Genomic DNA, 216,276 nt, shown 5'->3' with positions numbered 1-216,276 from the left:
AGATCCGGGCCAAGCGCCTGTCCTTCGGGATCGGGAGATGGAAGAGCCCGCCGGGCTCCCAGGCGATCTCGTAGGGAAGAAGGGCGACGATGCGCCTCTCGTGCTCGCTCGGCTCCCGGTCCAGCGGCATCCGGGCGACCCGGAGGATGAGTTCGCGCAGCAGGGCCGAGACCCGGACTAGGCGCGGTGCGTCCGGAAATGCGGCGGGACACGCGTCCGGGGCGACGTAGAGCGTCCGCAGGGAGACGTGGCAACGGGCGACCATCGCGTGGGCGATCCCGGCCGGCATCCAGAGGGCTCGCTGCGGTGGGAGCAGCCAGAGTCCGTCCGCCGTCGTGACCTCCATGACGCCGGAGGTCGCGTAGATCAGCTGCGCGCGTCCATGGACATGCGGAGGGACGCGGGAGCCGGCTGGAAACTCCTTCGGCATCGCCGCGTAACCATGCGGCGATGCTTCATAGTCCCGCGGGTCGGTGCTCTTGAGGTCCATGGTCCGGTTCTCTCCGCGCCAGGAGCCGCTGGACGAGGACCCTCCATTCCGAAGATCCCCGCGCGTCGACCATTTACAGACGGAGAATCGCGTGGGCCTCGGCCGGGCTCGCAATGTCGCGCCCGACGATCCTGGCGATGGTTACGACACGCGCGACAAGTTGTTCGTTGCTCGCCGCCAGCTCCTCGGTGGCGGACTCATGCTTGGCGGTGAGAGACCTGGCGATGAGCCGCGATCACAGAAGCTGTCCCAGGATAACGGTCCTGCCTCTGTCCGGCGTCACGGTGTCGGACATCTACGGCTTCAGAACGGACAAACCGAGGCGAAAGCTTTGCTGCGGCACAGGGGTCTTGCGCACTTGCAGTCCGCATGGGGATTCTCAGGTCGCTGCTCGTTGAGCCCACTTCGCCGACACGTCTGTCGCGTTTCGGGACATGCGAGGCGGCGCACATTCAGCTACGTGAACGTACGGAACTTCGAACAGCGCGCATTCGTGCGGCTCGATACCGTGGCTGACGCTGATCCGCCCCAGGCGAGCCGGGCTATTCAGGTTCAGCGGCCGGGCTTCCGGCCTCACCGCGCCCCGCCACTCCGCCGGCTCCGGCGCTCGGCCTTGCGGGTCGCGGTCTCGCGCAGGTGCTGCTCGATGGCGTCGTTGGCCCGCCCGCGCATGTGGCGGATGGCGTCCACGTCGCCGAACGTCTCGGGGAAGCGCCGCGACAGCCACAGATAGGCGCTGGCGAGCTTCACGGTCCGCTCTTGGTAGTCGAGCTCGCCCGCGAGGTTGCCGCGCAAAGCCGGGACCGTGAGGCCGGCGGCCCGCGCTTGGCACCAGCGCTCCAGCAGGCCCATGGCGATCTCGTCGCGCCGGTCGATCGGGCAGACTGAGAAGGCGAACTTCTCCTCGATCGGCAGCCGGGCCCGGTCGACGGTGCGGGCGACGTCGAGCACCTCCTCCAGGGCCGAGGGCTGGAACGGCGAGCCCGCGTAGAAGGTCGCGCGGGCGAAGTGGGTCAGCACCTCGTAGAGGCTGTGCGTGCGCATCTCCTCGGCCACCGAGCGGATCGCCCCGAGATCCGGGCGGACGAAGAAGCGCGTGTCGGCCGCCGGCGCCGTCGGGGCGCCCGAGAGGGCAGTGCGGATCGGCTCGGCGGCGTAGGGGTCGGTCGCCGCCACGTAGCCGACATCCTGGTGGCCGTAGCGGCCGGCCCGGCCGGCGATCTGCCGGATCTCCGAATGGGTCAGCGCCCGCTCGGCGGTGCCGTCCCACTTGCGCACCGCCGAGAACACGATCCGCTTCAGCGGCCCGAGGTTGAGCCCCATGCCGATCGCGTCGGTGGTCACCAGCACGTTGGCCTCGCCGGAGCGGAAGCGCGCGGCCTCGGCCCGGCGGACCTCCGGCGACAGGGCGCCGTAGATCGTCGCCACCCGGTGACCCCGCGCCACCAGGATCTCGCGATTCTCGTGCACGGCCCGGCGGGAGAAGGCCACGACCGCGTCGCCGGCCTCGACTTTCTCCAGGGGCACCGGCTCCTCCAGCAGCAGGAGCGGCGACTTGCGGGTGAACGGGATCACCTCCAGGGACTCGTTGGCCGCCTCGGCGGCGCGGCGGACATACGACAGGGCGTCGTCGGAGCCGCAGACGATCACGGTCTTGGCGGCGACGCCGAACAGCGCGTTGGTCCAGGCCCAGCCGCGGTCGGGATCCGACAGCATCTGGATCTCGTCGATCACCGCGACGTCGATGGGTCGGGTCAGGTCGGCGGTCTCGATGGTGCGGGCGGTGTGGGTCGGATTGGCCTCGCCCAGCACCTCCTCGCCGGTGATCATGCCGGCGCGCAAGCCCCGCTCGCGCAGGGTCTCGTAGTTCTCCAGTGCCAGGAGCCGGAGCGGCGCGAGGTAGGCGCCGGTCTCGGCCGCTGTCAGGTGCTGCAGGGCCGCGTAGGTCTTGCCGGAATTGGTCGGCCCCATGTGGAACAGGATCGTCCGGTTGAGGCGCCGGGCGGCGGTGAAGCGCTCGATATAGGCGCCGAAGCCGACCTGATCGCGCAGGCGGCGCAGGCGCGAGCCCTCGCGCGCCACCGCCTTAGCGTGCCGACGCACCGGCGTGAGCGTGTCGTTGAGGCCGCGGGCGAGTTTCGGGCCGTAGGTGAAGACCCGGGACCGGAGCGAGCGGTCCATGTGGGCGATGTAGGCGGCGGCGTCCGCGCCGACCTCGCGCAGGTCGGCGAGGAGCTGCGCCCGCAGCTTGTCGACCGGCTTGTGCAGGGCGCGGGTCGCCTGGAGCGCGGTCCGCGCCACGGCCTCGCGCAGGGCTTCCAGGCGGTGGGCCGGGTCGTTCCGGGCGGCCATGCGGGCGAGGATCTCGGCCGCCTCCGGCTCGGGGGCCATGTCGAGCCGCAGATCGAGGCGACCGTTGTCGAGGAGCGGGATCTCGGTCCGGATCAGCCAGGTGATGCGGTGGTCCTTGGTGACCACGGCCCGAAGGGCGGGGATCGCCTTCCGGATCGCCGGGATGCCGGTCTCCGCGAAGGCCCGGGCGGCCTGCATCTCGCGGAGCGCGCGGGCGACGCGCTCGTCCTCCACCTCGGCGCCGTAATCGGGCAGCTCGAGATGGGCGAGCAGCCGGTCGAGATCGACCGCGTCCGGGGACAGGCCGAGCCGGCCTACGGATTCGATCAGGCTCTCGATCGTCGGGCGGAGACGCTTGCGCGCCATGCGGTCACCTTCGGCAGAAGCGTCTCACGCAAACCCTGACGCGGTCGGGGGCGTTCCGGATCCGATCCATGCGCGGAACCGCGCCCGGACGCCACTCCGAAACCGTCCTTGCGCGCGCAGCGAAGCAATCCAGCAGCGCCACGAGTCCCAACGTTGCGCGACACTGGGTTGCTTCGCTGCGCTCGCAAGGACGGGATCTCACGGTTGCCGGGCCGCCTCGGCGAGCCAGCCGCAGAAGGCCCGCACCGCCGGATCCTCCGCCCGGGGCTCCGGGACGTAGGTGTAGTAGCTCCGTGCCGGCAGAGACGGGCCCGCGAAGGGCAGGGTCAGGCGGCCGGCCGCGACGTCGTCGGCGATCAGCCGCTCGGGCCCCATGGCGACCCCGAGCCCGTCGAGGGCGGCCTGAAGGGTCAGGTAGAAGTGCTCCAGCGTCACCGTGGCCTGTGGCGCCAGGTCCGGGACGCCCGCCGCGCGCAGCCAGTCCGGCCAGACCCGCGGAAGCGTTGCCGCGTGCAGCAACGTGTGCTGCCGGAGCTGCTCGGGCCGTTCGAGCGGGAGCCGCCGTAACAGGGCGGGGCTGCAGACCGGGATGCGCCGCTCGGACAGGAACGGCTCCGCGCGATGGCCCGGGCGCTGATCCGGACCGCCGCGAATGGCGACATCGAACGGGTCCGCGAGCTGCGCCAGGGGAACGTTCGAGGTCGTCAGCCGCACCTCGATCGACGGGTTGGCCCTCTGGAAACCGGACAGGCGCGGGATCAGCCAGCGGAGGGTGAAGGTGGCGAGCGCGTTCACATGCAACAGGCGCGGCCGGCCGCGCTCGGCTTGGCGGGCGGTGGCGAGGGCAATCCGGTCGAGGGCGGCGCCGATCTCGGTGGCGTAAGCGCTGCCCGCCTCGGTGAGGACCACGCGCCGGTTGTGGCGCTCGAACAGCGGCAGGCCGAGCCAGCCTTCCAGCATCTGCACGTGCCGGCTGACCGCGCCGTGGGTGACCCGCAGCTCGTCGGCCGCGCGCGTGAAGCTGCCGTGCCGGGCGGCCGCCTCGAAGGCTTTCACGGCGTTGAGCGGCGGCAGGCGTCGGTGCACGGGTCAGGTTTCCTCACGCGTGTGTCAGCATAAGTCGTTTGTCAGCCACGGACCAGGCGGCCATCCTGTGACGGAACCACGAAGGATGGCTGGATGTCCGTCGCGTCCGATCTGACCGCGTCTTCCGAACCTGTCTCCCTGCCGGACGCCCGGCGCACGCTGGTGGCCACCGGCGTCAATCACGCCCTGCACGACGGCTACACCGACCTGATCTACGTGCTGCTGCCGGTCTGGCAGGCGGAGTTCGGCCTCGACTACGTGGCCCTGGCGTTCCTGCGCTCGCTCTACAACGGGGCGCTGGCAGCGCTGCAGATGCCGGCGAGCCGCCTCGCCCAGGCGTGGGGCGCCCGCACCGTGCTGGTGCTCGGCACCGTGCTCAGCGCGGCCGGCTACGCGATCGCCGGCGCCTCGGGCGGGCTCGTCGGGCTCGGGATCGGCCTCCTGCTCGGCGGCGCCGGCAGCAGCACCCAGCATCCCCTGGCGTCCGCGGTGATCGCCCGGGCCTACGGTCCCGGGGCACGAGGCCCGCTCGGCACCTACAACTTCACCGGCGACCTCGGGAAGGCGGCGGTCCCGCCCGTGGTCGGCCTCCTGCTGACTCTGACGGGCTGGCGGCACGCGCTCTGGGTGATCGCCGGGGCGGGGCTCGTGGTCGCGCTGGCGGTCGGGCGCCTGCTGCCGCGTGAGCCGCAGTCACGCGGAGGCCGTGCGGCGGCCGAGCGGCCGGCCGGCCCTTCCGCGGGCGGCGCGGGGAGCAGACTCGGCTTCCGGCTCCTCGTCGCCATTGGCATGCTCGACAACGCCGCGCGCCCGGCCTTCCTGCTCTACCTGCCGTTCCTGCTGCAGGAGAAGGGCGCGGCGCTGACCACGGTGGGCCTCGCCCTGTCGCTGGTCTTCGTCGGCGGCGCGCTAGGCAAGGCGGTCTGCGGGCGCCTCGGGGCGCATCTCGGCGTAACCCGGACCGTGATCCTCACCGAGACCGGGACGGCGCTGGCGATCCTGGCGGTGATCGTCCTGCCGCTGGCCCCCGGGTTGATCCTGCTGCCGCTGCTCGGCGTGATGCTGAACGGCACCTCGTCGGTGCTCTATGGGACGGTGCCGGAGCTGGCGCCGGGGGGCGCGTCGAGCGGGCCTTCGCGGTGTTCTACACCTGGACCCTCGGCGGCAGCGCGCTGGCGGCGCCGCTGCTCTACGGAAGGCTCGGCGACGCGGCCGGCCCGCACTGGGCGGCGGTGGCGGCGGCGGGGACAGCGCTCGCCGTGGTGCCGCTGATGCTGGCCCTGGCGCCGCGTCTCGGGACGGAGCGGCAGCGGGCTTGAGGCCCGGGATCCGCGTTCACGCGACCGCGCCTCAGACCGACAAACCCGTCAGGCCGGGCTCGCCTGCGGCGCCCCGGAAAGACGTCGTGCCCTTCCGGACACGGCGTCAGAGGCAGCCCAGGGTGCTGACCCGGACGGCCTCCGACCGGCCGTCCACCGCGATGTCGCGGATCGCCTCCGGCGTGACGCGCGCCGCCCGGTAGACCGCCTCCGACACCACGGCCACGCAGCCCAGGGTCTTGGTCAGGCCCTGCAGCCGGGACGCGACGTTGACGGTGTCGCCGAGCGCTGTGAAGCGGGCGTCGGTCGCGTCCCCCATCTCGCCGACGATCGCGGGGCCGGCATGCACGCCGACGCCGTAGCGCAGGATGTGCTCCAGATCCTCCGCCAGCAGCCGGTTCAGGGTCTCGACGGCGTCGGCGATGCCGTCGATCGCCCGCAGCGCGTCCCGGGCCGCCTGCTCGGGCTCGGTCTCCAGGCCGAACAGGGCCAGGAGCCCGTCGCCGAGGAACTGGTTGGTCGAGCCGCCGGCCTCCCGCACGGCATCGCCGACCGCGCTGAGGAAGCGGTTGATGATGAACACCGTGTCGTAGGGCAGGCGCTCCTCGGCGAGCCGGGTCGAGCCGCGCAGGTCGACGAACATCGCCACGATGAAGCGCTCCTCGCCGGACTGCGCCCGGTCGAGCAGGTCCGCCTGGCGCATCCGCGGCTGCGGCGGCAGCAGCGGCACCACCGCCATGTCGGTCTCCGGCCGGAACTGGCAGGCGAGGCGCACCCCCGGACCGGCCGCGATGCGCTCCAGCACCGCCCGCTCGGTGCGGCCGGGCGCCGGCGCGCCGTCGCTGCCGTCCGTCACCCGGATCCGGCAGGTCGAGCACCGGCCGCGGCCGCCGCAGACGCTGGCATGGGGAATCCGGTTGCGCCGGCTCGCCTCCAGGACGCTGGTGCCGCGGGGCACCCGGACCACCCGCCCGTCGGGATAGCTGAGCCGGATCGTCCCGCGCTTGACCTCCGCGAAGGTCCGCGCCCCCCGCGCCGCGATCACCGCGCCCAGGAGGGCCGCGTAGGTCAGGAGCATCCGGTCCCGGATGCCGGCGAGCCGCGCCACCTGATCGGGCAGCCCGACATGGACGGGCTTGAGCGCCTCCGCGCGCCAGGCCGGGTCCTGCGCCAGGGCCAGGATCATCCGGCCGCCCTGCGCGAAGCCCAGCAGCGCCAGGACCGGCACCAGAACCGCCAGCGCCAGCAGCCAGGGCGCCGCACGCGCGAAGGCGGGCTTAAGCCGGAGCCAGAAATACAGCCCCGTGCAGCCGTGGATCCAGGCGACGACCAGGACGGCGACCTGCATCAGGCCGAGCGGCGGCGACGCCACCCAGAAGGCGTAGAGTTCCTGCGCGTAGCCCTTGTCGAGCCCCTCGGTGGCGAAGGAGATCCGGGTCCCGACGATGTGGCTGATCAGCAGCGGCGGGATCAGCAGGCCGGAGACGAGCTGCAGGGCCTCGGAGGGCCGCCAGCGGAAGAAGCGGGCGGCATAGAGCGCCTGGAGCCCGAGGAGCAGGTGGACCAGGAGCGCGCCGTAGAGCAGCGTCAGCCCGAGCGGGTTGAGCCAGAGCGCGGAGGCGAGGCTGAGTCCGTCCTCCATGGCGTCGAGGGAGATGTTGCCCAGCGCGTGATTGCTCAGATGGGTGAGCACGTAGCCGAACAGGATCAGTCCGCTCGCCAGTCGCAGGCGGCGCAGGGTCAGGGGCGACCGGGACCGCGCGGCCGGCGTGGCCCGCCGGGCCTTCGCGGGATCCTCGGTGAGCTGTCGCGTCGCGATCGAGGCTGTGCGCATCGTGCTGGGAGATCCGATCGGATCGGCCATGGGCCCGCAATTCGCCGACCCTGGTACCAGCAAGACTTCCGGCGCGTCCGATTTATTTCTCTCCGGGCCCTGTTTGCCGGCCGATGTCGGCCACCGATCCGGTCTCGCCCGCGAAGGCGGCCCGGAACTCGTCGGCGAGGGCGTCGGGCCGGTCGATGTAGCGGGCCGAGTGGTGGAACGGCACCGCCCGCCGCGCCCCCGCCGCCCGGGCGAGCGTCCCGGCGCGGGCGGCGGTGAGGTGCCGGGTCCGCGTCCCGGCTGCCCGGTCCGCCTCCAGGAACACCGCCTCGATGAACAGCTCGTCCGCGCCCGCCGCCAGGGTGAGGATCCGCGCGGCGTTCTCCGGCGTGTCGGCCGTGTCGGTGATGTAGGCGACCTTCTGGCCCGGCCCGATGCGGAACACCTCCGCGCCGAGGTCGCCGAGGGGCAGGGTCCGGTCCTCGCCCACCGGCACGGGGGTCTCGGGCGGCAGACCCCGGCGGGCGGCTTGCTTCGCCGCCCCGAGCCAGGGGCCGGGCGCGAGGCCGAGCCGCTCCAGCGCCCCCTGCCAGACATTCACCCGCACCGGCTCGGTCAGCGCGAAGGCGAGCGACGGGATGCCGTGATCGAGTTCCGCCGCCTCGATCCGGAACGCCTCCTCGGCGAGCACCCGCCCGGGCCCGAACTCCGACGGCGGCATCGGGCGCGTCGCGAACTGCTCCCGGGACCGGAACGCCGCCCCGCGCGCGAGATGGCCGTCGACGAACTCCTCGACCTGGATGCGGAAGTCCGGCGAGTGGGAGCCGAGCAGGTTCCAGGTATAGGCGTGCAGCCGGTTGGCGACCCGGGCGATGAAGCCCTCCGGCCCCACGAGGCGCAGGGGCTGCGGACGATGCAGGCACACCCGCAGCAGGCGATCGAAGCCGGCAAAATGATCCATGTGGGCGTGCGAGACGAAGACGTCGCTCACCCGCATCAGCTCCCGGGCCGAGAGCGCCGCGACGTCACCGAGATCGAACAGCAGGGCCCGGCGCGCGTAGCGGAAATCGAGATAGAGGCCCGGATCCGAGAACGGGTCGTTGACGAGGCGGGCTTGGACGAGGTGGCTCACGCCCGTCAACGCACCGCGCGGCGTCGCCGTTCGGCGCGGTGTCCCTCGGCCCTTCTCTGGGCCCGCCCCCGGGGCCCGGCAGCCGCCCGTGTCACCTGCCCGGGTCGAGCGCCGACAGGACCTCGTCGGCGGCCCGCAGCCCGGATTCGTAGGCGCCGCGCACGGTGGTGAAGGCATCGGGGGAGGTGGCCTCGCCGGCGAAGAACAGGCGGCCCTCCACCGGCGCCGCCAGGGTCGCGCGCTGGCCGGCCGCGCCCGGCCGGGCATACGCGTAGGAGCCGCGCACCGATGGGTTCCGACCCCAGCGCGTCACGGTGAGGCAGGACGCCCGCCGGCGGAATGCCGCGCCCAGCAGCCCCGCGAGCTCGCCGAGGGCGAAGGCGGCCGCCGCGTCGCCGGCGCGCTCCAAGTCCCGGGCGAGGGCGCCGCCGAAATACCCCTCGATCACCGGCCGGCCGAAGGGGCGCAGGTGGTAGGCGCCCGTGCGTGCGCTGCGCGGGTTGCCGATCAGGTGCCCGTCCGCCGGCAGCGCCTCGGGCGTGGCGAGGTGCAGGAACACCTTGTTGGCGAGCCCGAGCGGCAGATCCTGCGCGGCCGCCATCTTGTCGGTCAGCGCCGGCGCGAAGCGGAGGCCGCCCTCCGCCAGGACGTTGGTCGAGACCGTCACGATGACGGCGCCGGCCTGGAGCGTGCCGCGCGGGGTCTCCAGCCGGACCGGGCCGGCCCCGCCATGATCGATCCGGGTCACCGGCGTGCCGAGCGTCACCGGCAGCCCGGCGCCGTACGCCGCCACCGCGCGCCCGTAGCCCTCCGCCACGCGCCAGTCCGAACCGTGGACGCGGTAGCGGGCGGAATCGTGAAGCGAGAGATCCGCGAGTTCGGCACCGCTCACGTAGCCGCTCACCGCGTCGAGGAGCGGGTTCCACGGATTGCCCGGTTCGAGGAGGGCGGCGAGGGGGCGATCCACCGGATCCCGCGCCGCTGCCGCCTGCCGCGCCGCGAAGGCCTCGGCGGCCGCCGCGTAGGCCGTCTGGTCCTCCGGGGGGAATCCGAGATCGCGGTACTGCACATCCCAGGGGGCCGGGGTGCGGTCGACCTGCAGGCCGAGCGCCTCGGCGATCGGCAGCCAGGGGTTGCTCTCGGCGCCGTGCAGCCAGCCGCAGCCGAGGTCGAGGGGCGCGCCGATCGCGGGGGGCACGATCGTGCGGGCCCGCCCGCCGGTGCGCTCCGCCGCCTCGAGCACGCGGATCCGCAATTCCGGCCGCCGCTCGGACAGCCGGCGCGCCGCGGCGAGGCCCGCGGCGCCCGCGCCCACGATGGCGACATCCGCCGTCTCGGAAGTGCTCAGGTCCCGACGCCTCCCCCGCGCGATCGTGTCCGTGTGGTGGGTTCAACCCGAGGGACGCGGTGCGGGTTGCCGGATCGGGAGGCCGCTTCCTCCCGTCTCGATCATCGCCTTCCCATCCCGGGGCCGCGCAGCGGGGTCCGGACCCGGAAGGGCACGCCGGAGGCGGGCAATCCAGGGCCGCCGGCGCGCCAAGGTCTTGCACGCTCTGCATTTCCGGGTTCCGGGCGCGCCTGCGGCGCCCCGGAACGACGGGGCGGATGCGCGGGTTGCGGGATCGAGCAGCCCGACCCGGAGAGCCGATGCTGGACACGTATTTCGCCCGGAGCGCCGCCGCGGTGGCGCCCGACCTGATCGGTGCCGGGCTGTTCGTTGGTGAGGCCGGCGGTATCATCGTCGAGACGGAGGCCTACGACCGCACCGACCCGGCCTCGCACAGCTTCAATGGTCCGACGCGGCGCAATGCCAGCATGTTCGGACCGCCCGCCCACGTCTACGTCTACCGCTCCTACGGGATGCACTGGTGCCTGAACCTCGTCTGCGAGCCCGGCAGCGCGGTGCTGATCCGGGCGATCGAGCCGACCCAGGGGCTCGCCGCCATGCAGGCGCGCCGGGGCACGGCGGAGCCACGGCTGCTCTGCGCCGGCCCCGGCCGCCTCGCCCAGGCGCTCGGCATCACCGGCGCGATGGACGGAGCGCCCCTCAGGCAGGCGCCGTTCCGCTTCGAGCCCCGCACGGGGGCGGCCGAATTGGTGAGCGACCGGCGCATCGGGATCACGCGCGGCGCCGAGACGCCCTGGCGCTTCCTCCTCGCCGGCTCCCGGTTCGTCAGCCGGCCGGCCCGGCGGGCCATATCCGGGACGCCCCTTCCACCCTGACTCCGGGACGATCCATGCTTCGGACTTCACGCCGGCGGCGGCACGAAGCTCCGGCGGCGTATCCGCCGCCGCAGATCTGTCTTCGCGCAGCGGAGGGCTCGTGCTGGTCCCGCCGAAGCCGCGGGAACTTGGGCCCGCAGCCGAGGTTCCCCGGTCGTGGATGATGGAGCCGCTGCATGCTGGCGATGAACTACCGTGGGCCCTACCGCGTGCGCGTCGATCGCAAGCCGGTCCCCATGTGCGAGCATGTTGAGGATGCGGTCATCCGGGTTACGCGGACCTGCATTTGCGGATCTGATCTTCACCTATACCATGGAATGGTGCCCGATACCCGCGTTGGCATGACGTTCGGCCACGAATTCACGGGCGTTGTTGAGGAAGTCGGCTCGGGCGTGACCAACCTCGCCGTCGGCGACCACGTGCTGGTCCCGTTCAACATCGCCTGCGGCCGCTGCCACTTCTGCAAGCAGGGGCTGTTCGGCAACTGCCACGAGGCGAACGCGCAGGCGACCGCCGTCGGCGGCATCTACGGCTACTCGCACACGGCCGGCGGCTACGATGGCGGCCAGGCCGAGTACGTCCGGGTGCCCTACGCCGATGTCGGCCCGTGCAAGATCCCCAAGACGATGGACCTCGACGACGCGGTGCTCCTCACCGACGTCGTGCCGACCGGCTATCAGGCGGCCGAGATGGGCGGGATCCAGCGCGGCGACACCGTCGTGGTCTTCGGCGCCGGACCGGTCGGCATCATGGCGGCGCGCTGCGCGTGGCTGTTCGGGGCCGGCCGGGTGATCGTCATCGACCATGTCGAGTACCGGCTCGACTTCGCGCGCCGCTACTGTCCCGCCGAGGTCTACAATTTCCGCTCGATCGGGGATCCGGTGGTTTTCCTGAAGAAGACCACCGATTCCCTCGGGGCCGACGTCTGCATCGACGCGGTCGGCGGCGACGCCGCGGGGAGCGCCCTGCACACCCTGATGGGGACCAAGCTGAAGCTCGAGGGCGGCTCGGCGGTGGCGCTCCACTGGGCGATCAACTCGGTCAAGAAGGGCGGGATCGTCTCGATCGTCGGGGTCTACGGGCCGACCGGCAACCTGATCCCGATCGGCAATGTCCTGAACAAGGGCATCACCATCCGGGCCAACCAGGCCTCGGTGAAGCGCCTGCTGCCGAAGTTGATCGCCCATATCGAGGCGGGCCGCTTGAACCCCAAGGAACTGATCACCCACAAGGTGCCCCTCGAGGAGGCCGCGGATGCCTACCACCTCTTCTCGGCCAAGCTCGATGACTGCATCAAGCCGGTCCTCGTCCCCCCGACGGCACGCGCGTGAGGAGAGGGCGATGAGAAACCGTCCGATCGATCCGTCGACGGTCCCGGGCTGGGGCGTCGACGCGGATCCGCAGAACGATCCGACCTACCCAATGCGCGACATCACGCGCGACGACAGCCGGGGCATGAACTGGACGCGCCCGCCGCAGCAGCGGGCGCGCGTCGAGGTCCTCACCTCGATCGAGTACAACGCCCGGCCGGCGGTCGTCGGCACGTCGACGCCGCCGCGCGGCGTGAGCGGCGTCATCCGCCGGCAGGCGTTCCGCTACAGCGAGTCCCAGTGGGCGCACTGGCTGATGCTGATGGCGGCCGACCGGGTGAACGTCGTCGAGGGTGTGGTCGGCGACCTCGCGCGGGGCCGCGTGCCCAACGTCCCGGCCGAGATGGGCGCCCGGGCCGAGCTGGCCCACAACCGGTCCGGGCTGGCGGGCAAGCTCGCGCTCACCGGCGCGGCGATCGGGCTCGGGATCCTGGTCGCGCGCCTGGCCCGGGCCGAGCGCTAGGGCCGTTCCGGCCGGCGGTCCTGCAGCAGCGTGCGGATCCGGTCGCGGACGGCCTCTGCGACCGGGTTGTAGACGATCAGGCCGAGGTCGGGCCGGCCGTCGACCGCGAAGGCCGAGTATTCCAACTCGATCCAGCCCAGGACGGGGTGCCGGAGCCGCTTGACCCCGTCCCCGTGCGCGTGGACGTCGTTCTCGCGCCACAGGGCGGCGAAGTCCGGGCTGGTGCGGCAGAGCTCGTCCACCAGCGCGCCGACCTCCGACACGGCGCCGGCCCGGGCCGCATCCGCCCGGAACGTGCCGACCACGACCCGGGCCACGCTTTCCCAATCGTGCTGCGCCGCCCGCACGCGCGGGTCGCCGAACATGCGGCGCAGGATGTTGCGCTCACCGGGCGGGACGGTGGCCCAGTCGGTCAGCACCACGGCGGCGGCCGGGTTCCAGGCGACGACGTCCCAGGTCGCGGTCTTGACCAAAGCGGGGCTGGTCTCGAGCGTGTCGAGCAGCCGCTGCAGCCGCGGCGTGATTCCCGCGGCCGGCCTGTAGCGGACCTCCGGCGGCCGGCCGAGGGCCAGCATGAAGATGTGCTCGCGTTCGGGCTCGGTCAGCATCAGCCCGGTGGCGATGCGGTTGAGCACGTCCGCCGAGGGCGCGCCGCCGCGCCCCTGCTCCAGCCACGTGTACCAGGTCGCGCTGATGTTCGCGCGCTGGGCGACCTCCTCGCGGCGCAGGCCCGGCGTGCGCCGCCGCCCGGCGAAGCCGAGGGCAGCCGGATCGAGCTTGGCGCGCCGGTCCCGCAGGTATGTGCCCAGACGTGTCTCGGAACCGGCTGGCATCGCGATCCTGTTAGCCGTTATACCCGTATACGATCACGGCTTTAACAGGATGGACCGCGCATCGACACTGGGGCTCCCCAGTCAACGGACGCGATCCATGCGCATCTTCCTCACCGGCGCCACCGGCTTCATCGGCTCGGCCCTGATCCCGGAGCTCCAGGCGGCCGGGCACCAGATCCTCAGTTTCACCCGGTCCGACGCCGGGGCCCGGAGGCTCGCCGAGGCCGGGGTCGAGCCGCTCCGGGGCGACCTCACCGACCTCGACCGTCTGCGCGACGGCGCCGCCCGGGCCGAGGGCGTGATCCACACCGCCTTCGACCACGATGATTTCACGAACTTCGTCGCCAATTGCGAGAAGGACCGGCGCGCCATCGCGGCGCTCGGTGAGGCCCTGAAGGGGTCGGACCGGCCGCTCGTCATCACCTCGGGGATCGGGATCGGCTGCCCCGCGCCGGGCGTGCCGGCGACCGAGGACGTCTTCAACACCGCGCACCCGAACCCCCGCATCGCCTCCGAGTTGGCGGGGGCGGCCCTGTCGGAGGCGGGGGTGAACGTCTCGGTGATGCGCCTCCCGCAGGTCCACGACACGGTCAAGCAGGGGCTCGTCACCTACCTGATCGACTTGGCCCGCCGGACCGGCGTGTCCGCCTATCTCGGGGACGGGGCCAACCGCTGGGCGGCGGGGCCGGTCTACGACGTGGCGCGCCTCTACCGGCTGGCCCTGGAGGCGGGCGAGCCCGGCGCGCGCTACCACGCGGTCGCCGAGGAGGGGGTCCCGGCCCACGCCATCGCGGCGGTGATCGGGCGGGGCCTCGGGGTGCCGGTCGTCAGCCTGCCGCCCGAGGAGGCCGGTCATTTCGGCTGGCTCTCCGCCTTCGTCGGCCTCGACATGCCGGCCTCAAGCGCCTGGACGCGGGCCCGGCTCGGCTGGGCGCCGACCGGGCCGGGGCTGATCGCGGATCTCGAGCGGATGGATTACGGCACGGTGCGGGTTTAGAGCGCGGGGCAAAACCGCGATGAGGGGGTTGGGCGGGTCTGGACGCTCTCGGATCCGACGACCTCCGGGCGGTGGTCGAGCCGCTTCTGCCATCCGAGGCTGAGAAGCCGAAAGGCGGGCGGCCGCGCGCCTCGGACCGGGCGGCGCCGCGGGGCATCGAGAGCCGCCGGCATCTCGGCCGCCATCGCTGGATCGTGGAGCGCACCCTGGCTTGGCTCGCTTCCACCGACTGACCATCCGCTACGGGCGACGCGCTGACCGATCCCGGGTGCCTTGCCGCTCGCGAAGATGCCTGAACCCTTCGCGCGCACGGTGCGGCATACTGGCTGCACGGCTGGAATTCTGATCCAGAAGAGATCGCCACCTGCCGATGTGTGTCATAGCCCAGAGCATCCGCGGTCTCTAAGCCAGGCATGTCCGCGACTGAGAGCCCTCAGCTCCCGCCTTCAACGGGGGAGGAGCTCGTGCCGCGTTACTACTTCAACATCTACGACGGCGTCAGCATGCTTGACGATACGGGCACAGAACTTTCGGACTGGCATGAAGCCCGTGTGGAAGCTGTTCGCTTGGCGGGCGTGATTTTTAGAGACAACGCCCAGACCATCGCACTGGGAGTGGACTGGCACATCGAGGTAACGGACGAGCGGCAGCTCGTGCTGTTCCGCTTCGACTTCATCTCTCATGAGGCTCCGGTGCTCGCGAGCCAGCGCCGAACGCCGATCGAGCCGTCTTAGCTCTCGGCTCTCCTCACCGGTCGGGTTGGGAGGGGAGCACGCCGAGCCATGGGGCGCATGACCAGATGTGCGCATGGGTGAATGTCGGAAGGCTCCGGGTTGGGCACGATGACCCGATGACGGACTGGAACGACCTCACACCTGTTGAACAACGCCAACGCGTCACCGAGCAGATGCGGATCTCGCGGGGCCACGATTGGATGGTCAGGAGCCATACCGTCGAGGCCCTGGCACGATCCCGAGAACTTCTGGCCGTTCCGGTGTACCGCTGGCCGAACCGAAAAGCGGTAGGCGCCCACGACGAACAGCAGGCGCTTGATCTCGGCCGTCAGAATCGTGGGTGTTCGATCCCACGTTGCACGAAGTGACCCGTCCGCGAGCGGATGCGGCCCCCGATTAGGCTCCTTAGCCGAACGGGCGTAGAGTGTTGGGATCACCAGCCGGTCCCTGACCCGTAGGCTCTGGTGGCTGAGAGAGACGTGTGCTCCCGCCTGCATCGCGCGGAGCGCCGTTATGGCTGACCTCACTGACAATTCGCGTTCTCGTGTCGAGTACGGTGATGCTCTCATCCGGATCACCCGGAATGCCAGTCTGGCCGGTTATGACGCAGCGCTCATCCAAAACGCCCTGCGAGCCATCCAGCGCTCACGCGAGCTGCTTGAGGCGACCAAGTATCAGGTTCGTCCGCCAGCAGATCCTGTTCGACGTTCGGACGCAGATGATCTCAAGAAGCCAGCCCCGTAAGCCAGTAGGCGGTCAGGATCGTCACCGGCACCGTGAGGCCCCGTAGTCAGCCCGTGCTGCCGATCTGCGGGGGCAAGACGACGATTTCAATGCGCGCTGAAGGAGATGGCGAAAGCGGACCCGCGGACATCCACACCGCGCTGACGTTGCCGGACAGACTCCGATTGTCCGCCAGCTTCGTGTCGAGCTGTTCTATGCCTCGGTGACCGCGCAGCGCGAGGTTGGCTCATGCGCAACCTCTCGGCACCCCGCCTCCTGACCGTCCTGAACTCTGTCGTGCTGATCGGGCTCGCCGTCGCCAGCCTGTACACGCGCCTCCCGACGATCGGGCCGAAGATCGTGAAAGTCAGAGCTGGGTCCTTCCTCGACGTTTGCGCAATACTTGAATTGGGATGAGCCTCAGCAAGCTTGCGATGGCAGGCTGATGGTCTCCAGCATGGCTCGGGGCAAAGATCAGGGACCTTCAGTGCGATGTCCTGCCACTGTTTTGTCTGAAATCTTGCCGATCATCGCCTCGCGCATCAGGTATTTCTGCACTTTGCCTGTGACCGTCATCGGAAATGCGTCCACAAACTCGATGTAGCGCGGAATTTTCTGGTGGGCGATCTGGCCTGCGCAGAAGTCCCTCAGATCCTCGGCCGTCGCACAGGCGCCGGGCCGAAGTCGGATCCAAGCGCAGACCTCCTCGCCATATCGGGGATCCGGCACGCCGAAAACCTGAACATCCTGGACCGCAGGATGACGATAGAGGAACTCCTCGACCTCGCGTGGATAGACGTTCTCGCCGCCGCGGATCACCATGTCCTTGATCCGGCCGACAATGCGGCAGAACCCTTCCGCATCCAGGATGGCGAGGTCGCCCGTGTGCAGCCAGCCTGCCTCATCCCGCACCGCGGCGGTTTGCTCGGCCTCCGCCCAGTAGCCGCGCATGACGCTGTAGCCCCGGGTGCAGAGTTCGCCCGTCACGCCGCGCGGGACGACGCGCCCGGACACGTCGGCGATCTTCACCTCGAGATGCGGGTGCACGCGTCCGACCGTCGAGACGCGACGCTCAAAGGGATCGTCGACAGCGCTCTGAAAACTGACCGGGCTCGACTCCGTCATCCCGTAGCAGATCGTCATCTCGGACAGGTTCATCCGCTCGATGGCACGCTGCATCAGCGGCACCGGGCATGGCGCACCGGCCATGATGCCGGTTCGCAGGCTCGATAGGTCGAACCTGTCGAAATCCGGGTGATCGAGTTCCGCGAGGAACATGGTCGGCACCCCGTAAATGGCCGTGCAGCGCGCCTCGGCGACGGAGCGCAGCGTCGCGAGCGGGTCGAAGCCCTCGCCCGGGTAAACCATGGCCGCACCGGATGTGAGAGCCGCGAGGTTGCCCATGACCAAGCCGAAGCAGTGATAGAGCGGCACCGGGATGCAGATGCGGTCGTCAGGGCCAAGGCGCATCGTCCGCCCGACGAAGTAGCCGTTATTGAGGATGTTGTGGTGCGACAGCACCACGCCCTTCGGCGTGCCGGTGGTGCCGCTCGTGAACTGGATGTTCGCGGGATCGTCGCATTGCAGGCTCTCGCCCAGGGCGGCGATCGCTCCGTGCCCGGTGCTCCCGAGATCCGCCACGTCTCCGAGGGCGAGCGTGCCGGGTGTCGGCTCACGTCCGATCCGGATCACGAGCCGAAGCGCGGGCAGGCGTGCGGCGTGGAGCGCGCCCGGAGCCGCGGAGGCGAGCTCCGGAGCCAGGGCATTCACCATGCCCAGGAATTCGCTGCTCTTGAACCGCGTCGCGGTGACCAGCGCCGCGCATCCGACCTTGTTCAGGGCGAACTCAAGCTCCGTCAGCCGATAGGCCGGATTGACCGTGACGAGGATCAGCCCCGCCTTGGCGGCGGCGAACTGGGTGAGCGCCCAGGCGCTATTGTTGAGCGACCAGATCCCGATGCGATCGCCCACCTTCAGCCCGAGGGCGAGAAAGCCGGCGGCCAGACGCGTGGCGTGGTCGCCGAGCTCGGCCCAACTCAGCCGCTGGCCGTCCGCGATCAGGGCAACGCGATCGGGCCACAACGCGGCGGCGCGCGTGAGCATCTGCCCGATCGTACGGCCGATCAGGGGCGTCGTGTCGGCTCCGTGCACGTAACTGAGCACAGCGTCTGCAGTCATGGCCGTCGTCCCCAGCACCTCGCGAACGCACCGTTTCCGGTGCGTCGGCGCACGATTCTGCTTAAGGATGGTAGCCCCTTCGGCGAGACTTGGGCTTATAATTCCGAACCACCCGTGGGGAGGCAACCGATGATCCGGGACGCCGCACGCGACTTCGATTTCGGTCTCGGCGATGCCGCCGACGCGGTTCGCGAGAGCGCGCACACCTTCGCCCAAAGCAGAATCGCGCCGCGCGCGGACGAGATCGACCGCAGCAACGCCTTCCCACGCGACCTCTGGCCCGAGATGGGCGCCCTAGGCCTGCACGGGATAACGGTGGAGGAGGCGTTCGGCGGGCTCGGCCTCGGATATCTGGAGCATTGCGTCGCCATGGAGGAGGTGTCGCGGGCTTCCGGCTCCGTCGGTCTGTCCTACGGCGCGCACGCGAACCTCTGCATCAACCAGATCCGACGCAACGGCACGGAGGCGCAGAAGCGCCGCTATCTCCCGGCCCTGATCGCGGGAACGCGAGTTGGGGCGCTTGCCATGTCCGAAACGGAAGCGGGATCGGACGTGGTGAGCATGCGCCTGCGCGCCGAGAAGCGCGGCGACCGCTTCTGCCTCAACGGCTCCAAGATGTGGATCACGAACGGGCCTGTTGCGGAAACATTCGTGGTCTACGCCAAGACTGATCCGAAGGCCGGCGCGCATGGCATCACGGCTTTCTTGGTGGAGCGAGACTTCCCCGGCTTCTCGACGGGGCCGAAGCTCGACAAGCTCGGCATGCGCGGCTCCGACACTTCGGCGCTGATCTTCGAGGATTGCGAAGTGCCGGAAGAAAACGTGCTCGGGCCGGTCGGGGGCGGCATCGGCGTGCTGATGTCGGGCCTCGACTACGAGCGCGTCGTGCTCGCGGCCGGTCCGCTCGGAATCCTGCGGGCCTGCCTCGACGTGGTGACGCCCTATGTCCGCCAGAGGCGCCAGTTCGACCAGCCGATCGGCGCGTTCCAGCTGGTCCAGGGCAAGCTCGCCGACATCTACGTGCAGGCCAACGCGGCGCGCGCCTATGTGTACGCCGTGGCCCGGGCCTGCGATCGGGGCGAGACGACGCGCGAGGATGCGGCCGGGGCGATCCTGTTCGCGGCCGAACGGGCGACCCAGTGCGCCCTCGATGCCATCCAGCTCCTCGGCGGCAACGGCTACACCAATGATTACGCGGCCGGCCGATTGCTGCGTGACGCCAAGCTTTACGAAATCGGGGCGGGCACCAGCGAGATTCGCCGCATGCTGATCGGGCGCGAGCTGTTCGCCCGGGCCCCAGGCTGAGGTGACGCGTGGCGATCCTGGCCACCAGCGCCGACCTGACCTCCGAGGCTGCCGCCGAGAACCGGGCCGCCTGGGCCGATCTGCGCAGCACCCTTAGGGAGCGCCGCGCGATGGCCGCCGCGGGTGGCGCCGAGAAAGCCCGCACCCGGCACCTCGCGCGCGGCAAACTGCTGCCGCGCGATCGCGTGGTGCAGCTGCTCGATCCGGGCTCCCCCTTCCTCGAGATCGGGATGTTGGCCGCCTATGGACTCTATGGCGGCGAGATCCACGGGGCCGGCCTCATCGCGGGCATCGGCCGGGTCTCCGGCCGCGAGGTCATGATCTTCTGCAACGACGCCACGATCAAGGGTGGCACCTACTATCCCCTGACAGTCAAAAAGCATCTGCGCGCCCAAGAGATCGCGGGAGAGAACCGTCTACCCTGCCTCTATCTGGTCGATTCGGGCGGCGCCAACCTGCCGCAGCAGGCAGAAGTATTCCCCGACCGTGATCATTTCGGCCGCATCTTCTACAACCAAGCCCGGCTCTCGGCGGCCGGTATTCCGCAGATCAGCTGCGTCATGGGCTCGTGTACGGCCGGGGGCGCCTACGTGCCGGCCATGTCGGACGAGAGCGTGATTGTGCGCGGCCAGGGCACGATTTTCCTCGGTGGCCCGCCCCTCGTGCGGGCGGCGACCGGCGAGATTGTGACGGCCGAGGAACTCGGCGGCGCGGAGGTCCATACCCGGCTGTCCGGGGTCGCCGACCACGAGGCCGCCGACGACGCGCACGCGCTCGCAATCCTGCGCCGCATCGTCGGCACCCTCAACACCCGCAAGCAGCCGGACTTGGATATCCGGCCGCCCATCGAGCCCAGGCTCGATCCGGGCGACCTCGACGCGATCGTGCCGGTCGACCTGCGCAAACAATACGATGCCCGGGAACTGATCGCCCGGATCGCCGACGGGTCGGAATTTGATGAGTTCAAGCGGCTCTACGGCACGACCCTCGTCACCGGCTTCGCGCGGCTCTGGGGCATGCCGGTGGGAATACTGGCCAATAATGGCATCCTCTACTCTGAGAGCGCGCTGAAGGGCGCGCATTTCATCGAGCTGTGCTGCCAGCGGCGCATTCCTCTGCTGTTCCTGCAGAACATCGTCGGCTTCATGGTTGGGCGCGACGCCGAGGCCGGTGGGATCGCGCGCAACGGCGCCAAGCTCGTCACGGCGGTCGCCACCGCCGCCGTCCCCAAGCTGACGCTTCTCGTCGGCGGGTCCTACGGCGCCGGCAATTACGGCATGTGCGGGCGCGCCTACGCGCCCCGGTTCCTGTTCGCGTGGCCGAACGCGCGCATCTCCGTCATGGGCGCCGAGCAGGCGGCGAGCGTGCTCTCCAGCGTCCGGCGCGACAACATCGAGGCTGCGGGCGAAACCTGGACCGCCCGCGACGAGGAGGCGTTCAAACAGCCGATCCGCGCCGCGTTCGAGGCGGAAGGCTCGCCCTACTATGCCACGGCCCGGCTCTGGGACGACGGCATCATCCTGCCCGAGGAGACCCGGCGGGTGCTCGGGCTGGCTCTGTCGGCCTGCCTCAACGCACCGGTCGACGAGACGCGCTTCGGCCTGTTCCGGATGTGAGGCGTCCACCGATGACCCGGCCCCTCACCTCCGTCCTCGTCGCCAATCGCGGCGAGATCGCGTGCCGGATCCTGCGCACGGCGCGGCGCCTCGGGATGCGGACGGTCGCGGTCTACTCGGAGGCCGACCGCGCGTCCCTGCACGTGGCCCTGGCCGATGAAGCCTACCCGATCGGGCCGGCGCCGGCCCTGGATTCCTACCTGCGGATCGATCGGATCGTGGAGGCCGCTTCGCGGGCCGGGGCCGATTGCCTCCATCCGGGATATGGCTTCCTGTCCGAGCATCCGGGCCTCGCGGAGGCCTGCGCGGAGGCCGGCATCGTCTTCGTCGGGCCGCCCCCCGGCGCGATCCGGGCCATGGGCTTGAAGCATCGCGCGAAGGCGCTCGTGGCGGCGGCCGGCGTGCCCGTCGTCCCCGGCTATCAGGGCGAGGATCAAGAGAGCGAGCGCCTGCGCGCCGAGGCGGATACTGTCGGCTACCCCTTGCTCATCAAGGCGGTCGCCGGCGGGGGCGGGAAGGGGATCCGGCGCGTCGATGCGCCGACGGGCTTCACCGAGGCCCTCGAGAGTGCGCGACGCGAGGCCACAAGCGCCTTCGGCAATGCGCAGGTCCTGCTCGAGCGGTACGTGCCGAACCCGCGCCATATCGAGGTTCAGGTCTTCTGCGACGTGCAGGGCGGCGCGGTCCACCTGTTCGAGCGCGACTGTTCCCTGCAGCGCCGCCACCAGAAGGTCATCGAGGAGGCGCCCGCACCGGGCATGACGGCGGCGGTGCGCGCGGCAATGGGGCAGGCCGCCCTCCATGCCGCCCGGGCGGTCGATTACGTCGGCGCCGGCACGGTCGAATTCATCGCCTCTGGGGACCAGGCCCTCACGCCCGAGAGCTTCTGGTTCATGGAGATGAACACCCGTCTCCAAGTGGAGCATCCGGTCACCGAGGCGATTACCGGCCTCGACCTCGTCGCGTGGCAGTTCAAGGTCGCGGCCGGCGAGCCGCTTCCCGCAAGCCAGGACGATCTGCGGATCGAAGGGCACGCGATCGAGGCGAGGCTCTACGCCGAGGATCCGGCGGCGGGCTTTCTGCCCTCGACCGGCCGACTCCACGCGCTGCGCCTGCCCGAGGCCGTGCGCGTCGATACGGGCCTGCGTGCCGGCGACGTCGTCGGCCCTCACTACGACCCGCTGATCGCCAAGCTGATCGCCCACGGCCCAACACGCGCCGAGGCCATCGCACGCCTGCGCCAGGCGCTCGAGGCGACGCGCGTTGCCGGGCCGCGGACGAATCTCGCCTTCCTGCGGCGCCTGACCGCGTCCGAGGCCGTCCAGGCCGGCCGGTACGACACCGCCTTGATCGAGCGCCAGCGGGACAGGCTCGCGGAGTTCCCGTCGGACATCGACCCGGCCTGCATCGGCCTCGGGGTGCTGGCGCTGCTGGGCTTCGAGCCGCAGCCAATGGAGGGCAGGACGGCTTCACCCTGGGATTGCGCCGACGGCTTTCAGCTCGGCGCGCCGCGCCGGCAGCCCTGGCCGCTCCGGATCGACGGTCGGCGCGACGAGGTTACCCTGGTCTGGCCGGATCCCGGCGCGCGCGGCCTGCCGGAGGTCCGCTACCGGGGGCAAGCCTGTCCGACCCACGCGGCTGAAGACCGGATGATCGAGGTCGTGCCCACCGGGTGCGGGTTTCTCGTCCTGCACGGAGGGCGCCAGATCAGCCTTCAAGCGCCCGATCCGGCGCAAGCCGCCTCGGCGCAGACGGCGCAGGCGGGTGACGTCACCGCACCGATGCACGGCCGGATCGTTGCCGTCCATGTCGCCCCCGGCGACCATGTCACGCGCGGCCAGCGCCTCGGCACCATCGAGGCGATGAAGATGGAGCACACGCTCACCGCACCGGCAGACGGTACGGTCCGCGCGGTGACGGCCGAGCCCGGCCTGCAGGTGGCGGAGGGCGCCAGCCTGTTCACCCTGACGCAGGCGGAATCCGAATGACTCCCTCGTCCCACGCGCCCCATCCGCGGGGCGGCCTCTATTACGAGGATTTCGAGGTCGGCGCGGTCCTGTCCCATCGGCTCACCCGCACGGTGACGCAGACGGACAACATCCTGTTCTCGAGCATGACGCTCAACCCGCAGCCCCTCCACATCGACGCGCATTTCTGCGCGACCGAGACGGAGTGGGGTCGGCCGCTGATGAACTCGCTGTTCACGCTCGGGCTGATGATCGGCATCGCGGTCAACGACCTGACGCTGGGCACCACGATCGGCAATCTCGGCATGACCGAGGTGCGCTTCCCGGCCCCGCTCTTCGAGGGCGACACCATCCGCGTGACCACCGAGGTGGCGGCCAAACGCGTCTCGCGCTCCCGCGACGATGCGGGGATCGCCGATCTCATCCACCGGGCCTACCGGCAGGACGAAGTTCTGGTTGCCGAGTGCCGCAGGCAGGCTTTCATGCGCCGTCGGCCCGCTACGAGCGGAGCGTGACGCCGATGCGCGCGCTGCTGTTCGTTCCGGGCGACGCCCCGCGGAAGCTCGAGACGGCGCTGAACGCCGGCGCCGACGCCCTCATCATCGACCTGGAGGACTCGGTCGCCGCGAGCGGTAAGGCGGCGGCGCGCCGGCAGGCCGCCGCGTTCCTGGAGGAGGTCGGGAGCACCGCCGGGGGGCCGCTGGTTTTCGTGCGCGTGAACGCCCTCGGGACGGGCTGGGCGGAGGACGACCTCGCGGCGGTGATGCCGGCGCGACCTTACGGCATCATGCTGCCCAAAGCCGTCATGAGCGCGGACATCCGCGCGCTCGATGCACATCTGCACCGGTTCGAGGCCGCCAGCGGCATCGCTGCCGGCGCGACGCGGATCCTGCCCATCGCCACCGAGACGGCCCGCGCCGTCCTCGCGCTGACGACCCTGTCCGAGGGGCATCCGCGTCTCTGCGGGCTCACCTGGGGGCGGAGGACCTCTGCGCCGATCTGGGAGCCGAGACCAACCGCGACGGGACCGGAGCCTGGACCGGTCCGTATCGCCTCGCGCGCGACCTCACCCTGCTCGCGGCGGCCGCAGCCGAGACAGACGCGATCGACACGGTTCATCTCGCCTATCGGGACCTCGCGGCGCTCGAACGGGAATGCCGCGAGGCCCACCGGGACGGTTTCGTCGGGAAATTGGCGATCCACCCGGCTCAAGTCCCGATCATCAACGCGGCCTTCTCGCCCTCTGAGGCGGCCTTGGCCGAAGCGCGGGCCGTGGTCGCGGCCTTCGCGGGTTCGCCGGGGACGGGGGTGATCGGGCAGGCTGGGGCCATGCTCGACCGTCCCCACCTGCGCCGCGCCGAGCGACTGCTGGAGCGCTTCGACCGGGGCGCCCCTCAGGGCCGTGCGTGAGGCCGGGACCGCGTGCAAGCCGGATGGCCTCAGGGCAAACATCCGGCACGAGGCGGTGCCGAGCTACGCATCCACGAAGATCAGAGCCGGCGTTTCCAAGAGCGTCTTGATCCGCTGGACGAACACAGCCGCATCCCAGCCGTCGATGACGCGATGGTCGAAGCTCGACGACAGATTCATCATCTTGCGCGGGATGAACGCCGCCCCGTTCCAGACCGGCCGCGTCGCGATCCTGTTGACGCCGATGATGGCGACCTCCGGATGGTTGATGATCGGGGTCGAGGCGATGCCGCCCAGGGCACCGAGCGAGGTGACGGTGATCGCCGAGCCGCCCAATTCCTGCCGCGTGGCGGAGCCCGTTCGGGCCGCCTCCGTGACGCGGGTCAGTTCGGCGCCGCAGTCCCACAGGTCCCGCGCCTCCACGTGCCGGACGACGGGAACGACGAGACCCGCGGGGGTCTGGGTCGCGACACCGACATGCACGCTGCCGTGCTGGTGGAGGATGCCGGCTTCATCGTCGTAGAGCGCGTTCAGATGCGGCTGGTCGGCGATGGCTCTCACCAGAGCCTGCATCAGGAACGGGAGCAGCGTCAGCTTCGGTCGCTCCGCGCGCCTGTTCGCGTTGAGCGTGGACCTGAGATCCTCGAGCGCCGTGACGTCGACCTCCTCGACATAGGTGATGTGGGGAATGCGCGAAGCCGCGAGGGTCATCTTCTCCGCGATCTTGCGGCGGACACCCGTGACTTTGATCTGTTCGACCGTTGTGTTCGGCCTCAGGCTGGGCGTTCCCGTCCCGCGCGCGTCACCGGTCAGATAGGCGTCGAGATCTTCGTGCGTCACGCGGCCTGAAGGCCCCGAGCCGGGCACACGACCCAGATCGATTCCGGCCTTGCGTGCGCGATGCCTGACCGCCGGCGACGCGCTCGCCTTCTCGCCCTCCCTATGCGCGGCGGCAGGATCATGGCCGGGCGCAGGGGAGGGCGGATCCGCGTTCGGGATGGGGAGGCCGTCGGGGACTTGGTCTGCATCGCCCGCATCCTCGACTGCCAAGCGGATCAGCGGCGCGCCGACAGCGACGATGTCGCCGGCCTCGCCCCCAAGCCATACGACGCGCCCCGTCACCGGGGAGGGAAGCTCCGCGGTCGCCTTGTCGGTGGTGACGGCGGCCAGCACGGTGTCCTCATGGACGAGCTCGCCCACTGTCACGAACCACTCGGCCAGTTCGGCTTCGGCAATCCCCTCGCCGACATCGGGCATGGTGATCAGGTGCTCGCCCATGTCAGGCCTCCACCGTCTCGACCAGCGCACGCGCCACGCGTCCCGGACCGGGGAAGTAGTCCCATTCCTGCGCGTGCGGATAGGGCGTGTCCCATCCGGCAACCCGGGCGACCGGCGCCTCAAGATGGTAGAAGCAGGTCTCCTGGATGAGGGCTGCCAGTTCTGCGCCGAACCCCGACGTCAGCGTCGCTTCGTGGATGACCACGCAGCGACCGGTCTTGGCGACGGAGGCCACCATCGTGTCGAGATCGTATGGAACCAGGGTCCGCAGATCGATGATCTCGGCGTCGATGCCCGTCTCCGCGGCGGCCGCCTGCGCGACATGCACCATCGTCCCGTAGGCCAGCACCGTGACGTCTGTTCCCGCCCGAGCGATGGACGCCTTTCCGAGCGGGAGAGCGAAGTGGCCGGCCGGAACGTCGCTGGCCGCGTGCTTCGACCACGGCGTGACGGGGCGCTCGTGATGTCCGTCGAAGGGTCCGTTGTAGAGCCGCTTCGGCTCGAGGAAGATCACGGGATCCGGATCCTCGATCGCCGCGATGAGCAGCCCCTTGGCATCGTAGGGGTTTGAGGGGACGACGGTCTTGAGCCCCGAGACGTGGGTGAAGAGCGCCTCCGGGCTCTGGCTGTGGGTCTGTCCGCCGAAGATGCCGCCGCCCGTCGGCATGCGGATCACCAAGGGGCAGGTGAACTCGCCGTTCGAGCGATACCGCAGCCGCGCGGCCTCCGACACGATCTGGTCGTAGGCCGGGTACACGTAATCGGCGAATTGAATCTCGACGCAGGGCCGCAGGCCGTAGGCGGCCATGCCGACGGCCGTTCCCACGATCCCGGATTCGCTGACGGGCGCGTCGAAGCAGCGCGACGTTCCGTATTTCTGCTGAAGCCCGTAAGTGCAGCGGAAGACGCCGCCGAAATAGCCGACATCCTCGCCGAAGACGACGACGCTCTCGTCGCGCGCCATCATCACGTCCATCGCGTCGCGGATGGCTTCGACCATCGACATGCGCGGCATGGCCTACACTCCGGCCTGCTGGCGTTGACGGAGCAGGTGCGGCGGCATCTCGGCGTAGACGCCCTCGAACATCTCCCGCGCCGACGGCCTCGAGCCGGAATGGAGCGTCCCGAAACTCTCCGCCTCCTTCTGCGCAGCGATCACCGACTCGAGGATCTCGGCCTCCGCCTGCTTGTGCCGCTCCTCGGACCACGCGCCGCGCCGGATCAGGTGGTTCTTCAACCGAATGACCGGATCGCCGAGGGGCCAGGCGTCGGATTCGGTCTTCGGGCGGTAGGCCGAGGGGTCATCCGACGTCGAGTGAGCGCCGACGCGGTAGGTCACATACTCGATGAGCGTCGGCCCGAGATTGCTCCGGGCCCGCGCGATGGCCCATTTGGCGACCGCGTAGACGGCCAGGTAATCGTTGCCGTCGACCCGGAGCGCCGGGATGCCGAACCCCAGGCCGCGCGCCGCGAAGGTTCCGGCCCCGCCCCGGGCAATGCCCTGGAAGGTCGAGATCGCCCATTGGTTGTTGACGATGTTGAGCACGACGGGGGCCTTATAGGTCGACGCGAAGACGAGTGCGGCGTGAAAGTCCGACTCGGCTGTCGAGCCGTCCCCAATCCAGGCCGCCGCGATCTTCGTGTCCCGCCTGATCGCGGAGGCCATCGCCCACCCGACTGCCTGCACATATTGCGTGGCAAGGTTCCCCGATACCGTGAAGAACCCGTGCTCTTTTGACGAATACAGAACCGGAAGCTGGCGGCCCTTCAACGGATCTCTCGCGTTCGAGTAGATCTGGCACGCCATGGTCACCAGCGGATAACCGCTCGCAATCAGGAGTCCGGCCTGCCGGTACGTCGGGAAGTTCATGTCTCCCGGCGCGAGGGCCTTCTGAAAGGCGCAGCTCACGGCCTCCTCGCCGAGGTGCTGCATGTAGAAGGACGTCTTGCCCTGCCTCTGGCTGAGCAGCATCCGCGCATCGAAGGTGCGCAGGGTCATCATATCCCGCAGGCCGTCCCGGAGTTCATCGTCGCTGAGCAAGCCGGCCCACGGCCCCACCGCCTCACCCTCCCGGTTCAGGACGCGGATGATCGAGAAGGCCAGATCCCGGATCGCTTCCGAACCGGTATCGACGTCGGGACGCGGCACCGCCCCGGCCTTGGGGATCTTGACGCTGGAGAAATCCGGGACCCCGCCCGGCCGGACCGCTGGCTCTGGAACGTGGAGCGCTAAAGGCGTGACTTCGGCCATTGCTTGCTCGCTCTCGCGAAACACGACGTGCAGGCCGGCTTATTCTTGCATAAAGCCAGGGTAGATCACATCCACGAAATTCCGGTGCCCCGCGAAAGATGGCTGCCCGGTTGCTCTCCTAGGACACGCCCCGGGGGCGGATTGCGACCTTGCGTGAGGTGGCCCACACGCCGCTCCTGCAGCGGCAGGCGTTTGCTTACAGCGAAGCACTCGACGGCATGTCGGCAGGTCGCCTCGGTGGAAACGGCCAACGCACTGTTGCGTCGAACACGCTCCCAATCAAAAGGCTTTCAACCGCAGCCTGCACTTAATCCCGCTCCTCGCAGCGAATTTTCTTCTTTCGTGGCCTACAATTGAATTGCGCTCGACACCGGAGCGTAGAGGAATTTGATCTTGCCCCAGAAATTGCAGACTCGTATCGCTCTTGAACAGTATTCCTGTCCGTGCAAAAAAGCGATGTCCGCAACAGGCGATGCGGGAGAGCCCAGGCTGGCGTGAGCCGGTTATGGCGTCGAGGAGCGACCGCCCCCGGAAGCTCTGAGGCACAATCTCGTATCGCTGGACGATCTGGAGTGCGACGCATTCTGCGTCACTGACGAGCCGCAACGGCCAGCGTAACGGTGGCATCGGCTTGCTGGCACCCGCGACAGAGGGGGCGATCGAAATGCTTGGACGGGCATTTCCTCGCCCGTCTGTCGAGGGATCGCGGTATGTTTCCAGACGACGACGAATTCGAATTCAGCGCTCCTGACCGCGGCTGGAACTACGAGCCGTCGCGTGCCGAGCTGTTCCGAGATTTCACGTCGCCGGTCTACACGACCGACGCCGAGGGTTGGCTGACCTACTACAACGATTCGGCCGCTGAGCTATGGGGCTACCGGCCTGAACTCGGCAAGACGCGCTGGTGCGGGTGCTGGCGTATCTACACGCCTGACGGGGCGCTCCTGCCGCTCGACCAGTGCCCGATGGCCGTCGCCATCAAGTCAGGGCAGCCCATCCGCGGTGTGCAGGCCGTGTTGGAGCGACCGGATGGTACACGCATCCCATTCATGCCCTACCCGACACCGCTGCGAGATTCGTCGGGCAATCTGGTGGCCGCGTCCAACGTCCTTCTCAAGATCACGAACCTGAACGCGTCCGGCCCGACCGATCTTCCAGCCGAGGAATGGGCTGCACCGGTGCTGGAGATACGGGCAGCAGGTCTCCATCTCGAAGACCTGACAGGCTCACTCCAGGCCACCTTGGCTGCCTTGGCTGATGTCGAGTTCAACTACCAGATCGACTGCGAGCGCCTAGAGGGCTGGTCCGGTTCTGCCGACGAGAAGGATCGGGTTCTGAACCAGCTTGGGCAGAAGCGGCAGCACCAGCGCGAGGCTCTGAACAAGCGGTTTCAGCAACTCCAGCAGGACGCCGTACACGCCATGATGCGAGGGGCGCCCGACCCGAAGCGCGCGACAACACGCGTCCCGTCAGGCTGCGACACGGTCCATTGACCGCCCTTGCGCCCTGTCGCGCTTCGTCAGGCGAGCCCGCTGCGTTTACGCGTGCAACGCGCGAGCTGCCTCGCTGGCCGCGCACGCATCGTGCGTGAGCAGCGCCGCCGGAACGGAGAGGTCAGGGTCAGCGGCGTCCGGAAGGAGATGGCCGAGCGAAATCGGAGGCACAATCATCGCCGGCTCGGCATGCGCTTCCATGAACGCGACGATCTTCGGCACGATCTCGGTTCGGAACCGCGATCCGTTGAAGATGCCGTAGTGACCTGCCCCCATCTGGAGATGGTAGGCTTTCTTCTCGGCTGAGAGGTTGAGCGTCAGGTCGAGTGCCGCTCGGGTCTGGCCGATGCCGGTGATGTCGTCCTTCTCGCCCTCGATCGCCATCAGCGCGCAGCGCTGGATCGCGGCGGGATCGACAGGCTTGCCCCGATGGCGCATCTCGCCCCTCGGCAGAAGGTGCTCGATGAACACGGTCTCGACCGTCTGGAGGTAGTACTCCGCTGTGAGGTCCATCACAGCGAGGTACTCGTCGTAGAACTCACGATGTTTGTCCGCCGAGTCGCCGTCGCCCTGCACCAAGTGGTTGAACATGTCCCAGTGCGCCGTCTGGTGGCGGTCAAGGTTCATGCTGATGAAGCCCGCCAGCTGGAGAAAGCCGGGGTAGACGTCACGGCCGTGGCCCTGGTGGGTCCATGGGACCGGGTGAATGCAGTGCTGCTTGAACCAGCCAATCTGCTTCTCCTGCGGCAACTTGTTGACCGCGGTGGGTGAGCGGCGGGTATCGATCGGGCCGCCGACCAGCACGGTTGAGCGCGGCACCAGTGGGTGATCCTCGGCTTCCATGCGCGCTATCGCCGCCAGAACCGGGACTGAGGGCTGGCACACGGCCATGACGTGCAGGTCCGGCCCGAGCGCCTCGAAGATCGCCGTGCAGTAGTCGATGTAGTCGCCGAGGTCGAAGCGTCCGGCGGAGAGCGGTACCTTCTTGGCGTCAGCCCAGTCGGTGATAAACACCTGATGCGTGTCGAGGAAGGCCGCCACCGTCCCGCGGAGCAGGGTCGCGTAGTGCCCCGAGAGTGGGGCGACCAGCAGCAATTTCGGCTTCGCCGAAGGCATACCGAAGGCGATCACGCGACAGAACGGGCGCTCCCACACCACACGTTCACATGTGGGGAGGTTGAAAGCCGGCTTGGGATAGGTGCGCGTTGCCCGCTCGAACAGCTCGCAGGAAGCTGCGACGGCTCGGCCGTTCGGGGTGTAAGCGAGGGGGCTGAACGGGTTCTCGCAAGCGGTCCGGGCCATCTCTGCCGCCATCCGCATAGGCGAGAGCATCTGGTCGTAGGCATCACGCATCAGGTACAGCATACGAGCAGTTCCTCCGGCAGCCGCACGGCCGCACATCTCCGAGTTGCCCAACGCTCCGGCACTATGATGCGTTGCATGCACCCCGCGAGGGCGAATCGCCCGCGAAATTGGCATAAAATTGCCAGCGCGGAAGTGTTCTGACCATGGCTGTCTGGGGTTCGTGTCGGCAATTGAGGGGCTGTGGTGCCGGCGAGCAACAGAGCCCTGTGCAACTTCTTCAGCGCCCCCTCGCGGTGGCAGTCGATCAGCCGCGACTTCCACGTCCGCGTTGAACCGGGGTTCCTCCACAATGTTCTCGTTGAGTGCGGCTCTCGAATTATTTCCGCTGCTCTACAAGAAATGACCGGAGGACACGCTCGTGAACATCGCCCCGAACCTTGAGGTGCCGAACGCGTTGCGCGAGCTGGCTGAGAAGGGCATCGACCAAGCGCGCCAGGCATTTGAGGGTTTCATCGAAGAAGCGCGCCAGACGGTTGCAGCAACCCAGGGCGGGGCGCACACGGCGGGTGCGAGCACGCAAGACATGGCGTCTTACAGCCTCCGGGCTGCTGAGCAGAATGTTCGAGCGACCCTCGACTTTGCGCAGAGGCTAACTCGGGCCAGGAGCCTCCAAGAGGCCTTGCAGCTACAGGCCGACTTCGCTTGCAGCCAACTTGCGGCCGTGCAGGCGCAGGCGACCGAGTTCGGCGGCATGGCTCAGAGTGCGACGAAGCAAGACTCGGAACACGCGATGAACGCCGCACGGAGCGGTGCCGATCAGTCCCGCATGTCCATGGAGGATGGTGACGAGGTCGGCCGTTAGCCGACAAGGTCGCCCCGAGGCTTTGCTCTGAAGCCCATCGAAGGGCCGGCTAGTGCGACGTCGTCACGGACGAAATCTGCGACTCGACCGGCGAGGCGCACGACGCGATGACCACCCTCCACCGAAGCCGCTACAGCCGCCTGCAGGTCGAGAACATCAAAATACAGACCCGGCTCCGCCACTGAGCCTAGCGGGTTCGGAGTCCGGGAACGCGAGGCGTTGCCCATGTCCATGCTGAGCAGATCCATCTGCCCGCTTGGCTTGCCGACAGCGGCTTCCCTGCCGACTGGAACGCTCGGCGGCGCAGTAATTCTGGCAATATGTTTTCGATTGCATTTGCTGGTTTCGATTTTGTTTAAAGCAAAACGGGCACTTCTGGGTTGATCAAATCATCATTGATAGGTCTGCAGCAGCATCCAGATCCCGTTTCAGAGCAAATATCGCGAGAGCCGGTGGCTTGAGAGTGTGCACCAGGTTCGATGGTTTGTTGGATCGCCGATGCCTGTAATCCGGCAAGCACGACGTGCTTGCGCGGCGAAGTCGCTTCTCCATGGGGCACGAATCTCGACTGCACTCTCAACGTTTGACGCCGCGCAGCGCTGGAATGGTTCAGTCGCATACAGACCCGGGCGAGCCCTGGAATTTGCACCGCAGTCGCCGACCCCATCTACGTAACTTTCCGTTGCCCTTGCTCAGCAAGAGGCAACCTAAAATGCGCAAAATGTGATCGATCCCCCTTCACAGGGTTATAAATATGGCTAAGCTTCGATCAGGCCGCAGTCACTTCTGGGTTTGGTCTGTAGAGGGTGAGTTGATGCAAGGGCGTTTCTTGTTGTCGGCAGGCGCAGCCGGCGCGATCATCGTACTGAGTCTGACTCCTGCGCCCTCTCACGCGCAAAGCGCGGGTGCCGTATTCGGCGGCTTGGCTGGAGGTGTCCTCGGCGGCGTCATCGCGGGCTCGATTGCCGCGCAGGCGGCGCGTGAGCGCCCCGTGGTCGTCTATGCTGCGCCGCGCCGTACCGTCCGCGTTATCCACGAGGTTCGGCGCGTGCCGGCTCCCCGGCGGAAGGTCGTTCGTGCGAGCCGCCAGCCCATGCAGCCCGCCGCCGGCCCGACGGGAGCGCAGGTGGTGAACGCGTCGGCAGATCCCTTCGCCTCGCCGCGGGGCAACGCCACGACCTCGGTCAACCAGACGCGCTGAGACCCAGCGCCACGACGCACGCCGGATCGACGCGCATGTCCCGAATGAAGGTTGCCTTCGCCGCTCTGGCGGCCGTTGGCGGCGTGGCTCACCCCGCTGCCGCCTCGCCCGCGCCCCCGAAGCTGACGGTCGACAAGAGCTTCGGCAAGGTCGCGGGCTGGTCCATCGGCTACAGTGAGAGCCTCGGCGGCTGCCTGGCGGCGGCGAGCTACGGCGACGGGACGACGCTGTGGTTCGGCTTCAACGGCGCCCGCGGCGCGTCGTACCCGCCCTCACCAACACCAAGTGGCGTTCGCTGGAGGTCGGCGGGCAGTACGAGCTCTCCATGATTGCGGGCCGCCAGAAGTGGCACGGGACGTTCACGGGCTTCGAGCGCGGAGACGCGCACGGATTGTATCAGTCGGGGCTGAAGGAGCGTTTCGTCGCCGACCTGTCCGAGTCCGGCAGCATCAACGTGATCTTCCAGGGGCGGCAGATCGCCGTCCTGTCCCTTGTCGGATCCACGGAGGCCTTCGACGCCGTCATCGGCTGCCAGAAGGACGTGACGACTGCGGCCGCGAAAGCGGAACCCGCGCCCGATAACCCGCGCAAGCTCGAGGCCGGCATGACAAGCACCGGAACCGGCTTCTACGTGTCGGAGCGCGGGCATCTGCTGACCAACAACCACGTGGTCGAGGCGTGCTCGGACATCTCCGTGCAGCAGCCCGGCCATACCGCCCTGCGGGCCCGTCTCGTCGCCCGGGACGCCGCCAACGACCTCGCGGTGCTGACCACCGATTTCCCGCAGAAGGTGGTGCCGCCGCTCTCGATCCGGGCGCGGCTCGGCGAGAATGTCTACGTCTACGGCTATCCGCAGAGCAATGTTCTGGCTTCAACCGGGAATTTTACCATCGGCAGCGTGACGGCGACGGCGGGCTCGGGCGACGACACCCGCAAGATCCAGATCTCGGCACCGGTTCAGCAGGGCAATAGCGGCGGCCCCGCCCTCGACCAGTTCGGCAACGTGATCGGGGTGGTGCAATCCAAGCAGGTCGCCTTCGCCTCCGGCGACGTGCCGCAGAACGTCAACTTCGCCATCAAGTCGGCGATCGCCCTCAACTTCCTCGAGGCGAACGGCGTCGAGGCGCCGATCAACGTGCGCATGACGGACCCGATGGACGGCGCCGCGATCGCCGAGAAGGCCCGCGACTTCACGGTTCAGATCACCTGCCGTTGAGGCTGGCCCGGTCGTAACAGGGCCGCTCTCCGGCAGCCGACAGCTCGGGCGGGATCGCGCCGCGATCGGGGGATCCCCCGTCCGCGTGTGTCTGCCCTGCCACGGCCCGCGACAATCACCTTGCGTTTTCCCACGCAATCTCAGCGCGTGCGCCTTAACCACTTTAGATTGTAGCCGCGTTAACCTGCTGGCGTATAAGTAGAAAGCGGCAATCGTGTTCGAGAGACACTCTGGTGCTGACCTTGAGCAGTTCTAGCGAGGGCAGGCCAAGATCCGCGGTAAGTATCGGGTTCCTTGTGCTGGTCGGTTCTATCTCCTGTGGCGCGTCCTCTGCGCACGACGGCGATCCGGGCGTCGGGGCTGCGCAGTCCTGCGACCATCTCGCGAGCGCTCCGTGGGACCCGGATGCCCCCGACGCGCAGCGGACCGTCAACTTCCGGGATCTGCGCGCCGGCGCGGCCATAGCGGCATGCCAGGCGGCGATCGCCGAGGCCCCGCGTCTGCGCCGGTTCCATTTCCAGCTCGGCCGCGCCTACGACCGGCAGGGCGCGAACCAGGATGCGTTCGAGGCCTATCGGCGCGCGGCCGAACTGGGCAGCGGTGCGGCCAAGGTCAATATCGGGATCCTCTACCAGCAGGGGCGCCGGTTCGAGAAGAGCGACGCCAAGGCGCGCGCCTGGTTCCGCGACGCAGCCGAGACGGGCATCCCGGAGGGGATGTACTGCTACGCGGTCGCCCTCGACAACGGGATCGGCGGTTCTCCCGACGCCGCGGCGGCCAGGACTTGGTACGTAAAGGCCGCCGCGCGCGGCACCACGAAGGCGCGGGACGCGCTCGTGCGTCTCGAACTCGACGGCGCCGGCACGGGGACCCGCTGTGATTAGCCGGCGGCCGCGGGCAGTGCAGGCGGTGCGGCCATGACCGGCGCCACGCGCTTCGTCGCCAGCCGGACGCTGGCCGGACTGGATGCTGTCCGCACCGATGACCGGCCGGTCATCGAGGCCTATGACCGGCTGCGCCGGATCCTGCGCCAGCACGGCGGCGAAGCCGCTGCCGAACTCTTCGCCGAGCCGGTCATCTCGCGCAGCAACGGGGCGGCCCCGGCGCGCGTGGACTGGTACACGAATCTCGACGGCCCGATCCGGCCGCTGGCCGACCTTGATCCGGACAGCGCGGTCCAGCTCAGGCACCGCCTTGGCGCCGCGCTGGCGGCGCTGGAGCCGGTGCTGCGGGACCGTGAGGCGGGCGCGTTCACGGCGGCGTGCCTCAATCTCGCGGGACCCTCCGCCGTGCTGGCGGTCGGGGACGCCCCGCTCCTCGCCGACTGGGGATTGCTCCCTCAGGGATTGGCCGCGGACGAGCGCGGACGCGTGCGCCACTACGTGTCGACGCTCGGTGCGTTCGCCCCCGATCACCTCCCCCATCCGCCGATCGGCCGTGACGACTGGGCCGCACGCTTCAAGCCGGCGGCCCCGGCCGGCCAGGATGCGTCTCCCGGACCGCGGCTCGGTGTTCCCGTGCGACCGGCTTGGCGCGGCGGCATCGCGCCGGTCGTCGCCGCCGGGATTGCGGCGGCCCTGGTCGCGCTCTCCTATGTGCCGGGCGTTCTGGTCTTCCCGCCGCTGCCCCAAGCCGTATCGGCTGAGTCCAGGGCCTTCCAGACGGCCTGGCTCGACGGTCTTCGCCGCCGGCGCGACGCCCTCGCAGCGGCTGAGGGCTTCGCCTGCCCCCGCCTCCGGACGGAACTTCCCGGGCTCGTTCCGCAGAGCCCCGCCGGCGTGCGCCTGCCCGCGGATCCGGCCGCGCCCCCCGCGGCCCGCGCCGCCGTCGAGCCGTCGGCGCTCCCGTCGGAAGCCGGTCGGCCCGGCGCGCCGGCCACCGACGGGCTCGTCGACCGGCTGGAGCGCAGCACGGTCCTGGTCCTGGCCGGCGACGCCACCGGGTCAGGGTTCTTCGTCGCGGACGATCTCGTCGTCACCAATCGCCACGTCGCCGAGGGAGCCTCGACGCTGATGATCGCCGGGCGGCACGCCGGCGTCGCTCCGGCGACCCTGGTGCAGGTCGGCGCCCCGGGCACCCTGACCGACTTCGCCCTGCTGCGGGTCCCGCCGCGCTCAGGGGGCGGCCCCTCGCCCTCGCGAAGCCGGGCCGCCCGCTGACGCCGGTGGTCGCGTCCGGGTTCCCGGGCCTCTATCTCGGCACCGACCCGACCTTCGCGCGCCTCCGGGACGGCGACGCCGCGGCGAGCCGCGACCTCGTCCCGGTGGTCCAGACCGGCGTGGTCAACCACCTACAGCGCTACGACGAGGCCGCCGTGACGCTGGTGCTGCATGGGGCCGAGATCGCGCCGGGCAACAGCGGCGGCCCGCTCGCCGATTATTGCGGCCGCGTCGTCGGCGTGAACGCCTTCGGCCGCACGGACGACCGCATGCCGGTCACCGCGCGCTACGCCCTGGGCGCCGACGGTCTCGCGGCGTTCCTGGCGCGCGCCGGCGTGACCGCGGCTGTCGACGACCGTCCCTGCGATCTCCAGGCGACGCCTCGCCCGGCGGCGACCGCCGCGGCCGAGCCGGCCGAGGCTGCCGCGACGCCGCCCGCCCCGGCACCGGCCGCGCCCGCCGGCCAGACGGCTCCGCGGCCGGACGCGCGGACCGCCCCACGGCCGGGGCGCGACGCCCGGCCGCCGGCACGCTGAGGGGCCGTCATCATGTCCGCGACCACGAAGCTTACCGAGACGCCGCGCCTCGGCCTCGACCCGGTCAATCCGAAGCTCGCGCAGCAATACGAGCAGCTCGTCGACCTGCTGGCGCGCCGTCTGAGCCCGGCGCACGCGCACCTGTTCGCCGAACCGGCCCCCGTCGCGGTCGCCGGCACCGGACGTCCCGGCTTCGCGTGGTTCGCCGCGGTCGACGGCGACGCGCGGCCCGTGACCGCGCTCGATCCCGCCGCCGCCACGACCCTGCGCGAGACCGCGGCCCGTCTGGTCGCCGAGATCACCACCTTCGCGGACGGCCTGGAGCGCGAGGGCGAGGCCTCGCGTGACCTCGCCCGTCTGCTGCGGGACGCGCTCGTTGTCCCGGACGCCGACCACCTGTGGTCGGTCGACGGCCAGCCGGTCCTGGTGGCCTGGGGCTACCGGCGCGCCGGCTCGGACGGCCCGGCCGTCGCGCGCGGCGCCGCGATCACGGCGAGCGCCGCGGCGGTGGAAGCCCCGGCCAATCTCTGGGCGCCGCCGGCGCCGCTTCCCGACATGGCCGGAGCGGCGCCGGCGCGGCCCGGCGTCCGGCTCGCGCCCGCGCGGCGGCCATGGCTCGCGCCGATCCTCTGGCTCGTCTTCGTGCTGCTCTGCGGCGTCCTGGCGGACCGGCTCCTGCGCGCCTGCGCCGTCGGCAGCGGCGACTGGCCCGCCTGGATGCGCGCGGTGCTGCCCGATCACTGCCCCGCGCCGTCGGTGGCCCTTGATCCCGACGGCAGCGCGATCCTCGCGACGATCCAGACCACGGACGACGCCGTGCGGGCCGCCGAACTCGCCCTCACGCGCCAGGCGCTCACCTGCGACGCGAGCTGCCCGGTGCCGCCGCGCCGGGCCGCGCTCGAGGCCCCGCAGGTACTCCCCCCCGACCTCGCGCGGCGTCTCGCCGGCATCGAGCGCGGGCAGGGTCTCGAACTGACGCTCGCGTGGGAAGGCGCGTCCGATCTCGACCTCCAGGTCGTCTGTCCGGACCGCACGCGCATCAGCTTCGAGCACCGGGCCTCCTGCGGCGCCCGCCTCGTGGCCGACCAGAACGAGAAGGGTGGGAGCAGCGCCAGCCGGCCGGTGGAGCACGTGATCTGGGACGACGCCCCCGCCCCCGAGGGCCGCTACGGCGTCGAGGTCGGGCTGTTCGCCCGTCACGGTGAGGCCCGGCCGGAGATCCCGTTCCAGGTCATCCTGTCGCGCCACGGCGAGATCGCCGAGCAGCGCGCCGGCCGGATCTCGGCGGAGCGGGTCGCGCAAGCCGTGCTGTCATTCGACCTGCCGATCGCGGCACCGCCGCAGAGCGGCCTCCAGGCCCCGACCGGGAGCGCGGCCGTGCCCTGACCGACCCGACGCCCAGAGCTGCCCCCCGATCCGCCGCCACGCGCCCCACGAGATCCGTCTCCCCGATGTTTGTCGATCCCGTCCCCTTCGGCCCCACGATCCGGCTGGTCCCGCACAGCGGCGTTCAGTTCGTGGAATACGCCTTCCACATCGACACGGTCGGGCGCCTGTCCCGCCGCTTCGCCGAGCGCGCGGTCACGGGCGCGCCCCAGGGGGACGGGCGGCGGACCTACAGCCTGCTTCCGACCTGGAACGAGGACGACCCGGGCGCCGACGCGGTCGAGACCGCCCGCGGTGACGACCGGGAATACGCGGTCGGCGAGCGCGGCGCCCTCGAGGTCTTCCTGGAGAAATGGACCCCGGTACCGATGCTGCGGGTCAAGGCCGGCGTCGAGGGCGGCGAGGAGCTCGACCTCGGACCGACCAACTGGGCGCGCGTGCGGATCGTCGAGGTCGCCGACCGGGCGCCGGACAGCCCGATCAGCCACCGGGTGATCTTCGCCTTCGACACCGAGCTGCTCGAGCGGCGCCCGAACCGGCCGTACACGGCGCCCTGCCTGGAGGATGCCGCCAACGAGCACGAGTTCCGCTTCGCCCATCGCTTCCGCGACATCGGCTGGTTCCTGGGCGCGGCCGGGGAGGGCGAGGAGACCCGCCGGCTGGCCGGCTTCCAGGAATGGGTGCCCGCATGGCTGCTGGAGCAGTTCCGCGAGTTCAAGGCGGCACAGCGGCCGGATCGCCCCCTGCGCGATACGGACTTCCCGAACACGCTCGAGCACTACGCGCGCTATCTGGTCTTCCTCGAGTACCTGCAGATGGCGGTCCGGCCCCGGACCCTGCGGCTGACCGATACGGTGACGGCAGAGCCGGCGATCCGGCCGGTCACGGTCGACCTGATCCTCGACATCGGCAACAGCCGCACCTGCGGGATCCTGATCGAGTCCCACCCGAACGAGGATCGGGTCGACCTCAACAACTCGTTCGTGCTGCAGCTCCGCGACCTGTCCGAGCCCGAGCAGGTCTACACCGAGCCGTTCGAGAGCCATGTCGAGCTGTCGCACGCCCGGTTCGGCCGCGATCACCTCTCGCGCCTGTCGGCGCGCCCGCGGGCGTTCTTCTGGCCGAGCCCCGTCCGGGTCGGGCCCGAGGCCAGCCGGTTCCGCGAGCTCGCCCAGGGCACCGAGGCGGTGGGCGGCCTGTCGAGCCCGAAGCGCTACTTGTGCGACGTCCGCCCGGTGAACCAGGAATGGCGCTTCCCCGATCGCGACTACGGCGCCGACGGGACAAGCCCGCTGATCGACCGCACGATCCGGCAGTTCGTCAACAGCCGCGGCGACGTCATCGCGCAGCTCGACGCCGACCGGAAGCGCTACGGGATTCGGGTCCTGCCGGACGACCGCGTCGGCGCCTCGCGCCTGACCTTCTCGCGCTCGTCCTACTTCACCTTCATGGTCGCCGAGGTGGTCTGCCACGCCCTGTCGACCATCAACAATGCCGGGGTGCGCGAGCGCCGGCGCACGAAGGATGCCCCGCGCAAGCTGCGCCGAATCATCCTGACCCTGCCGCCCGCCATGCCGGTCCAAGAGCAGCGCCTGCTCCGGTCCCGCGCCGAGGGTGCGGTGAAGCTGATCTGGCAGCTCATGGGCTGGGCCGACAATCCGCCCCCCGGCCTGACCCAGCCCGAGGTCCACGTCGCGTGGGACGAGGCGAGCTGCGTCCAGTTCGTCTACCTGTACGGGGAGATCACCCAGAAGCTCGGCGGTGCCGTTGACGGCTTCCTGAGGCTCGTCGGCCGCCCCCGGCCGTTCGCGGAGCCCGACACCACACCCGGCCCGGAAATACGCCCGGAGCCGTCGGTGCGGATCGCCAGCATCGATGTCGGCGGCGGCACCACCGACCTGATGATCACGACCTACTACGCGGAGGGCAACCGGGCGATCAAACCGGTGCAGAACTTCCGCGAGGGGTTCCGGATCGCCGGCGACGATATCCTCAAGCGGGTGATCGAGCGCCTCGTCCTGCCCACGATCGAGGCGGCCCTGCGCTCGGCCGGGCATCCGGACCCACACGCCCTGCTGCTGGAGCGCTTCGGCGGCGACCGCGCCAACATGGCCGAGCAGGAGAAGCATCTGCGCCGGCAATTCGTGTCGCGGGTGCTGGAGCCGATCGGCCTGCGCATCCTCGGCGACGTCGAGGCGGGCGCGGAGACCACCGCCCGCCCCTTCGCCGAGTTCTTCCCCGAACGCGGCGGCCGGATCCTGCGGCGCGCCCTGCCGCAGCAGCGCCTGCTCGACTTCCTCGAGATCCCGGCCCGCACCGGCGGCGCGGCGGACTTCGCCCTGACCGACTGCGTCTTCGAGAGCCGGGCCGACGTGGTCGGCGCCTGCGTGGTCGCGACGCTCGACCTCGTCCTCGACAACCTGTGCGAGGCCGTGCACGCCCTCGACGTCGACGTGGTCCTGCTCTCGGGCCGCCCGTCCCGGCTCCAGGCCTTCGCCGACTGCCTCGCCGACAAGCTGGCGGTCTCGCCGGACCGGATCGTGCCGCTCCACCAGTATCAGGCCGGCACGTGGTACCCGTTCCGGGAGCGGGACAACCGCCGCATCGGCGATCCCAAGACCACCACGGCTGTGGGCGGCATGCTCTGCGCGCTCGCGGAGGGCCAGCTCACCAACTTCACCCTGTTCACCCGCCGACTCGCGCTGCGCTCCACGGCCCGCTACATCGGCGAGCTTGAGCTGAGCGGCCAGCTCCGCGACGCCGGCCTCGTCTTCCGCGAAGTCGATCTCGACGCGCCGGCCTCGGCCCGGCGCCAGGGACCGGCGATGAGCGCGAAGCTCCGGTACTACGCGCCGATGCGCCTGGGGTACCGGCAATTGCCGGTGGAGCGCTGGATCGCGACGCCGCTCTACCGCTTGCGGATGCGCGCCGGCCAGGAGGCGACGCAGCTGCGGCTGCCCCTCGAGATCACCCTGGAGCGCAGCGGCGACGGCCGGCCCGACGACGAAGGGCCGGATGCCCTGCTGCGCTCGGAGTCGATGAAGGAAGAGTTCGAGATCACCGACGCCTACGACGCGGACGGTCTCGACGTCGGACGCAAGATCGAGCTCGTGCTCGATACCCTGGCCTCGGAGCAGGGATACTGGCTCGACACCGGCATCCTCGCCCTGAATTGAGATCACGCATGTCGACCGAACATCTGGCGCAGGATTGCAGGAATACGGGCCGGCTGGCCGAGGACGCCGAGCAGTGGCTCGGCGACGAGGCCAATGCCGGCGCGGTCGGACGCGAGCGTGCGGATCTCATCCGCTACGTCCGGAAGGCGGCCAACCGGGCCGAGCGGCTGGCCCGCGCGGCGGCCCGGCCGATGTGCGCGGGCGTGTTCGGGCCGAGCCAGGCGGGCAAATCCTACCTGGTCGAGGTCCTGGCGCGTCCGGAGGACGGTGCCCTGCGGGCCCGCTTCGACGGGCACGAGCCGGTGGATTTCCTGGCCGAGATCAACCCGATCGGCGAGAAGGAGGCGACGGGGCTGGTCACCCGCTTCACGGCCGGTGCAGGAGCTACGGCCGGGCAGACGCCGCCCGGTGCGCCGGTCCGCCTGCGGGTCCTCAGCGAGGTCGATCTCGTCAAGGTCCTGTGCAACACCTTCCTGCACGACGGCGACGCCACCAAGGAGACGCCGCCGGGCCCCGAGGCCATTGCCGCGCTGCTGGCGAGCTTGAAGGCCCAGGCCCGACCCGGCACGTCGCGCTTCGGCGACGTCGCGATCGACGACCTGCAGGATTATGTGCGCGACCAGGCCCGCGGCACGCGGCCTCTCGACGATCTCGCCCGCTACTGGGATGAGGCCCGCAGCTTGGCCGGAGGCCTCGACCTCGACGGGCGCGCCCGCTTGTTCGCGCCCCTCTGGGGCGGCCACGCGGCCTTCACGGCCGTCTACCGCCAGCTCGCGGAGGCGCTGGAACGCCTCGACCATCCGGAGGAGATCTTCGCGCCGCTCGCCGCTCTGGTGCCCCGCGAGGGCAGCATCCTCGATGTGGCGACCCTGGCGGGTCTCGGGGCGGCTCGCTCGGACGATACCCTGACGGTGCACGCGGCCGGCGGCAGGGCCGTCACGCTGGCGCGCGCCACGGTGGCGGCGATCACCGCGGAGCTGCGCATCGAGATCGCCGACACGCCCCGGGCCTTTCTCCAGGAGGCGGACCTGCTCGACTTCCCCGGCGCCCGCAGCCGTCAGAAGGTCGATCTCGCCCATTTCCTGACCGCGCACCCGGACGCGCTGAAGGAGACCTTCCTGCGCGGCAAGGTCGCCTACCTGTTCGACCGCTACGTCGCCGAGCAGGAATTGACCGCGATGATGCTGTGCGTCCGCCCCTCCAACCAGGAGGTCGTGACGCTGCCCGACCTCGTGGAGCGCTGGATCACGCTCACGCACGGATCGAGCCCGGAGGCGCGGGCGCAGCTGCCGAACCTGCTGTTCCTCGTGCTCACGTGGTTCGACAGCCACTTCGCCGACAAGGCCGGCGACGTCGGCCAGGATGCGGGCCTGCGCTTCCGCAACCGGATCGAAGCCTCGCTGCTCGGCTTCTTCGGGAAGGCGCACACGTGGCCGCGGCAATGGATTCCGGGCGCGCCGTTCCGCAACACCTACTGGTTCCGGAACCCGAACTACCCGGCGGAATCGGTCATCCGTTACGACGGACGGCGCGAGGTGGCGTTCCTGCCCGAGAAGCAGGAGCGGATCGCCGAGCTGCGCGCCGGCTTCGCCGCCCTGCCGGAGGCGACCGCGCATTTCGCGGATCCGGGCCGCGCCTTCGATGAGGCCCTCCGCCTCAACGACGGCGGCGTGAGCTACCTCGCCGAGAACCTGTCGCGGGTCTGCCGGCCGGCGCTGAAGGCGCAGCAGATCGCCTCCCGGCTGGAGGCCCTGCGCGCCGAGATGCGGGAGCGGCTTGCCCGCTTCCACGTCGCCCTCGACATCGAGACGCGGCTGGCCGAACGGCGCGAGGCGGCCGGCGAGGTCTTCGACGCGCTCGATGCGGTCGTGGCGGCCGGCCAGTTCGGCTCGCTCCTCCGGGCGCTCATGGTGGATCCCGCGGCGCTCGCGCAGGCCCTGCACGGGGCGGAGAGCGTGACCACCGAGGCCGCGCCCCCCGTCGCGGCGCCGCGCATCGCCCGCCCCGGGGCGATCCCGCGGCCGGGCGCGGCGCCGGCGCCTCGAGCCGAGCCGTCGAGCCTGGGCAACGACCGGGAGCGCGCGATGGCGCGGGCCGTGGTCGCCGCCTGGATTGTGGCCTTGCGCCGTACGATCGAGACCGAGGACTTCGCGCGCCGCTTCGCCGTGCCGCTGACCGCCTTGGAGATCGTGGTCAGCGAGCTGATCATCCTGGCCCGCCGCGCCGACATCGAGGGTGGCATCGCGTCCGATCTGCGGGACACGGCAACCGTCGAGCGCTCCGAGCAGTCGACGGTCAAGCTCGCGCTGATCGCCGCGACCCGCCTCAACCGGCTGACCGGCAGCCTCGGGTTCACCCTCGTCCCGCCGGCCGGCGAGCGCCCCGCGATCCAGGACGAGGCGGGGGATCGGGTCGCCTTCGCCCAGCGACCGGTCAGCTACGACGCCCGCAGCATCGGGCAGGCCCCCGCGACCTTCGCCCATACCTACGCCACCGACTGGTTCCACGGCTTCTACCGGATCGTCGAGGACAACGCCAAGAGCGCGTCCGGCGTCACGATCGACCTCGCGCAGAACGCCCGGATCGGCGCGATCCTCGCCGGTCTCCAGGCGCGCGCCGCCTGACCGCCCCCGCCCGCTCGCTCCGCTGTACGCATGAAGCCTTCGCCATGACGATCCGCATCACCGAGGACGAGGACGAGTCCGGCGGCTACGCCTTCATCGATCTCGGTCGCCCGCTGGCGTCGCCGCTGCTCTCGTTCCGCCGCCAGGATACCGAGCCGCGGCATCTCGGGGCGGAGGGCTGGCAGCCGGAGGTCGCGTGGCTCGCGCCGCTCGCGGTGACCGAGCGGGACGGGCGGGCCGTCGCGCGCTTCGGCCCCAACGTCGCCGACCGCATCGAGGAGCTGGTCCCGATCGAGATCGTCGCGCAGGACGGCACCTCTTTCGGCGTGGTCGCGTGGCCGACCATTTCGCCCGCGCCGTCCGGCGGGGGCATCCTCGCCGGCCTTCCGGCAGCGGCTCCGACGCTGACCCGGGACGGCATCGGTGGTCCGTCCGTCGCGGCCACCGAGGCGGTGCCGCTCCCGGAACCGGAGCCGGCCCCGCCGCAGGACGCCGCGCCCGCGGCTCCGCCGGCGCCCGCGCCGGCTGCGCGCAAGAGCCGGCTGCTCTGGCCTCTGGTCGCGCTGATGCTCCTCGCGCTGGCCGCTGGCGGCGCCTACCTGTACCGCGACCGGCTGCCCGACCTCGTGGCCCGCCGCGAGGCGCCCCCCCAGGAGCCGAGCCCGCCGCCGGCTCCTCCCGAGCCGGATTCCCGCCTGACGGCCGCCGAGCTGCGGCAGCGCTACGCCCGCCTCGTCGACGAGCGCGCGCCGGCCGGCGCTTTCCTGGCGCTCGGCGAGACGGCGCTCGCCTCCCGGCAGGGGAGCGCGGCCTTCCGCGCCTTCGAGGAGGCCGATCCGGTCACGAGCGCGGACGCGGCCTGGCAGCTCGCGCGCTTCTACGACCCCGGCAACGCCGACGCGGCGTACCGCGAGGCGGCGCGGCCCGACATCGTGCGGGCAGCCTACTACTACGCCCTCTGGCGCAACCGCTCCCCCCGCCACACCGAGGCGCTCCGGGCGCTGTGCGAGGGCAGTGCCGCCAGCGACCGCCTCCGGGCGATCTGTCGTCCCTGATGGCCCCGGCGCGCCCCACGATGTCCGTCCGGCCGCGACTCTCACACTCTCCGATGCCGAGGATTCCCGACATGGCCCCGCCCGCCCGAACCGACCGTCGCTGGAGGCGCCTGGCCGCCGCGACCGCGCTCGGTGTCGCCGCCACCGCCGGGCACGCGGCCTCGCCCGGGCTGACGGTCCAGGCCGCCGCCGCGCGCAGCAGCGCCGTCACCGGACAGCGGATCGCGCTGCTGATCGTGCCGCAAGCCTCGTCCTCCGGCGGCCGGGCGGCGACGGCCAACGCCGACGAGGAGGCCTATCGCAAGCGCCTGCGCGACATCGGATTCGAGGTGTGGACGGTCGGGCCGGCCGACCGCCCGCAGCTGGATCGCGGATTGCGCGAGGCCGTCGGCCGCCTGCCGGAGGAGGCCCAGGTGGCGGTCTTCGCCCTCGGGCCGACCATCGGCGGCGCCGACGACATCTATCTGATGCCGCAGGACGCCCCGTCCGATGCCGGACAGCGCCCGGGCCTGCTCGACAGCGAGGGCGTGCGGCTGAGCGACGTGCTGCGCCGCGTCGCCCGACGCCGGACCCGCGAACTCGTCGTCGTGATCGACGAGTGTCAACCCGCGTCGGGCGGGCACTGCGATTTCGATGCAGCAGCGGGAAGTTCGGGCGCGAGCGTCATCGGCGGCGAACGCGCCGGTCGCCGCAACGCATCGGGCGCACCGCTCGCGGGCCGCGCCTCGCTGCGCGATCCCATGCTCGCCGCGATGGCGCAGGAGGGCGAGACCTTCCTGCAGTCGCACGAAACCCTGAAGCGGGGCCTCGCCGGCAGCGATCTGGAGCCCCGGGCGAGCGGCGCGCTCACCACCTCGTTCGCCTTCATCCCGCAGGGGTTCTTCGCGGGCCTGTGGACCGAGTGCAACAAGATCGACCCGAATGCCGAGCCGGCCGCGCTGCGCGGGGCGAATCTCGATCCCGCGATCCGCGCCTGCGAGGCGATGACGGGGACCTATCCCTATGCACGGCCCTTCGAGGACCGGCTGCAGGCCGGGCGGGAGCAGCGGGCCTATCAGCGGGCGGTCGCCTCCTGCGACGATGCCACGGCCACCGCGAGCTACAGCGCGTCCTACCCGGCGGGTCGCTTCCGCGCCCTGGTCGACACCTTCGCGGTTGAGTGCGGCCGCGCGCGGGATCGCCAGGACGAGGCCCGACGGCAGCAGGCGGACGATTCCCGACGTCAAGAGGAGGACAGGCGCAGACGGCAGGAGGAGATGGATCGGCAATGGGCGGACGCCCGACGTCAGCGGGAGCAGGACGAGCAGCGCCGCCTGGAGGAGGAGCGGCGCCAGCGTGAGCTGCAGCAGCGCACCACGGTCGGAAGCGCCTCCGGCTGGACGCTGAACTACTCGACCAACCTGCTCGAGATCTCGCCGATGGCCAACGACCAGTACGATCCGCAGAAGCAGACCTACACGACGATCTGGCACTCGCGGCAGCACGGCGAGCAGGTGGTGATGTACGTGCAGGTCAGCCCGAACGAGCGTTGCGGCAGCGCGCAACAGTTCATCACGGAGCAGATCCGGCCGCGACGGAGCCAGATCAGCCGCGCGCAGGAGGTCAACACCTCGCCGGTCCGCGCCGGGTTCGTGCTCGAAGGCCGCGGGACGGCCGTCGCCCAAGGCAGCTTCGACGACAGAAGCTTCTACGACTTCGCGGCGATCCGGCGCGACGACCGCAGCACGATCACGAATATCGGCGGGCGTTTCCCCGCCGAGTTCAGCGACCTGTACCGGGCCGAACTGCTGCGCATGATGAACTCGATGCAGCTGCCCGGCCGCGATGTCTTCAACAATCGCTGCGGCTGACAGCGATGAGCCGCCCGAGAAGCCGGAAGCAGGACGGATCGACCATGCGCGCCCCCTTGCTCGCCCTCATTGCATGGGGCCACGCCGGCCTGATCGCGGCGATGACGCTCCCGTGTTCCTCCGCTCTGGCCGATCCCGCCCAGGATTGTCGGTCCGGGAGCCCGGAGATGCGCGTCGGCGGATGCAGCCGCCTCCTCGCCGAGGCCCGGACGCCGCGGCAGCGCGCGATCGCCCTCGATGGACGGTGCTGGGCGAATATCGACCGGGGCGCGTTCGCGGACGCCCTGACGGATTGCAACGGCGCCATCCGGGCGGACGATCAGTACCCCTATGCCTTCCACAATCGCGGGATCGCCTATGCGGGCCTGCAGAACCCGATCGCGGCGATCACGGACTTCAACCGTGCGCTGGCGATGCGGCCGACCTTCTCGAACACGCTCATGAACAGGGCGAAGGCTTATGTCACCCTGGGAAACACGCAGGCGGCAATCCGAGATTACGAAGAGGTTCTTCGTCTGAAGCCTGATAACGAAGAAGCTAAGAGCGCTCTTAACGTGCTGCGCGGCACTGCGGGCACATCACCATCGCTGAACGCAAACAATTCGCTCTGCGGCAGCATGGGATGCAATTAGTCCTCGCCCCGGACGCTGTGATCGCTTTTGAGCGCTCTTGCCAGATACTTGGCTTGTGACAAGCGCCGATTTCTTGAAGCACAGTCGAACCAGACGCTTACGAAAAGCTACGCTCGCGGCCACGCGACATTCCATTGAAGGTCGTTGAACGGGCCCGGCCAATTCGCAGCGTAGGATGACGGCGCGGTGCCCGCCAACCGTCTTCGGCCCTTCCGCGGACTTGCCCAGGCTCTGGACGCGTTGGCGAGCGAGCCGGCGTAGGACGGCGCCCCACCCGTCGATCCGTCGCGAGGTGCCGGCGCCCACGTAGCGCTCGGCTCGCCGTTGACCGTACGGGGCGTTCCCCGTCGCATGGTCGATGGGACATCTTTTCGCGCTCACGCAGCGTTGCCGTCGTCACGACGCTCATCCATTGATGAAAAGCCCTGTCCAGGCTTTGATGTGCCGCTCTCCCCGTTCAAGGCTGATGGCTCGTGAGGCTTGCTCCGTGTGGAGAGCGCAAGTGTCTCGAGAGCATTCCCAAGGGCCGCGAACTCCGCGGTGTTGTCGAAGATACACCACGCGCGACGTCCTTGGATTGTCTTCTGGTGCAGGCGCTCGGCGATCCGGGTGAGAACGGGCGGCTCATAGGCCGAACGGTACATGCGTGGGGAGCCATGGAGCCGGTAATAGGCGAGATCCAGCCAACCCCCGGGCCTGCCCGCCTCCCGGACGGGCGCGGGATCGGCAGCGACCCGAGCGATCGCATGGTCGCAAAGGACCTTATCGACGTCCTGGGTAAACCAAGTCGCGTGGCGCGGTTCACAGACGATGTCGCCCGCGAAGCACCGCCTGAAAGTCGCCAGGAATCGCGCGGCGGACGCGCAGTCGAACGCCAGGCTTGGCGGAAGCTGAAGCAGCAGCGGCCCGAGCTTGGACCCGAGGCCCGCCACCTCACCCAGGAAGCGGGCGAGGACCTCGTCCACATCGGTCAGGCGCCGCTCATGCGTGATGGCCCGCGGCACCTTCACGGCGAACCGGAATCCGGCCGGCACCGCAGCAGCCCATTTTTCGTAGGTTGCAACGCGATGCGGCCGGTAGAAGGACGTGTTGATCTCGACGGCGGAGAGGCGCTGCGCGTACCGCTCCAGATGGCTGCCGTCTCCCGGGAAGTGCGGCGCGTAGGCTTTCGGCAGGCTCCAGCCCGCAGTGCCGATCATGATAGACTCTGGTGTGCGCATCGGCTGCCGCGGAGGCTCGTGAGCCGCGCCCGTCAGATGCGCGGCGGTTGAACGGGTGTCGATACGCATGCGCGCGCTTGAAGAGGTCTTCGATCGCCTGCCACAATCCGCATTCCGTCAGCGATTCCGGCTGGCGGCCGCCGACCGGACCTACCTGCGCGACAAGGGCCTCTCGACGGTTCTCGAGCATGCTCGGGACTTCGTCAAACGGCGCCTCGCGCCCGCCGAGCCGATGAATGACGGTAAGCAGACGCCCTTTCGCGGTCATCCGGTCTTCACGGCGCAGCATGCGACGGCAACGTGCTGCCGTGGCTGTCTGGCCAAGTGGTACGCCATACCGGCGGGGCGGGCCTTGACCGGTTCCGAGCAGGCTCACGTGATCGAGGCGATCGCGCGCTGGCTGCGTTCCCAGAGCGTCGATGGCGCGTGACGCGACGCGTTCCCGAACTGTGCTGAGACCCGCAGCGACTCGGTGAAAGGACCGCGCACCACCTGAAGAGCCAGGATCGAGACCTGCGCTCTTGGACGATTGCAGCCGGCACCTTCAGGCTTGGCGTCGCGCTGCTGCCTGTCTCGGCTTTCCCGCCACTCTGCCCCGCCGCTTCCCACGATCAACCGGCGCTTTGCCTTTTCTCGCGCCAGGGTTGCCGGCTCCGGGTCGCTCCTGCGGCTGGGGGACGTGCGCGTCGAGGAAGCGCCGGCACGCGTCGAAATCCGTCTCTGTCTCCGGCGGACAGGGGACGCCTCGCTGCTCTGCCAGACTGCGCGCGTAACGGAGCATCGCGGCGCTCGGGATACGCCGATCACGAGGCTCGCCGGCGCTGTCCGTCTGGGGCACGCGTGGCCCGGCATGGGTGTCCAGGAAGGATCGGCAGATGCTGATGCTGCTCTTGCAGCCGCGGGGCAGCGTCACGCCTTTTCGCTCGGCCAAGCTGACGGCGAACGACATCATGGCCGAGGTCGGCGGCCGATTGTCGGCCTGACCGGGCGGGATCAGGCTCGGATCGAGGCTGACCACCGGTGAGTCCGCGATCGCGGCGATCAGCTCATCGAGGCGCGCGCGGGTCCGCTGCCGGAACGCGTTCGCACGATCGACGGCCTCGGCACGCGTGGCCGCGCGACCGATCTCCGCCAGCTCGGCCTCGAACATGGCGCGCCCGACCGGGTCACCGTAGGCCGGGAATACGCGCCGCACCGCCGTGATGAAGGCCAGCCCTACCTCGGTCACCGCGATGGCTGGATCCTTGCCGCTGGACAGCGTGACGTAGCGGCTCTTCAGCAGCTTGGGCAGGATCGTGTCGCGGGTCGCGGCGGTGCCGAGGCCCTTGGGTTCGTTCGGGTTGACCGGATTCTCCAGCGCGCGCTTGACCGCCGGATCATCCACCTGGTCGATCAGCCGGCCCATCACCACCGGTAGCTCGCCGCGGCTGATCCGCCGCGGCGGTTCGGTCATCGCGGTGGCGACGCCTGCCTTCGTGGCCGAGGCGCCCTCGCCGTCGTCCACGGCCGGCAGGCGCGCGGACGTGGCCTCGGCGTCGCGTTTCGCCTTACCGGGGACGGCATCGGTCTCGAGGTCAGCCTCGCTGCCGTAGATCGCGCGCCAACCCGGCGCGCGTATGACGCTGCCCGACACGGCGAAGCGCTTCGTTCCCAAAGGGGTCCCGACCTCGGCCGCGACACTCGTTCGGGCATCGATGCCGTCGGGAAGGTGGGCGGCCAGATAGGCCTTCGCGACGAGTTCCCACAGCCGGAACTGGTCGGCCGAGAGGCGGCCGCGCTCAGGAACCTTGCGCAAGGGCACGATGGCGTGGTGCTCGCCCGGGTCCTTGACGTAGTGTCCCTTGGCCCCGCGTCGGATCAAGGGTGCCTCGGTCCCGGGTATGACGCTGCGCAGATCGGTCAGCACGGAAACCACGGCCGTCATGACCGCAGCGGCATCGCCCGCCTGTCCGTCCGGCAGGTATTCGGACTCGGTCCGCGGGTAGCTGAGATAGCCCTGATCGTACAGCTCCTGGGCGAGACCGGCCGTGTGCTGCGGATCCCAGCCGAACCACTTGGCGCAGCGCCGCGCCAAGGTGTCTTTCGAGAACAGCCGCGGCGGCGCGCGCCGCACGTCCTTGTGCTCGACGGCCAGGGGACCCGACCACGTCGCCGCGGCGGCACGGATCGTCTCGGCGACCGCCGGGTCGAAGATCCGCTCCTTGGGCGCATGCCACAGGACCAGCTCGGCGCCGGACCGGGTGCCCAGGTGCAGGGCGACCTTGAAGAAATCCTGCGGCACGAAGGAGCGGATGCGCGCCTCCAAGTCGGCCAGGATGGCGAGGGTGGGTGTCTGCACGCCGCCGAAGCGCCAGGGCTCACCGAAGGCCGGCGGACGCAGCCGCAGCGAAATGGCCCGTGTGCCGTTCAGACCGAGGTGGTAATCCTCGTACTGCCTGCAGAGCGCCTCCAGGTAGGCGGCGTAGTCGCGCTCGCCTGAACCGGGCTCCTTGGCCAGGGCCGCGAAGGCGCGGCGGATCGAGACATCGTCGAGCGCACCGAGCTTGAGCCGGTCGACGCGCCCGCGCCAGCCGAGGTGCTCCAGCACCTCCCAGGCGATCATGGAGCCCTCGCGCCCCGGGTCGGTGGCGATGATCACCCGGTCGACGCCGCTCAGGGCCTGCCGGATCGACGCGATCTTCGGCGCGTGCGACTGGCCGGACCGGTTCGTGCCGTGGCTGACCGGGATCGTATCGAGCACGATCGGCAAGGCCTCGAAGCGCCAGGGCTTCCACTCGGGCCGGATGCTGCCCGGCTCCTCGGCCGACAGCAGGTGCCCCTCGGCAGCCACGCAGACGGTCGTCGGCGAGCGGAAGAAGCGCTGCAGCTGACGCATGGCCGAGGGCTTCTCGAAGAAGAACAGCGTGCGACCGGAATTCGGAGGTGACATGTCGCTGACCGCGAAGACGCTCGCTGCCCTTGGCAGCGGGTTCGCATTTTGTTCTAGTCGGGCTCCGCACGCAACAGGCACAAGGGATGGGACAGCTGCCGCTCATGCCGAACGCGAGCCGATGCCGCTCCAACGGCATGAGAGATCGTGACGCAAGTCTGACGCTTCCGCCGACGCAGCGGAAGATGGGTCCGTGCGAGGGGGAGCGACATGCGAGGCGGCATTGCGGTCTCTGAGGGCCTCGTCTTCGGCGTCCGTGCCGACGGTACTCTCGCCCACATCTCGGAGGTCGGCTCCGGCTTGGCGTGCGGCTGTCGGTGCCCACGCTGTGGAACGCCGCTGGTGGCCCGCAGAGGTGACCGGGTCCAACACCATTTCGGGCATCACGGCGCGGCTGGGGAGCGCTCCTGTCACGGCGGCCCGGAGACAGCCTTGCACCGGTTCGCCAAGGAACTGCTCGCCTCCAAGCTGACGCTCGCCCCCTCCCGTGCTCCGCGATGGTGAGCGGCAGCCTCTTCACCCGGGCGGACCCTACCGGTTCGATTCGGCGCTCTTGGAGCACCGGCTCGGTACCATCGTGCCTGACGTGATCGTGCGCCGCGCAGACCGGGATCTGCTGGTCGAGTTTCAGGTCACGCACGCGTGCGGCCCCGATAAGATCGCCGGGATCGCGAACCTCGGGCTCGCCGCGGTCGAGATCGACCTGTCCGGCTTGCTGCAGAGCGCAGGGCGCCGAGACCTTGAGGATGCCATCCTCTTCCGGTCGCCCCGTCGATGGCTGCACAACCCGAAACTTCAACGCGTTTCCGCCGCGCTGGCGGAGGCGGTCGACCGCCCCGTCCGGCCGGACCGGACCTCTGCCGCTCTGGAGCGCGCCTACGCCGCAGCCTGCCGAGAGGTGCGCGCGATGCCTGTCGCGGGCTTGGCGCCGGCCCGGATCGAGGCCGACGGCCTGTCCCACGCCATCGGGCTTGAGGTTGCCGGGTTCGGCTGCTTCAGCGTCTCGCCTCGGGACTGGCAGGCTCTGATCCTCATGTCTGCGCTCGATCGCGCGCTGGTGCGCGGCCCCGGCGCGGTGAAGGTCGAGACGGCGCTGCGGCAGGTGCGGGAGCGGGGCTGGGTGCGGCGGCGCTTCAGCCGCCTTCAACCGGCCGAGGTCGCGAGCCTGCGGACCGCATCGTCCTCGTTCGCGCTGCCCGACATGGCGATTGCGGCCTGGGCGACGGCGCTCTCGCTGCAAGGCCTACTGATCCCGAGCGGTCGGCGCAATGAATGGATCATCCGGCGCGAGACGCTGCACTCGGCGCGGGATGCGCGCCATCATGGGGTAGCGTGCGGGCGGTGATCGGCGTGCCCCAAGGCAGCCAGGACCCCAGTTCCCCCGTAAATGGAGTGTCCGCCTCTGGAAGGCTTCACCGGCTCAGCCAGTCCCGCAGCTTGGTCCAGCGCGGCTTCATGGTGCCGCCGCGGACCGCCACCGCCACGGCCTTCCGCTGCCCGAGCAGCACCACGAGCCGCTTGCCGCGGGTCACGCCCGTGTAGAGGAGGTTGCGCGCCAGCATCGTCCAGTGCTGCATCGCCAGCGGGATCACCACCGCCGGATATTCCGAGCCCTGCGATTTGTGGATGGTGGTGGCGTAGGCCGGCACCAGCGTGTCGAGCTCGCCGTAGGGGTAGATTACCTCCCGGCCCTCGAAATCGGCGATCACCGCGCCCTCGTCCGCGTCGATCCGCGCGACCGTGCCGAGGTCGCCGTTGAACACCTCCCGGTCGTAGTCGTTCTGGCTCTCCATCACCCGGTCGCCCGGGGAGAAGCGCCAGCCGAAGCGCTCCACCGAGACCGGCGGGTTCGGGTTCAGCACGGCCTGGAGTTCGTGGTTGAGGTTGCGCGCGCCGAGTACGCCGCGCTGCATCGGGGTGAGCACCTGCACGTCGCGGACCGGATCGAGGCCGAACCGGGCCGGGATCCGCCGGGTCACCACCTCGATCAGCGTCTGCACCGCCGGCTCGGGTTCGTCGATCGCGATCCAGTGGAAGTCGCTCTCGGCGCCGCGCGGGGCGGGCTCGGGCATCGTGCCCGCGTTGATCCGGTGGGCGTTGACCACGATCCGGCTCTCGGCCGCCTGCCGGAACACCTCCGTGAGCCGCGCCACCGGCACCGCGCCGGACGCGATCACGTCGGCGAGCACCTGGCCGGGCCCGACCGAGGGCAGCTGGTCGACGTCGCCCACGAGGAGCAGGCCTGCATGCTCCGGGACCGCCTTGGTCAGCGCGTTCATCAGCGGCACGTCGACCATCGACGTCTCGTCGATCACGAGCAGATCGCAGGGGAGGGGTTCTCCTCGTTGCGCGAGAAGCCGCCGTGCTTGGGGTCGATCTCCAGCAGCCGATGGAGGGTCTTGGCCTCGAGCCCCGTCTGCTCGCTCATCCGCTTGGCGGCCCGGCCGGTCGGGGCGGCCAGCAGCACCCGGACCCCCTTGGCCCGCAGGACCCGCAGGATCGTGTCGAGGGTCGAGGTCTTGCCCACGCCCGGCCCGCCGGTCACCACCGCGAGCTTGGCGCCGAGCACGAGCCGTACGGCCGCCTCCTGCGACGGCGAGAGCGTCTTGCCGGTCTTCTCCGCCACCCAGGGCAGGGCCCGGACGAGGTCGATCTCCGGCCAGGGCGGGCCGCCCGCCGCCCGCCGCCGGAGCCGCTCGGCGATGGCGCGCTCGGCGGCGTGCAGGCCGGCGAGGAAGATGCAGGCCTTGTCACCGATGATGTCCTGGACGACCTCCCCGGTTTCCAGCACGTCGAGGAGCGCCGTGCGGATCAGAGGCGCCTCCACCCCGAGGAGGTCGACCGCCAGCGACACGAGTTCCGCCACCGGCAGGGCGCAGTGGCCGGCATCGGTGGCGGTCTGCAGCGCGAAGGAGATCCCGGCCCGCAGGCGCTGGGGCGCCTCCCGGGTCAGCCCGAGCCGCATCGCGATAGCGTCCGCGGTCTTGAAGCCGATGCCGCGGATGTCCTTCGCCAGCCGGTAGGGATCCTCGGTCATGACCGCGATGGCCTCGTGGCCGTAGGTCTTGAAAATCCGCACCGCCCGGGCCGTCCCGACGCCGTGGGCGTGCAGGAACAGCATGATCTCGCGCACGGCCTTCTGCTCGGCCCAGCCGGCGACGATGCGGGCGGCGCGCTTGGGCCCGATCCCTTCCACCTCGGTGAGGCGGCCGGGCTCGGCCTCGATGATCTCGAAGGTGCCTTCCCCGAAGGCCGCCACGATGCGCTTGGCCATGGCGGGGCCGATGCCGCGCATGTGGCCGGAGGCGAGATACTTCTCGATGCCCTCGACGCCCGTGGGCGGCGTCACCTTGAGCGTGTCGGCCTTGAACTGCAGGCCGTGCTGGCGGTCCGTGTGCCAGATGCCGGTGGCGGTGATCCACTCGCCCGCGCCGATCGCCGGCGCGTGGCCGATCACCGGCACGAGGTCGCGCTTGCCGCGCGCCTGGACCTTGAGGACGCAGAAGCCGGTCTCCGGGCTGTGGAAGGTGACGCGCTCGATCGTGCCGGCCAGCGCCTCGACGGGCTGATGGCGGTCGACAGTCTGTGGCGTCGCGCGCTGGTTCATGCCCGGACCGGCTGCACCCGGGCGGGCGCGCCCAAAAGTTCAGATCTGAGAGTTCACATCCGAGGGTTCTCACCCGAGAGTTGAAGATCGGGACTCGCACAGGGCGCGGCAACGGGGTCATGGCCGGCTGGTCGGGGACGGCGCCGCGACCCGTCGTCACGCGTGGGAACCGCGCGGGATGCCACGTCGAGCGGCACAACTCCCATCGTGCGCCGAGCGACCGCACACCAGAGCGCCAGGCGCCGCCTCGGCGTGCCGATGCAAACGGCACATGAGACCTGACGGCTCGGTCAGGATGTACTCGATTGCCCGCAATCAATACGTGTCTTCAACGCTGACCGTGCGGTGTTGTACGGGCGGTTTTGTGTGGAACCCTTTTCCGCGCTTGCCGTTGCTGCCTTCGATTGAACTCAGGAGGCTAACCTATGCGGAACATCATTCTCTCGGGCGCCCTGTTCGCGGCTCTGTGCGGTGCGGCGAGCGCCGAGGAGACCACCGTCGTTCGCCGCGACGGGCCCGCCGTCGTCGATCACCGCGACACCACGGTCGAGCGCCGTGAGGTCACCACCGGCAGCGTCGATTGCGGCTCAAAGACCGTCCACAAGGAGGACGGCATGGGCAACTCCAAGACCGTCCACAAGGAAGGCTGCAACTGAGATCCCGCGGCTCACATCATTCTGACGCTCACGGAGACTCACACATGACCAACAAGCTCCTCCTCGCGCTGGCGACCGCCGGCCTCTTCTCCCTGCCGATGGCCGCCCAGGCGCAGGGCACCCTGCGCGGGGCCGCCGAAGGCGCCGAGGCGGGCTCGGCGGCAGCGGGCCCGGTCGGCGGCATCGTCGGCGGCGCGGTCGGCGCGGCCACCGGTACGGTCGGCGGCATCCTGGGCGTCGGCGACCGCCCGCGCTTCCGCAGCTACGTCCGCGAGCGCGGCGCGCGCTCGTACAGCTGGGGCGGCCCGGTCCGGGTCGGCACCGTGCTGCCGGAGGACAGCGTGACCTATTACGACGTGCCCAGCGAGTACCGGGTGCGTCCGGGCTACCGCTACACGATCGTGAACGACCAGCCGGTCCTGGTCGATCGCACCCACCGCATCGTCGAAGTCATCGACTGACGATCGACGGACAGGTGGCGGGCGCCGGACCTTCCGGCGCCCGCCACCAATTCGACCTGTCCGCAAGAGGCTTCCACGTCCTTGCGAGCGCAGCGAAGCAATCCAGGGTGGCGCTGCGTTCAGAGGCGTGCCGCCGCACTGGGTTGCTTCGCTGCGCTCGCAGGGACGGGATCGCGACCGGGGCGGCGCGGCGCCTGCGTCAGCTGCGGGTGAGCGCCGCGTCCGGCAGGGTCAGGGTGATCCGGTATTCGGACGCGTCGTGGCGGCGCTCCACATTCGCCTCGAGCTGCCGCAGGGACATCTCCACCAGCAGCGAGCCGAAGCCGCGCCCGGGCCGCGGCTCGGCTACGCGGGCCATGCGCTCGCACCAGACCAGGACGAGCCCCGCCGCATCCCGGTCCCAGGTCACCGACAGCGACCCGTCGTCGGACCCGAGCGCCCCGTACTTCACCGAGTTCGTCGCCCATTCGTGCAGGATCATCGCCAGCGACGAGACGTGGCGCCAGTGGATCGCCACGAGCGGGCCCTCGATCACGGTCGGGACATGGTCGCGGTAGGGCCGAAGCGTCGCGCCGATCAGGCCCGCGAGGTCGCTCATGCCCTGGCCGTCCGAGGGATCGGCCAGGGAATGCGCCCGCCCCAGGGCCGAGATGCGGTCGCGCATATCGGAGGCGAAGACGCCGATCTCCCGGTGCGTCCGGGCGCCCGCCGAGATCATGCCGCCGATGATCGCGAACAGGTTCTTCACCCGGTGGTTCATCTCCCGCAGCATCAGATCGCGGGTCTCGGCCAGCGCGTATTCGGGCGAGACGTCGATGCAGACGCCGACGATCCGCTTCCGGTCACCGCTCCGGGTCAGGCGCCCGTAGCTGCGGATGTGCCGGGGTCCGTGCTCGGCCGCGCGGATGCGCAGGCGCGCCTCGAACTCGTCCAGCCCGTGTGCCGCCTTGGCGAGCGCCGCCTCCAGGCCGGGGCGGTCCTCGGGGATCACGCAGGCGGTCAGGGCCGCGGTGGTGTGGGCGACACCCGGGGCGAGGCCGAACATCGTGCCGGCCGTGCTGTCGACCAGGACGGTCCCGGCATCCGGGCTGTATTCCCAGACGCCGATGCCCCCGGCCTTGACGGCCAGCTCCAGCCGCTCCCGCTCCGCCGCGAGCTGGCGCTCCAACGACAGGGCGTCGGTGATGTCGGTGAGCACCAGGGTGGCACCGTCGACGCTGCCGTTCTGCAGGCGGTAGGGCAGCACCCGCAGGGATAGCGTCCGGTCGCCGTCCCGGGTGGCGACGCGCCGCTGGATCACCGAGCCGCCGGCGCAGACCTCCTGCGCGTCGTGCAGGTAGTCCTGCCCGGCCAGGCGGCTCGCGACGTCGGCCAGCGGCCGCCCGCGGTCGCCCGGCTGCAGCGGGAAGATCGTCGTGGCCGACGTGGTGAAGCTGCGCACCTTCAGCTCGCGATCGAGCACGATCACCGCGAGGTCGGTGGATTCGAAGAAGTTGCGCAGGTCGGCGTTGGCGACGGTGAGCTGCTCGACCTTCGTCTTCAGCTCGTCGTTGACCGTGGACAGCTCCTCGTTCGCCGACTGGAGCTCCTCGTTCATCGACATCATTTCTTCATTGGAGCTCTTCAGCTCCTCGTTCGTAGTCTCCAGCTCCTCGACGGCGGACCGCAGCTTGTAGCGCGTGCGCAGCAGCTCCTCTTCCAGCGCCTCGACATGGTCGCCGCCCGCATCCATCTCGACCAGGTCGAGGTCGCTCGCCGGCTGGAAGGCGCCGATGTCGCGCAGGACGAGCAGCATCGAGCCGTCCGGCAGGGGATCGCAGATCAGCTCGACCGGCTGCAGGCCATATTCCGAGCGGATCTCCACGGTCTTGACGACGACGCGCTTGCGGGCGTCCCGGGTCTGGCGCAGCAGCGGGCCGATCACGTCGCGCAGGCCGGGCCGCGCCAGGGTGATCGCACTGGTGCCGCCGGTGCGCGTCACCGGGAAGTCGAAGTAGCGGCTCAGGCGCCCGTAGGCGGCGATGATGCCGCCATCTTCGTTCAGCACCATGCTGGGTGGGGCGTAGCGCTCGATGACGCGGCGCACCGCCACGGTCTCGTCGGCGATGGAGGGCTCGCCGCGGCGCTCCTCGCGGCCGCCGCGCCGGGCCTCGCCGCGCCGGGCGCTCCCGGGCAGGTCGATCGGGTATTGCGGCGAGCCCGGCGGCCGCTCGAACAGGCGCGCGTGCTGGTCGATCGCCGGGAACAGGTGCTCGAAGCGGCTCACGCTCTCGGAGGGGCCGAGGAACAGGTATCCGCCTGGCCGCACCGCGTAGTGGAACAGCGGCACCACAGATTGCTGCAGGCGCTCGTCGAAGTAGATCAGCAGGTTGCGGCAGGAGAGCAGGTCGACCCGGGAGAAGGGCGGATCCTTGACCAGGCTGTGGCTGGAGAAGCGGATCAGGTCGCGGATCTCGGCCGCGATGGTGAAGCGCTCGGCATGCGGGATGACGTAGCGCTCCCGCAGGGGCGCCGGGATGTCGGCGAGCGCCGCCGCCGGGTAGCTCGCCTCCCGGGCGATCTGGAGCATGCGCTCGTCGATGTCGGTGGCGAAGATCTGGACCGCCGGAACCTGGCCGAGGCTGCGGGCGGCGTCGGCGAACAGCATGGCGATGCTGTAGGCCTCCTCGCCGCTGGAGCAGCCCGGAATCCAGACCCGGATGTCCTCGTCCGGATCGCGGCCGCGCAGCAGCGGCTCGATCGCCCGCTCCCGGAGGAGCTCGAACAGCTCGGCGTCGCGGAAGAAGCGGGTGACGTTGATCAGGAGGTCGCGGAACAGCGCCTCGCACTCGGCCTTGTCGGCGCGGACGCGGGCGAGATAGGCCCGGCCCGAATCGAGGCCGAGGACGTGCATGCGCCGCTCGACCCGGCGCACCAGGGTGGTCCGTTTGTAGCCGGCGAAGTCATGGCCCACCGTCGCGCGGAGCACCCGGCAGAGGTCGTCGATGTGGTCGGCGACCGGGCCCGCCTCCGCGCCGGCGGCGTCGGTGCCGCGGCGGCGGAAGAACGCCGTGAGGCAATCCACGATCTCGCCCGGCGGCTGCACGAAATCGGCGAGGCCGGTTCCGACGGCGGAGAGCGGCATGCCGTCGTAGCGCGCCGTGTCCGGTTGCTGCACCACGCAGACGCCGCCATGCTCCTTCACGGCGCGCAGGCCGGTCGTCCCGTCGGCCCCCGTGCCCGACAGGATCACGCAGGCCGCGTTGGCCTGCTGGTCGACGGCGAGCGACAGGAAGAAATCGTCGATCGGCCGCCGCAGCCCCCGCGGCTGCACGAAATGCGTGAGTTCGAGGACGCCGTTCTGGATGACCAGGCCCCGGCCCGGCGGGATGATGTAGACCCGGTCGCCGGCGAGCCGCTCGCCGCCCTCGCACTGGTGCACCGCCAGCTCGGTGTGCCGGTCGAGGAGCTGGGCCAGCATGCTCTCGTGGTTGGGATCGAGATGCTGGACGATGACGAAGGCCATCCCGGTCGGGGCCCGGGCCCGGGCCAGCATCTCGCGCAGGGCTTCGAGCCCGCCCGCCGAGGCGCCGATCCCCACCACCGGCCCGGTGAAGGGCGGGGGCACGACCTGCCCGGGGCCGTCCAGGATCTCCGAGGCTTCCGCCCCCGGCGCGTTAAGGAAATCCTGGTGCATCGAGATCCGCGAGGGTGAGCTTCGCCTGCGCGACGGTGGCGACGGTGTTGGCGATCGTCATCAGGGACCCTTCGATGACGAGGCCACTCTCAGCAAGCGTCGGGCTCAGCCGGGTCAGGGTCCGGCTCAGTTCGGTATCGTACGCAGAAAGCAGCTCCGGTTGCGAGCGGCTGACGTCGAATTGGGATGCGAAAAGAAAGCGCACCTCGCCCGACAGGGACTTCAACTTCGACATGTACAGAAGATTGACGAACGGCTGGCCGTCCTTGCGGAAGTTCACGATCGGCGTACGCACCGAGTCCAGCCGGCCGTTCTCGAGGAACGCGCGGATCTTGGCCCGCGCCTCCTCGTTCGGTGCCTGGCGCTGCAGGAGGCGGCAGTTGCGCCCGACGACATCCGCGTCCGCGTAGCCGGTCAGCCGGTGGAACGGCTCGTTCACCAGTAGCAGCGGGTTGTCGTCGCCGACGGCGGCCAGGGCGAGCGCGATGTGCGTGCTCGCGAAGTAGGCCTTGAGTTCGGCCGGAATGGTCTGCGTGTCCACGGCAGGTTCCCTGTCGCCTCCGATCGGTCCGACGCGGTGCGTCCGGTCGGTCCAACTAGCGCGGTCCATCCCCATGGCACGCGCCGCCCGCCGCGTCTCCTCGGGCGACGTGCCGTCGTGAACGCCCGGGCCGCGCAAGGCAATGACCGGCGCGGCGTCGATGTCGCTCCGGGCCCTGGACGGTGGCGCCCCCGGCTCTTAGGCCTCGCCCGCGATGATGCCGCGGATGCGGGTGGCCAAGGCCTCCAGGGCGAAGGGCTTGGTCATCACCTGCATGCCCGGCCCGAGATGGCCGTGGTTGAGCGCGGCGTTCTCGGCGTAGCCGGTGATGAACAGCACCTTCAGGTCCGGGCGGTGCTGGCGGCCGGCATCGGCCATCTGGCGGCCGTTCATGCCGCCGGGCAGGCCGACATCGGTGATGAGCATGTCGATGCGCACGTCCGACTGGAGCACCTTCAGGCCCGAGGACCCGTCCGCCGCCTCGATCGCCGCGTAGCCGAGATCCTCCAGCACCTCGGTGACCAGCATCCGCACGGTGGGCTCGTCGTCCACCACCAGGACCGTCTCGCCCTGCTCGGCGCGGGGCGCGTGGGCGAGGTCGGGCAACAGCCCGTCGCCCTCTGCCTCGCCGAGATGACGCGGCAGGTACAGGCAGACCATCGTGCCCTGGCCGACCTCCGAGTAGATCCGGACATGCCCGCCCGATTGCTTGGCGAAGCCGTAGATCATCGACAGGCCGAGGCCGGTGCCCTCGCCGATCGGCTTCGTCGTGAAGAACGGGTCGAACGCCTTGGTGATCACGTCGGGGGTCATGCCGGTGCCGTTGTCCGAGACGCACAGCGTCACGTACTGCCCGGGCTCCAGATCGCGCTCCTGCGCGGAGCGGTGATCGAGCCAGCGATTGGCCGTTTCGATGACGATGCGCCCGCCCGCCGGCATCGCGTCCCGGGCGTTGAGGCAGAGATTGAGCAGGGCGTTCTCGAGCTGGCTCGGATCGGCGAGCGTCGGCCACAGGCCGCCGGCGCCCACCGACTCGATCGTCACCGCCGGGCCGACGGTGCGGCGCACGAGGTCCATCATCCCCTCGATCAGGCGGTTCACGTCGGTAGGCTTCGGGTCGAGGGTCTGGCGGCGCGAGAAGGCCAGCAGGCGGTGGGTCAGGGCGGCGGCGCGCTTGGCTGCGCCCTGCGCCGCGCCGATATAGCGGTCGAGGTCGCCGACCCGGCCCTGCAGCATCCGGGTCTGCATCAGCTCCAGCGAGCCCACCACCCCGGCCAGCATGTTGTTGAAGTCGTGGGCGAGGCCGCCGGTCAGCTGCCCGACCGCCTCCATCTTCTGCGATTGCCGCAGGGCCTCCTCGGCGCGCATCAGCTCGCGCGTCCGCTCGGCGACCCGCTGCTCCAGGGTCTCGTTGAGGCTGCGCAGGGCCGCAGTGACGCGGTCCCGCTCCGCCGCGACGGCCCGGCGCTCGTCGACGTCGAGGAGGACGCCCGGGAAGCTGAGCGGCGTCCCGTCCGGCCCGTGGTCGACGCGGCCGTTCGCCTCCAGCCAGTAGTAGCGCCCGTCGGCCCGGCGGACGCGGTACTGGTGCGCGTAGGCCCCGCCCCGGGCAATCGCGGCCTCGATCGCCTCGGCCAATCCCGCCCGGTCGTCCGGATGGACGGTCGCCACCACCTGGGCGAGGCTCAGGCCGTCGCGCCCGAGGACGGGATCGAGGCCGAAGCTCTTCGCAAAGGCCTCGTCCACGGTGAAGCGGTCGCTCGGCAGGTCCCACAACCAGGTGCCGATAATCGCGCCCGCCGCCAGCGCGAGCTGGACGCGCTCGACATTGGTCCGGGCGACCGCCTCGCTGGTGCGCAGGGCGTCCTCCGCCTGCCGGCGCGCGGTGATGTCCCGGAACAGCACCGAGACCTGCCGCCGGCTCGGCGGCTCGATCCGGACCGCCGAGACCTCGATGGTACGCTCCACCAGCGCGAAGTAGCGCTCGAAGCGAATCGGGCTGCCGGTGCGGAGCACGCCGCCGTAGAGGTCGAGCCAGGCCTCCGCGTCGTCGGCCGGGACGAGATCGCGCAGCGTCCGCCCGACGATGTCGGCGATGCCGGTGTGGCGCTCGTAGCCCGGATTGGCCTCGACATGGACGTAGTCGCTCAGCGGGCCGTGCGGGCCGTCGAGGAAGGTGATGACGCAGAAGCCGTCGCCGATGGCCTCGAACAGCGACCGGTAGCGCTCCTCGCTGGCGCGCAGGGCCTCGCGGGCCTGCCACTGCTCTGTGACGTCGCGCGCGACCCCGGAGAACCGGACCGGCCGTCCCTCCGCGTCGCGCTCGATCTCGCCGCGGCGGGCGATCCAGCGGATCGCCCCCGTATCCGGGCGGCGGATGCGGTACGTGACGTCGCCGAGGACCCGCCCGTCCCGCCGGCTCTCCGCCGTCGAGACGAGGCTCTGGTCGTCCGGAATGACCAGAGCCTCGACCATCTCGGCCGGGTAGGTCGCGCGCTCCGGCAATCCGTAGAGGCGGCAGAAATGCGAGGTCGGGTGCAGGATCTGGTCGCCGATATCGACCGAGAACAGGCCGATCCCGCCTGCCTCCTGCGCCCGCAGCAGGCGCGCCTCGGCGGCGCCGAGCGCCTGCCCGGTGGCGCGCAGGTCCGTGCGGTCCCGCAGGATCTTCACGTAGCCGATGTGAGACCCGGCTTCGTCGCGCAGCGGCATGACCTCGCCGGAGGTCCAGAGGCGCGACCCGTCGGCGCGCAGGTGCCAGCCCTCGTCCTCGGCCCGGCCGTGGTCCAGCGCGGCGCGCATCGCGCGCTCCGGGCGGCCCGCGGCCCGGTCCTCGGGGGTGAAGATTTGGGCGATGGACTGGCCGCGCATCGCGTCCGCCGTCCAGCCAAGGATGTGTTCCGCGCCGGAATTCCAGTCGGTGACCCGTCCGTCCTGGTTCGTGGCGATGATGGCGAACTGGGTCGTGCTGTCCAGGATCGCCCGCTGCTGCCGCGCGCGCGAAGCGGGCCCGTCCTGGTCCGCCGCGGAGGCGGCGCCCGCGCCCGTGTGCGGAGCCCGGCGGCCTCCTCCTCCAGGGCGCGGGCGCGCTGCAGGAGATCGTCGATCCCGGCCTCGCCCATGGTCAGATCCCGCGCCGTGCTATCGGATCCGCCGGCCGCCACCCGGACACGCGCGCGCCGGCGTCTCTGCGCGGGGCGCGGCCGGTCTCGGTCGGGGCAGCGGTGGCGGCGGGCACGGGCGGGCGGGTCCGTCTTGCGGGAGGAGCTTGTCGTGCGGAGGGCGGGCGTCGCGTGGGCGCCTTCTGCCGGAAACCGGCCCGCAGCGCCACAGCGGGTGAAGCTTAACGCGCGGCCATCCCGGCCGGCTCCGGGAGCGCCCTGTCCGCGAGGATCCGGCATCATCGAAGCCCGGATCCGGGCCTTCTCCGGCACGGGCTTGGGACGACATGCTCGCGACGATCCGTCTCCGCGCGGATGTTCTACGACCGGTCAATCGCCCCGGAATAAGGAGGCCGCGCAGCGGAGCCCGGAATGACGGGGCTGAAGCGGCTGCGCTGCATCTTCCGCGATCCGTCCCCGGCGCGGCCCTAGCGCGGCGCGGCGAGCCGGCAGGCCGCGCCGCTTGCCCGGGGCCAGCCGTAGTAGATCGTCTCGGCCTGCGCGGTCGCACCGACGGCAACTTCCGGGACCGCGGCCGTGGGCGTGTCGAGGACCGCCCCGCCGGCCCCCGTGAACGTGCACTCGACGGTCGCCTGCGTCACCGGATCCGGCCCCGTGTTCCGCACCGTGAACAGGGCGCGCTGCGGCTCGTGCGAGTCCGGTGGCGTGTGAAGCCGGGTCTCCTGGACGGCGAGGGCGCCGTCGGCCCGCACCGGCGAGGCGGCCCCGAGGCCGGCGCCGGCCGCCAGGAGGGCGGGAAACAACCGTGCGTACCGCAAGCCTTGCATGATCCGTCCCATCCTCCGTCGCGCGCCGGGCCGCGGCACCGATGCCGCCCTCGATCAACGCCGGACTGCCCGTCCGGGTCTCCGGCCGGAAGGCCTGCCTTGGCCGCCGCTCAGTTGCGCAGCGGCTTGGCGTCGATCTGCATCCGGTAGATCGTCGTCGGAAACTTCACGGCCGAGGCCTCGCCGCCATTCATCGCCGGGGTGCGGTTCATCTGCGCAGCCGGGATCCACAGGCCGCCCTGCTCGTCGATCCACATCGCGTCGACCCAGACCAGCCGGGGATCCTGCACCAGGGTGCTCATCGTCCCGTCCGGAGCGATCTTGAGGATGCGCAGGCCGTCCGTGTCGCTCGCGTAGATCGTGCCCGCCGCGTCGATCGCGGTGCCGCCCGTCGCCACGGTGGCCGCATGGAGCTTCACGTGCGTGGCCCGCTCGGCGTCGCTCAGGGCGGCGTCGTCGAGGTAGCGGGTCTCGATGCTGTAGAGCGGGCCGGTGCAGGCCTGGTAGTAGAAGGTCTTGCCGTCCGGGGAGACCTCCAGCTGGTCGGCGTGGATGAACAGCAGCTTGCCCTTGTCGTCCCGGAGCACCCGGCCCTGGCCGGTGAGCGGGCGCTGCGCGATGGTCGACCAATGGCCGTCGAGAACCCGGCGCAGGGTCCCGGTCTCGAGGTCGAGCACGATCAGCCCGGGCTGGCCGGCATCCGTCAGGTAGACGCTGCGGCCGTTGAAGCGGAAATCGTCGATGAAGCTCTTGTCGGTGGTGGCTGCCTGGAGCGGATAGACCTTGTGCACGGCGTTCCGGGCGAGGTCGATCTGCACGAGCTTGGGGCCGCCCGGCAGCGGCGCCGCGCCCATGCCGGGCGCACCCTTGTCGACCACCCAGAGATCGCCGTCCGGGCCGATCCGGATGGCGTTGACCGCCACGAACGCCTTGGCCGGGTCATCGCCCTGCTTCCAGGCGTTCCAGCCCGCGTCCGGGAACGGCACGGCCTTGCCGTCCCGCCACTCGCCGAGTTCGATCCCCGTGTCCGGACTCTGGCGCTGGAACGGCGAGAACAGCCGGCCGTCCTGGGATCGGGTGATGCCGTTGAAGACGAGGTTGTCCGACTGGATCATCGGCTTGAGCGCATCGGACCCGGCCGGGGCCTCCGCGGCGCGACCGGGCGCCGCCAGGCCGGCGGCCAGCAGGAGGGCGAGGATCGCGGCGCGCATCATGGGGGTCCGGGTCCGGCGAGAAACGGTCTGGGCGGTAAGCCTGCCGGGTGGGCCCTGTTCCGTGCCGCCCCGATCGGCCGCACCCGACCGGCGCCGCACCCAAACGGGGCTGCGACCGTTCGCCGGGGCTGGATCCCGCGGAAATGAGAACATATAGTGAACGTATAGGAACGCCGCGCGTGGCGGACGAGGAGGAGCGAGGGATGGCTCGGTACCGGTTCCACTGCACCAACGGTCTCGAATGCGTGTTCGACGCGCGCGGCACGGAGGTGCGCGCCGCGTCCCGCCTGATCACACGCGCCCGGAAGGTTGCGGCCGACGTGCGGCAATCCCTGGCGAACCGGACCGACTGGTCCGAGTGGCGGGTGAGCGTGCACGACCTCTCGGGCCGGCGCGTCCTCGTGCAGCCGTTCGAGCCGGCGGCGGACCGGATCAAGGTGGCGGCCTGAGATGGCCGCGCCGATCAGGACGGTCCGGCAGGGACCGCCGGTCCCGCCGCGGCCATCCGCGACCGCCGGAGAGCCGGATCAGACGATTCGCCCGCTGAGCCTGTCCGAGTTCATCGGCCAGCGGGCGGCGCGGGCGAACATGCAGATCTTCATCGAGGCGGCGAAGAAGACCGGTCAGGCGCTCGACCACGTGCTGTTCGTCGGCCCGCCGGGCCTGGGCAAGACCACGCTGGCCCAGATCGTGGCGCGCGAGCTCGGGGTGAACTTCCGCTCGACGTCGGGTCCGGTGATCGCCAAGGCCGGGGATCTCGCCGCGCAGCTGACCAACCTCGACGAGCGCGACGTGCTGTTCATCGGCGAGATCCACCGGCTCAACCCGGCGGTCGAGGAGATCCTCTACCCGGCCATGGAGGATTACCAGCTCGACTTGATCATCGGCGAGGGCCCGGCGGCGCGCTCGGTCAAGATCGAGCTGCCCAAGTTCACGCTGGTCGGCGCCACGACGCGGGCGGGCCTGCTGACCACGCCGCTGCGCGACCGGTTCGGGATCCCGATCCGGCTGGAGTTCTACGAGATCGACGAGCTGGAGCAGATCGTGGCGCGCGGCGCGCGGGTGCTGGGCTTAGGGATGTCGGCGGAGGGCGCCAACGAGATCGCCCGGCGGGCGCGGGGCACGCCGCGGATCGCGGGGCGGCTGCTGCGGCGGGTGCGGGACTTTGCGGTGGTGGCGGAGGCCGAGACGGTGACGCGGGCGATCGCCGACCGGGCGCTGCAGCTGCTCGACGTGGACGGGGCGGGTCTCGACGTGATGGACCGCAAGTACCTGAGCCTGATCGCGCGCTCGTTCGGGGGCGGGCCTGTGGGCATCGAGACGATCGGGGCGGCGTTGTCGGAGCCGCGCGACGCGATCGAGGACATCATCGAGCCCTACCTGATCCAGCGCGGCTTCGTGCAGCGCACCCCGCGCGGCCGCATCCTCACCAAGCACGCCTACCGCCATCTCGGCCTCGCCGTGCCGCAGGACGAGACCGCCGCGGCGGCGGCCTAGCGCCGGGACCGAGCGCGCCGGGGTAGGGAGCACCGGATCCCGGCGGGGCCGGCGGCGGTTGATGCTGCGCCGTCGGGAAACGCGGGCGCACCGCATGCTCAGTCTGGACCAGGAGCGGGCGCACCTCGCCAAGGCCGAGCAGGACATCGCCGCGGGCCAGATGCGGATCACCGCGCAGGAATTGCGGATCCAGAGGATGCGCCTGCGCGGGCATGACACCGGCCGCGCCGAGGAACTCCTGGATCGCCTGCGCCAGACGCTCCTGCAGTGGCACGCGCACCGCGCGGAGATCCTGCGGGCAATCCGCAGGCTGGAAGGCTCCTAGAGCGCGCGCTCTGACGGGGACGCAGGAGCCGGATTGGACTTCCCGGCTGAGGCGGCGCATGCTCCCGCTCGAGCGTCGATGGCACACCCGGATCGTCGTGGCTGAGCGGGACGGTCTTCTCCCTGGTCGCACGGAGGCTCTCACGGAGGCTCTCTTGCCGGACCTGATCGCCGCTCCGGTCCCCGGCCGCGTACGACCGGTGGTTGATTGAGAGCGCCCGGGAGGCGATCCGGCGGTCGCGCGCGCTTCTGGAACAGACCGCGCCATGATCCGCCTGGAGATCCAAGCCGCCCGCCGCAGTGTTCCCCCCGGGCGTGGAGGAGCGGCGTAGCATGACCAATCGCGACATCATCGTCATCGGCGGCTCGTCCGGTGCGACCCTGCCGCTCAAGACGATCCTGGGCACGCTACCGAAGGATCTGCCGGCGGCGGTGTTCGTCGTGGTCCACATCCCGGCCCGGAGCCTCGGCCTGCTCGCGACCGTGACGGCCGCGGCGGCCCACATGCCGGTCCATCCGGCGGCGGACGGCATGGCGATCACCCCCGGCAACATCTACCTCGGCGTGCCGGACTACCACCTCATCCTGGCGGACGGACGGATCCGGCTCGGGCGCGGCCCCCGCGAGAACATGGCGCGACCGTCGATCGATCCGCTGTTCCGCTCGGCCGCCGTGTCGTATGGCCCCCGGGTGATCGGCGTGCTCCTGAGCGGCCTCCTCAACGACGGGACCGCCGGCCTGGACGCGATCAAGCGCTGCGGCGGCCTCGCCCTCGTGCAGGATCCGACCGACGCCATTGCCGACGAGATGCCGCGCAGCGCGCTCTCGGCCCTGGAGGTCGATCTCACCCTGTCGGCGACCCGCATCGGCGACGTCCTCGCCGATCTCGTGCGCGACCCCGCTGGCCCGCCGCGGCCGGTGCCGCCGGAGCTGCGGCTGGAGGTCGACATCGCGGCGGGCGCCCGGGTCGACAGTGACGTGATCGGCCGTCTGGGCAGCCCCGCCGCCCTCTCGTGCCCGCAATGCGGCGGCGTCCTCTCGACGATGAAGGACGGCAAGCCGCTCCGCTTCCGCTGTCAGGTCGGCCACGGCTACACGGCCGAGCTCGTCGCCAAGGAGCAGGAGAACTCGGTCGACGAGGCCATGCGGGTGGCTTTGCGCATCATCGAGGAGCGGGCCGAGCTCGTCCGGCGCATGGCCGCCGACGGCCGCGAGGCCGGGCGGCGGGCGCTGGCCGAGATGTACGACGAGCGCGCGGCCGAGTACCGCGCCTATGCCGAGACGATCCGAAAAGCCGTGCTGCAGACGCTTCCCTCGCCCGAGCCCTCGGGTAATGAGGGAGCACAGGAGGAGTGATGCGCACGCCGGCTGCAATGTCCGCGACAGGAGCGGGGTCTTGGCCCCCATTCTGGCGGGTAACGACCGCCCGTCCGCACGCGTCCATGAGCCCCGGATCAGCGCCGCGATGGTGACAGCCTCCCCCGATGCGGCCGCCCCCGACGGCCGGCCCGCCGTCGTCGCGGTCTGTGCCTCGGCCGCGAGCCCGCAGCCGCTGCTGCAACTCCTGCGCGCGCTGACGCCGCAATCCGACATGGCGCTGGTCATCGTGCTGCAGCACCGGGAGGCGCTGGACACGGAGCCGTTCATGCAGGCCCTGCGCGAGGCCGGCCATGTGCCGAGCCCGATCGCGCCCGATGCTCCGCTCGAGCCGGGAAAAACCTACCTGCCCGATCCGGACGTGATCGTGAGCCTGGAGAACGGCCGGTTCCGGGTCCAGCCCGCCGAGGAGCAGCCCGGGGCGCGCGGAACCATCGACAGCTTCCTGGTGGCGCTGGCCAGCGACGAGGACGGCCACAGCATCGCGGTCATCCTGGCCGGCACCGGCGCCGACGGCACGCTCGGCCTCAAGGCCGTGAAGGCGGCGGGCGGACTGGCGCTCGCGGAGGAGACGGAGGAATCCCGGTCCAGCGAGCTCGCGCGCAGCAATCATCCCGCCGCCCTGGCCGACGCGGTTCTGCCGATCGATCAGCTCGCCGAGCGGATCAAGGATGGCGTCCGCCAGTCCGACCCGCCGCCGCCGGGCTTGCCCGGCCCGACGACGCGGATGTCTCGGCGGCGCTGGCAAGCATCGCGGCGGTCCTGCGCAAGCGGACCGGACACGACTTCCACGGCTACAAGCCCGGCACCTTCCTGCGCCGGGTCCAGCGGCGGGTGCAGGTCGTCCAGGTGACCTCCATCGGCGCCTATCTGGACCTGCTGCGCGAACGGCCCGACGAGGCCCAGGAGCTGTTCAACGATCTCCTGATCGGCGTCACGCAATTCTTCCGCGATCCGCACGAGTTCGACCTGCTCGCCCGCGAGGTCGTCCCGAAGCTGTTCGCCGGCAAGACGCAGAACGACCGCCTCGGGTCTGGGTGATCGGCTGTTCCACCGGCGAGGAGGCCTATTCCCTCGGCATCCTGCTGCGCGAGCACATGGCCACCCTCGGCGACGCGCCGCTGGTGCAGATCTTCGCCACGGACCTCGACGGCCGGGCGCTCGCGGCGGCGCGCGCCGCGCGCTACGCGGCCACGATCGCCGACGACATGTCGCCGGAGCGGCTGGCGCGCTGGTTCGTCAAGGAAGGCAACACCTACTGCGTGGTCAAGGAGCTGCGGGAGATGTGCATCTTCTCCCAGCACAGCATCATCAAGGACGCCCCGTTCTCACGCCTCGACATCGTCTCCTGCCGCAACCTGCTGATCTATCTCGACGCCGAGCTGCAGAACCAAGTGATCCCGCTGTTCCACTTCGCGCTGCGGCCGGACGGCGTGCTGTTCCTGGGCAATTCCGAGAACGTCTCCCGCCACACGAACCTGTTCGCCCCGCTCGAGAACCGCTCACGGGTGTTCCGCCGGCTCGAAGCGCCCAACCGGCTGCTGCCCAACTTCCCGTTCACGGTGGCGTCGCTGCCCGCCGAGAAGCTGCCCGCGCGCAACGCCCCGCCCAGCACGATCGAGCCGTCGCTGGCGCAGCGGGCCGAGCGCTTCGCGGAGCGCTACGCGCCGGCCTACGTGATCCTCGATGAGGGCTACAACGTCCTGCATTTCTCCGCCCGGACGGGCCGCTACCTCGATCCGGTCGGCGGGGCGGCGACGCTGAACCTCCTGCAACTGATCCACCCCGACCTGCGCTTTGACGTGCGCGAGGCGCTGTCGCGGGCCGCCGAGGCGGAGGAGACCGTCGAGCTCGAGAACCGGCGCATCGGGCTCAACGGCCACAGCCTGGTCGCCGACCTCGTGGTCGAGCCGGTCAAGCACGCGTCCGGACCGGTGCGGAGCTACTTCGTCCTGTTCAAGGACGGGCACGCGGCGCCGGGACCGGAGCAGATCGCGGCCACGACCGCCTCCTCCGACCAGCAGGCCTATATCCAGCAGCTCGAAGCCGAGCTGCGCGAGACCCGGGAGCGGCTCCAGGCGACCGCCGAGGAGGCCGAGACCACCAGCGAGGAGCTGAAGGCCTCCAACGAGGAGTACCAGTCTCTCAATGAGGAGCTGCAATCCGCCAACGAGGAGTTGCAGACCTCCAAGGAGGAGCTGCAGTCGCTCAACGAGGAATTGACCACCGTCAATGGCGAGCTCAGCCTGCGGGTGCAGGAACTCGGCCGGACCAACAGCGACCTGAAGAACTTCCTCGAGAGCACGCAGATCGCCACGATCTTCCTCGACAACGAGCTGCGGGTGACGAACTACACCCCGGCGGTCACCGAGATCTTCCACCTCGCCGAGACCGATGCCGGCCGCCCGATCGGCCACATCAAGTCGCGCCTCGCCTACGACGACCTCCAGGCCGACGCCCGGCGGGTGCTGCGGACCCTGGCGGCGGCCGAGCGGGAAATCGAGAGCGTGGTGACGGGCGCGCACTACATGGTGCGGGTCCTGCCCTACCGGAGCATCGACAATTTCATCGCCGGCGTGGTCATCACCTTCGCCGACATCACGGCGCGCAAGCGGGCCGAGACCGACCTGCGCGAGAGCCAGGAACGCTTCCGCCTCGTCGCCGAGAACGCCCGGGACTACGCCATCTTCACCGTCGATCCCGAGAACCGGATCACCGACTGGTATCCGAGCGCCGAGGCTGTGTTTGGCTGGACCGCCGACGAGGCCATCGGGCAGACCGGCAGCATCCTGTACACGCCGGCGGACCGGCGGCACGGGGAGGACGAGAAGGAGCTGGAGGAGGCGCGCCGGGAGGGCTCGGCGCTCAATGTCCGCTGGCACTTGCGCAAGGACGGCGCGCGCGTGTTCATCGAGGGCACGACCCGGGCCCTGCATCACGCGGACGGGTCGCTCCGCGGCTTCCTGAAGATCGGCCAGGACACCACGAACCGGCGGGAGACCCACGAGGCCCTGCGCGCCAGCGAGACGCGCCAGCGCGCGCTGATCGAGGGCATCCCGCAGCTCGTCTGGCGCTCGGCCGACGATGGCCAATGGACCTGGGGCAGCCCGCAATGGCTGTCCTTCACCGGGCAGACCCAGGAGGAGAGCACCGGCATGGGCTGGCTCGAGGCCGTGCACCCGGATGACCGCGGCGCCGCCCTGGAGGCCTGGGACCGGGCCGGACCCGATGGGGTTCTCAATGTCGAGTACCGCGTGCGCCGCGCCGCCGACGGGGCTTGGCTCTGGCATCATACCCGCTCGCTGCCGGTGCGGGACGCCGCGGGCCGCGCCCTGGAGTGGCTCGGCACCTCGACCGACATCGACGCCATCCGCCAGCTCCAGGCCCGGCAGGAGGTCCTGGTCAACGAGCTGCAGCACCGGGCGCGCAACCTGCTCGGCGTGGTCTCGGCCGTCGCCGACCGGACGGTGAAGCAGGGCGGATCGGTGGAGGCGTTCGAGGAACGGCTGCAGGCCCTCGGCCGGGCCCAGGCCCTGCTCAGCCAGGGCGGCAACGACACCGTCGCGGTCGGCGACTTGGTGCGGGCCGAGCTGGCCGCCTACACCGACGAGGCCTCACCGGCCGTCGCGATCGAAGGACCGGAGGTCCGGCTCAGGGCGCGGCAGGTGCAGAACTTCGCCCTGGCCCTGCACGAGCTCACCACCAATGCGGTGAAGTACGGCGCCCTGAGGGACGGCTCCGGGCGCCTGTCGGTCACGTGGGACGTCGCGCAGGACCCGCGCGCGGGCCAACGGCTCGCGCTGAGCTGGATCGAGAGCGGGGTCGCCATCCCACGGGACGCGGCGCCCCGGCGCGGCTACGGCACGGAGCTGATCCAGGAGGCGCTCGCCTACGCGCTGCAGGCCGAGGTCGCGTACGTCCTCGAATCGGACGGCGTGCGCTGCCGGATCGAGATGCCGGTGTCCTCACCGGTGTGAACCCTCGGCCACGCCGTCCTGTTGAACCTTGTACGTCCTGATCGTTCCCCCCGGGAGAGCCCATGTCCCGCGCTGATGCTCCCCTGACCGGTCGCCGCGTCCTGGTCGCCGAGGACGAGTACCTGATCGCCAGCGAGGTGAAGCGCTGGCTGCTGGCGGCCGGGTCCGAGGTGCTGGGCCCGGTGCCGAGCGTGGACAAGGCCCTGGACCTGATCGAGGCGCGCCGCCCCGACGTGGCGGTGCTCGACGTCAATCCCGGGGCGGGCGATGACGCCTACCCGCTCGCCGACCGGCTGGGAGCGCTGGGGGTGCCATACCTGTTCGCCACGGGCGATGTGCGCCTCGCCGATACCTCGATCTACCGGGACCGGCCGCGGCTGGAGAAGCCGTTCCTCGCGCGGGAGCTGGTGCGCGCCCTGACCGCGATTCTCGCCGAGAGCCGCGCCTGAGCGGGCCGCACCGGGATCGGTGAGGCCGCAACGCCCGCGCGGGCCGGGCTGCGGCGCGGTCGCCCGCTCGACAACCCGGCACGCGCTCACCATCTTGGCGGCAACAAAGGACGTCCGCCATGACAACCTATCGTAAGTCGCCCGAGGCGATCGCGGCGCTGACGCCGGAGCAGTACCGGGTCACCCAGCAGAACGGCACCGAGCGGCCCGGCACGGGCCCGCTCCTCGGCAACAAGGAGCCCGGCATCTACGTCGACATCGTCTCCGGCGAGCCGCTGTTCGCCAGCGCCGCCAAGTACGAATCCGGCTGCGGCTGGCCGAGCTTCACCAAGCCGATCGACCCCGCGCACGTGACCGAGCTCCGGGACGTGTCGCACGGCATGGTCCGCACCGAGGTCCGGTCCACGCACGGGGACAGCCATCTCGGCCACGTGTTCAACGACGGCCCGCGCGACCGCGGCGGCCTGCGCTACTGCATCAACTCGGCGGCGCTCCGCTTCGTGCACCGGGACGACATGGAAGCGCAGGGCTACGGCGCCTACCTGCCTCAGGTGGAGACGGTATCATGAGCATCGAACGCGCAGTTCTCGCCGGCGGCTGCTTCTGGGGCATGCAGGATCTGATCCGCAAGCTGCCCGGCGTGGTCTCGACCCGGGTCGGCTACACGGGCGGGGACGTCCCGCACGCGACCTACCGCAACCACGGCACGCATGCGGAGGGGATCGAGATCACGTTCGATCCCGCGACGATCAGCTTCCGCCGCCTGCTCGAATTCTTCTTCCAGATCCACGACCCGACCACGCCGAACCGCCAGGGCAACGACCGCGGCCTGAGCTACCGCTCCGCGATCTTCTACGTCACGCCCGAGCAGAAGCGGGTCGCCGAGGACACGATCGCGGATGTCGACGCGTCGGGCCTCTGGCCGGGCAAGGTCGTGACCGAGGTCGCGCCGGCGGGCGATTTCTGGGAGGCGGAGCCCGAGCACCAGGATTACCTGGAGCGGATTCCGAACGGCTACACCTGCCACTTCGTGCGGCCGGGCTGGCGGCTGCCGCAACGCTCCGACGCGGCCTGAGGAACCGGCGCACCTTGGGGGCGCCGTCATCCCGGGGCGCCGCAGGCGAGCCCGGGATCCAGAACCACTGTCGGAGCAAATCATCGGCACCTCGGCGGGTCTGGATCCCGGGCTCCGCTGCGCGGCCCCGGGATGACGGTGGCGCTGCAGGCCGGGGATGGGGAGGGGGCTTCGAGACCGGCCATGAGCGACGACGCGCCCGGACAGACCCTCAGCGTCTACTACGATGGCGGCTGCCCGCTGTGCCGGGCCGAGATCGACCAGTACCGCCGCTGCGCGGGCGCGGAGCGGCTCGCCTTCGTCGATGTCGGCCGCGGCGTGCCGGAGCCGGCGCTCGGGCCGGATCTCCCGCGCGACGCCGCCCTGCGGCGCTTCCACGTCCGCACCGCGGAGGGCCAGCTGGTCTCCGGCGCGGCGGCCTTTGCGCGCCTCTGGCAGAGTCTGCCGGGCTGGCGCTGGCTCGGACGGCTGATCGATTGGCGCGTGCTGGGTGTCCGGCCCGTGCTGCCGGTCGCCGAGGCCGCCTACCGCCTGTCCCTGACCGTGCGGCCCCGGCTGGCGCGGCTGGTCGCCCGGCGATCCGGGGCGTGACCCGGTGGCGACGCGCTGCGTCCACTATGTCGGCTTCCGGGACGACCGCTACTGGAACGCGTTCCGGATCTTCGGCGGCCCGCGGGTGATCCACCGCCGCTGGGACTTCTACGCGACCCGCGACGTCGGTCCCGACGACATCGTGGTCTTCGCCGAGGGCGACGACACGCAGCCGATCGCCGCGCGCAACGCCACCGACCTCGGCGAGCGCTGGCTGTAGCGGCCGGGCGGCGGGGAAGACCCGTCATTCCGGGGCCGCGCAGCGGAGCCCGGAATCCAGACCCGCCGCCGCGCCAAGATCCTGCGCCGACAGCGGTTCTGGATTCCGGGCTCGCCTGCGGCGCCCCGGAATGACGGTGCGGCGTACTGTTTGCCGACTTTACGCGTGACGATGGATCTCCTCAGGCGCGCAGCCCTAGGCCCGCGCGGGTCGAGGAGGCCCCGCCGTGATGCTAGAGCGCGCCCGGGAAGAACGTCGCGTAGCCGTCCTCGTGGACCCGGCGGAGATAGTCCCGGTACCGGGCGTGGCCCGGCGCCTCCGGCCCGATGCGCCCGTAGCCGAACTCCGCGCCCGCCTGCTCGGGAAGCAGCGCCAGCGGCGCGGAGGCCGGCGTGAGCTGGGTGCCGCGGCCGGCGACCAGCGTCGTCAGGATCCCGTACATCTCGCCCTGGATGTTCGGGCGGCACAGCACCGCGAGCCGGTGCTGCCCGTGCCAGTTGGTCACCAGATAGATCATGCCCGACTGGCTCGGCACGGCGACGCTGCCGGATTGCGCGAACGGGGCGTCGATCCGCTCGGCCTCGCGGAACACCAAGCGGGCGCTGTCGGCGTCCCAGGCGATCTCGGTCCGGTAGGCGAAGATCGCGCCCGCGTCGCCGAAAGAGGGCCGCAGGGTGAGGTAGCGCCCCTCGATCCAGGCCACGCTCTCCCGCGAGTAGGATCCCAGGGCGTCGGGCGCGTGGCGCGCCGCCTCCGGTGCCGGCCGGCCCGTCTCCTGGCGCAGGGACTGGCCCAGAGCCTCCTCGAGCCGGATCGTGGTCGCCAGGGTGAAGGGGCGGCGGCCGGCCAGCGCCTTCTCCAGCGTCGAGAGGCTGATCCGGGCCTCCTCGGCCAGGGTCTGTCGGGAGATGCGGCGACGAGCCAGGGCCTCCCGCACGGTCTGGGCAATGGCGCGGCTCTGCGCCTCCGACAGCTCGATCTCGCTCACGGGCAGGCTCGCAGGGGCTCGACCCGCACAGATCCGCACGGAACCGCACATTTGCGCAAGCGTCGCCGTGCCGATCCCTGTGGCTCGTCAGGGCGTTTCCGCCTCCGCCTCGACGATCAGCCGCAAGGGTCCGGAGCGCAGGGCCGCGAGCGGCCAGCAGGTGACCAGGGCGAGATGCCGGCCGGGGGCCTGCGGGTCGAGCCCCGACGCATCCCACGGCGCCACCCGCGCGCCGGTGACGCGGAAGCGGACGGCCCGGCCGTCGCGGCGCGTGACCGTGACGGGGTCGCCCGGCGCGAGATCCCCCAGCACCGCGAACTGCGTGTCGCGGTGCGCGGCGAAGACCGCGATGCCGGGCTCACCGGCCTCGGGCGTGCCGTCGAGCTGGCCGGGACCGAAGGCCAGCGCCTGCCCGCTGCCGCCGCGCAGAACCACGAAGCTGCGGCCGGCCAGGTCGAGCCGGGCGACCGGCTCCGTATCGGCCCAGGGCCACGGCTTCATCGGGCGCCCCTCGGCCAGGGTGCGGGCGAAGGCGCGCTCCAGCAGCACCTGCGCCAGAATGGCCTTGGCGGGGATCCAGGCGGCCTGCGCGGCGAGCCCCAGGCCCGCCAGGGTGAGGAGGGCCGCGAGGGCCCTCCCCAGTCCGGTTCCGGGACGGCCGCTCATCGGGCCTCCCCGATCCGCCGGCCGCCGGACCGGCGCAGGCCGGCGCTCAGCAGCACGCCCAGGAGGGCGAGCAGCAGGCCGAGGCCGAGCTGCGGCAGGATCCCGGCCCCCGTCTGAGGCAGGTCGATGCCGTCCCCGGCGGCGTTGATCGGCACGATGCGGGCTCCGGCGCCGTCCGCGGGCGCAACGCTCCGATCCGTTCCGAACACCTTGGCGAAGTCCCAGCCCGCCGGCAGGTTCAGCGGCAGATCGGCGGCCACGAGCGGCGTGCCCGGGGCACGGCGCGGGGTGGCGTCGACCGCCACGAGGCTGGTCAGGCGCGTCGTCAGCCCGTGCTCCAGGGCGAGGGCGAGGATCGCGGCATCGGCCGCGTCGGTGCCGAGGCGCCCGGTGATGCGCGCCGTCTCGGTCTCGCCGATCCGGGAGCGCGCCCACACCTTCGAGATGCCGGCGCCCGGCGCGGCCCCGGAAAGGGCCAGCGTGCGGCTCCAGCGCCGGCCGCCGACCCGGCCCGAGACGGTCACAGACCCGCCGATCTCGGGGAGCCGGGCGGCGAAGACCAGCGGCTCGCCGCGATAGAGATCGGGCAGCGCGCCCGGCGTCACCTCGGCGCCGGGACCCGAGAAGGTCGCGGTGAGGTCGGTCACGGCCGGGGATTCGAGCTTGGCGTAGAGCTCACGGGTGCGCGCGTCGACCTGGGCGAGGTCGCGGATCTCCGTGAAGCTGCCGCGGCCGATGGCGGCGGCGTGGCGCATCAGGTGGCCGTTGGGTGCCGAGCCGATGCCGACCATGAACAGGCGCGAGCGTCCGAGATTCGCGTGGATCGCCGCGAAGATCCGCTCCTCGTCGCCGACCGCGCCGTCGGTGAGGAACACGACCTGGCGCACGCGCCCGTCCTCCGGGTGGGGATCGGCCAGGGCCGCCTTCAGGGGCGCCAGCATCTCGGTGCCGCCGCGCGCCTCCAGGGCGGCGACGAAGCGCTCGGCCTCCGACAAGGCCTCCGGGGTCGCCGGGACGGGCGCGGGATGCAGCGCGTCCCAGGTGTCGTCGAAGCGGATGACGTTGAACCGGTCCCGCGGCGTCAGGCCGGCGAGGCCTGCGAGCAGCCCGGCCTTGGCCTGCCGCATCGAGGCGCCGGCCATCGAGCCGGAATTGTCGATGACGAAGGTGACGTCGCGGGCCGGCCGGGCGGCGGCCTCGGCCTCGACCGTCGGCGGGGTCAGGGTGGCGAGCAGGTAGGTCCGGCCGGCGACGGTCTCGCGGAACAGGCCGAGACCCGGCATCCGGCTCGGGACAGGCTCCCAGGTCAGTTCGAGGTCGCGGTCGGCCGGCACCGCGCCGTCGGCCAGGGTGACGGTGCGGGCTTCCGGGCCGGCCTCGGTCACGCGGATCGCGTGGGTCGCGCTGTGGACGGCGCCGATGGCGAAGCCCGCCTTGAGCCGCACCGTGACGGCGACCGGATTGACCGGCAGGGACGCGGCCGGGTCGAGCACGGGCGGGCTGATCCGGGCGCGATCCGGAACGGGATCGCGCGCCGCCTCGGCCGAACCGTCGAGGGCGACCGTGCCCACGGTCGACGGCGCCGGATTGTAGCGCGGCGCCACCACCAGCGGCAGGCGCAGCATCCGCGTCTCGCCGGAGACGGGGATCGTCTGCTGATAGGTGATCTGGACCAGCACCGTCTCCCCGGGGCCGATATTGGCGACCGTGTTGGTGAAGACGTTCGGCCGCTCCTGCTCGGTGAGGGCCGCCGATTGCCCGGCCGCCTTCGCGGCCTCGTAGGCGCGCTTGGCCGCCGCCCGCTCGCGGATATCGGCGACGATCACGCGGGTGCCCACGACGAGCTTCATCCCGTCGACGGCCGCATCCTCCGGTAGGGGAAACACGTAGGTGCCCTCGACCCAGTCGGCCGTGGTGTTGCGGAAGGCCTGGGTGACGGTGGCGCGAGCGGTCGGGCCGCTCACGTCGACGCCGATATCGGTCGCCAGTCGGACGGCCTCCACCGGCGCGGTGCCGGCCGGCCCGCGCAGCATCAGGCCGCCCCGTGCCGGCCCCGGCATCGCGTGGGCCGAGGCGAGCATGACGAGCAGCGCCAGCAGACCGAGGAAGAGCGGGGACAGCGCGGCGGCGCGCGGCTGCCCGAGTGCGGATCGTGGAACGGAGAACGGCATCGGAGTCCCTCCTGTGCCGGCGGATCGCGGCCGGCTCAGCGCTGAGGCTCCCGCGCCGGGCGACGCGCCGCCACGGGAAGCTTCGCCCTTTTCCGGGCCTGAACCGGACGCGCCGGACAGGCCGCGGCGGATCGGTGCGGAGGCGGTGCGGTCCCGTGCGCCCTGCGGCTCGTCCTGACGGGTAAGCCACGGCCACGAACTTCGGCCGACGCGACCTCGCTCAGGTTCGGAGGGACAACCCCGTCATTCCGGAACTGCGGAGCAGGGCCCGGAATCTAGATCCGCACCGCGTGCTTAGCCTGTCATGGTCGGCGGTTCTGGATTCCGGGCTCGCCTGCGGCGCCCCGGAATGACGGCATTCACATCCATGAATGCCTACTAAGCGCCTTGACTTATGTGCAACTTGCATCTTAGTTATGCTCAAGTCGAGCAAAAAGGTGCTGCGGTGACCGAATCCGAGTTCCTGGCCGGCTACGATCCGGCGGCCTATGAGCGGCCGGCCCTGGCGGTGGACCTCGTGCTGATGGGCATCCGGGCAGCCGTCCGGCGGCGCTCCTGATGCGGCGGACCCAACTCCCGCAGCCCGGGCTCTGGGCGCTGCCCGGCGGCTTCGTGGGCATCGACGAGACTCTCGACGAAGCGGCGGAGCGCGTCCTGCGCGACAAGGCCGGGATCGCCCGGGCGCGGTTGGAGCAGCTCTACACGTTCGGCGCCGTCGACCGCGATCCGCGCATGCGCATCGTCTCGGTCGCCTACCTGGCGCTCCTGCCCGCGGCCGCCTTCGCCGAGGTCCTGGCCGGCGGCGGCCTGACGGCGGCCGTGCTCGGGGTGCCCTGGGCGGGCGAGGCCGGCGGCCCGGTCTCGGCCGTGTCGGAGGACGGCGCGCCGCTCGCCCTCGCCTTCGACCATGCCGACATCCTGGCGCTGGCCGTGAAGCGGCTGCGCGGCAAGCTCGACTACACGGACGTCGCCTTCGCGCTGCTGCCCGAGCAGTTCACGCTGCGGCAGCTCCAGGACGTCCACGAGGCCGTGCTCGGCGCAGCTCTCAACACCTCCGCTTTCCGCCGCCGCATGCGCGATCGGGGCTGGATCGCGCCGACCGGCGCCCGTGAGGCCGGCACGGCGTTCCGCCCGGCCGAACTCTTCCGCTTCGACAGGTCACGTCAGTCTTGAGGAGACCCCCATGGCCACGATCCGCAACATCGGTGTGATCGCCCAGCTCCGGAGCGAGGCGAGCAGCCACATCATCCGCTTCCAGAACGGCCGCGTCCGCCAGAGCGGGCGGGGGCTGGTGTTCTGGTTCCGGCCCGAGACCGCGAGCATCAGCGAGGTGCCGGTGGACGACCGCGAGATGACCCTGTTCGTCCGCGGCCGCAGCCGGGACTTCCAGACCGTCGTGGTGCAGGGGACGATCGGCTGGCACGTGGTCGATCCCGAGTTGCTGGCGCGCCGGGTCGACTTCTCGATCAATCTTGCGACCGGGCGCCTGCAGGGCGAGCCGCTGGAGCGGATCGAGGCGCGCCTCGGCGGCATCGCGGGTCAAGCGGCCCTGCAGTATCTCGGGGCGAGCCCGATCGGCGCGCTCCTCGACGCAGGGCCGGAGCCCCTGCGCGCCGCCCTCGAGGCGGTTCTGGCCGCCGCCCCGGCTCTGGCCGAGATCGGCCTCGCGGCCGTGTCGGTGCGGCTGACCAACCTGGCGCCGACCAGCGAGCTGGAGCGGGCCCTGCAGACACCGACCTTCGAGGCCCTGCAGCAGAAGGCCGACGCGGCGACCTTCGCCCGGCGCGCCCTGGCGGTGGAGAAGGAGCGCGCCATCGCGGAGAACGAACTCGCGACGAAGACCGAGCTGGCGCGGCGCGAGACGGTGCTGATCGCCCAGGAGGCGGAGAACGCCCGCGACCGCGCGGCCGGCCTCGCGGAGGCGCGCGGCCTGGAGGCGGCCGCAGAGGCCGAGCGCATCCGGCTGGTCGAGGGCGCCCGGGCCGAGGCCGAGCAGCGCCGCGCGGCGGTCTACCGGGACATGCCGCCGGCCGTGCTGCTCGGGCTGGCCGCGCGCGAGCTCGCCGGCAAGCTCGAGACGATCGAGCACCTCAACGTCACCCCCGACCTGCTCGCCGCCGTTCTGGGCGAGGTCCGCGGCGCGCTTCCCGCGCCGGCCGCGGTGCGCTGAGGCGCGGCGCCATGCCGGCCGCGACGCCCCGCGTGGTCTTCGTGATCCGCGACACCGATTACGAGCTGCTCCTCGCCCGGCACGCGACGCGCGGCCAGATCCGGTTCTTCCTGGAGAGCCGCGGGCAGTCGATCGCCGAGGTCGAGGCCCGCCACGCGCAGTTCCACGCGGTGCTGGCCGAGGCCCGCGGCAGCGTGCCCCTGGACTGGCGACAGGCGCTGGTGCGGCGTCCCGATCTCGACCGCTTCCTGTTCGCCCCCGAGGACATCGTGGTGGCGGTGGGGCAGGACGGGCTCGTGGCCAACGTCGCCAAGTACCTGGACGGCCAGCCGGTCGTCGGCGTCAATCCGGCGCCCGACCTCTACGACGGCGTCCTCGCCCGGGCCGGGGTGGGGAGCTTGCGCGCCCTCCTGCCCGCCAGCGCCGCCGGCACGGTGCCGCTCCAGCGGCGCACCATGGTGCAGGCCCTGTTCGACGACGGCGCGCGGCTGCTCGCCCTGAACGAGATCTTCGTCGGCCACCGCAGCCATCAATCCGCGCGCTACCGGATCGACGACGGCGCGCGGGCGGAGGACCAGTCGCCGAGCGGGCTGATCGTGGCGTCGGGCACCGGCCTGACCGGGTGGGCGCGCTCGATCAGCGAGGCGACGCATCTCACCCTGGAGGTGGGCATCGAGGAGGCGGCCTTCGGCTACTGGGTGCGCGAGCCGTTCCCGAGCGTCGCCACCGGCACGGCGATGCGCGCGGGCCGGTTCGCCGGCGCCCCGCTCACCGTGACGTCGCGCATGAACGAGGGCGGCGTGGTGTTCGCGGACGGGATCGAGCAGGACTTCGTCGCCTTCGATTGGGGCCGGCGCGTCGCGGCGCCCGCGTCGCGGACCCTCAATCTCGTGGCCGCCTGAGCCGCCGCGGTCCGGTCACAGGCCGGGCGGGTTGAGCAGCACCCAGAGCCGCGCGATCCGGCCGCCGACGATCTCGGCCACATCCGCTCCGGTGACCGCGACCGGTCCGCCGTCCGGACCGGCCTGCCACTGCAGCGAACCCAGCCCGTGGTGCCCGACGGCCGGGCCGACGGGCGTGAACCGGAATGTCGGCCCGAACTGATCCAGCAGCCTGCCGGCCAGAGCGGCGATGGCGGCCTGGCCCCGTACGATATCGGCGGGCTCGTACAGGACCGGCTCGTCCACGAAGAGCTCCGCCAGCGCCGCCGCCCGCCTGCCGGCGTCGCGCTCGTTGAAGACGCGCTCCAGGTTGGCGCGCAGCAACCGGTCGTAATCCGGCTCCGCCTCGGGCCGGACGGTGTCGCTGGTCTCGGGCATCGGGTCATCTCCATCCGCAGGCGGGCGCTCGGATCCGTCCGGTTCGTTCGTCAGACGAGGCGGGCGCCGCCGTCAACGTGCAGGGTCTCGCCGTTCATGAAGCCGTTGCTCATGAGGAAGACGATTGCCGCGCCCGCCTCCTCGGCCGTGCCGAGCCGGCGCTGCGGCAGTTTCTCGGTCAGCGCGGCCACATAGGCCTCGCGGTGGGCGCCGAGGGTGCGGGCGAGGAGCGGCGTGTCGGTGGTGCCGGGCGACAGGGTGTTGACCCGCACCGGCGCCAGTTCGAGAGCGAGGCCGCGGGCGAGGGCCTCCATGGCGGCCGAGGCCGCCGCCAGCACCGCGGTGCCCTGGGCGCTCGGGCGATCCGCCAGGGCGCCGGAGATGAGGGTGACGGAGCCGTCCCGGGCCAGCCGGTCGCCGAGGGCTCGCAGGGCGTGCACCGCCGCCCAGACCCGCTCGTCGAAGGCGCGCTTCAGGTAATCGACGTCGGCCTCCAGCACCTTCCCGGCCACGAAGGTGCCGGCGAGGAGCACGAGGTGGTCGACCTGCGGGATGTCGGCGAGCGCCGCCGCGATGGTCTCGGGCCGGGTCACGTCCGCGGCGCGCCAGCCGGCGAAGCCGTGCGCGGCGGCGACGCGCTCGGCGCCCGCGGCGTCGAAGCCGACCACGAATACCCTGGCGCCGGAGGCCTGGGCCTGCCGGGCGGCGGCGAGGCCGATGCCCGAGGTGCCGCCGAAGATGACGACGGTGCGATCCTGAAGGGTGCTGCTCATGACGCTGGTCCCGTGCGGCGCCCCGGCGGCGCCTGTGGACCACAGACTGGGACCAGCCCGGACGCTTGATAATCGGGCTCGTTCTCGGTTCAGTCGTGCCGTCATGGAACAGATCGGCCTCGACCGCCTCACCGGCCTCATCGCGTTCGCGCGCGCGGCGTCGCTCGGGAGCTACACGGCCGCCGCCCGCGTCCTCGGCGTCTCGCCTTCGGCGGTGAGCAAGAGCGTGCAGCGGCTGGAGGCGCGCCTCGGCCTCAGCCTGTTCACGCGCACCACGCGCTCGCTCACCCTGACGCCGGAAGGCCGCGACCTGCACGAGCGGGCGCTGCGGCTCCTGCGCGAGGCCGAGGCGATCGAGCAGGCCGCCGTCGCGGCGCGCTCCGAGCCGGCCGGCACCCTGAAGGTCACGGCGCCGTTGCCGATCGGCGTGCACCTGCTCGCCCCGGCCCTGCCGCGGTTCCGGGCGCGCCACCCGAAGCTCGCGGTCGACCTGCGCCTGGGCGACCGCTTCGTCGACCTGATCGAGGAGGGCATCGACGTCGCCATCCGGGTGGGCGATCTCGCCGATTCGCGCCTCGTCTCCCGCCGTCTCGCGCCGCACCGGCTCTGCGCCTTCGCGTCGCCGGACTACCTGGCCCGTCGCGGCACCCCGGCGCATCCCGACGAGCTGGCCGGCCATGCGTGCGTGAACTTCCGCTTCCAGAGCACGGGCCAGACGCTGCGCTGGCCGTTCCGGATCGGCGCAAAGGTCTTGGATGTCACGCCCGATGCCGGCCTCGTCACGGATTCCAGCGACGCGGTGGCGGCGATCCTGGTCGCCGGCGGCGGCATCGGCATCTCGCCGACCTACGTGGTCGCGCCCCTCGTCGCGCGCGGCGCGCTGGTGCCGATCCTGCGGGATTTCGCGGTCGAGCGCTCGGCCGTCACGGCGCTCTGGCCGGAGAGCCGGCGCGGCAACCCGAACGTCAAGGCGTTCCTGGCCTTCCTCGGCGAAGTCTTCCCGTCGCCGACCCTCTGGGACGCCCTGATCGGCGCGTGATCCCGCAGCGGCGCGGGCCCGCCTCACGGAATCCGCGAATGGCGGTGGGCTGCATCCGCCGCGCGAACGCCTTCGAACGCATGGGGTAGCGGGTTCCTCCGGTGGCCGGTCGCTGGTATCGGCCATGCCTGCACGTGATGAGCAGCTTTGCCGCTCACGTCTGCTTTCCGGACTGAGCAAGGGATCCGCGCATGCCGAGCACGTTTGGCCTGAACCGCACGCTGGGCAGCGCCATCGGCGTCATCGCCCTAGTGTCGGTCCTCAGCAGCGGCGCGGTCCTGATCACCGGCAACCAGCTGCAGGAGGCAACGGACGCCCGAAACCGCTCCAGTCAGCTGACCCGCGGCCTCGATAATTTCCGGACCGCCATGCTCAATCAGGAGACCGGGCTGCGCGGCTACCTGCTCACCGGGCGCGAGGGCAGCCTGGAGCCGTACAGGTCCGGACGCTTGGCTCTCGATGAGGCCATCAGCCGGCTCAAGGTGATGATCGGCAACGATGCCGAGCGCACGCGTCTCCTGGCCGACGCCGTGGCCGCCGCGCGGAGCTGGCAGGCCGACATCGGCGAGGCGGCCGTCCGCAATGCGGCCGACCCGTCGACCCGGGCCGAAGCGGTCCGCATCGAGGCGGACGGCAAAGGCAAGCAGTTCTTCGACACGGTGCGCGAGAAGCTCGCGGCCATCGAGACCCTTGAGGATGCGGTGCGCACCGCGCTGGTCGGACGTGTCGCGCAGGCACAGCGCGACGAGAGCGTCGCCTTGTGGGGCGGCACCTTGCTGACGCTCCTGATCTGCGCGGGTATCTGGATCGCCATCAACCGCCTGATCGTCCGTCCCCTCGTGCGCGTCATGGCCTTCGTCGCGCAGGTCGGCGAGGGCGATCTGTCGGGACGGCTGGAGGCGGGCGTGGCCGGCGAGGTCGGCCGCCTCGGCACGACGCTGAACGCGATGGTGGCGGGGCTGTCGGATCTCGCGCGCACCAACCGGGCCGCCACCGCCGACCTGAGTGCGGCCGCGGCCGAGATCCGCGCCTCGGCGCAGGAGCAGGCGGCCTCGGTGGAGCAGCAATTCGCCGCCGTGCAGGAGACCGCCGCCACGGTCGACGAGATCACCCATTCGGGCGCGCAGATCAGCAAGCGCGCCACCGAGGTGATCGCCACCGCCCAGGCCACCGCCCAGACCTCCCGCCAGGGGCTGCGCGCCGTCTCGGACACCGCCAAGGCCATGGACGCGATCCGCGAGCAGGCCGAGGCGGTGGCCGGCAACATCGTCAGCCTGTCGGAGAAGACCCAGACGATCGGCGACATCATCGAGACGGTCAACGACATCTCGGAGCGCACGCACCTCTTGGCGCTCAACGCCGCGATCGAGGCGGCGGCGGCCGGCGAGAGCGGGCGCAGCTTCGCGGTGGTGGCCTCGGAGATGAAGCTGCTGGCCGACCAGGCGAAGGCGGCGACCGGCCAGGTGCGCGGGATCCTGGGCGAGATCCAGCGGGGCATCAACACGTCGGTGATGCTCACCGAGGAGGCGGTCAAGCGCGCCGCCGCCGGCAAGACGCGCTCGGACACGACGCAGCGGACCATCGAGGAAATCACCGCGAAGGTCGAAGAGGGCGCTCAGGTCTTCCAGCAGATCATCGCGTCGACGAACCAGCAGCAGCTCGGCATCGAGCAGGTGATGGGTGCGCTCCAGAACATCCGGCAGGCCAGCCAGCAGACGGCGGCCGGCACGCGGCAGGTCGAGACCGCCTCGGCCAACCTGACGGAGCTCGCTCAGGCGCTCATGGCCCTCGCCGAACGCTACCGGCACTGAGGCCTGTCCGGCCTCTCCTGGTCCCATGTGCTGTGTCGGTTCCGGTTATACGGCCGCCGCTCGCGGCGACGCAGATCGGCAAGCGCCGCCGGACTCACCCTCATCCCGGAGCCAATGTCGGCCTCGATCGCACGGCTGAGCGCGTGCGGAGTTCCGTGAAAGCCTCTCGCTCCGGGAAGCGAAGCGCGTCGCTCGGGAGGCGACCGAAGACCTGGAAGACGGCGGCGCCGTGCACGCGCTGGGGCTCCTGACCGCTCCGGGTGGCGCCGCCGCCGCGAGCTGCCCGCGCGGCGGCTTCCGTTGGTTCGCCCCGGGGAGGGCGCCACATGAGCGAGGGAGCCTCTCGGTGATGGCTCTCCTGCGCCTGGTCGCGGTGGCGGGCTACCAGAGCCGGGACAGGATTGCCGAGGGTCCCGGCGCGCCCGCCCGTGATGCTGCGCCTCCGAGTCAGTAGCTGACGTAGCCGCCGGCGCCCTGGCCGGGGCGGACCGCGCCGCTGGTGTTCACGGGCGGGGCGGCCTGCTGGCGTTCGGCCTGGCGGTTGGCCAAGGCGCGCCCGGCGGCACAGCCTCCGACGGCGCCGAGGACGCCGTGCCCCGCGTAGTGGCCGGCGATGCCGCCGACGATGGCGCCCTTGATGCAGCCCTTCGCCTCGGCCGCCGGACCGGCAGCCAGAAGGGCACCCGCCGCGAGAGCGGCCGTGGCGACACGCTTCATCATGATCGTCTCCTCTCCGCAGCATCATTGCTGTGGCAGAGATGTAAGCGCTGGAAGACCGGATTTAAGAGGTGTTGGGACGAATAATTATAGCTGCCACGCCCTTGATTTTCGGAAATCATAGCACTGATCGGAATCGAATTCTCCTTTAGAACAAAGGTTCTGCTGATGAATGCTTGATGAATGGAGCGTGACAACCGGCTCGACGGCACTGGCCAACCTTTGGGTCCTGGCCATGGGCATGCCACGCTCATCAGTCTGGCGATCTGCCCCTGCCGCCAGACGCGCTGGTCGATCGCCGTTCTGGGCGCCTGGCCACCCGTCCTCGTCGCCCGGCTCCAGGACTGGAGCGTCGCACGCGCAGCGCCGTCGGTTCAAAAAGTATATCGCTCCCTCTAGACGACCGGTCTAATCGAGCCTATGTCGGGGTCATGGCACAGGTCAGCGGCAACATCGACACCCGGCGCGGCATCCTCGACACCGCCCACGGCATCGTGGGTGCCAAGGGGTTCTCGGGCGTCGGCCTCAACGAGATCCTGGTCGCGGCCGGGGTCCCGAAGGGGTCCTTCTACCACTACTTCGGCTCGAAGGAGGCGTTCGGCGAGGCCCTCCTGGCCGACTACTTCGAGGCGTACCTCGCCGACATCGACGCGACCCTCGCCGAGCCCGGCCTCAGCCATGCCGAGCGCCTGATGAACTACTGGCGCAAGTGGCAGGCGACGCAGGGCAGCATCGACTACCAGCGCAAGTGCCTTGCGGTGAAGCTCGCGGCGGAAGTCTCGGACCTGTCCGAGCCCATGCGGCTGGCTCTCAAGCGCGGCACGGCCGGGATCATCGACCGTGTGACGGGCGCCATCCAGGCGGGGATTGCCGAGGGCTCGCTGAAGGTCGAGGCCGAACCTCGCGCGACGGCCGAGACGCTCTACCACCTGTGGCTCGGTGCGAGCCTCATGGCGAAGATCGAGCGCACCGACGTACCGTTCGAGGCCGCGATGACGACGACGCGGCGCATCCTGGAGCCGCGACCCGTCTGACCGGGCGAACGATCCCGATGCGGGGCATGTCCGCGCGCGGATCTTAGACGACCAGTCTACTAAAATTTATCGGAGGAGAGACCATGACCCCACCCATCGCAAATCCCATCGCTCCCTATCTGCTGCTCGCCGAACTCGGGGCCGCCTTGTTCGGTGGCACCGCCGCCTCGGCCGAGGAGCGCATCACCCTGGAGGTCATCGGTGCCGTCCGTATGGCCGGTCCCGAGACGGTCCGGCGCGCCGACCCGGCGCCCGGGGAAGCCGACGCCAGGCCGGCGCGCGAGGCGACCGCCGCGCGTTCCATCGACGGGATGGTGGCCCGCCACAACTGACCCGATCGCGCACGTACCGACAACAAACTCACACCAACCCCGGAGAACGACGATGAAGATCCTGATGGTGCTGACCTCGCACGACCAGCTCGGCGACACCGGCCGGAAGACCGGCTTCTGGCTGGAGGAACTCGCCGCCCCCTACTACGTGTTCAAGGACGCCGGCGCCGAGGTGGTCCTCGCCTCACCCAAGGGCGGACGGCCGCCGCTGGATCCCAAGAGCAACGAGCCGGGCTTCCAGACCGACCTGACCCGACGCTTCGAAGCGGACCGCGACGCCAACGCCGTCCTGGCGGACACCGTCCGGCTCGATGGCGTAAACCCCGAAGACTTCGATGCGGTGTTCTATCCCGGCGGGCATGGCCCCCTGTGGGACCTGGCCGAAGATCCCGCTTCCGTCCGGTTGATCGAGACGACGCTCAAGGCGGGCAGGCCCGTCACGCTCGTCTGCCACGCGCCGGGCGTGCTGCGTCATGCCAAGGCGCCTGACGGCAGACCGCTGGTCGACGGCAAGGCCGTCACCGGCTTCACCAACACCGAGGAAGAGGCCGTGGGCCTGACCCAGGTCGTCCCGTTCCTCGCCGAGGACGAGCTCAAGCGGAACGGCGGCCGGTTCAGCAAGGCCGGCGACTGGGAACCGTACGTGGTCGCCGACGGCCTGCTGATCACCGGCCAGAACCCGGCCTCGTCCGGACCCGCGGCCGAGCGCCTTCTCGGCCTGCTCGCGCGCGCCTGACGCCCTGGGGTGAACGGACCGCAGACGAACCCGAGGCGCGTTCGGCATCCCGGCCGACCGCGCCTCGGAATTTACCCCGGCAGGAGGCCCGAGGCGCGGTAGGTCTCGATCAGGCTGTCGAACTGCGCGACGTCCGCGCGGCTCCGCGCGTAGAGCTGGGCTCCGGACACGGCGGCGAAGATCGCTCGGGCCCGCGCCTCGCTGTCCTCGGGCTCCACGACCCCCGCCATGACCAGCACCTTGCCGAGCCAGGCGATGTTCACGTCGGCGAAGCCTTGCGCCTCCCGCTGCACGATGTCCGGCAGGTTGGCGTATTCCGCCGACATGAAGCTGCACAGGCAGAGCCTGTTCCCGTCCTCGAGCGACCTGCGGAAGGTGCCTGGATAAAGCCGCAGGCAGCGGACTGGATCCGAGGTCTCGGTCAGCATCGCATCCAGCTCCGCCGCCGTATCCTCCCAGTAGCGCCTGGCCACGGCGGCGCCGAGATCGGCCTTGCTGGCGAAGTGGTGGTAGATGCTCGCTGCCTTGATGCCGACCGCGTCGGCGAGATCGCGGTAGCTCAGCCCGCCGTAGCCGTGCGCCTGGGCTGTTTTCCGGGCAGCGGCCAGAATCGTTTCCCGCGCATTCGAACTCATCGCAGCCACCCCATCCGCGCCGAAAATCTAACGATCGTTAGCTAGGGGTTGACGCGTCGAAAATCCAGCCCTAGCTCTTGTCTGCCTAACGACAGGTAGGGAAACGACATGACGCAGGACATCATCTTCTTGGACGCCACCGGACTGGCTGAGCTGATCCGAACGAAGCAGCTCTCGCCCGTCGAGGTCGTGCGGGCCCATCTCGACCGCATCGAAGCCGTCGACCCCAAGGTCAACGCCATCGTCACCGTCGCGGCGGATGCGCTCGACGCCGCGGCGGCCGCGGAAGCCGCAATCCTCGCCGGCGAGGAACTCGGGCCCCTGCACGGCGTGCCGTTCACCGTGAAGGATTCCATCGACACCGCCGGCGTGCTGACCCAGCGCGGCTCGCCGATCTTCAAGGGCCGGATCCCGGATGCCGATGCCACCAGCGTCGCGCGGATGAAGAAGGCGGGCGGCATCCTCCTGGCGAAGACCAACCTCCCGGAATTCTCCTACTGGATCGAGAGCGACAACCTCCTCTCCGGCCGGTCGAACAACCCATGGAACCTCGACCGCACGCCGGGCGGCTCAAGCGGCGGCGAATCGGCGGCGATCGCGGCGGGCATGTCGCCGCTCGGCCTCGGGACCGACCTCGCCATCTCGGTGCGCGGCCCGGCGGCCCAGACCGGCATCGTCTCGCTGAAGGCGACCCACGGGCGCGTGCCGATGACCGGCATCTGGCCGCGGGCGCCGCGCCGCTTCTGGCATGTCGGCCCGATGGCGCGCAGCGTCCGCGATCTCGCGCTCGCCCTCTCGCAATTGGCCGGTCCCGACGGGCTGGACAGCTTCGCGACCAGCACCGTCCCGTTCGACGCCGGCCTCGCCGCCGCCCCCGACCGCAAGCTCCGCGTCGGCTGGATGGTCGGGCCGGGCTTCGGACCCATCGACACGGAGGTCGCCGCGACCGTGCGGGCGGCGGCCGAGGCCCTCAAGGGCGAAGGGCACCACGTCGAGGAGGTGCGCATCCCGGCGCTGGAGCGCGACTTCGCCCTCGACGTGTTCAACAAGCTCCACGTCATGGAGATGAAGCCGGCGTTCCGCGCGGCAACCGCGGGCCGTCCCGACACAGAGATCTATAAAATGGCCAGGGCGATGCTGTCGCTGCCCGACACGTCGATCGGCGATTACGTCGCGGCCGAGCAGGCGGCGGAGCGGCTCCGGGACGGCTATGCCGCCTATTTCCGCGATCACGACGTCCTGCTGACCCCCGTGCTGCCGGTCCCGGCGCACAGGCACGGCATCCGGGACCTCGTCGTCAACGGCGAGACCGTCGACCTGACTTACCTGCAGGGTGCGACCGTACCTCTCAACGTGACCGGCCTACCGGGCCTGTCGATGCGGTTTGGGACCAGCCGCGACGGGCTGCCGATCAACGTGCAGGTGGTGGGACGCTGGCAGGCGGAGACGACCGTGCTGCACGCCGCATCGCTGCTGGAGGGCCTGAGCCCGGTCCGCGGGCTGCACCCGAGCCTCTGACGAGAGAGAGGAAACCTGCGGGGCGGGGCGAGGACGCGCGCCGCGGGCGCAGGTCGCCGGCACCGTCACGCGGCCGGAAGCAGGCGGAAGGTCGGGGAACGGCTCGGCCGGGTGGCGAATGAGCCGACCGGCAGCACCGGCCCGTCATCGTCCAGGACGAGGTCGTTGTCCCGCAGCAACCGCGCCAGGACCAGCACCGCCTCCGACGTGGCCAGTTGCGCCCCGATGCACACGCGGGGACCCGCGCCGAACGGCAGGAAGCTGTAGCGATCCGGCTTCTCGGGTCCGAGGAAGCGCCCGGGGTCGAAACGCTCTGGCGACGTCCACAGGCGCGGGTCGGTGTGCAGCAGGGTGAACGGCATCAGCACGATGGCCCCACGCTTGACCGGGACGCCGCACAGCGCGTGATCCGCCACTGCCTGGCGTGCCGTCATGTAGGCCGGCGGGTAGAGACGCAGCGCCTCATCCACCACGGCGCGCGTCTGCGGCAGAGCGCCGACGGCCGACCCGGCCCCGCCCGGGGACAGGTCCACCCGCCGCGCTTCCCGCCGGACGGCGCGGCGCCAATCGGGTGCGTTGGCCAGCAGGTAGCAGGCCCAGAACAGCGTCAGGCCCGTCGTCTCGTGCCCGGCGAAGATCATCGCCGACACCTCGTCGGCCAGGAGGTCCTCCTCCCGATCCCCGTAAGCCTCGGACAGAAGGTCGAAGAGATCGCGCGGCGCACCCGGGTGATGCGCGGCCCGGCGCCGGGCGATGATCGCGAGGATGAGCGCCCGCCAGCGCCGGCGGAAGCGCGCGCGGCGGAGGGTGGCGAGCGTCGGCACCCGAGGCGGCAGGATGAAGTCACTCGCCCGCGGCCGTCCGACGCCGTCGGCGTAGGACAGGAGCAGGGCGCGCAGCTGCGGTCCGAACGCGTCGACCTCCAGGGAGAACATGCTCGTGCAGGCGACGGCGGGGCTGAGGTCCTGCATCACCCCGAGCAGGTTCACGGGTTCGCCGCGAGACGCCTCCAGCTGGGCGAAGGCCGCCTCGGCGCAAGCGGCCATGTGCGGGGCCAGCAGGGTCACGGTGCGGGGCGTGAAGGCCGGCGCCAGAGTCCGGCGCTGCCGGCGCCGGGCCTGACCCTCGCTGGCGGCGACGCCGCGCCCGATGAGAGCCCCGAAGATGCGATCGCCGGCCGCGATGCGCCGGTAGAGGTCCGGGCGCGTGGCCAGCACGTCGCGCATCGCCTGCGGGCCGGCGGCGACGACGACGTCGCGGCCGAGCATCGGCAGAACGAGGACCGCCTGCTCGCGGCACCGGGGCGGAAAGGCGGAGTAGGCGTTGCGGCGCAGGCCGGCCAGGACGCCGAGGGCGCCCACGCGGTCCGGCGCCAGCGGCGGCATGGGCGGTGTGAAGCAGGCTTGCCCGGGCGTGTCGGTCGCCGTGATGACGGTGTCCATCGGGTGTCCTCGTTGAAGGCGACGGCGGCCGTGCGTCGCTCCCCTGACCGGTGCCGGGCCGGTTCCGACGTGCAGCGGGCATGCCGGGATCCGTACCGGCTTCTCAGGCGCGGTTACAGGCCGACCGCTGCTTCGGTGCGAAGCGCCCGCTCAGCGTGGACGCCAACGCTATGCCGCTCGGCCTGAGGCTGAGCGGGGCCAGTTGCCGCGACAGCCGCGCGCTGGCCGCCACGCGCGATCGGCGCCGGGGTGAGGACCGGCTGTCATGGGACCAGACCGGCCGCCCGGAGCTTGTCCGGGAGGCGCGGATAGACCTTGAGCGCGTTGCCCGCAAAGACCTTGGCCCGATCCGCGTCGGACAGGGCGGCGGCTTCGACGTAGCGCTTGGTGTCGTCGTAGGCGTGCCCCGTTTCAGGATCGATCCCGTTCACCGCACCCACCATCTCCGAGGCGAACAGCACGTTGTCGGAGGGCACGACCTTGAGCAGCAGGTCGATGCCCGGCTGATGGTAGACACAGGTGTCGAAGAAGACGTTGCCCATCAGCGCGGAGAGCGGAGGCCGCTTCATGTCCTGGGCGAGTCCCCGATAGCGGCCCCAGTGATAGGGAACCGCGCCGCCGCCATGGGGAATGATCAGGCGCAGCGTCGGGAAGTCCTTGAACAGGTCCGACGTGACGAACTGCATGAAGGCGCTGGTGTCGCCGTTGATGTAGTGCGCTCCGGTCGCCTGGAAGTTGCGGTTGGCCGAGGCGCTGACATGGACCATGCCCGGCACATCGAGCTCGACCATCTTCTCCCAGAGCGGGTACCAGAAGCGGTCGGACAGCGGCGGATCCGTCCAATAGCCGCCGGACGGGTCCGGGTTGACGTTGCAGCCGACGAAGCCGAGTTCCTTCACGCAGCGCTCCAACTCGGCCGTGCAGTTCTTCGGCGAGACGCCCGGCGTCTGCGGCAGCTGGCAGACGCCCACGAAGTTTTTCGGCATCAGGCTCGCGACGCGGTGGATCATGTCGTTCGACACGATCGACCAGTCGAGGCTGGTGCGGGCATTGCCGATGTGGTGGCCCATCCCGCCGGCGCGCGGCGAGAACAGAGCGAGGGAGATGCCGCGCTCGGACTGAAGCTTGAGCTGTCGATCACTCACGCTGGCGCGCACCTCGTCGTCGCTGACCTTCAAGTCGGCGGGCGAGGGCGATTGCGCGGGGTCGTTGATGGCGTCGACCTGGCGCTTGCGCCACGCCAGCATGGCGGCCGGCTCGGTCGTGTAGTGGCCGTGGCAGTCGATGACGAGGCCGGTGTGGCGCGCGGGCTCGGCCTGCGCCGAGATCGACACCGCCGCGCCCAAGCCGGCACCCAAGCCGGCTAGACCGCGCATGAAGCCGCGGCGCGGCAGGCAGCATGGGCAGGACGCGCCTGCCCCAGGCTCGATCTCGACGGTCATCGTTGGGCGTCCTCCGGCTGGGTACCGTGCGTGTGCTGCGTGTCGCCGAGGGCCGGCGTGCCGTTCGGAAACGGTCGATCCGCGCTCATCCCGGATCGGCTCCCACCGCGAGCAGGTATGCGGCCGTCGCTGGATGCAGCCAGGCGGCCGGCACGGTCGCGACCAGATTGCGCGGGTCGCTCTCGCGGCCCTGAGGATAGGACCGGGCCAAGGTCTCCCGGCCCCGGTCGATCGCGCGGACGAGCCGGGTGACACCGACCGCGTCGAGGCCGGGGCGCGCCAGGATGAAGCTCCAGGACCCGACGGTCTCGATCGCCGCGTCCTGTCCGCGGAAGGAGGCGGGCGGGACGGTCAGACGGCGCATCGAGGCGCGCAGGGCCAGGATGGTGGGGATCGCCTCGGGGGCGGGGCCGAAGAAGCGGGCGCCGCCCGGAGCATCCGCGAGCGTCCTGAAGCCCGGCCAGCCGAGGCTTGCGCCCCACAGGGCCGCCGCGCGGCCGTCGAGAACCTGTGCGGCGCCCTCGCCGGCGTCGCCGAGGAGGATCGGCGTGATGTCGTGGTCGGGATCGAGGCCGGAGCCCTGGAGCACGGTTCTTCCCATGATGGTGAAGCCCGAGCCGCGCGTCCCGAGCGCCACGGCACGGCCGCGCAGATCCTGAACGCCCCGGATCGGACTGGAGGCCGGGACCACGAACAGCCCGGGCGACGCGTCGATGGGGGCCACGACCGACAGGCGATCGCTTCGGGCCTGTTCGCCGGACAAGGCCTCGTAGGCATACTCACCCTGCACCAGGGCGAGGTCGAGCTGCCCCGCTTTGAGCAGGGTCAGGTTCTCTGTCGAGCCCTTGGTGATCCTCGGCTCGATGGTCACCCCGGGATCGACGTCGCGGAGTGCGGCGATGAGCGCGCGGCCGAAGGCCGGGAAGGAACCGCCCGGCGTCGCGGTCCCGAGGGTCAGGTTGAGGGCGGCCTCGGGCTGCTGAGCCCGTGCGGGCGCGATCAAGCTGCAGGCCGCCAAATCCAGGAGCAGTTGACGCCGCCGCATCATATTCTCCCTCCGCGGTGTTCAGCAGCGCCGGAGCGGTGCGGCACACCTCGACAATCGCGCCGGAAAGCCCTCAGATCGACGCGCAAGCCAGACGCGCGAGCCAAGGCCGCACGCCAACCCCAGCGGCCGACAATGCCCCGCGCTGGATCGGGAGGACAAGGCGATGCGACAGTACGCGTTACTGCCGGTTGTGGCGGCTGCCATGAGTCTCGGTTTCGGTTGCCTCGGCAGCGCCGTCGCGAAACCGCTGGCCTTCTCGGGAATCCGGCTGATCGACGGTCGATCGGCCGAGCCTGTCGAGGACGCCGTGGTGATCGTCGACGGCGACCGCATCGTCGCGGCAGGACCGCGCACCGCGGTCGCGGTCCCGTCCGATGCCGAGATCCGGGAGATGCGCGGCCGCACGATCATGCCGGGGCTGATCTCCGACCATTCCCATGTCGGCATCGTCCAGGGCGTCGATGTCGGCGCCCGGAACTACACCCGCGAGAACATCCTCGCCCAGCTCAAGGCCTATACCGACCGGGGCGTCACCACGATCATGGCGCTCGGGCTCAACGGCGCGATCATGCCGGAGATCCGCGCCGAGGCGCATGCGGGCCGGATTCCCGGCGCCGACCTGTTCGGGGTCGACCGCGGCATCGGCGTACCGGACGGGGGCCCACCCCAGGCGATGATCCGCGTGAGCGCGGATCAGCTCTTCCGTCCCGCCAATGCCGAAGAGGGCCGCGAGGCCGTCCGCGCGATGAAGGGGCGCGGCACCGACATGGTGAAGCTCTGGCTCGACGATTTCGGCGGGGCTGTGCCGGCGAAGATGCAGCCCGCGGTCTACGAGGCAGTGATCGACGAGGCGCACCGGCTCGGCCTGCGGGTCGCGGCGCATGTCCACGACCTGGAGGATGCGCGTGCGATCACCAAGGCCGGTGTGGATGTGCTGGCCCACGGCGTGCGCGACAAGCCCGTCGATCCCGACCTGATCGCGCTGCTCAAGGCGCAGAACACGTGGTACATCGCGACGCTCGCCCTCGACGAGGCGACGTTCGTCTATGCGGACGCCCCGGCCTGGGCGCAGACCCCGTTCGTCCGGACGGCGCTGGCCCCCGATCTGAAGGCCCGGTTCGACGATCCGGCGTGGCAGCGCGAGACGCGCGCGAGCGCCAAGGCGCAGGCCGCCCGGGATTCGCTGGCGGTGAATCTGGCCAATCTGAAGCGTCTCGCCGACACCGGCGTGCGGATCGGGTTCGGCACCGACAGCGGCGCGGCACCCGAGCGCGTTCCCGGCGTCGCCGAGCACCGCGAACTGGCCTTGATGGTGCAGGCGGGCTTCACACCCATGCAGGCCCTCACCACCGCAACGTCGAAAGCGGCCGAGCTTCTCGGCCTTTCCGATCGCGGCACGCTGGAAGCCGGCCGCCGCGCCGACCTCGTGATCCTCGAGGCGGACCCGTCCAAGGACATCGCCAACAGCGTCCGGATCGTCGAGGTCTGGCGCGCCGGCCAACGGCAAGATGGGGCATCGCCGGCGCCCGGCGCATCCGCGACGTCGCGATAGCGCCCCGTGCTCCCGATCCCGGTATGGCCGGGCGGGAGATGCCGCTGCGCGGGACGCCGATGTCTCGCGGGGAGGCGTGGCCGCCGCTGACGCGGTCGCCGATCCCTGCGCGGTCGAGATCGGACGCGTGGTGCAGCCCGCCGAGGCGGAGGTTCCAGAAAGCCTTCGCCTTCACGGTGTCGGCCGCCTCGGCGCAAAGCGAATTTCCGATCCTGCCCTTGCACGAAAGAATGCGCTCGCCATCTTCAGACCATCCAACGGGATGGTCTTAGGAGGGTCGCAATGGCGGAGAACGTGCGTGAGCTGCGGCCGAAGCTGCCCGACAGCGAGAAGCTGACGGTCAATTTCGGCTTCGTCGATCTGGGCCATATCGACCTGATGGTGCGCGACGGCTTCTACGCCAACCGGGCCGATTTCATCCGCACCGCGGTGCGCAACCAGATCGAGCGCCAGGGCGAGGCCGTGAGGCAGTCCGTCAGCCGCAAGCAGTTGCGGCTGGGCCTGTCGTACTACTCGAAGCAGACGCTCGAAGCCGCCCGCGACTCCGGGACGCCGATCCACATTCAGGTGCTCGGGCTGGCCAGCATCGCTCCGGATGTCACCCCCGAGCTCGCACGCGCGGCCATCGCCGCGGTCGAGGTGCTCGGCGCCTTCCAGGCCAGCCCCGCAGTCAAGGCCGCCTTGGCCGACCGGATTACCTGACACGCCAACGCCGACACGATGCTCCCCGGGCGAGGCCGAGCCTTCCGCTCCGTCCATCGCGCGCACCAGGATCAGACCCCATGAACGCCTTTCCGAAGATGGACTTCTCCAAGCTCGGCATGCCCAAGCTCGACCCGGCACGCACGGCGCGGATGATGGAGCGGATGGCCCGGTTGCAGACGCAACAGGCCGCGGCCTACGCCCGCTGGGCCGAGGGCCAGAAGGCCGCGGCCTCCGCCGCCGAGGCGAAGGGCGCGGAGGGCGGCGCGACGATCGACATGCGCCCGCCCGCGAGCCCCGGCGAAGCCTGGACGGCGCCGGATGCCGCGCCGGGCGGTGCTCCGGACAAGCCGGCCTTCGCGCCCCACGGCGACATCGCCGGGGATGTGATGCGGACGATCAAGGCGGCGCTGGCGAAGGGCGGCGTCGGGACCGGTCTGGGCTCCGGCCTCGACGACGGTCTCGGAGCCGCAACGCCGGCCGCGCCGCTCCCGGACGGCGCGCGCTTCGAGGCCCGCACCTTCACGGATGCCGTCGGCAGTCGGAACTACAAGGTCTACGTGCCCAGCGGCTACACCGGTCAAGCGCTGCCGGTCGTGGTGATGCTGCACGGTTGCACCCAGAACCCGGACGACTTTGCGCGCGGGACCCGGATGAACACGGTCGCCGAGGAACAGACGTTCCTGGTGGTGTATCCGGAGCAGCCGCGCTCCGCCAACATGCAGCGCTGCTGGAACTGGTACGAGCCGGGCGACCAGCAGCGCGAGGGTGGCGAGCCCGCGCTGATCGCCGGCATCGTCCGGCAGGTGATCGCGGAATTCTCGGGCGACGCGAGCCGGGTCTATGCCGCCGGTCTCTCGGCAGGCGGCGCCGCGGCCGCGATCCTGGCTTCGACGCATCCCGACCTGTTCGCGGCTGTGGGCGTGCATTCCGGGCTCGCTTGCGGCGCGGCCCGCGACATGCCCTCCGCCTTCGCGGCGATGCGCGGGAGTGGTGCCGGAGCGTCCGGAGGGACGCGGCACGGCGTCCCGACGATCGTGTTCCACGGCGACGGCGACAGGACCGTGAACGTGGCCAACGGCGATCGGGTGGCCGCACAGGGACCGGCCGGACCGGACCTCGCGCAGGCGGTCAGCGCGGGGCGGACGCCGGACGGCGTGGCTTACACCCGCACGGTGCGCAGCGACGCGTCGGGCCGGGCCGTGCTGGAGCATTGGGTACTGCACGGGACCGGCCACGCGTGGTCGGGTGGCGATCCGGCCGGGTCGTTCACCGATGCGCGCGGCCCGGACGCCAGTCGGGAGATGGTCCGGTTCTTCCTGTCGCATGCCGGCCCGGCGAACCCGTCCGGCAGAGCGGCGGCCCGGGGGTGAGCGGCGCCGTCCGCTTGAACGCCCCCGGCCGGGGGCGCGCCGACGGGCCCTGCTGAACCTCAGCGGGGCGTCCCGGGCGCTGTGGCGCCCGTCGCCTCGCCCGGTCCCGACGAGATCGCCCAGAGTTCCGTTGGAAGGCTGATCGGCGCGCCGGGCTTGTAGTCGGCCGAGTCCTGGATGTGGGACGTCGTCACGTAGATCGTGCCGTCCGGCCCCTCGCTGAACGTATCCGGCCACCGCAATTGCGGGTCCTGCACCAGGGTGGTGAGGCCGCTGCCCTTGGCGGTGAGGTCGCGGACCTTCACGGCATTGTCCTGCGGCGAGGTCACGTACATCCGCCCGTCCTTGCGGGCGATCAGCAGGCCGTCGGCGGGGCCGTTCTCGCCGACCGTGACGATCTTCGAGTCCAGCGTCCTGTCGCTCAGCATCTCGGGCACGAACGCGGCGGTCGCCCAACCGGTGAGCGCGTCGGTCGGCAGGCTGTAGAGCGTCTTGCCCTTGATGGCCTGCCAGTACAGCGTCTTCCCGTCCGGCGAGAGGGCGATGCCGTCGGCCGAGAACGCGACGCCGCGGCCATCCGGGCGGCGCAGCGGCTTGCCGTCATACTGCACGGTCACGCTCTTGTCCGGCATGGTCGTGGCATGGCCGGACAGCACGCGCTTGGCGGAGCCGCTGTCGAGATCCACCACGATCAGCGCCCCCTCGGCGCCAGAATCGGTCAGGTAGGCGGTCTTGCCGTCGGGCGCGATCCGCACGTCGTTGATGTAGGAGGCCTGCAGCACCGTGCTGGTGTCGAACGGGATCGTCTTCACGACCTGGTTGGTCTTCAGGTCGATGCCGACGAGCTTGGGGCCGTCCTTGATCACGTGCGCCATGGCGGGCGCGGCCGCATCGACCACCCAGAGACGGTCCTGGCCGTCGGCCACGACGCTCTGCACGCAGACGAAGTGGGTCTTCGGGTCAACCTCGTCCGCCTTGGCGTTGCGCCAGCTGTTCCAGTCCGCGTCGGGGTACGGGACGGGCTTGCCGTCCTTCACCTCGGCCACCGAGACGGGGGCGTCCTCGCTCCAGCGGGGGAAGTTGACGAACATGCGCCCGTCGCGGCTGACGGTGATGCCGGTGACCTGATGCGCGAAGCCCGCCACCTTGGTGAGCTTCCCCGGTCCGGAATTGGCGTCCTGAGCCGCGGCGGGGCCCGCCAGCCCGACGGCACCGGACATCAACGACGCGGCCAGCCCGATGCGAACGCCAACAGCCAGCTTCATAGCGCGCACTCCAATCCGATGATGGGGGATGTTCGGGCCAACGCGTCAGGGCGGGGCCGGGTCCGGGATGCGGCGGGATGCCCCCTCAGCCGCGGCCCCACTCCCGCAGATCCCGGACGAACAGGTCTGGGGCTTCCAGGGCGGCGAAGTGCCCGCCGCGCGGCATCGTCTGCCAGCGCGAGACCGCGTAGCCGCGCTCCAGCCACTCCCGCGGCGGCGCGGGCGTGCGCGGATCCGGGTAGGCCGCGAAGGCCGTCGGCACCGTGACGCGGCGCCCCGGCGGCATCCGGCGGACGCTCTCCTGCTGCGCGCCGGCATAGAACCACGTCGCCGTCGCGAAGGCATCGGTCAGGATGTAGAGCAGGGCGTTGGTCAGGAGCTGATCGTTCGAGAAGACCTGCGCGAAGGGCCGCTCCCGCAGGTCGGCCCAGTCGTGGAAGCGCTCGACCAGCCACGCCAACTGCGCCACCGGCTCGTCCGCCATGGCGTAGCCTAACGAGAGCGGCTTGGTGCCCTGGAGCTGCGCGTAGGCCCCGAGCGCCTGCTGACTGGCCGCGGCCGCCTTCTGCCAGGCCCGCTCCGCCGCGCTCTCGGGTTCGGCATCGGGCTGCACCAGCAGGTAGTTGAGATGGATCGCCTCCAGCGACGCGGCGTGGTCGAGGCCGAGCCAGGCCGCGACACCGGCGCCCCAGTCGCCGCCCTGCACCCGGTATCGGGAATAGCCCAGCCCCTCGCGCATCAGGCGGTCGAACAGACGCGCCGTCGTACGCGGCCCGATCGGCGCGGCGGGCTTTCCCGAGAAGCCGAAGCCCGGCAGCGCCGGGATCACGAGGTCGAACGCGTCCTCCGGCCGCCCGCCGTGGCGCGACGGGAAGGCCAGGGGCTCGATCACCGACCAGAACTCGTAGATCGAGCCCGGCCAGCCGTGGATCAGCAGCAGGGGGCGCCGGCCTTCCGCCTCGCCGACGACGTGGACGGCGTGCAGGTCTAGATCCTCGACCCGGGCCAGGATCTGCGGGAAGCGGTTGAGCTCGGCCGCCGCTTTGGCCTCGCCGAAGCCGTCGAGCCAGTAGGCCCACAGGCCGGCGAGGAATTCCGGGTCGCAGCCGTAGCGCCATCCGGCCTCCGCCGGCAGGCGCGGCATGCGATGGGCCCGCACGCGCTCCCTGACCCAGGCCAGCCGCGCCGCGTCCCAGGCGACGGTGAAATTCTGCATTGGAAGCCTCCCCTCGTATCCGCGGCTCGGGAGAGCGCCGAAGCCCCCCTCTCGGCAGGAGCGGCGCTGATCTGCTTCAACGCGGCCGGGTTGAGACCGTCGCGCCGGGAATGGGCCGGCGGCTATCGCAGCGCCGGGACCGGCTCCCGGGTGGCGGCGATGCGGGCGAGATAATCGACCTTGCTGAGCTGCAGGTGATCGACGCTGAGCTGCGCCAGCGCCCAGCGGTCGCGGTCGCGCAGAAGGTCGATCATGATCCCATGCTGGCTGATCGAGAGCCGAAGGCCGTCGGCATCCGCCAGGGTCTTGGCGCGTATCGGAAGCGTCAGGCCCATATAGTCGGTGAGCGTGCGCACGAGGTACGGGTTCCCGCAGGCCTCGAACAGGGCGACGTGGAAGGCGTCGTTCGCCTCGTGGATGCCGCGCAGGTCGCGCTTCTCCACCTTGTCGCAGTAGGCGTCCTGAAGCGCCTCGAGGCGGGCGATGAGGTCGGGCGCGGCCGGCAGCGCGATCATCAGCATCGCCTGCCGCGTCAGCATCTCGCGGACTTCGTAGATCTGCCGGACCTCCTCGGCGGAGTAGGACCTGACGGTCGCCCCGACGTTCCGCTCCCGCCCGACGACGCCCCGGCGCTCCATCTCGACCAGGGCCTGGCGGATGAAGTGTCGGGAGGCGCCGAAGCGCGCCATCAGGGCATCCTCGGTCAGGCGGGCTCCGGGAGCGAGCCGCCCGAAGATGATGTCCTCCTCCAGGCGCGCCACGATGGCGCCGATGCCCTCGCGCCGGAGGGGCAGGACGGAGTCCACGGAGTCGTCCCCGGTCACCGGGCTTCCGCCCGGCCCGCGAGCCGGTAGCAATCCTCCACGAGCCGCAGCGTCTCGAGATTGTCGGCCGGTTCGGTCTCGAACGGCGCGCCATCCTCCAGGCGATCGATGAAATGCGCGATCGCGGCCGCGTAGGACTCCGCGTAGGTGGCGGCGAGGTCGAAGGTTTGAAGCCGCGTCTCGCGCCCCGTCATCGAGAGCTCGGATCCCCGGAGCCGGATGGCGCCGCCGGGCCCCAGGATCTCCAGGCGGTCGGGGGAGGCAGGCGGGGCTCCGTGCGCCGCGAAGGTCGCGAACACCTGCACGGCGACCCCGCCGGGACCGGCGAGCTGGATCAGCGCCGTGTCCTCCCCCGCGAGGTCCGGACAGGTCCGGCTGGTCGCGCAGGCGGTGACCCGCAGCGGCCCCAGCAGCATGCGCAGCGTGTCGAGGTGATGGATGAGGACCTCGGCGACGAGCATCCGCGCCTCGTCGCGCATGAACGGCTGGCGCTCCAGAGCCGGATAGCGGCCCGCGCCGTCCGGCAGGGTGCCGCTCGTCACGAGATCCAGCCGCGCCGCGAAGGGCCGCCCGATGACCCCGGCGCGCAGCCACGCCGCGGCCTCACGGTAATAGGCGCGGAACCGCCAGTTCTCGTGCACCATCAGACGTGCCCGGCCCTCCACGGCGGCGACCAGCGCCTCCGCCTCCGCGAGCGTCGGGGCCAGGGGCTTCTGGCAGAGGATCGGCAGCCCGTAATCGGCCGCCAGGCGGACGAGCTCGGCATGCACGGCGCGGGGCGCCGCGATGTCGACGGCGTCGAGGCCGCCTGCCGCCAGCAACGCCTGGGCGTCCGGGTAGGTGTGCGGGATCTGGAACGCTTGGGCCCGCGCCTCGCGCCGCTCGGCGGACGGGTCGGCGATCGCGACGACTTCGGCGCGGCCCCTCAGGGCGCCCCAGCCCGCGAGATGGTGCTGGGTGACCCAGCCGGCCCCGATCAGGCCGATCCGCCGGACCGCGCTCAATGGACGGCTCCGGCCCTGCCCGGGCCTCCGGGTAGGGGGCGGCGGGGATGGCGGCCGTGGTCTGCGCGTCGAACAGAAAGGCGGCCTCGGACCGGAAGAACAGGTCGACGATTGCGCCCACTTCGGCGCACGTGTCGCGCGGCAGCCGGGCCGTGCATTCGGTACCGCCCTCCGTCTCCACGGCGAGGAGCGTCTCGGCGCCGAGGGGCTCGACGGCGAAGACCCGCCCTCGGATTCGGCCGGCCGCTGCGCTTCCGGCCGCCTCGGCCGACAGGTGCAGATCCTCCGCCCGGACGCCGAGCACCACCTCGCGGCCGGCGAGGGGGGCGAGCGCGGCCGGCGCCCAGCGCGTCAGCGCGGTCTCGATCGCGGCCGTGCCGACCCGGTCCCCGCCGGTGAGCGGCACGGTGAACAGGTTCATCGGCGGCGAACCGAGGAAGCGGGCGACGAAGGTGTCGGCCGGGTTCCAGTAGACGTCGAGGGGTTTCCCGACCTGGGCGACGCGGCCGCCGTTCATGACGCAGATCCGCGTCCCCATGGTCATCGCCTCGACCTGGTCGTGGGTCACGTAGATCATCGTGGACGCGAGCCGATGGTGCTGCTTGATCAGTTCGTTGCGGGTGTTGACGCGCAGCGCCGCGTCGAGGTTCGAGAGCGGCTCGTCGAACAGGAACACCATCGGCTCGCGCACCATGGCGCGACCGAGGGCGACGCGCTGGCGCTGGCCGCCCGACAGGGCCTGGGGCTTGCGATCGAGATAGGGGACGAGACCCAGCATCGCGGCCGTCTCCCGGACCCGCCGCTCGATCTCGGCGGAGGGCGTGCGGCGGCGCTTGAGGCCGAAGGCGAGGTTCTCGGCGACGGTCATGTGCGGGTAGAGCGCGTAGGATTGGAACACCATCGCGATGTCGCGGTCCTTGGCGGGCACGTCGTTCATCGTCCGGCCGTCGATCGACAGCGTGCCCGACGAGATGGTCTCGAGGCCGGCGATCATGCGCAGGGTCGTGGACTTGCCGCAGCCGGACGGGCCGAGCAGCACCATGAACTCGCCGTCCCCGATCGTGACGTCGACGTTGTCGACCACGACCGGCCCGCCGGAGCCGTAGCGTTTGCAGATCTTCGAGAGCTGAACGACAGCCATCTACGGGCCCTTTACTTGACGGCGCCCGCGGTCATGCCGCGGATCAGCTTCTCGGAGAAGAAGATGTAGACGATGATCACGGGCACGACCGAGATCATGACGCCGGCCGCGATCATGCCGATGTCCTGGAAATGGTCGCCCATGAAGGCCCGGATGCCGATCGGGAGGGTCCGCTTGTCCGGATCGGTGATGAGCACCACCGCGAACAGGAACTCGTTCCAGAGCTGGATGAAGTTGAGGATCAACGTGGTGGCGATCGCCGGCATGCCGATCGGCAGGACGATGCGGCGGAAGATCTCGATGTCGCCGTAGCCGTCCATCTTCGCGGCATCGAACAGGTCCTGCGGGATCCGGGCGAAGAATCCCTCCAGCAGATAGACCGTCAGCGGCAGCTGCAGCGAGACATAGACGAGCGTCAGCCCGAGAAGGCTGTTGTACAGCCCGTAATCGACCAGGATCTGATAGAGCGAGATCAGGGTGATCTGCGGCGGGAAGATGATCGACGAGAACAGGATGCCGTAGACGATGCGGTTGCCGCGGAACCGATAGCGGGCGAGCGCGTGGGCGGCCGCGGCGCCGACCAGCGTCACCACCGCGACCGCGGCGACGACGACGATCGCCGAGTTCCAGAAATAGGTGGCGAAGTCGGAATCGACCCAGGCGATCCGGAACTGTTCCCAGTGGAACGGGCGGGGCCAGGCGTAATGGTCGGCCGAGATCTCGCCCGTGGTCCGCACCGACATGGTCGCCAGCCACAGGAACGGCCCGAGCGTGTACGTGCTGTAGGCGGCGATGGCGACCGCGAGGGCCGTGCGGCTCGCCAGGAAGCCGCCCCGCCCGGCGGCCGGGGGCAGGGTCGCGTCGGCGCTCACGTCAGTACTCCAGCCGGTCGCGGGACTTGAAGACCCGGTTGAGGATGATGACCGCCGCGCAGACCACGCCGAACCAGACCGTCGCGATCGCCGACGGATAGCCGAGGTCGAAGGTGTTCCAGTTGAAGGCGCGCTTGTAGACGTAGGTCGAGACCGTCTCGGTCGCCCAGAGCGGCCCGCCGCCGGTCATGATCCAGACGAGGTCGAAGACCTTCATCTTCCCGATGAAGGCGAGGACGTAGAGGTTGAGCAGCGTGGGCCGCAGCATCGGCACGATCACGTAGCGCAGCTTCGCGCCCCAGCCGCAATTGTCGAGTTCGGCCGCCTCCAGCACCTCGGACGGCAGGGCGTGGATCGCCGCGAGGCAGACCACCATGTTGAACCCGGCCCATTTCCAGGCATGCGTCACGATGAGGGACGCCAGCGCGGTGTTCGGGTCGCCGAGCCAGGAGCGGGCCAGCGCGTCGAGCCCGACGGCCCGGAGGCCCTCGTTCACCACGCCCCAGTCGTAGTTGTAGATCCACATCCACAGGATCGCGACCACGACGTAGGAGAGCAGGACCGGCGTGAACCACGCGACCCGGAGGAAGCGCGCGAACGGGACGCCGGCATAGAGCGCGAGCGCCAGGAGCAGGCCCGTCGCGACGTCAAGCACCGGGGCGACGAAGGCCCACACGAAGGTGTTGCGGACCGCGATCCAGAATGTCTCGTCGCCGATGAGGTCGCGATAATTGGCGAGCCCGACGTAGGTCCGTTCCGACCCCTCGATCGTGAACAGGCTGTCGAAGATCGTCCGGAAGGCCGGATAGGCCGTCAGCCCGAGATAGATCACGAGCGCGGGGGCGAGGAAGACGAGCAGGACGGGCCAGCTCGCCCGCCGCGGGTCCGACACCCGACCCAATGCCGGTGCATCCTCTGCGGGCGGCGCCGTCGTCTTGAGTGCCGTCGTGCCCGCCACCGCGTCAGCTCCCCTTGCGGCAGGCCGCGTCCATCTTGTCGGCGGCCTCGGCCACGCCGATCAGGCCGGCCGGGAAGGCGTTGTTCATGACCTGGGTGTACGTTTCGGCGCACTTGGACCGATAGTACAGCAGCGGCGTTCCGAAGAAGTAGGTCGCGCCCTTGTTGCGGGCGTTCAGCTCGGCGAAGTACTCGGCGTGGCTCGAGTTGATCTTCGCGGGATCCGATTTCAGGCCGGTCTGCAGGGAGACCTGCTCCATCCACTTGTCGCCATTCCCGGCGGTGGCCATGGAGTCGAGCAGCGCGCCGGCGCAAGGTTTGTTCTTCCCGCGCGCATACATCACGAAGCTGCCGGCCACCGCCAGCGTCTTGCAGGTCGGGCACTTGCCATCGTCCATGGCGGGGAACTGCATGATGCCGAGGGGGAAGTTCGCCGGCATGCCGCCGCTCTCCGGTGAGGCGAAGGCGCGTCCCGTGAACCAGCTCGGATCCGGGAAGGTCAGGGCGCCCGGCTTCTGGTAGAAGTAGTAGTGCGACTCGCCGAGCTTCAGCGTCGCGAAGCTCTTCGGGTAGGCGCCAGCATCCACCAGCCCCTTGAACCACGTCATCACCTCTTGGACGCGCGGATCCTTGAAGGACAGCGTCCCGTTCAGGAGCTTCCCGTAATCCTCGGTGCCCAGCTTGCGCAGGAGCGACTCGAACAGGAGCAGGCCGCCCGGGAACGGCCGGTCGCCGACGCCCTGCGACACGGGCGTGATGCCGGCCGCGGCCCCCTTCCTGACCAGGTCCGCGAAGCCGGCCTGTGTCAGCTGATAGGACGGCGGCACCTCGACGCCGACCTTCTTCACCAGATCCTTGTTGTAGTACAGCTCGACCGTGTAGGCCTCGACCGGCAGGCCGTAGACCTTGCCCTTGTAGGTCCAGGCCGGCTTGGCCCAGTCCTCGAACTTGGCCAGGTCGACATGGCCATCGAGCGGTTCGAGGAAGCCGCCCGCCAGGAATTCGGGCTGGTCAGGCTCCAGGTAGAAGACGTCGGGGGCCGGCCTGTGCGAACGGCGGATTTCGCCTGCGTGTAGATGTCGGCCTTCGGGATGAAGCTGAGTTTGACCGCGCATTGCTTGTTGGTGGCTTCGAATTCCCGGACGCGAGCGGCCACCCAATCCTTCTTGGCCGGCTCGTCAGGCCAGTTCGACCACATGGTGATCTGGACGGGCTCGGCCGCCACGGCAGTCCCGGCCGCGAGCAGGCCCGCGCCGAACGTGAACGCCAGTCCAAGGCCAGCCCTGGGCATCGCGCCTTCCTCCCTCATGTTTGTTGCCCAGATCGTCCGCGACTGGTTCGGGATTGTCAATAAATATGCGGCCGACGCGGGTCGATCGCGGGCACCAGACGCCAGTCTCGTGGATTTTATTGATAATCGAGGATCAGGTCGCACATGCGTAAGCGCCGGCGGCGGCCCGTTTCCGGGCGTTCCGCCGGGTTGAGAGATCGTCGGGAGGGTGGACGGGCTCCGTGGGCCGCGCCTGCGCCAAAGCGATATTGAGCGGCCACCGGCAAGCACAGGTTCCGTTCCGCGCGATCGTTCGTCCCATTTGCGCCCGGCCGGACGCTATCGAGTGACGATCTCAGGTGTTCTTCTCATTGAAGCGGACCACCGAACCTGCGGCAGGATGGACAGCGCCGCGCCGAGTATGGCCGATTGTCGCCAACGCCGGGCTTAAGCATCGGCGACGGGACGGATACGCCAATGAAGACGACGCGTCGCGTTTTCCTGACAGGTGCCGCATCCGCCATCGCGGGCGGTCTGGCGCCGGGGGTGATCCGCTCGGCCTGCGCGCAGGGCGCCGGGTCGACGATCCGGATCGGCATGGTTCTGCCGGTGACGGGCCCGGGTGCGGATGCCGGCCGCTACGCCCTCGCCGGGGCCAAGATCGCCCTGGAGGCGGTCAACAAGGCCGGCGGCGTGCTGGGCAAGCCCCTGGAGATCGTCACCGAGGATGACCAGACCACCAATCCCGGCGCGGTCTTCGCCTTCTCCAAGCTCGCCTCGCAGAGTGACCTCGTCGGCTTCCTGGGCTCGATCCGCTCGACCCAGAACCACGCCATGGCGCCCGACATCCTGAAGACCGGCAAGCCCGTCTGCTTCGGCGGCACCGACCCGGTTCTGACCCAGCTCGGCAATCCCTGGCTGTTCCGCTTCCGGCCCAACGACAGCTTCTCGGCCCGGGTGATCGCCGAGCACGGCGTCAACGGACTGGGGAAGAAGAAGTGGGCGATCATCCACTCCACCGACGCCTTCGGCACGAGCGGCGCCAAGGCGCTGACCGAGAGCCTCGCTAAAGGCGGCGCCACGGTCGCCCTCGACCAGGGCTACACCAACCAGAGCCAGGACTTCACGCCGGTCGTGCTGGCGATCCGCCAGTCGGGCGCCGACGTGATCGGCTCGTACTTCACCTTCGAGAACGACATCGGCATCTTCGCTCGGCAATTGCGCCAACTCGGCGTCACCGCGCCGTGGGTCGGCTCGCCCTCGATCACCAACGTGACGGCGCTGAAGCTCGCCGGGCCGTCGCTCTACGGCACCTACGGCGTGGCCGACTACGCCGAGGAATCGAGCGACGCCGCCCGGGCCTTCGGCAATGCCTACCGGGCCGCCATGAAGGTCGCCCCCGACAACCAGTCGTCTTGGACCTTCGACGCGGTGACGGTGCTGGCCAAGGCGATCAACACGGCGGGCAAGACCGACCCGCAGGCGATCCGCGAGGCCCTGCTCGCGGTGCGCGGCCACGAGGGCGCTGAGGGTACCTACAACTTCGACAAGAACGGCGACGGCCTGCACGGCTACAACGTCGTGCGCAACGACAAGGGCAACATCGTCTTCGACCGGCGGATCGACTTTTACCAGGGCTGAGACGCGCCGATCGAGACAGGCCTCGGGGCCGCACCGATCCGGCCGGATCGGCGCGGCCCCGGCGCATCCCCGAGGAAGCAACGCGTGCGGACCGCATGGACCTGATCCTGCAACTCCTCTTCACCGGGATCGGCATCGGCTCCGTCTACGCCCTGGTGGCGCTCGGCTTCGTGCTGATCTTCCGCGCCACCAACGTGGTGAACTTCGCGCAAGGCGAGTTCTCGATGGTGGCGGCCTTCCTGATGGTGGTCTTCGCCGTCGACCTGCAATGGCCCTACTGGCTGTCGCTGCTGCTCACCCTCGGCGGGATGGCCCTGCTCGGCGCCCTGTTCAACCTGGGCGTCTACTACCCGCTGCGGCACCGCAGCTACCTGCCGGTGATCATCTCGACCATCGGCGCCTCGATCTTCCTGGCCAACACCACGCTCGCTCTCTACGGCCCGCAACCACAGGTGCTGCCGCCCGTGTTCGAGACCCAGGGCTTCCTGCTCGGGCCGGTCTTCCTCGACAGCCAGTACCTGCTGATCATCGCCGCGACGGCCACCCTGGTGGCGTTCCAGTACTGGTTCTTCGAGCACACGCTGGTCGGCAAGAAGCTGCAGGCGACCTCGCAGGACAAGGAGATGGCCGCGCTCCTCGGCATCCCGGTGGCCGGCATGATCATGCTGACCTTCGTGTACAGCGCGGTGCTCGGCGGCATCGCCGGCATCCTGGTGGCGCCGGTGCTGTTCGTGTCGATCCAGATGGGCGCCACGATCGCCCTCAAGGCCTTCGCGGCGACGATCATCGGCGGCTTCGGCGACGTCACCGGGGCGATCATCGGCGGCTTGGCGCTCGGCATCATCGAGACCTTCGGGGCGGCCTACATCTCGGTGCCCTACAAGGACGCCTTCGCCTTCCTGGTCCTCGTGGTCTTCCTGGTCGTGCGCCCGCAGGGCCTGTTCGGCGAGCGCGTGGCGGAGAAGGCATGAGCGGCACCCCCACCCCGATCACCGGCCCGGCCGCCGCGGCCCCGGCCTCCACCCCCGCGGCGCGCCGCCGGCTCCCCCTCGGCAGCCTCGCCTACGCGGTGCTCGCCGCGGCCCTCGTCGCGCTCGCCGCGACGACGCCGCTCAGCGGCTACGCCCTGAACATCCTGATGCAGGCGGCGACCTACGCCATCGCGGTGATCGGGCTCACCGTGGTGCTCGGTCTGTGCGGGCAGATCAACTTGGCCCAGGCCGGCTTCTTCGGCATCGGCGCCTACGCGGTCGGCCTCGGCACGGTCGACGGCGGTCTCAACTTCTGGATCTGCCTCGTCACCGGCCTCGGCCTCGCCGTGGTGCTGGGCGCCGCGCTCGGCGCCTCCACGCTGCGGCTCGGCGGCCACTACCTCGCCATGGTGACGATCTCGTTCCAGCAGATCCTGACCCTGGTCCTCACCAACTGGATCCCCGTCACGCACGGGCCCGACGGCGTGCCGAACATCCGCCGGCCGGCCCTCTTTGCCGACGGGCAGAGCTACCTGGCCCTGTGCGTGCTGGTGCTGGCCGTCGTCGGCTGGCTCGTCTGGCACATGCCGCGGACCCGGCTCGGGCGCGCCATGCGGGCCGTGCGCGACAACGAGCTGGCGGCGGGCGTCTCGGGCATCGACATCTACCGCACCAAGGTCGCGGCCTTCGCCCTTGGGGCGCTGCTGGCGGGGCTCGGCGGCGGGCTGTTCGCCGGCAGCTTCACCTATATCAGCCCGGACCAGTTCTCCTTCGCCGAGTCGATCGTCTTCCTGACGATGGCCCTGCTCGGCGGCGTCGGCTCGCCGGTGGGCGCCGTGATCGGCACCGCCCTGCTGATCCTGATCCCGGAATGGCTCCGCTTCCTCAAGGAGATCCCGGGGCTGTACCTCGCGATCTACGGGCTCGCGGTGATCCTGATCGTGGTGTTCATGCCGGACGGGATCTGGGGCTTCCTCGGCGACCAGGTCCGGCGCCTGCGCCGCGCCCGTCCGGCCCCGTCGCCCGCCGCCGAACTGACCCTGACCCAGGGTGAGGCGTCCGCCGCGCCGATGCTGGAGGTCTCGGGGCTCGCCAAGCATTTCGGCGGCCTCAAGGCCGTGGACGCGGTGAGCTTCACGGTGGCGCGGGGCGGGATCCACGCGCTGATCGGCCCGAACGGTTCCGGCAAGACCACGACGCTCAACGTCCTCTCGGGCCTCTACAGCCCCACGGGCGGCACCGTCCGGCTGGCCGGGCAGGACGTCACGCGCCTGCCCCCGCACCGGCGGGCGGCGGCCGGGATCGGCCGCACCTTCCAGAACATCCGCCTGTTCCGCTCCATGAGCGCCCTGGAGAACGTCGTCATCGGCGCCGAGCGGCCCAACAACCCGCTCGCCGCCCGCGACCGGGCGACCCTGGAGGCCCGCGCCCGGGCGGCGCTCGCCTTCGTGGGGCTGGAGGCGCGGGCGCAGGAGCCGATCTCCGGCTTCTCGTACGGTCACCAGCGCCTGATCGAGATCGCCCGGGCGCTCGCCGGCAATCCCGTGCTGCTGCTCCTCGACGAGCCCGCCGCGGGGCTCAATTCCAGCGAGAAGAACGCCCTGACGGTGCTCCTGCGCCGGATGGCCGCCAAGGGCCTGACCATCCTGATCATCGACCACGACATGACGCTGGTGAGCGACGTGGCCAGCCACATCACCGTGCTGAACTTCGGCCGGTGCATCGCGGACGGCGTCACCGCGGGGGTGCTGCGCGAGCCCGCGGTGATCCAGGCCTATCTCGGCGAGGACGCCGCCGCCGGCCCGGCGGCGAGCCTCAAGACCGACCTCGCTCCGGTGTGATCTCGCGATGACGACGCCCCTCCTCGAGATCCGCGACCTCGTCGTCCGCTACGGCGAGATCGAGGCCGTGCGCGGCCTGTCCTTCTCGGTCGGCGCCGGGGAGGTGGTGACGCTGCTGGGCTCCAACGGCGCCGGCAAGTCCACGACCCTGAAGGCGATCTCCGGGCTGGTGCGCCCCGCCGCCGGCACGATCCTGCTGGAGGGGAAGCCCCTGGAGGGTCTCAAGCCCGAGGCGATCGTGCGGCTCGGCGTCGCCCACGTGCCGGAGGGGCGGCGGGTCTTCCCGGGGCTGACCGTCCGCGAGAACATCATGCTGGGCGCCTCGAACCGCTCCGGCTTGCCCAAGCGGGCGCTGCGCGACGAGGTCGAGGCGATGTTCGACCTGTTCCCCGACATCCGCCGGTTCGGCGACGCGCTGGGCTGGACGCTGTCGGGCGGCCAGCTCCAGATGGTGGCGCTCGCCCGCGGCCTGATGGCCAAGCCTCGCATCCTGCTCCTCGACGAGCCCTCGCTCGGCCTCGCCCCGGTCATCGTCCAGGCGGTGTTCGCGATCATCGCCGAGGTGCGCCGCCGCGGAACCACGGTGCTGCTGGTCGAGCAGAACGCCCGGATGGGTCTCTCGGTGGCCGATCGCGGCTACGTGCTCGAGACCGGCCGGCTGGTCCTGGAGGGCGAGCCGCAGGCGCTCTGGGCGAACGACGAGATCCGGTCGGCCTATCTCGGTGGGCGCACGAAGCCCGAACTCTCGGCCTCCGGCTAACGCGCGTTCGGCCGCGACCGGGCGGAGAGGCTTGGCCCCGCGGACGGGAGAGATAGGTCGGAAAGCAGGGCCCGCACGACCCTGAGATGATTACGACGTGCCACCAACTACCTCGAATGCCCAGAGGACAGGGTAAGTGGTGGAGCTGAGGGGATTCGAACCCCTGACCTCCGCAGTGCGATTGCGGCGCTCTCCCATCTGAGCTACAGCCCCGTCGAGGCGCCGGCCTTGTAGGCGCGGGCGGCTCAGCCTGTCAATTCCTGTTTCACCGTCGTCCGCCACGCGCCGCTCCGGCGCTGGGTCGCGGGCGCCCCGAGGATAGCGCGCGAACCCGCATGAACGCCCTGATCTGGCTCTTCGACACGGTCGTCCAGCTCTTCATCTACGTCCTCATCGCCAGCGCGGTCCTCAGCTGGCTCGTGGCCTTCAACGTGGTGAACGTGCGCAATCCGATCGTCGCGCAGATCGGCGAGGTGCTCTACCGGATCACCGAGCCGGTGCTGCGGCCGATCCGCAACCTGCTGCCCAATCTCGGCGGCGTCGACATCTCGCCGATCATCCTGATCCTGCTGCTGCTGTTCATCAGCCGCCTGCTGCACGAATATGCCGTGCCTGCAACCTACGTTTACGCGCAGTAGGATCGCCCGACTGTGAAGACGAATCCCGGCCGCTTCTTCGAGGATTTCCGCCTCGGCGAGACCATCCGCCATGCCACCCCGCGCACCGTGACGGTGGGGGACGTGGCGCTCTACACGGGGCTCTACGGGCCGCGCTTCGCCGTGCAGTCGTCGGACGCCTTCGCGCGCGCCTTCGGCTACCCGAAGAGCCCGCTCGACGACCTGCTCACCTTCCACATGGTGTTCGGCAAGACCGTGCCGGACGTGTCCCTCAACGCGCTCGCCAATCTCGGCTACGCCGAGGGCGGGTTCCGGCGGCCGGTCTATCCGGGCGAGACCCTGTCGACCGTCTCCGAGGTGATCGGCCTCAAGGAGAGCTCGAACCGCCAGACCGGCGTGGTCTACGTGCGCTCGGTCGGCTCCGACGAGCATGGCGAGACCGTGCTGAGCTATTGCCGCTGGGTCCTCGTGCGCAAGCGCGACCCCGAGGCCGCGATCGCCGAGGAGCACGTGCCGAGCCTCGCCAAGGTGGTCGACCCGCGGGATCTCGCGGGCGCCCTGCCGAAGCTCTCGGCCGCCGCCTACGATACGGATCTGGCCGGCAGCCCGCACCGCTTCGCGGATTACGCGGTGGGCGAGAAGATCGACCACGTCGACGGCATGACCGTCGAGGAGGCCGAGCACCAGATCGCCACGCGCCTGTTCCAGAACACCGCGAAAGTCCATTTCGACGGCCTCGCCGCCAAGGACACCCGGTTCGGCCGGCGGCTGATCTACGGCGGCCACGTGATCTCGCTGGCCCGGGCGCTCAGCTTCAACGGGCTCGCCAACCTGTTCGCGATCGCCGGCATCAATGCCGGCCGCCACGTGGCGCCGCTCTTTGCCGGCGACACGGTCTATGCCTGGAGCGAGGTGCTGGATTCGGCCGATGTCGGCCGCGACGATGTCGGGCTCCTGCGCCTGCGCACGGTCGCCACCAAGAACCAGCCCTGCGGTGCCTTCCCGGACCGCGCGGGCGAGGGCTATGACCCGGCCGTGATCCTCGACCTCGACTACTGGGCCTTCGCGCCGAAGTAGCGCGGGCGCACGGACCCGCACGCCGTGGCGGCCAGGATCCCGAAGGGGCACGCCGTGACCGTGCGGCGCGCGGGGCCGGAGGATGCCCCCGCGATCGCCGCGATCCACGTGACCGCCTGGCACGAGACCTATACCGGCCTCCTGCCCGACACGATGATCTCCGCCCTCACGGTGGAGGTGCGGCAGGCTTGGTGGGCGCAGCTTCTGAGCAATCCGCCGGCGACGCGCGGCGGCGCGGCGTACCTGGCCGCGCTTGACGGGACGCCCGTTGGATTCGGCACCTGCAATGCCCAGCGCTCGGACGTGCTGGCGGCGGCGGGCTTTGACGGGGAGATCAGCAGCCTCTACGTCCTGCGCGCCGCGCAGGGGCGGGGGCGGGGCGGGCACTCATGGCCCGGATGGCGACGCGTCTGCTGCGGGCGGAGTACCGCGCCGCCGGGCTCTGGGTGCTGCGCGAGAATGCGTCCGGCCGGCGCTTCTACGAGGGCTGTGGCGGCACGCTGCTCGACGGGGATGCGGGTCTCCGCGTCCAGGGCCGGTTCACGGAGGTCGCCTATGGCTGGCGCGATCTCGCGCCGCTCACGGTCCTCGCACCGGATCCGGGCTTAGGTCCGGGCGCCCCGCGGCCGGCGCGCCGCACGGCGCCTCCGCGGGCCCGTGCGCGCGGGGGATGACCGGCCGTCGGGCGCCTCAGCGGATGCCGGCGCCCACCACCCCGGCCTCGACCGCCAGGGAGAGGCGGTCCGTGACCGCCCACTCGACGCCGACGCCCGCCACCGGCCGCACCGCGATGTCCTGGCGGGTGAACGGCAGCGTCGACGGCGTCGGGCCGACCCGCAGGGTCTCGTGGAGCGCCACGGCGCCGCCCTTGGCGTAGAGCAGCACGTCCGGGGTCAGGAGCGTCCCGACCTTCACCTCCAGAGCACCGGCGAAGTCGCGCGCATAGGCGAGGCGCCCGTAGCCCGGCGTCAGGTTGCCGTCGAGCCCGGCCAGATAGTCGAACCCGCCGCTGATCCCGTAGAGGATCGGGCCCGCCTGCCACATCCGGCCGCCCTCGAAGCCGATCGTAGGGCCCGAATAGCTGCCGAAGTGCCGGGAAGAGGTCACCGCGTACCCGGTCGACAGGCGGGCGTAGGAGCCGGTCCAGCGGCCATACGCGTCCTCGGCCGTCTCGGGCCACGCGAAGGAGGGCAGCGGCGCGAAGCCGATCGAGGGCCACAGGAGCGCCTGGGCCGCGGCCGGCGACGCCTGAAGCAGGCAGAGGCCGAGGCAGAGGCCGGCGGCAGGGCGGAGCGGACGCGAGGCGGCACGTCGAGTCATGCGGCCATGTTAGCCGAAGGCGTCGGGCTGCAACAGGGCAAGCTTGGCCACCGACGCCGGCTCCGGGCCGCTCCGGCCGGAACATGAGGGCCGCCCGCCGTCTTGCCGTCAGCGTAGGGCGAAGGGCGAGAGGCGGGCGCGATGCAGGGATACGGAATGGCGTTCGGCCTCGGGCTCGTGGCCGGGATGCGCAGCATGTCGGCCTGTGCCGCCCTGACCTGGGCCGCGGCGGACGGCCGGACGCGCGGCGCCTTCATTCCGGCCGGTGCCGGGGCGCGGGCGCTCGCCACGACGGCGGCGCTGGCCGAGATGGCGGGGGACAAGATGCCGTTCGCGCCCGACCGGCGCATCCCGCCGTCCTTCGCGGTCCGGCTGGCCATCGGCGCGGCGGGCGGCTGGGCCCTGACCGAGCGGCACGCGTATCCCGACTACGGGGCTCTGGCCGGTGTCGCGGGGGCGGTCGCCGGGACGCTTCTCGGTCGCGCGGCTCGGGGGTCGGATTCGCGCACGGCGCCGGGCCGGGCCAGGGGCTGGTCGAGGACCGGCCGCCGCCGGTCTCGCGGCGGCGATCTTGGTCTCGGCCGAGCGTCAGAGGCCGATCTAGCGCACGCGGCCGGTGCGGCCACGCCGGCTACCCGTCGTCTTCGTAAGCGGAGCGCAGCCCTCCGGCCGCGCCGGGCTCGCCGATTCCCGCCGCCCTGGATTGCTCCGCTCACGGGGAGGATTAGCAGCTGCGCCGACTGGGAACGACATCACGCTGTGTCGGCTCCCTTCTGAAGATCGCGGTCCCGTTGGTCGCGCAGCCGCAAAAGCCGTTTTATTTTCGTCACCAACAGTCCCGCGGCCGCCGATTTGTCCTGTCCCGCGCGGTGCAATTCGCGAAGACGATGCAGCAGAGCGGTGACTTCCTCATCGGCCGCCACGATCTCGGCATTCTGCTGAAGCAAGTCTCGGATCCAGGTGTCCGACATGCACCCCCCAAAAGCTTCCCCCGGCAGCGGCCGCCTGACGCTTTGAGGTTTTCCCCTCATCGCCGCATGCCTCACGAACTCGTGAGGTATGGTACTTGCTGTACATGCTATCAGGCCCTCACGGGGAAGCCAACCATGTCCGAGGACAGGCCGGTCGCGACGGCTGTCGCTGTTCGCGAACTTGTCGGTGCCGAATTCATCGACGGGGGCGATACCGTCGCCGTCCGCTTCGCGGCAGCAGATGGCCAGATCATCGGGGTATTGATCCCGCGACGGGTGTTCGCTGAGCTGCAGGCGACTGTGCCTGATGGATCAGATCGTCAGCGATAAGCCGGGTTCGTATCGGGCAGATGCGCCGCGTCCGCATTCGGGCGCAGGGCCACGGTTCTCTCTCCACCGCAAGCCGACGTTGCTGGACGGCTGGCGAATGGCCGCTTCCAGGGGGCACCGAAGGCGATCCGGGCGGTTGCCAGGGGGCGGCAACCAGAACGATCGCGCGGGGTAAATTTCCGTCGGTCCGCGTCCGAGCGGTGAACGCATCGGAGCGGACCTTGCTGGCCGGCTGGCCTAGAAGCCAATTCGGCGAAATCAAGTGATCATCACAGCACTTTTGAAGGGCCTCCCGCGCATCCTGTCCGGATGCGATGGAGGTAGGCTATGCGGACGTGGGTGGCGGTGGGCGTGGCATGTCTGACCCTGGTGGGGAGCATCAACGTGGCCGAGGCGCGCGCACGGATGCGCCTGTCGTTCGGGCGTACGGTGGCGCCCCAGCGGCCCGTCATGCCGGCCCCCACCGCTGCCGCAGCTCAGACTGGCTCCGCCGGACGGATCGGCTACCGGCCTGCCATCACGATCACGCCGGGCCAGGCCGCCGTCGCAGCCGCCGCGACCACGGTGCCGCTCGCAAGCTCCGGCGATGCGACCGCCGGCGCCGATCTGACGGCGCGGATAGAGCCTTCTGCGGTGCCCCCAGTGCCCGCGTCGCCGCGCATCCGTGAGGTCCGCGCGGTCGCCCCGCCCTGCGAGGCTGGCAAGCGCGTTGGCGGTGTGGAGCATGAGGACGCCGGCTTCTGCCTGATCAACTGATCGCGTTCGCTGTCAGTCCCAGGTTTCGATCCAGGAGCCGGAACACGTCCATGTCAGGGGGTGCGCCATTCTTGGCGCTCGAAACGTCCGCGACGGCAGAACGGTTCGGCCGCAGATCCCAGCTATTCGAGTCGACTGCAGCATCGAAGGCTGAAATCTAACAGACACTGCATGAAGCATCTCAGGCTTTGCCAGCACACCGATGATGCTTGTCCGCAAAACTGTCCACACGCTACGAAGCCCTGTGCAAGCCAGGATCGATGCGCAGCCGACAGCGCAATCAAGTCATACGCGCAGCGCTGACTTATAATCCCGCTCCCGTGACCACAAAATATGAATTATTTTGCTTGCCAATCGGTTCTGGCACACAGAATAATGCATGCCGCCATGCCAATATCGAAACCTGACAAACGGTTTCGGCGAGGGCCGGCAATGCGGCGGCGTGCACGCCAAGTCTATAGCACGTCGCCGAATGTCAGCGCAGGGATGAGGGAGGAAGCTCATGGCCATGCCAGATGCCACGCCGGCTACGGCAATACCCAGTACAAATCGATGGCTGCAGATCGTGCTCGGCGTGATCTGCATGGTTGCAGCGGCGAACATCCAGTACGCCTGGACGCTGTTCGTTCCCGAGATCCAGAAGACTTTCGGTTGGGACCGCGCCGCGATCCAGGTCGCCTTCACGATCTTCGTCGTCGTCCAGACCTGGCTGACCCCGATCGAGGGCTATTTCATCGACAAGTACGGCCCTAGCCGCGTCGTCATGTTCGGCGGTCTGATGACGGGCCTGGCCTGGGTCATCAACTCCTACGCCACCAGCCTGAGCGGCTTCTATCTCGGCTCGGTGGCCGGCGGCATCGGCGTCGGTTGCGTCTACGCCACCTGCGTCAACAACGCGCTCAAGTGGTTCCCGGACAAGCGCGGCCTGGCGGTCGGCCTCACGGCGGGCGGCTACGGCGCCGGCTCGGCGCTCACCATCCTGCCGATCGCCAAGATGATCGATGGCGGCAACTACGCCCAGGCCTTCTTCGTCTTCGGCCTGATCCAGGGCGCGATCATCATCGCCGCCGCCATAGCCATGCGCGCGCCGCGCAAGGATCAGGTGCCGTTCTCCACCAAGGTCCTGCAGTCGCGGCGCGACTACACGCTGGGCGAGGCGCTGCGCACCCCCGTCTTCTACGTGATGCTGCTGATGTTCACCTGCACGGTGACGGGCGGCCTGATGGCGGTGGCCCAGCTCGGCGTGATCGCGCAGGATCTCGGGGTGAAGAACTTCCAGGTCAACCTGTACTTCTTCGCCATGGCGGCGCTGCCCTTCGCGCTGATGCTCGACCGGATCATGAACGGCATCTCGCGCCCGCTCTTCGGCTTCGTCTCGGACCGGATCGGACGGGAGAAGACGATGTTCATCGCCTTCGCGATGGAGGGCATCGGCATCGTGGCCCTGGGCTATTTCGGCTCCAATCCGTGGGCCTTCGTGATCCTGTCCGGTGTGGTGTTCCTGGCCTGGGGCGAGGTCTACTCTCTGTTCAGTGCCACCGCCGCCGATACCTTCGGCTCGAAGCACATCGGCAAGATCTACGGCGTGCTCTACTGCGCCAAGGGTTTCGCGGCGCTGTTCGTGCCGGTGGGTAACCTGATCATGCAGGCGACCGGGACCTGGGCGACGGTCCTGTATACGGTGGCGACCATGGACCTGATCGCCGCAATCCTGGCGATCGCGGTGCTGCGGCCGATGCTCAAGCAGCACCACGCGGCGAACAACGACGCGGCGGCTCCGGCGCTGAAGCTGGCGCACGCCTGAGCGTCCGGCTCGGCCGCCCTGCGGCCCAGGGGAAGTCGCGATGCCCCGGCTCCGGAATTCCGGAGCCGGGGCAGAGATGAAAGGCCAGGTCGCGCGTCGTCGGCAGGCATAGCGTCAGTTCATCGATGCGCCTGATCGCCCGAGACAACCTTGAGACTTCGAGCGTACGCCGACGATCGAGCGAGACACAGCTTCGCTGACGCATCGCTCCGACACACTCTCTGGACTTGGCGCCAAAATCGATTCTCGCGTTCCTGGAGCCGACTGTGCTGCAGCCTCCTGAGACCTCTCTGGGTCTCGCCTCGATCGGACAAACCGTGAGCCTGCGTGAGCAGGCCTACGACAGCATCAAGCGATCGATTCTGGCGATGGATCTCTATGACGGATCGGCCCAGGTCCGGCTGCACGAACACCAGATCGCGCAGGATCTCGGCATCAGCCGCACGCCGGTCAGAGAAGCCCTGACGCTTCTGGAACGGGAGGGCTTTGTCTGCACGGTTCCGCGCCGCGGCCTCTTCGTGACGCGCAAGACCAAGCGCGAGATCGTCGAGATGATCACGGTCTGGGCCGCGCTCGAGGGCTTGGCAGCTCACTCCGCCGCGAGGCACGCCAGGGATGCCGATCTTCGCGAGCTCGGCAAAGCCTTCCAAGACTTCGATCGGTCGACATTGCCGGATCGGTTGAACGCTTATGAAGAGGCCGACCTCGACTTCCACCAGACGATCATCCGTCTCGGCGGCTGTGGGTTGATGGTCGAGATGACAGCCAACCTGTTCATCCACATGCGGGCGCTTCGATCGACCTTCCTCCATCGGCCTGGGAGGATTGAAGACTCGATGCGCGAGCATGCCGGCATCATCGCCGCGCTGCAGGCCCGCGACGCGGATCAGGCTGCAATCCTCGTCCGCGACCATGCGCTTGGGCTGGTCGCACACGTCGAAGCGCATTGGGCTTGGCCGGGGGGATGAGCGTCACCTCTGGCGGAGGACCGACCTATGCTACCGTCCGTTCAGATCACCGATCTGCTTGGCCTCGGCTTCCTGATCCTCGGACTCGTCGGGGCAGGTGTTGCCAGTGCAAGCCGGTCGCCGCGTTTCGCTGAGGAGCCGCGGGAGGAACTCGCGGGCGGAGCGCTGCTGGTGGCGATCCTCGGCCTCGCCTTCGTGCTTGCTGAATGAGCGGCGCGGCGCGAGAGGAGTCGGCCTGTTCGCGTTCGACGGCGACTCAGCCCAACGCCACCGATGGCCGACTTGCACGCACGTGCCGACGGACGAAACTCGGGAGGGCCCGAGTTTGGACGGGGCGGGCGTTTCCGGATCGAGGCGCGGAACGCGCCATGATCCGGACGGTCAAGGATACGCCTCCAGCCGACGCTTGAGGCTGGCGGGCCGGGTGAGACGGCCCCCGCATGGCTCAGGCCAGGGTCGGGACCGCGCCGGTGAAGCCTGCGGCGGGCCTGTCGGCGTCGAAGTGATGAGCCAGTGCCACCGCGACCGCGAAGTTGGCGATGGCGGCGAACGGCAGAAGGGCGAGGGCGGTGAGAAGGGTCATCAGCGGCGTCCTGTTGTGCGATGCGTAATAAGTGATATCGCACCGCACACACCCCTCTGGTATACCACATGCCTCACGCCAGATATGCGGCGCCTGCATGAGCGTGCTGGGACTAATAACGGCCGTGGTCGATGATCAGCATCCACATCATGAGCGCGGCAGCGACAGAGGGGCCGCTCGGCGAAGCGTAGAACAGGGCTCCCTGTTGGACTTGCCAAGGTCTCGCCATCTGCTTCGACCTTCGCTTCGCTCGGAGGTGCGTTCTCGCGCAACGATCGCTGAAACACCTGGGTATTTCAGCCCGATCCACCCGGAGCCGGAGTTGCCGGACGGCTGGCGAAGGGCTGCCTCCGGGAAAGGCCGGAGGCAATCCGAGCGGCGGCTGTGGGCCGCAAGTGGCAATGGCCACGTTCGGATCAGACGCTGAGGTCCAACTGCAATCCCCAATCGGCCAGTGACGTAAGGCGGCTCACGGGACGTCGCGCGGCGCAACAGCAAGCCCTTGTTTTGCGAGCCCGCGCAGGCGTTCCGCCCGTGGGCGCGCCGTCGGTCGGCATGCAGAGAGGACGCTGCGCCGTCCTCGAACCGTCACGCCCGTGAGTGTCGGCTTCCGTGCGCCAACGCCGCCAGCATCCCGGCTTCAAGTGCAGATTTGAAAAAGCGCACCGACGATGAGTGGCACATTCGAAAACTGCGGCCCATCGCCAGCATCGTTCTATGATTGGCTGAAATGTCTGCACGATATTGTCATAGCGGAAGTAATTATCGACGCTTATCTGCGAGAGGAGCGTATCCGTGGCTGCATGATATTGGATCTTTCTTCAATCTTTGAAAAATTACAATTTTAAAAATGATCTTTTCAGCAAACAAGTCTTGCCGAATCATCTGAGTCGTGGGGGAGGCGTGCCGCGGGACGTCTACAGAAACATTTCTGGAAGATGATCTTACATCTCCGAACTTGCGCCCGGTATACTGTAATAACTCTATGACGACGATGCCAGCCGAACGCGTCAATCTGTTTTTGACGAAGCGGATTGCAATCATATCCGTGGCGCTGATGGGCTGCCTGAACGCGGCGTCCGCTGAGGAGCGTCCGATTGAGCCGGGCGTCACCCTTGAAGAAATCTCGGTTGAGACCGTCTCCGCGCGCCGCGGGCCGATGCCAGCCTATGCCGGCGGTCAGGTCGCGCAGGGCGGACGGCTGGGCGTGCTCGGCGACACCGAGGCGCGGAAGGCGCCCTTCAGCATCACCAGCTACACCGAGACCCTCATCCGCGACCGGCAGGCGCGGACGGTCAACGAGGCCCTCGCCCTCGATCCCTCGGTGCGCGCCACCCAGACCACGGGGGCGCCGTTCGACTCCTTCTCCGTCCGCGGCTTTCCGGCCAACGAGAATACCAGCGGCGAGGTCGCCTTCGACGGCCTCTACGGGATCGCGCCGACCTTCCGCATCTTCACCGACTACGCGGAGCGCATCGAGGTCCTGAAGGGCCCCTCGGCGGCATTGACCGGGGTCTCGCCGAACGGCGCGGTCGGCGGGGTGGTCAACATCGTCCCCAAGCGTGCCGGCGAAGACCTGACCCGCGTGACCTTGGATTACGGCTCCGCCGCCTGGGGCGGCAGCCAGCTCGACGTGGCACGCCGCTGGGGCGCAGGGCGGGAATGGGGCGCCCGGGTGGTCGGCAGCCTGCACGGCGGCGCCACGCCCTTCGACCACCAGACCGAGACGACCGGCGTCGGGGCGGTGGCCCTCGACTACCAGGGCGACCGGTTCCGCGCCTGGCTCTACCTGCTGGCACAGACCGACCGCTTCAACGCCCCGTTGCGTCCGTTCCTCCTGAGAGCCGGCGTGCCCGTGCCGCGGGCACCCGACGGCCACCTGAACCCGACCCAGCCCTGGGAGTATTCGGACATCGACGATCACGGCGGCCTGCTGCGCACCGAGTACGACCTCACCGACCGGCTCACGCTGTTCGCGGATGTCGGCGGCGGACGGACGGGGGTGGAGCGCTACTTCCAATCCGCCCCGACGATCCTCAACCTGCGCGGCGACACGACCAGCACACCGCAATTCTACGCTCTCGGCGTCGACCGGCTGACGGCCGACGGCGGCGTGCGGGCGCGCTTCGAGACCGGGTTCATCCACCACGCCGTCACGGTGCAGGCTTCTGCGTACACGGAGGACACGGACCGGTGGGTTTCCCCGGCCGGGGCGCCTACCTGTCGAACCTCTACGCGCCCACCCGTGGGGCCTCCATCGCGCCGATCTACAGCGCCGGCCGACCGCGCTTCTCCGACAGCACCCTGTCGGGGGTTTCGGTGGCCGACACGCTGTCGGCCCTGGACGAGCACGTCCTGTTGGCCCTCGGTGTGCGCCGCCAGCGCGTCGAGGCCCACAACTACGTGTCGAATGTCGGCACCCTGGCCTCGTCCTACGACAAGAGCGCCACCACCCCGGTGGTCGGCCTCGTGGTCCGGCCCTGGGATGCAGTCTCGCTCTACGGCAACTACGCCGAGGGCCTGAGTCGCGGCGACGTGGCACCGCTGGTGGCGAGAAACTCCGGCGAGATCCTGGCGCCCTACGTGGCCCGTCAGGTCGAGGCCGGCGTCAAGCTCGATCTCGGCCGGCTCGGCGCCACGCTCGGCGCCTTCCGGATCACGAAGCCCGGCGGCGAACTCGGGCCGCAGAACCGCTTCGCCCAGACGGGCGAGCAGCGCGTCAGCGGGCTCGAAGTCAGCCTGTTCGGCGAGGTCACCCCGCAGGTGCGGGTGGTCGGCGGCGTCACGCTGCTCGACGGCGTGCTCACGAAGACGGCCCTGGCCGCCAATCTGGGCCACCGGCCGATCGGGGTGCCGGGGGTGCAGGCGAGCCTAGGCGCGGAGTGGGATCTGCCGGGATCACCGGGCCTGACGCTTGAGGGCGCGGTGCTCTACACCGGACGCCAGTTCGTCGATCTGGCGAACACGCAGGCCCTGCCGGACTGGGCGCGGCTCGATCTCGGCCTGCGCTACGCGACGGTGATCGGCGCGCACAGGACGACATTCCGCGCGCACGTGCTGAACGTGACCGGGGCGAACTACTGGACCGGCGTCGCCACGTTCGGGACCTTCTTCCAGGGCGCGCCGCGCACCTACCTGCTGTCGATGGCGGTCGACCTGTGAGCGTGACGCTGAGCGCCCCGTTGGCGGCGCGGCGCGCGCGGCCGGGGCCGCCACCGCTGACTCCGCTCCTCGATCCGCTGATCGAGCGGGTGATCCGCGACACCCCCGAATGCCTGCACGCGCTCGTGGCTCGGCACGGCTCGCCCCTCAACATCGTCTGGCCGCACACCGTCGCGGGCAACGTCGCGCGGATGCGCTGCGCGCTCTCCGCAGAGCGCGTCGATCACGCCATCTTCTACGGCGCCAAAGCCAACAAGTCTCAGGCCCTGATCAGGGCTGCCGTCGCCGCCGGCGTCGGGGTCGATGTCTCCAGCGCCGCCGAATTCGAGGATGCGGTGCGGGCAGGCGCTGCGCGCATCTGTGCGACCGGACCGGCCAAGACCATGCTGTTCCTCCGGCAACTCGCCGAGGCGGGTGCCCTCGTGGCCGTGGATTCCCTGGAGGAGCTGGACGACCTCGTCGCCCTCCTCGGGCCGACCGGCCGGGCGCGTGTGCTGCTGCGCTATCGTCCGCGCTCGGCCGGTCGCACCCGGTTCGGCATGGCCGCCGATGCCGTGCTGGAGGGGCTTCGCCGCGTCGCCCGGGCCGGCGCCCGCGTCGCCTTCGAGGGGTTTCACCTCCACCTCTCGGGCTACGACTACGCGAGCCGCGCCGTCGCTATCGCGGAGGTCGCCGCTCTGGTGGAGGCCGCGGCGGGCCTGGGCTTGCCGGCGCGGCTGATCGACATCGGCGGCGGACTGCCGGTGCGCTACGTCGCGCCGGAGGCCTATGCCCATTACCTCGCGGAGCAGGGGCCCGAGCATTACGGCACCGGCCGGGTTCCGGGTGATTTCTATCCCTACGGGAGTGCCCTGACCGCCGCGGATTGGATCGCCGGCCTGCTGCAGGCGCCCTGTCGCGGAACCACGGTCGCCGGCTATCTCCGGTCGGCGGGCCTCCAGCTCGCCCTCGAGCACGGCCGCAGCCTGGTCGATCAGGCCGCGATCAGCCTGTTCCGCGTGATCCGGACGAAGCCCATCGGGGACGGCACCGCAATCGTCTTCGCCGAGGGCAGCAGCTTCAGCGCCTGCGAGACCTGGTTCGCGTCCGAGTTCCTGGTCGATCCGATCCTGCTCCCCGCCGCGGCCCGGAGGCCGGACGCGGCGCCCCTGCGGGCCTCCATCGCCGGCCACAGCTGCCTCGACGGCGACGTCGTCTCGCACCGGCTGCTCGCGTTCGACAGCGCGCCGCAGGCCGAGGATCTGCTGATCTACGCGAATACGGCCGGCTACCAGATGGACCTGCTGGAGAACGAGTTCCACCGGCATCCCATGCCCGCGCGGCTGGTCGCCGGCCCATCCCCCGACGGTGCGTTCATCTTCGTCCGGGACAAGTGAGGTCGCCCCATGATCGCCGACAAGGTTTCCGATCTGATCGGCAACACGCCGCTCCTGCAGATCCCCGTCTCGCCGGGGCCGACGCGGCTCTTCCTCAAGATGGAGAAGATGAATCCGGGCGGCAGCACCAAGGACCGGATGGCCTACAGCATGGTGCTGGCCGCCATAAAGGCCGGGCGTCTGCGGCCGGGCGGGGTCGTGGTTGAATCCTCGTCCGGAAATACAGGCATCGGCCTCGCCATCGCGGCCGTCGAGTTCGGCCTGCGCTTCATTGCGGTGGTCGATCACCACGCCGCGCCGGACAAGATCGCCGTAATGCGGGCGCTGGGCGCGGAAATTCGCACGGTCACGGGCACGTACCGCGAGGACGAGGTCGCGGTGGTCGAGCGGCAGCGCCTCGCGGCGCAGATCGCCGCGGAGATCCCCGGCGCCATCTTCATGAATCAGTCGGACAACACCGCCAATGCCGGCGGCTACAGCGCCTTCGTTCGCGAGGCGGTCGCGCAGGTCGGGGACCGGATCGACGCCTATGTCGGCTGCGTCGGGACGGGCGGCTCGGTGACGGGGATCGGCCGCGGCCTCAAGGCGCACGACGCCCGGACCCTGATCGCCGCCGTCGAGCCCGAGGGCTCGATCGTGTTCGGCGGCCCCGGTCACCCGTATTACCAATCCGGCACCGGTACGCCCGAGGGCGACACGGTCGGCCTCGTGCTCGATTACGGCTGCATCGATCTCGGCCTGCGGGTCTCCGACGCGCAGGCCTTCGAGACGGCGCGCTACTTCGCCCGGCGCTACGGGCTGCTGGTCGGCGGCTCCACCGGCGGCGCCCTCTACAAGGCGCTGGAACTCGTCGCCGAGGGGCGGATCGCCGGCAACGTCCTCGTCTCGGTCGCCGACGGCGGCGAGAAGTACCTTCAGACCATCTTCAACGACGCCTGGATGGAATCGAAGGGGCTGCACGACCCGACGGTCTGGGACCGCCTCGACGCCTGGCTCGGCCGTCGGGCGGGGGCGGCCTCCCGGCCCGAAGTGCCGCTGCTGGCGGTGGCCTGACGCGATGACGCCCCTCAACGTCACGATCTGCGGCGGCGGCCGAACCGGCCACCTCAACGCGGTGCTGTTCAGCCGCCGACCCGGCGTGCGGGTCTCCTGGCTCACGTCGAATCCGGCGGTCGTCGGCGGCGCCGCGGGCGGGATCGTCGCCCGCCTGCCGGACGGATCGGCCCTGCCCGGAGAGCCCGCGCAGGTGGGTACGGATCCCGCCAGCGCGGTGCGCCACGCGGACGTGGTGGTGATCACGGTGCCGGCCGACGCGCGGCCCGCCGTGCTGCGGGCGGTCGGCCCGCACCTGCGCCGTGACAGACCGGTCTATGTCGGCGCGATCCCGGGCTTCTGCGGGTTCGACTGGCTGGCCGCCGACATCCTGGCCAACCGGCCGAACGCGGTGATCTGGGGCCTGAAGGACGTGCCGCACACCGCCTTCGACCTCGTGCCCGGCCGCAGCGTGCGGATGGGCGGCGCCAAGCAGCGGCTCCACGCCGCGACCCATCGCCGGGAGAGCCGGGAGGCCCGTGCCGAACTCGCCGCGCATCTGGGCCGGCTGTTCGAGGCGCCCGTGGAGATGCTGCAGGACTACCTCGAGATCACCCTGACCCCCGGCAACCCGATCATGCACAGCGCGGTGGTCTACGGCCTCGTCGGTCCCTACGGCCAGTGGCGCGACCGGACGCTGCCCGAAGACTTCTGCTGGTGGACGGACTGCCCCGAGCTCGGGGCCTATTTCCTGGAGCGCTGCGACGCCGAGAACCAGGCTTTGCGCCGCGCCGCCGCGGGGCATTTCGGGATCGACCTCGGTTCGGTCAAGCCGCTCGGAACCGAGATCATCGAGGCCTACGGCGACCAGATCGCCGACACCGCCACGATGCTCACGATCCTGCGCACGAACCGGGCCTATGCCGGCATCCGGGCGCCGCTGGTCCATGACCCGGCCGCGGGCGGCTTCGTGCTCGACCGGACGAGCCGCGCCTTCCGGGAGGACGTGGTCTACGGGCTCGGCCTTCTCGTGCGGATGGCCGCGGGCCTGTCCGTGCCCGCCCCCCATCTCGACGAGATCCACCGCTGGGCGCTCGGCTACATGGGCGGCGTCGTGGGCGAGCCGCTCTCCTATCTGCCTCGGGCTTGGCCGGGAGTCGCGCAATGACCGGCCCGTCGTCCGCCGTCGCCGGCCCCGCACGTCCGGAAGAGGCCACCGTGCTCGCCCATGCGCGCCGCAACGCTCTGCGCCGGCTGGTGCGCTGCCTGTTCGCCGAGAACATCCTCGACGTGACGCGCCTCGCGCTGTCGCCCGACGGACGCGAGGCACGGTTCCCGCTCGCGGATGGAAACGCCCATCTCCACTTCGCGCATCTGGTCGTGGCACCGGCCCGCACGATCGTCCTGCACGGTCCGATCACGCGGGTGCGGGCCAGCGGCGCGCGCGAACCGGTGGCGGATCCGGACATGTTCCTGGATCTGGTCCAGGATCAGTTCGACGTCACGCCGAGCCCAGAGGGCCTCGCCGGGCTGAAGGCCGACATGGCCAACAGCATCGCCAACGACGTCGCGGCGCGCCGACACCGGCAGAGCTGGAACCGGGACCTCGCGCGCCGCATCCGCGCGGCCGGCGCGGCGGATCTTCCGACCTACCTGCGGCGGCACAGCGACGTGCGCGCGACCGCGATCCTGCTCGACCAATGGGGCGCCCTCGAAGGGCATCCCTTCTACCCCACCTGGAAGACGCGCCCCGGCCTGAGCGAGGCCGAGGTCGCCGCCCTGTCGCCGGAATTCGCGGCCCGCGTCCCCGTCCGGGTCGCAGCCCTCAGGGCCGACATGGCCCATGCCGAGACGATGCCGCACGTGACGAGCGTCCACGCCTGGTTCGCGTCGGCCTTTCCCGAGACCTGGGAGCCGTGGCGGGCCGGTCTCGTCGCCCGTGGCCTCGACGCCGCGGATTGGCTGCCCCTGCCCATCCACGCCTGGCATCTCGAAGCCTTCGTGCGCGCGCACTTCGCCGACGCGACGGCCGAGGGGATCCTGATCCTCGACGGGCCGGAGATCGAGACGGCGCCGAGCATGTCGTTCCGCACGATGATGCCCGAAGGACCGCCGGACGCGCCGTTCATCAAGCTCCCGATCGCCCTCTGGATGACGAGCGAGCAGCGCAGCCTCCAGGCGAAGTCGATCCACATGGGGCCGCGCAACAGCGCCGTCATCGCGACCATCCTGGACCGCGAGCAGGGCTTTGGCGGCCGGCTGGCGATCTATCCCGAGGAGGTCGCCTATCATTACCGCCACGCGGTCGATCGCGACGACGCGCCGGGGAAGAACCTCTCGGTGGTGTTCCGCGCGACGGCCTCCGCCTTCGCGGCCTGCGCGGGCAACCTGCACGTGCCGGTCGCGGCCCTCTTCACCGCACTCCCGGATACGGGACGGCCGTTCGTGACCGCCCTGATCGGGAACGGCGATCCGGAGGCGTTCTTCCGGGCTTATGCCCGCACGGTCGTGCAGCCGGTGTTGGCGATCTACCTCCTCTACGGAATCGGCCTGGAGGCGCACCAGCAGAATACCAGCGTCGTCTTCGACTCCGACGGTCAGCCGCTGCGGATCCTGGTGCGCGATTTCGGGGACGGGCGCACCTTCGCGCCGCTCCTCGAGGAGCGCGGGCTGACGCTCGAGCCCTATCGGTACCCCGGCATCCTGCCGACGGTCTTCCGCGACGATATCGAGCCCGTCCGCGCCCTCGTCCTCAATGCGTGCTTCGTCTGTCACCTGCACGAACTCGCCCTGGCGCTGACCGCCGCGTACGCGCTGCCGGCCACCCGGCTCTGGGAGATCCTGGGCGCGGAGACGCAGGCGGCCTTCGCGGCGGTGGCGGATCGGGTCGAGCCGGCGCTCTGGTCGGCGGAGCGCGACGCCTTCCTGCGCGCGCCGTGGACCGCCCGCTCGCTGCTGCGCATGCATCTCCTGCGCTACAGCGATTATCGGCTCCAGCACGCCCTGCCGAACCCCCTCGATCCGGCGACCTGCGGCCGCTGACATGTCAGGCTCGACCGGCATCGTCCGCCTGCTGTTCGCGATCCAGCTCGTCACCATGGGCGCCATGGAGATGAGCGGGCCGTTCTGGCCGCTGCGCCTCCGGGAGCTCAGCACGTCGGAGACCGTGTTCGGCGTCGCGTCCACCGGCACCTACGTCGCCCCGATGCTGGGAATCGCCCTGACCGGCAGCCTCTGGGGACGGATGGGCGACCGCTACGGCCACAAGCTGATGATGGTCCGCGCCCTGGCGGGCTTGGCGCTGACCCAGCTCGGCCTCGCCCTCGCGGGCGAGGCCTGGGTGATCGTCCTGCTCCGCTTCGTGCAGGGGGCCTGCGCCGGCTTCTCGGCCCCGGCCCAGGCCTACGGGGTCGGCCTCGTGGCCGCCGAGCGCCGCGGCCGCCTGTTCGCCTTCCTGCAGGTCTCCACCAATGTCGGCTCCCTGGGCGGCGCCGTGCTCGGCGGCGTGATCCTCGACCATGCGAGCTTCTTCTGGATCAACGCCGCCGCCTCGGTGCTATGCGCGGCCTGCGGCCTCGCCGTGCTCGCCCTCCTGCCGACCGGAACAGCGGCTCCGCGAACCGCGCGCGCCGAAGCGGCGCCCGCCGCAGCCTGGCGCAAGCCGGTGATCGCCAGTCTCCTGCTCGCGCATGGCGGCCTGATCGCCAGCCGGCTCATGCCGCAGATGCCGTTCGCCCTCTACGTGCGCACGACTTTCGGGGTCGAGAACTGGGTCGTCGGCCTCTGCTACGGCCTCATGGCGGGCGGCTTCATCGCGTCCGCGGCGCTCTGGGCGCGGATCTTCGAGGGCCTCCCCGGCCCCGGGCGCTCGCCGGCATCGCGGCCGTTGCCCTGGCCTGTGCCGCGACCGTGCTGGCCGCCGGAACCACGGCCCACGTGGCGGTCTTCGCGGCGAGCTACGGCCTCTGGGGCGTATTCCTCGGCGCCACGACGCCGGTCCTCACGGGCCTCATCTCGCGCGAGGCGGCGGCGCATCGTCAGGGCCACATCCTGGGCGTCGTGCAGAGCACTACGCAGGCCGCCTCCATGGCCGGCGTCGCCCTCGGAGGCCTCGTCACCGAGACGGCGGGAGCCTCCGCCGTCTTCCCCATCGTCTCGGTTATGTACCTCGTCTCCTGCGGCCTCCTGCTGCGGGTGCGTCGATCCTGAAGCCGTCGCGTGCTGTCGCCGATGTGGAGCCTGCCATGAGCGATCTCGACTGCGTTCATCTGCCGATCGCGGTGCTTCGCCCGACGGAAGAGATCCTCCCGTCCCGCGTGCGGGAGGTTGTGGCGATGGTCCTGGAGGAGGACGCCTGGACCCAACCGATCTGCATCGAAGGAACCGCCCATGCGCTCCTTGATGGCCACCATCGCCTCGCAGCCGCCATCGCGCTGGGGCTCGCCAGGGTCCCTGTCTACGTCTTCGACTATGCGGACGTCGAATTGCTGTCGTGGCGCGCGCATATCGCGCCGACCCGTCAGGAGGTCCTGGCCCGCGCCCGCAGCGGCCAGCTCTATCCCTACAAGACCACGCGCCACGTCTTTCCGCCGCGCCCGGCCTGCACCGTGTCTCTCGGCGACCTCAGAATGCCGATCGCACCACGGCGAGCCTTCATCGCTTGATCGCGGCACGGCTGTCTTTGGCCGGCGAGAGCTTTCGACGGTGATCGGCTGGGAAATCCCAGGTCCTGACGCGTGTTGCGTTCCCGATCGAGCCGAACGCGCCAAGGCTCACGGTGCATCCGGAAGCAACGGCCTGGTGGCGGCCGCTCGACCGCCGCCACCGTTGGTCGCCGACACGTCGGCTGGTGCATGCCGTCCGGCACGGACCGCCGACGCGTCGCCGCAGTGAGCCTGCTTAGACATTCTCACGCCTGCGGGGTCGGGGCGCGGTGATCAGGCAGGCCTGGACGCGTGCCGACGAACGTCCCGCTCGCGCACAGCAGATCAGTCGCGCACGACCACCTTGGTGCCGACGCGCGCCCGGTCGTAGAGGTCGACCACGTCCTTGTTGGTCATGCGGATGCAGCCGGACGAGACCGCTGCGCCCATCGTCTCGGGCTCGTTCGAGCCGTGGATCCGGTAGAGCGACGAGCCGAGATAGAGGGCGCGGGCGCCGAGCGGGTTGTCCTGGCCGCCGGCCATGTAGCGCGGCAGGTCGGGGCGGCGGGCCAGCATCTGCTGCGGCGGGCGCCAATCCGGCCATTCCTTCTTCATCGTGACGGTCTTAGTGCCGGACCACGAGAAGCCCTGCCGGCCGACGCCGACGCCGTAGCGGATCGCCGCGCCGCCGCCGAGCACGTAGTAGAGCCGCCGCTGGCGCGTCGAGACCACGATGGTGCCGGGCTTCTCCTTGCCGGTCCAGGCCACCGTCTCGCGTGGGATCGCCTGGCTGCGGAAGACGTTGAGGAAGTCGGCGATCGGGCCCCGATCCAGCGGGTTCGCCGCCGCTGGGGCGCTCCCGAGCAGAAGTCCCGCGAGCCCGAGCATCGCGATCCGTCTCGACATGGTCTCCATCCTCCATCGGTCGTGGCGCGGGCCGTTGCGGCGGCCCCACGCGCGTCGGGCGACCCGGCCCGGACTTCGCGGCAAGGTTGAGGCCGAGCGGCCGGGGAGGGCGCTTCCAGGCGTGGCTGTGTGGTGTCGGCAACACTCCGCGGGTGGCGCGACGCCGTGGGTGATTGCGCCGGGCGACAGCCGTGCTTATCTCGGCTTCGTGATCCGATCCGTCGCCCTTCTGGCCCGTCTCGTCGTGGCCTTGCCGGACCGCCTCGCCCGGGGCCTCGCCGTGCTGGCGCTGCTCGTCCTCGCGACGGCCGCGGTGGTCACCGCGCCTGTGCCGGCCGCGGCCGCGCCGACAATGGGGCCGTCCTGCGCCCTCGCGAGCCCGCGCTGGCGATGCTGTCGGGCGCGCCGGACGCGCAGCCCGAGGCCGAGCGGTCGGCCTTCGGCCGCACCGATCTCTGTGCCGCCGACTGCGAGATCCTCACCGAACTCGGGCTGCCGCGCCCGCCGGTCGAGGCGCCGCGGCCCGGTCATACCGTCTTCGCATCGTTCGATCATCGGTCCGACGCCGTGCCGGCCTCCGCGCCGGACGGCGCGCTGCACCGGCCGCCACGGCTGGCCTGACGCGCGCCCCGGCCCGCGAGGCCGGCGCGAGCGCGCGCCTGTGCTGATCTCCGTCCGACCGGTCGCGTGACCGGTTCCGGGATCTGCCTCGACGATGCGCGGGCTCCTGCTCCGCGCCAGCCTCAGCAGACGCATGCTTTCAGGAGCGTCGGTAATCGTGACCCGCACTCTGTCCGCCAGAATTCCGTCCGCGTTCCGCGCCTCGACCCGCGCGACCGCCCTCCTGCCCGCGGCCCTTCTCATGGTCGGCCTCGCGGCCTGCAACCCGAAGCAGGCCGCCGCGCCGCCGCCGCCGCCCGTGCCGGAGGTCGGCTTCGTCAAAGTGGAGCCGCAGGCGATCCCCTACCTGCGCGATCTGCCGGGCCGCGTCGCACCGATGCGCATCGCCGAGGTCCGCTCGCGGGTCTCCGGGCTGGTGGTAAAGCGCCTGTTCGAGCAGGGCAGCCAGGTCAAGGAAGGCGACATCCTCTACAAGATCGACGCGGCGCCGTACGAGGTCGAGCTTGCTAGCGCCGAGGCCGCGCTCGCCCGCCAAGAGGCGGCCCTCGTGCTCGCCCGCCAGCAGGCCGACCGGCTCGAGCAGCTGCTCTCCCGCGCCACGGCGAGCCAGGCCCAGTACGACGCCGCCTACGCGGCCAAGAAGCAGGCGGAGGCCGAGGTCGCAGGCGCCAAGGCGACCCGCGACCGCGCGCAGCTCAATCTAGGCTGGACCGACGTGCGCGCTCCGATCACCGGCCGCATCGGCCGGGCGCTGCTCACCGAGGGCACCCTGATCGAGCCGGGCTCGACGGGGGCGCTGGCCACGATCCAGCAGCTCGACCCGATCTACGTCGACATCACCCAGTCGGTCGGCGAGCTGAACCGCCTGCGCCGGGACCTCGCCAGCGGCGAGCTGGCGCGGCTGGAGGACAACACCGCCAACGTCCACCTGATCATGGACGACAATTCGCTCTACCCGCTGGCCGGCCGGCTGCTGTTCTCGGACGTCACCGCCGACCCGAGCACCGGCCAGGTGACCCTGCGGGTGCAGTTCCCCAACCCGCACGACGAGCTGTTCCCCGGCATGTACGTGCGGGCGCGGATCAAGCAGGGCATCGATTCCGACGCGATCGCGGTGCCGCAGCAGGCGATCCAGCGCACCGACGACGGCCGCGCCGAAGTCTGGGTGGTGCGCGCCGACGAGACCGTCATGCGCCAGCCCGTCGAGGTCGGGCCCGTGGTCGGGCAGAACTGGCTGATCCGTTCGGGGCTGAAGGCCGGCGAGCGGGTCGTGGTCGACGGCTTCCAGAAGATCACCGTCGGCGCCAAGGTGAAGCCCCTCGACCAGACGCCGGTCCACGGCGAGACCGGCCCGAAGCACGATGCCGACGAGGCGCCCGACGCGCCCGGCGACCCGGGTTCCGGCGACAAGGCGGAGGCCGCGCGGCGCGCCGCCGCCGTCCAGCCGCGCCACTGAGCCGGGGAGAGCCCGACCATGGCCCGCTTCTTCATCGACCGCCCGGTCTTCGCCTGGGTGGTGGCGCTGTTCATCTGCCTCGGCGGCGCGCTCGCCATCCCGAACCTGCCGGTGGCGCAGTATCCGGTGATCGCCCCGCCCTCCATCGCCCTGTCGACGGCCTATCCCGGCGCGTCGGTGGAGAGCCTCTACATCGGCACGACCCGGCTCATCGAGGATGAGCTGAACGGCGCCGCCAACATCATGAACTTCGAGTCGACCACCGACTCGTTCGGTTCGGTCAACATCACCGCCACCTTCCAGCCCGGCACCGACCCGTCGCTGGCCTCGGTCGAGGTGCAGAACCGGCTGAAGCGCGTGGAAGCGCGCCTGCCGGCCGAGGTGCGCCAGCAGGGCATCCTGGTGGAGGAGGCCTCGGCCGCGACCCTCAACATCATCACCCTCGTCTCCAAGGACGGGTCGATGGACGAGGTGGGCCTCGGCGACTTCCTGATCCGCAACGTCATCAACGAGATCCGCCGCATCCCCGGCGTCGGGCGCGCGACCCTCTACTCCACCGAGCGGTCGCTGCGCGTTTGGGTCGATCCCGACAAGCTGCGCGGCCTGTCGCTCAGCGCCTCGGACGTGACCGACGCGATCCGCAACCAGAACATCCAGGTCGCCTCCGGCTCGGTCGGCGCGCAGCCGAGCCCGACCCGGCAGTCGCTGACCGTGCCGATCATCGTGAAGGGCCAGCTCGGCACGATCGAGGAGTTCGGCGCCATCGTGCTCCGGGCCAATCCCGACGGTTCGAACGTGCGCCTGCGCGACGTCGCCCGGATCGAGCTCGGCGGCGACGCCTACCAGTTCTCGACGCGCCTCAACGGCGGCCCGGCCGCCGGCATCTCGGTGACGCTCGCCCCCGACGGCAACGCGCTCGAGACCGCCAAGGCGATCCGCGCCAAGATGGTTGAACTGTCGCAGTTCTTCCCGCCGGACCTGAAGTGGGACATCCCCTACGACATCACGCCGGCGGTGGAGGCCTCGATCGAGAAGGTGCTGCACACGCTGGTCGAGGCGGTGGTGCTGGTCTTCCTCGTCATGTTTCTGTTCCTGCAGAACATCCGCTACACCCTGATCCCCACCATCGTGGTGCCGATCGCCCTCATGGGCACCGTCACGGTGATGTGGATCTCGGGCTTCTCGGTGAACGTGCTCACCATGTTCGGCATGGTGCTGGCCATCGGCATCCTGGTCGACGACGCCATCGTGGTGGTGGAGAACGTCGAGCGGATCATGAACGAGGAGGGGCTACCCCCAAAGGAGGCCACCAAGAAGGCCATGGGGCAGATCACCGGGGCGATCATCGGCATCACCCTGGTGCTGATGGCGGTGTTCATCCCGATGGCGTTCTTCCCCGGCTCGGTGGGCATCATCTACCGGCAGTTCTCGATCGCCATGGTGACCTCCATCGCGTTCTCGGCGCTGCTCGCCCTGTCGCTGACGCCGGCGCTCTGCGCGACCTTCCTGAAGCCGATCGAGAAGGGCCGCGGCCACGCCAAGGGCGGCGTGTTCGGGATGTTCAACCGGTTCGCCGACCGGGAGACCGCCCGCTACGGCCGCGGCACCGCGGCGTTCATCCGGAAGTCCGGCCGGGTGATGCTGGTCTACGTGGCGCTCGTGGCGGGGACCGCTTACGCCTTCGTCAACCTGCCGGAGGGCTTCTTGCCGGTGGAGGACCAGGGCTTCTTCACGGTCGACGTCCAGACGCCGCCGGGCGCCTCCTACAACCGCACCCAGGAGGCGGTCCGTAAGGTCGAGGAGCACCTGCTGGCGCAGCCCGGCGTCGCCACCGTGACGATGCTGAACGGCTTCTCGTTCTCCGGCCAGGCCCCGAGCACCAGCCAGGCCTTCGTCACCCTGAAGCCGTGGTCCGAGCGCGACGCCAAGAACTCGGCCGCCGCCCTCGTCGCTGGGACCAACGCGGCACTCGCCAGCTACCGCGACGCCACCGTGGACGCCCAGGAGCCGCCGCCGGTCGACAACCTCGGCAACGCGGCGGGCTTCTCGTTCCGCCTGCAGGACCGGGCCAACCGCGGCTACGCGGCGCTCCTGGGGGCCCAGGAGCAGCTCCTGAAGCTCGCGCAGCAGAGCCCGATCCTCCAGAAGGTGAAGATCGAGGGCCTGCCGCCGACCCCGCAGGCGGAGCTGGTGATCGACCGCGAGAAGGCGGCCGCCCTCGGCGTGAAGTTCGAGGACATCAACGCCACGATCCAGCTCAACCTCGGCTCGGTCTACCCGAACGACTTCCCCAACCGGGGCAAGATGCAGCGCGTCTACGTCCAGGCCGAGCAGCTCCAGCGCATGAACGCGTCGGACATCCTCAACTACGCGGTGAAGAACGCCACCAACACGATGGTGCCGATGTCGTCCTTCGCGGAGCTGAAATGGAGCATGGGGCCGAGCCAGATCGTCGGCTTCAACGGCTACCAGTCGGTGCGCTTCACCGGCGAGCCCAACCCCGGCTACACGTCGGGCGACGCCATCGCCGAGATGGAGCGGCTGATGCTCCAGCTGCCCAAGGGCTTCGGCTACGCCTGGACGGGTCAGTCCTATCAGGAGAAGCAGGCGGGCAGCCAGGCGAGCCTGCTGCTGGCCCTGTCGGTGCTGATCGTGTTCCTGTGCCTCGCCGCGCTCTACGAGAGCTGGGCGATCCCGGTCTCGGTGATGCTGGTGATCCCGCTCGGCGTCATCGGCGCGGTGGCGGCCGTGTACCTGCGCGGCATGCCCAACGACGTCTACTTCAAGATCGGGCTGATCACGATCATCGGCCTCTCGGCCAAGAACGCGATCCTGATCGTGGAGTTCGCCCGCGACCTCTGGAAGCCCGGCACCTCGGTGGTGCGGGCCGCAATCGAGGCGGCGACGCTCCGGTTCCGGCCGATCGTGATGACCTCGCTCGCCTTCATCTTCGGCGTGGTGCCGCTGGCCATCGCGACCGGCGCCGCCTCGAAGAGCCAGCAGGCGATCGGCACCGGCGTGATGGGCGGCATGATCACCGCCACCGTTTTGGCGGTGTTCTTCGTGCCGGTGTTCTTCGTCGTCGTCATGCGCCTGTTCCGGCGCAAGGCGGTGGCGGAGGGCGAGGCGGCGGAGGCGCGGACGCGGCACGAGCCGGCGCGGGTGGCGGCGGAGTGAGGCGGCGAGCGCCGCTACGCGGTGAGCCCAGACTGAACCCTGAAAAGTAAAGCACTTCCCCTCCCCCTTGTGGGGAGGGGCCAGGGGTGGGGGGGTGCCGGATCGAGCGTGATGGTGCCTTCTGAACCACCCCCACCTCCAACTCCTCCCCACAAGCTTGAGCGATCCCGGGCAAGCCCGGGATCGCCAGGGAGGAGAGCGCGTCCCAGCGAGCGGTGTCGGAATGTCGTAGCCCGCAGAGGGGAGGGGTGCGCGTGTGGCGCCGCGTCAATCCCACGATGCGTTAGCCATGATCGGGCGGGGAAAACGCACTTTGAAAGTCGACTAATGTCACTCAGCCGCGACAGGCTCGGCCATCGTCTTGTATACGGATGGTCCGATGCTTGCTGACGCCGCGGTGACACCGCCGGGGCTGCCGGCCGGTGGCGCATTCACGGTCTCGGAGATCCGCTTGTCCCGTTCAGCCCTGAAGATTCTCGCCCGCGGCGTGTCCGCGGTCGCGGTCGCGACGTTCGCGTTCGCCGCGCTGCCCGCGCAGGCCGCCAACGTCTTCCGCTTCGCCTTCCAGGGTGACCTGAAATCCCTCGACCCGTACTCCCTCAAGGAGAGCTTCACGGAAGGCATGCAGGAAGCGGCCTACGAGCCCCTCGTCACCCTCGACAAGAACCTGAAATTCGCGCCCGCCCTGGCCGAATCCTGGGAGACGCCCGAGCCGACCCGCTGGCGCTTCCACCTGCGCAAGAACGTCAAGTTCCACGACGGCTCGCCCTTCACCGCCGACGACGTGCTCTTCTCCGCCCAGCGCGTCCGGGCCACGGGCTCGAACTTCACCACGAACGTCCCGGCCGACGCCGAGTTCGTAAAGGTCGACGACTTCACCGTCGACATGGTGCTGAAGAAGCCGAACCCCATCGCCATCGCCCAGTTCCCGACCTGGGTGATCATGTCGAAGGCGTGGTCCGAGAAGAACGGCGTCGTCCAGCCGACGCCGCCCAACGCCTCCAGCCCGAGTTACGCCACCCTGCACGAGAACGGCACCGGCCCGTTCGTGATCGCCGAGCACCAGCCCGGCGTGAGGACCGTGTTCAAGAAGTTCGACGGCTACTGGGGCAAGGTCGAGTCGAACCTCGACGAGGCGATCCTCACCACCATCGCCAACCCGGCAACCCGCGTCGCCGCGCTGCTCTCCGGCGAGGTTGACTGGATCGACCCCGTGCCGCTGCAGGACCAGCAGCGGGTCAATGCCAGCGGCACCGCCACTGTGATGGCCGGGCCCGAGCTGCGCACGATCTTCCTCGGCATGGACCAGGACCGGGACGAGCTGAAGGATTCGAGCGTCAAGGGCAAGAACCCGTTCAAGGACATCAAGGTGCGCGAGGCCTTCTACCTCGCCATCGACGAGGACACGATCGCCAAGCGCGTGATGCGCGGGCAGGCGGTGCCCTCCGCGCTGATGATCGCCCCGGCCCTCTACGACCGCGGCGCCGAGTTCAAGCGCCCGGCCACCGACCTCAAGAAGGCCAAGGAGCTGATGGCCCAGGCCGGCTACCCGGACGGGTTCTCGCTCACCATGGATTGCCCGAACGACCGCTACGTCAACGACGAGGCGATCTGCCAGGCAGTGGTCTCGATGCTGGCCCGCATCAACGTCAAGGTGAACCTCAACGCCCAGCCGAAGGCCAAGTACTTCGCCAAGGTTCTGGCGCCGAACTACGACACCTCGTTCTACCTGCTCGGCTGGACCCCGTCCTCGCTGGACAGCCACAACATCCTCTACGAGATCGTCGGCTGCCGGAAGCCCGGCGACAAGTCGGGCCGCGGCGGCTGGAACCTCGCGGGCTACTGCGATCCGAAGATCGACGAGATCGCCGACAAGGTCGAGGGCGAGACCGACAAGACCAAGCGCGACGCCCTGATCAAGGAGGGCTTCGACGTCCTCAACGCCGACTGGGGCTACATCCCGCTGCACCAGCAGGCTCTGGCCTGGGGCGTGTCCAAGAAGGTCCACCTGACCCAGCGCGCCGACAACCTGCTCCTGCTCTACTGGGTGTCGAAGGATCCGCAGTAGGAGCCGGGCGTGCTCGCCTTCCTGCTGCGCCGGGTGATCCAGGCGGCCGCGGTCCTCGCGGTCGTCGGGCTCATCGCCTTCGCGATGTTCCGGTTCGCGGGCGACCCCGTGAACCAGATCGTCGGCCCCGACACCACCGTGGCCGAGCGGGCCCAGATCCGGAAGGACCTGGGCCTCGGCGATCCCGTCATGGTCCAGTTCGCCCGCTATGCCGGCAACGTGGTGCGGGGGCAGTTCGGCATCTCGTACCAGTTCCGGCAGCCGGTCTCGCAGCTCTTGGCCGAGCGCATGCCGGCGACGCTGGAGCTCGCCTTCTGCGCCACGATCTTCGCCCTGGTGGTCGGGATCCTGATGGGCGTGTACTGCGCGCTCCGCCGCGAATCCTGGCTCGCCGGGCTGTTCCAGGCGGTCTCGCTGATCGGGATCAGCCTGCCGACCTTCCTGATCGGCATCCTGCTGATCTACCTGTTCTCGGTGACGCTCGGCTGGCTGCCCTCCTACGGACGCGGCGACACCGTGCGGCTCGGCTGGTGGACCACCGGATTCCTGACCACCTCCGGGCTCAAGGCGCTGATCCTGCCCTCGGTCACCCTCGGCCTGTTCCAGATGACGCTGATCATGCGGCTGGTGCGCGCCGAGATGCTGGAGGTCCTGCGCACCGACTACATCCGCTTCGCCCGGGCGCGGGGGCTGACCACCCGCGCCGTCCACCTGCGCCACGCGCTCAAGAACACGCTCGTGCCGGTGATCACCATCGCGGGGCTGCAGCTCGGCTCAGTCATCGCCTTCTCGATCATCACCGAGACGGTGTTCCAGTGGCCCGGCATGGGCCTGCTCTTCGTCCAGGCCGTGCAGAACGTCGATATCCCGATCATGTCCGCGTACCTGCTGCTCGTCGCGCTGATCTTCGTGACCATCAACCTCGTGGTCGACATCCTCTACACGGTGGTGGACCCGCGCCTGCGGCTGCCCGCCGGGCGGACGGCGTGAGGGGCAACCGATGAGCGGACATGACATCGACGCGGGCGACGCCCCGCCTGTCCCGCTGCCGGAGGCCAAAACCTCCCGGCTCGCCCGCTGGCGGGACTCCGACCTGCTGGCGAACTTCCTGCGCTCGAAGGTGGCGGTGGCGGCGCTGATCGCCACCGTGCTGATGGTCGGCCTCGCCTTCGCGTCGCCCTGGATCGCTCCCCAGAACCCCTACGATCCGGCCCAGCTCGACCTGATCAACTCCAACCTGCCGCCGATCTGGCAGGCGGACGGGCAGGCGCCCTACTATCTCGGCACCGACGACCAGGGCCGGGACGTGCTCTCGGCGGTGCTGTACGGCCTGCGCCTGTCGCTGATCGTCGGCGTGCTCGGGGTGGTGACCTCCGGGATCCTCGGCATCGCGCTCGGCCTGATCGCCGGCTACGCGGGCGGGGCGGTCGACACGCTGATCATGCGGGTCGCCGACGTGCAGCTCACCTTCCCGGCGATCCTGATCGCCCTGGTGGTGGACGGCGTCGCCAAGGCGAGTTTTGGCAGCGCGCTCGACGTCGGGCCGCTGATCGGGCTGATCGTGGTCTCGATCGGCCTGTCCTTCTGGGTGCAGTACGCCCGGACCGTGCGCTCCTCCGTGATGGTCGAGAAGGGCAAGGATTACGTCCAGGCGGCGCGGCTGATCGGCCTGTCGCCCCCGGTGATCATGGTCCGCCACGTCCTGCCGAACGTCACCGGCCCGGTCTTCGTCATCGCGACGATCAACCTCGCGCTCGCGATCATCACCGAGGCGACCCTGTCGTTCCTCGGCACCGGCCTGCCCGAGACCATGCCGTCGCTCGGCACGCTGATCCGCACCGGCAACCGGTTCCTGTTCTCGGGCGAGTGGTGGATCGTCGCCTTCCCGGGGCTGGCGCTGGCCGGGCTCGTCATCGCCATCAACCTCCTGGGGGATTGGCTGCGCGACGCGCTCAATCCGAAACTGCAATGATCGGGCATCGTCATCGCGAGCGCAGCGAAGCGACCCAGGGCCGCGCGACCTGGATGAACGGGGCGCTGCTGGATTGCTTCGCTCCGCTCGCAAGGACGGCGGCGCCCGTCCGACACCCGGTTGCCACCGGAGCCGCCACGCCATGACCGAGACCATCCTCTCCGTGCGCGACCTCACGGTCGCCTTCGACACCCGCCGCGGGCCGCTCACCGCCATCGACCGGGTCTCGTTCGACATCGGCCGCGGCGAGATCCTGGGCGTGGTCGGCGAGTCCGGGGCGGGCAAGTCGGTGACCGGCTCGGCGGTGATCGGGCTGATCGATCGGCCCGGCCGGATCGCCGGCGGCGAGATCCGCCTGCGCGGCGAGCGCATCGACAACCTCTCCCCGGAGGCGATGCGGCGGGTGCGCGGCAAGCGCATCGGCATGATCTTCCAGGATCCGCTGACCTCGCTCGACCCGCTGTTCCGGGTCGGCGACCAGATCGTCGAGACCCTGCGTACCCACACCGACCTGTCGGCGAAGGCCGCCCGGACCCGCGCCATCGACCTGCTCGCCGAGGTCGGCATCCCGGCGCCCGAGCGGCGGATCGACGGCTACCCGCACGAATTCTCCGGCGGCATGCGCCAGCGGGTGGTGATCGCCCTCGCGCTCGCCGCCGAGCCGGAGCTGATCATCGCCGACGAGCCGACCACGGCTTTGGACGTCTCGGTCCAGGCCCAGATCATCACGTTGCTCAAGCGCCTGTGCCGCGAGCACGGCACCGCGGTGATGCTGGTGACCCACGATATGGGCGTGATCGCCGAGGCCGCCGACCGGGTGGCGGTGATGTATGCCGGGCGCGTCGCCGAGATCGGCCCGGTCGCCTCGGTGATCGCCAAGCCGCACCACCCCTACGCGGTCGGCCTGATGGGGGCGATCCCGACCCTGTCGCAGGAGGCGGATCGGCTCAGCCAGATTCCCGGCTCGATGCCGCGGCTCACCGCCATCCCCAAAGGCTGCGCCTTCAACCCGCGCTGTCCGAAGGTGTTTGCCCGCTGCCGCGTCGAGCGGCCCGAGCCGATCCCGGTCGATGCCAGCCGGGTCGCCTGTCACCTGTACGATGCAGCGGAGCAAGCGGCGTGAGCGCATACGTCGAAGTCACCGACCTGCGCCGCCGGTTCGACGTCTCGAAGCCCTGGCTCAATCGGGTGATCGAGCGCGAGCCGCGGAAATTCCTCACCGCGGTCGACCGGGTCGGCTTCGCGATCGAGAAGGGCGAGACCTTCGCGATCGTCGGCGAATCCGGCTCCGGCAAGTCCACGGTGGCGCGCATGGTGGTCGGCCTGCTGCCGCCGAGCGCCGGCGAGGTGACGATCACCGGCGTCTCGATGACCGACCCGCGCCAGGCCGCCGCCCGCCGGCGCCTGCGGGCGCGCATCCAGATGATCTTCCAGGACCCCTACGCGTCCATGAACCCGCGCTGGCGGGTCGGAAAAATCATCGCCGAGCCGATCCGGGCCTTCAACCTGATCCACGGCGAGGGCGCGATCCGCGCCCGGGTCAGCGAGCTGCTCGGGCTGGTCGGGCTCCACCCGGACGACGCGCGGAAATACCCCCACGAATTCTCCGGCGGCCAGCGCCAGCGGGTGGCCATCGCCCGCGCGCTGGCGAGCCAGGCGGAGTTCCTGGTGGGCGACGAGCCGACCTCGGCGCTCGACGTCTCGGTGCAGGCGCAGATCCTCAACCTGATGCGCGACCTGCAGGACCGGCTGGGGCTCACCTACCTGTTCATCTCCCACAACCTCGCCGTGGTCCGCCACATGGCGACCCGGGTGGGCGTGATGTATCTCGGCCGCCTCGTGGAGGTCGCCTCCGCCAAGGACCTGTTCGCCGCGCCCCGCCATCCCTACACGCGGATGCTCCTCGACGCGGTGCCCGACCTCGCCCATGTCGGCCGCGCCCGGGTGCCGGTTTCCGGCGAGATCCCGAACCCGATCGACCCGCCCCCCGGCTGCACCTTCAACCCGCGCTGCCCGCTGGCCAACGACCGCTGCCGGACCGAGGTGCCGGCGCTCCTCGACGGCGTCGCTTGCCACGCCGTGCAGGAGGGGCGGGCCTGACGGGCGGGCACGGATCCGGTTCGGTGTGCGCTCTCGCCGATGCGGGGGCACGGCCGCGATCGCGCGAACAGGCGTGAACGCCCCTTCATTCCGCCGCGTCAAAGGCCGAATTTGGCTGGACCAGCGCGGAGGTATAGGGCCGGCATCTACAATATATTGCGCGTCAGGCAAGCGTGCCGCTCTGGACCGATCTTGTGTCATTCGGCCCCAATTCGGAACACAAAAGTACTGAATTTCCGGCCTGTGACTTGCTGCCCTTCGACGATCCGCACGCGCGTTTCTGGCGGGCGAAGCGTGTCACAGGCGGCACCGGCGGCTCCGAGAGACGGTCACCAGCATGATGGACTTGAACCGCAGGCTGATCATCCGGGGTCTTGCCGCGACGGCTGCCGCGACGATGGCCGGTTCCTCCACGCGGGCGGATGAGCGCCGGACGTACGATGCGCCGCCGGAACGGGCCGCCGATTTCGTCGGCCGGATCGGTGTCAATGTGCATCTCGCCCAGAAGGGCACCGTCTACGACAGATATTACGAGAGCTCGATCCTGAGGGCGATCGAAGATCTTTCGATCAAGCAGATCAGGCAAGGCGTCTACACTCCGGCGCCGGGCGTGACCGACACATTGTACACGCGCATGCGCGAGCTGGCGCGCCTCGGGTGCCGGTTCTCGGCGGTCTGCAATGATCCGAGCGATCAATACGTCACCACGCCCCCCTCCGCATTGCCGCTGATCTACGAGCAATGTGACGGCGCGATCGACATCGTCGAGGGCGGGAACGAGCCCGCGCTCCTCGCGGACCCGACGCTCAACCCGACCCTGTCGTGGCTGCACCAGCGCGGCCTGCACGAGACGGTGCGCCGCGAGCTGGCCGGATCACGGATCGACGTCGCGTCGCCGAGCTACATCCAGGGCAACATCGCGTTGGCCAAACCCCTCGCGGGGTTCGCGGATCTGTCGAACCTCCATCCCTATCCGGGCATGGAGCATCCCGAGACGCGGGGGCCGGGGCGTCTGGGCGGCTTTCGCGCGGCGATGGTCCCGGTCTGCGGCGGCGTCGCGAGCCTCATCACCGAGACCGGCTATCACACGGCGCTGGCCACGGCGTCGGCGCATCTGCCGGTCTCGGAGGCGATCCGGGCCCGCTACATGCCGCGCCTGCTCCTGTTCGCCTATCTGGCGGGTATGCGGCGCACCTACATCTACGAGCTTCGCTCCAGCTTCGGCCGCGGTCCGGCCGATCCCGAATCCGCCTTCGGGTTGCTGACCCACGAGGGCCGGCCGACGGCGGCGTACCGGGCCGTGAAGACGCTGATCGCCCTGTTCTCGGGTCCGCGCGGACCGGCCGCAGCCCCGTCCCCGGGGCCGGCGTCGCCCCGACCGATCGCCACGATCGGGAGCCACGAGGACGTCCAAGGGCAATGCTTCCGGCGCGATGACGGAACGATCCTCCTGCCGCTCTGGCTGGGCGTCTCCGGGTGGGACAGGGGCGCGCAGGCGACGCGCGGTCCGGTCAGCCGTCAACTGCGTGTCGAATGCGGGGACCGGCGGAACGCGCTCACAATGCACCGCTTCGATGACGAAGGCGGCAGCCGGGCAGCGTCCGTGCCGCTGGAAGACGGCGTGGGGCGGATCGAAGTCTCCGATCGCCTCACCGTCCTGGAGTTCGCGGCCTGACCAGCATCGCGCGTGACATTCCACCATCATCGACCGGCGGGTGTAAACCTTAATGCTATCTATAAATTGCCCGGTCCAGACTTGGTGATTACCTTATCATAGCTTTATCGATCACCAATGTAGTGAATCGATGTTGCCTCGAACCGAAGAGCTGATGTCCATGCCGCGTCTCGGCTTGATCACGGACCGTGTGCGGCGAACCATTCCGGCTCTCGGCCGGCGCGCACCCGATCTGGCTCAGCAGCTGGACGCGCATGGCGGGATCGGTCCCGGCTTCCACCTCCTGCGGCACGTGCTCTCGGTGCTGATCCTCGCGCACCATTGCCGCGTCGCGGTCATCGGCGCGGTCAAGCCGGGACAGGAGGCGCTCGAGACCGGCGCGGCCGCGGCCGGCGCCGCGATCGTGGCAATGGGCCACGGAAAATTCCTCGGCGGGTTTCTCCAGCCGTTCCTGTACGCGCTCGTGGGCATGTTCTTCGCCCTGAGCGGCTTCCTGATCGCCGGGAGCGCCCTGCGCACCGGAAAGGTCGGCCCGTTCCTGGCCAATCGCGGCTTGCGGATCCTGCCCGCGCTCACGGTCGAAGTGACGCTCTGCGCGCTGGTGCTGGGGCCGTTCTTCACCACGCTGCCGCTGCGGCAATACTTCTCCGACCCGCTGTTCCTGAGCTACTTCGGCAACATCGTCGGTCACGTCTCGTTCGTGCTGCCGGGGGTCTTCCAGGACAATCCGTGGCCGTCCATCGTCAATACCAATCTCTGGACGCTGCCGCCGGAGTTCTGGTGCTACCTGATCATGCTCGGGCTGATGGTGTGCGGCGTGCTCGCGACGCCGATCCGGCTCACCGCGGCGGTCATCGGGATCGCGGCGATCGCCCTCGGCCTCGGTCTCTACGATCCGGCGACCTACACGGTGCGTCACGACAACACGCATTTCACCACGTGGTACATCGTGCTGATGTTCTTCTTCGGGGTCGTCCTGTTCCTGAACGCGCGCCGCGTCGTGATGAGCTTTCGGATCTTCCTCGTCTGCGGGACGCTGTACTACGTCATGATGATGGCCGATGTTCTCGGCGTCGTCAGCGGCATGCTGCTGACGTACTGCATGGTCTATATCGGCATGCAGAACTTCCGCTGGTTCGACCGGATCGTCCGGAAGGACCTGTCGTACGGCATCTACCTGTACGGTTTCCCACTCACGCAGGCCACCGTCGCGCTCCTGCTTCCGCACCTCGCCGACCTCCCCAAAGCGGTCTGCTTCGCGGTGATCTTCCCCGTGGTCCTGGTCCTGACCGCATCCTTCGCGTCGATCTCGTGGGACTACATCGAGAAGCCGGCGCTCAAGCTCCGCCGCTTCCTGGTGCGCAAGCCGCGGCCGGCGGCCACCGTCGCCCAGGCGGTCTGAGACGGTTTCGGTTCGAACGCTTCGGTGGATGCGTTCCTCGCCGTCATCACGAGCAAAGCGACGTGACCCAGGGCGGCGCGACCCCCGGGATCGTGGCGCCGCCTGGATGGCTTCGCTCCGCTCGCAAGGACGACGGGGCCGAAGTCGGTAGGCCGGCGCGCTGCGCGGTCACGCGGTCCGGCACCGGCCCTCGGGACGGACCCGCTAAATCCCGTCCGCCGACGGCGGGACCCGGCTCGACCAGTCGTGGGCGCGCTCGTACTGGTGCGCGATCCGAAGCAGCGTCGGCTCGGCGAAGGGCCGGGCGGCGATCTGCAGGCTGATCGGCAGGCCGTCCCGGTCGAAGCCGCAGGGCAGCGCGAGGGCGGGCAGCCCCGTCAGGTTGAACGGGTAGGTCAGGCGCCAGGACGCCGCCAGGACGCTCTCTTCCCGCCCGCCGAGCATGACGGTGGCGGCGTCGGTCTTCCAGGCGGTGAGGGGCGTGGCGGGCGTGATGATCGCGTCGGCCTCCGCGAGCACGGCGGCCATCTCGGCCATGATCCGGGCCCGCACCTGCTCGGCCCGCAGGTAGTCCGGGCCGGTCACGAACCGGCCCATCTCCACCAGATCCCGGACGTCGTCGGCGAAGCCCGCGACGTGGCCCTGCGCGAGATTGCGGTCGTGGTAGGCCGCCGAGGAGGCCAGCTCGATGGCGTAGATGGCACCGAGCCCGTAGCGCAGGGACGGCACCGTGACGTCCGTCACCGCGCAGCCCTGGCCGGCGAAGAAGCCGATCGCGTCCTCGACGGCGGCGCCGATCTCCGCGTCGACGGCGTCGAAGAAGTGGTTGCGGATCACCGCGATCCGCAGGCCCCGGACCGGCTGGTCGAGGCCGGCCGTGTAGTCCGGCACCGGTGCCGCGGAGGCCGCGGGATCGCCGGCATCCGGGCCGGCCAGGACCTGCAGCATCAGGGCGGCATCGGCCACCGTCCGGGTCAGCGGCCCGGCATGGTCGAGGGACCAGGAATGCGGCACGATCCCCGAGCGCCCGATCCGGCCATAGGTCGGCTTGAGGCCGACCACGCCGCACAGGGCGGCCGGGATGCGGATCGAGCCGCCCGTATCCGAGCCGAGGGCGGCGGGGCAGAGGCGGGCGGCCACCGCGGCCCCGGAGCCGCCGCTCGAGCCGCCGGGCACCCGCGCGAGATCCCACGGGTTGCGCGCCTGCGGCGTGACGGTGCCCCAGGCGAATTCATGCATGCTGAGCTTGCCGAGGATCACCGCGCCGGCATCGCGCAGCTTCGCCACACAGTGGCTGTCCTGCATCGGGAAGGTCAGGGCCTCCACCGCGGTGCCCGCCCGGGTCGGCAGATCGGCCGTGGTGTAGTTGTCCTTGATGGCGACCGGGATCCCGTGCAGCGGGCCGCGCGGGCCCGTCCGGGCGATCTCGGCATCGGCCGCGCGCGCCGCGTCGCGGGCGGTCGGCGACAGGCAGACGAAGCTGTTCAGGTCGCCGTCCAGGCGTTCGATCCGGTCCAGGCAGGATTCCACCAGCTCGGCGCTCGACAGCTGCCGCGCCGCGATCCGGGGCGCGAGGTCCGTGATCGGCCACTGCCAGAGGGCGTCAGTCATGGGCGCGTCGGTCATGGGGCATCGGGCGGTACGGCAGGCTCGGGTCGAAGACGATCGGCGGATGGATCTGCGCCAGATCGAGGCTGCGCAGCGTCTCGATCTCGGCGAGCACCGGCGCGAACTGCGCCAGGAGGTGCGCGATCCGCGCGGGCTCCTGGCGCAGGCCGATGACATCCCGGATCGGATCGGGGGCGCCCGCTTGGGTCGCGCCCGGCCGTTTCCCGGGCGGTTCGAGCAGCATCGCCACCACGTCGTCCGGCAGCGCGCCGGCCGGGCCACCCTTGCGCGGCATGCCGGCCACGAACGGCACCAGCTGCCGGCGGGCGACGCCGAGCACGCGGCGCAACTCCGCCACCGGCGCCGCGTGCTCGTCGACCCGCAGGTCGAGGAGCGGATACTCTTCTCCGGCGACGATCCGGAGCGCCGCCGATTGCTTGCCGCGCCGGTCGCCGCCGGCCGCGTCGCCGGCCTCCAGGACCCGCATCAGCCGCTCGTCGAGGTCGCATCCGGCGCTTCCTTCGAAGGCCAGGACCATGGCGTCGATCACGCCGGGCGAGGCCAGCATGTTGCCCTGAACGGCGTAGCCCGGCCCGGTGCGATGGCCGGCCGCCTGCGTGCAGCCGGCACCGGTCCAGGCCGCGCCGGTGCCGCGCGCGTCGGCGAGGCCGAGCTGCCGCAGGTCCGGCCGGTCGTCGGTGGCGAGGGAAGCCGCCAGCGCCGCGTCGGGCGCCTGCCCCTCGGCGAGCCCGTCGAGGATGCGGGCCGCGAGATAGGGATTGACCCAGGATTGGGTCGTGACGGCGCCGATCCCGGACCTGATGTACGGGCAGAGGCTGCCCACGGCCGGGACCGCGCTCGCCACCGCCACGCCGAGCTGCCCGGTCCGGGAGCAGCGGGCGGCGATCGAGAAGGTGTTGAGTTCAGCCATCTCTCACACCGCCAGATGGTCGATGACGCGGGCCGGCGCGTCCGGCGCCTTGGCGTCGCCGCTGTCGGCGATCTCGCCGAGCTTGAGCACCGCGTAGCGGTCGGCCAGCCCCAGCGCGAAGGCGACGTGCTGCTCCACCACCAGCATGGACACGCCCGAATCTCGCTCGGCCTGGAGGACGGCGCGCAGGCGCTCGACCATCGAGGGCTGCACGCCCTCGGAGATCTCGTCGATCAGCAGCAGGCGCGGGCGCAGCATCAGGGCGCGCCCGAGGATCAGCATCTTCTGCTCGCCGCCCGAGAGCGTGCCGGCGCGCTGGGCGAGGCGGTCCTTCAGGAACGGGAAATGGCCGAACAGCCGCTCCAGGGCCTCCGGCAGGAGCCGGTCCGACGGCACCGCGAGGCGCAGGTTGTCGCGGATCGACAGGTCCTGGAACAGGGGCTGTTCCTGCGGCGCGTAGCCGACGCCGAGCGCCACGAGGCGGGCGGGCGACAGGCCGGCGAGCGCACGGCCCCCGATCGTGATCGCGCCGCCCCGCAGGGCCACCATCCCCAGGATGGTCTTGAGCAGGGTGGTCTTGCCCATGCCGTTCTTGCCGAGCAGGGCGACGATCTCGCCCGGCTGCACCGACAGGGACACGTCCTTCAGGATCGCGATGGCCCCGTAGCCGCTCGACACCCGCTCGAGGGCGAGCGCGGCTCCGGCCGGTTCGCTCCGCCGTGCTGCCTCAGCCATGGGCGCCTCCCGAATAGATGGTCCGGACCAGCTCCGAGCCGACGACGTCCTCGACCGTGCCGTCGAGGACGAGCCGGCCCTGGTGCAGCACGACGATGCGCGAGGAGATCTCGCGCACGAAGTCGAGGTCGTGCTCGACCAGCACGGCGGCGATCCCGCTCTCGGCGGTGAGCGCCCGGAGCACGGTCCCGATGGTGGTGCGCTCGGCCTTGGTCAGGCCGGCGGTGGGCTCGTCCAGCAGGATCAGCCGCGGCTCGAGCGCCACCACCATGGCGAGTTCGAGCGCCTGTTTCTGACCGTGCGACAGCAGGCGCGTCGGCTGCGTCAGCAGGTGGTCGAGGCCGGTCATCCGCAGCACGTCGAGGGCGGCCTTGGGCAGGCCCAGCGTCGCGGCCTGACCGACCGGGCTCAGGCCGTCATGCGGCGCCCGGGCGAGCCGCAGGCAATCGGCCACCGACAGGCTCTCGAACACGCTCGCGACCTGGAACTTGCGCCCGACGCCGAGGCCGACGACGCGGTTCGGCGTTAGCCCCTTGATCGGGGTTCCGCCGATCGCGATCGATCCCGTGAACGGCTCGGTGCCGTCGCTGAGGCAGCGCATCAGCGTGGTCTTGCCGGCGCCGTTGGGGCCGACGAGGCTGACGAGTTCGCCCGCCCGGATCTCCAGGTCGATGGCCTCCGGCACCGTCAGGCTGCCATAGGCCTTGGCGAGTCCCGCGACCTTGAGGATGGGACCGTCCGCGGCGGCCGCGATTCCGGCCTGCCGCGCCACCAGGGCGGGGGCGACGCGGCCCGACCGGCCGAACGACAGCGCCCGCCACAGGCGGCCGACCAAGTCGGCCAATCCGCCCGGCAGCAGGATGATGATGACCACGAAGGCCGTGCCCAGCAGGAGCTGCCACAGGAACGGCAGGTCGCCCGAGAGGTTCGCCGCGAGGTAGTCGATGGCGATCGTGCCCAGCACCGGGCCGAGCAGCGTGCCGCGGCCGCCGAGCGCCACCCAGATCACCAGCTCGGTCCCGAACAGGAAGCCGGCATTCTCCGGGGCGACGACCCCCGACGCGTTGGCGAACAGGAAGCCCGCGAGGCCGGCGACGGCGGCGAGCGCAGCGGTCAGCAGGATCTGCAGGCGCCGGGGGTTGAGGCCGAGATAGGCGCAGCGCGCCTCGTTGTCGCGCACGGCCACGAGGGCGCGGCCCCGATCCGAGCGCACCAGGATCCAGGCCGCCAGGGTGACGACGATCAGGAACAGGGCCGCGAGGCGGAAGTAGCCCTCGATCTCGAACGGCAGCACGTCGAAGCCGACGAGGCCGCTGCTGGAGCCGGTCCATTCGCCGCCCGCGTAGATGAGCTGCACCACCACGATCGGGACGACGAGCGAGATCACCGAGGCGTAGAGCGGCGTCGAGCGGTGGTAGAACGACAGCCACCCGACCGCGAGACCGAGCAGGGCCGGCGCGACGAGCGCGGCCGCGATCGCCGCGGCGATCCCGAGCGGCGTCGCCCCGTAGGCGGTGAGGATCATCGCGGTGGCGTAGGCGCCGATGCCGAAGAACGCCGCCTGCCCGAAGGTCAGGATCCCCGCGAAACCCCAGAGCAGGTCGACCGTGACCGCCAGCACCGCGTAGATCATCGACCGGGTCAGGACGTTGACCGCGAAGGTGTCGAGGAAGAGCGGCGCGATCCAGAGGGCGAGCGCCGCCAGCGCCGCGACGACGAAGGGCGCGGCGCGCGCGAGGCGCGGCCGCCCGCGGGGAGGCGCGGCGACGCGCGCGGCGACGGGGACGGTCTCAAGCACGGGAGAAACCTTTCGGGCTGATCCGCAGCACGAGGGCGGCCAGCACCGCGATGGCGATGCTGCCCAGGATCGGGCTCACGAAGGTGCTAATCAGGACCTGCACGGCCCCGAAGACCAGGCAGGCCGCCGCGAGCGCCGGTACGAGGCGTCGGCGACCATAACCAGCATGAAGGCGCCGATCAGCCAGGAGACGCCCATGTTCGGGTCGACGCTGGTGAGCGGCGTCAGCAGGACGCCCGCCAGCGCCGCCAGGCCGGCGCCGATCATGAACACCACGAGGCGCACGCGGCCCGTGTCGATGCCGAGGCTGCGCGCCAGGGTCTCGTTCATGATCACCGCCCGGGCCGAGAGCCCGAGCCGGGTCCGCTCGATGGTGAGCGCGAACAGCGCGCCGATGGCCAGCGCGATGCCGAGCGCCACGAGCCGGTAGGCGGAGTAGTCGACGCCGAGGATCTCGACGGTGCCCGCCAGCAGGTTCGGGGTGAGCTGGACGTCGCGGCCGAAGCCCAGGGTGATGAGCTGCCCGACCACGATGCCGAGCCCCCAGGTGGCAAGGATCGCGTCGAGGGGCCGCCGGTAGAGCGGGCGGATGATGAAGTGCTCGGCCAGCCCGCCGAGCAGGGCGCCGACCACGAAGGCCAGCGGCAGCGCCGCCCAGGGATTGAGCCCGAGCTTGGCGGTGATCACCGCGCAATAGGCGCCGACCGTCAGCCACGCCCCGTGGGCGAAGTTGATGATCTTGAGCACGCCGAAGATCGCCAAGAGGCCGATCGAGACCACGAACAGGATCGCCGCGGTGGTCAGGATGTCGAGGGTGAGCAGCATCGGGGCTCCGATCGGGACGAGGGCGGGAGGCGAGAGGCCTTCAGGACTGCGCGCCCGGCTCCTGCGACAGCCCGGTCATTCCGGGTCGCCGAAGGCGAGCAATCCAGGGCCGCCCAGGTGGTCGGATCGACCTGCCGCACTCCGGTTACGGCCGTGGTTCTGGATTCCGGGCTCTCGCCTGCGGCGAGCCCCGGAATGACGGGGCCGTCGCAGGCCGATCGACCGCCCGGTCACGGCAGCTTCGGGCACTGCTCGCCGGGATCGACGTCCTTGAAGGTCCCGGCGACCTTCACCGACCCGTCCGCCTGGATCTGGCCGAGATACATGGTCAGCGGCGCGTGGTGCTGCTTGCTCATGCGGATCGTGCCCCGCGGCCCGGTGACGCTCACCGTCGGCAGCGCCTCCAGCACCTTGGCGGTCTCGCTCCCGCCTGCCTTCTCGACCGCGGCCTTGTACAGATAGATCGCCTCGTATTCCGGCACCGAGAGGTCGTTCGGGGTGCGCAGCTCCGCGCCGAACTTCTTCTTCATCGCCGCCAGGAAGGTCTTGTTCTCCGGGCTGTCGATCCCGGTAACGTAGGAGGCCGAGAGGTAGACGCCCTCGGCATCGGCACCCATGCTCTTGGCGGTGCCCTCGTCCAGGGCGAGGTTGGCGAAGGGCAGCGTCACGCCCGCGCCGCGCAGCTGCTTGGTCAGCGTGACGTTCGGCGCGCCGCCGGCGGTCGAGGTGATCAGCGCGTCGGGCTTCGCCTCCTTCAGCTTGGAGATGATCGCCGTCCAGTCGCTGCCGTCCATCGGCAGGTATTCCTCGCCCAAAACCTTGCCGCCGGTCTTCTCGACGTAGCCCTTGGCGAAGCCCAGCATGCCGCGGCCGAAGGCGTAGTCGCTGCCGATCAGGAAGTAGGTCTTGGCGCCCTTCGCCTTGAAGGCGTCCACCACCGGCGGCACCTGCTGCTCCGGCACCCAGGCATCCACGAACATGTTCTTGTTGCAGGAATGGCCCTCGTAGAACGAGGTGTAGATGTACGGCACCTTGCCCTTGGTGACGGCGGGCAGGCCGGCGTTGCGGGCCGCGCTCGTCTCCATCGAGATCAGGACGTCGACCTTCTTCTGGTAGATCAGGCTGTCGAAGGCCTTCTGGGCGCCGGCCGCGCCGGAGGCGTCGTCGGCCACCTCCAGGGCGAGCTTGCGGCCGAGCACGCCGCCCTGGGCGTTGATCTCCTCGACGGCGAGTTCGGCCGACTGCACCACCGACGGCGCGACGACGCTGTTGGCGCCCGACAGGCCGATCGGGATGCCGATGACGATCGGCTTGCCGTCGGCGGCCTGCGCGGCCGAGGCGGCGAGGGCGAGCGTCGCGGCGCCGACGAGGGACCATTTCACCATGAGCGGACTCCTTGGATAACGACGGGGTGAGGCGGGATCAGCCGTAGATGTCGGTGCGGCGGTCGCGCAGGAGGGAGTTGAATGCGTTCAGGTCCTTGCGGCCGGCTTCCGTGAGGTCGACCAGCGCCGAGAGAGTCTCGGTCCGGTCGCGGCTCGCCGGGCCGGCGAGGGGCCAGCCCTTCGGGCCGATGATCAGGCTCTGGCCCTCGAAGGGCTGGCCGCGCTCCACGCCGACCCGGTCGGCGCAGGCGATGAAGACGCCGTTCGTGTGGGCGGCAGCCCGGTGCAGGGTGTTGGCCATGGCGGCCTCACCCTCGGGCTGATCCGGCATCGGCACCCAGTTGGTCGGGATGCAGACGATCTCGGCGCCGCCGAGCGCGAGCTGACGGAAGGTCTCGGGGAACCAGCCGTCGTAGCAGATCGCCACGCCGACCTTGCCGAGCGCGGTGTCGAAGACCGGGAAGCCGAGGTCGCCTCTGGCGAAGAACACGTTCTCCTGGTCCCAGAGATGCGCCTTGCGGTAGGTGCCGATGTAGCCCTGCGGCCCGACGATCACGGCGGCGTTGTAGAGGGTGTCGCCCGCGGATTCGGCGATCCCCGCCACGATGTGGATGCCGAGCTCCGCGGCGAGCGCCGCCCAGGCCCGGGTGGTCGGGCCGTCCGGCACCGGCTCGGCCAGCGCGGCGGCCTCCGCGGCGGATTCGAACACGTAGCCGGTGCTGGCGAGTTCGGGCAGCACGATCAGCCGGCTGCCCGCGGCGGCGGCCGCGCGGACGAGGTCCGACGCGCGCGCCATGTTGGCCGCGACCGCGCCGAATTCCGGCTCGAACTGGATGCACGACACCCGTATCGGCGGGCGCGCAGGATCGTTCGCTTGGATCATGAGAGCTCCAAAACGCAAAAAGCCCCTGGGCGCGGAGACAATCATCCGCGAACCAGAGGCTTCAAAGCCGAGATGTAGTGCAGCAATCCTGCTGCCGGGCAACCTTGCCCGATAAGACGACGATACGCGTCACAAGACGGACCGCAAGACCATAATTGCGGCAGGCTGCTGCGATCAGGTCTTTTCCGCCAACGCGATGCGCAGGCCGAGACCGCTCATCGCCTCGTGCGCCGCGACCACGCTCTCGGCGACGCTCGCCATCGGCACCCGGGAGGCGGTGGCCCGGTCCCGGAGCATCTTGTAGGCGGCGTCCTCGTCGATCCGGTTGAGGTCCACGAGCAGCCGGACCGCCTTCTCGACGGTGCGGCGGCCCTTCATGGTCTCCTCCAGCCGGTTGATCTTGCTGATCAGCCGGCCCTCGTAGCCGCGCCGGTAGCGGGCCAGGGCGAACTGGGTCAGCACGCCGCGCGGATGGAGCGGCTTGTTGAGCACGCCGTGGGCGTTGACGTCGGCGATCGCCTTCAGGGAGGTCGGGCTCTCGTAGGCGACGATGGCGATGACGGCGGGTTCGATCTCCTCGATCGACGGCAGGAGGTGCATCACCTGCGCGTCGTCGAGCTGGATGAACAGCGTGTCGATGTCGGGCGGCAGCGCGGCGGGCGGCGGCCAGGCGAGCGAGACCGCGCAGCCGAGGCGGCGCAGCTGCTCCAGGAGCGCGGCGGCCTCCTCGTCGCGGGGATGGATGACGAGGGCGCGCGCCCGCCGCAGGTCGTCCAGGATCTTGCGGGCGGGCGCGGTCACGCGGCCATCCCCTCGTCCAGCCAATTCGTCTCGAAGCGGGACCACGCGAGGTAGGGATCGGGCCGCACCGGCCGGCGCGCCCGCCAGACGACGTCGAACTGCCCGTCGCTGCGGGCGACCCCGATGCCGGGGGTGAGCCAGATGTGTCGCGTCTCGCCGTCGAAGGCCAGCTCGCCCTCGGGCGCGGCGATCCGCTGCCGCAGGGCCGCCGCGCCGAGGCGCTCGGCGTCGAGCGTTCCGGCCTCTGTGAGCGCCTGGGCGAAGAGGTGGACCTGCGCGTAGGCCGTCTCCGACCACATGCTGGTCGGCCGCTCGGCCCCGAACCGGGCCTGGAAGGCCTCCACGAAGCGCCGGTTGGCATCGCCCGCGAGCGCCGAGAAATAGGAGGCCGCGAGGACGTGGCCGCTGCAGAGTTCGGGACCGATCGCGCGGATCTGACCCTCCGCCAGGGTTAGGCTGGCGATCGGGCAGCGGGTCCGGTCGATCCCGGATCCGGCATAGGCGCGGTAGAGGCGCTCGGCGCCACGCCCGACCACGGTCGAGAACACCGCGTCCGGCGCGGCGTGGCGGATCTCGGTGATCATCGCGGCGTGGGCGGCGTCGTCCGCGTCGAGGGGCGCGTAGAGTTCGCCGACGATGGTCCCGCCCTTGGCCTCGATGAGGTCGCGCATCACCCGGTTCGACTCGCGCGGGTAGATGTAGTCCGATCCGATCAGGAAGATCCGCGGGCCGTGCTCTTGGAGGAGGTAGTCGGCGAGGGCGAAGACGTTCTGGTTGAGGGTCGCGCCGGTGTAGACGATGTTCTCCGAATACTCGAAACCCTCGTAGATCGACGGGTACCAGAGCAGGCCGTTGTGCCGCTCCACGGTCGACAGCACCGACTTGCGGCTGGCCGAGAGCGAGCAGCCGAACACCACCTCGGCGCCATCCTCGGCGAGCATCCGGCGGGCGTAGGCACGGTAGGCGTCGGTGTCGCCGGCCGGATCGTAGCAGATCGGCGCGATCGGGCGCCCGAGCACGCCGCCCGCCGTGTTGATCTCCTCGATCGCCAGGGCGGTGCCGAGGAAATGCTCGGTCTCGGTGATGCCGCTGACGCCGCTGCGGGAAAACAGGACGCCGACGCGCCAAGTCGCTTCGTCCCGGCCTGGCATGGCATCCTCGCGGTGCTGTGGCGGTCCGCCCAGCTTTCCGCTGCGCGCAGCCCCGTCCTATCGCAGGCGCGGCGATCTTGGGAAGCAAGCCGCCTTGGCGGCAATGGTGGTGGCGTGCGGCCGGATCGCGCCGGCTTCTGCCCGCCGTCAGGCGTCGCGCCACTCCGAGAACGTCGCGGCCTGACCGACGATGACGCCGTCGCGGTCGAGCTGCCAGACCACCGCCCGCTCGATCCAGAACCGCCGTCCGTCCCTGGCGATGCGCAGGCCACGATAGCCGCGGCTGAAGCCGTCCCGGGTGACCGCGTCGAGGAGCCGTTGCCGCTCGGCGCGCTCGGGCGCCTCCGCCGAGAGCCGTGACGGCAGACCGACGAGCTCCGCCCGCGTGTAGCCGAAGCAGGCCTGCGCGGCCCGGTTGGCGTAGATAAAGCGCGGATCCGCGGCGCCGTCGTGGGCCAGCACCACGAAGGGCGCCTGCTCGTAGAGCCAGGCCGCGTCCGCCCCGTCCGGCACCAGGGCTTCACCGAGCCGCCGCGCGTAGCTGCTGGTGAGCACGGCGAAGAAATCGGGATCGTGCGAGAGGTCGCTCATGGCGGCCTTCTTGGCCGGAACCGCGCCGATTCGCATGTGCGGTAGCGCAAGGCTGCCGCACGGTCCCGCTCGGACGGCGGCTTGTCTCGGCCCCGGGCCGCCCGAGGCCCGCGTGCGGGCTGCCGGCTTCGCAGTTCTATGCCGGAACAAGGGGCGGCCTGGGCCGCGTCTCGCCTACCCCACAGAGAAGGGGAGGGCGCGCGCCGCATCGGAAGCGTCAATCCGGTGGAAGGCCACGAGGAGAGGCGGCCTCGGCCGGAGGTGCTTAAACATCCTCGTTGCGCAAGCGGGCGCATCGGCCCGACCCACGATGTGTCAGGGCACGATCGGCGCGGCAATATTTTGTAAATTTTAAATGATATTCATTCAAAAAATGTGTGCTGATAACTGCAATAGATTAACTATATCTGTTCAAATGGTATTGTGAATTTTGGAAGAACTGGAATTATTGCGGACGCAAAATGCTCGTCCGGTCCTCTGCCCTATTTCGGGTGCCGCAAGTCGCCGATCTGCTGAGTGGGATCGATGCCGAAAGGATTAGGCACTGGGTTCGGGTGTGCATGATCTCATCGTCATGATACCTGGGCTACGATCGCCAGTATGGGGATTGCGCGCCATCGGGCTCCGGACAAGGAAGTCCCGGCCCGGCGCCGTTCCCGGCGATCCGAGCATGGCATCGGAGAGGTGGGACGCGCATGGATCCAGAAGGATCCGAACGGGAGCCGGATACCGTGCCGGAGCAAGCGGGCCGACCGCTGCGGATTCTCGCCGTGGCGGTTCAGAAGGGCGGCACCGGGAAGACCACGCTGGCGGCGTCCTTGGCCATTGCCGCCGCGGAGGCCGGCGAGCACGTCACCGCCCTCGACCTCGACCCCCAGGGTTCGCTGGCCGGCTGGGGCGCCCTGAGGCGGGACGATTCCGTCGCAGTCGACCGGGTCCAGCCCTGGGAAATGGGCCAGCTCCCGGAGATCCTGGGCATCCTTGCCGAGCAGGGCACGACGCTCGCGGTGCTCGACACCGCCGGCAGCTCCGCCGGGCTCGCGCCCGCCCTGAAGGATGCCGACTTCGTGCTGATGCCGGTCCGCCCCTCCCGGCTCGACATCGTGGCCGCCCGGCCGACGCTCCAGGCGCTCGTCGGCCTCGGGCTGCGGGAGCGGCTGGCCCTGGTGCTGAACCAGTGTCCGCCGCCGCCCTCGCCGCGCACCGGCGCCTACGCGGCGCAGCTGCGGGCGCTGGGCGTGCTGGCCGAGCCCGGGATCATCCACCGGGTCGACCACCAGGACGCCCTGGCGACCGGGCTCGGCGTCACGGAATTCGCCCCCGGCAGCCCGGCCGCCGAGGAGGTCCGGGCCCTCTGGGCCTGGATCGACGGGAAGATGCGGGCGGCTCCCGCCCGCTGAGATCAGCCCTCTGCTGAGATCAGCCCTGGCCGAGGGCCGCGAGGATCCGCGCCCAGGAGCGCGTGCCCTTGTGGAAGCTCGTCAGGTCGTACTTCTCGTTGGGCGAGTGGATGCGGTCATCGCCGAGGCCGAAACCGATCAGCAGGGTGTCGCGCCCGAGGATCCGCTTAAAGTCGCCGACGATCGGGATCGAGCCGCCGGCGCCGACGGTGACGGCCGGCACGCCCCACTCGTCCTGCAGCGCCGCCTTGGCGGCCTCGAGCTGCGGCATGTCGAAGGGCAGGCTGATCGCCCGCGAGCCCTTGTAGGTGATGACTTCGACCTGGCAGTCCGAAGGCACCCGCGCGCGCACGAAGGCCTCGAAGCTCTCGGCGAGCCGCTTCGGATCTTGGTCGTCCACGAGGCGGAACGAGACCTTGGCGGAGGCGGTGGAGGCGATCACCGTCTTGGTGCCCTCGCCGGTATAGCCGCCGATGATGCCGTTGGCGTCGCAGGAGGGCCGCGACTGCACCAGCTCGATCGGCATCCGCCCGCGCTCGCCCGCGGGCTCCTTGAGGCCGATCGGGCCGAGGAGCGTCTCGGGCGTCAGGCCGAGGCCGCGCCACTGCTCCAGCACCTCGGCCGGGCGCTCGTGCACGCCCTCGTAGAAGCCCGGAATCGTCACCCGCCCGTCGGAATCGTGCAGGTCGGCGATGATCTTGGCGAGCACGTGGATCGGGTTGCGCGCCGCGCCCCCGAAGAAGCCGGAATGCAGGTCGCGGTCGGCGCAGGTGACCTTCACCTCGAAATAGGCGAGGCCGCGCAGCGACGAGGTGATGGCCGGGGTCTTCCGGTCCCACATGCCGGTGTCGCAGACCAGCACCACGTCGCAGCCGAGCCTTTCGCGATTGGCCGCGACCCATTCCGGCAGCCCCTGCGATCCGCTCTCCTCCGCGCCCTCGATCAGGATCGTGACGCCGCAGGGCAACTCGCCGTGCATGGCGATATAGGCCCGGCAGGCTTCCACGAAGGTCATCACCTGACCCTTGTCGTCGGAGGCGCCGCGCCCGACGATCTTCTTGCCGCCCTGGCCGTCGTTGGCGATGTGCGGCTCGAAGGGCGGCGTCTTCCACAGGTCCAGGGGGTCGACCGGCTGCACGTCGTAATGGCCGTAGAACAGGACGTGCGGCGCTCCCGGCTTCGGCTTGTGGGCCAGGACCACCGGGTGGAGCGAGGTCTCCTCCACGGAGGTGTCGAAGCCCAGCGCGGTCAGGTCCTGGGCGAGCCAGGCAGCGGCCTCGCGGCAATGCCCGGCATAGGCCGGATCGGTGGAGATCGACGGGATCCGCAGGAAGGCGAACAGCCGCTCCAGGGCGTTCTCCAGATCCGTGTCGATGTCGTTGAGGATCGCGTCGAGCGCGGCCATCGGGGGACTCCGGGGTGCGGCGTGGATTCTGCGGGGACGAGCGTTACCCGAGGCACAGCCGGCGCGGCAATGTCCGATCTTCGACGCCCGGTCCGCCGGAGGCCTGCGACGCACCAAGCGGAACAGGGACAGATTGGAATGGTTATCGACCGAATGGCCGGCCGGCACCCGCGCGCCGCCCCCGTCGCCGCTCCCTCTGCTCCCCGCCCGGCCCCGGCCGGCACAGACCGTGGACGACACCATGCGCCTCGAGACACAGCCGCCCGTGTCGGCGGACACGCCCATCGGCATCACGCTCACGATCAACGGGCAGCGGCGCGAACTTCAGGTCGCCCCCTGGACCACGCTGCTCGACCTGCTGCGCGAGCGCCTCGACCTGACCGGCACCAAGAAGGGCTGCGACCACGGCCAGTGCGGCGCCTGCACGGTGCTGGTGAACGGCACCCGGGTGAATTCCTGCCTGACGCTCGCCGTGATGAAGGACGGCGCCGAGATCACCACGGTCGAGGGCCTCGCCAGCCTCGGCGATCGGGCGGGCAGCAACGCCCTCCACCCGATCCAGGAGGCGTTCATCGAGCACGACGCCTTCCAGTGCGGCTACTGCACGCCGGGCCAGCTCTGCTCGTCGGTGGGCCTGATGAACGAGGGCCATGCCCACACCCGCGACGAGATCCGCGAGGCGATGAGCGGCAACATCTGCCGTTGCGGCGCCTACACCAACATCGCCGACGCCATCGAGGACGTCATGCAGGGAGGCGCCCGATGAACCGCTTCGATTACGTCCGCGCCGGCACGGTGGCGGAGGCGGTGCAGGCTTTCGGGGCGGGTGCGCGCTTCATCGCCGGCGGCACAAACCTGATCGACCTGATGAAGTACGAGGTCGAGAAGCCGGGCCGGCTGATCGACATCACCCGCCTGCCCCTCGACCAGATCGAGGACCATGCGGGCGGCCTCCGGATCGGGGCGCTCGCGACCAACGCCAAGGTGGCCTACGACGAAAGGGTCACGGCGCGTTATCCGCTGCTGCGCAACGCCATCCTGGCCGGCGCCTCGGCGCAGCTGCGCAACGCCGCCTCGACCGGCGGCAACCTGCTCCAGCGGACCCGCTGCTACTATTTCTACGACGTGGCCACGCCCTGCAACAAGCGCGAGCCCGGCTCCGGCTGCTCGGCGATCGGCGGGATGACCCGCATCCACGCGATCTTCGGGACGAGCGAGCACTGCATCGCCACCCACCCCTCCGACATGTGCATCGCGCTGGCCGCCCTGGAGGCGACCGTGCAGGTGAGCGGACCGCAGGGCGACCGGTCGATCCCGTTCTCGGAGTTCCACCGCCTGCCGGGCGACACGCCGGAGAAGGATACCAATCTTACCCCCGGCGAGATCATCGTCTCTGTCGACCTGCCGGAGAGCCGCTTCCCGCAGCACTTCACCTATCTGAAGCTGCGCGACCGCCTGTCCTACGCTTTCGCGCTGGTCTCGGTGGCGGCGGGCCTGGAGCTCGACGGCGACACGGTGAAGACCGCCCGTCTCGCCCTTGGCGGCGTCGCCCACAAGCCCTGGCGCAACCGCGAGGCCGAGGCGCTGCTGGAGGGCAGGCCCGCCACCCGCGAGAGCTTCCAGGCGGCAGCCGACCTGATCGTCGCCGAGGCCAAGCCGCAGGCCACCAACGGCTTCAAGATCGATCTCGCCCGGCGCGCCATCGTGCGCGGCCTCGAACAGGCCGCCGCCGGCACGCCCCAGTCGCTCAGCGACAAGCGCATCCAGTAGGGCCCGCCATGACCCAGACCTTCAGCTCCACCGGCCACGACACCTTCGTCGGCAGCCCGCGCAGCCGCATCGACGGGCCCGCCAAGGTCACCGGCCTCGCCAAGTACGCGGGCGAGTTCGCCGCCCCCGACCTCGCCTACGGCTACATCGTGTCGAGTGCGATCGCCAAGGGCCGGATCACCGCCATCGATTCCGCCGAGGCCGAGGCCGTGCCGGGCGTCCTGAAGGTGCTCACCCACGAGAACCGGCCGCGCACCGCGTGGCGGGACAAGAACTTCCAGGACCAGGTGGCGCCTCCCGGCTCGCCGTTCCGCGCCCTCTACGACGACCTGATCGTGTTCAGCGGCCAGCCCGTCGCCCTGGTGGTCGCCGAGGATTTCGAGACGGCGCGCTACGCCGCCTCCCTGGTCCGGGTCAGCTACGAGACCCAGGAGCCGGGCACCGATCTGAGGGCCCGGCGTGGCACCGCCTACCACCCGCCCTACAACCGCGAGGGCATCAAGCCGCCGCCGGAACCCTGGGGCGACGCCGACACGACGTTCGGCAGCGCGGCAATTCGCGTGCAGGGCGAATACAGCCTCGCCGACGAGCACCACAACCCGATGGAGCCGCACGCCTCGACGGTGGTGGTCGAGGAGGACGGCACCTACACGGTCTACGACAAGATCCAGGGCGTCTCGAACAGCCACCAGTATCTCGTCAACGTGTTCGGCCTGAAGCCCGATCAGGTGCGGGTGCTCAATCCCTATCTGGGCGGGGGCTTCGGCTCGGGCCTGCGCCCGCAATACCAGCTGTTCCTGGCGATGCTGGCCGCCCAAGAGCTGAAGCGCTCCGTGCGGGTCACCCTGGCCCGCGACCAGATGTGGAGCTTCACCTACCGGTCCGAGGCGCTGCAGACGATTGCGCTCGGCGCCGAGCCGGACGGCAGGCTGACGGCGCTCCGGCACGACGCCGTCCAGGGCACCTCGCAATACGAGGATTACCAGGAGGTCGTCGTCAACTGGTCGGGCGTTCTGTACAAATGTGACAACGTCGCCCTGGGCTACCGCCTGGTGAAGCTCGACACGCCGACCCCCGGCGACATGCGCGCCCCCGGCGCGGTGACCGGCGTCTTCGCCATCGAGACCGCGATGGACGAACTCGCCTACGCGACCAAGCTCGACCCGATCGCCCTGCGGCTGAAGAACTACGCCGAATCCGACGCCACCGCCGAGGGCAAGCCGTTCGGCTCGAAGGAGCTGCGGCGCTGCTTTGAGCTCGGCTCCGAGCGCTTCGGCTGGGCCAAGCGCAACCCCGAGCCCCGCTCCACCCGCGAGGGGCGGGAGCTGGTCGGCTGGGGCGTAGCCACCGGCATCTGGGAATCGATGATGATGCAGTCGAGTGCCATCGCGACCCTGACGCCGGACGGCCGCCTCACGGTGGGCAACTCCACCGGCGATATCGGTACCGGCACCTACACGATCCTGACGCAGATCGCCGCCGACACCCTCGGCCTGCCGATGGACGCGGTGACCACCAAGCTCGGCGACACCCGCCTGCCGGAAGCCCCGGTCGCGGGTGGATCCTGGACCGCGGCCTCCTCGGGCACCGCCGTGATGAAGGCTTGCCGCAACGTCGGCGCGCAGGTGTTCAAGCTCGCTCGCGCCATGGAGAACTCGCCCCTCGCCAACGTCGATTTCGACCGGGCGGTGTTCTCGGACGGGCGCATCTCGGTGGCGGGCGATCCGAGCCGCAGCGTCTCCCTGGTCGAGGTGCTGCAGGCGGCCGGCGTCGACAAGGTCGAGGCCGTCGAGGAGGCCGGGCCCGACAAGGACTTCAATCAGAAATACGAGGCCTACACCCACTCGGCGATCTTCGTGGAGGTGAAGGTCGACGAGGAACTGGGGCAGGTCCGGGTCACCCGGGTCGTCTCAGCGATCGCGGCCGGCAAGGTGCTGAACCCGAAGACCGCGCGCAGCCAGATCCTCGGCGGCGTGGTGATGGGGATCGGCTCGGCGCTGGAGGAGGAGTCGATGCTCGACCACCGCATCGGCCGGTTCATGAACCACAATCTCGGCGAGTACCACGTGCCGGTGAACGCCGACATCTACGACATCGACGTCATCTTCGTGGACGAGGAGGACAAGGCGAATCCGTTGGGCGTGAAGGGGCTCGGCGAGATCGGCATCGTCGGCGTCGCGGCGGCGATCACCAACGCGGTGTTCCACGCGACTGGCAAGCGGGTGCGCCACCTGCCGATCACCCCCGACAAGCTCCTGTGAACGGCAAATGTTTCACGGGAAACATTTACGGTCCGGCAAGGAGTCGGGTGAGGGGGAGCCGCGGCGCCGGGAATGCGGCGGCTCTTCTGCGTGACGCAGGATTCGCGCTGGTCGCACTCGGCTGCTCCGTCATCGCGAGCGTAGCGAAGCGACCCAGGGTGGTGCGACCTCGTTGAGTGTGGCGCTGCCCTGGATTGCCTCGCTGCGCTCTCAAGGACGATGATGCGACCGCGCGTTGCCTTGAGAACCGACACGGGATCCCGGTGAGCCACCTGCTGCAATCCTGGCGCTTCTGGGCGCTTGCCGCCGCCTGCTTCGCGGCGCTCACCGCGATCCTGGCCAAGGTCGGGGTCTCGGGCGTGCAGTCGGATGTCGCGACCCTGGTCCGCACCGCCGTGATCCTGGTCTTCGCCGGGGCGATCGTCGTCGGCTCCGGCCAGTCCGGCGGTCTCGCGCAGATCTCCGGCCGCAGCCTCGTCTTCCTGGTCCTGTCGGGCCTCGCCACCGGGGCGTCGTGGCTGTGCTACTTCCGGGCGCTGTCGCTTGGCGACGCCGCCCGGGTCGCGCCGCTCGACAAGCTCAGCGTCGTGTTGGTGGCGCTCCTCGGCGCCGGCCTGCTCGGCGAAACCCTGAGCCTCGCGGCTTGGGCGGGCGTCGCGCTGATCGCCGCCGGGGCCGCGCTCGTTGCCTCGGGCTGGTGAGGTGGAGCACCGATCCGTTAACCCGATCGGCGCATCCTGACGGTCCCTCGCATACAGGGGACCGCCATGGATTGGGTCTACCGCGGCTTCGAGACCTCGCTTCTCGGTCTCGCCCTCTGCCTCGGCTTCGCCGCCTGCCTGACGCTCGGCACCGAGCGGATGCCGCCCGGCACGCTCGCCGTCACCCTGCCGATGCTCACGGTGACCGCCCCGGCGCCCTGAGGCCGGGAGAGACCGGATCGCGATGGCGCCGGCTCAGGCGGTGCTGCGCGTGGCGGGAAACATGATGCTCCGGGCCTCTGCATCCATCTCGGCCTTGAATGCGTGGCGGCCCTTCAGCGCCTCGGCGGCCTGGGCGGCGGGCCGGGCATTGATCGTGTCGAGCAGGCGCTTCACGTTCGGCAGCGCCGCGAAGGCGGTCTCGCCCAGCACGAACGGCACCATCCGGGCCCAGCCCCACACCGCCATGTCGACGATCGTGTAGGTGTCGCCGAGCACGTAGGTGCGGTCGGCGAGCCGCTGGTCGAGGATGCCCCAGTGCCGGCGCGCCTCGAAGGTGTAGCGCTCGGTGGCGTAGGCGCCGCCGTCCTGCGCGAAGTGGCGGAAATGGACGCATTGGCCGGAGAACGGCCCGATGCCGGTCGCCACGAACATCAGCCAGGACAGCATCTCGCCGCGCACCGGCTCGCCCTCGGGCAGGAACTGGCCGGTCTTCCCGGCGAGGTAGAGCAGGATGGCGTTCGAATCGAACACCGTCACGTCGCCGTCGACGATCGCCGGCACCTTCCCGTTCGGGTTGATCGCCGTGTAGGCGGGGTCGAACTGCGCGCCCTGGCGGGTGTCCACCGGCACCGTCTCGTAGGGCAGGCCCATCTCCTCGAGGCAGAGGGCGACCTTCATGGGGTTGGGGCTGAGATTGTAGTAGAATCGAATCACGGGGCTCTCCCTGAACGACCCCGGCAGGATCGCCGGGGCCACGCTTGGCACAAGCCGCCGCCGCGCAAGGCGGCTATTCCGCCACGATCTTGTAGCTGCGGCCCGGGACCAGCTGCGCCCCCCGCTCCAGGCCGTTGAGCACGAGGAACCGGTCGAGCGCCCGGTCCGGCACCATCATGCGCCGGGCGAGGTCCTCGGCGCTGGTCGAGGTCGCCTGCACCACCTGCAGCCGCAGCGGGCGCAGGACCACCTCGTCGGGCGAGACGGCCACCAGGGTCGCGGTCCAGCGGCGGAAGGCCGGATCGGGGTCGGCCGCGCCCTTGGCGGCCATGATCATCCGGTAGGTCGAATCGCCGATCCGGATGGCCGCGAGGCGGAAGGTCCAGTCCTTCCCGCGCGACAGCGCGAAGGCCGTCGGGTGGCCGGCAACCTCCCGGGTCTCGAAGCCGGCCGGGTCGAAGGCGTCGTTCCAGCTCGCCTTCAGCACTGCGTCGAGGGGCTGCCCCTCCTTCGCGTCGATCTGGTCGAACAGCAGGCGGCGGCTGCCGTCCGGGATCGTGCCGAGCACGGCCGAGCGCGTGTTCTCCAGGGTGAAGCCCTCCGGCACCTCGAAGGCGATGCCGAGGCCGGGATGGATGAAGCGATGGCCGCGCACGGCACCGTCGCGCGGATTGTCGCCGTAGGCGAGCCCGTCCACGGCGGCGAGGTAGGACGCGCGGTCGTCGGTGCCGATGCCCGGCGCGCCGATGCGCCGAGCCGCCCGGGTGACCTGGGTGATGCGCTCGGCCGTCCCCGGATGGGTCGCCAGCATGTCGGGCTCGGTGGCGCTGCCCGCCTTCAGGCCGGTCGAGCGGTTGAGCGCGGTGAGGAACCGGCCGGCCGCGAACGGGTCGTAGCCGGCCTTGGCGAGGGTGCGCACGCCGGTGGCGTCCGCCTCCAGCTCCTGCTCGCGGGAGAAGCGCGCCAGCGCGAAGCGCGACTGGTGCTGCAGCTGGGCGCCGGTATCGGGATCGTTCAGCACGTCGACCACGACCCGGCTGACGAGGGCCGAGCGCAGCTCCAGCTCGCTCCGGGCCGTGGCGTGGCTGAGGGTCACGTGCGCCATCTCGTGGGCCAGCACGGCCGCCACCTCGGAGGTGTCGCTCGCCAACGCCACCAGCCCGCGGGTCGCGTAGAGCCGCCCGTTCGGCAGCGCGAAGGCGTTGACCACCGGCGAATCGAGGAGCGTGACCACGTAGGTCTGGTCGGGCCGGTCGCTCGCCTTCACGAGGCGATCGGTTACCTCGGTGAGCATCCGCGTCACGTTCGGGGCGCGCGCCTCACCGCCGAAGGAGGCCACCAGCTTGAGGTGGTCGGCATCCGCGACGCGCTCGCGGCCGGTGGTGCGCGGCGCCTCCGCGGGCACCCGCACGACGGCCGGCCGCACGGTCGCCTCCGTCTGGTCGGCCACGCAGGCGCCGAGCAGCGTGGCCAAGGCACAGAGTGCCACAGCGCCGAGCGGGACACGCCCCGCCCACCGAAATCGCTCCGTGATCCCGCCCATCGCGATCAGCGCCGCAGCCCCCGTTCCCCCTCCGGCCCGGCCTCCGGCCGGTCCGCCTCGTTCAGGACCTCGATGGCGTCGGCCGCGGCCTCCAGAATCGGAGCGCGCCAGACCTCCAGAACGCCGCGCACGCGCACGGACTGGCCCTCGAGCGAGGCCGCACTCAAACCACGGGCGCGCACCATTCGCCAAGTGCGTTTCGATACGGTGACCGTCAACGCGTCCGCGCCGCGGGCGCCGAAATCGAGATACGTCCGGGCGCCGCGCTCGCCGACATGGCGCACGCGGCCTTCCACGACGGCGAAGCGCCCCGACGCGATTCGGAGCGCCGCGCCGTCGGTCGCCGACAGGACGGGCCCGCGCCACAGGCCGAGCCCGCGCGCCCGCGCGGAAGCTTCCAGCAGGCGCAACGCCGGACGGCAGAGCAGATCGGCCTCGTTCGCGTCCGCGAAGGCGAGGCCCGCGGCGATGAGGCCGCCGGCCAGGTCGTCGTTATCCCCGACCTGGATGTCGGCCCGCTCCCGGCCCCAGCGGTCGGGCTCGCCGCGCGGGATGACGGTGAGACGGGCACCCCGACGCGCGTCGAGCCAGGCTTGCGCTTCCCCGGCGAGGTCGGACGCCTCCGGCCAGCGCAGGGAATCGAGGACCACGCGGGCGCCGGAAGCCAAGCGGATCTCCCCGCGCGGGCCGACGCCGTCCAGAACCTCCAACCGCGCCGGCCCTGCCAAGCACGCCGCGGTCCCCGTTCGGCCGGCCGCCCGGGCGGGCGCGGCAAGCGCCATCACGAGCGCCGCCATGACGAACGCCGTCGCCATCGGCGCCCGGTCCCGCCGCTCCGCTGGCCCTACCGTCCCGACCATCGAACCCCCCGGGCGCATCATGCCCCGGGACCGGCCGCTGTCCACCCGGCGCGGTTGGCCTGACGCGGGGAGGGTGCTATGGAAAAAGTGGTCGTCTCCGTAGCTCAGCTGGACAGAGCACAGGTTTCCTAAACAGGTCGAATTGGGCGTCGCGTCGGGAAACCGCGCGGCGGATCCGCTCAAAGTCGGGGAAAGCTTCAGGTACCGGCGCTGCGGCGTCCGGAGCCCTGCCGATCCCGAGCCAAGCCCGCGCGGCGCGCCTGCGTCCTTCGGGAAGGTGTAGAGACTAGACGGGCGGCACCTAACGGTCGGGCACAGGTCCGGCCCATGGTGAAGGGATAGTCCAGGCCACGAACGCGACCCCCGGGCCGCGGCGGCGAAAGTCGAAGTGGTATGAAACCTGGGGTCGCAGGTTCGAGCCCTGCCGGGGACACCAAGATTTTGCCCGCCTGCGTGGTGCGTCCTCGCGCGGCGCGCAAATCGTTCACCGTGTCGCGTGCCTCCCGGTGACAAGATCCTGGGCCCGCGCTAAGCTTTGCTGCCGGGAATCATGGCAGGGGGTGGACGAGCTCTTCATGGCGGGTCAGAAAACCGATCAGCGCGACGTCTATGTCGGGCAACGCATCGCCGAGCAGCGACGCAAGGCGTCCCTCACGCAACGTCGCGTCGCGCAGAGCTTCGGTATGTCTGCAGCTCAGCTCCAGAAGTACGAGAAGGGCACGAACCGAATCAGTGCCGTTCACCTCGACATCTTCTCCCGGATGACCGGCGTCCCGATGGATTACTTCTTCAAGGGCATGCCGCGGACCGACGACTTCATCGCGCCGGGTTTCGCCGAGCAGGAGCAGTCCACCCTGTCCGAAGGCGGACTGAAGCGGTTGGCCGAGGTCGTGGGCCGGCACATCACCGAGAACTTTTCCGAGGAAGCCCGGCGCGACGTCGCCGATGCCATCCGGACGCTGGAGTCCAAGCTCGGCGGTTGATTTCAACGGCTCAGCGGCGGACGGTTTTTAATCCATATCGTCCGTTTTAGCGGATCCGTTCGTTCGGTCATCTTGACCATGCTCGGGGCGGGTGCGAGAACCCCGGTCCCATGAAGGGTCAAACGCCGCAATCGCGACGGCGTACCTCTCGAGCCGAGGCCGTCCGATGCCGCGTTCCAACTACCTGTTCACCAGCGAGTCCGTCTCCGAGGGGCACCCGGACAAGGTCTGCGACAGGATCTCGGACACCGTGGTCGATGCCTATCTCTCGGCGATGCCGGAGGCGCGGCTCGGCGTCGAGACGCTCGCCACCACCAACCGCATCGTCATCGCCGGTGAGGTGCGCGGCCCCGACTCGGTGACCTTCAAGGATCTCGAGGCCCTGACCCGCGAGGCCGTGAAGGACATCGGCTACGAGCAGTCGGGCTTCCACTGGAAGAACAACGACGTCGCCATCCACCTGCACGCCCAGTCGGCCGACATCGCCCAGGGCGTGGATGCCGCCGGCAACAAGGACGAGGGCGCGGGCGACCAGGGCATCATGTTCGGCTACGCGGCCGACGAGACCCCCGAGCTGATGCCGGCGCCGATCTTCTACGCGCACAAGATCCTCAAGGACCTCGCCGACGCCCGCAAGGCGAAGCAGGGCGACGCCGCCAAGCTCGGTCCCGACGCTAAGAGCCAGGTCACGGTCCGCTACGAGAACGGCCGCCCGGTCGAGGTCACCCAGATCGTGCTCTCGACCCAGCACCTCGACGAGTCCCTGGACTCGGCCGACGTGCGCGCCATCGTCGAGCCCTACATCCGCAAGGCCCTGCCGCAGGGCTGGGTCAACGAAGGCACGGTCTGGCACGTCAACCCGACCGGCAAGTTCGTGATCGGCGGCCCGGACGGCGATGCCGGCCTCACCGGCCGCAAGATCATCGTCGACACCTACGGCGGTGCGGCCCCCCACGGCGGCGGCGCCTTCTCGGGCAAGGACCCGACCAAGGTCGACCGCTCGGCGGCCTATGCGGCGCGCTATCTCGCCAAGAACGTCGTCGCCGCGGGCCGGCCCGTCGCGCCACGATCCAGCTCGCCTACGCGATCGGCGTGTCGAAGCCGCTGTCGATCTATGTCGACCTGCACGGCACCGGCACGGTGGACGAGGCCAAGCTCGAGAGCGTCCTGATGGACGCCATCGACCTGTCGCCCCGCGGCATCCGCACGGCGCTCAGCCTCAACAAGCCGATCTACGCGCGCACCTCCGCCTACGGCCATTTCGGCCGCGCGCCGGAGGCCGATGGCGGCTTCTCCTGGGAGCGGACCGACCTCGCCGACAAGCTGAAGTCGGCCCTCGCCTGAGGGCAGCGCCGCGCTGCGTGAGCCTGGACCTGCGCGGCAGGTCCGGGTCCTTGGAGAACGAAGCGCCGGCTCGCGGCCGGCGTGACGCAGGTTCAGCGTAGGCGGGGCGTCCCGTCTCCGGGCGGCGCCAACAGCGCGGACAGCCACCTCGTCATCCCGGGGCCGCGCAGCGGAGCCCGGGATCCGGACGCGCCGATACGCCACGATCGGGCACGACCTGCGGGTCTGGGTTGCCCGGCTCCGGCGTGCCCCTCCGGGTCCGGGCTCACCTGTGGCGACCCCGGAACGACGGCGCGGGACGCCGTCCCGTGCCGCGGAGACGCTCGCTTCCGGATCTGAGATCCCTTCGACGTAACACCGTGCCCATGTCAGACATCCCTGGACGCTCGCCCGACACGGCCGAGGAGCCGGAGCGCGCCTTCTTCGGGCGGCGCAAGGGCAAGCGCCTGCGCGGCCAGCAGGAGCGTCGGCGGGCGGACCTGCTGCCGGCCCTGCGCATCGTCCTTCCGGAGAAGGACGCGCCGCTCGATCCGCGCACGCTCTTCCCGGCCCTGCCGAGCCCGCCGGACGCGGTCTGGCTGGAGATCGGCTTCGGCGGCGGCGAGCACCTCGCGGCCCAGGCCGCGGCGCATCCCGGCATCGGCTTCATCGGGGCCGAGCCGTTCGTCAACGGCGTGGTGAAGCTGCTCGCCGCCATCGAGGAGCGGGGTCTGCGCAACGTCCGCATCCGCGACGAGGATGTCACCGCCCTGCTGGCGCGCCTGCCGGATGCCAGCCTGGAGCGAGTCTACCTGCTCTATCCCGATCCCTGGCCCAAGCGGCGCCAGCGCAAGCGCCGGTTCGTCTCGGACGCGTCGCTCGCCGAGATCGGCCGCGTCCTGAAGGATGGCGGCCTGTTCCGCTTCGCCAGCGACATCGGCGACTACGCCGGCTGGACCCTGGCGAGGGCTGCGCGCTGCCCGGTCCTGACCTGGACCGCGCGGGGCGCGCCGGACTGGACGCAGCCCTTCCCGGGCTGGCCCGGGACGCGCTACGAGGCCAAGGCGCTGGAGGCGGGCCGGCGGCCGACCTACCTGGAATTTTCGCGGGTCCCGCGCTGAGTTCGTGCGGGCAGGTCGCCGCAGGCCTTGCGGGCGTGCCTTGCAACAGTCACGCTCGGACGCCATCCTGAAAGGCCGGTGCGGTCGACGACCGTGCCGGGGAGGGGGCGTATCGCCGACGGGACCGCGCCACGGCGCGTTCGAGGATCTTTCCGCGTGAACGAGACGGTGGGGCAGGGCCCGGCGCCGGGCGACCCGTATCGCACCGGCTTCGGCGAGGCCGCGATCGGCCTCGTCGTGCTATCGGCGGATGAGACCCTGATCGTGGCCGCCAACCGGGCCTTGCACGATCTCCTCGGCTGGGCGCCGGGCACGTTGGCCGGGCACGCGACGGCCGAGCTTCTGAACGAAGGACCCGGAGGCCTCCGCGACGGCCTGCAATTCTGGAGGCGCGCGGATGGCAGCGCCCTCGACGTCCGCGTCCGGCGCACCGGCACGACGCTCGTGGTCGAGCCCGTCGACGTGGATGCGGCGGCCCATTCCGAGGCGAACCGCGAGGCCCTCGCGGCCGCCGGCCTCGGGGAGTGGCGCTGGGACCGGGCGACGGGGCTTCTCACCCTGTCGCGGCGCGCCGCGCGGATCCTGGGCCGTCCGCCGGGACGCTCCGTGTCGTGGGCGGAACTGAAGACCGGCCTGTCGCAGGCGGAGCTCGTGCGCCTGAGCACGGTCGCCGCGGCGGCCGCCAAGAGCGGCGAGCCCTACCAGTTCGACACGCCGACGACGGTCGCCGGGCGGACGGTGATCCTGCGGGTGCGGGGCGAGGCCGTGCCGGGTCCCGATGGCGAGCCGGTCAGCATGGTCGGCGTCATCCAGGACATCACGACCCGGGTCGAGGCGCGGGACGAGATCCTGTCCCGCGACCAGCGCCTGCGCGTGGCGACGACGATCGCCAAGCTCGGCATCTTCGAGTGGCACATGCTCGAGGACCAGGCGATCTGGGAGAACGAGCACATGTACGAGATCTTCGGGCACGCGCCCGAGGACGGCACGATCGGCAAGAACGAATTCCTCAACGACATCCTCCACCCGGACGACCGCCCCGCGGTCCGCCGGGCGATCTCGCAGGCGCTGCGGGAGGACGGGGACCTGCACATCAGCGGGCGCATCCGGCGCAAGTCCGACGGGGCCTGGCGCCGGATCGACATGGCCGGCCGGTTCGAGCGCGACGCGCCCGGCCGGCTGCCGCGCCGCCTGATCGGCGTGGTCGCGGACGTGACGGACCGGCGCCTCGCCGAGGAGCGGCAGAGCCTCCTGATCCGCGAGCTGCACCACCGGGTGAAGAACACGCTGGCCACCGTGCAGGCGATCGTGGGCTCGACCGCGCGGACCGCGTCCAGCATCGAGAGCTTCTACGAGGCGTTCGTCGGGCGCATCAAATCCCTGGCCCACACCCATTCGGTCCTCACCGAGGCCACGTGGCAGACGGCCTCGCTCGAAAACCTCCTGCTCAACGAGCTGAAGCCCTATGCCGAGGTCGACTCGGACGGAGGCGCCGAGGGCCGCATCTCTCTGGAAGGGCCGGCCATCGATCTGCCGTCCGAGATCGCGGTGCCGATCGGGATGGCGATCCACGAACTCACCACCAACGCCGCGAAGTACGGGGCGCTCTCCAACCGCACCGGGCGGGTCGCGGTGGCTTGGTCGCTCGAGCCCGGCGGACCGGCCGGGATGCTGCGCTTCTCCTGGCGCGAGAGCGGCGGTCCGCCAGTCGAGCCGCCGAGCCGCCAGGGCTTCGGATCGCGCCTGCTGCACCGGGTCCTGATCGCGCAGGTCCAGGCCGAGGTGACGACCGACTACGCGCCCGGCGGCTTCTCTTTGACGATGCGGGCCCCGATCCCGCCGCGCAACGACAGCCTCAACCCGCTGGTCTGAGGGGCCTGCGGCCGGCCGTCAGGCGGCGCCCCGGGCCCCGGATTCGCCGCCGCCATCCACGAAGGCCTTCAGCTCGTCGAGCGACGCGAACGTGAAGCGTCCCCGCGGCGTCTCCGCCTCGATCGAGCCGTCCTCGAACATCACGTAGGTGTTGCCGCCCGAGGCATAGCGCCCGACGACGGTCCGCGTCTCCGGCTTCGGATCAGGCTCCGGAACCGTGTCGAGGCTCGGGCGCAGGGACGGCGGCTCGTCCTTGGGCTCCGGCGGCTCCTCGGGGGCGGCGAACAGATCGTCCTCGGGGGCGATCGCCCGCGCGGGTTGCGGCGCTTCCGGCTTGGACTCAGGCTCGGGCGCGATGGCCGGCTCATCGCGTGTGACGGGCGGCATCGGGAACAGCGGGGTCGGCTCGGGCTCGACAGGCTTCGGCGGCTCGGCCGCGAGCGGTACGGACGCCGGTGCGGCGATCTCGTCCGCCCGGAGTTCCAGGCTCGGCTCGATGCGCGGCCGCTCGGGATCGAACGGCGGCTCGACCACCGACGGCACGATGAAGGCCGGGGCGGCGGGCAGGACGGGCGGGAGCCGGGTCCGGCTGTCGTCCGCGGACGCGGCTCCGGCCGCGTCCCGACCCGCGGAGGTCGGGACCTGCCCGATCGCCCGCTCGACCCGCCGGAAGGCGAGGGCGAGCACGCCGAGCCCGAGCAGCACCGCACCCGAGGACGCCGCCACCGAGCCCGCGATCACCATCGCGAGGCCGCTCTCCAGACGGACATACGGGAAGCCTTGGATCACGGCGGCGCAGCCCCCGATGATCATGGCGGCGGCGAGCGCGAACAGCGCAGCGATCATGATACTCTCTGGCACGGGCCGGCTCACCGCCGGCGCTCAAAGCATGGCGCACAGTAAGGCCTAGCCGTCATATTGCAAAATTAAGCGGCGAAATTGTTCGGGATACCGGGCTATCTCGGTTGTCCGTGTGCGACCGCGGCGCACCCCGTCCCGTCGCGCCGATATCATCCCCGCGTCATCCCCGGAACTTCGCGCGCCGTCGGGCCGGAACGGCGTTGCCGTCTCGCGGCCCTCGACTTACCTAGCGGGCTCTCGACTCGGGAGCCCCGCCGGGGGCGAGACCGTCCCCAGCCAAGCGGAGAAGACGCGATGACCTTCACCCTGCCGGAACTGCCCTACGCGTACGATGCCCTCGGGCCGTACATGTCCAAGGAGACCCTCGAGTTTCACCACGACAAGCACCACAAGGCCTATGTCGATACGGGTAACAAGCTGCTCGAGGGCACGGATCTTCAGGGCAAGAGCGTCGAGGAGATCGTCAAGGCCGCCTACAACACCAATCAGCCGCTCTTCAACAACGCCGGCCAGCACTACAACCACATCCATTTCTGGCAGTGGATGAAGCCGAATGGCGGCGGCGCGATCCCGGGTGCGCTCGCCAAGAAGATCGACGAGGATCTCGGCGGCGCCGAGAAGTTCAAGGCGGACTTCATCCAGGCGGGCATCGGCCAGTTCGGCTCGGGCTGGGCCTGGCTCGCCGTCAAGGATGGCAAGCTCGCGATCATGAAGACCCCCAACGGCGAGAACCCGCTGGTGCACGGCGCGAAGCCGATCCTCGGCGTCGACGTGTGGGAGCACTCCTACTACATCGATTACCGCAATCGCCGGCCCGACTACCTCAAGGCGTTCATCGAGAACCTCGTGAACTGGGAGCACGTGGAGAAGATGTACGCCGAGGCGACCCGCTGAGGCGTTTTCCCGGTGCCGCGGGCTTTGTGTCCGCGGCACCCTTGAGGTGGCCGCTGAAACCGGCTCTTGATGCGCCCGACGCCGGATGACCCGGTGCAAAGGGTCCGGCCATTTCCCTTCCAGCGACATCCGCGACATTCCCGAGGCGCACCGCCCCGCCTCCGCGGTGGGAGACACCGTCCCGGCAGCGCGCGGAACCATGATCCGCTCCATCCTGTCCGTCGGCGGCTGGACGCTGGTCTCGCGCGTCACCGGCTTCGCCCGCGACGTGGTGATGGCCGCCGTGATGGGCGCCGGGCCCATGGCCGACGCCTTCGTGGTCGCGTTCCGGCTGCCGAACCATTTCCGCGCGATCTTCGGCGAGGGCGCGTTCAACACCGCCTTCGTGCCGGCCTATGCCGGCCTCGCCGAGGCGGGTGCCCCGGGGGACGCGCACCGCTTCGCCGACCGGGTCTTCACCCTGATGCTGATCGTGCAGCTCGTGCTGCTCAACCTCGCCCTGCCGGCGATGCCCTGGGTCGTCCATGCCCTGGCGCCGGGCTTCGCGGAGGATGGCGAGCGCTTCCAGCTCGCGGTGGCGCTGACCCGCATCACCTTCCCGTACCTGCTGTTCATGACGCTGGTGACGCTGCTGTCGGGCATCCTCAACGCCCACCGGCACTTCGCGGTGGCGGCGGGCGCCCCGGTCCTGCTCAACCTCGCCATGCTGGCGGCCTTGGGCCTGAGCTTCCTGTTCCCGAACGCCGCCTACGCGGCCGCCTGGGGCGTCGCCGTCTCGGGCGTGCTGCAGTTCGGCCTCCTGTGGTGGGGCTGCCGCCGGGTCCGCGTGATGCCGGATCTCGCCGTGCCGCGGCTCGACCCGGCGCTGAAACGCTTCTTCGCGGTGCTCGGGCCGGCCGTGATCGGCTCGGCCGGGTTCCAGATCGCGGCCTTCGCCGACACGATCATCGCGAGCTGGCTGCCGACCGGCGCGGTCTCGGCGCTCTACTACGCGGACCGGCTCTACCAGCTGCCCTTCGGCGTCATCGCCATCGCGGCCGGGACCGTGCTGCTGCCCGAAATGAGCCGCCGGATCGCCGCCGGCGACGTCGCCGGCGCCCACGCGGCACAGAACCGGGCGGCGGGCTTCTCGCTCGCCCTGTCGGCGCCGTTCACCGTGGCGTTCCTGACCATCCCGGGCCTGATCATGGCGGCCCTGTTCCAGCGCGGGGCGTTCAGCGCCGAGGATTCGGCCCGGGCCGCCGCGGTGCTGGCGGCCTACGGGTTCGCGCTCCCGGCCGTGGTGCTGGTGCGCAGCGCCGTGGCGAGCTTCTACGCCCGCCAGGACACCAAGACCCCGCTCTGGGCCTCGCTCACGGCGATCGGCGTCAACGTCGCGCTGAAGCTCTGGCTCACGGGCCCCTACGGCGTCACCGGCCGGCGCTCGCCACCGCGGTGAGCCAGTGGGTCAACCTGCTGCTGCTGCTCGTCCTGGCCAAGCGCCGGAACTGGACGGCGCCGGGACGCACCCTGGGCCTGACCGTCGCGGGTGTCCTGCTCGCCTGCCTGGGGCTCGCCGCTGTCGCCGTCTACGGCCAGGGGCTCGCCCAGGCCCTGGTGCCGGACCTGCCGCACGGACGGGAGATCGTGGTGCTCGCGGTGCTCGGAATGGCCGGCGCGGCGGTCTATGGCGGCCTGCTGGCGGGCCTGCTGCACCTGTTCGGCCTGCGCCTGCGCCGGGCCTGAGACGACCGGGCCGGGCTCGCCGCCGCGCGTCCCGGCCCCAGATCGGGCGAGAGCACCCAGTGAGGAACGCCATGACCGATGCCAGAGGACCGCTCGCGGGGGTGAAGGCCGCGGTGTTCGACGCCTACGGAACGCTGTTCGACGTGAATGCCGCGGTCCAGCGCTACGCGGAGGCGGTCGGGCCCGACGCGGTCCACCTCGCCGAGGTCTGGCGCAACAAGCAGCTGGAATACAGCTGGACCCTGTCGCTGATGGGCCGCTACGCCGCCTTCTGGGATCTCACCGTCCGGGCCCTCGATTACGCGCTGGCCGTCCACCCCCAGGTCGATCCCGGCCTGCGCGAGCGGCTGCTCGACGCCTACCGCGACCTCGACGCCTACCCGGAAGTCCCGGGCGTGCTGGCGGCCCTGCGCAAGCGCGGGATCCGCACCGCGGTGCTCACCAACGGCAACGCCGCCATGGTGGACCGGGCCGTGGCCTCGGCGGGCTTGGCCGACCATCTCGACGCGGTCCTGTCGGTGGACGACGCGCAGGTGTTCAAGACGCATCCCGATGCCTACCGGATCGCCCTGATCCGGCTCGCGGTGGGGGAGGGGGACGTGCTGTTCTGCTCCTCGAACCGGTGGGATGTGGCGGGCGCGGGCGCCTTCGGATTCCGGACCGCCTGGGTCAACCGACGGGGGCTGCCGGACGAGTACGCCGACCTCGCGCCCACGAACGTGGTCACGTCTCTCGACGGGCTGCTCTGAGGGGAGGGCGCGACCAAGTCCCCGACCTCGGGGCAAGCTGCAAGGGGTAGGACCGTCTTTGCGAGCGCAGCGAAGCAATCCAGCTGCGCCAGGCTCCGCGCTGTCGCGCTGCCTTGGGTTGCTTCGCTGCGCTCGCAAGGACGAGGCGGATAACGTCGCCGTCAGAGATCGCGCCGCGGCTTATCTGGTACACAATCGAATTGGACCGCTTCGCGGATTTTTAATCCTCCCGGTGTTGGATCATCCTCAACACGAACGGGAGATGTTTCGCGTGTCCTTGAACGGTTCCTTCACGATGATCCGCGCCGGGGCCGCCGCCCTCGCCGCCACCTTGGTGCTCGGGGCCGTCGCTCCGGCCACCGCCCGCGACCAGACGGGTGCCATCGTCGGCGGCCTCGCGGCCGGCGTCGTCGGCGGCGTGGTGGGCAGCGCCCTCGTCAACGGCGCCAACCCGCCGCCGCCCCCGCCGGAGTACCGCCCGCGCCGCGTCGTGGTCGAGGAGCCCGAGACCGTCGTGGTGCGCGAGCGCCGCGGTCCGATCTGCCACTACGAGCGCCGCAAGGAGTGGCTCGGAGACGGCGAGTTCACCTATCGCCGCGTCGAGGTCTGCGAGTAAGTCTCCGCCCCGTTTGCGCGATCGGCGCCGCGTCCCCCGGGGGCGCGGCGTCTCTCATTTCACCACCAGCCAATCCTCGACCACGAGGGCGTCGAGGCCGGAGGTGTAGAACATCAGGATCGCGTCCTCCGCGCCGTGGAGGATCGGCTTGCCCATGACGTTGAAGCTGGTGTTGAGCAGGATCGGCACGCCCGTGATCGCCGCGAAGGCCCCGATCAGCGCCGCGTAGGCCGGGTTGCGTTCCGCCGTGACGCTCTGGAGCCGGCCGGTGCCGTCTTCGTGGACCACGGCCGGCACCCGGGCGCGGACCGCCTGCCGCCAGACCAGGGTCCGCTCCATGTAGGGGCTGTCGGCGTAATCCTCGAACCAGTCCGGCCCGGCCTCGGCCAGGATCGACGGCGCGAACGGCCGGAACCCCTCCCGGTATTTCACCTTGGCGTTGAGCGCGTCCTTGGCGCCCTCCGGCCGCGGGTCGGCCAGGATCGAGCGGTTGCCGAGCGCGCGGGGCCCGAACTCGGCCCGGCCCTGCACCCAGCCGACGAGACCGCCCGCGGCCAGGATCCGCGCCGCCGCGCGGGTCGCCTCCGCGTGGCCGACGCGCTTGGCCCGCGGCTCCTGCTCGGCGAGCCGCTCCATCGGCGCCGTGGAGACCCGCGAGCCGAGATAGGGCGTGAGCGGCCGGGCGGCGGGCGGCGGACCGGCCGAGCCCGGATTGTCCTCCGCGTAGGCGAGCCACGCCGCGCCGACCGCGTTGCCGTCGTCGGCCGGGGCCGAGGGGACGTGCAGCCGGGTGAACCCGGACCGGCCGAGCACCCGGCCGTTATAGGACGAGTTCAGACCGCAGCCGCCGGCGATCACGAGATTCTCGGACGGCGCCAGGGCGTGCGCCTCGGCCACCAGCGCGTCCATCAAAGTCGCAAAAAGGTCCTGGCCGCAGCGGGCGAGGTCCGCCCATCCGTTCTCCAGGGCGTCGGCGGGGCGGCGGGCGCAGATCTCCGCGGCCACCGCCCGGATCGTGTCCGCGTCGGCGTAGCGCAGGCGGTGCCCCTCGACCGTGCAGAGCCGGCCGAGCAGCGCCGCGAGGTCCGGATCGGCGCGGCCGTAGGGGGCGAGCCCCATGATCTTCCACTCCTCGCCCTTCACCTGGTCGAAGCCGGCGAGGTCGGTGATCAGCCCGTACAGGAAGCCCAGCGAGCCGCGCCCGCGGTGGCGGCGCAGCTCGGTGATCTGGCCATCCTGCAACCGGTAGATCGCCGACGCGCCGGTCTCGCCCATGCCGTCGACCACCAGGGCGGTGGCGTCGTCGAACGGGCTGCCCCAGAGGCCGTAGGCGGCGTGGCAGAGATGGTGCGGGTAGCGCCGCTGCCCGGCGATCGTCGCGCGCGGCGCCGCGCCGGTGATGCGGGCCTCTTGGTTGAGGGCCAGCAGGGTGCCGTGGCCGGCTCGCTCCTGCGCGCCGTGGAGGTCGGCGATGAACACCCGCTCGGCCTGCTCGGGCACGAAGGAGCGGTTGAGCGCCATGGTGTGGGCGGCGAGCGCCATCAGGTCGAAGGCGCCGGCGCCGGCTTGGCCCCGCAGGAAGTCGCTGAATTGCGGGCCCCAGGTCGAGGCAATGACGAGCTCGGAGCCTGGCGGGACGTGGTCCTTCAGCAGCGACGCCATCCGGATGGGGGCGTCCGGCTCGCAGTTCGGCGCTCGCTTGTACTGGAGGATGCGCTCGGCGGCCTCGGCGAAGAGCAGCGTGCCGTCGGGCCCGACCAGGGCGAGGGCAGGATCGTGGAAGGTGGTGGCGAGGCCGAGATAGAAGCGCATGCGCAAGCGGGGTAGCGCATTTTTGCCCGCAGCGGACCCCGGAGCTGATCGACACCGGCATCGCGCGCGTCGGCGAAGCGACCCAGGGCAGCGCGCGATCTCTGGATGTGGTGAGTCCCTGGATTGCTTCGCTCCGCTCGCAAGGACGAGCGGCGCTTCAGGCCGCGGGGATGCGCGGCTTGGCCAGCAGCAGGATCGCCGCGCCGACGAGCCCCGACAGGGCCGAGCCGGCGAGCACGCCGAGCTTCACGGCGGTCTCGTGCTGCGGATCCGCGAAGGCGAGGCCGCCGATGAACAGGCTCATGGTGAAGCCGATGCCGCACAAAACCGCGACGCCGTAGACCTGACCCCAGCCGGCCCCGGCCGGGCGCGTGGCCAGCCCGAGCGCGACGGCCAGCCGCAGGCTGGCGAACACCCCGGTCTGCTTGCCCAGGAACAGGCCCGCCGCGATGCCCAGGGTCACAGGCTGGAGCAGGGCGTCGGGCGTCAGGCCGGCGAGGTCCACGCCCGCATTGGCGAAGCCGAAGATCGGCACCACCCCGTAGGTGATCCAGGGCGCGAGGGCGTGCTCGAGGCGATGGAGCGGCGAGTGCGCGTGCTCCGGCTTGCCGGGACTGACCCGGATGGGGATCGTGAGCGCCAGCAGCACGCCCGCGATCGTGGCGTGGATCCCGGAGCGCAGCACGAGGACCCAGAGCACGAGGCCGAGGAGCCCGTAGGCCGGAAGCCGTGCGACGCCGGCCCGGTTCAGGCCGTAGAGGCCGGCGAGCACGAGGGCGGCGAGGCCCAGCATCGTGGCATCGAGCCCCGAGCTGTAGAACAGCGCGATCACCACCACGGCGCCGAGATCGTCTACGATGGCGACCGCGCTGAGGAAGATCTTCAGGGACACCGGTACGCGGGACCCGAGAAGCGCCAGGACACCCAGCGCGAAGGCGATGTCGGTCGCCGCCGGGATCGCCCAGCCCCGCAGGGTCGGGGCGCCGAGATTGGCCAGCGCGTAGAACCCGGCCGGCACCGCCATGCCGCCGAGCGCCGCGAAGCCCGGCAGGACCCGGTCGGGCAGGTGCGCAGCCGCCCGTCGAGCGCCTCGCGCTTGATCTCCAGCCCGACCAGCAGGAAGAAGCCGGCCATCAGGCCGTCGTTGATCCAGTGCTGCACGCTCATCGGCCCGAGTTCGGCGTGGAGGGCGTGCGCGTAGGTCCCGGCGAAGGAGCCGTTGGCGACCACTAGCGCCAGGGCCGCCGCCGCCATCAGGATCAAGCCGCCCGCAGCCTCGCTGGCGAGCATCGTGCGGATGGCCGAGAGCGGGCGCGGGCGCCGCTTCGGGAGCGCGCGGCCGGAAGGCTGGGGCGATGTCATCGGCGGGGGCTTGCCGCGCATCCTGAGCTGGTACAAGCCCCCGGGCCCGAAACCCTTACGACGTCCGCCCAAGGGCCGCGCGGATCAGCGCCAGCCCGTCCGGGCTCGACCACGCGGCCGGCCCCTTCATCACTCCGATGGTGCAGCCCTGGGCGTCGATCAGCATCGTGGTCGGCAGGCCGGGCGATTGGGTGTCGCGCTGGATCGCCGGCAGGACGCGCCCACCGGGATCGGCATAGAAGGCGAGGTCGCGGATGCCGGCCTGCTTGAGCCATTCCGGCGGCTTCTCAAGGTTGCGGGTGTCGACGTTGATCGCCACCACGGCGAAATCCGGTCCGCCGAGCTGCGCCTGAAGATGGGCGAGGGCCGGCATCTCGGCCTTGCACGGGGCGCACCACGTCGCCCAGAGATTCACGAGGAGCAGCCGGCCCTTCAGGTCCGCGAGCCCGGTCTCGGCGCCGTCCGGGCCCTTGAACCGGATGTCGGGCGCGGGCCGGGCCTGCGGCGGCGCCTGCATGGCGGCGACCTCGCCCTTGGATGCCGCGTCGACCCGGGCCAAAGCCGGCTTGGCGGCGGCGCAGGGCTGGAGGGCGCCGCCCGTGTTGCCGGGCACGAGACCGCTCCCGTATAGGGCGAGCCCAAGGACGGCGAGCGCGGCGACGCCCGCGCCGGCCAGGATGGGTGTGCGGCCGGGCATCAGCTTTGCCTGCCGGGGCGTTCAGGGCGCGGAAGGATCGACATGAGCAACCGGATGTGGGGCGGCCGCTTCGCGAGCGGCCCGGCGGAGATCATGGAGGAGATCAACGCCTCCATCGGATTCGACAAGCGCCTCGCGCCCCAGGATATCCGCGGCTCGCTGGCGCATGTGGCGATGCTCGGCCAAGCCGGCATCCTGCCGGCGGAGGATGTGGCTGCAATCGAGGCCGGGCTCAAGTCCGTGCGCGACGAGATCGAAGCCGGCACCTTCACGTTCAAGCGCGAGCTTGAGGACATCCACATGTCCGTCGAGAGCCGGCTGACCGAGATCGTCGGCCCGGCCGCCGGCCGCCTGCACACGGCGCGCTCGCGCAACGACCAGGTCGCCACCGACATGAAGCTCTGGGTGCGCGACACCCTCGACTCCCTCGACCAGCAGGCCGCCGACCTGCAGCGCGCCCTCAGCCAGACGGCGCTCAAGCACGCCGACACCGTGATGCCGGGCTTCACCCATCTGCAATCGGCCCAGCCGGTCACCTTCGGCCACCATTGCCTCGCCTATGTCGAGATGCTGGCCCGCGACCGCGGCCGATTCCGCGACGCGCGGGCGCGGCTCAACGAGTGCCCGCTCGGCGCCGCGGCGCTGGCCGGCACCTCCTTCCCGATCGACCGGCACGCCACCGCGGCGGCGCTCGGTTTCGACCGGCCGACCGCCAACTCGCTCGATTCGGTCGCCGACCGCGACTTCGCCCTGGAGGCGCTCGCGGCGGCCTCGATCTGCGCCGTGCACCTGTCGCGCTTCGCCGAGGAGCTGGTGGTCTGGACCTCGGCCCAGTTCAACTTCGTGCGCCTGTCCGACGGCTTCACCACCGGCTCGTCGATCATGCCGCAGAAGCGCAACCCCGACGCCGCCGAGCTGGTGCGCGCCAAGTCCGGCCGGATCATCGGCGCGCTGACCGGCCTGCTGATCGTCATGAAGGGCCTGCCGCTCGCCTATTCGAAGGACATGCAGGAGGACAAGGAGGGCACGTTCGATGCCCTCCAGGCCCTGTCCCTGTGCCTCGCCGCCCTGACCGGCATGGTGCAGGATCTGGAGCCCAACGCCGAGGTGCTCGCCCAGGCCGCCGGCTCCGGCTACGCCACCGCCACCGACCTCGCCGACTGGCTGGTGCGCGAGCTCGGCCTGCCGTTCCGGCAGGCGCATCACGTCACCGGCCGCCTCGTGGGCGCAGCCTCCGCCAAGGGCGTGGGACTCGAAGAGCTGTCGCTGGCCGAGATGCAGGAGGCGGAGCCGCGCATCACCGACGCGGTCTACGCTGTGCTCGGCGTCGCGAACTCGGTGGCGAGCCGCACCAGCTACGGCGGCACCGCGCCCGAGAACGTCCGGGCGCAGGCGCAGGGCTGGATCGAGCGGCTGGCCTGACCGGATCCGGTCTTCGGCAACCGTCGGTCAGAGCGGCTGATCGGTGCGGAGGGCCCGGGATGATCGCCGGCCCGCCAGCTGCTCCATCGCGCCGAGCAGCGCCTCGGCCGCTTCGAGAAGCCGGTGGGCCATACATGGGACGCTCTCGTCCTCCGCGCTGCCCGACCCGCGCGTGACCGGGCTGCCGGGCACCGGCTCGCGATCCGCCGGCTGGGACAACGCGGCTTCACCCGCCGCCTCCCGCGGATCCAGCCTGTCCGCGCTGGGATCACCCTCTGCCGCAGCGGCCTGCGTCGCGTCGGACACCGCCGCCTCGGCCTCGCCGACCAGAGTCGCGGGCGCCGCGCCGCCTTCGGCACGGGTCCGCGCGGCGGCCTTGGCCAGGGCCGGCGAGACGAAGTCCGGCGCGGCCTCCGCGACGGCGTAGTCCTGCGCGGCGTCGGCGATCTGGCGGGCCAGCACGACCAGCTCCCGGGCAATACGCTCGGCCGCCTTGCGGTCGCCCGCCGCTCGCGCGGCCTGAGCCTCCGCGCGGAGCCGCACCAGCTTCCGCTCCGCTTCCTGGAGCAGACGGGCCGCCATGTCGCGGATGCCGGTCGGCGCCACGGCCAGGGCGGATGCCGGTCGGCGCCACGGCCAGGGACGCCAGCAGGCTCTCCATCTCGGCTCGCCTGGCAGAGCGTAACGGCCCCGACGCGGCGCTGGCCGGACCGGCCAGCGCCGCCGTCGCCCCCGCGACGGAAGCGTGGGCGGGCGCCTGAGCGCGCTGAATCAACGAAACCGACAGAACGCCGTTCACGATTCCCACCATCGCGGCCCTACCGCTTCGACGAGCGGCCTCCATGTCGATCGCCAGACTCACGAGGCATCGAGCCAGAAATGTGATCCGGATCGCGCCCTGCGGTAAGCTTTATGTCCAGTCTTAAAAGATTTCATTCCGCGATTTGGGGCGAATGCCTGGTCGAAATATCCGGACAGAACTGATGCGCGGGGATGCTCGACCAACTGCTTTCTGGCCGTCGGGAGTTAATTCTGATCTCTGCGACGTGCCGTGAGATTGGCGATCAAGTCCATCCTGTGACGAGTCGACGGGCCCGCGTCCTTCCGCGCCCGGCCCCAGCCCGACCCACTTACCCACAGGGCATCACCGGAATTGTGCATCGCAACCATCGCCCGACCCGCGCGTTCAGCCTCTGGCTAAGTCTGTTCAGCTAGAAGCTTCGCCGTTTGGATCGGAGTTCGCAGGATGCCTGTCGAGAGTTGGCTGAACCCGGAGGACGTGCCGGATTTCGCGGCGCATGCCACGGCCATGGTCGATGCCGCTTTGACGGGTTCGGGCCTGTCGCGTGAGTCCTACTGGGCCGCCGTGCGCAAGGGCTACAACACCCCCTACAACGATCCGCCCCGCAAGGAGGCCGCGCCGACGCGTGTCGTCCCCGCGCAGCCGAACGCGATCCCCGGGCCCATCGCGGCCGCCGTGGAACCGGTGGCCGTGCCGGCCGCCGTGATCGCCGCCCGGGCCGCGGAAGCCCGCGCGCTCTGAACACTGGAAGACGCGTCGCCATCTTGCCGACGCTTTACGCAAGCTTCACTAATCCCGATCCCCGGTGCGGTTCCTGACGGAGCCGCCCGTCGTCAGGAAGTGAAGATGGTCCGCGTCTCCCGCTTGCTCCCGGTCGGAGCCCTCACCCTGCTCGCATCCGGGTTCGCCGCCGGTCTCACCGGCGGGCTCGTCGGCGGCGCCGCCCTGACGGTGACAGCCGCACAGGCCCAGGAGGCCGCGCCCGATGCGGCGGCGTCCGGCGAGGCCACCTCCGGACGGCGGGGGCGCCGGCACGGCCGCGAGCGGCCGAAGCGGGCCGAGAAGTCCACGGCGACGCCGCCGGGGATGCAGCAGGCGACGCCGGTGGCGATCTTCGGCGATTGGAACGTGTTCGTGAACGGCGACGGCCGCAACAAGCTCTGCTACGCCATCGCCCAGCCCCAGACCCGCTCGCCCAAGACCCTGAAGCGCGACACCGCCTACCTGTTCGTGAGCGTGCGCAAGGGCGAGAACGTGCAGAACGAGGTGGCGGTGATGCTGGGCTTCCCGTCGAAGCCGGCGGCGTCCCAGGTCAAGCCCGGCTCGGCCGCCGCCCCCACCGACCCAAGCCTGAATCTCGGCGCCAGCCGCTACGGCCTGGTGGTGAAGGACGGGAACGCCTGGCTGCAGAACCCGGCCGAGGAGGCGCGGGTCGTCTCGGAGATGAGTGCCCGCAACCCGAAGCTCATCATCAAGACCACCTCCATGCGGGGGAGCCCGACGAGCGACGAGTACGCGCTCGGCGGGTTCTCGGAGGCGATGAAGCGCACCCGCGAGGAGTGCAGCAAGTAGCCGCCGCTCAGGCGTGCCGGAGACGCGGCTGATCCCGCCGCGCCGCCGTCCGGGACCGGGTGCTCACGCGCGCCCGGGCCGCGCGGGCGGCCTGCTCGGCGGTGCGGAACACGGCCCCGTCGAGACCGTCGAAATCGCGCGCGGATGAGAAGAACCGCACGCCGCGCCCCTCGGGGACGGCGATCCCGGCGGTGATCTCGCCGATCTCGATCACCCGGGCGGGTTCGGCGGCGTCGAGGCGGTTTTCGGGCCTGAGGCGGTCTTCGAGCCTGAGGTCTGCGTGGAGACTTTGCATGGGGTGGACACTCCCTGGGCCGGCGTGACGCCTGGTCGGATCGCGATGCGGGCTGCGGATCGTCGGCGGTCTAGCGTCGACAGCGCCGGCGATCGGCGCGGGAGCCCTGCGCGTTCGGGAGCGGGTTACGAAGGAAACGAGGTCGGCTCGTCATCGGATGTCCTCCAGACTGAAGGACCGCGCGGCACGGGGCCGTCGCAGTGCTTTAGCGTTTGATGACGCGGCGCAAGCTACGCTTCTCAAATCACCGCGGCCGGAGCGGGAGCGGGCTCTCCTCCGGCGCCCTCGAAGATGGAGGTGCGGCCGCGGGACGTCAACGGAACGGGTTTCCGATTTTGCGGTCGCGCTTGGCAGGAAGCCGGTGCTGTTTGCGTCCCCCGGAGGTGAGACCGTTCAGGGGCCGCCGATCACCGCGGCGAGGTCGGAGAAATCCGAGAAGATGGGTGTGGCCCCGGCGCGCACGAGATCGCTGCCGGCCGGATCGTGCCCCCAATGGCCGCCGCCGGTGAAGCCCGCGACCCGCATGCCGGCGCTCCTCGCGGCCGTGACCCCGGGGACGCTGTCCTCGATCACGAGGCAGGCAGCGGGTTCGGCGCCCATACGCTCGGCGGCGAACAGGAACAGGTCGGGGAACGGCTTGCCCCGCGCCACCTGCGCCGAGGAGAAGACGTGGTCGCCGAACAGCGGCAGCAATCCGGTCAGGCCCAGGGAGTGGCGCAGGCGGACCGGGTCGCTGCTCGACGCCACGCAGACCGGAAGGCCCAGGCCGGAGACCGCCGAGGCGACGCCGCGCATCGCCTTCAGCTCGGTGTCGAACAGGGCCAGCGTCTCGGCCTTGACCGCGTCGGACGAAGCCCGGCGGTGCCGTGATGCCGTAATCCGCCGCGATATGCGCCATGATCGAGGCCATGGAGGTGCCCGTGAAGCGCGCCCGCACGGTGGCGAGATCGATCGCCACGCCGATGCGGTTGAGGCCCGCCGTCAGGCAGGCCAGGCTCAGCGGCTCGCTGTCGACCAGAACGCCGTCGCAATCGAAGATCACGAGGCTGAGATTCGTCGCGCGCGTGTTCAATCCGACCGTCCCCGCACGGCCTTCCGCCGCCGGCCGACCCTGTGGCACGCGCTCACCGGACCAGCAACCGCGTGGCCGCGGCGCTTGCACCGGGCGTCCGAGACCCATACTCCCGTGACGGGCGCCTTCCGGGGCGCGCAGGCAAAGCTCACCGGCAAGGCTCCGAAGGCCCCGCGATGTTCCGCTTCCTGGCCCGCGTCCTGGGCTTTCTTCTGATGGCCGGCGGCTTCGTCGCGTTGGTGTATGACGGCGCCCGCTCGATCGCCAATAACGGCCTGCGGGTGACGCCGCTCTCCGACGTGATCGCCACTCTGTTCAAGGACAAGGCCGGTGCCCTGCAGGGCAGTGTCGAGGGGGCGGCGCCCTGGCTCTGGCATATCCTCGGCCTGCCGCTCACCCTGGCGCCGGTCTCGCTGATCGGGCTCGGCCTCGGCGCGGTGCTGCTCTGGCTCGGCCAGCCGGGCCGGGAGCCGATCGGCTTCCTGACGAAGCCCTGATCGCGCGCGGCGCCGGGTTCTAGCGCGCGGCGAGCTTCGCCCGGGCTTCCGCGAGCTCGCCCTCCAGCCGCTCGATCTCGGCGGTGAGCGCGTAATGCTCGCTGACGTCGAGCTGCGAGGCGAAGAAGTAGACGACCTTGCCGTCCGCATCCCGCACCGGCCCGACATACAGGGCATTGTGGAAGGTCGAGCCGTCCTTGCGGTAGTTGAGCAGGTCGACCCGGATGTCGACCTCCTGCCGGACCGCGTCGCGGATCCGGTCGATCGCCGCCGGATTGGTCTCCGGTCCCTGAAGAAAGCGGCAATTGCGGCCGAGCACCTCGAACCGCGTATAGCCGGTGAGCTTCAGGAAGGCGTTGTTCACGAAGACGATCGGGTTGTCGTACTGACTCGGATCCGTGACGATCATCGGCATCCGGGTCGCACGCACGGCCGCGGCGAACGGGTCACCCCGATGCGCGTCCGCCTTCAGCTCGTCCGGCACGTGGCTCGTGGCGGTTCCGCCCGTCTCCATCCGGCTCAGCCCCTCTCAGCCCGATGCGCTTAGGCCCGCAGGCCGCGCTCTTGCCCCGCTACAAGCCGTAAATTGCAGACGAGGTCCAGTCCCTCGGCCAGGTTTCGCGTCGACCAAGACGAGAAGCTCGCCCAACCGGGGAAATTTCGGCCACTTCTGATTGAAACTTGGCTCGGGCAGTGCGTCGGTGATCCTGCCCTTGCGGGCATCCGGGATGCCGGGCCCGCCGCCTGGCCTCACGGGCCCGTGGCGGGCCGCGGCTTCATGCCGGGTGCTGCGGGCGTGAGGAAGTTGCCCCCCAGCTGGGGCGTGCTGTTGGGGCTTCGGAGCACGATCAGCACGCTGCCCAGCACGGAGAGGGCGACGGCGACGGCGAAGAGGAGGAAGAGCCAGCGGGGCATGAAGGGGCGTTAGCACATCGCCGCGGCGGATCGAACAGGGCGAGCGGCAGGCCCGCGCGGTTATCCGCACCGCTTCAGCCTGGACGACTACAAGGAAGCGGCGGGCGTCTGGTCGAATGACGAGGTGGCGCTGCCGGACGATCCGCCCGGGGATCTGGAGGCTGTCGACGGGTTGCCCGAGGTCGGCAAGGTCCCGGAGCCCGACGGCAATTACGGCGCCTTCGTACCGCACTACGCGCCGGAGAAGATTTTCGAGATCGCGAGCAAGCTCTACAAGAAGGGGCGCTGACCGCCTCCGCCCAGGACGCCCACTGGAGCGAGCGCGGCCGCACGTGCCGCGCTCCGTCGCCTCAGCCCGGCGGCCTGCCGGGGCTGCCGCGCGACGCGGCCTACGGCGCCTTCAGCACCGTCCGGCAGGCGGCAGGCAGCGCCGCCATGGTCATGGCGGGCTTCGGCTTCGGCGGCACCTTCGGGGGCTTCGGGTGGAGCACCGCGTCCGAGAACCAGTAGCCGAGGTCGTCGCAGCCATCGCCGGCCGGGGGCGCGCCCTGCGGCTGGCAATCCTCCTGACCGGCCGGGCAGGCGAGCCGGATATGGTAGTGGTAGTTGTGCCCGTACATCGGGCGGACCTTCGACATCCAGCGGCTGCCCGCGGCGTCGCGGCAGAGCGCCTTCTTGATCGCCGCGTTGACGAAGATGCGCTCCACCTCCGGCTGCTCGGCCGTCAGCTTGATCAACTGCAGGTGGGTAGGCGTCCAGACTTCCGGATCGATGTCGAGGCGGTCCCGGCGGACCATGTCGGTGGCCGAGGTCTCCTCGCGCTCCGCCCGGCTCATCCGGTGGTCGGGCATCGGCGTCAGCCAGACGTCGGCGTCGATGCCGATCTGGTGCGAGGCGTGGCCGGTGATCATCGGGCCGCCCCGGGGCTGGGCCATGTCGCCCACCAGCAGCCCCGGCCAGCCGACCCGGACGGCCTTCTGCGACAGCCGCTCGATGAAATCGACCAGGTAGGGCGTGCCCCACATCCGGTTGCGTGACGGGCGCATGACCTGCCAGTTCGGCCCGTCCATCGGCAGGGCCTCGCCCCCGGAGAAGCAGCCCTTGGCGTAGAAGCCGTAGATGCGGGCCGGTCCGGAGGACGCCTTGGTGACGCGCCCGAACAGGGCCTTGGCGGGGGTCGAGGGCGCGTCCGGGTGCTCCAGGGGCGGCAGCGGTTTCGGGTTGACGCTGCCGCGGTCCTGGGCGTGCGCGGCGGCCGGCAGGAGCAGGGCGGCGAGCGCGAGGCTCTGGGCGAAACGCGGCATCGGCATGCGGGGGGCTGTTCGTCCGGCTAGTGTGGCAGGGCGCGGGTGCCCCACACCGACCGTCGCCCAGGGGCGGGGCGTTTTTCGGGCAGACCGCGCCGGTCAGGCGAAACGGTCGGGATGCGGCCCTGCGCGCTGCCCGGCCCGCATCTGCGGGAAGACCGGATCCCGTGGTCCGGATTCGGTGCGGACGACCGCATAAGAGCCCGTTTCGGCCTGCCGAATGGCCCAAGCTCGTTCCTGGCGGGCGTATCGGGCGCTGGATTTCTGTCCGCCTTCAGCATTCGTGCGACAGCACACAGGCAGCATCTGTCGATGACCCGCGCCGGGATGAAGGCTCGGCCTCCAGACCGTTAACAAACAGGATCTCCAGCTGCGGAGTCGCCCCATGCACCGCACATCGACAGAGGCTCACAGAGTCCGAAGCTCGCTCGCTGGCCGGCAGGCCGGGCAGCCCGTTCGGACATCAGATCTGGCGTGGGCTGTGATCGGCGTTGCTCTTCTTGGCGGTGTCTGCCTCTTGCTCGCGGCCAGCCTGGCCACGGAGGCCCAAGGTCTCGCCGACCTGACGGGAACGGTGAGCTGAAGATCCCCAGTCGCGGCCGGAGCGCGAGCAGAATCCGACACTTTCGGCGCAGGCTCACCTGGGCGCGGGCTGATGGACGATGCGGGCTTGGCCGGGCCGCACGCCGGCCGTCACGGCAGGGTGAGCTCCTGACCGGTCAGCGCTACCGCCGCTGTCGGTCCACGCGCACGGAGGCCCCCGCGTCGGAAAGGGCGCGTAATTCGTCGCGTCCATTCCGCTGTCGTGTCGGGACCAAACCTCTGGCCGCACGCGATTGCGGACGGCCGTGAGATGATCGTCTCGAAAGCCGGGCGGACCGGTCTGCGTTCACTGCGCCGCTGCGCGGGTTCCGCCTCGCGGATCGAGACGCGGCTGTCGCATCTTCGCGCGGGGACGATCGCGTCTCCTGCGTCACGCTCGGTTTGGCGGAGGCTGCCTTCCGCGCGAGCCCGCGTGCAGCGTCCGTCCGGACGCCGTGTGAGCCGACGGCACCCCCGTGGATCCTGACTCCTGGGCGCATGTGTCTAAGGTCATGACTCCCGCCCCCGTCCGCTTTCTGAGAGTCACGATCTCGTGCCGCATGCGACCGAACTGATCGCCATCATCGCCCTCGGGCTGACGCTTGCCTTCATCTGCGGAATGGTCGCCCAACGTCTCAGACTGCCGCCCCTGGTCGGCTATCTGGTCGCGGGGGTACTTGTGGGGCCCTACACACCGGGATTTGTCGGCGAAAGCAATCTAACAGGTCAGCTGGCAGAGATTGGTGTGATCCTGCTGATGTTCGGGGTCGGTCTGCACTTCTCTTTCAATGACCTGATGAGCGTGCGCGCCATCGCCTTGCCCGGAGCCGTGGTGCAGATCATCGCGGCGACCACAATGGGCGTCGGCCTGGCTCTGGCGTGGGGGTGGAGCCTCGGCCAAGGACTGGTCTTCGGTCTGGCTCTATCCGTCGCGAGCACCGTGGTCCTGCTGCGAGCCCTGGAGGAGCGTGGTCTGCTCGACACCGACAACGGGCGCATCGCCGTGGGCTGGCTCATCGTCGAAGACCTGGCGATGGTGCTCGCGCTGGTCGTCCTGCCAGCCCTTGCCCCCTCCCTCGGGGGCGAAGCGGGAGGGGCCGCGCACGGCACAGCCCACGTGCTCACCGACTTCATCGGGCACTTCATCGGCCCTGACTATGCCGGCAGCCTGCTGCTCACCATCCTTCTGACCTTCGCCAAAGTCGCGATCTTCGCGAGCCTGATGCTGGTTGGCGGACGTCGCTTCATACCCTGGTTGCTCGATCAGGCGGCGCGCACCGGGTTGCGGGAGCTTTTCACCCTCGCCGTCCTGGCGATGGCGCTGGGGATCGCCTTCGGCTCGGCGGAACTGTTCGGGGTTTCGTTCGCCCTCGGGGCCTTCTTCGCGGGCATGGTGCTCGCCGAGTCCGATCTCAGTCATCAGGCCGCCGCCGAGTCCCTGCCCCTGCAGGATGCCTTCGCGGTGCTGTTCTTCGTCTCCATCGGGATGCTGTTCGATCCGAGCATCCTCCTCCGCGCGCCGCTCTCGGTCCTGGCGGTGCTCGGCGTGATCATGATCGGCAAATCGCTCGCCGCCGTGGCGATCGTGCTGGCATTCCGGCACCCAATCGGCACGGCTCTGACGATCGCCGCGAGTCTGGCCCAGATCGGCGAGTTCTCCTTTATCCTGGTGACGCTGGGTCTGTCGCTGAAACTGTTGCCGGAGGAAGGGCGCAATCTGATCCTGGGCGGTGCGCTCCTTTCGATCACGCTGAACCCAGTTTTCTTCGCTCTCGTGACGCGGATCGAGCAGGCTCTCGCCGCGCGTCCCGACCGCGCGACGCGCTTCGAGCGTAGGCGCGGGCCCGATGTGGCGGAGACGGTCGGGCGGTCGCAGAGGCGCGACCACGTCGTGATCGTCGGCTACGGGCGCGTCGGCAGCAGTATCGGAACGACGCTGCAGGCGTGGGATCTGCCGTATGTGGTGATCGAGCGGGACCGGCGTCGCGTGCTGGATCTGCGCGCAGCGGGCGTTCCGGCCGTCTTCGGGGACGCGACGGTGCCCGGCATTCTCGAAGCGGCCGGCATCGGCGCGGCGCGTCTGCTTGTGGTCGCCACGCCCGGCCCCCACCAAGCCCCTCGGCTTGTCGAGGCGGCACGCGCGTCGAATCCGACGATCGACACGGTGGTTCGCACCCACAGCGACGTCGAGCGGCGACATCTCGAAGAGGATCGGGTGGGACTCGTCCTGATGGCCGAGCGGGAACTGGCACTGGGCATGTCGCTCTACGCGCTGCGCAGCCTTGGGGTGCGAGAGGGTGAGGCACGCCTGTTCATCGACTCGGCCCGAACCGAGAGTCAGTTCGGATCGGACAAGACGGCGGGACCCGTCAAAGGAAGCCCCGAATTGCGACATCAGCACGATGAGAGTGCCGACGGGATGCCCTGACGCTTCCGTTCAACGCGCGACGGACGGGCGGCTTTCCGAATGGGCGAACGGCCATCGGCACGGCTGGCGTGGGTCGGGATCGCAATGGCCGCTCGGAATGGTTCGGCTGGTCCGCTTCGGAGCGGCACGCGCGTGGAAGCGGACGTCACCGTCACGTGCGGCGATACCTCGAAGCATGCCTCCGTTCACGCAAGCGCCCTGCAGCCTCACTCAACCTCTTCGTCGACGCGCGACAGAAATGAGTCCGGAATCTGTATTCCGAGCTTTTTTGCTTTCTGCATATTTACGGATAAATAGAAATGGGTATTGAGTTGAACCGGCAGTTTTCCAACTTGAGCGCCGTCTAATATCTTTCTGACATAGCCCGCTGCTTTTTTGTAAGCATCTGCTTCCTCAGGGCCATAAGCGACGAGCGCTTCATCTTGGGTGGTTGCCTTGTTGTAGGCGGCGACCGGAACGCCGTTCCTCTCCGAGACTGAGCTTATCGTTCGGACGATGGATGAAATTGAAACTGTCGTTCATGAGAACGAGACCACATTTTTTGCTCGACAAAGCGCCTATTGCAGTCTCGATAGCTTTTTCGTCGGCAACGGGCGACAGCGCCGATATCATATTCATTGATCTCGCTGTCTCCTCGAAGGGCGAGACGTAGTATTTATAGTATGGTGCGGTATTGGGGTTATACATCATCGAAACGCACGACATCCCTGGCACCAATTCCTTGAGGTATTGGACCCATTTCCCGGCGATGCTACCCTCTGAATTTATAAATCCGCTCACGTTCTTTCCTGGAGCGGCCAGATTCTCCACGAATCCGCTGCCGACTGGATCGGCCACTGTCGCGAACACGATCGGTATCGTCTTCGTTTCCTGTAAAAGGGCGCGGACGACGGGGGTGGTGGCAGCAAAGATCGCATCGGGCTGGCTTGATACGATGCGCTTTGCGTGAGATTTGGCGGCATCAATGTTTCCGCCAGCCCAATAATAATCGTGCTGGAAGGCGATATTTCTTGGCGTGCTCATCTCCAAAGTATCGGTGAAGTTCTTAACGAGGCTATGAGCTGCGGCGTCAGTCTCCGAAAAATTTGTGATGATCGCAACTTTCTTCCGCATTTGACTCTGCTCGCCGGCGGCGAGGGTCGAGCACATTGTAAGTGCCAGGCACGAAAGGGCAATTTTTTTAAGCATTGCTGTATCCGATCGTCCAGCGCCAATGCCGAATGTGATTGGTATGAGGCTCGGATCTTAAGCCGAATGCTATGGTTATGGAAAAGGTAAATGGTATAAACCAGCTTATCAAGGACCAGGCCGGATCGGGGATCGGGCACTTACTCTCGCCTTTGCCACGATGGCCGAGGTTGAAGCACCGAGGCCGGGATCCGGATCTGATTTCTGAATTCGCTACCTATAAAGCCGTACAGCAAGTCCGACGGCCGGGTGTAACCACGGACCTTCTCGGGAAACGCCGACGGCGGTCCGAGTGTCTGGGTTGGGTGGGGTGGCTTTCTGCCCGTCCGCTTCCGAGCGGTCGAAGCTTTCGAGCGGACGGCGCGGGCCCGCCCGCTGACGGCCGTGATAAGACAGCGCGGTCCAACATCTGGCGTAGCGAAAGCAGACGCGCGCTCAAGGCCTCGTTTTGATGCGGTCATGCGCGTGGTTGGCCGCATCAATCGCCGCACCGTTGTCGAGGGCCCACGCGCAGAGCGCCTCGAAGGGCTGGCGCAGCGAATGGCCAAGCGGGGTGATCGCATACTCGACGCCGATGGGGGCGGTCGGCAGCACGGTCCGGGTCACCAGACCGTTGCGCTCCAGCCGCTTCAGCGCGTCCGCCAGCGCCTTGTGCGTGATGCCGTCGAGCCGCCGCTTGATCGCGTTGAACCGTGCCGGCCGCGGGCACAGCACCGTCAGGATCAGGATCGTCCACTTGTCAGCGATCTTGCCCAACACCGGGCGGACCCGCGCCATGTTGGCGAGCGCGCATGCGGACGCGGCATCGAGATCGGTATCGTCGGCCATATCTAGGCTAACCCAAGTGCGTTCTTGATAGCAGATATACGATCTGTATCTCGTAGGCCATCGTGGATGAAGGGATGCCCTGATGGCTCGCATGTTGGACAAGGTTGCTCTCGTGATCGGCGGGGCGAAGGGCATCGGCCTCGCGGTCGCCGAGCGGCTGGCGATCGAGGGGGCGTCGGTCGTTCTCACCGGCCGGCGCGCCGACGAGGTCGAGGCAGCCGCTGCGCAGATCGGCTACGGAGCGCGGGGTCTCGTCGCGGACGCGGCCCGACAGGAGGATCTGCACCGGGTCGTGGCGACGGTGCGGGAGACGCATGGCCGGATCGACGCGCTGGTCCTCAACGCGGGTATCTCGGAGCCGGCGACCCTGCGCGACGGGACGCCCGAGCATTTCGACCGGCACTTCGCGGTCAACGTCCGTGGGGCTGTCTTCGGGTTGCAGGCGGCTCTGGGCGCGATGGGACGGGGCGGGTCCGTCGTGCTGATGGGGTCGATCGCCGACGCCGCAGGCATCACGCCCTACGGGACCTATGCCGCGACGAAGGCGGCGCTCCGGTCGTACGCGCGCACATGGACGGCGGAACTCGCTCCGCAGGGGATCCGCGTGAACGTGGTAGCCCCCGGCCCGACCGACACTGCCATGATGGCGCGGGTGCCGGAGGAGGGGCGCGCCGCGCTGATCGCGCCGATCCCGCTCGGCCGCATGGCGCGTCCGGAGGAGGTGGCGGCGGCCACGCTGTTCCTGCTGAGCGACGAGGCGAGCTTCGTCGCGGGGGCCGAACTGTGCGTCGATGGCGGGATGCGACAGGTCTAGCGTCACGATAACGGTTTCAGCGGGTCCGCCTCGGCCTCTTTGCACCCCCGAAGCGGCTCGCGCTCCACCGCCGATCGCGCGCCGTCCGTCAGCATTCCGGAAGATTGACGGCGAGCCCGCCGGTCGACGTTTCCTTGTAGCGGACGCTCATGTCGCGCCCGGTCTGCTTCATCGCCTCGATGCAGTTGTCGAGCGGCATGATGTGGCTGCCGTCCCCGCGCAGCGCCAGGGACGCGGCCGCGACGGCCTTGATGGCGCCGAGGCCGTTGCGCTCGATGCACGGCACCTGGACCAATCCGCGGATCGGGTCGCAGGTGAGGCCGAGATGGTGCTCGAGCGCGATCTCGGCGGCGTTCTCGACCTGCTCGTTGGTGCCGCCGAGCGCGGCGCAGAATCCGGCGGCCGCCATCGCGGCGGCCGACCCGACCTCGCCCTGACACCCGACCTCGGCGCCGGAGATCGAGGCATTGGTCTTGATCAGGCCGCCGATCGCCGCGGCCGTCAGCAGGAAATCGCGAACACCGGCGTGGTTCGCGCCGATGCAATGGTCGCGATAGTATCGGATGACCGCCGGGACGACGCCGGCCGCCCCGTTCGTCGGTGCGGTGACGACGCGCCCGCCGCCGGCATTCTCCTCGTTGATCGCCATCGCATAGACGGACAGCCAATCGTTCGCGACGTGCGGCTGGACGCTGTTGCTGCCCCGCTCGGAGAGCAGCGCCTGATGGATGCGGCGGGCCCGGCGGCGGACGTTCAGGCCGCCCGGCAGCGTACCCTCGGTGGCGAGACCGCGATCGATGCACGCATCCATGACCGCCCAGATCCGATCAAGGCCGGCATCGAGCTCCGCGTCCCCGCGGCCGACCGTCTCGTTGGCCCGCTTCATGGCCGCGATGCTGCGCCGCGACGCCGCGCCCATCACGAGCATCTCGGCGGCGCTCCCGAACGGATAGGGGCGCAGCACCGAGGCATCGACCGCCTTGATGTCGCCGCCGGACAGTTCCTCCGCGGTCAGGACGAAGCCGCCGCCGATCGAGTAGTAGGTTTCCGTGAAGTACGGCGCGCCCTCGGCGTCGAAGGCGCGGAGGATCATCCCGTTGGCGTGGCCCGGCAACGGCGGCCCGTAGTCGAACACGATCCCGGTCTCGGCATCGAAGCGGATCCGCGGAAGGCCCGCGACGTCGATCCACGCGTTCGCGCGCAACGCGGCCTCGCGGCGCACGGCCTCGTCCGGATCGAGCGTGTCGGGACGAAGCCCGAGCAGGCCGAGAACCACCGCCCGGTCGGTGGCATGCCCCTTTCCAGTGAAGGCGAGACTTCCGCGCAGGACAGCCTCGATCCGCAGCGGCGCAGGCGCGTCAGGTGCGCGGGCCCAGCGCTCGCGGAGCGCGTCGAGGAAGCGCGCGGAGGCGAGCATCGGTCCCATGGTGTGCGAGCTGGACGGTCCGACGCCGATCTTGAAGATGTCGAAGATGCTCAGGAACATCGGGCCCTCACATCCAGCCATCGCCCGGAGCTGCACGCATTGATCAACGCAGATGTATCCTCGTCGTGGCGCCGGCGCTTGGCGAGCCCGTCTTCCGGGGCTCACGGGCATGCCCAGCATGGATCGGCCGGCCTCGCCTCGCGGTAAGCCGAAACCGTGCCACGGCCCGGGCATCCGGCGCGCCGCGCTGCGTGTGGCGCGCATCGCCACCGAAGCCCGGACGTCCTCTCAGGCTCGAATCGAGCGGCCGCGCTAGCGCTCCGATGTCAGATAATCGAGCGCGCCGCGGGTGAAGATCTCACCCAGCGCCATCAACTCCTCGACCTGCACGTACTCGTCATGCGCGCTCATGTTGTTGGGAGTGAGTCCGCAGATCACGGTCGGGATGCCCGCGCGCCGGCACAGACGCGCGTCGGAGGCGCCGACGCGCATGTTCGCGACCGGTTCGACGCCCAGGACCTGCGTCGTGGCGCGCGAGAACGACTCGACCACCGGATCGTGGCGCATTGTGAAGGTCGGCTCGTACGCGCGCAGCACCTCGAAGCTGACGCCGGGCGATCCGCGATGGCCGCGTGCAGCTCCGCCGTCGACAGGCCGAGAGGCAATCGCAGGTCGGCGGTCGCCTCGGCGTGGTCCGCCACGAGGTTCGGGAGGCGCCCGCCCGATATCGTGCCGATCGTCACCGTCAGCTTGAGCAGGACCTCGCTCTCCCCCGCGCCGGACAGGGGCCCGGAGCGCGGCGCGGCGTCCCGCACGATGGCCTCGACCTCGGGAGCGACCCGAACATCCAGCGCGCGCAGCGCCGTGAGTCCGGCGAGCGCCTCGACCAGCTTCTCGATCGCGCTCTCGCCGCGGTGGACATAGGCGGCGTGGCAGGATCGTCCCTTCTCGCCGATCCGCAGCACCGATGGCGACCCGACATCACCGCATCCCCGCGTGCCGCCGGGACGGTGTCCAGAAGGTACTGGGTGCCGCGCGTCCCATCGTCTCCTCATCGCCCGCGAAGGCGATGACCGCCTGCCGCCCCATGCGGACGGCTCCGCGGCGAGGTTCCTGAACGCGAACAGGCTCGCCGCCAGCCCGCCCTTCATGTCGGACACGCTGAGGCCGTAGAGGCGGTCGTCCCGCAATTCCCCCTCGGATCCCCCCGTCCGGGCGTCGCGATCGCCGAGGGGAAACGTGTCGAGGTGTCCGTCGAAGACCAGTCGCCGCCCGCCGAGGGCTGCGGCGGGACTTGCGCGCGGACAGGGGCGTGACCGTCAGCCAGGACCGGAGCGCCGTCAGGGGCCGTGCTGCGGATCCGCACGTCCCGAGGAGTGAGCGTGCGCGAACGCGCATGCTTCGGCGCGGCCGACCCTGCGGTCGCGGGATCCGCGACAAGCGTCCGCGCGGGACGACTGTCCCGTCCACCATCTCGCCGCGTTCAGGGCGTAGGCGATTGCGGATCGTCATCATTCGCCCCCGGCAACGGGTGCGGCACCGGGATCGCCCATGTTCAACACCGCACTGGCCGTCCTCGCCGTCCTGGCGGTCCTGCTCGCCCGGGCCGTCCTGAAGCTGGTTTTCCTGCCGCTTCGCATTCTGCGTGGGCTGGTGCGACGGCGTCCCAGGGCGGCCTGAGCCGCCCACGCCCGCCATCGAGGCTGGCCGCACGGTCCGACGCGGTCTCCGATCCGGCCCCATCGCGGGCCGTGTGCTTTCGAAGGGGAGACTCGCTTCCCGACATCCGGGTACGACGCTCGGGAACGAAAGAGTTAAGCTTCGAGTTTAGGGAGCCGCCGATTCGGGGGTACCCTTGAGACCATCCATCCTCGCACTGCTCGGGCTCATGCTCGTGGCCTGCCCGCATTCAGCCCTGGCCCAGGGCGTCAGCGACGTGCCCGCCACGTCGGTCGAGGCCGACGAGCCGCGCCCCGGTCCGCCCCCGCCGCTGCCGGAGCTCTCGGATCCGAACGGGCGGGCCGGCGAGGCCCTGAACGAGCCCGGCGAGCGCTCCCGGATCCCGAAGGCGCTGCGCTCCTCCGGCTCCAAGGCCGGCGGCCCGGCCAACGATCTGAACCCGGGCGGACGGGACGAGGCGCCGGCACCGCCGAAAGGTGACCTCGGCCGCGTCGTCGCCGGCCAGGAGTTGTTCCACGGCAATTACTGCGGCAAGGGCCAGCGTGGCGAGGGGCTTCCTCCGACGGACGCCCTCGATGCCGCCTGCATGCGCCACGACGCCTGCTACGAAGCGGCCGGGTACCATTCCTGCGCGTGCGACGCGTCGCTCAGGCGCGAGGCGTCCGCCGTGGCGGACGGGACGGGCGCCCCCTTGGAGGTCCGGCGCAGGGCCCTCAGCGTCGTGGAGGCGACCGCCGTCATGGAATGCCGCGCCCCCTAGCCACGCGCCCCTGCACGGGATCTGACCGGCGGCCGGCTTGGAGCCGCGACCGTCGGTGTCGCGCCACGCTCCGGGAGCGCGGCGCGCCGCGATGACCAGCCCATCTCCCATCCCCGCCCTTGTCCTGAGGTGCGGCGGAGCCGCCTCGAAGGAGAGCTCCAGGGCTCGCGCGGCCGGCTGGAGGGCTCCTTCGAGGCCTCCGCTACGCGCCGGCACCTCAGGATGAGGGCGAGGATCGGATGATCCAATCCACCCCACACCACGACCCGTATCCTGCCGTCGCGCGTCGCGACGTGATCGGGAGCGGCTCTACTGCGCCTTCGGCTTGCGCAGGAGATAGACTTGCCAGGTCAGCATCATGCTCGAGGCCATCAGGATGGCGTTGAGCAGGTTGAGGAGCGCCTCGTCGTGCATCGTCTCGATCCTGCGGCGGTCGCGTCGCCGGGAAAGCGAGACCGCTGGCAACAACCGGGCCAAGGCCCGCGCCGGGTCGAGGCGCTGGCCTCCGATTCCCGTAGGGCGTTCGACACGAACGATGTTCGCGGCGCCTCGCGCGCGCTCGGTCTGGTCGGGCCGCGCGGGTGCCTAAGCGGGGACCGACTCGCGCGCCGTGAAGGCCTTGGCCGAGATCAGACGCGTCAGGGTCGCGAGCAGATCGGTCTGGGTGATGATCCCGAGGACGCGCCGATCCTCGTCCACGACGACCACCGCATGGGTGCGCCCGTCGGTCAGGGAGGAGGCCAACGCGACGATCGGCGCGTCCGGCCGCGCCGTCCGCGCCTCGGACATCACCTGCGCGAGGCCGACTTCCCCATGCAGCGTCAGCTCGCGCAGGCCGAGCGTGCCCGCGAGCCGGCCCGCGCCGTCCACCACGGGCAGCGTCCGGATGTTGTGCGCGATCAGCAGTTCCCGTGCGCGCTCCGCGCTTGCGTCCATCCCGATGGTGACCACGTCGCGCGACATCACCTCACGACAGGTGAGGTCGCCTTGGGTCCGCACCAGGGCGTGGTGTTCGACTTGGCGCAGAAGCCGGTCGAGGTCGGAGCGGTCGATATCCAGGGTCTCGTGCAGCTCGACCAGGGCCGCGTCCACATCGTCCGACGTGAAGCCGACCCTGAGCGGCGGCGGCAGATCCGCCGTTCCGTGCGTGTTGACCGCCGCCGGCACCGGGACGTGCGGGTAATTGCGGCGCGAGATCTTGTGGAACGCGATGCCGAGCGCAACCAGGATGACCGAGTTGAGGCAGACCGGGAACAGGGGGAACAGGAAGCCCGCGGAGGTGACCGCCGGGCCGCCGATCAGCGCCGTCAGGGCGGCAGCACCGCCGGGCGGGTGAAGGCAGCGGGTGAGCGACATTGCCGCGATGGCCAGCGAGACCCCGACGCCGATGGCCATGACCGGATTGGGGATGAAGTGGGCCGCGAGCACGCCCATGAAGGCGGAGATCGTGTTGCCGCCGATGATCGACCAAGGCTGGGCAAGGGGGCTGGCCGGCACGGCAAACAGGAGCACGGCCGAGGCGCCCATCGGCGCCACGATGAGCGGGATGTGCGGTCCCTGGCCGAAGAACAGGCCGCAGATCAGGCCCGTGAGCGTGATGCCCGCGAGCGCGCCGAGACAGGCGATGAGGCGCTCACGGAGGGTCGCGCCCGCCAGGATCGGTCGGAACAGCTGGAACCCCGCTGTCTTCCCGGATCGATGTTCCGGACGGACCGTCTCCGACATCCTCACGCATCCTTCGCTCACCCGGCCGTCGGTCGTGCCCGCTCGACGAGCACATGCACCGATCGCCTGGGCGTGTATCTGGTATACCAGAGGCCTGTTTACGGGCCGCGGCTGAAATTGCAATCTCGTGAGGCATTCTGCCTGCCGATCGGGCGATTTGGTGTCGGGCTTGGCCGACGGCCCGGGACCGATCGTCGGTGTCCGTCGCCGACGACACCATGAGACATGACGATGCCGGACGGCGGCGGCGACCGACGCCCTGTCCAACGACCATGTTGTGGAAGGCCGGAGAAAGCCGGGCGGCTATGCAAGCCCGGGTTGCAACCGAGGCGAGACCTTGAGCATTGGGACAGCATAGCCATTCGGCATCCCAAGGTCTCCCATGCTGCTGATCTCGTCCCTCGTGGCGGGCACGTTCGTCCTCGCCACATCGTTCTCGCTCATCGCCGTCCTGACGGACTAGGCGCCAGACCGACGCCGCGCCCGATCCCCAGGGCTGGCGCCTCCTGCCAGATCCGAAGGCCCGTGTGGGCCAGGATCCTGCACCGAGCTATGGTGTGGAAGCGCACCTGACGGGGAAATCCATCCCACTTATGCGCATCATATGGCCTCGGGCCGGTTGTGCGCTGCGCGGCCGGTGCCTAGGTCAGAGGGTGAGGCCGCGATGGCGTCGCGGTTTCGCAGCCCTTCTCTAGGGCGTTTCCTCCCAAGACTTCGGGCCGCTCCTTCGGGAGTGGCCTTTTTTGTGCCGACCGCCGCAGAGCTGTGATGACGGCCGCAGCCCCACCGACTATAAGTTTAGCTCCCCCTGCTGATGTGCCCGAGGTGTTCGCGACCCGCACGGTGCTGTTGCGGAGGGACGCGCGATGACAGGAGGGTGCGGACCAGTTCTCCGCACCCTACCCGTGAGGCCTTGGCCGGGCAGTCGCGTGAGGGTCGGCGCGTGCGGGGGAACTGGACACCGCGAAGCGCCGGCCCACGGCCTTCGATTCACCCCGCCTCGGCTGGCAGCGCGACATTCGATGCGACCGGGGCGCCCTCGCGGTCGAAGACGGTGTAGAGGACGCTGGCGGGGTCGAGCCCGAGCTCGGCGATATGCGCAACCGCCGCGTCCTTGGCTTCGGCCGGCGTACCGAACGGAGCGGGCAGCTGGTACATCCGCGCCGCCTGTTCCTCGCCGTCGATCTGCATCGGTGGCGTCGTGATCTCGACCGTGTAGGGCATGGCGTCAGCCCACCTGCGCCTAGTGGAACACGCCGAAGAACCACAGGAGCAGGATGATCGGCAGCGGGATTCCAAGCAGCCAGAGCAATCCACCGCGCAGCATTACAGCCTCCACTTCCGCAACTGTTCTACCCAGGGTTGGGTAGCTCTCGATCGGAACGCACGAGGCCGTGAAAGCGATCCTCCCACTCTGCAGCAAAGCTGGCGATCCTGCTCCGAAGCGGAAGAGCCGCTTTCGGCCCGCCAAGATCGCAGCGCACGCGCCAGCACGGCGCCTCGGAAGCCTGGACGTGCGCCTCTCCGCTCCTGAGGAGCCCAGGCATGAAAGCCGGCCGCAGCACCTGCCGGCCCGTGAGCGGCATCGCGCCGTTCACGCTCCGCCCGAGTTCGTGTACGAGCGTGTGCCGTCGATTGACGACGGCACAGAGCGTGGAGCGCCAGTGACCGAAGACGATGCAGCGCCGGTCTCCACGGGACTGGTCGGTCTCGACCATATCCTGGACGGCGGCTACGCGGCGCGCCGTTCGCATCTCATCGAGGGACGGCCCGGGTCCGGCAAGACCACGCTGGCAATGCAGTTCCTGCTCGAGGGCGCGAAGCGCGGCGAGGGCTGCCTCTACATCACCCTCTCGGAGAGCCGGCGCGAGCTTCTGAACGTCGCGGAGCGTCACGGCTGGTCGCTCGACGGCATCGAGATCTGCGAACTCGTCGCGCCGGAACTCAGCCTGGATCCGAACCTGCAGCAGACCCTCGTCCATACCTCCGACCTCGAGCTCGGCGAGACGGTTCGCATGGCCATCGCCGAGATCGAGCGCGCCAAGCCCGACCGCGTCGTGTTCGACAGCCTGTCCGAGATCCGGCTGCTCTCGCAAGGCTCGTTGCGCTACCGCCGGCAGGTTCACGCCCTGCGAAGCTTCCTGCTCATCCAGAACATCACGGCGCTTCTTCTGGACGATCTGGCCGCCGAAGAAGACGACCTGAACCTGCACAGCCTGAGTCACGCCGTGATCCGGCTGGAACAGCTCGCGCCGCTGTACGGCGGTGAGCGGCGGCGGCTGCGCGTGATCAAGATGCGCGGCACGCCGTTCCGGGGCGGGTACCACGATTACATCATCCGGCGCGGCGGCTTGACCGTGTTCCCGCGGCTCGTGGCCGCCGAGCATCTCGGCACGTTTCCGGACGCCCAGTGCGGCACGGGAAGCGCCGAACTCGACCAGCTGCTCGGGGGCGGTCTCGACCGGGGGACCAGCACGATGCTGATCGGGCCCTCCGGCGTCGGCAAGTCCACGGTGGCCCTCACCAGCGTCACCGCGGCGATCGCCCGCGGCGAGAAGGCGCTGATGCTCAGCTTCGACGAGACGACGAGCGTGCTGCGGAAGCGGGCGAGCGGCCTGTCGATGCCGATCGACGACGCGGTCGCATCGGGCGCGCTCCAGGTCGAGCAGATCGATCCCGCCGAGGTATCGCCGGGCGAGCTGGCCGACATCGTGCAGAACGCGGTCGAGCACCGAGGAGTCACCCTGGTGGTGATCGACTCCCTGACGGGCTATCACAACGCCATGCCGGAGGAGAATTACCTGCTCCTGCAGATGCATGAGCTGCTGACCTACCTGAATCAGCAGGGCGTCATCACGCTCCTGGTCCTGGCGCAGCACGGCATGATCGGGGCCATGAGCACGAGCGTCGACCTGACCTATCTCAGCGACACGATCCTGCTCTTTCGCGCGTTCGAGGCCGAGGGGCGTCTGCGCCGTGCGATCTCCGTGGTGAAGAAGCGGACCGGCAGCCACGAGGATACGATCCGCGAGTTGCGGATCGACTCGCAAGGGATCCGCGTTGGCGAGCCGCTGAGCGCGTTCCGAGGAGTCATGACCGGGGTCCCGACCTTCGAAGGTGAGCGGTCGTCACTTCTCCGCACCCGCGGCGCCTGATGACCGATGCTGACCCGCCGGTCCTCGTCCTCGCACCGACGGGCCGCGACGCGCATGTGGCCGCGACCCTCCTCGGCGAGGAGCGGATCGCGACGCAAATCTGCGGCGACCTCACGGACGTCGTGGCGTGCCTCGATACGGCGGCCTGCGCCATCCTCACCGAGGAGGCGCTGTTCTCCTCCAACCGACAGGCCCTGGCGGACTGGATCGCCGCGCAGCCGCCGTGGTCGGACTTTCCGTTCATCCTGCTGACGCGGCGGGGCGCCGAACCCAAGGTCCACCTGACCGACCTCCTCGGGAACGTCAGCGTTCTGGAGCGCCCGTTCCACCCGGCGACGCTGGTGATGGCGGTGCGCTCCGCCCACCGCGCCAGGCGCCGGCAACTCGAGGCGCGCGCCTATCTGGAGGAGCGCGAGCGCTCGGCGGAACGGCAGACCCTCCTGATCCGCGAGCTGCATCATCGTGTGAAGAACACGCTGGCGACGGTCCAGGCTCTGCTGGGCGCGTCGTCCCGATCCGCGACCAGCGTCGAGGCGTTCTACACGTCGTTCTCGGCGCGGGTGATCTCGCTCGCGAAGACGCACAACCTGCTCACCGAGGATTACTGGCAGCAGGCGCCGTTGCGCGACATGCTGATGAACGAACTCGGGCCCTACAACGACAGCGAAGGGTCCCGCATCGTTCTCGACGGTCCCAGGGTCGATCTGGTCGGCGATCTTGCGGTTCCCACCGGGATGGCGATCCACGAACTGACGACGAACGCGGCCAAGCACGGGGCGCTATCCGTCCCGGAAGGTCGCATCCGGATCAGCTGGACGGTCGAGAAGACCGCGGACCATCAGGTGCTGTGTCTCGACTGGATCGAGCGCGGCGGTCCGCCGACGGAGCCGCCGACCCGCAAGGGCTTCGGGTCGACGCTCCTCCAGCGCGTGCTGAAAGTGCAATGCCAGGCCGAGCTGGCCTTCGATTATCAGCCCGCCGGCTTGCACTTCGCGATGCGCGCGCCTTTGCCGGAGATGCGCATCGTCCCCGCCTACTGAGGGTGTCGGAGCGGGGCATCGTCCCGCTGCGCCGCGCCTGCGGGCCGGCCACCGCGGCAATCCCGAAAAGGCCTGTCCGGGGCGCTGCCTGTTTGCCCTCGGTCCAACACGTGGGACGATCGCCGTCCGCCGGCATGGCCGATGCAGAAGGGCCGTGGCCGGTCGCCCCGGCCGCATTGAACAGGACTCCAGAATGGCACCGCAAGAAGCATCCAGGTCGCCGGTCCGCGGCGGGCGCGTGGCGATCGCCGGCCTGGGCACCGTCGGGCGGGCCGTGGCACGGGCCCTCGACGGCGGCGCCATACCGGGCCTGACCCTGACCGCCGTCGCGGTCCGCGACGCCGGGAAGGCGCGTGCCGAACTCGCGGCGTTCGCTCAGCCGCCCGAGATCGTCACCGCGTTCGATGCCCTCGAGCCGCGGGCCGACATCGTGCTGGAATGCGCGCCGTCGCAGTTTCTCCCGTCGATCGTGCGGCCGTTCGTGACGGCCGGCAAGACGGCCGTGGTGCTGAGCTGCGGGGCGCTCCTCGACAACGCGGACCTCGTGGAGGCCGCCCGCGCCCATGGCGGTCAGATCGTCGTCCCGACCGGCGCCCTGCTCGGCCTCGACGCCGTGACGGCCGCCGCGGAGGGCACGATCCACACGGTGCGCATGATCACCCGCAAGCCCGTCCGCGGCCTCGTCGGCGCGCCCTACCTCATCGAGCACGGCATCGAGATCGCCGGCATCACCGAGCCGATGCGGGTCTTCGCCGGCAGCCCGCGCGAGGCGGCCCGCGGCTTTCCGGCGAATCTGAACGTCGCGGTCGCGCTCTCGCTCGCCGGCATCGGACCGGACCGGACCGAGCTGGAGATCTGGGCCGACCCCGGCCTCGACCGCAACACCCACCGCATCGAGGTCGAGGCCGACGCAGCGCGGTTCGCCATGACGATCGAGAACGTGCCGACCGACGAGAACCCCCGCACGGGCCGCATCACGGCGCAGTCCGTCATCGCCTACCTGCGCAAGCTCGCCGCCCCGCTCCGGGTGGGGACCTGACGGGCCGGGCCCGGCTGGCACATCCCGTGCTGTCGATTGCACGCGTCCGGGCCGAGGTCCGCGCGGAGGCCCCGTAACCCCGGAGTGGCCCGTGACAGCGGTGAACGGCGAGACCCCGTCCGCGATCGAGCGGGCGACGATGCGGCGGGTCACGGCGCGGCTCATGCCGCTGCTGATGCTGGGCTTCCTCGTCGCCTTCATCGACCGCGTCAATGTCGGCTTCGCGGCCCTGCAGATGAACGCCGATGCCGGCCTGTCGGCTCGGTCTTCGGCCTGGGTGCGGGCCTCTTCTTCGTCGCCTACTTCCTGTTCGAGGTGCCCTCGAACCTGATGCTCGAGCGGTTCGGAGCCCGCCTCTGGCTCGCCCGGATCATGATCACCTGGGGGCTGATCTCCGCAGCCACCGCCCTCGTCGTCGGGCCGATCTCGTTCTGCGCGGTGCGCTTCCTTCTGGGCGCGGCCGAGGCCGGCTTCTATCCCGGCGTGATCTTCTACCTGACGCGCTGGTTCCCGAAGGCCTACCGCGCCCGGGTGATCGCCCTCTTCGCCGTGGCCGTGCCCCTGTCGAATTTCGTCGGCTCGCCGATCTCGGCGGCGCTGCTCGGGCTCGACGGCTGGCTGGGCCTGCGCGGCTGGCAGCTGATGTCGATCGTCGAGGCCGCGCCGGCCGTGGTGCTCGGCCTGCTCGCCCTGCGGTTCCTGCCGGAGGGGCCGGACCGGGCGCCCTGGCTCGACGACGCGCAGCGCCGCTGGCTCACCGGGCGCCTGGCGGCCGAGCGCGCGAAGCAGCCGGCGGTCCGACCCTCCGTCTGGCAGGTAATCCTCGACCGGCGCGTGCTGGCCGCGGGCCTGATCTTCGCCGGCAGCGTCGGCGCGAGCGCCTGCCTGTCGATCTGGCAGCCGCAGATCTTCAAGTCCTACGGTCTGACGACGATGGAGATCGGGCTGCTCAACTCGGTGCCGTTCGGGATCGCGGCCGGGTTGATGGTGCTCTGGGCCCGGCGATCGGACCGCACCGGGGAGCGGGCATGGCACGTCGCCGGGCCGCAGGCGCTCACCGCGCTCTGCCTCGCCGCGGCCCTGGCCACCCACGGGTTCGGGCCGACGGTCGCGATCCTGTTCCTGGCGATCCTCGGGACCTACGCGGTCAAGGGCCCGTTCTGGGCGCTGGTCACGGAATGGCTGCCGCCGGGCGCGGCCGCAGCCGGGATCGCGCAGATCAACGCCATCGGCAACCTGGGCGCCTTCGTGGGGACGTACCTGATGGGTGTGATCAAGGATGCGAGCGGCAGCTACGCACTGGGCTTGCTGCCGCTCGCCCTGATCACCGCCACGGGGGCAGCGCTCGCGCTGGGACTGGACCGCGCCCGCCCGCCCCTGATCCCGGTTCTGCCGGGTGAGAGGCCTTAGGAAGGCTGCACGCCGCATGAATCGGCCCGAAGCCGACTCACCCTCTCACCCGCTCAGGGGGCGTACGGGGTGAAGACGTAATCATGGTTCCTGACGCGCGCTTCGTGGCAGGCGAAGCAGGTTTGATGCTGCGCTTCGTCCACCGGCTTGCCGTCGATGAAACGGCCGAAGCCCCAGCCGCCGGTCGCGGCGTAACGCTTCGCATCCTTGACCATGACCTGCACGGTCGTGGCCCGGCCGGGCACCGTCGCCGACTCGAACTCCGCGGACGGCATCCGCTCCCAAGCCAGCTTCACCAGGACCGTACCGTCCGGGAACGGCAGCGTACCGGCCCGGTAGGCCGTCACGGCCCGGTCGTTGCCGACGACGGCGCGCAGTTCGTTCAGCGGCGCATCCTCGAGCGCCGGCGCGATCAGGCGCCAGTCGCGGTAGCCGTCCGGAACGGTGACGCCGTAGATCGGCGCGGCGGGCTTGCCGCTCCCGTCCACCGCCCGGGCGGCCGCGACGAGAAGGCCTGAGGCGGTGCAGGCCAGGAGAAGGGCGCCGGGCCCGCGGAGGCGACGGTCAGAGGGCATCGACGTCCACCACGGCTTGCGCGAAGGCCTGCGGGGCCTCCTGCGGAAGGTTGTGCCCGATGCCGCCGCTGATCGTGCGATGCGCGTAGGGCCCGGAGAACTGCTTGGCGTAGGCGGCGGGATCGGGGTGCGGTGCCCCGTTCGCGTCCCCCTCCAGGGTGATCGTCGGCACGCCGATTTTCGGCGTCTCCGCCAAGCGGGCTTCGAGGGGATCGTACCGCCGCTCGCCGTCGGCGAGACCCAGGCGCCAGCGGTAATTGTGAATGACGATGCTGACGTGATCCGGATTGTCGAGGGCCGCAGCACTGCGCGCGAAGGTGGCGTCGTCGAACTGCCAGCGCGGCGAGGCCGTCCGCCAGATCAGCCGGGCGAATTCCGTCCGGTTGGCCTCGTAGCCCGCCCGGCCGCGGCTGGTCGCGAAGTAGAACTGGTACCACCAGGCGAGTTCGGCCTGGGGCGGCAGCGGCTTCTTGCCGGCCTCCTGGTTGCCGATCAGGTACCCGCTGACCGACACCAGGGCCTTGCACCGCTCCGGCCAGAGCGCGGCGACGATGCAGGCGGTGCGGGCGCCCCAGTCGAAACCGGCGAGAACGGCCTGACGGATGGCGAGCGCGTCCATCAGGGCGATGATGTCGACCGCGAGCGCCGCCTGCTGGCCGTTGCGCACGGTATCGCCCGCCAGGAAGCGCGTCGTGCCGTAACCGCGCAGGTAGGGGACGATCACCCGGTATCCCGCCGCGGCGAGCAACGGTACGACCTCCGCGAAGCTGTGGATGTCGTAGGGCCAGCCGTGAAGCAGGAGCGCCGCCGGACCGGACGGGTTGCCCGCCTCCAGATAGCCGACGCGCAGGAGGTTAGCGTCGACTTCCTTCAGCGGCCCGAACGCGGCGCCTTCGCCCTTTCCTGTCTGCGCGTGTGCGGGGGCACCAGGCCGAGTTCGGCGGCCGCGATGGTGGCGGCCGCGCCGCCGAGAAGGCGGCGGCGGCTCCGGTTGATGGTTTCGGACGGCATGGGCGCATCCCGCTGCTGAGGTGTCGATGCGCCGAATATTGCCCCAATCAGCCGCTTGCCGCTTTCAGAAGCCGTGCAGCGCACCTTCAGAGCCTCTTGATTTTCGGTTCGGGACGGCCCTGCTGCACCGGCATGATCGCTGAGGCGGCCACGTGATCTACCGGTTCTCGTCCTTCACCCTCGACACCGCCCGGCGCGAGCTCAGGGACAGGGACACCCTCGTCGCGCTGGAGCCGCAGGTCTTCGATGTCCTCGCGCACCTCGTCGCCGCCCGCGATCGCGTGGTCAGCCGCGACGATCTCCTGGAGGCCGTCTGGCACGGCCGCATCGTGTCGGAGGCGACGATCAGCAGCCGGCTGAACGCCGCGCGCGCCGCGATCGGCGACACCGGGCTCGACCAGCGCCTGATCCGCACGCTCCCGCGCAAGGGCGTCCGCTTCGTTGGCGCCGTGGAGGCGGGGGACGACCCCCTGACGAAGCCAGGAGCGGAGACCGGGGCCGGCACCGGGCCGTCCTGGCGCGCGGGACCCCGATTGCCGGCCGTGGCGGTCCTGCCCTTCACCAACATGAGCGGCGACCCGGAGCAGGACTACTTCGCGGACGGGATCTGCGAGGAGATCATCACGGCGCTCTCGCGCATGAGCGGCCTGTTCGTCATCGCCCGCAATTCCTCGTTCACCTACAAGGGCCGGGCGATCGACGTGCGCCGGGTCGGCGCGGAACTCGGCGTCGGCTACGTGCTCGAGGGCAGCGTGCGCCGCAGCCGCGACCGGCTGCGGATCGCGGGGCAGCTCGTCGATGCGGTCTCGGGCGCCCATCTCTGGTCGGACCGGTTCGACGGTGACCTGCACGACGTGTTCGCGCTGCAGGAGCGGGTTGCCGAGAGCGTCGCGGCCGCGATCGAGCCGACCCTGCAGCAGGCCGAGATCAAGCGTCTCGGGCGCACGGCGCCGTCCCGGCTCGACGCCTACGAGCGTCTGCTGCGGGCCAACGCGCACCTGTCCGAGTTCACCGGTCCTGGCATGGCCGCAGCCCTGGCCTGCTTGGGCGAGGCTCTGGAGGCCGAACCGGATTACGCCCCCGCGATGGCGGCGACCGCCTATTGCCGCGCGCAGTGTCACTTCCAGGGCTGGGCCGAGCAGGACGACCGCGCCCGCAGCGCGGCCGTCGCCCTGGCTTGGCGGGCGGTCGAGCGCGCGCCCGGCGACGCGCAGGTGCTGTGGATGGCCGCCTTCGCGATCTGGAACATGGCCGGGACCGGGCGTGAACGCGCGCGCGACCTCTTCCGGCGCTCGCTGCTCCTCAACCCGAACTCCGCGATGGCGCTGACGCTCGCGGGCTGGATCGAGACGATGTGCGGCAACGGCGCCGAAGGCCGCGCCATGGTGGCCCGCGCGCAGCGGCTCAACCCGCGCGATCCGCGCGGCTGGCTGATGTCCGGCGTGATGGCGGTGGCCGCGTTGATCGACGGGGACGACACCACCGCGATCGACTGGGCCGAGCGCGCCCTGGCGCAGAACCGCCGCTTCGCCGTGGCCCTGCGCGTCCTCGCGGTCGCCAACGTCCGGCTCGGGCGGCTGGACCGCGCCCGCGAGGCTGTCGCGGACATGCTCGCGATCGAGCCGCACTTGACGATCTCGGGCTTCCTCGCACGCATCCCCTTTCCGCTCGAGCGGATGGCGCAGCGCTACGCCGAAGCCTTGGCGATCGCGGGCCTCCCAGCCTGATCGCCGAACGGGACCGAGCGAGCCTCCTGGCCGCTTCGCTATTTTCCCGGTTGTACATGGAGACCGGTGCGGGCCGCGGCTGAGCTCAGGCTGACGCCTTTCTGGCTTCGCTCTGCGACAACCACAAGTAATGACAGGGCTTTGGAGAGCGACGATCGGGACGCCCCCTCGATCGACGCAGCTGTGTCGAGCAGCATCGTTTCTCCCTATGGCCTTGTTCGTTGAACTCAGTCTGCCGGTCCGGCTTGAGCACTGTCCAGCGCCGACATTCCGAAGTCCGAAATTTCCTTCTCGCTCCGCGAGAAGGTCACGGACCGAGACAATAGGCTCTCTGTTCACAGGCGCGCGGACTTTGTGGCCGATCACCATTCGGAGCGGTGCAGGACAATGACCCCTTGGGGCTTCGGGTCACCCGAACGCGGGCGTCAGGAAGCCTTCGGCCGATGATTCGATCGCGACTTGCACTGTTCGGTGGAAGACCTGTCGCGGGCACAGCATGAGATCGGGAGGATGTGCGACTGATCTGCAGCCCGCATCCACTTTGCAAAACGCTTTGCCGATCACCAGCTTGTCCGCTCTCCCGCTCACGGCTACAGCGCGCTTATGCCCGACAAGCTCAATGCCCTCCTCGAGCGCCTCAAGGCGCATCAGCGCACGCTCATCCTGGCCATGGCCGAATACGACGGCCTGCCGGCCGGGAGCGCGCTGCGTCAGGTCGCCGAGCTGGAGAACGTCATCGCCGCGGTCGAGGCGGTCGCGGCCGAAGAGGCCGAGCGCGCGCGAAGCGCCCACGGATCGGCCCCGCGCCGCACTGGCGGCTAGAGCCGCGACCGTCCGGTTGCGACACGCCTCACGAGCGGGGCGCGCGGGCGAGCCGCGACGACCGGCCCATGCTCCATCTCCGCCCTTATCCTGAGGTGCCCGCGTCAGCGGACCTCGAAGGCGCGTTCCAGGGATCGCGCGGCCGGCTGGAGCCCTCCTTCGAGGCGGCTGCGCCGCACCTCAGGATGAGGACCAGGGTTGGGATGCCCCCCACCAAACCACGACCCGTGATCTTTCGTCAGCCGTCTCAACGCGCTTGGAAATGGTTCTCGGCGCGAAGGGGAGTGGCATCCCCGGCCGGAAGCACCCTGCCGACGCGCGCATTGAGGCCCGTTCAACCTGCGCGAACAGCGTCGGATTGCGGAAATCGGCCGCCTGCATCGACCGGCAGACGGCGGCGGCCTGCACGGAATGCTGCCGACCCGGCGGGTCGTCGCAGACGACAACGGCGCAGCAACCGGTGAGGTCACTGCGCCGCTGGATCGGGCTGCTGAGGGGGCGAAAGCAGCCACCGGGAGGCGATAGACCCGGCGCGGCGTCCGCGCGGTGCGCCGGAGCACATCCAGCCCTCTGTGGCTCGGCGGTAACACGCGTCGCGGACCGCCTGTGGACGACGTCGGATGCCTCGGATTGGTCAAGGTTCAGGAGCGAGCGTGAGGTGCTTCCTCCGATCCGGCCCCGCCCCATGTTTGCCAGCCCGCGCGCCTTCATCCTCCACCATCGCGAGCGCCTCGCCGTGCTCGTCTCGTCCGCGTTGTTCTTGACCGGCGCCCTGCCTCTCGTTTGGGCAATTGGCTAATAGCGCGTTCAACCGATCGGGATTTCAGGCAAATGGATGCATATCATTGATATTGGATATAGAATTAACTATTCCCCCGTAAGACCTTAACTTGGCAGCTTCATCGACGCTGGGCTCAGCAGCTGCCTTCGAGGTCAGTCGTGCCGCTCAACTCCTTGTCCATCCGCAGCAAGCTGATTGCTGCCTTCGCCGTTCTGCTCCTGCTGCTCAGTGGCCTGAGCCTCGTCGGGCTTCGAAGCGCCTCAACGCTCAACGGGCTGCTTCTCGATGTCGAGACGAACTGGCTGCCGAGCGTGCGCGCCGCAAGTCAGATCGATTCCCTGACAGGGCGGTATACCACCAGTCTGCTCCGTCATATCCTGACGGAAGAACCGCAGATGCTGGCCAGCGTCGACAAGGATCTCGCCGATCGGGGTCAGAAGATCGATGCAGCAACGAAGAGCTACGAGAAGCTGATCAGTTCCCCTGAGGAGCGCGCGCTCTACGAAACGTTCGCCCGGGATTGGCGCGCGCTCGCAACCGCCGTCGAGCCGATCCTCGCGCTGTCCCGCAAGGGCGAGAAGGCGCAGGCTCTCAGCCTCTACGAAGCCAAGGTGGTCGCGCCGCGTCGGAGCGCGTCGGTGGCGCTCGATAAGATCATCAAGCTCAACCAGGATGGTGCCGAGCAGGCTGCCAGGGAGAGCCAGGACACATACGCTCAGACGCGCGCCATGCTCATCGGCGTCGGGCTTTTAGCCGTGGCTCTGTCGATCGCGTTGGCGGCCATGATCATCCTGAGCATCGCGCGCGGCATCAACTCGGTGGTGCAACCGATGCAGGCGCTCGCCGATGGCGACCTGGCCGTCACCATTCCGCATCAGGGCCAGAAGACGGAGATCGGAACGATCGCGAATGCGGTGCAGGTGTTCAAGAATGGCCTGATCCGCATGAAGGCGCTGGAAGACGAGACCGCAGTGGCGCGGCTCGCCGCCGAGGAGCAGCGCAAGGCCGGCATGCGCCAGATGGCCGACGGCTTCGAGGCTGCCGTCGGCGGCATCATCGGCATGGTGTCGTCGTCGGCGACCGAATTGCAGGCCACCGCGCAGACCATGACGGCCACGGCAACCGAGACCGCCAGCCAGTCGACCACCGTGGCCGCGGCCGCCGAGGAGGCCGCCTCCAACGTCAACACCGTCGCGGCGGCGGCGGAGGAGCTGGGCTCGTCGGTCCAGGAGATCGGCCGTCAGGTCGCGGGCTCGGCCGAGCTGGCGCAGCGGGCGGTGCACGAGGCCGACCAGACCGGCACCCTGGTGCAGGAGCTGAGTGCCGCCGTCTCGCGGATCGGCGATGTGGTCGGGTTGATCTCGAACATCGCCGGGCAGACCAATCTGCTGGCCCTCAACGCGACCATCGAGGCGGCGCGCGCGGGTGCGGCGGGCAAGGGCTTTGCGGTCGTCGCCTCCGAGGTGAAGGCGCTGGCCGAGCAGACCGCCAAGGCGACGAACGAGATCTCCGGCCAGATCGCGCAGATCCAGGCCTCGACGGGGCAGGCGGTGACGTCGATCGGCGGCATCACCGGGCGGATCCGCGAGATCAGCGGCGTGGCGACCTCGATCGCGGCGGCGGTCGAGCAGCAGGGTGCGGCCACCCAGGAGATCGTGCGCAATGTTGCGCAAGCCGCCATGGGCACCGGCGAGGTGACGAGCAACATCTCCGGTGTGGCGGGAGCGGCCGAGGAGACCGGGGCGGCGGCCAGCCAGGTTCTGGGGGCAGCCTCCGAGCTGTCGCGTCAGTCCGAGCACCTCGGCGCGGAGGTCGCGCGCTTCCTCGCCACCGTGCGCGCCGCCTGAGCGGACGCCGATCGATATCTGTCGCCTGACCAAGGCCCGCCTCCGCGCATCTGCGGAGGCGGGCCTTCCGCGTTCGGTAGCAGAGCAGCGCGGAGCTGTCGGAGACCCGCCTTGGTGCGCCCCCGCTGCGTCGATGGGGGCTAGCTGACCTTGTCGTCGGGCTCGGTCGGCTCCACGCTGGTCCCCAGCGCTCCGCCTCGCGGCGCATCGGCCGGATCGTGCCGGTCCCGATTGAATCGGCCGCCGCTCTCGGCGGTGCGCGTATCATGCGGGTGCGTCGCGCGCCGGTCGGCCCCGCTCAACTCCTTGCGGGTCGGGATGGGCCGCCAAGGCGCCGGAGCAGCGCCCAGACGGAGGACCGTCGGGGCCCGCGTGAGAAACACCGCAAGCACCACCCACGGGACGACGAAGACGACAAACGCGGTCAGGCCCATGGCGATGCTCCCAGTATGTTTTGCAGTACTGGTGAGAACGCCGGTCATCCATGACTGATCCCGCCGGGGCAAGCTCAATCGATGCTGCGCCGCAATGCATGAATCATCATCGGCGCCGCAGTGCATCGCCGTGCCGATCTGGCCCGAACACCGCTTCTTCGATCCCGTCGACGGGCTGCAGCGCGAACGAGGCGGACGCCAACCGCGCGGCCTTCGACCGGAGATGGCCGAGGATCCCGGATCGGTCAGAGCATCGGCGCACGCTGTTCTGCACGAAGGCACCCGGGGACAGGTTCGGCGGCGCCCGACCCTGCACACGCCACGACGAGACCGCTCTGCGTGTTCCCCAGCACATCGGACCGGAGAGCTTGAGCATAGATCTTCCTCAACGACGGCAGCCGCCGCCCATCACGTGGAGATCGTCATGTCCCTCTCAGCCCGCCTCGTCCTGCTCAGCGGTGTCGTCGTCCCGGCCGGAGCCTTGCTCGTCGGCGCGTATGTCGCCCTCGTCAGCCTGGCGCTGCCGATGCACTTCGCCTGAACGCCCGCGCTGGGTGCATGCTGAACCAGGGCCGCCGGCGAGCCACCCTGCATACGCTGTTCTCAGACATTGCCGTCACTCGTTACTGCATTGTACGAGTGCTCATCGCTAGAGACCTGCCGTGCGCTACCAAGCCCTCGTTGCCGTCGTCCTTGCCGTCACTGCACAGGCTGCGCCTGCGCGCGCGCAGCCTCAGGAGCAGGCGCTGGCCCTGCTCCGCGCCTCCAGCGCGCAATCGGCCATCATCACGTTCTGCGGCAAGCACTACGCGATCGACGGCACGACGGCGCTGCGGATCTCCCAGACTGCGCGAGACGTGGCCACCGAGGTGCTGGGCCAGGAGCGCGCGCACGCCGCCTTCAAGGATGAGCTGGCGCGGCGCTACGCCGAGGTGAAGGAAGTCGGGGAGCAGCAATGGTGCACCGACCAGCGCGCGGTGCTGTCCGAGGGCGACGTTCAGATCTTCAAGAACTGAGGCGCCCGCGCCGCGCCCGCCGCCTCAGTCGCCGCCGCCATCACCCGCGTCGCCGCTGGCATCCATAAGCCAGTCCGGTATCCCGGGG

At 70.3% G+C, this 216,276-nt stretch carries 182 protein-coding genes, 1 tRNA gene and 20 pseudogenes (2 of these 203 cut by a window edge); 121 read left to right on the top strand and 82 right to left on the bottom strand.

Features of this window, described 5'->3' with window-relative positions; genetic code table 11:
- The 4 genes from M6G65_RS24495 to gcvA all read right to left on the bottom strand — a co-directional run.
- A protein-coding gene (locus M6G65_RS24495; protein ID WP_238199021.1) for an AraC family transcriptional regulator crosses the window boundary here: on the bottom strand, positions 1–490 show its 5' portion. It extends 338 nt beyond the left edge of the window; 490 of the gene's 828 nt are visible here — the first part of the coding sequence; it begins with the start codon at positions 488–490; the stop codon falls past the left edge of the window.
- Between the two features lie 73 nt (positions 491–563).
- Positions 564–629 (bottom strand): hypothetical protein, encoded by a 66-nt coding sequence (locus tag M6G65_RS34095; protein WP_430929582.1) that lies wholly within the window; start codon positions 627–629, stop codon positions 564–566.
- A 434-nt stretch (positions 630–1,063) separates the two neighbouring features.
- Positions 1,064–3,208 (bottom strand): helicase-related protein, encoded by a 2,145-nt coding sequence (locus M6G65_RS24490; protein WP_250103003.1) that lies wholly within the window; start codon positions 3,206–3,208, stop codon positions 1,064–1,066.
- Between the two features lie 198 nt (positions 3,209–3,406).
- Positions 3,407–4,294: a transcriptional regulator GcvA gene (gene gcvA / locus M6G65_RS24485; RefSeq protein WP_238199023.1), complete on the bottom strand. Its 888-nt coding sequence runs from the start codon at positions 4,292–4,294 to the stop codon at positions 3,407–3,409.
- 93 nt (positions 4,295–4,387) lie between these two features.
- Here gcvA and M6G65_RS24480 point away from each other — a divergent pair.
- Positions 4,388–5,613: pseudogene (locus M6G65_RS24480) on the top strand (MFS transporter).
- Positions 5,614–5,719: 106 nt separating this feature from the next.
- Here the strand turns inward: M6G65_RS24480 and M6G65_RS24475 are convergent.
- The 3 genes from M6G65_RS24475 to M6G65_RS24465 all read right to left on the bottom strand — a co-directional run bounded on the left by M6G65_RS24475 (position 5,720) and on the right by M6G65_RS24465 (position 9,882).
- Positions 5,720–7,447 carry an adenylate/guanylate cyclase domain-containing protein gene (locus tag M6G65_RS24475; protein WP_238199025.1) on the bottom strand — a complete coding sequence of 576 codons (1,728 nt, stop codon included), beginning with the start codon at positions 7,445–7,447 and terminating at the stop codon, positions 5,720–5,722.
- A gap of 82 nt (positions 7,448–7,529) precedes the next feature.
- Positions 7,530–8,567: a ribonuclease Z gene (locus M6G65_RS24470; RefSeq protein ID WP_238199026.1), complete on the bottom strand. Its 1,038-nt coding sequence runs from the start codon at positions 8,565–8,567 to the stop codon at positions 7,530–7,532.
- Positions 8,568–8,658: 91 nt separating this feature from the next.
- Positions 8,659–9,882, bottom strand: a complete 1,224-nt coding sequence (locus M6G65_RS24465) for a flavin monoamine oxidase family protein (protein ID WP_250103002.1) — start codon at positions 9,880–9,882, stop codon at positions 8,659–8,661.
- 332 nt (positions 9,883–10,214) lie between these two features.
- On the opposite strand from M6G65_RS24465, the gene M6G65_RS24460 reads away from it, so the two are divergent.
- From M6G65_RS24460 to M6G65_RS24450, 3 genes are all read left to right on the top strand, one after another.
- Entirely contained in the window at positions 10,215–10,790 is a 576-nt protein-coding gene (locus M6G65_RS24460; protein WP_238199028.1) for a DNA-3-methyladenine glycosylase, read from the top strand.
- Between the two features lie 176 nt (positions 10,791–10,966).
- Complete coding sequence (locus M6G65_RS24455) at positions 10,967–12,121, top strand: zinc-dependent alcohol dehydrogenase (protein WP_250103001.1); 1,155 nt, start codon at positions 10,967–10,969, stop codon at positions 12,119–12,121.
- A 10-nt stretch (positions 12,122–12,131) separates the two neighbouring features.
- Positions 12,132–12,623: a hypothetical protein gene (locus M6G65_RS24450; RefSeq protein WP_250103000.1), complete on the top strand. Its 492-nt coding sequence runs from the start codon at positions 12,132–12,134 to the stop codon at positions 12,621–12,623.
- Here M6G65_RS24450 and M6G65_RS24445 read toward each other — a convergent pair.
- A complete protein-coding gene (locus M6G65_RS24445) occupies positions 12,620–13,456 on the bottom strand; it encodes a helix-turn-helix transcriptional regulator (protein ID WP_238199029.1) in 837 nt (278 codons plus the stop codon). The two genes, M6G65_RS24450 and M6G65_RS24445, sit on opposite strands and share 4 nt — an antisense overlap.
- Positions 13,457–13,553: 97 nt before the next feature.
- On the opposite strand from M6G65_RS24445, the gene M6G65_RS24440 reads away from it, so the two are divergent.
- The 6 genes and pseudogenes from M6G65_RS24440 to M6G65_RS24415 all read left to right on the top strand — a co-directional run bounded on the left by M6G65_RS24440 (position 13,554) and on the right by M6G65_RS24415 (position 15,931).
- On the top strand, positions 13,554–14,453 hold the full coding sequence (locus M6G65_RS24440; RefSeq protein WP_238199030.1) for an SDR family oxidoreductase: 900 nt from the start codon (positions 13,554–13,556) through the stop codon (positions 14,451–14,453).
- A 38-nt stretch (positions 14,454–14,491) separates the two neighbouring features.
- A pseudogene (locus tag M6G65_RS24435) lies at positions 14,492–14,611 on the top strand (IS5/IS1182 family transposase); the annotation flags it as partial.
- A pseudogene (locus M6G65_RS24430) lies at positions 14,591–14,712 on the top strand (IS5/IS1182 family transposase); the annotation flags it as partial. The pseudogenes M6G65_RS24435 and M6G65_RS24430, both read left to right, overlap by 21 nt.
- Before the next feature lie 205 nt (positions 14,713–14,917).
- Entirely contained in the window at positions 14,918–15,187 is a 270-nt protein-coding gene (locus M6G65_RS24425) for a DUF6894 family protein (protein ID WP_238199031.1), read from the top strand.
- 116 nt (positions 15,188–15,303) lie between these two features.
- Positions 15,304–15,555, top strand: a complete 252-nt coding sequence (locus M6G65_RS24420) for a hypothetical protein (RefSeq protein WP_238199032.1) — start codon at positions 15,304–15,306, stop codon at positions 15,553–15,555.
- 145 nt (positions 15,556–15,700) lie between these two features.
- Positions 15,701–15,931, top strand: coding sequence for a hypothetical protein (locus M6G65_RS24415; protein WP_238199033.1), 231 nt, complete (start codon positions 15,701–15,703; stop codon positions 15,929–15,931).
- Between the two features lie 453 nt (positions 15,932–16,384).
- Here the strand turns inward: M6G65_RS24415 and M6G65_RS24410 are convergent, their stop codons facing one another.
- On the bottom strand, positions 16,385–18,088 hold the full coding sequence (locus M6G65_RS24410) for an AMP-binding protein (protein WP_250102999.1): 1,704 nt from the start codon (positions 18,086–18,088) through the stop codon (positions 16,385–16,387).
- A gap of 129 nt (positions 18,089–18,217) precedes the next feature.
- Here M6G65_RS24410 and M6G65_RS24405 point away from each other — a divergent pair, with 129 nt between their 5' ends.
- From M6G65_RS24405 to M6G65_RS24385, 5 genes and pseudogenes are all read left to right on the top strand, one after another.
- The gene (locus M6G65_RS24405; RefSeq protein ID WP_238199035.1) at positions 18,218–19,393 is read left to right on the top strand and encodes an isovaleryl-CoA dehydrogenase; all 1,176 of its coding nucleotides are present in this window, start codon (positions 18,218–18,220) and stop codon (positions 19,391–19,393) included.
- A gap of 8 nt (positions 19,394–19,401) precedes the next feature.
- Complete coding sequence (locus M6G65_RS24400) at positions 19,402–21,009, top strand: carboxyl transferase domain-containing protein (protein ID WP_250102998.1); 1,608 nt, start codon at positions 19,402–19,404, stop codon at positions 21,007–21,009.
- Positions 21,010–21,020: 11 nt separating this feature from the next.
- Positions 21,021–22,997 carry an acetyl/propionyl/methylcrotonyl-CoA carboxylase subunit alpha gene (locus M6G65_RS24395; RefSeq protein WP_238199037.1) on the top strand — a complete coding sequence of 659 codons (1,977 nt, stop codon included), beginning with the start codon at positions 21,021–21,023 and terminating at the stop codon, positions 22,995–22,997.
- Positions 22,994–23,491, top strand: a complete 498-nt coding sequence (locus M6G65_RS24390; RefSeq protein ID WP_250102997.1) for a MaoC family dehydratase — start codon at positions 22,994–22,996, stop codon at positions 23,489–23,491. Before M6G65_RS24395 ends, M6G65_RS24390 begins: the two co-directional genes overlap by 4 nt.
- A gap of 5 nt (positions 23,492–23,496) precedes the next feature.
- A pseudogene (locus M6G65_RS24385) lies at positions 23,497–24,386 on the top strand (HpcH/HpaI aldolase/citrate lyase family protein).
- A gap of 63 nt (positions 24,387–24,449) precedes the next feature.
- Here the strand turns inward: M6G65_RS24385 and M6G65_RS24380 are convergent.
- The 3 genes from M6G65_RS24380 to M6G65_RS24370 are packed head-to-tail and all read right to left on the bottom strand — an operon-like array spanning position 24,450 to position 27,915.
- The gene (locus tag M6G65_RS24380) at positions 24,450–25,664 is read right to left on the bottom strand and encodes a dihydrolipoamide acetyltransferase family protein (RefSeq protein ID WP_250102996.1); all 1,215 of its coding nucleotides are present in this window, start codon (positions 25,662–25,664) and stop codon (positions 24,450–24,452) included.
- A 1-nt stretch (position 25,665) separates the two neighbouring features.
- Positions 25,666–26,679: an alpha-ketoacid dehydrogenase subunit beta gene (locus tag M6G65_RS24375; protein ID WP_238199040.1), complete on the bottom strand. Its 1,014-nt coding sequence runs from the start codon at positions 26,677–26,679 to the stop codon at positions 25,666–25,668.
- Between the two features lie 3 nt (positions 26,680–26,682).
- Entirely contained in the window at positions 26,683–27,915 is a 1,233-nt protein-coding gene (locus M6G65_RS24370) for a 3-methyl-2-oxobutanoate dehydrogenase (2-methylpropanoyl-transferring) subunit alpha (RefSeq protein ID WP_238199041.1), read from the bottom strand.
- 710 nt (positions 27,916–28,625) lie between these two features.
- On the opposite strand from M6G65_RS24370, the gene M6G65_RS24365 reads away from it, so the two are divergent.
- Positions 28,626–29,408 (top strand): PAS domain-containing protein, encoded by a 783-nt coding sequence (locus M6G65_RS24365; RefSeq protein ID WP_238199042.1) that lies wholly within the window; start codon positions 28,626–28,628, stop codon positions 29,406–29,408.
- Positions 29,409–29,453: 45 nt separating this feature from the next.
- On the opposite strand, the gene M6G65_RS24360 is transcribed toward M6G65_RS24365, so the two are convergent.
- Positions 29,454–30,773, bottom strand: coding sequence for a polyhydroxyalkanoate depolymerase (locus M6G65_RS24360; protein WP_250102995.1), 1,320 nt, complete (start codon positions 30,771–30,773; stop codon positions 29,454–29,456).
- A gap of 358 nt (positions 30,774–31,131) precedes the next feature.
- Between M6G65_RS24360 and M6G65_RS24355 the strand changes: the two genes are divergently transcribed.
- The 12 genes and pseudogenes from M6G65_RS24355 to M6G65_RS24295 all read left to right on the top strand — a co-directional run bounded on the left by M6G65_RS24355 (position 31,132) and on the right by M6G65_RS24295 (position 47,410).
- Positions 31,132–31,575 carry a phasin family protein gene (locus M6G65_RS24355; RefSeq protein ID WP_238199044.1) on the top strand — a complete coding sequence of 148 codons (444 nt, stop codon included), beginning with the start codon at positions 31,132–31,134 and terminating at the stop codon, positions 31,573–31,575.
- Positions 31,576–32,389: 814 nt separating this feature from the next.
- Positions 32,390–32,776: a hypothetical protein gene (locus M6G65_RS24350; protein ID WP_238199045.1), complete on the top strand. Its 387-nt coding sequence runs from the start codon at positions 32,390–32,392 to the stop codon at positions 32,774–32,776.
- A 35-nt stretch (positions 32,777–32,811) separates the two neighbouring features.
- Positions 32,812–33,105 (top strand): hypothetical protein, encoded by a 294-nt coding sequence (locus M6G65_RS24345; protein WP_250102994.1) that lies wholly within the window; start codon positions 32,812–32,814, stop codon positions 33,103–33,105.
- Entirely contained in the window at positions 33,102–33,992 is an 891-nt protein-coding gene (locus M6G65_RS24340) for a S1C family serine protease (RefSeq protein WP_250102993.1), read from the top strand. Before M6G65_RS24345 ends, M6G65_RS24340 begins: the two co-directional genes overlap by 4 nt.
- A 296-nt stretch (positions 33,993–34,288) precedes the next feature.
- Complete coding sequence (locus tag M6G65_RS24335) at positions 34,289–34,876, top strand: tetratricopeptide repeat protein (protein ID WP_238199047.1); 588 nt, start codon at positions 34,289–34,291, stop codon at positions 34,874–34,876.
- 33 nt (positions 34,877–34,909) lie between these two features.
- Positions 34,910–36,687: pseudogene (locus tag M6G65_RS24330) on the top strand (trypsin-like peptidase domain-containing protein).
- 12 nt (positions 36,688–36,699) lie between these two features.
- Positions 36,700–38,073 carry a hypothetical protein gene (locus tag M6G65_RS24320; RefSeq protein ID WP_250102990.1) on the top strand — a complete coding sequence of 458 codons (1,374 nt, stop codon included), beginning with the start codon at positions 36,700–36,702 and terminating at the stop codon, positions 38,071–38,073.
- A 65-nt stretch (positions 38,074–38,138) separates the two neighbouring features.
- The gene (locus tag M6G65_RS24315) at positions 38,139–41,249 is read left to right on the top strand and encodes a virulence factor SrfB (protein ID WP_250102989.1); all 3,111 of its coding nucleotides are present in this window, start codon (positions 38,139–38,141) and stop codon (positions 41,247–41,249) included.
- Positions 41,250–41,257: 8 nt separating this feature from the next.
- Entirely contained in the window at positions 41,258–43,873 is a 2,616-nt protein-coding gene (locus M6G65_RS24310) for a virulence factor SrfC family protein (RefSeq protein WP_250102988.1), read from the top strand.
- A gap of 44 nt (positions 43,874–43,917) precedes the next feature.
- On the top strand, positions 43,918–44,928 hold the full coding sequence (locus tag M6G65_RS24305; RefSeq protein WP_250102987.1) for a hypothetical protein: 1,011 nt from the start codon (positions 43,918–43,920) through the stop codon (positions 44,926–44,928).
- Positions 44,929–44,999: 71 nt separating this feature from the next.
- The gene (locus M6G65_RS24300) at positions 45,000–46,778 is read left to right on the top strand and encodes a hypothetical protein (RefSeq protein WP_238199053.1); all 1,779 of its coding nucleotides are present in this window, start codon (positions 45,000–45,002) and stop codon (positions 46,776–46,778) included.
- Between the two features lie 44 nt (positions 46,779–46,822).
- Positions 46,823–47,410 carry a tetratricopeptide repeat protein gene (locus M6G65_RS24295; RefSeq protein ID WP_238199055.1) on the top strand — a complete coding sequence of 196 codons (588 nt, stop codon included), beginning with the start codon at positions 46,823–46,825 and terminating at the stop codon, positions 47,408–47,410.
- Positions 47,411–47,787: 377 nt separating this feature from the next.
- On the opposite strand, the gene M6G65_RS24290 is transcribed toward M6G65_RS24295, so the two are convergent.
- Entirely contained in the window at positions 47,788–48,630 is an 843-nt protein-coding gene (locus M6G65_RS24290; RefSeq protein WP_238199069.1) for a DUF72 domain-containing protein, read from the bottom strand.
- 67 nt (positions 48,631–48,697) lie between these two features.
- Between M6G65_RS24290 and M6G65_RS24285 the strand changes: the two genes are divergently transcribed.
- Positions 48,698–49,060 (top strand): DUF4186 domain-containing protein, encoded by a 363-nt coding sequence (locus M6G65_RS24285; RefSeq protein WP_192711075.1) that lies wholly within the window; start codon positions 48,698–48,700, stop codon positions 49,058–49,060.
- A gap of 114 nt (positions 49,061–49,174) precedes the next feature.
- Here M6G65_RS24285 and M6G65_RS24280 read toward each other — a convergent pair whose 3' ends face one another.
- On the bottom strand, positions 49,175–51,559 hold the full coding sequence (locus tag M6G65_RS24280; protein WP_238199056.1) for a type IA DNA topoisomerase: 2,385 nt from the start codon (positions 51,557–51,559) through the stop codon (positions 49,175–49,177).
- A 487-nt stretch (positions 51,560–52,046) separates the two neighbouring features.
- Between M6G65_RS24280 and M6G65_RS24275 the strand changes: the two genes are divergently transcribed.
- Positions 52,047–52,904: a hypothetical protein gene (locus M6G65_RS24275; RefSeq protein ID WP_250102986.1), complete on the top strand. Its 858-nt coding sequence runs from the start codon at positions 52,047–52,049 to the stop codon at positions 52,902–52,904.
- Positions 52,905–52,971: 67 nt separating this feature from the next.
- On the opposite strand, the pseudogene recD2 reads toward M6G65_RS24275, so the two are convergent.
- A pseudogene (recD2, locus tag M6G65_RS24270) lies at positions 52,972–55,166 on the bottom strand (SF1B family DNA helicase RecD2).
- Positions 55,167–55,591: 425 nt separating this feature from the next.
- Here recD2 and M6G65_RS24265 point away from each other — a divergent pair.
- Positions 55,592–55,822 (top strand): hypothetical protein, encoded by a 231-nt coding sequence (locus M6G65_RS24265; protein WP_192711071.1) that lies wholly within the window; start codon positions 55,592–55,594, stop codon positions 55,820–55,822.
- Between the two features lie 44 nt (positions 55,823–55,866).
- Entirely contained in the window at positions 55,867–56,283 is a 417-nt protein-coding gene (locus tag M6G65_RS24260; RefSeq protein ID WP_250102985.1) for a DUF1236 domain-containing protein, read from the top strand.
- 199 nt (positions 56,284–56,482) lie between these two features.
- On the opposite strand, the gene M6G65_RS24255 is transcribed toward M6G65_RS24260, so the two are convergent.
- The 6 genes and pseudogenes from M6G65_RS24255 to M6G65_RS24235 all read right to left on the bottom strand — a co-directional run bounded on the left by M6G65_RS24255 (position 56,483) and on the right by M6G65_RS24235 (position 65,660).
- Positions 56,483–59,959, bottom strand: a complete 3,477-nt coding sequence (locus M6G65_RS24255; RefSeq protein WP_250102984.1) for a chemotaxis protein CheB — start codon at positions 59,957–59,959, stop codon at positions 56,483–56,485.
- Positions 59,940–60,500, bottom strand: a complete 561-nt coding sequence (locus M6G65_RS24250; protein ID WP_238199060.1) for a PAS domain-containing protein — start codon at positions 60,498–60,500, stop codon at positions 59,940–59,942. Before M6G65_RS24250 ends, M6G65_RS24255 begins: the two co-directional genes overlap by 20 nt.
- Before the next feature lie 198 nt (positions 60,501–60,698).
- Positions 60,699–63,173: a PAS domain-containing protein gene (locus M6G65_RS24245; protein ID WP_430929581.1), complete on the bottom strand. Its 2,475-nt coding sequence runs from the start codon at positions 63,171–63,173 to the stop codon at positions 60,699–60,701.
- Between the two features lie 12 nt (positions 63,174–63,185).
- Positions 63,186–63,449 (bottom strand): annotated as a pseudogene (locus M6G65_RS34090) (PAS domain-containing protein); the annotation flags it as partial.
- Positions 63,450–64,089: 640 nt separating this feature from the next.
- Positions 64,090–64,449, bottom strand: a complete 360-nt coding sequence (locus M6G65_RS24240) for a hypothetical protein (protein WP_238199062.1) — start codon at positions 64,447–64,449, stop codon at positions 64,090–64,092.
- Positions 64,450–64,559: 110 nt separating this feature from the next.
- Positions 64,560–65,660 carry an SMP-30/gluconolactonase/LRE family protein gene (locus tag M6G65_RS24235; RefSeq protein ID WP_308445231.1) on the bottom strand — a complete coding sequence of 367 codons (1,101 nt, stop codon included), beginning with the start codon at positions 65,658–65,660 and terminating at the stop codon, positions 64,560–64,562.
- Between the two features lie 206 nt (positions 65,661–65,866).
- Between M6G65_RS24235 and M6G65_RS24230 the strand changes: the two genes are divergently transcribed.
- From M6G65_RS24230 to M6G65_RS24175, 12 genes are all read left to right on the top strand, one after another.
- Positions 65,867–66,112: a DUF6894 family protein gene (locus tag M6G65_RS24230; RefSeq protein ID WP_192711066.1), complete on the top strand. Its 246-nt coding sequence runs from the start codon at positions 65,867–65,869 to the stop codon at positions 66,110–66,112.
- Between the two features lies 1 nt (position 66,113).
- Positions 66,114–67,160 carry a Holliday junction branch migration DNA helicase RuvB gene (gene ruvB, locus M6G65_RS24225; RefSeq protein ID WP_250102983.1) on the top strand — a complete coding sequence of 349 codons (1,047 nt, stop codon included), beginning with the start codon at positions 66,114–66,116 and terminating at the stop codon, positions 67,158–67,160.
- Positions 67,161–67,254: 94 nt separating this feature from the next.
- Positions 67,255–67,485 (top strand): hypothetical protein, encoded by a 231-nt coding sequence (locus tag M6G65_RS24220; RefSeq protein WP_238200031.1) that lies wholly within the window; start codon positions 67,255–67,257, stop codon positions 67,483–67,485.
- 332 nt (positions 67,486–67,817) lie between these two features.
- Positions 67,818–68,840 (top strand): chemotaxis protein CheB, encoded by a 1,023-nt coding sequence (locus M6G65_RS24215; protein ID WP_238200030.1) that lies wholly within the window; start codon positions 67,818–67,820, stop codon positions 68,838–68,840.
- A gap of 109 nt (positions 68,841–68,949) precedes the next feature.
- A complete protein-coding gene (locus tag M6G65_RS24210) occupies positions 68,950–69,714 on the top strand; it encodes a chemotaxis protein CheB (RefSeq protein WP_250102982.1) in 765 nt (254 codons plus the stop codon).
- Entirely contained in the window at positions 69,603–69,902 is a 300-nt protein-coding gene (locus M6G65_RS24205; RefSeq protein ID WP_347710506.1) for a protein-glutamate O-methyltransferase CheR, read from the top strand. The genes M6G65_RS24210 and M6G65_RS24205 overlap by 112 nt, the downstream gene beginning before the upstream one ends.
- Positions 69,899–72,838, top strand: a complete 2,940-nt coding sequence (locus M6G65_RS24200; RefSeq protein WP_250102981.1) for a PAS domain S-box protein — start codon at positions 69,899–69,901, stop codon at positions 72,836–72,838. Before M6G65_RS24205 ends, M6G65_RS24200 begins: the two co-directional genes overlap by 4 nt.
- A gap of 62 nt (positions 72,839–72,900) precedes the next feature.
- Positions 72,901–73,287, top strand: a complete 387-nt coding sequence (locus tag M6G65_RS24195) for a response regulator (protein WP_250102980.1) — start codon at positions 72,901–72,903, stop codon at positions 73,285–73,287.
- A 119-nt stretch (positions 73,288–73,406) separates the two neighbouring features.
- Positions 73,407–73,856 (top strand): peptide-methionine (R)-S-oxide reductase MsrB, encoded by a 450-nt coding sequence (gene msrB, locus M6G65_RS24190; protein ID WP_238200028.1) that lies wholly within the window; start codon positions 73,407–73,409, stop codon positions 73,854–73,856.
- Positions 73,853–74,362, top strand: a complete 510-nt coding sequence (gene msrA, locus M6G65_RS24185) for a peptide-methionine (S)-S-oxide reductase MsrA (RefSeq protein ID WP_238200026.1) — start codon at positions 73,853–73,855, stop codon at positions 74,360–74,362. The genes msrB and msrA overlap by 4 nt, the downstream gene beginning before the upstream one ends.
- A 183-nt stretch (positions 74,363–74,545) precedes the next feature.
- Complete coding sequence (locus M6G65_RS24180; protein WP_238200025.1) at positions 74,546–74,953, top strand: thiol-disulfide oxidoreductase DCC family protein; 408 nt, start codon at positions 74,546–74,548, stop codon at positions 74,951–74,953.
- Between the two features lie 4 nt (positions 74,954–74,957).
- On the top strand, positions 74,958–75,173 hold the full coding sequence (locus tag M6G65_RS24175) for a hypothetical protein (RefSeq protein WP_250102979.1): 216 nt from the start codon (positions 74,958–74,960) through the stop codon (positions 75,171–75,173).
- A gap of 232 nt (positions 75,174–75,405) precedes the next feature.
- Here M6G65_RS24175 and M6G65_RS24170 read toward each other — a convergent pair whose 3' ends face one another.
- Genes M6G65_RS24170 through M6G65_RS24160 form a run of 3 tightly spaced genes read right to left on the bottom strand, consistent with a single transcriptional unit; the run spans position 75,406 to position 78,998 of the window.
- Complete coding sequence (locus tag M6G65_RS24170) at positions 75,406–76,212, bottom strand: helix-turn-helix domain-containing protein (protein WP_373323940.1); 807 nt, start codon at positions 76,210–76,212, stop codon at positions 75,406–75,408.
- A 36-nt stretch (positions 76,213–76,248) separates the two neighbouring features.
- On the bottom strand, positions 76,249–76,827 hold the full coding sequence (locus tag M6G65_RS24165) for a class GN sortase (RefSeq protein WP_238200019.1): 579 nt from the start codon (positions 76,825–76,827) through the stop codon (positions 76,249–76,251).
- Positions 76,824–78,998 (bottom strand): marine proteobacterial sortase target protein, encoded by a 2,175-nt coding sequence (locus M6G65_RS24160; protein WP_238200018.1) that lies wholly within the window; start codon positions 78,996–78,998, stop codon positions 76,824–76,826. The genes M6G65_RS24165 and M6G65_RS24160 overlap by 4 nt, the downstream gene beginning before the upstream one ends.
- A gap of 445 nt (positions 78,999–79,443) precedes the next feature.
- On the opposite strand from M6G65_RS24160, the pseudogene M6G65_RS24155 reads away from it, so the two are divergent.
- The 3 genes and pseudogenes from M6G65_RS24155 to M6G65_RS24145 all read left to right on the top strand — a co-directional run bounded on the left by M6G65_RS24155 (position 79,444) and on the right by M6G65_RS24145 (position 82,070).
- Positions 79,444–80,171 (top strand): annotated as a pseudogene (locus M6G65_RS24155) (NUDIX hydrolase).
- 10 nt (positions 80,172–80,181) lie between these two features.
- Entirely contained in the window at positions 80,182–81,168 is a 987-nt protein-coding gene (locus tag M6G65_RS24150; RefSeq protein ID WP_238200016.1) for an SPFH domain-containing protein, read from the top strand.
- An 11-nt stretch (positions 81,169–81,179) separates the two neighbouring features.
- A complete protein-coding gene (locus tag M6G65_RS24145; RefSeq protein WP_250102978.1) occupies positions 81,180–82,070 on the top strand; it encodes an NAD(+)/NADH kinase in 891 nt (296 codons plus the stop codon).
- Between the two features lie 15 nt (positions 82,071–82,085).
- On the opposite strand, the gene M6G65_RS24140 is transcribed toward M6G65_RS24145, so the two are convergent.
- Positions 82,086–82,487, bottom strand: coding sequence for a nuclear transport factor 2 family protein (locus M6G65_RS24140; RefSeq protein WP_238200014.1), 402 nt, complete (start codon positions 82,485–82,487; stop codon positions 82,086–82,088).
- Between the two features lie 50 nt (positions 82,488–82,537).
- Entirely contained in the window at positions 82,538–83,260 is a 723-nt protein-coding gene (locus M6G65_RS24135) for an SDR family oxidoreductase (protein ID WP_238200013.1), read from the bottom strand.
- A gap of 103 nt (positions 83,261–83,363) precedes the next feature.
- Between M6G65_RS24135 and M6G65_RS24130 the strand changes: the two genes are divergently transcribed.
- Both M6G65_RS24130 and M6G65_RS24125 read left to right on the top strand, forming a co-directional pair.
- Positions 83,364–84,299, top strand: coding sequence for a LysR family transcriptional regulator (locus tag M6G65_RS24130; RefSeq protein WP_238200012.1), 936 nt, complete (start codon positions 83,364–83,366; stop codon positions 84,297–84,299).
- Positions 84,300–84,490: 191 nt separating this feature from the next.
- Positions 84,491–86,110 (top strand): methyl-accepting chemotaxis protein, encoded by a 1,620-nt coding sequence (locus M6G65_RS24125; RefSeq protein ID WP_250102977.1) that lies wholly within the window; start codon positions 84,491–84,493, stop codon positions 86,108–86,110.
- A 447-nt stretch (positions 86,111–86,557) separates the two neighbouring features.
- Here the strand turns inward: M6G65_RS24125 and M6G65_RS24120 are convergent, their stop codons facing one another.
- Positions 86,558–86,830: a hypothetical protein gene (locus M6G65_RS24120; RefSeq protein ID WP_308445196.1), complete on the bottom strand. Its 273-nt coding sequence runs from the start codon at positions 86,828–86,830 to the stop codon at positions 86,558–86,560.
- A 428-nt stretch (positions 86,831–87,258) separates the two neighbouring features.
- Here M6G65_RS24120 and M6G65_RS24115 point away from each other — a divergent pair, with 428 nt between their 5' ends.
- The 3 genes from M6G65_RS24115 (at position 87,259) to M6G65_RS24105 (ending at position 88,929) form a co-directional block, all read left to right on the top strand.
- On the top strand, positions 87,259–87,861 hold the full coding sequence (locus M6G65_RS24115; RefSeq protein ID WP_238196862.1) for a TetR/AcrR family transcriptional regulator: 603 nt from the start codon (positions 87,259–87,261) through the stop codon (positions 87,859–87,861).
- A gap of 83 nt (positions 87,862–87,944) precedes the next feature.
- Positions 87,945–88,193, top strand: coding sequence for a hypothetical protein (locus tag M6G65_RS24110; protein WP_238196863.1), 249 nt, complete (start codon positions 87,945–87,947; stop codon positions 88,191–88,193).
- Positions 88,194–88,245: 52 nt separating this feature from the next.
- The gene (locus M6G65_RS24105) at positions 88,246–88,929 is read left to right on the top strand and encodes a type 1 glutamine amidotransferase domain-containing protein (protein WP_250102976.1); all 684 of its coding nucleotides are present in this window, start codon (positions 88,246–88,248) and stop codon (positions 88,927–88,929) included.
- Positions 88,930–89,000: 71 nt separating this feature from the next.
- On the opposite strand, the gene M6G65_RS24100 is transcribed toward M6G65_RS24105, so the two are convergent.
- Positions 89,001–89,564 (bottom strand): TetR/AcrR family transcriptional regulator, encoded by a 564-nt coding sequence (locus M6G65_RS24100; protein WP_238196865.1) that lies wholly within the window; start codon positions 89,562–89,564, stop codon positions 89,001–89,003.
- 108 nt (positions 89,565–89,672) lie between these two features.
- On the opposite strand from M6G65_RS24100, the gene M6G65_RS24095 reads away from it, so the two are divergent.
- Complete coding sequence (locus M6G65_RS24095; protein WP_250102975.1) at positions 89,673–91,082, top strand: amidase; 1,410 nt, start codon at positions 89,673–89,675, stop codon at positions 91,080–91,082.
- A 65-nt stretch (positions 91,083–91,147) separates the two neighbouring features.
- On the opposite strand, the gene M6G65_RS24090 is transcribed toward M6G65_RS24095, so the two are convergent.
- The 3 genes from M6G65_RS24090 to M6G65_RS24075 form a co-directional block, all read right to left on the bottom strand.
- Complete coding sequence (locus M6G65_RS24090) at positions 91,148–92,524, bottom strand: cytochrome P450 (RefSeq protein ID WP_250102974.1); 1,377 nt, start codon at positions 92,522–92,524, stop codon at positions 91,148–91,150.
- A 263-nt stretch (positions 92,525–92,787) separates the two neighbouring features.
- Positions 92,788–93,771: an amidohydrolase family protein gene (locus M6G65_RS24080; protein WP_238196989.1), complete on the bottom strand. Its 984-nt coding sequence runs from the start codon at positions 93,769–93,771 to the stop codon at positions 92,788–92,790.
- Between the two features lie 280 nt (positions 93,772–94,051).
- Positions 94,052–95,011, bottom strand: coding sequence for a TAXI family TRAP transporter solute-binding subunit (locus tag M6G65_RS24075; RefSeq protein WP_250102973.1), 960 nt, complete (start codon positions 95,009–95,011; stop codon positions 94,052–94,054).
- Between the two features lie 205 nt (positions 95,012–95,216).
- On the opposite strand from M6G65_RS24075, the gene M6G65_RS24070 reads away from it, so the two are divergent.
- The 3 genes from M6G65_RS24070 (at position 95,217) to M6G65_RS24060 (ending at position 98,641) form a co-directional block, all read left to right on the top strand.
- Positions 95,217–96,566 (top strand): amidohydrolase family protein, encoded by a 1,350-nt coding sequence (locus M6G65_RS24070; RefSeq protein ID WP_238196869.1) that lies wholly within the window; start codon positions 95,217–95,219, stop codon positions 96,564–96,566.
- 282 nt (positions 96,567–96,848) lie between these two features.
- On the top strand, positions 96,849–97,268 hold the full coding sequence (locus tag M6G65_RS24065; protein ID WP_238196870.1) for a CopG family transcriptional regulator: 420 nt from the start codon (positions 96,849–96,851) through the stop codon (positions 97,266–97,268).
- Positions 97,269–97,348: 80 nt separating this feature from the next.
- On the top strand, positions 97,349–98,641 hold the full coding sequence (locus tag M6G65_RS24060; protein ID WP_238196871.1) for an extracellular catalytic domain type 1 short-chain-length polyhydroxyalkanoate depolymerase: 1,293 nt from the start codon (positions 97,349–97,351) through the stop codon (positions 98,639–98,641).
- Between the two features lie 59 nt (positions 98,642–98,700).
- On the opposite strand, the gene M6G65_RS24055 is transcribed toward M6G65_RS24060, so the two are convergent.
- The 8 genes and pseudogenes from M6G65_RS24055 to M6G65_RS24020 form a co-directional block, all read right to left on the bottom strand.
- Positions 98,701–99,861, bottom strand: coding sequence for an L-dopachrome tautomerase-related protein (locus M6G65_RS24055; protein ID WP_373323785.1), 1,161 nt, complete (start codon positions 99,859–99,861; stop codon positions 98,701–98,703).
- A 130-nt stretch (positions 99,862–99,991) separates the two neighbouring features.
- Positions 99,992–101,122, bottom strand: coding sequence for an epoxide hydrolase family protein (locus tag M6G65_RS24050; protein ID WP_250102972.1), 1,131 nt, complete (start codon positions 101,120–101,122; stop codon positions 99,992–99,994).
- A gap of 122 nt (positions 101,123–101,244) precedes the next feature.
- Positions 101,245–101,928: a GntR family transcriptional regulator gene (locus tag M6G65_RS24045; RefSeq protein ID WP_238196874.1), complete on the bottom strand. Its 684-nt coding sequence runs from the start codon at positions 101,926–101,928 to the stop codon at positions 101,245–101,247.
- A 14-nt stretch (positions 101,929–101,942) separates the two neighbouring features.
- On the bottom strand, positions 101,943–102,950 hold the full coding sequence (locus M6G65_RS24040; RefSeq protein ID WP_238196875.1) for a Gfo/Idh/MocA family protein: 1,008 nt from the start codon (positions 102,948–102,950) through the stop codon (positions 101,943–101,945).
- A 112-nt stretch (positions 102,951–103,062) separates the two neighbouring features.
- Positions 103,063–104,091, bottom strand: a pseudogene (locus M6G65_RS24035) (ABC transporter ATP-binding protein); the annotation flags it as partial.
- An 11-nt stretch (positions 104,092–104,102) separates the two neighbouring features.
- Positions 104,103–104,963, bottom strand: coding sequence for a carbohydrate ABC transporter permease (locus M6G65_RS24030; protein ID WP_250102971.1), 861 nt, complete (start codon positions 104,961–104,963; stop codon positions 104,103–104,105).
- 1 nt (position 104,964) lies between these two features.
- On the bottom strand, positions 104,965–105,921 hold the full coding sequence (locus M6G65_RS24025) for a carbohydrate ABC transporter permease (protein ID WP_238196878.1): 957 nt from the start codon (positions 105,919–105,921) through the stop codon (positions 104,965–104,967).
- Between the two features lie 4 nt (positions 105,922–105,925).
- Complete coding sequence (locus M6G65_RS24020; RefSeq protein WP_250102970.1) at positions 105,926–107,035, bottom strand: ABC transporter substrate-binding protein; 1,110 nt, start codon at positions 107,033–107,035, stop codon at positions 105,926–105,928.
- 632 nt (positions 107,036–107,667) lie between these two features.
- Here M6G65_RS24020 and M6G65_RS24015 point away from each other — a divergent pair.
- The 4 genes from M6G65_RS24015 to M6G65_RS24000 all read left to right on the top strand — a co-directional run bounded on the left by M6G65_RS24015 (position 107,668) and on the right by M6G65_RS24000 (position 112,403).
- The gene (locus M6G65_RS24015; protein ID WP_238196880.1) at positions 107,668–108,831 is read left to right on the top strand and encodes an ABC transporter substrate-binding protein; all 1,164 of its coding nucleotides are present in this window, start codon (positions 107,668–107,670) and stop codon (positions 108,829–108,831) included.
- A 95-nt stretch (positions 108,832–108,926) separates the two neighbouring features.
- Positions 108,927–109,802 carry a branched-chain amino acid ABC transporter permease gene (locus M6G65_RS24010; RefSeq protein ID WP_238196881.1) on the top strand — a complete coding sequence of 292 codons (876 nt, stop codon included), beginning with the start codon at positions 108,927–108,929 and terminating at the stop codon, positions 109,800–109,802.
- The gene (locus M6G65_RS24005; RefSeq protein WP_238196882.1) at positions 109,799–111,643 is read left to right on the top strand and encodes a branched-chain amino acid ABC transporter ATP-binding protein/permease; all 1,845 of its coding nucleotides are present in this window, start codon (positions 109,799–109,801) and stop codon (positions 111,641–111,643) included. The genes M6G65_RS24010 and M6G65_RS24005 overlap by 4 nt, the downstream gene beginning before the upstream one ends.
- A 7-nt stretch (positions 111,644–111,650) precedes the next feature.
- A complete protein-coding gene (locus M6G65_RS24000) occupies positions 111,651–112,403 on the top strand; it encodes an ABC transporter ATP-binding protein (RefSeq protein WP_238196883.1) in 753 nt (250 codons plus the stop codon).
- A 137-nt stretch (positions 112,404–112,540) separates the two neighbouring features.
- On the opposite strand, the gene M6G65_RS23995 is transcribed toward M6G65_RS24000, so the two are convergent.
- Positions 112,541–112,616 (bottom strand) — tRNA-Ala (locus M6G65_RS23995).
- Between the two features lie 122 nt (positions 112,617–112,738).
- Between M6G65_RS23995 and M6G65_RS23990 the strand changes: the two genes are divergently transcribed.
- The 4 genes and pseudogenes from M6G65_RS23990 (at position 112,739) to M6G65_RS23980 (ending at position 114,771) form a co-directional block, all read left to right on the top strand.
- The gene (locus M6G65_RS23990) at positions 112,739–113,041 is read left to right on the top strand and encodes a YggT family protein (protein ID WP_091722957.1); all 303 of its coding nucleotides are present in this window, start codon (positions 112,739–112,741) and stop codon (positions 113,039–113,041) included.
- A 12-nt stretch (positions 113,042–113,053) separates the two neighbouring features.
- On the top strand, positions 113,054–114,097 hold the full coding sequence (locus M6G65_RS23985) for a MaoC family dehydratase (protein ID WP_238196884.1): 1,044 nt from the start codon (positions 113,054–113,056) through the stop codon (positions 114,095–114,097).
- A gap of 153 nt (positions 114,098–114,250) precedes the next feature.
- Positions 114,251–114,418 (top strand): annotated as a pseudogene (locus tag M6G65_RS33800) (GNAT family N-acetyltransferase); the annotation flags it as partial.
- A gap of 68 nt (positions 114,419–114,486) precedes the next feature.
- On the top strand, positions 114,487–114,771 hold the full coding sequence (locus tag M6G65_RS23980) for a hypothetical protein (protein WP_250102969.1): 285 nt from the start codon (positions 114,487–114,489) through the stop codon (positions 114,769–114,771).
- Positions 114,772–114,787: 16 nt separating this feature from the next.
- On the opposite strand, the gene M6G65_RS23975 is transcribed toward M6G65_RS23980, so the two are convergent.
- Complete coding sequence (locus M6G65_RS23975; RefSeq protein ID WP_238196886.1) at positions 114,788–115,417, bottom strand: outer membrane protein; 630 nt, start codon at positions 115,415–115,417, stop codon at positions 114,788–114,790.
- 141 nt (positions 115,418–115,558) lie between these two features.
- Between M6G65_RS23975 and M6G65_RS23970 the strand changes: the two are divergent.
- Positions 115,559–116,021: pseudogene (locus M6G65_RS23970) on the top strand (hypothetical protein).
- A gap of 148 nt (positions 116,022–116,169) precedes the next feature.
- On the opposite strand, the gene M6G65_RS23965 reads toward M6G65_RS23970, so the two are convergent.
- Positions 116,170–116,364 carry a hypothetical protein gene (locus tag M6G65_RS23965; protein WP_250102968.1) on the bottom strand — a complete coding sequence of 65 codons (195 nt, stop codon included), beginning with the start codon at positions 116,362–116,364 and terminating at the stop codon, positions 116,170–116,172.
- 159 nt (positions 116,365–116,523) lie between these two features.
- On the opposite strand from M6G65_RS23965, the gene M6G65_RS23960 reads away from it, so the two are divergent.
- The 5 genes from M6G65_RS23960 to M6G65_RS23940 all read left to right on the top strand — a co-directional run bounded on the left by M6G65_RS23960 (position 116,524) and on the right by M6G65_RS23940 (position 120,456).
- Complete coding sequence (locus M6G65_RS23960) at positions 116,524–116,718, top strand: hypothetical protein (protein WP_238196889.1); 195 nt, start codon at positions 116,524–116,526, stop codon at positions 116,716–116,718.
- Positions 116,719–117,102: 384 nt separating this feature from the next.
- Positions 117,103–117,474, top strand: a complete 372-nt coding sequence (locus M6G65_RS23955; RefSeq protein WP_250102967.1) for a hypothetical protein — start codon at positions 117,103–117,105, stop codon at positions 117,472–117,474.
- Positions 117,475–117,976: 502 nt separating this feature from the next.
- The gene (oxlT, locus tag M6G65_RS23950; RefSeq protein ID WP_283214864.1) at positions 117,977–119,278 is read left to right on the top strand and encodes an oxalate/formate MFS antiporter; all 1,302 of its coding nucleotides are present in this window, start codon (positions 117,977–117,979) and stop codon (positions 119,276–119,278) included.
- Between the two features lie 266 nt (positions 119,279–119,544).
- Positions 119,545–120,246: a GntR family transcriptional regulator gene (locus M6G65_RS23945; protein ID WP_238196891.1), complete on the top strand. Its 702-nt coding sequence runs from the start codon at positions 119,545–119,547 to the stop codon at positions 120,244–120,246.
- A gap of 27 nt (positions 120,247–120,273) precedes the next feature.
- Positions 120,274–120,456 (top strand): hypothetical protein, encoded by a 183-nt coding sequence (locus tag M6G65_RS23940; protein ID WP_192710728.1) that lies wholly within the window; start codon positions 120,274–120,276, stop codon positions 120,454–120,456.
- Between the two features lie 235 nt (positions 120,457–120,691).
- Here M6G65_RS23940 and M6G65_RS23935 read toward each other — a convergent pair whose 3' ends face one another.
- Positions 120,692–120,829, bottom strand: a complete 138-nt coding sequence (locus tag M6G65_RS23935) for a hypothetical protein (RefSeq protein ID WP_192710729.1) — start codon at positions 120,827–120,829, stop codon at positions 120,692–120,694.
- Positions 120,830–121,814: 985 nt separating this feature from the next.
- Here M6G65_RS23935 and M6G65_RS33795 point away from each other — a divergent pair.
- The 9 genes and pseudogenes from M6G65_RS33795 to M6G65_RS23890 form a co-directional block, all read left to right on the top strand.
- A pseudogene (locus M6G65_RS33795) lies at positions 121,815–122,297 on the top strand (TonB-dependent receptor plug domain-containing protein); the annotation flags it as partial.
- A gap of 194 nt (positions 122,298–122,491) precedes the next feature.
- Positions 122,492–123,991 (top strand): TonB-dependent receptor, encoded by a 1,500-nt coding sequence (locus tag M6G65_RS23925; RefSeq protein ID WP_250104280.1) that lies wholly within the window; start codon positions 122,492–122,494, stop codon positions 123,989–123,991.
- A gap of 2 nt (positions 123,992–123,993) precedes the next feature.
- Positions 123,994–125,367, top strand: a complete 1,374-nt coding sequence (locus M6G65_RS23920; RefSeq protein WP_250102966.1) for a type III PLP-dependent enzyme domain-containing protein — start codon at positions 123,994–123,996, stop codon at positions 125,365–125,367.
- A gap of 9 nt (positions 125,368–125,376) precedes the next feature.
- On the top strand, positions 125,377–126,420 hold the full coding sequence (locus tag M6G65_RS23915; protein WP_250102965.1) for a PLP-dependent cysteine synthase family protein: 1,044 nt from the start codon (positions 125,377–125,379) through the stop codon (positions 126,418–126,420).
- A 4-nt stretch (positions 126,421–126,424) separates the two neighbouring features.
- Positions 126,425–127,567 carry an NAD/NADP-dependent octopine/nopaline dehydrogenase family protein gene (locus M6G65_RS23910; protein WP_238196895.1) on the top strand — a complete coding sequence of 381 codons (1,143 nt, stop codon included), beginning with the start codon at positions 126,425–126,427 and terminating at the stop codon, positions 127,565–127,567.
- Positions 127,564–129,441 (top strand): IucA/IucC family protein, encoded by a 1,878-nt coding sequence (locus M6G65_RS23905; RefSeq protein WP_238196896.1) that lies wholly within the window; start codon positions 127,564–127,566, stop codon positions 129,439–129,441. Before M6G65_RS23910 ends, M6G65_RS23905 begins: the two co-directional genes overlap by 4 nt.
- A 1-nt stretch (position 129,442) precedes the next feature.
- Positions 129,443–130,183, top strand: a pseudogene (locus tag M6G65_RS34085) (MFS transporter); the annotation flags it as partial.
- Positions 130,184–130,308: 125 nt separating this feature from the next.
- A complete protein-coding gene (locus M6G65_RS23895) occupies positions 130,309–130,608 on the top strand; it encodes an MFS transporter (protein ID WP_250102963.1) in 300 nt (99 codons plus the stop codon).
- Between the two features lie 35 nt (positions 130,609–130,643).
- Positions 130,644–131,063, top strand: a complete 420-nt coding sequence (locus M6G65_RS23890) for a ParB N-terminal domain-containing protein (protein ID WP_238196898.1) — start codon at positions 130,644–130,646, stop codon at positions 131,061–131,063.
- A 324-nt stretch (positions 131,064–131,387) separates the two neighbouring features.
- On the opposite strand, the gene M6G65_RS23885 is transcribed toward M6G65_RS23890, so the two are convergent.
- Positions 131,388–131,948 (bottom strand): L,D-transpeptidase, encoded by a 561-nt coding sequence (locus M6G65_RS23885; RefSeq protein ID WP_192710737.1) that lies wholly within the window; start codon positions 131,946–131,948, stop codon positions 131,388–131,390.
- A gap of 390 nt (positions 131,949–132,338) precedes the next feature.
- Here M6G65_RS23885 and M6G65_RS23880 point away from each other — a divergent pair, with 390 nt between their 5' ends.
- From M6G65_RS23880 to M6G65_RS23835, 10 genes are all read left to right on the top strand, one after another.
- On the top strand, positions 132,339–132,569 hold the full coding sequence (locus tag M6G65_RS23880) for a hypothetical protein (protein WP_250102962.1): 231 nt from the start codon (positions 132,339–132,341) through the stop codon (positions 132,567–132,569).
- A gap of 241 nt (positions 132,570–132,810) precedes the next feature.
- Positions 132,811–134,025, top strand: a complete 1,215-nt coding sequence (locus M6G65_RS23875; protein ID WP_238196991.1) for an efflux RND transporter periplasmic adaptor subunit — start codon at positions 132,811–132,813, stop codon at positions 134,023–134,025.
- 18 nt (positions 134,026–134,043) lie between these two features.
- The gene (locus tag M6G65_RS23870) at positions 134,044–137,202 is read left to right on the top strand and encodes a multidrug efflux RND transporter permease subunit (RefSeq protein WP_250102961.1); all 3,159 of its coding nucleotides are present in this window, start codon (positions 134,044–134,046) and stop codon (positions 137,200–137,202) included.
- A gap of 451 nt (positions 137,203–137,653) precedes the next feature.
- The gene (locus tag M6G65_RS23865; protein ID WP_238196992.1) at positions 137,654–139,270 is read left to right on the top strand and encodes an ABC transporter substrate-binding protein; all 1,617 of its coding nucleotides are present in this window, start codon (positions 137,654–137,656) and stop codon (positions 139,268–139,270) included.
- Positions 139,271–139,279: 9 nt separating this feature from the next.
- Complete coding sequence (locus M6G65_RS23860) at positions 139,280–140,260, top strand: ABC transporter permease (RefSeq protein ID WP_250102960.1); 981 nt, start codon at positions 139,280–139,282, stop codon at positions 140,258–140,260.
- Positions 140,261–140,270: 10 nt separating this feature from the next.
- A complete protein-coding gene (locus tag M6G65_RS23855) occupies positions 140,271–141,242 on the top strand; it encodes an ABC transporter permease (RefSeq protein WP_238196902.1) in 972 nt (323 codons plus the stop codon).
- 142 nt (positions 141,243–141,384) lie between these two features.
- A complete protein-coding gene (locus M6G65_RS23850) occupies positions 141,385–142,365 on the top strand; it encodes an ABC transporter ATP-binding protein (protein ID WP_238196903.1) in 981 nt (326 codons plus the stop codon).
- On the top strand, positions 142,362–143,342 hold the full coding sequence (locus M6G65_RS23845; protein WP_192710744.1) for an ABC transporter ATP-binding protein: 981 nt from the start codon (positions 142,362–142,364) through the stop codon (positions 143,340–143,342). The genes M6G65_RS23850 and M6G65_RS23845 overlap by 4 nt, the downstream gene beginning before the upstream one ends.
- A 337-nt stretch (positions 143,343–143,679) precedes the next feature.
- On the top strand, positions 143,680–145,017 hold the full coding sequence (locus tag M6G65_RS23840) for a hypothetical protein (RefSeq protein WP_238196904.1): 1,338 nt from the start codon (positions 143,680–143,682) through the stop codon (positions 145,015–145,017).
- A gap of 154 nt (positions 145,018–145,171) precedes the next feature.
- Positions 145,172–146,419 (top strand): acyltransferase family protein, encoded by a 1,248-nt coding sequence (locus tag M6G65_RS23835; RefSeq protein WP_238196905.1) that lies wholly within the window; start codon positions 145,172–145,174, stop codon positions 146,417–146,419.
- Positions 146,420–146,623: 204 nt separating this feature from the next.
- Here the strand turns inward: M6G65_RS23835 and M6G65_RS23830 are convergent, their stop codons facing one another.
- The 10 genes and pseudogenes from M6G65_RS23830 to M6G65_RS23785 form a co-directional block, all read right to left on the bottom strand.
- Positions 146,624–148,030, bottom strand: coding sequence for an amidase (locus tag M6G65_RS23830; RefSeq protein WP_238196906.1), 1,407 nt, complete (start codon positions 148,028–148,030; stop codon positions 146,624–146,626).
- The gene (locus M6G65_RS23825) at positions 148,023–148,958 is read right to left on the bottom strand and encodes a DUF1028 domain-containing protein (RefSeq protein WP_250102959.1); all 936 of its coding nucleotides are present in this window, start codon (positions 148,956–148,958) and stop codon (positions 148,023–148,025) included. The genes M6G65_RS23830 and M6G65_RS23825 overlap by 8 nt, the downstream gene beginning before the upstream one ends.
- Positions 148,959–148,961: 3 nt before the next feature.
- Positions 148,962–149,693, bottom strand: a complete 732-nt coding sequence (locus M6G65_RS23820; protein WP_250102958.1) for an ABC transporter ATP-binding protein — start codon at positions 149,691–149,693, stop codon at positions 148,962–148,964.
- Complete coding sequence (locus M6G65_RS23815; protein WP_238196909.1) at positions 149,686–151,491, bottom strand: branched-chain amino acid ABC transporter ATP-binding protein/permease; 1,806 nt, start codon at positions 151,489–151,491, stop codon at positions 149,686–149,688. Before M6G65_RS23815 ends, M6G65_RS23820 begins: the two co-directional genes overlap by 8 nt.
- Positions 151,484–152,316: pseudogene (locus M6G65_RS23810) on the bottom strand (branched-chain amino acid ABC transporter permease). The gene M6G65_RS23815 and the pseudogene M6G65_RS23810 overlap by 8 nt, the downstream one beginning before the upstream one ends.
- Positions 152,317–152,546: 230 nt before the next feature.
- Positions 152,547–153,701, bottom strand: coding sequence for a substrate-binding protein (locus M6G65_RS23805; protein ID WP_238196911.1), 1,155 nt, complete (start codon positions 153,699–153,701; stop codon positions 152,547–152,549).
- A gap of 37 nt (positions 153,702–153,738) precedes the next feature.
- Positions 153,739–154,584, bottom strand: a complete 846-nt coding sequence (locus tag M6G65_RS23800; RefSeq protein ID WP_238196912.1) for a nitrilase family protein — start codon at positions 154,582–154,584, stop codon at positions 153,739–153,741.
- Positions 154,585–154,758: 174 nt separating this feature from the next.
- Positions 154,759–155,385: an ANTAR domain-containing response regulator gene (locus M6G65_RS23795; RefSeq protein ID WP_238196913.1), complete on the bottom strand. Its 627-nt coding sequence runs from the start codon at positions 155,383–155,385 to the stop codon at positions 154,759–154,761.
- Positions 155,382–156,536, bottom strand: coding sequence for a transporter substrate-binding domain-containing protein (locus M6G65_RS23790; protein WP_238196914.1), 1,155 nt, complete (start codon positions 156,534–156,536; stop codon positions 155,382–155,384). The genes M6G65_RS23795 and M6G65_RS23790 overlap by 4 nt, the downstream gene beginning before the upstream one ends.
- Before the next feature lie 147 nt (positions 156,537–156,683).
- Positions 156,684–157,127 carry an MEKHLA domain-containing protein gene (locus tag M6G65_RS23785; protein WP_238196915.1) on the bottom strand — a complete coding sequence of 148 codons (444 nt, stop codon included), beginning with the start codon at positions 157,125–157,127 and terminating at the stop codon, positions 156,684–156,686.
- A 695-nt stretch (positions 157,128–157,822) separates the two neighbouring features.
- Here M6G65_RS23785 and M6G65_RS23780 point away from each other — a divergent pair.
- Positions 157,823–158,527: a ParA family protein gene (locus M6G65_RS23780; RefSeq protein ID WP_238196916.1), complete on the top strand. Its 705-nt coding sequence runs from the start codon at positions 157,823–157,825 to the stop codon at positions 158,525–158,527.
- 19 nt (positions 158,528–158,546) lie between these two features.
- Here the strand turns inward: M6G65_RS23780 and M6G65_RS23775 are convergent, their stop codons facing one another.
- Positions 158,547–159,932: a M20/M25/M40 family metallo-hydrolase gene (locus tag M6G65_RS23775; RefSeq protein ID WP_250102957.1), complete on the bottom strand. Its 1,386-nt coding sequence runs from the start codon at positions 159,930–159,932 to the stop codon at positions 158,547–158,549.
- Between the two features lie 241 nt (positions 159,933–160,173).
- Between M6G65_RS23775 and M6G65_RS23770 the strand changes: the two genes are divergently transcribed.
- The 5 genes from M6G65_RS23770 to M6G65_RS23750 all read left to right on the top strand — a co-directional run bounded on the left by M6G65_RS23770 (position 160,174) and on the right by M6G65_RS23750 (position 164,886).
- Complete coding sequence (locus M6G65_RS23770) at positions 160,174–160,698, top strand: (2Fe-2S)-binding protein (protein WP_250102956.1); 525 nt, start codon at positions 160,174–160,176, stop codon at positions 160,696–160,698.
- On the top strand, positions 160,695–161,702 hold the full coding sequence (locus M6G65_RS23765) for an FAD binding domain-containing protein (RefSeq protein WP_238196918.1): 1,008 nt from the start codon (positions 160,695–160,697) through the stop codon (positions 161,700–161,702). Before M6G65_RS23770 ends, M6G65_RS23765 begins: the two co-directional genes overlap by 4 nt.
- 8 nt (positions 161,703–161,710) lie before the next feature.
- The gene (locus M6G65_RS23760) at positions 161,711–163,963 is read left to right on the top strand and encodes a xanthine dehydrogenase family protein molybdopterin-binding subunit (RefSeq protein ID WP_238196919.1); all 2,253 of its coding nucleotides are present in this window, start codon (positions 161,711–161,713) and stop codon (positions 163,961–163,963) included.
- 263 nt (positions 163,964–164,226) lie between these two features.
- Entirely contained in the window at positions 164,227–164,664 is a 438-nt protein-coding gene (locus tag M6G65_RS23755; protein ID WP_238196920.1) for an EamA family transporter, read from the top strand.
- A gap of 66 nt (positions 164,665–164,730) precedes the next feature.
- Complete coding sequence (locus tag M6G65_RS23750; protein WP_238196921.1) at positions 164,731–164,886, top strand: hypothetical protein; 156 nt, start codon at positions 164,731–164,733, stop codon at positions 164,884–164,886.
- Between the two features lie 33 nt (positions 164,887–164,919).
- Here M6G65_RS23750 and M6G65_RS23745 read toward each other — a convergent pair whose 3' ends face one another.
- The 3 genes from M6G65_RS23745 to M6G65_RS23735 form a co-directional block, all read right to left on the bottom strand.
- The gene (locus M6G65_RS23745) at positions 164,920–165,600 is read right to left on the bottom strand and encodes a glutathione S-transferase family protein (RefSeq protein ID WP_238196922.1); all 681 of its coding nucleotides are present in this window, start codon (positions 165,598–165,600) and stop codon (positions 164,920–164,922) included.
- 73 nt (positions 165,601–165,673) lie between these two features.
- Positions 165,674–167,143 carry a M48 family metalloprotease gene (locus M6G65_RS23740; RefSeq protein WP_238196923.1) on the bottom strand — a complete coding sequence of 490 codons (1,470 nt, stop codon included), beginning with the start codon at positions 167,141–167,143 and terminating at the stop codon, positions 165,674–165,676.
- Between the two features lie 5 nt (positions 167,144–167,148).
- Positions 167,149–167,958, bottom strand: coding sequence for a thermonuclease family protein (locus tag M6G65_RS23735; RefSeq protein WP_238196924.1), 810 nt, complete (start codon positions 167,956–167,958; stop codon positions 167,149–167,151).
- 620 nt (positions 167,959–168,578) lie between these two features.
- Here M6G65_RS23735 and M6G65_RS23730 point away from each other — a divergent pair.
- The 4 genes and pseudogenes from M6G65_RS23730 (at position 168,579) to M6G65_RS23715 (ending at position 173,302) form a co-directional block, all read left to right on the top strand.
- Positions 168,579–168,986: a helix-turn-helix domain-containing protein gene (locus tag M6G65_RS23730; RefSeq protein ID WP_238196993.1), complete on the top strand. Its 408-nt coding sequence runs from the start codon at positions 168,579–168,581 to the stop codon at positions 168,984–168,986.
- Between the two features lie 166 nt (positions 168,987–169,152).
- Positions 169,153–170,330, top strand: a pseudogene (metK, locus tag M6G65_RS23725) (methionine adenosyltransferase).
- A gap of 365 nt (positions 170,331–170,695) precedes the next feature.
- Positions 170,696–171,430, top strand: a complete 735-nt coding sequence (trmB, locus tag M6G65_RS23720; protein WP_250104279.1) for a tRNA (guanine(46)-N(7))-methyltransferase TrmB — start codon at positions 170,696–170,698, stop codon at positions 171,428–171,430.
- A gap of 156 nt (positions 171,431–171,586) precedes the next feature.
- Positions 171,587–173,302 carry a sensor histidine kinase gene (locus M6G65_RS23715; RefSeq protein ID WP_250102955.1) on the top strand — a complete coding sequence of 572 codons (1,716 nt, stop codon included), beginning with the start codon at positions 171,587–171,589 and terminating at the stop codon, positions 173,300–173,302.
- Positions 173,303–173,320: 18 nt separating this feature from the next.
- Here the strand turns inward: M6G65_RS23715 and M6G65_RS23710 are convergent, their stop codons facing one another.
- Positions 173,321–174,148 carry a hypothetical protein gene (locus M6G65_RS23710; protein ID WP_238196927.1) on the bottom strand — a complete coding sequence of 276 codons (828 nt, stop codon included), beginning with the start codon at positions 174,146–174,148 and terminating at the stop codon, positions 173,321–173,323.
- A gap of 309 nt (positions 174,149–174,457) precedes the next feature.
- Here M6G65_RS23710 and M6G65_RS23705 point away from each other — a divergent pair, with 309 nt between their 5' ends.
- From M6G65_RS23705 to M6G65_RS23690, 4 genes and pseudogenes are all read left to right on the top strand, one after another.
- The gene (locus M6G65_RS23705; RefSeq protein ID WP_238196928.1) at positions 174,458–175,057 is read left to right on the top strand and encodes a superoxide dismutase; all 600 of its coding nucleotides are present in this window, start codon (positions 174,458–174,460) and stop codon (positions 175,055–175,057) included.
- A gap of 199 nt (positions 175,058–175,256) precedes the next feature.
- A pseudogene (gene murJ, locus M6G65_RS23700) lies at positions 175,257–176,782 on the top strand (murein biosynthesis integral membrane protein MurJ).
- Positions 176,783–176,853: 71 nt separating this feature from the next.
- Positions 176,854–177,531 (top strand): haloacid dehalogenase type II, encoded by a 678-nt coding sequence (locus M6G65_RS23695; RefSeq protein WP_238196930.1) that lies wholly within the window; start codon positions 176,854–176,856, stop codon positions 177,529–177,531.
- A 262-nt stretch (positions 177,532–177,793) separates the two neighbouring features.
- Complete coding sequence (locus tag M6G65_RS23690; RefSeq protein WP_192710773.1) at positions 177,794–178,147, top strand: hypothetical protein; 354 nt, start codon at positions 177,794–177,796, stop codon at positions 178,145–178,147.
- A gap of 54 nt (positions 178,148–178,201) precedes the next feature.
- Here the strand turns inward: M6G65_RS23690 and M6G65_RS23685 are convergent, their stop codons facing one another.
- From M6G65_RS23685 to tlpA, 3 genes and pseudogenes are all read right to left on the bottom strand, one after another.
- Positions 178,202–179,959, bottom strand: a complete 1,758-nt coding sequence (locus tag M6G65_RS23685; protein WP_238196994.1) for a carbamoyltransferase family protein — start codon at positions 179,957–179,959, stop codon at positions 178,202–178,204.
- Positions 179,960–180,116: 157 nt separating this feature from the next.
- Positions 180,117–181,321: pseudogene (gene nhaA, locus M6G65_RS23680) on the bottom strand (Na+/H+ antiporter NhaA).
- Between the two features lie 55 nt (positions 181,322–181,376).
- Positions 181,377–182,018 carry a thiol:disulfide interchange protein TlpA gene (gene tlpA / locus M6G65_RS23675; protein ID WP_238196932.1) on the bottom strand — a complete coding sequence of 214 codons (642 nt, stop codon included), beginning with the start codon at positions 182,016–182,018 and terminating at the stop codon, positions 181,377–181,379.
- Between the two features lie 42 nt (positions 182,019–182,060).
- Here tlpA and argH point away from each other — a divergent pair, with 42 nt between their 5' ends.
- Positions 182,061–183,440 carry an argininosuccinate lyase gene (argH, locus tag M6G65_RS23670; protein WP_238196933.1) on the top strand — a complete coding sequence of 460 codons (1,380 nt, stop codon included), beginning with the start codon at positions 182,061–182,063 and terminating at the stop codon, positions 183,438–183,440.
- 27 nt (positions 183,441–183,467) lie between these two features.
- Here argH and M6G65_RS23665 read toward each other — a convergent pair whose 3' ends face one another.
- Positions 183,468–184,046, bottom strand: a complete 579-nt coding sequence (locus M6G65_RS23665) for a hypothetical protein (protein ID WP_250102954.1) — start codon at positions 184,044–184,046, stop codon at positions 183,468–183,470.
- Positions 184,047–184,686: 640 nt separating this feature from the next.
- On the opposite strand from M6G65_RS23665, the gene M6G65_RS23660 reads away from it, so the two are divergent.
- Both M6G65_RS23660 and M6G65_RS23655 read left to right on the top strand, forming a co-directional pair.
- Complete coding sequence (locus M6G65_RS23660) at positions 184,687–184,983, top strand: hypothetical protein (RefSeq protein ID WP_238196935.1); 297 nt, start codon at positions 184,687–184,689, stop codon at positions 184,981–184,983.
- A gap of 105 nt (positions 184,984–185,088) precedes the next feature.
- A complete protein-coding gene (locus tag M6G65_RS23655) occupies positions 185,089–185,814 on the top strand; it encodes an invasion associated locus b family protein (RefSeq protein WP_238196936.1) in 726 nt (241 codons plus the stop codon).
- Positions 185,815–185,821: 7 nt separating this feature from the next.
- Here the strand turns inward: M6G65_RS23655 and M6G65_RS23650 are convergent, their stop codons facing one another.
- Both M6G65_RS23650 and M6G65_RS23645 read right to left on the bottom strand, forming a co-directional pair.
- Positions 185,822–186,109, bottom strand: coding sequence for a hypothetical protein (locus M6G65_RS23650; protein WP_238196937.1), 288 nt, complete (start codon positions 186,107–186,109; stop codon positions 185,822–185,824).
- 393 nt (positions 186,110–186,502) lie between these two features.
- A pseudogene (locus M6G65_RS23645) lies at positions 186,503–187,181 on the bottom strand (HAD family hydrolase).
- A 176-nt stretch (positions 187,182–187,357) separates the two neighbouring features.
- Between M6G65_RS23645 and M6G65_RS23640 the strand changes: the two are divergent.
- Complete coding sequence (locus M6G65_RS23640; RefSeq protein ID WP_192710783.1) at positions 187,358–187,678, top strand: PetM family of cytochrome b6f complex subunit 7; 321 nt, start codon at positions 187,358–187,360, stop codon at positions 187,676–187,678.
- A gap of 19 nt (positions 187,679–187,697) precedes the next feature.
- Here M6G65_RS23640 and M6G65_RS23635 read toward each other — a convergent pair whose 3' ends face one another.
- Together M6G65_RS23635 and M6G65_RS23630 are read right to left on the bottom strand one after the other, a co-directional pair.
- Complete coding sequence (locus M6G65_RS23635) at positions 187,698–188,192, bottom strand: PAS domain-containing protein (protein WP_283214865.1); 495 nt, start codon at positions 188,190–188,192, stop codon at positions 187,698–187,700.
- A gap of 236 nt (positions 188,193–188,428) precedes the next feature.
- Complete coding sequence (locus tag M6G65_RS23630; RefSeq protein WP_250102953.1) at positions 188,429–188,593, bottom strand: hypothetical protein; 165 nt, start codon at positions 188,591–188,593, stop codon at positions 188,429–188,431.
- Between the two features lie 124 nt (positions 188,594–188,717).
- On the opposite strand from M6G65_RS23630, the gene M6G65_RS23625 reads away from it, so the two are divergent.
- Positions 188,718–188,882, top strand: coding sequence for a hypothetical protein (locus tag M6G65_RS23625; protein WP_238196939.1), 165 nt, complete (start codon positions 188,718–188,720; stop codon positions 188,880–188,882).
- Between the two features lie 100 nt (positions 188,883–188,982).
- Here the strand turns inward: M6G65_RS23625 and mepA are convergent, their stop codons facing one another.
- The gene (gene mepA / locus M6G65_RS23620) at positions 188,983–189,903 is read right to left on the bottom strand and encodes a penicillin-insensitive murein endopeptidase (protein WP_192710786.1); all 921 of its coding nucleotides are present in this window, start codon (positions 189,901–189,903) and stop codon (positions 188,983–188,985) included.
- 1,132 nt (positions 189,904–191,035) lie between these two features.
- Between mepA and M6G65_RS23615 the strand changes: the two genes are divergently transcribed.
- Entirely contained in the window at positions 191,036–192,910 is a 1,875-nt protein-coding gene (locus M6G65_RS23615; RefSeq protein ID WP_238196940.1) for a cation:proton antiporter domain-containing protein, read from the top strand.
- Between the two features lie 206 nt (positions 192,911–193,116).
- On the opposite strand, the gene M6G65_RS33570 is transcribed toward M6G65_RS23615, so the two are convergent.
- The 3 genes from M6G65_RS33570 to M6G65_RS23605 form a co-directional block, all read right to left on the bottom strand.
- Positions 193,117–193,395, bottom strand: coding sequence for an ABC transporter substrate binding protein (locus M6G65_RS33570; RefSeq protein WP_284042385.1), 279 nt, complete (start codon positions 193,393–193,395; stop codon positions 193,117–193,119).
- Positions 193,328–194,098, bottom strand: coding sequence for an ABC transporter substrate-binding protein (locus M6G65_RS23610; protein ID WP_250102952.1), 771 nt, complete (start codon positions 194,096–194,098; stop codon positions 193,328–193,330). Before M6G65_RS23610 ends, M6G65_RS33570 begins: the two co-directional genes overlap by 68 nt.
- A 435-nt stretch (positions 194,099–194,533) precedes the next feature.
- Positions 194,534–194,926 (bottom strand): winged helix-turn-helix transcriptional regulator, encoded by a 393-nt coding sequence (locus M6G65_RS23605; RefSeq protein WP_238196942.1) that lies wholly within the window; start codon positions 194,924–194,926, stop codon positions 194,534–194,536.
- Positions 194,927–195,008: 82 nt separating this feature from the next.
- Between M6G65_RS23605 and M6G65_RS23600 the strand changes: the two genes are divergently transcribed.
- A complete protein-coding gene (locus M6G65_RS23600; RefSeq protein ID WP_238196943.1) occupies positions 195,009–195,740 on the top strand; it encodes an SDR family NAD(P)-dependent oxidoreductase in 732 nt (243 codons plus the stop codon).
- A gap of 88 nt (positions 195,741–195,828) precedes the next feature.
- Here the strand turns inward: M6G65_RS23600 and M6G65_RS23595 are convergent, their stop codons facing one another.
- The 3 genes and pseudogenes from M6G65_RS23595 to M6G65_RS34080 all read right to left on the bottom strand — a co-directional run.
- A complete protein-coding gene (locus M6G65_RS23595; RefSeq protein WP_238196944.1) occupies positions 195,829–197,226 on the bottom strand; it encodes an L-serine ammonia-lyase in 1,398 nt (465 codons plus the stop codon).
- 252 nt (positions 197,227–197,478) lie between these two features.
- Complete coding sequence (locus M6G65_RS23590; protein WP_238196995.1) at positions 197,479–197,832, bottom strand: M20/M25/M40 family metallo-hydrolase; 354 nt, start codon at positions 197,830–197,832, stop codon at positions 197,479–197,481.
- Positions 197,833–197,840: 8 nt separating this feature from the next.
- Positions 197,841–198,431: pseudogene (locus M6G65_RS34080) on the bottom strand (M20/M25/M40 family metallo-hydrolase); the annotation flags it as partial.
- A 286-nt stretch (positions 198,432–198,717) separates the two neighbouring features.
- On the opposite strand from M6G65_RS34080, the gene M6G65_RS33565 reads away from it, so the two are divergent.
- Together M6G65_RS33565 and M6G65_RS23585 are read left to right on the top strand one after the other, a co-directional pair.
- The gene (locus M6G65_RS33565) at positions 198,718–198,846 is read left to right on the top strand and encodes a hypothetical protein (protein WP_283214866.1); all 129 of its coding nucleotides are present in this window, start codon (positions 198,718–198,720) and stop codon (positions 198,844–198,846) included.
- Positions 198,847–199,021: 175 nt separating this feature from the next.
- A complete protein-coding gene (locus tag M6G65_RS23585) occupies positions 199,022–199,606 on the top strand; it encodes a phospholipase A2 family protein (protein WP_238196945.1) in 585 nt (194 codons plus the stop codon).
- A 585-nt stretch (positions 199,607–200,191) separates the two neighbouring features.
- On the opposite strand, the gene M6G65_RS23580 is transcribed toward M6G65_RS23585, so the two are convergent.
- Both M6G65_RS23580 and M6G65_RS23575 read right to left on the bottom strand, forming a co-directional pair.
- Entirely contained in the window at positions 200,192–201,331 is a 1,140-nt protein-coding gene (locus M6G65_RS23580) for an HPP family protein (RefSeq protein WP_238196946.1), read from the bottom strand.
- Between the two features lie 990 nt (positions 201,332–202,321).
- The gene (locus tag M6G65_RS23575) at positions 202,322–202,555 is read right to left on the bottom strand and encodes a hypothetical protein (protein WP_238196947.1); all 234 of its coding nucleotides are present in this window, start codon (positions 202,553–202,555) and stop codon (positions 202,322–202,324) included.
- A gap of 440 nt (positions 202,556–202,995) precedes the next feature.
- Between M6G65_RS23575 and M6G65_RS23570 the strand changes: the two genes are divergently transcribed.
- From M6G65_RS23570 to M6G65_RS23550, 5 genes are all read left to right on the top strand, one after another.
- Entirely contained in the window at positions 202,996–204,486 is a 1,491-nt protein-coding gene (locus tag M6G65_RS23570; protein ID WP_238196948.1) for an ATPase domain-containing protein, read from the top strand.
- Entirely contained in the window at positions 204,486–205,526 is a 1,041-nt protein-coding gene (locus M6G65_RS23565) for a sensor histidine kinase (protein WP_238196949.1), read from the top strand. Before M6G65_RS23570 ends, M6G65_RS23565 begins: the two co-directional genes overlap by 1 nt.
- A 193-nt stretch (positions 205,527–205,719) precedes the next feature.
- Positions 205,720–206,565 (top strand): aspartate dehydrogenase, encoded by an 846-nt coding sequence (locus tag M6G65_RS23560; protein WP_238196950.1) that lies wholly within the window; start codon positions 205,720–205,722, stop codon positions 206,563–206,565.
- Between the two features lie 91 nt (positions 206,566–206,656).
- The gene (locus M6G65_RS23555; protein WP_238196951.1) at positions 206,657–206,896 is read left to right on the top strand and encodes a hypothetical protein; all 240 of its coding nucleotides are present in this window, start codon (positions 206,657–206,659) and stop codon (positions 206,894–206,896) included.
- Entirely contained in the window at positions 206,881–207,975 is a 1,095-nt protein-coding gene (locus M6G65_RS23550) for an MFS transporter (RefSeq protein ID WP_238196952.1), read from the top strand. The genes M6G65_RS23555 and M6G65_RS23550 overlap by 16 nt, the downstream gene beginning before the upstream one ends.
- 53 nt (positions 207,976–208,028) lie before the next feature.
- Here M6G65_RS23550 and M6G65_RS23545 read toward each other — a convergent pair whose 3' ends face one another.
- Positions 208,029–208,550: a cytochrome P460 family protein gene (locus M6G65_RS23545; RefSeq protein WP_238196953.1), complete on the bottom strand. Its 522-nt coding sequence runs from the start codon at positions 208,548–208,550 to the stop codon at positions 208,029–208,031.
- Positions 208,540–209,561: pseudogene (locus M6G65_RS23540) on the bottom strand (alpha/beta fold hydrolase). The gene M6G65_RS23545 and the pseudogene M6G65_RS23540 overlap by 11 nt, the downstream one beginning before the upstream one ends.
- A 152-nt stretch (positions 209,562–209,713) precedes the next feature.
- Here M6G65_RS23540 and M6G65_RS23535 point away from each other — a divergent pair.
- The 3 genes from M6G65_RS23535 (at position 209,714) to M6G65_RS23525 (ending at position 214,738) form a co-directional block, all read left to right on the top strand.
- Positions 209,714–211,288 carry a winged helix-turn-helix domain-containing protein gene (locus M6G65_RS23535; RefSeq protein ID WP_238196955.1) on the top strand — a complete coding sequence of 525 codons (1,575 nt, stop codon included), beginning with the start codon at positions 209,714–209,716 and terminating at the stop codon, positions 211,286–211,288.
- Positions 211,289–211,891: 603 nt separating this feature from the next.
- On the top strand, positions 211,892–212,110 hold the full coding sequence (locus tag M6G65_RS23530; RefSeq protein WP_192711231.1) for a hypothetical protein: 219 nt from the start codon (positions 211,892–211,894) through the stop codon (positions 212,108–212,110).
- A gap of 939 nt (positions 212,111–213,049) precedes the next feature.
- Positions 213,050–214,738: a methyl-accepting chemotaxis protein gene (locus M6G65_RS23525; protein WP_250102951.1), complete on the top strand. Its 1,689-nt coding sequence runs from the start codon at positions 213,050–213,052 to the stop codon at positions 214,736–214,738.
- Positions 214,739–214,878: 140 nt separating this feature from the next.
- Here M6G65_RS23525 and M6G65_RS23520 read toward each other — a convergent pair whose 3' ends face one another.
- Together M6G65_RS23520 and M6G65_RS23515 are read right to left on the bottom strand one after the other, a co-directional pair.
- Positions 214,879–215,220 (bottom strand): hypothetical protein, encoded by a 342-nt coding sequence (locus tag M6G65_RS23520; protein WP_238196957.1) that lies wholly within the window; start codon positions 215,218–215,220, stop codon positions 214,879–214,881.
- 58 nt (positions 215,221–215,278) lie between these two features.
- Complete coding sequence (locus M6G65_RS23515) at positions 215,279–215,548, bottom strand: hypothetical protein (RefSeq protein WP_238196958.1); 270 nt, start codon at positions 215,546–215,548, stop codon at positions 215,279–215,281.
- A 286-nt stretch (positions 215,549–215,834) separates the two neighbouring features.
- Here M6G65_RS23515 and M6G65_RS23510 point away from each other — a divergent pair, with 286 nt between their 5' ends.
- The gene (locus tag M6G65_RS23510; protein ID WP_238196959.1) at positions 215,835–216,188 is read left to right on the top strand and encodes a hypothetical protein; all 354 of its coding nucleotides are present in this window, start codon (positions 215,835–215,837) and stop codon (positions 216,186–216,188) included.
- A 24-nt stretch (positions 216,189–216,212) separates the two neighbouring features.
- Here M6G65_RS23510 and M6G65_RS23505 read toward each other — a convergent pair whose 3' ends face one another.
- A protein-coding gene (locus M6G65_RS23505) for a hypothetical protein (RefSeq protein WP_238196960.1) crosses the window boundary here: on the bottom strand, positions 216,213–216,276 show its final stretch. Its footprint extends 146 nt past the window's final position; only the last 64 of its 210 coding nucleotides appear in the window; the start codon falls outside the window, past its right edge — the gene reads right to left on this strand; the stop codon is at positions 216,213–216,215.

The organism is Methylobacterium tardum (assembly GCF_023546765.1).
GTDB classification, from domain to species: domain Bacteria; phylum Pseudomonadota; class Alphaproteobacteria; order Rhizobiales; family Beijerinckiaceae; genus Methylobacterium; species Methylobacterium tardum.
Note: the sequence above shows the minus strand (reverse complement) of the source record. Positions and strands in the feature narration are given on the sequence as shown.

Bases quoted from the DNA above. Each gene is read 5' to 3' on its own strand.
- M6G65_RS24490 (WP_250103003.1), bottom strand. From the start codon at position 3,208: ATGGCGCGCAAGCGTCTCCGCCCGACGATCGAGAGCCTGATCGAATCC.
- M6G65_RS24475 (WP_238199025.1), bottom strand. From the start codon at position 7,447: ATGCGCACAGCCTCGATCGCGACGCGACAGCTCACCGAGGATCCCGCG.
- M6G65_RS24460 (WP_238199028.1), top strand. From the start codon at position 10,215: ATGCTGGACACGTATTTCGCCCGGAGCGCCGCCGCGGTGGCGCCCGAC.
- M6G65_RS24455 (WP_250103001.1), top strand. From the start codon at position 10,967: ATGCTGGCGATGAACTACCGTGGGCCCTACCGCGTGCGCGTCGATCGC.
- M6G65_RS24450 (WP_250103000.1), top strand. From the start codon at position 12,132: ATGAGAAACCGTCCGATCGATCCGTCGACGGTCCCGGGCTGGGGCGTC.
- M6G65_RS24445 (WP_238199029.1), bottom strand. From the start codon at position 13,456: ATGCCAGCCGGTTCCGAGACACGTCTGGGCACATACCTGCGGGACCGG.
- M6G65_RS24440 (WP_238199030.1), top strand. From the start codon at position 13,554: ATGCGCATCTTCCTCACCGGCGCCACCGGCTTCATCGGCTCGGCCCTG.
- M6G65_RS24420 (WP_238199032.1), top strand. From the start codon at position 15,304: ATGACGGACTGGAACGACCTCACACCTGTTGAACAACGCCAACGCGTC.
- M6G65_RS24415 (WP_238199033.1), top strand. From the start codon at position 15,701: ATGGCTGACCTCACTGACAATTCGCGTTCTCGTGTCGAGTACGGTGAT.
- M6G65_RS24410 (WP_250102999.1), bottom strand. From the start codon at position 18,088: ATGACTGCAGACGCTGTGCTCAGTTACGTGCACGGAGCCGACACGACG.
- M6G65_RS24405 (WP_238199035.1), top strand. From the start codon at position 18,218: ATGATCCGGGACGCCGCACGCGACTTCGATTTCGGTCTCGGCGATGCC.
- M6G65_RS24395 (WP_238199037.1), top strand. From the start codon at position 21,021: ATGACCCGGCCCCTCACCTCCGTCCTCGTCGCCAATCGCGGCGAGATC.
- M6G65_RS24390 (WP_250102997.1), top strand. From the start codon at position 22,994: ATGACTCCCTCGTCCCACGCGCCCCATCCGCGGGGCGGCCTCTATTAC.
- M6G65_RS24380 (WP_250102996.1), bottom strand. From the start codon at position 25,664: ATGGGCGAGCACCTGATCACCATGCCCGATGTCGGCGAGGGGATTGCC.
- M6G65_RS24375 (WP_238199040.1), bottom strand. From the start codon at position 26,679: ATGCCGCGCATGTCGATGGTCGAAGCCATCCGCGACGCGATGGACGTG.
- M6G65_RS24370 (WP_238199041.1), bottom strand. From the start codon at position 27,915: ATGGCCGAAGTCACGCCTTTAGCGCTCCACGTTCCAGAGCCAGCGGTC.
- M6G65_RS24365 (WP_238199042.1), top strand. From the start codon at position 28,626: ATGTTTCCAGACGACGACGAATTCGAATTCAGCGCTCCTGACCGCGGC.
- M6G65_RS24360 (WP_250102995.1), bottom strand. From the start codon at position 30,773: ATGCTGTACCTGATGCGTGATGCCTACGACCAGATGCTCTCGCCTATG.
- M6G65_RS24350 (WP_238199045.1), top strand. From the start codon at position 32,390: ATGCAAGGGCGTTTCTTGTTGTCGGCAGGCGCAGCCGGCGCGATCATC.
- M6G65_RS24345 (WP_250102994.1), top strand. From the start codon at position 32,812: ATGTCCCGAATGAAGGTTGCCTTCGCCGCTCTGGCGGCCGTTGGCGGC.
- M6G65_RS24340 (WP_250102993.1), top strand. From the start codon at position 33,102: ATGATTGCGGGCCGCCAGAAGTGGCACGGGACGTTCACGGGCTTCGAG.
- M6G65_RS24320 (WP_250102990.1), top strand. From the start codon at position 36,700: ATGTCCGCGACCACGAAGCTTACCGAGACGCCGCGCCTCGGCCTCGAC.
- M6G65_RS24315 (WP_250102989.1), top strand. From the start codon at position 38,139: ATGTTTGTCGATCCCGTCCCCTTCGGCCCCACGATCCGGCTGGTCCCG.
- M6G65_RS24310 (WP_250102988.1), top strand. From the start codon at position 41,258: ATGTCGACCGAACATCTGGCGCAGGATTGCAGGAATACGGGCCGGCTG.
- M6G65_RS24305 (WP_250102987.1), top strand. From the start codon at position 43,918: ATGACGATCCGCATCACCGAGGACGAGGACGAGTCCGGCGGCTACGCC.
- M6G65_RS24300 (WP_238199053.1), top strand. From the start codon at position 45,000: ATGGCCCCGCCCGCCCGAACCGACCGTCGCTGGAGGCGCCTGGCCGCC.
- M6G65_RS24295 (WP_238199055.1), top strand. From the start codon at position 46,823: ATGCGCGCCCCCTTGCTCGCCCTCATTGCATGGGGCCACGCCGGCCTG.
- M6G65_RS24290 (WP_238199069.1), bottom strand. From the start codon at position 48,630: ATGCGCACACCAGAGTCTATCATGATCGGCACTGCGGGCTGGAGCCTG.
- M6G65_RS24285 (WP_192711075.1), top strand. From the start codon at position 48,698: ATGCGCGCGCTTGAAGAGGTCTTCGATCGCCTGCCACAATCCGCATTC.
- M6G65_RS24280 (WP_238199056.1), bottom strand. From the start codon at position 51,559: ATGTCACCTCCGAATTCCGGTCGCACGCTGTTCTTCTTCGAGAAGCCC.
- M6G65_RS24265 (WP_192711071.1), top strand. From the start codon at position 55,592: ATGCGGAACATCATTCTCTCGGGCGCCCTGTTCGCGGCTCTGTGCGGT.
- M6G65_RS24260 (WP_250102985.1), top strand. From the start codon at position 55,867: ATGACCAACAAGCTCCTCCTCGCGCTGGCGACCGCCGGCCTCTTCTCC.
- M6G65_RS24255 (WP_250102984.1), bottom strand. From the start codon at position 59,959: ATGCACCAGGATTTCCTTAACGCGCCGGGGGCGGAAGCCTCGGAGATC.
- M6G65_RS24240 (WP_238199062.1), bottom strand. From the start codon at position 64,449: ATGCAAGGCTTGCGGTACGCACGGTTGTTTCCCGCCCTCCTGGCGGCC.
- M6G65_RS24235 (WP_308445231.1), bottom strand. From the start codon at position 65,660: ATGCGCGCCGCGATCCTCGCCCTCCTGCTGGCCGCCGGCCTGGCGGCG.
- M6G65_RS24230 (WP_192711066.1), top strand. From the start codon at position 65,867: ATGGCTCGGTACCGGTTCCACTGCACCAACGGTCTCGAATGCGTGTTC.
- ruvB (WP_250102983.1), top strand. From the start codon at position 66,114: ATGGCCGCGCCGATCAGGACGGTCCGGCAGGGACCGCCGGTCCCGCCG.
- M6G65_RS24220 (WP_238200031.1), top strand. From the start codon at position 67,255: ATGCTCAGTCTGGACCAGGAGCGGGCGCACCTCGCCAAGGCCGAGCAG.
- M6G65_RS24215 (WP_238200030.1), top strand. From the start codon at position 67,818: ATGACCAATCGCGACATCATCGTCATCGGCGGCTCGTCCGGTGCGACC.
- M6G65_RS24210 (WP_250102982.1), top strand. From the start codon at position 68,950: ATGGTGACAGCCTCCCCCGATGCGGCCGCCCCCGACGGCCGGCCCGCC.
- M6G65_RS24195 (WP_250102980.1), top strand. From the start codon at position 72,901: ATGTCCCGCGCTGATGCTCCCCTGACCGGTCGCCGCGTCCTGGTCGCC.
- msrB (WP_238200028.1), top strand. From the start codon at position 73,407: ATGACAACCTATCGTAAGTCGCCCGAGGCGATCGCGGCGCTGACGCCG.
- msrA (WP_238200026.1), top strand. From the start codon at position 73,853: ATGAGCATCGAACGCGCAGTTCTCGCCGGCGGCTGCTTCTGGGGCATG.
- M6G65_RS24180 (WP_238200025.1), top strand. From the start codon at position 74,546: ATGAGCGACGACGCGCCCGGACAGACCCTCAGCGTCTACTACGATGGC.
- M6G65_RS24170 (WP_373323940.1), bottom strand. From the start codon at position 76,212: ATGTGCGGTTCCGTGCGGATCTGTGCGGGTCGAGCCCCTGCGAGCCTG.
- M6G65_RS24165 (WP_238200019.1), bottom strand. From the start codon at position 76,827: ATGAGCGGCCGTCCCGGAACCGGACTGGGGAGGGCCCTCGCGGCCCTC.
- M6G65_RS24160 (WP_238200018.1), bottom strand. From the start codon at position 78,998: ATGCCGTTCTCCGTTCCACGATCCGCACTCGGGCAGCCGCGCGCCGCC.
- M6G65_RS24150 (WP_238200016.1), top strand. From the start codon at position 80,182: ATGGCCACGATCCGCAACATCGGTGTGATCGCCCAGCTCCGGAGCGAG.
- M6G65_RS24145 (WP_250102978.1), top strand. From the start codon at position 81,180: ATGCCGGCCGCGACGCCCCGCGTGGTCTTCGTGATCCGCGACACCGAT.
- M6G65_RS24140 (WP_238200014.1), bottom strand. From the start codon at position 82,487: ATGCCCGAGACCAGCGACACCGTCCGGCCCGAGGCGGAGCCGGATTAC.
- M6G65_RS24135 (WP_238200013.1), bottom strand. From the start codon at position 83,260: ATGAGCAGCACCCTTCAGGATCGCACCGTCGTCATCTTCGGCGGCACC.
- M6G65_RS24130 (WP_238200012.1), top strand. From the start codon at position 83,364: ATGGAACAGATCGGCCTCGACCGCCTCACCGGCCTCATCGCGTTCGCG.
- M6G65_RS24125 (WP_250102977.1), top strand. From the start codon at position 84,491: ATGCCGAGCACGTTTGGCCTGAACCGCACGCTGGGCAGCGCCATCGGC.
- M6G65_RS24120 (WP_308445196.1), bottom strand. From the start codon at position 86,830: ATGATGAAGCGTGTCGCCACGGCCGCTCTCGCGGCGGGTGCCCTTCTG.
- M6G65_RS24115 (WP_238196862.1), top strand. From the start codon at position 87,259: ATGGCACAGGTCAGCGGCAACATCGACACCCGGCGCGGCATCCTCGAC.
- M6G65_RS24110 (WP_238196863.1), top strand. From the start codon at position 87,945: ATGACCCCACCCATCGCAAATCCCATCGCTCCCTATCTGCTGCTCGCC.
- M6G65_RS24105 (WP_250102976.1), top strand. From the start codon at position 88,246: ATGAAGATCCTGATGGTGCTGACCTCGCACGACCAGCTCGGCGACACC.
- M6G65_RS24100 (WP_238196865.1), bottom strand. From the start codon at position 89,564: ATGAGTTCGAATGCGCGGGAAACGATTCTGGCCGCTGCCCGGAAAACA.
- M6G65_RS24095 (WP_250102975.1), top strand. From the start codon at position 89,673: ATGACGCAGGACATCATCTTCTTGGACGCCACCGGACTGGCTGAGCTG.
- M6G65_RS24090 (WP_250102974.1), bottom strand. From the start codon at position 92,524: ATGGACACCGTCATCACGGCGACCGACACGCCCGGGCAAGCCTGCTTC.
- M6G65_RS24080 (WP_238196989.1), bottom strand. From the start codon at position 93,771: ATGCTGGCGTGGCGCAAGCGCCAGGTCGACGCCATCAACGACCCCGCG.
- M6G65_RS24075 (WP_250102973.1), bottom strand. From the start codon at position 95,011: ATGCGGCGGCGTCAACTGCTCCTGGATTTGGCGGCCTGCAGCTTGATC.
- M6G65_RS24070 (WP_238196869.1), top strand. From the start codon at position 95,217: ATGAGTCTCGGTTTCGGTTGCCTCGGCAGCGCCGTCGCGAAACCGCTG.
- M6G65_RS24065 (WP_238196870.1), top strand. From the start codon at position 96,849: ATGGCGGAGAACGTGCGTGAGCTGCGGCCGAAGCTGCCCGACAGCGAG.
- M6G65_RS24060 (WP_238196871.1), top strand. From the start codon at position 97,349: ATGAACGCCTTTCCGAAGATGGACTTCTCCAAGCTCGGCATGCCCAAG.
- M6G65_RS24055 (WP_373323785.1), bottom strand. From the start codon at position 99,861: ATGTCCGGTGCCGTCGGGCTGGCGGGCCCCGCCGCGGCTCAGGACGCC.
- M6G65_RS24050 (WP_250102972.1), bottom strand. From the start codon at position 101,122: ATGCAGAATTTCACCGTCGCCTGGGACGCGGCGCGGCTGGCCTGGGTC.
- M6G65_RS24020 (WP_250102970.1), bottom strand. From the start codon at position 107,035: ATGCGCGGTCAAACTCAGCTTCATCCCGAAGGCCGACATCTACACGCA.
- M6G65_RS24015 (WP_238196880.1), top strand. From the start codon at position 107,668: ATGAAGACGACGCGTCGCGTTTTCCTGACAGGTGCCGCATCCGCCATC.
- M6G65_RS24010 (WP_238196881.1), top strand. From the start codon at position 108,927: ATGGACCTGATCCTGCAACTCCTCTTCACCGGGATCGGCATCGGCTCC.
- M6G65_RS24005 (WP_238196882.1), top strand. From the start codon at position 109,799: ATGAGCGGCACCCCCACCCCGATCACCGGCCCGGCCGCCGCGGCCCCG.
- M6G65_RS24000 (WP_238196883.1), top strand. From the start codon at position 111,651: ATGACGACGCCCCTCCTCGAGATCCGCGACCTCGTCGTCCGCTACGGC.
- M6G65_RS23990 (WP_091722957.1), top strand. From the start codon at position 112,739: ATGAACGCCCTGATCTGGCTCTTCGACACGGTCGTCCAGCTCTTCATC.
- M6G65_RS23980 (WP_250102969.1), top strand. From the start codon at position 114,487: ATGGCCCGGATGGCGACGCGTCTGCTGCGGGCGGAGTACCGCGCCGCC.
- M6G65_RS23975 (WP_238196886.1), bottom strand. From the start codon at position 115,417: ATGACTCGACGTGCCGCCTCGCGTCCGCTCCGCCCTGCCGCCGGCCTC.
- M6G65_RS23960 (WP_238196889.1), top strand. From the start codon at position 116,524: ATGTCCGAGGACAGGCCGGTCGCGACGGCTGTCGCTGTTCGCGAACTT.
- oxlT (WP_283214864.1), top strand. From the start codon at position 117,977: ATGGCCATGCCAGATGCCACGCCGGCTACGGCAATACCCAGTACAAAT.
- M6G65_RS23940 (WP_192710728.1), top strand. From the start codon at position 120,274: ATGCTACCGTCCGTTCAGATCACCGATCTGCTTGGCCTCGGCTTCCTG.
- M6G65_RS23935 (WP_192710729.1), bottom strand. From the start codon at position 120,829: ATGACCCTTCTCACCGCCCTCGCCCTTCTGCCGTTCGCCGCCATCGCC.
- M6G65_RS23925 (WP_250104280.1), top strand. From the start codon at position 122,492: ATGGGGCGCCCGGGTGGTCGGCAGCCTGCACGGCGGCGCCACGCCCTT.
- M6G65_RS23915 (WP_250102965.1), top strand. From the start codon at position 125,377: ATGATCGCCGACAAGGTTTCCGATCTGATCGGCAACACGCCGCTCCTG.
- M6G65_RS23910 (WP_238196895.1), top strand. From the start codon at position 126,425: ATGACGCCCCTCAACGTCACGATCTGCGGCGGCGGCCGAACCGGCCAC.
- M6G65_RS23905 (WP_238196896.1), top strand. From the start codon at position 127,564: ATGACCGGCCCGTCGTCCGCCGTCGCCGGCCCCGCACGTCCGGAAGAG.
- M6G65_RS23890 (WP_238196898.1), top strand. From the start codon at position 130,644: ATGAGCGATCTCGACTGCGTTCATCTGCCGATCGCGGTGCTTCGCCCG.
- M6G65_RS23885 (WP_192710737.1), bottom strand. From the start codon at position 131,948: ATGTCGAGACGGATCGCGATGCTCGGGCTCGCGGGACTTCTGCTCGGG.
- M6G65_RS23880 (WP_250102962.1), top strand. From the start codon at position 132,339: ATGCTGTCGGGCGCGCCGGACGCGCAGCCCGAGGCCGAGCGGTCGGCC.
- M6G65_RS23875 (WP_238196991.1), top strand. From the start codon at position 132,811: ATGGTCGGCCTCGCGGCCTGCAACCCGAAGCAGGCCGCCGCGCCGCCG.
- M6G65_RS23870 (WP_250102961.1), top strand. From the start codon at position 134,044: ATGGCCCGCTTCTTCATCGACCGCCCGGTCTTCGCCTGGGTGGTGGCG.
- M6G65_RS23855 (WP_238196902.1), top strand. From the start codon at position 140,271: ATGAGCGGACATGACATCGACGCGGGCGACGCCCCGCCTGTCCCGCTG.
- M6G65_RS23850 (WP_238196903.1), top strand. From the start codon at position 141,385: ATGACCGAGACCATCCTCTCCGTGCGCGACCTCACGGTCGCCTTCGAC.
- M6G65_RS23840 (WP_238196904.1), top strand. From the start codon at position 143,680: ATGATGGACTTGAACCGCAGGCTGATCATCCGGGGTCTTGCCGCGACG.
- M6G65_RS23835 (WP_238196905.1), top strand. From the start codon at position 145,172: ATGTCCATGCCGCGTCTCGGCTTGATCACGGACCGTGTGCGGCGAACC.
- M6G65_RS23830 (WP_238196906.1), bottom strand. From the start codon at position 148,030: ATGACTGACGCCCTCTGGCAGTGGCCGATCACGGACCTCGCGCCCCGG.
- M6G65_RS23825 (WP_250102959.1), bottom strand. From the start codon at position 148,958: ATGGCTGAACTCAACACCTTCTCGATCGCCGCCCGCTGCTCCCGGACC.
- M6G65_RS23820 (WP_250102958.1), bottom strand. From the start codon at position 149,693: ATGGCTGAGGCAGCACGGCGGAGCGAACCGGCCGGAGCCGCGCTCGCC.
- M6G65_RS23805 (WP_238196911.1), bottom strand. From the start codon at position 153,701: ATGGTGAAATGGTCCCTCGTCGGCGCCGCGACGCTCGCCCTCGCCGCC.
- M6G65_RS23800 (WP_238196912.1), bottom strand. From the start codon at position 154,584: ATGATCCAAGCGAACGATCCTGCGCGCCCGCCGATACGGGTGTCGTGC.
- M6G65_RS23790 (WP_238196914.1), bottom strand. From the start codon at position 156,536: ATGCCAGGCCGGGACGAAGCGACTTGGCGCGTCGGCGTCCTGTTTTCC.
- M6G65_RS23785 (WP_238196915.1), bottom strand. From the start codon at position 157,127: ATGAGCGACCTCTCGCACGATCCCGATTTCTTCGCCGTGCTCACCAGC.
- M6G65_RS23780 (WP_238196916.1), top strand. From the start codon at position 157,823: ATGGATCCAGAAGGATCCGAACGGGAGCCGGATACCGTGCCGGAGCAA.
- M6G65_RS23775 (WP_250102957.1), bottom strand. From the start codon at position 159,932: ATGGCCGCGCTCGACGCGATCCTCAACGACATCGACACGGATCTGGAG.
- M6G65_RS23770 (WP_250102956.1), top strand. From the start codon at position 160,174: ATGCGCCTCGAGACACAGCCGCCCGTGTCGGCGGACACGCCCATCGGC.
- M6G65_RS23765 (WP_238196918.1), top strand. From the start codon at position 160,695: ATGAACCGCTTCGATTACGTCCGCGCCGGCACGGTGGCGGAGGCGGTG.
- M6G65_RS23760 (WP_238196919.1), top strand. From the start codon at position 161,711: ATGACCCAGACCTTCAGCTCCACCGGCCACGACACCTTCGTCGGCAGC.
- M6G65_RS23750 (WP_238196921.1), top strand. From the start codon at position 164,731: ATGGATTGGGTCTACCGCGGCTTCGAGACCTCGCTTCTCGGTCTCGCC.
- M6G65_RS23740 (WP_238196923.1), bottom strand. From the start codon at position 167,143: ATGGGCGGGATCACGGAGCGATTTCGGTGGGCGGGGCGTGTCCCGCTC.
- M6G65_RS23735 (WP_238196924.1), bottom strand. From the start codon at position 167,958: ATGGCGACGGCGTTCGTCATGGCGGCGCTCGTGATGGCGCTTGCCGCG.
- M6G65_RS23730 (WP_238196993.1), top strand. From the start codon at position 168,579: ATGGCGGGTCAGAAAACCGATCAGCGCGACGTCTATGTCGGGCAACGC.
- trmB (WP_250104279.1), top strand. From the start codon at position 170,696: ATGTCAGACATCCCTGGACGCTCGCCCGACACGGCCGAGGAGCCGGAG.
- M6G65_RS23710 (WP_238196927.1), bottom strand. From the start codon at position 174,148: ATGATCGCTGCGCTGTTCGCGCTCGCCGCCGCCATGATCATCGGGGGC.
- M6G65_RS23705 (WP_238196928.1), top strand. From the start codon at position 174,458: ATGACCTTCACCCTGCCGGAACTGCCCTACGCGTACGATGCCCTCGGG.
- M6G65_RS23695 (WP_238196930.1), top strand. From the start codon at position 176,854: ATGACCGATGCCAGAGGACCGCTCGCGGGGGTGAAGGCCGCGGTGTTC.
- M6G65_RS23690 (WP_192710773.1), top strand. From the start codon at position 177,794: ATGTTTCGCGTGTCCTTGAACGGTTCCTTCACGATGATCCGCGCCGGG.
- M6G65_RS23685 (WP_238196994.1), bottom strand. From the start codon at position 179,959: ATGCGCTTCTATCTCGGCCTCGCCACCACCTTCCACGATCCTGCCCTC.
- tlpA (WP_238196932.1), bottom strand. From the start codon at position 182,018: ATGCCCGGCCGCACACCCATCCTGGCCGGCGCGGGCGTCGCCGCGCTC.
- argH (WP_238196933.1), top strand. From the start codon at position 182,061: ATGAGCAACCGGATGTGGGGCGGCCGCTTCGCGAGCGGCCCGGCGGAG.
- M6G65_RS23660 (WP_238196935.1), top strand. From the start codon at position 184,687: ATGCCTGTCGAGAGTTGGCTGAACCCGGAGGACGTGCCGGATTTCGCG.
- M6G65_RS23655 (WP_238196936.1), top strand. From the start codon at position 185,089: ATGGTCCGCGTCTCCCGCTTGCTCCCGGTCGGAGCCCTCACCCTGCTC.
- M6G65_RS23650 (WP_238196937.1), bottom strand. From the start codon at position 186,109: ATGCAAAGTCTCCACGCAGACCTCAGGCTCGAAGACCGCCTCAGGCCC.
- M6G65_RS23640 (WP_192710783.1), top strand. From the start codon at position 187,358: ATGTTCCGCTTCCTGGCCCGCGTCCTGGGCTTTCTTCTGATGGCCGGC.
- M6G65_RS23635 (WP_283214865.1), bottom strand. From the start codon at position 188,192: ATGGAGACGGGCGGAACCGCCACGAGCCACGTGCCGGACGAGCTGAAG.
- M6G65_RS23630 (WP_250102953.1), bottom strand. From the start codon at position 188,593: ATGCCCCGCTGGCTCTTCCTCCTCTTCGCCGTCGCCGTCGCCCTCTCC.
- mepA (WP_192710786.1), bottom strand. From the start codon at position 189,903: ATGCCGATGCCGCGTTTCGCCCAGAGCCTCGCGCTCGCCGCCCTGCTC.
- M6G65_RS23610 (WP_250102952.1), bottom strand. From the start codon at position 194,098: ATGCTTAAAAAAATTGCCCTTTCGTGCCTGGCACTTACAATGTGCTCG.
- M6G65_RS23605 (WP_238196942.1), bottom strand. From the start codon at position 194,926: ATGGCCGACGATACCGATCTCGATGCCGCGTCCGCATGCGCGCTCGCC.
- M6G65_RS23600 (WP_238196943.1), top strand. From the start codon at position 195,009: ATGGCTCGCATGTTGGACAAGGTTGCTCTCGTGATCGGCGGGGCGAAG.
- M6G65_RS23595 (WP_238196944.1), bottom strand. From the start codon at position 197,226: ATGTTCCTGAGCATCTTCGACATCTTCAAGATCGGCGTCGGACCGTCC.
- M6G65_RS33565 (WP_283214866.1), top strand. From the start codon at position 198,718: ATGTTCAACACCGCACTGGCCGTCCTCGCCGTCCTGGCGGTCCTGCTC.
- M6G65_RS23580 (WP_238196946.1), bottom strand. From the start codon at position 201,331: ATGTCGGAGACGGTCCGTCCGGAACATCGATCCGGGAAGACAGCGGGG.
- M6G65_RS23575 (WP_238196947.1), bottom strand. From the start codon at position 202,555: ATGCCCTACACGGTCGAGATCACGACGCCACCGATGCAGATCGACGGC.
- M6G65_RS23565 (WP_238196949.1), top strand. From the start codon at position 204,486: ATGACCGATGCTGACCCGCCGGTCCTCGTCCTCGCACCGACGGGCCGC.
- M6G65_RS23560 (WP_238196950.1), top strand. From the start codon at position 205,720: ATGGCACCGCAAGAAGCATCCAGGTCGCCGGTCCGCGGCGGGCGCGTG.
- M6G65_RS23545 (WP_238196953.1), bottom strand. From the start codon at position 208,550: ATGCCCTCTGACCGTCGCCTCCGCGGGCCCGGCGCCCTTCTCCTGGCC.
- M6G65_RS23530 (WP_192711231.1), top strand. From the start codon at position 211,892: ATGCCCGACAAGCTCAATGCCCTCCTCGAGCGCCTCAAGGCGCATCAG.
- M6G65_RS23520 (WP_238196957.1), bottom strand. From the start codon at position 215,220: ATGACCGGCGTTCTCACCAGTACTGCAAAACATACTGGGAGCATCGCC.
- M6G65_RS23515 (WP_238196958.1), bottom strand. From the start codon at position 215,548: ATGCTCAAGCTCTCCGGTCCGATGTGCTGGGGAACACGCAGAGCGGTC.